At 41.8% G+C, this 230,686-nt stretch carries 243 protein-coding genes, 1 tRNA gene, 1 other RNA gene, 5 riboswitches and 1 other annotated feature (1 of these 251 cut by a window edge); of the genes, 59 read left to right on the forward strand and 186 right to left on the reverse strand.

Annotated features, from left to right (window positions below):
* Positions 1-381 precede the first annotated feature (381 nt).
* From LC036_RS06680 to leuS, 3 genes are all read right to left on the reverse strand, one after another.
* A complete protein-coding gene (locus LC036_RS06680; RefSeq protein ID WP_226580079.1) occupies positions 382-714 on the reverse strand; it encodes a rhodanese-like domain-containing protein in 333 nt (110 codons plus the stop codon).
* Positions 715-733: 19 nt separating this feature from the next.
* Positions 734-1,045, reverse strand: coding sequence for a rhodanese-like domain-containing protein (locus LC036_RS06685; RefSeq protein ID WP_226580081.1), 312 nt, complete (start codon positions 1,043-1,045; stop codon positions 734-736).
* Between the two features lie 148 nt (positions 1,046-1,193).
* On the reverse strand, positions 1,194-3,608 hold the full coding sequence (gene leuS, locus LC036_RS06690; RefSeq protein ID WP_226580083.1) for a leucine--tRNA ligase: 2,415 nt from the start codon (positions 3,606-3,608) through the stop codon (positions 1,194-1,196).
* Positions 3,609-3,660: 52 nt separating this feature from the next.
* Positions 3,661-3,876 (reverse strand) — a binding site (T-box leader).
* A gap of 115 nt (positions 3,877-3,991) precedes the next feature.
* Between leuS and LC036_RS06695 the strand changes: the two genes are divergently transcribed.
* Positions 3,992-4,564, forward strand: a complete 573-nt coding sequence (locus LC036_RS06695) for a class I SAM-dependent methyltransferase (RefSeq protein ID WP_226580084.1) — start codon at positions 3,992-3,994, stop codon at positions 4,562-4,564.
* 26 nt (positions 4,565-4,590) lie between these two features.
* Here LC036_RS06695 and LC036_RS06700 read toward each other — a convergent pair whose 3' ends face one another.
* Both LC036_RS06700 and LC036_RS06705 read right to left on the reverse strand, forming a co-directional pair.
* Positions 4,591-5,664 (reverse strand): tetraprenyl-beta-curcumene synthase family protein, encoded by a 1,074-nt coding sequence (locus LC036_RS06700; RefSeq protein ID WP_226582432.1) that lies wholly within the window; start codon positions 5,662-5,664, stop codon positions 4,591-4,593.
* Positions 5,665-5,681: 17 nt separating this feature from the next.
* Positions 5,682-6,470, reverse strand: coding sequence for an alpha/beta hydrolase (locus LC036_RS06705; protein WP_226580086.1), 789 nt, complete (start codon positions 6,468-6,470; stop codon positions 5,682-5,684).
* Positions 6,471-6,529: 59 nt separating this feature from the next.
* On the opposite strand from LC036_RS06705, the gene LC036_RS06710 reads away from it, so the two are divergent.
* On the forward strand, positions 6,530-7,042 hold the full coding sequence (locus tag LC036_RS06710) for a gamma carbonic anhydrase family protein (protein WP_226580088.1): 513 nt from the start codon (positions 6,530-6,532) through the stop codon (positions 7,040-7,042).
* Positions 7,043-7,152: 110 nt separating this feature from the next.
* Here the strand turns inward: LC036_RS06710 and metK are convergent, their stop codons facing one another.
* Positions 7,153-8,352, reverse strand: coding sequence for a methionine adenosyltransferase (gene metK, locus LC036_RS06715; RefSeq protein WP_226580090.1), 1,200 nt, complete (start codon positions 8,350-8,352; stop codon positions 7,153-7,155).
* Between the two features lie 223 nt (positions 8,353-8,575).
* A riboswitch (SAM riboswitch) is annotated at positions 8,576-8,690 on the reverse strand.
* Between the two features lie 260 nt (positions 8,691-8,950).
* Between metK and pckA the strand changes: the two genes are divergently transcribed.
* The gene (pckA, locus tag LC036_RS06720) at positions 8,951-10,543 is read left to right on the forward strand and encodes a phosphoenolpyruvate carboxykinase (ATP) (protein ID WP_226580092.1); all 1,593 of its coding nucleotides are present in this window, start codon (positions 8,951-8,953) and stop codon (positions 10,541-10,543) included.
* Positions 10,544-10,601: 58 nt separating this feature from the next.
* On the opposite strand, the gene ytkD is transcribed toward pckA, so the two are convergent.
* From ytkD to LC036_RS06760, 8 genes are all read right to left on the reverse strand, one after another.
* Positions 10,602-11,069: an RNA deprotection pyrophosphohydrolase gene (gene ytkD, locus LC036_RS06725; RefSeq protein WP_226580095.1), complete on the reverse strand. Its 468-nt coding sequence runs from the start codon at positions 11,067-11,069 to the stop codon at positions 10,602-10,604.
* Positions 11,070-11,253: 184 nt separating this feature from the next.
* The gene (locus tag LC036_RS06730) at positions 11,254-11,565 is read right to left on the reverse strand and encodes a hydrolase (protein WP_226580098.1); all 312 of its coding nucleotides are present in this window, start codon (positions 11,563-11,565) and stop codon (positions 11,254-11,256) included.
* Positions 11,566-11,632: 67 nt separating this feature from the next.
* Positions 11,633-12,733, reverse strand: coding sequence for an o-succinylbenzoate synthase (gene menC, locus LC036_RS06735; protein WP_226580100.1), 1,101 nt, complete (start codon positions 12,731-12,733; stop codon positions 11,633-11,635).
* Complete coding sequence (locus LC036_RS06740; RefSeq protein WP_226580103.1) at positions 12,730-14,187, reverse strand: o-succinylbenzoate--CoA ligase; 1,458 nt, start codon at positions 14,185-14,187, stop codon at positions 12,730-12,732. Before LC036_RS06740 ends, menC begins: the two co-directional genes overlap by 4 nt.
* Positions 14,188-14,328: 141 nt before the next feature.
* Positions 14,329-15,147 carry a 1,4-dihydroxy-2-naphthoyl-CoA synthase gene (menB, locus tag LC036_RS06745; RefSeq protein WP_226580106.1) on the reverse strand — a complete coding sequence of 273 codons (819 nt, stop codon included), beginning with the start codon at positions 15,145-15,147 and terminating at the stop codon, positions 14,329-14,331.
* Positions 15,148-15,205: 58 nt separating this feature from the next.
* Positions 15,206-16,003 carry a 2-succinyl-6-hydroxy-2,4-cyclohexadiene-1-carboxylate synthase gene (gene menH / locus LC036_RS06750; RefSeq protein WP_226580109.1) on the reverse strand — a complete coding sequence of 266 codons (798 nt, stop codon included), beginning with the start codon at positions 16,001-16,003 and terminating at the stop codon, positions 15,206-15,208.
* Positions 16,000-17,739: a 2-succinyl-5-enolpyruvyl-6-hydroxy-3-cyclohexene-1-carboxylic-acid synthase gene (gene menD / locus LC036_RS06755; protein WP_226580112.1), complete on the reverse strand. Its 1,740-nt coding sequence runs from the start codon at positions 17,737-17,739 to the stop codon at positions 16,000-16,002. Before menD ends, menH begins: the two co-directional genes overlap by 4 nt.
* The gene (locus LC036_RS06760; RefSeq protein WP_226580116.1) at positions 17,739-19,130 is read right to left on the reverse strand and encodes an isochorismate synthase MenF; all 1,392 of its coding nucleotides are present in this window, start codon (positions 19,128-19,130) and stop codon (positions 17,739-17,741) included. Before LC036_RS06760 ends, menD begins: the two co-directional genes overlap by 1 nt.
* 223 nt (positions 19,131-19,353) lie before the next feature.
* Here LC036_RS06760 and LC036_RS06765 point away from each other — a divergent pair, with 223 nt between their 5' ends.
* From LC036_RS06765 to LC036_RS06775, 3 genes are all read left to right on the forward strand, one after another.
* Positions 19,354-20,298, forward strand: a complete 945-nt coding sequence (locus tag LC036_RS06765; RefSeq protein WP_226580119.1) for a 1,4-dihydroxy-2-naphthoate polyprenyltransferase — start codon at positions 19,354-19,356, stop codon at positions 20,296-20,298.
* A 137-nt stretch (positions 20,299-20,435) separates the two neighbouring features.
* Positions 20,436-20,831, forward strand: coding sequence for a hotdog fold thioesterase (locus LC036_RS06770; protein WP_226580121.1), 396 nt, complete (start codon positions 20,436-20,438; stop codon positions 20,829-20,831).
* A gap of 34 nt (positions 20,832-20,865) precedes the next feature.
* Entirely contained in the window at positions 20,866-21,246 is a 381-nt protein-coding gene (locus LC036_RS06775) for a hypothetical protein (RefSeq protein ID WP_226580123.1), read from the forward strand.
* A gap of 69 nt (positions 21,247-21,315) precedes the next feature.
* On the opposite strand, the gene LC036_RS06780 is transcribed toward LC036_RS06775, so the two are convergent.
* From LC036_RS06780 to LC036_RS06795, 4 genes are all read right to left on the reverse strand, one after another.
* Entirely contained in the window at positions 21,316-21,642 is a 327-nt protein-coding gene (locus tag LC036_RS06780) for a hypothetical protein (RefSeq protein WP_226580125.1), read from the reverse strand.
* A 317-nt stretch (positions 21,643-21,959) separates the two neighbouring features.
* Positions 21,960-22,553 carry an ECF transporter S component gene (locus tag LC036_RS06785; protein WP_226580127.1) on the reverse strand — a complete coding sequence of 198 codons (594 nt, stop codon included), beginning with the start codon at positions 22,551-22,553 and terminating at the stop codon, positions 21,960-21,962.
* Between the two features lie 159 nt (positions 22,554-22,712).
* Positions 22,713-22,857, reverse strand: a riboswitch (FMN riboswitch).
* Positions 22,858-22,923: 66 nt separating this feature from the next.
* Positions 22,924-23,136, reverse strand: a complete 213-nt coding sequence (locus tag LC036_RS06790; RefSeq protein ID WP_226580129.1) for a hypothetical protein — start codon at positions 23,134-23,136, stop codon at positions 22,924-22,926.
* A gap of 97 nt (positions 23,137-23,233) precedes the next feature.
* A complete protein-coding gene (locus LC036_RS06795; protein WP_226580131.1) occupies positions 23,234-24,295 on the reverse strand; it encodes a M20/M25/M40 family metallo-hydrolase in 1,062 nt (353 codons plus the stop codon).
* 120 nt (positions 24,296-24,415) lie between these two features.
* Between LC036_RS06795 and LC036_RS06800 the strand changes: the two genes are divergently transcribed.
* Together LC036_RS06800 and LC036_RS06805 are read left to right on the forward strand one after the other, a co-directional pair.
* Complete coding sequence (locus tag LC036_RS06800) at positions 24,416-24,967, forward strand: thioredoxin family protein (RefSeq protein WP_226580133.1); 552 nt, start codon at positions 24,416-24,418, stop codon at positions 24,965-24,967.
* Positions 24,968-25,064: 97 nt separating this feature from the next.
* Positions 25,065-26,063, forward strand: coding sequence for a potassium channel family protein (locus LC036_RS06805; RefSeq protein WP_226580135.1), 999 nt, complete (start codon positions 25,065-25,067; stop codon positions 26,061-26,063).
* On the opposite strand, the gene LC036_RS06810 is transcribed toward LC036_RS06805, so the two are convergent.
* The 3 genes from LC036_RS06810 to LC036_RS06820 all read right to left on the reverse strand — a co-directional run bounded on the left by LC036_RS06810 (position 26,046) and on the right by LC036_RS06820 (position 29,223).
* Complete coding sequence (locus LC036_RS06810; protein ID WP_226580137.1) at positions 26,046-26,462, reverse strand: YugN-like family protein; 417 nt, start codon at positions 26,460-26,462, stop codon at positions 26,046-26,048. The genes LC036_RS06805 and LC036_RS06810 overlap by 18 nt on opposite strands.
* A gap of 81 nt (positions 26,463-26,543) precedes the next feature.
* Positions 26,544-27,890, reverse strand: coding sequence for a glucose-6-phosphate isomerase (locus LC036_RS06815; protein WP_226580139.1), 1,347 nt, complete (start codon positions 27,888-27,890; stop codon positions 26,544-26,546).
* A 166-nt stretch (positions 27,891-28,056) separates the two neighbouring features.
* Positions 28,057-29,223, reverse strand: a complete 1,167-nt coding sequence (locus LC036_RS06820; protein ID WP_226580142.1) for an iron-containing alcohol dehydrogenase — start codon at positions 29,221-29,223, stop codon at positions 28,057-28,059.
* Positions 29,224-29,476: 253 nt separating this feature from the next.
* Here LC036_RS06820 and LC036_RS06825 point away from each other — a divergent pair, with 253 nt between their 5' ends.
* Positions 29,477-29,722: a DUF378 domain-containing protein gene (locus tag LC036_RS06825; RefSeq protein ID WP_226580146.1), complete on the forward strand. Its 246-nt coding sequence runs from the start codon at positions 29,477-29,479 to the stop codon at positions 29,720-29,722.
* Between the two features lie 106 nt (positions 29,723-29,828).
* Here LC036_RS06825 and yugI read toward each other — a convergent pair whose 3' ends face one another.
* Positions 29,829-30,215: a S1 domain-containing post-transcriptional regulator GSP13 gene (yugI, locus tag LC036_RS06830; RefSeq protein ID WP_226580149.1), complete on the reverse strand. Its 387-nt coding sequence runs from the start codon at positions 30,213-30,215 to the stop codon at positions 29,829-29,831.
* A 176-nt stretch (positions 30,216-30,391) separates the two neighbouring features.
* On the opposite strand from yugI, the gene LC036_RS06835 reads away from it, so the two are divergent.
* Both LC036_RS06835 and LC036_RS06840 read left to right on the forward strand, forming a co-directional pair.
* Complete coding sequence (locus tag LC036_RS06835) at positions 30,392-30,748, forward strand: helix-turn-helix domain-containing protein (RefSeq protein WP_226580152.1); 357 nt, start codon at positions 30,392-30,394, stop codon at positions 30,746-30,748.
* Positions 30,749-31,009: 261 nt separating this feature from the next.
* Positions 31,010-32,188 carry a MalY/PatB family protein gene (locus tag LC036_RS06840; protein ID WP_226580155.1) on the forward strand — a complete coding sequence of 393 codons (1,179 nt, stop codon included), beginning with the start codon at positions 31,010-31,012 and terminating at the stop codon, positions 32,186-32,188.
* Positions 32,189-32,343: 155 nt separating this feature from the next.
* Here the strand turns inward: LC036_RS06840 and LC036_RS06845 are convergent, their stop codons facing one another.
* A complete protein-coding gene (locus LC036_RS06845; RefSeq protein ID WP_226580159.1) occupies positions 32,344-32,925 on the reverse strand; it encodes a superoxide dismutase family protein in 582 nt (193 codons plus the stop codon).
* Positions 32,926-33,010: 85 nt separating this feature from the next.
* A complete protein-coding gene (locus LC036_RS06850; protein WP_226580161.1) occupies positions 33,011-33,205 on the reverse strand; it encodes a hypothetical protein in 195 nt (64 codons plus the stop codon).
* 129 nt (positions 33,206-33,334) lie between these two features.
* On the opposite strand from LC036_RS06850, the gene LC036_RS06855 reads away from it, so the two are divergent.
* Positions 33,335-33,724 carry a kinase-associated lipoprotein B gene (locus LC036_RS06855; RefSeq protein ID WP_226580163.1) on the forward strand — a complete coding sequence of 130 codons (390 nt, stop codon included), beginning with the start codon at positions 33,335-33,337 and terminating at the stop codon, positions 33,722-33,724.
* Between the two features lie 89 nt (positions 33,725-33,813).
* The gene (gene deoD / locus LC036_RS06860) at positions 33,814-34,524 is read left to right on the forward strand and encodes a purine-nucleoside phosphorylase (RefSeq protein WP_226580165.1); all 711 of its coding nucleotides are present in this window, start codon (positions 33,814-33,816) and stop codon (positions 34,522-34,524) included.
* Between the two features lie 37 nt (positions 34,525-34,561).
* Here deoD and LC036_RS06865 read toward each other — a convergent pair whose 3' ends face one another.
* Together LC036_RS06865 and LC036_RS06870 are read right to left on the reverse strand one after the other, a co-directional pair.
* A complete protein-coding gene (locus LC036_RS06865) occupies positions 34,562-34,717 on the reverse strand; it encodes a hypothetical protein (RefSeq protein WP_226580167.1) in 156 nt (51 codons plus the stop codon).
* Positions 34,718-34,917: 200 nt separating this feature from the next.
* The gene (locus tag LC036_RS06870; protein ID WP_226580169.1) at positions 34,918-36,387 is read right to left on the reverse strand and encodes a leucyl aminopeptidase; all 1,470 of its coding nucleotides are present in this window, start codon (positions 36,385-36,387) and stop codon (positions 34,918-34,920) included.
* Positions 36,388-36,545: 158 nt separating this feature from the next.
* On the opposite strand from LC036_RS06870, the gene LC036_RS06875 reads away from it, so the two are divergent.
* Positions 36,546-37,028 (forward strand): divergent PAP2 family protein, encoded by a 483-nt coding sequence (locus LC036_RS06875; RefSeq protein WP_226580171.1) that lies wholly within the window; start codon positions 36,546-36,548, stop codon positions 37,026-37,028.
* A gap of 38 nt (positions 37,029-37,066) precedes the next feature.
* Here LC036_RS06875 and LC036_RS06880 read toward each other — a convergent pair whose 3' ends face one another.
* The 3 genes from LC036_RS06880 to LC036_RS06890 all read right to left on the reverse strand — a co-directional run bounded on the left by LC036_RS06880 (position 37,067) and on the right by LC036_RS06890 (position 39,700).
* Positions 37,067-37,771 carry a 3D domain-containing protein gene (locus LC036_RS06880; RefSeq protein WP_319004440.1) on the reverse strand — a complete coding sequence of 235 codons (705 nt, stop codon included), beginning with the start codon at positions 37,769-37,771 and terminating at the stop codon, positions 37,067-37,069.
* A gap of 156 nt (positions 37,772-37,927) precedes the next feature.
* On the reverse strand, positions 37,928-38,245 hold the full coding sequence (locus LC036_RS06885) for a YuiB family protein (protein WP_226580173.1): 318 nt from the start codon (positions 38,243-38,245) through the stop codon (positions 37,928-37,930).
* A 231-nt stretch (positions 38,246-38,476) separates the two neighbouring features.
* Positions 38,477-39,700: an NAD(P)/FAD-dependent oxidoreductase gene (locus LC036_RS06890; protein WP_226580176.1), complete on the reverse strand. Its 1,224-nt coding sequence runs from the start codon at positions 39,698-39,700 to the stop codon at positions 38,477-38,479.
* Positions 39,701-39,997: 297 nt separating this feature from the next.
* Here LC036_RS06890 and LC036_RS06895 point away from each other — a divergent pair, with 297 nt between their 5' ends.
* The gene (locus LC036_RS06895; protein WP_226580178.1) at positions 39,998-40,984 is read left to right on the forward strand and encodes an NAD(P)/FAD-dependent oxidoreductase; all 987 of its coding nucleotides are present in this window, start codon (positions 39,998-40,000) and stop codon (positions 40,982-40,984) included.
* A gap of 38 nt (positions 40,985-41,022) precedes the next feature.
* Here LC036_RS06895 and LC036_RS06900 read toward each other — a convergent pair whose 3' ends face one another.
* The 3 genes from LC036_RS06900 to LC036_RS06910 all read right to left on the reverse strand — a co-directional run bounded on the left by LC036_RS06900 (position 41,023) and on the right by LC036_RS06910 (position 42,145).
* Entirely contained in the window at positions 41,023-41,382 is a 360-nt protein-coding gene (locus LC036_RS06900; RefSeq protein ID WP_226580181.1) for a HesB/IscA family protein, read from the reverse strand.
* A 131-nt stretch (positions 41,383-41,513) separates the two neighbouring features.
* Positions 41,514-41,744, reverse strand: a complete 231-nt coding sequence (locus tag LC036_RS06905) for a YuzB family protein (RefSeq protein ID WP_226580184.1) — start codon at positions 41,742-41,744, stop codon at positions 41,514-41,516.
* A gap of 65 nt (positions 41,745-41,809) precedes the next feature.
* Positions 41,810-42,145 carry a YuzD family protein gene (locus tag LC036_RS06910; protein ID WP_226580187.1) on the reverse strand — a complete coding sequence of 112 codons (336 nt, stop codon included), beginning with the start codon at positions 42,143-42,145 and terminating at the stop codon, positions 41,810-41,812.
* Between the two features lie 166 nt (positions 42,146-42,311).
* Between LC036_RS06910 and LC036_RS06915 the strand changes: the two genes are divergently transcribed.
* Positions 42,312-42,533, forward strand: coding sequence for a NifU family protein (locus tag LC036_RS06915; protein ID WP_035511544.1), 222 nt, complete (start codon positions 42,312-42,314; stop codon positions 42,531-42,533).
* Positions 42,534-42,627: 94 nt separating this feature from the next.
* Here LC036_RS06915 and LC036_RS06920 read toward each other — a convergent pair whose 3' ends face one another.
* Positions 42,628-43,596, reverse strand: a complete 969-nt coding sequence (locus LC036_RS06920) for a 2-hydroxyacid dehydrogenase (RefSeq protein WP_226580190.1) — start codon at positions 43,594-43,596, stop codon at positions 42,628-42,630.
* A gap of 191 nt (positions 43,597-43,787) precedes the next feature.
* On the opposite strand from LC036_RS06920, the gene LC036_RS06925 reads away from it, so the two are divergent.
* Complete coding sequence (locus tag LC036_RS06925; RefSeq protein WP_226580193.1) at positions 43,788-44,297, forward strand: phosphatidylglycerophosphatase A; 510 nt, start codon at positions 43,788-43,790, stop codon at positions 44,295-44,297.
* Positions 44,298-44,405: 108 nt separating this feature from the next.
* Positions 44,406-45,965: a hypothetical protein gene (locus LC036_RS06930; protein WP_226580196.1), complete on the forward strand. Its 1,560-nt coding sequence runs from the start codon at positions 44,406-44,408 to the stop codon at positions 45,963-45,965.
* A 142-nt stretch (positions 45,966-46,107) separates the two neighbouring features.
* Here LC036_RS06930 and LC036_RS06935 read toward each other — a convergent pair whose 3' ends face one another.
* Both LC036_RS06935 and LC036_RS06940 read right to left on the reverse strand, forming a co-directional pair.
* Positions 46,108-46,875: a TIGR01457 family HAD-type hydrolase gene (locus LC036_RS06935; RefSeq protein WP_226580199.1), complete on the reverse strand. Its 768-nt coding sequence runs from the start codon at positions 46,873-46,875 to the stop codon at positions 46,108-46,110.
* 27 nt (positions 46,876-46,902) lie between these two features.
* Positions 46,903-47,340 carry a DUF86 domain-containing protein gene (locus LC036_RS06940; protein ID WP_226580202.1) on the reverse strand — a complete coding sequence of 146 codons (438 nt, stop codon included), beginning with the start codon at positions 47,338-47,340 and terminating at the stop codon, positions 46,903-46,905.
* A gap of 146 nt (positions 47,341-47,486) precedes the next feature.
* Here LC036_RS06940 and LC036_RS06945 point away from each other — a divergent pair, with 146 nt between their 5' ends.
* The gene (locus tag LC036_RS06945) at positions 47,487-47,831 is read left to right on the forward strand and encodes a DUF3055 domain-containing protein (RefSeq protein WP_226580205.1); all 345 of its coding nucleotides are present in this window, start codon (positions 47,487-47,489) and stop codon (positions 47,829-47,831) included.
* A 46-nt stretch (positions 47,832-47,877) separates the two neighbouring features.
* Positions 47,878-48,165: a cytosolic protein gene (locus tag LC036_RS06950; RefSeq protein ID WP_226580207.1), complete on the forward strand. Its 288-nt coding sequence runs from the start codon at positions 47,878-47,880 to the stop codon at positions 48,163-48,165.
* A 45-nt stretch (positions 48,166-48,210) separates the two neighbouring features.
* On the opposite strand, the gene LC036_RS06955 is transcribed toward LC036_RS06950, so the two are convergent.
* Complete coding sequence (locus tag LC036_RS06955; RefSeq protein ID WP_226580209.1) at positions 48,211-48,486, reverse strand: YutD family protein; 276 nt, start codon at positions 48,484-48,486, stop codon at positions 48,211-48,213.
* Between the two features lie 132 nt (positions 48,487-48,618).
* Between LC036_RS06955 and LC036_RS06960 the strand changes: the two genes are divergently transcribed.
* Both LC036_RS06960 and LC036_RS06965 read left to right on the forward strand, forming a co-directional pair.
* The gene (locus tag LC036_RS06960) at positions 48,619-49,248 is read left to right on the forward strand and encodes a YhcN/YlaJ family sporulation lipoprotein (RefSeq protein ID WP_226580211.1); all 630 of its coding nucleotides are present in this window, start codon (positions 48,619-48,621) and stop codon (positions 49,246-49,248) included.
* 85 nt (positions 49,249-49,333) lie between these two features.
* A complete protein-coding gene (locus LC036_RS06965) occupies positions 49,334-50,269 on the forward strand; it encodes a M23 family metallopeptidase (protein ID WP_226580213.1) in 936 nt (311 codons plus the stop codon).
* Positions 50,270-50,311: 42 nt separating this feature from the next.
* Here LC036_RS06965 and LC036_RS06970 read toward each other — a convergent pair whose 3' ends face one another.
* From LC036_RS06970 to LC036_RS07055, 18 genes are all read right to left on the reverse strand, one after another.
* The gene (locus tag LC036_RS06970; RefSeq protein WP_075035181.1) at positions 50,312-50,410 is read right to left on the reverse strand and encodes a methionine/alanine import family NSS transporter small subunit; all 99 of its coding nucleotides are present in this window, start codon (positions 50,408-50,410) and stop codon (positions 50,312-50,314) included.
* Between the two features lies 1 nt (position 50,411).
* On the reverse strand, positions 50,412-51,938 hold the full coding sequence (locus LC036_RS06975) for a sodium-dependent transporter (RefSeq protein ID WP_226580215.1): 1,527 nt from the start codon (positions 51,936-51,938) through the stop codon (positions 50,412-50,414).
* A 335-nt stretch (positions 51,939-52,273) separates the two neighbouring features.
* Positions 52,274-53,827 (reverse strand): Na+/H+ antiporter NhaC family protein, encoded by a 1,554-nt coding sequence (locus tag LC036_RS06980; protein WP_226580217.1) that lies wholly within the window; start codon positions 53,825-53,827, stop codon positions 52,274-52,276.
* A gap of 133 nt (positions 53,828-53,960) precedes the next feature.
* Positions 53,961-54,144, reverse strand: a riboswitch (Lysine riboswitch).
* 54 nt (positions 54,145-54,198) lie between these two features.
* A complete protein-coding gene (gene yunB / locus LC036_RS06985; RefSeq protein ID WP_226580219.1) occupies positions 54,199-54,972 on the reverse strand; it encodes a sporulation protein YunB in 774 nt (257 codons plus the stop codon).
* Positions 54,973-55,090: 118 nt separating this feature from the next.
* A complete protein-coding gene (locus LC036_RS06990) occupies positions 55,091-56,476 on the reverse strand; it encodes a bifunctional UDP-sugar hydrolase/5'-nucleotidase (RefSeq protein WP_319004441.1) in 1,386 nt (461 codons plus the stop codon).
* A gap of 11 nt (positions 56,477-56,487) precedes the next feature.
* Positions 56,488-57,300, reverse strand: a complete 813-nt coding sequence (locus LC036_RS06995) for a sulfite exporter TauE/SafE family protein (RefSeq protein WP_226580225.1) — start codon at positions 57,298-57,300, stop codon at positions 56,488-56,490.
* Between the two features lie 386 nt (positions 57,301-57,686).
* Positions 57,687-59,261: a BCCT family transporter gene (locus tag LC036_RS07000; RefSeq protein ID WP_226580228.1), complete on the reverse strand. Its 1,575-nt coding sequence runs from the start codon at positions 59,259-59,261 to the stop codon at positions 57,687-57,689.
* 492 nt (positions 59,262-59,753) lie between these two features.
* Positions 59,754-60,080, reverse strand: a complete 327-nt coding sequence (locus LC036_RS07005) for a hypothetical protein (protein WP_226580231.1) — start codon at positions 60,078-60,080, stop codon at positions 59,754-59,756.
* A gap of 202 nt (positions 60,081-60,282) precedes the next feature.
* Positions 60,283-61,680, reverse strand: a complete 1,398-nt coding sequence (gene sufB, locus LC036_RS07010) for a Fe-S cluster assembly protein SufB (RefSeq protein ID WP_226580234.1) — start codon at positions 61,678-61,680, stop codon at positions 60,283-60,285.
* A gap of 32 nt (positions 61,681-61,712) precedes the next feature.
* On the reverse strand, positions 61,713-62,156 hold the full coding sequence (gene sufU, locus LC036_RS07015; RefSeq protein WP_226580237.1) for a Fe-S cluster assembly sulfur transfer protein SufU: 444 nt from the start codon (positions 62,154-62,156) through the stop codon (positions 61,713-61,715).
* On the reverse strand, positions 62,146-63,366 hold the full coding sequence (locus tag LC036_RS07020) for a cysteine desulfurase (protein WP_226580239.1): 1,221 nt from the start codon (positions 63,364-63,366) through the stop codon (positions 62,146-62,148). The genes sufU and LC036_RS07020 overlap by 11 nt, the downstream gene beginning before the upstream one ends.
* Positions 63,366-64,673: a Fe-S cluster assembly protein SufD gene (gene sufD, locus LC036_RS07025; RefSeq protein ID WP_226580243.1), complete on the reverse strand. Its 1,308-nt coding sequence runs from the start codon at positions 64,671-64,673 to the stop codon at positions 63,366-63,368. The genes LC036_RS07020 and sufD overlap by 1 nt, the downstream gene beginning before the upstream one ends.
* A 19-nt stretch (positions 64,674-64,692) precedes the next feature.
* On the reverse strand, positions 64,693-65,472 hold the full coding sequence (gene sufC / locus LC036_RS07030) for a Fe-S cluster assembly ATPase SufC (RefSeq protein WP_226580247.1): 780 nt from the start codon (positions 65,470-65,472) through the stop codon (positions 64,693-64,695).
* A 240-nt stretch (positions 65,473-65,712) separates the two neighbouring features.
* Positions 65,713-65,883 (reverse strand): hypothetical protein, encoded by a 171-nt coding sequence (locus tag LC036_RS07035; protein WP_226580250.1) that lies wholly within the window; start codon positions 65,881-65,883, stop codon positions 65,713-65,715.
* Between the two features lie 193 nt (positions 65,884-66,076).
* Positions 66,077-66,442: a carboxymuconolactone decarboxylase family protein gene (locus LC036_RS07040; protein ID WP_226580253.1), complete on the reverse strand. Its 366-nt coding sequence runs from the start codon at positions 66,440-66,442 to the stop codon at positions 66,077-66,079.
* Between the two features lie 70 nt (positions 66,443-66,512).
* Positions 66,513-67,370, reverse strand: a complete 858-nt coding sequence (locus tag LC036_RS07045) for a MetQ/NlpA family ABC transporter substrate-binding protein (RefSeq protein ID WP_226580256.1) — start codon at positions 67,368-67,370, stop codon at positions 66,513-66,515.
* Positions 67,371-67,398: 28 nt separating this feature from the next.
* Positions 67,399-68,067: a methionine ABC transporter permease gene (locus LC036_RS07050; RefSeq protein WP_226580259.1), complete on the reverse strand. Its 669-nt coding sequence runs from the start codon at positions 68,065-68,067 to the stop codon at positions 67,399-67,401.
* On the reverse strand, positions 68,060-69,085 hold the full coding sequence (locus LC036_RS07055; RefSeq protein ID WP_226580262.1) for a methionine ABC transporter ATP-binding protein: 1,026 nt from the start codon (positions 69,083-69,085) through the stop codon (positions 68,060-68,062). Before LC036_RS07055 ends, LC036_RS07050 begins: the two co-directional genes overlap by 8 nt.
* A gap of 81 nt (positions 69,086-69,166) precedes the next feature.
* Positions 69,167-69,277, reverse strand: a riboswitch (SAM riboswitch).
* Between the two features lie 168 nt (positions 69,278-69,445).
* Positions 69,446-69,553: riboswitch (SAM riboswitch) on the reverse strand.
* Between the two features lie 96 nt (positions 69,554-69,649).
* Here LC036_RS07055 and LC036_RS07060 point away from each other — a divergent pair.
* The gene (locus LC036_RS07060; protein ID WP_226580265.1) at positions 69,650-70,072 is read left to right on the forward strand and encodes a TlpA family protein disulfide reductase; all 423 of its coding nucleotides are present in this window, start codon (positions 69,650-69,652) and stop codon (positions 70,070-70,072) included.
* 93 nt (positions 70,073-70,165) lie between these two features.
* On the opposite strand, the gene LC036_RS07065 is transcribed toward LC036_RS07060, so the two are convergent.
* The 4 genes from LC036_RS07065 to LC036_RS07080 all read right to left on the reverse strand — a co-directional run bounded on the left by LC036_RS07065 (position 70,166) and on the right by LC036_RS07080 (position 71,817).
* Complete coding sequence (locus tag LC036_RS07065) at positions 70,166-70,507, reverse strand: thioredoxin family protein (RefSeq protein ID WP_226580268.1); 342 nt, start codon at positions 70,505-70,507, stop codon at positions 70,166-70,168.
* Positions 70,508-70,517: 10 nt separating this feature from the next.
* Complete coding sequence (locus LC036_RS07070; protein ID WP_226580271.1) at positions 70,518-70,865, reverse strand: toprim domain-containing protein; 348 nt, start codon at positions 70,863-70,865, stop codon at positions 70,518-70,520.
* Positions 70,866-70,993: 128 nt separating this feature from the next.
* Positions 70,994-71,377, reverse strand: coding sequence for a glycine cleavage system protein GcvH (gene gcvH / locus LC036_RS07075; RefSeq protein WP_226580274.1), 384 nt, complete (start codon positions 71,375-71,377; stop codon positions 70,994-70,996).
* Between the two features lie 83 nt (positions 71,378-71,460).
* The gene (locus tag LC036_RS07080; protein WP_226580277.1) at positions 71,461-71,817 is read right to left on the reverse strand and encodes an arsenate reductase family protein; all 357 of its coding nucleotides are present in this window, start codon (positions 71,815-71,817) and stop codon (positions 71,461-71,463) included.
* A 58-nt stretch (positions 71,818-71,875) separates the two neighbouring features.
* On the opposite strand from LC036_RS07080, the gene LC036_RS07085 reads away from it, so the two are divergent.
* Positions 71,876-72,040: a hypothetical protein gene (locus LC036_RS07085; RefSeq protein WP_226580280.1), complete on the forward strand. Its 165-nt coding sequence runs from the start codon at positions 71,876-71,878 to the stop codon at positions 72,038-72,040.
* Positions 72,041-72,048: 8 nt separating this feature from the next.
* Here LC036_RS07085 and LC036_RS07090 read toward each other — a convergent pair whose 3' ends face one another.
* The 4 genes from LC036_RS07090 to LC036_RS07105 form a co-directional block, all read right to left on the reverse strand.
* Positions 72,049-73,830, reverse strand: coding sequence for an acyl-CoA dehydrogenase family protein (locus LC036_RS07090; protein WP_226580284.1), 1,782 nt, complete (start codon positions 73,828-73,830; stop codon positions 72,049-72,051).
* A gap of 19 nt (positions 73,831-73,849) precedes the next feature.
* Positions 73,850-75,025 (reverse strand): acetyl-CoA C-acetyltransferase, encoded by a 1,176-nt coding sequence (locus tag LC036_RS07095; RefSeq protein WP_226580286.1) that lies wholly within the window; start codon positions 75,023-75,025, stop codon positions 73,850-73,852.
* A 21-nt stretch (positions 75,026-75,046) separates the two neighbouring features.
* Complete coding sequence (locus LC036_RS07100) at positions 75,047-77,446, reverse strand: 3-hydroxyacyl-CoA dehydrogenase/enoyl-CoA hydratase family protein (RefSeq protein WP_226580288.1); 2,400 nt, start codon at positions 77,444-77,446, stop codon at positions 75,047-75,049.
* A 231-nt stretch (positions 77,447-77,677) separates the two neighbouring features.
* The gene (locus LC036_RS07105) at positions 77,678-78,595 is read right to left on the reverse strand and encodes a proline dehydrogenase family protein (protein ID WP_226582437.1); all 918 of its coding nucleotides are present in this window, start codon (positions 78,593-78,595) and stop codon (positions 77,678-77,680) included.
* 204 nt (positions 78,596-78,799) lie between these two features.
* On the opposite strand from LC036_RS07105, the gene LC036_RS07110 reads away from it, so the two are divergent.
* Positions 78,800-79,063, forward strand: coding sequence for a hypothetical protein (locus tag LC036_RS07110; protein ID WP_226580291.1), 264 nt, complete (start codon positions 78,800-78,802; stop codon positions 79,061-79,063).
* Positions 79,064-79,074: 11 nt separating this feature from the next.
* Positions 79,075-79,404: a spore coat protein gene (locus LC036_RS07115; protein WP_226580293.1), complete on the forward strand. Its 330-nt coding sequence runs from the start codon at positions 79,075-79,077 to the stop codon at positions 79,402-79,404.
* Positions 79,405-79,429: 25 nt separating this feature from the next.
* On the opposite strand, the gene LC036_RS07120 is transcribed toward LC036_RS07115, so the two are convergent.
* The 9 genes from LC036_RS07120 to LC036_RS07160 form a co-directional block, all read right to left on the reverse strand.
* Positions 79,430-79,636, reverse strand: a complete 207-nt coding sequence (locus LC036_RS07120; protein WP_226580295.1) for a copper ion binding protein — start codon at positions 79,634-79,636, stop codon at positions 79,430-79,432.
* A gap of 214 nt (positions 79,637-79,850) precedes the next feature.
* The gene (locus LC036_RS07125) at positions 79,851-80,615 is read right to left on the reverse strand and encodes an STAS domain-containing protein (protein ID WP_226580298.1); all 765 of its coding nucleotides are present in this window, start codon (positions 80,613-80,615) and stop codon (positions 79,851-79,853) included.
* Positions 80,602-81,261: a B12-binding domain-containing protein gene (locus LC036_RS07130; protein ID WP_226580300.1), complete on the reverse strand. Its 660-nt coding sequence runs from the start codon at positions 81,259-81,261 to the stop codon at positions 80,602-80,604. The genes LC036_RS07125 and LC036_RS07130 overlap by 14 nt, the downstream gene beginning before the upstream one ends.
* Before the next feature lie 5 nt (positions 81,262-81,266).
* Positions 81,267-81,635, reverse strand: coding sequence for a hypothetical protein (locus LC036_RS07135; RefSeq protein WP_226580302.1), 369 nt, complete (start codon positions 81,633-81,635; stop codon positions 81,267-81,269).
* Entirely contained in the window at positions 81,632-81,937 is a 306-nt protein-coding gene (locus tag LC036_RS07140) for an antibiotic biosynthesis monooxygenase family protein (RefSeq protein WP_226580305.1), read from the reverse strand. The genes LC036_RS07135 and LC036_RS07140 overlap by 4 nt, the downstream gene beginning before the upstream one ends.
* A gap of 124 nt (positions 81,938-82,061) precedes the next feature.
* Entirely contained in the window at positions 82,062-82,868 is an 807-nt protein-coding gene (locus LC036_RS07145; RefSeq protein WP_226580308.1) for a VLRF1 family aeRF1-type release factor, read from the reverse strand.
* A 466-nt stretch (positions 82,869-83,334) separates the two neighbouring features.
* Complete coding sequence (locus LC036_RS07150) at positions 83,335-84,234, reverse strand: glycine betaine ABC transporter substrate-binding protein (RefSeq protein WP_226580311.1); 900 nt, start codon at positions 84,232-84,234, stop codon at positions 83,335-83,337.
* A gap of 186 nt (positions 84,235-84,420) precedes the next feature.
* Positions 84,421-84,603 (reverse strand): YfhD family protein, encoded by a 183-nt coding sequence (locus tag LC036_RS07155; RefSeq protein WP_226580314.1) that lies wholly within the window; start codon positions 84,601-84,603, stop codon positions 84,421-84,423.
* 186 nt (positions 84,604-84,789) lie between these two features.
* Positions 84,790-85,953 carry an MFS transporter gene (locus tag LC036_RS07160; protein WP_226580316.1) on the reverse strand — a complete coding sequence of 388 codons (1,164 nt, stop codon included), beginning with the start codon at positions 85,951-85,953 and terminating at the stop codon, positions 84,790-84,792.
* A gap of 132 nt (positions 85,954-86,085) precedes the next feature.
* Here LC036_RS07160 and LC036_RS07165 point away from each other — a divergent pair, with 132 nt between their 5' ends.
* Positions 86,086-86,844, forward strand: a complete 759-nt coding sequence (locus tag LC036_RS07165) for a TrmB family transcriptional regulator (protein WP_226580319.1) — start codon at positions 86,086-86,088, stop codon at positions 86,842-86,844.
* Between the two features lie 34 nt (positions 86,845-86,878).
* Here LC036_RS07165 and LC036_RS07170 read toward each other — a convergent pair whose 3' ends face one another.
* The 4 genes from LC036_RS07170 to LC036_RS07185 all read right to left on the reverse strand — a co-directional run bounded on the left by LC036_RS07170 (position 86,879) and on the right by LC036_RS07185 (position 88,571).
* A complete protein-coding gene (locus LC036_RS07170; RefSeq protein ID WP_226580322.1) occupies positions 86,879-87,118 on the reverse strand; it encodes a hypothetical protein in 240 nt (79 codons plus the stop codon).
* 100 nt (positions 87,119-87,218) lie between these two features.
* On the reverse strand, positions 87,219-87,815 hold the full coding sequence (locus LC036_RS07175) for a serine/threonine protein kinase (protein ID WP_226580325.1): 597 nt from the start codon (positions 87,813-87,815) through the stop codon (positions 87,219-87,221).
* A gap of 284 nt (positions 87,816-88,099) precedes the next feature.
* Entirely contained in the window at positions 88,100-88,357 is a 258-nt protein-coding gene (locus tag LC036_RS07180; RefSeq protein WP_226580328.1) for an alpha/beta-type small acid-soluble spore protein, read from the reverse strand.
* A complete protein-coding gene (locus LC036_RS07185) occupies positions 88,350-88,571 on the reverse strand; it encodes a YozQ family protein (protein WP_226580331.1) in 222 nt (73 codons plus the stop codon). Before LC036_RS07185 ends, LC036_RS07180 begins: the two co-directional genes overlap by 8 nt.
* Positions 88,572-88,702: 131 nt before the next feature.
* On the opposite strand from LC036_RS07185, the gene sspL reads away from it, so the two are divergent.
* Positions 88,703-88,837: a small, acid-soluble spore protein L gene (sspL, locus tag LC036_RS07190; protein WP_226580334.1), complete on the forward strand. Its 135-nt coding sequence runs from the start codon at positions 88,703-88,705 to the stop codon at positions 88,835-88,837.
* A 12-nt stretch (positions 88,838-88,849) separates the two neighbouring features.
* Here the strand turns inward: sspL and hpaB are convergent, their stop codons facing one another.
* From hpaB to LC036_RS07210, 4 genes are all read right to left on the reverse strand, one after another.
* Positions 88,850-90,295, reverse strand: coding sequence for a 4-hydroxyphenylacetate 3-monooxygenase, oxygenase component (gene hpaB, locus LC036_RS07195; RefSeq protein WP_226582440.1), 1,446 nt, complete (start codon positions 90,293-90,295; stop codon positions 88,850-88,852).
* A gap of 108 nt (positions 90,296-90,403) precedes the next feature.
* Positions 90,404-91,699, reverse strand: a complete 1,296-nt coding sequence (gene aceA / locus LC036_RS07200; RefSeq protein WP_226580337.1) for an isocitrate lyase — start codon at positions 91,697-91,699, stop codon at positions 90,404-90,406.
* A gap of 110 nt (positions 91,700-91,809) precedes the next feature.
* Positions 91,810-91,926 (reverse strand): YhfH family protein, encoded by a 117-nt coding sequence (locus LC036_RS07205; protein WP_226580339.1) that lies wholly within the window; start codon positions 91,924-91,926, stop codon positions 91,810-91,812.
* Between the two features lie 347 nt (positions 91,927-92,273).
* Positions 92,274-93,155, reverse strand: coding sequence for a LysR family transcriptional regulator (locus LC036_RS07210; RefSeq protein WP_226580342.1), 882 nt, complete (start codon positions 93,153-93,155; stop codon positions 92,274-92,276).
* Positions 93,156-93,315: 160 nt separating this feature from the next.
* Between LC036_RS07210 and LC036_RS07215 the strand changes: the two genes are divergently transcribed.
* Positions 93,316-93,870 carry a flavodoxin family protein gene (locus tag LC036_RS07215; protein ID WP_226580344.1) on the forward strand — a complete coding sequence of 185 codons (555 nt, stop codon included), beginning with the start codon at positions 93,316-93,318 and terminating at the stop codon, positions 93,868-93,870.
* A 64-nt stretch (positions 93,871-93,934) separates the two neighbouring features.
* Positions 93,935-94,342 (forward strand): VOC family protein, encoded by a 408-nt coding sequence (locus LC036_RS07220; protein WP_226580347.1) that lies wholly within the window; start codon positions 93,935-93,937, stop codon positions 94,340-94,342.
* Positions 94,343-94,372: 30 nt separating this feature from the next.
* Here the strand turns inward: LC036_RS07220 and LC036_RS07225 are convergent, their stop codons facing one another.
* From LC036_RS07225 to LC036_RS07235, 3 genes are all read right to left on the reverse strand, one after another.
* Complete coding sequence (locus tag LC036_RS07225) at positions 94,373-94,954, reverse strand: histidine phosphatase family protein (protein ID WP_226580351.1); 582 nt, start codon at positions 94,952-94,954, stop codon at positions 94,373-94,375.
* Between the two features lie 540 nt (positions 94,955-95,494).
* A complete protein-coding gene (gene ilvD / locus LC036_RS07230) occupies positions 95,495-97,192 on the reverse strand; it encodes a dihydroxy-acid dehydratase (RefSeq protein ID WP_226580354.1) in 1,698 nt (565 codons plus the stop codon).
* 205 nt (positions 97,193-97,397) lie between these two features.
* Positions 97,398-97,556, reverse strand: coding sequence for a DUF1540 domain-containing protein (locus LC036_RS07235; protein WP_226580358.1), 159 nt, complete (start codon positions 97,554-97,556; stop codon positions 97,398-97,400).
* A 247-nt stretch (positions 97,557-97,803) separates the two neighbouring features.
* On the opposite strand from LC036_RS07235, the gene murB reads away from it, so the two are divergent.
* On the forward strand, positions 97,804-98,724 hold the full coding sequence (gene murB, locus LC036_RS07240; RefSeq protein WP_226580361.1) for a UDP-N-acetylmuramate dehydrogenase: 921 nt from the start codon (positions 97,804-97,806) through the stop codon (positions 98,722-98,724).
* 59 nt (positions 98,725-98,783) lie between these two features.
* Here murB and LC036_RS07245 read toward each other — a convergent pair whose 3' ends face one another.
* Positions 98,784-99,764 (reverse strand): zinc-binding dehydrogenase, encoded by a 981-nt coding sequence (locus LC036_RS07245; RefSeq protein ID WP_226580364.1) that lies wholly within the window; start codon positions 99,762-99,764, stop codon positions 98,784-98,786.
* 292 nt (positions 99,765-100,056) lie between these two features.
* Complete coding sequence (locus tag LC036_RS07250; protein ID WP_226580366.1) at positions 100,057-100,656, reverse strand: YpjP family protein; 600 nt, start codon at positions 100,654-100,656, stop codon at positions 100,057-100,059.
* A gap of 234 nt (positions 100,657-100,890) precedes the next feature.
* Between LC036_RS07250 and LC036_RS07255 the strand changes: the two genes are divergently transcribed.
* The 3 genes from LC036_RS07255 (at position 100,891) to LC036_RS07265 (ending at position 103,181) form a co-directional block, all read left to right on the forward strand.
* Complete coding sequence (locus tag LC036_RS07255) at positions 100,891-101,511, forward strand: spore coat protein (RefSeq protein ID WP_226580369.1); 621 nt, start codon at positions 100,891-100,893, stop codon at positions 101,509-101,511.
* Between the two features lie 234 nt (positions 101,512-101,745).
* Complete coding sequence (locus tag LC036_RS07260) at positions 101,746-102,363, forward strand: LysE family transporter (protein WP_226580373.1); 618 nt, start codon at positions 101,746-101,748, stop codon at positions 102,361-102,363.
* Positions 102,364-102,425: 62 nt separating this feature from the next.
* Entirely contained in the window at positions 102,426-103,181 is a 756-nt protein-coding gene (locus LC036_RS07265; RefSeq protein WP_226580376.1) for a YqcI/YcgG family protein, read from the forward strand.
* Here the strand turns inward: LC036_RS07265 and LC036_RS07270 are convergent.
* The gene (locus tag LC036_RS07270) at positions 103,170-104,492 is read right to left on the reverse strand and encodes an amino acid permease (protein WP_226582443.1); all 1,323 of its coding nucleotides are present in this window, start codon (positions 104,490-104,492) and stop codon (positions 103,170-103,172) included. The genes LC036_RS07265 and LC036_RS07270 overlap by 12 nt on opposite strands.
* Positions 104,493-104,614: 122 nt before the next feature.
* On the opposite strand from LC036_RS07270, the gene LC036_RS07275 reads away from it, so the two are divergent.
* Positions 104,615-105,559: an arginine deiminase family protein gene (locus LC036_RS07275; RefSeq protein ID WP_226580379.1), complete on the forward strand. Its 945-nt coding sequence runs from the start codon at positions 104,615-104,617 to the stop codon at positions 105,557-105,559.
* 33 nt (positions 105,560-105,592) lie between these two features.
* Here the strand turns inward: LC036_RS07275 and LC036_RS07280 are convergent, their stop codons facing one another.
* Positions 105,593-108,745 (reverse strand): efflux RND transporter permease subunit, encoded by a 3,153-nt coding sequence (locus LC036_RS07280; RefSeq protein ID WP_226580382.1) that lies wholly within the window; start codon positions 108,743-108,745, stop codon positions 105,593-105,595.
* Between the two features lie 108 nt (positions 108,746-108,853).
* Between LC036_RS07280 and LC036_RS07285 the strand changes: the two genes are divergently transcribed.
* Complete coding sequence (locus LC036_RS07285) at positions 108,854-109,699, forward strand: TetR/AcrR family transcriptional regulator (RefSeq protein WP_226580385.1); 846 nt, start codon at positions 108,854-108,856, stop codon at positions 109,697-109,699.
* Between the two features lie 226 nt (positions 109,700-109,925).
* On the opposite strand, the gene ssrA is transcribed toward LC036_RS07285, so the two are convergent.
* Positions 109,926-110,288, reverse strand: a transfer-messenger RNA (tmRNA) gene (gene ssrA / locus LC036_RS07290).
* Positions 110,289-110,385: 97 nt separating this feature from the next.
* Entirely contained in the window at positions 110,386-110,850 is a 465-nt protein-coding gene (gene smpB / locus LC036_RS07295; RefSeq protein WP_226580388.1) for an SsrA-binding protein SmpB, read from the reverse strand.
* Between the two features lie 160 nt (positions 110,851-111,010).
* Here smpB and LC036_RS07300 point away from each other — a divergent pair, with 160 nt between their 5' ends.
* Both LC036_RS07300 and LC036_RS07305 read left to right on the forward strand, forming a co-directional pair.
* A complete protein-coding gene (locus tag LC036_RS07300) occupies positions 111,011-111,871 on the forward strand; it encodes a GNAT family N-acetyltransferase (protein WP_226580391.1) in 861 nt (286 codons plus the stop codon).
* Between the two features lie 87 nt (positions 111,872-111,958).
* The gene (locus LC036_RS07305; RefSeq protein ID WP_226580394.1) at positions 111,959-112,378 is read left to right on the forward strand and encodes a hypothetical protein; all 420 of its coding nucleotides are present in this window, start codon (positions 111,959-111,961) and stop codon (positions 112,376-112,378) included.
* Between the two features lie 42 nt (positions 112,379-112,420).
* On the opposite strand, the gene rnr is transcribed toward LC036_RS07305, so the two are convergent.
* The 3 genes from rnr to secG all read right to left on the reverse strand — a co-directional run bounded on the left by rnr (position 112,421) and on the right by secG (position 116,024).
* Positions 112,421-114,712 carry a ribonuclease R gene (rnr, locus tag LC036_RS07310; protein ID WP_226580397.1) on the reverse strand — a complete coding sequence of 764 codons (2,292 nt, stop codon included), beginning with the start codon at positions 114,710-114,712 and terminating at the stop codon, positions 112,421-112,423.
* A gap of 39 nt (positions 114,713-114,751) precedes the next feature.
* Positions 114,752-115,495 (reverse strand): alpha/beta hydrolase, encoded by a 744-nt coding sequence (locus LC036_RS07315; RefSeq protein WP_226580400.1) that lies wholly within the window; start codon positions 115,493-115,495, stop codon positions 114,752-114,754.
* A gap of 295 nt (positions 115,496-115,790) precedes the next feature.
* Positions 115,791-116,024, reverse strand: coding sequence for a preprotein translocase subunit SecG (gene secG / locus LC036_RS07320; RefSeq protein ID WP_226580404.1), 234 nt, complete (start codon positions 116,022-116,024; stop codon positions 115,791-115,793).
* Positions 116,025-116,245: 221 nt separating this feature from the next.
* Here secG and LC036_RS07325 point away from each other — a divergent pair, with 221 nt between their 5' ends.
* From LC036_RS07325 to ytzI, 6 genes are all read left to right on the forward strand, one after another.
* A complete protein-coding gene (locus LC036_RS07325) occupies positions 116,246-116,995 on the forward strand; it encodes a DeoR/GlpR family DNA-binding transcription regulator (RefSeq protein ID WP_226580406.1) in 750 nt (249 codons plus the stop codon).
* Positions 116,992-117,906 (forward strand): 1-phosphofructokinase, encoded by a 915-nt coding sequence (gene pfkB, locus LC036_RS07330; RefSeq protein WP_226580408.1) that lies wholly within the window; start codon positions 116,992-116,994, stop codon positions 117,904-117,906. Before LC036_RS07325 ends, pfkB begins: the two co-directional genes overlap by 4 nt.
* A gap of 15 nt (positions 117,907-117,921) precedes the next feature.
* A complete protein-coding gene (locus tag LC036_RS07335) occupies positions 117,922-119,817 on the forward strand; it encodes a PTS fructose transporter subunit IIABC (RefSeq protein ID WP_226580410.1) in 1,896 nt (631 codons plus the stop codon).
* Between the two features lie 58 nt (positions 119,818-119,875).
* A complete protein-coding gene (locus LC036_RS07340; protein ID WP_226580413.1) occupies positions 119,876-120,142 on the forward strand; it encodes a phosphocarrier protein HPr in 267 nt (88 codons plus the stop codon).
* A gap of 4 nt (positions 120,143-120,146) precedes the next feature.
* Positions 120,147-121,865, forward strand: a complete 1,719-nt coding sequence (gene ptsP, locus LC036_RS07345) for a phosphoenolpyruvate--protein phosphotransferase (protein ID WP_226580416.1) — start codon at positions 120,147-120,149, stop codon at positions 121,863-121,865.
* An 88-nt stretch (positions 121,866-121,953) separates the two neighbouring features.
* Positions 121,954-122,109, forward strand: a complete 156-nt coding sequence (gene ytzI / locus LC036_RS07350) for a YtzI protein (RefSeq protein ID WP_226580419.1) — start codon at positions 121,954-121,956, stop codon at positions 122,107-122,109.
* Positions 122,110-122,165: 56 nt separating this feature from the next.
* Here ytzI and LC036_RS07355 read toward each other — a convergent pair whose 3' ends face one another.
* The 12 genes from LC036_RS07355 to LC036_RS07410 form a co-directional block, all read right to left on the reverse strand.
* Positions 122,166-123,461, reverse strand: a complete 1,296-nt coding sequence (locus LC036_RS07355; RefSeq protein WP_226580422.1) for an alpha/beta fold hydrolase — start codon at positions 123,459-123,461, stop codon at positions 122,166-122,168.
* Positions 123,462-123,729: 268 nt separating this feature from the next.
* Positions 123,730-124,326, reverse strand: coding sequence for a nitroreductase family protein (locus LC036_RS07360; protein WP_226580425.1), 597 nt, complete (start codon positions 124,324-124,326; stop codon positions 123,730-123,732).
* A gap of 10 nt (positions 124,327-124,336) precedes the next feature.
* Positions 124,337-124,921, reverse strand: a complete 585-nt coding sequence (locus LC036_RS07365; RefSeq protein WP_226580428.1) for a YdcF family protein — start codon at positions 124,919-124,921, stop codon at positions 124,337-124,339.
* A 174-nt stretch (positions 124,922-125,095) separates the two neighbouring features.
* Positions 125,096-126,382 carry a phosphopyruvate hydratase gene (gene eno, locus LC036_RS07370; protein WP_226580431.1) on the reverse strand — a complete coding sequence of 429 codons (1,287 nt, stop codon included), beginning with the start codon at positions 126,380-126,382 and terminating at the stop codon, positions 125,096-125,098.
* Between the two features lie 14 nt (positions 126,383-126,396).
* On the reverse strand, positions 126,397-127,935 hold the full coding sequence (gene gpmI, locus LC036_RS07375) for a 2,3-bisphosphoglycerate-independent phosphoglycerate mutase (protein WP_226580433.1): 1,539 nt from the start codon (positions 127,933-127,935) through the stop codon (positions 126,397-126,399).
* Positions 127,928-128,689, reverse strand: coding sequence for a triose-phosphate isomerase (tpiA, locus tag LC036_RS07380; protein WP_226580435.1), 762 nt, complete (start codon positions 128,687-128,689; stop codon positions 127,928-127,930). Before tpiA ends, gpmI begins: the two co-directional genes overlap by 8 nt.
* A gap of 20 nt (positions 128,690-128,709) precedes the next feature.
* Complete coding sequence (locus LC036_RS07385; RefSeq protein WP_226580438.1) at positions 128,710-129,891, reverse strand: phosphoglycerate kinase; 1,182 nt, start codon at positions 129,889-129,891, stop codon at positions 128,710-128,712.
* Positions 129,892-130,071: 180 nt separating this feature from the next.
* Positions 130,072-131,079: a type I glyceraldehyde-3-phosphate dehydrogenase gene (gene gap / locus LC036_RS07390; protein ID WP_226580441.1), complete on the reverse strand. Its 1,008-nt coding sequence runs from the start codon at positions 131,077-131,079 to the stop codon at positions 130,072-130,074.
* A gap of 35 nt (positions 131,080-131,114) precedes the next feature.
* A complete protein-coding gene (locus LC036_RS07395; RefSeq protein ID WP_226580443.1) occupies positions 131,115-132,146 on the reverse strand; it encodes a sugar-binding transcriptional regulator in 1,032 nt (343 codons plus the stop codon).
* Between the two features lie 151 nt (positions 132,147-132,297).
* Positions 132,298-132,528: a glutaredoxin family protein gene (locus LC036_RS07400; protein ID WP_226580445.1), complete on the reverse strand. Its 231-nt coding sequence runs from the start codon at positions 132,526-132,528 to the stop codon at positions 132,298-132,300.
* A gap of 53 nt (positions 132,529-132,581) precedes the next feature.
* On the reverse strand, positions 132,582-132,806 hold the full coding sequence (locus LC036_RS07405; protein WP_226580447.1) for a hypothetical protein: 225 nt from the start codon (positions 132,804-132,806) through the stop codon (positions 132,582-132,584).
* Between the two features lie 252 nt (positions 132,807-133,058).
* Positions 133,059-133,134 (reverse strand) — tRNA-Arg (locus LC036_RS07410).
* A 367-nt stretch (positions 133,135-133,501) separates the two neighbouring features.
* Between LC036_RS07410 and clpP the strand changes: the two genes are divergently transcribed.
* A complete protein-coding gene (clpP, locus tag LC036_RS07415; protein ID WP_226580449.1) occupies positions 133,502-134,092 on the forward strand; it encodes an ATP-dependent Clp endopeptidase proteolytic subunit ClpP in 591 nt (196 codons plus the stop codon).
* Between the two features lie 83 nt (positions 134,093-134,175).
* Here the strand turns inward: clpP and LC036_RS07420 are convergent, their stop codons facing one another.
* The 31 genes from LC036_RS07420 to LC036_RS07570 all read right to left on the reverse strand — a co-directional run bounded on the left by LC036_RS07420 (position 134,176) and on the right by LC036_RS07570 (position 165,881).
* Entirely contained in the window at positions 134,176-134,430 is a 255-nt protein-coding gene (locus tag LC036_RS07420) for an HPr family phosphocarrier protein (RefSeq protein WP_226580452.1), read from the reverse strand.
* 126 nt (positions 134,431-134,556) lie between these two features.
* Entirely contained in the window at positions 134,557-135,513 is a 957-nt protein-coding gene (gene whiA, locus LC036_RS07425; RefSeq protein ID WP_226580455.1) for a DNA-binding protein WhiA, read from the reverse strand.
* 34 nt (positions 135,514-135,547) lie between these two features.
* Positions 135,548-136,501 (reverse strand): gluconeogenesis factor YvcK family protein, encoded by a 954-nt coding sequence (locus LC036_RS07430; RefSeq protein WP_226580457.1) that lies wholly within the window; start codon positions 136,499-136,501, stop codon positions 135,548-135,550.
* A gap of 3 nt (positions 136,502-136,504) precedes the next feature.
* Positions 136,505-137,389, reverse strand: a complete 885-nt coding sequence (rapZ, locus tag LC036_RS07435) for an RNase adapter RapZ (protein ID WP_226582445.1) — start codon at positions 137,387-137,389, stop codon at positions 136,505-136,507.
* Positions 137,390-137,405: 16 nt separating this feature from the next.
* Complete coding sequence (locus LC036_RS07440; protein ID WP_226580461.1) at positions 137,406-137,873, reverse strand: 8-oxo-dGTP diphosphatase; 468 nt, start codon at positions 137,871-137,873, stop codon at positions 137,406-137,408.
* 336 nt (positions 137,874-138,209) lie between these two features.
* Positions 138,210-139,160 (reverse strand): thioredoxin-disulfide reductase, encoded by a 951-nt coding sequence (gene trxB, locus LC036_RS07445; RefSeq protein ID WP_226580463.1) that lies wholly within the window; start codon positions 139,158-139,160, stop codon positions 138,210-138,212.
* Between the two features lie 458 nt (positions 139,161-139,618).
* Positions 139,619-140,632 (reverse strand): tetratricopeptide repeat protein, encoded by a 1,014-nt coding sequence (locus LC036_RS07450; protein ID WP_226580465.1) that lies wholly within the window; start codon positions 140,630-140,632, stop codon positions 139,619-139,621.
* Positions 140,633-140,719: 87 nt separating this feature from the next.
* Positions 140,720-141,343, reverse strand: a complete 624-nt coding sequence (hisIE, locus tag LC036_RS07455; protein ID WP_226580469.1) for a bifunctional phosphoribosyl-AMP cyclohydrolase/phosphoribosyl-ATP diphosphatase HisIE — start codon at positions 141,341-141,343, stop codon at positions 140,720-140,722.
* Positions 141,340-142,098, reverse strand: a complete 759-nt coding sequence (gene hisF / locus LC036_RS07460; protein WP_226580472.1) for an imidazole glycerol phosphate synthase subunit HisF — start codon at positions 142,096-142,098, stop codon at positions 141,340-141,342. Before hisF ends, hisIE begins: the two co-directional genes overlap by 4 nt.
* Complete coding sequence (gene hisA / locus LC036_RS07465) at positions 142,098-142,829, reverse strand: 1-(5-phosphoribosyl)-5-[(5-phosphoribosylamino)methylideneamino]imidazole-4-carboxamide isomerase (protein WP_226580474.1); 732 nt, start codon at positions 142,827-142,829, stop codon at positions 142,098-142,100. Before hisA ends, hisF begins: the two co-directional genes overlap by 1 nt.
* Before the next feature lie 12 nt (positions 142,830-142,841).
* On the reverse strand, positions 142,842-143,471 hold the full coding sequence (gene hisH, locus LC036_RS07470) for an imidazole glycerol phosphate synthase subunit HisH (protein ID WP_226580477.1): 630 nt from the start codon (positions 143,469-143,471) through the stop codon (positions 142,842-142,844).
* Entirely contained in the window at positions 143,472-144,065 is a 594-nt protein-coding gene (hisB, locus tag LC036_RS07475) for an imidazoleglycerol-phosphate dehydratase HisB (protein WP_226580480.1), read from the reverse strand.
* The gene (gene hisD, locus LC036_RS07480) at positions 144,062-145,336 is read right to left on the reverse strand and encodes a histidinol dehydrogenase (RefSeq protein WP_226580483.1); all 1,275 of its coding nucleotides are present in this window, start codon (positions 145,334-145,336) and stop codon (positions 144,062-144,064) included. Before hisD ends, hisB begins: the two co-directional genes overlap by 4 nt.
* Positions 145,336-145,971, reverse strand: a complete 636-nt coding sequence (hisG, locus tag LC036_RS07485; RefSeq protein WP_226580487.1) for an ATP phosphoribosyltransferase — start codon at positions 145,969-145,971, stop codon at positions 145,336-145,338. Before hisG ends, hisD begins: the two co-directional genes overlap by 1 nt.
* Entirely contained in the window at positions 145,964-147,133 is a 1,170-nt protein-coding gene (locus LC036_RS07490) for an ATP phosphoribosyltransferase regulatory subunit (protein ID WP_226580490.1), read from the reverse strand. Before LC036_RS07490 ends, hisG begins: the two co-directional genes overlap by 8 nt.
* 253 nt (positions 147,134-147,386) lie before the next feature.
* On the reverse strand, positions 147,387-149,054 hold the full coding sequence (locus LC036_RS07495) for a glycerol-3-phosphate dehydrogenase/oxidase (RefSeq protein ID WP_226580493.1): 1,668 nt from the start codon (positions 149,052-149,054) through the stop codon (positions 147,387-147,389).
* A gap of 227 nt (positions 149,055-149,281) precedes the next feature.
* Positions 149,282-150,781: a glycerol kinase GlpK gene (gene glpK / locus LC036_RS07500; protein WP_226580496.1), complete on the reverse strand. Its 1,500-nt coding sequence runs from the start codon at positions 150,779-150,781 to the stop codon at positions 149,282-149,284.
* A 19-nt stretch (positions 150,782-150,800) separates the two neighbouring features.
* On the reverse strand, positions 150,801-151,598 hold the full coding sequence (locus LC036_RS07505) for an MIP/aquaporin family protein (protein WP_226580499.1): 798 nt from the start codon (positions 151,596-151,598) through the stop codon (positions 150,801-150,803).
* A 104-nt stretch (positions 151,599-151,702) separates the two neighbouring features.
* Complete coding sequence (locus tag LC036_RS07510; protein WP_226580502.1) at positions 151,703-152,263, reverse strand: glycerol-3-phosphate responsive antiterminator; 561 nt, start codon at positions 152,261-152,263, stop codon at positions 151,703-151,705.
* Complete coding sequence (locus tag LC036_RS07515) at positions 152,260-152,775, reverse strand: acyltransferase (RefSeq protein WP_226580504.1); 516 nt, start codon at positions 152,773-152,775, stop codon at positions 152,260-152,262. Before LC036_RS07515 ends, LC036_RS07510 begins: the two co-directional genes overlap by 4 nt.
* A gap of 4 nt (positions 152,776-152,779) precedes the next feature.
* Complete coding sequence (gene ppaX / locus LC036_RS07520) at positions 152,780-153,418, reverse strand: pyrophosphatase PpaX (protein WP_226580505.1); 639 nt, start codon at positions 153,416-153,418, stop codon at positions 152,780-152,782.
* A complete protein-coding gene (locus tag LC036_RS07525; RefSeq protein WP_226580507.1) occupies positions 153,393-154,349 on the reverse strand; it encodes a nucleoside recognition domain-containing protein in 957 nt (318 codons plus the stop codon). Before LC036_RS07525 ends, ppaX begins: the two co-directional genes overlap by 26 nt.
* A 13-nt stretch (positions 154,350-154,362) precedes the next feature.
* On the reverse strand, positions 154,363-155,196 hold the full coding sequence (gene lgt / locus LC036_RS07530; RefSeq protein WP_226580510.1) for a prolipoprotein diacylglyceryl transferase: 834 nt from the start codon (positions 155,194-155,196) through the stop codon (positions 154,363-154,365).
* A gap of 12 nt (positions 155,197-155,208) precedes the next feature.
* Positions 155,209-156,141 (reverse strand): HPr(Ser) kinase/phosphatase, encoded by a 933-nt coding sequence (hprK, locus tag LC036_RS07535; RefSeq protein WP_226580513.1) that lies wholly within the window; start codon positions 156,139-156,141, stop codon positions 155,209-155,211.
* Between the two features lie 168 nt (positions 156,142-156,309).
* Positions 156,310-156,663 (reverse strand): phage holin family protein, encoded by a 354-nt coding sequence (locus LC036_RS07540; protein ID WP_226580517.1) that lies wholly within the window; start codon positions 156,661-156,663, stop codon positions 156,310-156,312.
* 308 nt (positions 156,664-156,971) lie between these two features.
* A complete protein-coding gene (locus LC036_RS07545) occupies positions 156,972-158,018 on the reverse strand; it encodes a DUF4097 family beta strand repeat-containing protein (protein ID WP_226580518.1) in 1,047 nt (348 codons plus the stop codon).
* Between the two features lie 102 nt (positions 158,019-158,120).
* Positions 158,121-158,777, reverse strand: a complete 657-nt coding sequence (gene bshB2, locus LC036_RS07550; protein ID WP_226580521.1) for a bacillithiol biosynthesis deacetylase BshB2 — start codon at positions 158,775-158,777, stop codon at positions 158,121-158,123.
* Positions 158,770-159,141 carry a YojF family protein gene (locus LC036_RS07555; RefSeq protein ID WP_226580524.1) on the reverse strand — a complete coding sequence of 124 codons (372 nt, stop codon included), beginning with the start codon at positions 159,139-159,141 and terminating at the stop codon, positions 158,770-158,772. Before LC036_RS07555 ends, bshB2 begins: the two co-directional genes overlap by 8 nt.
* Before the next feature lie 66 nt (positions 159,142-159,207).
* Positions 159,208-162,084, reverse strand: a complete 2,877-nt coding sequence (gene uvrA / locus LC036_RS07560; RefSeq protein ID WP_226580527.1) for an excinuclease ABC subunit UvrA — start codon at positions 162,082-162,084, stop codon at positions 159,208-159,210.
* Positions 162,085-162,091: 7 nt separating this feature from the next.
* Positions 162,092-164,071: an excinuclease ABC subunit UvrB gene (uvrB, locus tag LC036_RS07565; protein ID WP_226580530.1), complete on the reverse strand. Its 1,980-nt coding sequence runs from the start codon at positions 164,069-164,071 to the stop codon at positions 162,092-162,094.
* 220 nt (positions 164,072-164,291) lie between these two features.
* Entirely contained in the window at positions 164,292-165,881 is a 1,590-nt protein-coding gene (locus LC036_RS07570) for a peptide chain release factor 3 (protein WP_226580533.1), read from the reverse strand.
* Positions 165,882-166,184: 303 nt separating this feature from the next.
* On the opposite strand from LC036_RS07570, the gene LC036_RS07575 reads away from it, so the two are divergent.
* Positions 166,185-169,388 (forward strand): SNF2 helicase associated domain-containing protein, encoded by a 3,204-nt coding sequence (locus LC036_RS07575; RefSeq protein WP_226580535.1) that lies wholly within the window; start codon positions 166,185-166,187, stop codon positions 169,386-169,388.
* Between the two features lie 58 nt (positions 169,389-169,446).
* Here the strand turns inward: LC036_RS07575 and LC036_RS07580 are convergent, their stop codons facing one another.
* Both LC036_RS07580 and LC036_RS07585 read right to left on the reverse strand, forming a co-directional pair.
* Positions 169,447-170,331, reverse strand: coding sequence for a COX15/CtaA family protein (locus LC036_RS07580; RefSeq protein ID WP_226580538.1), 885 nt, complete (start codon positions 170,329-170,331; stop codon positions 169,447-169,449).
* Positions 170,332-170,428: 97 nt separating this feature from the next.
* On the reverse strand, positions 170,429-170,986 hold the full coding sequence (locus tag LC036_RS07585; protein WP_226580540.1) for a metal-dependent hydrolase: 558 nt from the start codon (positions 170,984-170,986) through the stop codon (positions 170,429-170,431).
* Between the two features lie 91 nt (positions 170,987-171,077).
* On the opposite strand from LC036_RS07585, the gene LC036_RS07590 reads away from it, so the two are divergent.
* Positions 171,078-171,725, forward strand: coding sequence for a haloacid dehalogenase type II (locus LC036_RS07590; protein ID WP_226580542.1), 648 nt, complete (start codon positions 171,078-171,080; stop codon positions 171,723-171,725).
* 159 nt (positions 171,726-171,884) lie between these two features.
* Here the strand turns inward: LC036_RS07590 and LC036_RS07595 are convergent, their stop codons facing one another.
* The 36 genes from LC036_RS07595 to LC036_RS07775 all read right to left on the reverse strand — a co-directional run bounded on the left by LC036_RS07595 (position 171,885) and on the right by LC036_RS07775 (position 205,458).
* The gene (locus LC036_RS07595) at positions 171,885-172,442 is read right to left on the reverse strand and encodes a DJ-1/PfpI family protein (RefSeq protein WP_226580544.1); all 558 of its coding nucleotides are present in this window, start codon (positions 172,440-172,442) and stop codon (positions 171,885-171,887) included.
* 344 nt (positions 172,443-172,786) lie between these two features.
* Entirely contained in the window at positions 172,787-173,626 is an 840-nt protein-coding gene (locus tag LC036_RS07600) for an ABC transporter ATP-binding protein (RefSeq protein WP_226580546.1), read from the reverse strand.
* A gap of 308 nt (positions 173,627-173,934) precedes the next feature.
* Positions 173,935-174,399 (reverse strand): GNAT family N-acetyltransferase, encoded by a 465-nt coding sequence (locus LC036_RS07605; protein WP_413229878.1) that lies wholly within the window; start codon positions 174,397-174,399, stop codon positions 173,935-173,937.
* Positions 174,400-174,536: 137 nt separating this feature from the next.
* A complete protein-coding gene (locus LC036_RS07610; protein ID WP_226580550.1) occupies positions 174,537-175,361 on the reverse strand; it encodes a hypothetical protein in 825 nt (274 codons plus the stop codon).
* Between the two features lie 207 nt (positions 175,362-175,568).
* Positions 175,569-176,741, reverse strand: a complete 1,173-nt coding sequence (locus LC036_RS07615; protein WP_226580554.1) for a PDZ domain-containing protein — start codon at positions 176,739-176,741, stop codon at positions 175,569-175,571.
* A gap of 144 nt (positions 176,742-176,885) precedes the next feature.
* A complete protein-coding gene (locus LC036_RS07620; RefSeq protein WP_226580557.1) occupies positions 176,886-178,385 on the reverse strand; it encodes a S41 family peptidase in 1,500 nt (499 codons plus the stop codon).
* A 147-nt stretch (positions 178,386-178,532) separates the two neighbouring features.
* On the reverse strand, positions 178,533-178,691 hold the full coding sequence (locus LC036_RS07625; RefSeq protein WP_226580560.1) for a hypothetical protein: 159 nt from the start codon (positions 178,689-178,691) through the stop codon (positions 178,533-178,535).
* Positions 178,675-179,361, reverse strand: a complete 687-nt coding sequence (ftsE, locus tag LC036_RS07630) for a cell division ATP-binding protein FtsE (protein WP_226580563.1) — start codon at positions 179,359-179,361, stop codon at positions 178,675-178,677. The genes LC036_RS07625 and ftsE overlap by 17 nt, the downstream gene beginning before the upstream one ends.
* Positions 179,362-179,542: 181 nt before the next feature.
* On the reverse strand, positions 179,543-179,998 hold the full coding sequence (locus LC036_RS07635) for a c-type cytochrome (RefSeq protein WP_226580566.1): 456 nt from the start codon (positions 179,996-179,998) through the stop codon (positions 179,543-179,545).
* A gap of 50 nt (positions 179,999-180,048) precedes the next feature.
* Complete coding sequence (locus LC036_RS07640) at positions 180,049-180,888, reverse strand: YitT family protein (RefSeq protein WP_413229879.1); 840 nt, start codon at positions 180,886-180,888, stop codon at positions 180,049-180,051.
* 231 nt (positions 180,889-181,119) lie between these two features.
* Positions 181,120-182,001: a UTP--glucose-1-phosphate uridylyltransferase GalU gene (gene galU, locus LC036_RS07645; protein ID WP_226580569.1), complete on the reverse strand. Its 882-nt coding sequence runs from the start codon at positions 181,999-182,001 to the stop codon at positions 181,120-181,122.
* Between the two features lie 145 nt (positions 182,002-182,146).
* Positions 182,147-183,251 (reverse strand): peptide chain release factor 2 gene (gene prfB, locus LC036_RS07650; protein ID WP_226580572.1). Its coding sequence is split into 2 segments (ribosomal slippage): positions 182,147-183,178 and positions 183,180-183,251, totalling 1,104 coding nucleotides; the frame shifts between segments, so codons are not numbered across the junction.
* 68 nt (positions 183,252-183,319) lie between these two features.
* Complete coding sequence (secA, locus tag LC036_RS07655; protein ID WP_226580575.1) at positions 183,320-185,836, reverse strand: preprotein translocase subunit SecA; 2,517 nt, start codon at positions 185,834-185,836, stop codon at positions 183,320-183,322.
* Between the two features lie 119 nt (positions 185,837-185,955).
* Positions 185,956-186,138 carry a hypothetical protein gene (locus LC036_RS07660; protein ID WP_226580578.1) on the reverse strand — a complete coding sequence of 61 codons (183 nt, stop codon included), beginning with the start codon at positions 186,136-186,138 and terminating at the stop codon, positions 185,956-185,958.
* 381 nt (positions 186,139-186,519) lie between these two features.
* Complete coding sequence (gene hpf, locus LC036_RS07665) at positions 186,520-187,074, reverse strand: ribosome hibernation-promoting factor, HPF/YfiA family (RefSeq protein WP_226580581.1); 555 nt, start codon at positions 187,072-187,074, stop codon at positions 186,520-186,522.
* Between the two features lie 306 nt (positions 187,075-187,380).
* Positions 187,381-188,778, reverse strand: coding sequence for a cell wall-binding repeat-containing protein (locus tag LC036_RS07670; protein ID WP_226580584.1), 1,398 nt, complete (start codon positions 188,776-188,778; stop codon positions 187,381-187,383).
* A gap of 424 nt (positions 188,779-189,202) precedes the next feature.
* Positions 189,203-189,586: a hypothetical protein gene (locus tag LC036_RS07675; protein WP_226580587.1), complete on the reverse strand. Its 384-nt coding sequence runs from the start codon at positions 189,584-189,586 to the stop codon at positions 189,203-189,205.
* 13 nt (positions 189,587-189,599) lie between these two features.
* Positions 189,600-189,953, reverse strand: coding sequence for a flagellar protein FliT (locus tag LC036_RS07680; protein WP_226580589.1), 354 nt, complete (start codon positions 189,951-189,953; stop codon positions 189,600-189,602).
* Positions 189,953-190,342, reverse strand: coding sequence for a flagellar export chaperone FliS (gene fliS / locus LC036_RS07685; protein ID WP_226580592.1), 390 nt, complete (start codon positions 190,340-190,342; stop codon positions 189,953-189,955). The genes LC036_RS07680 and fliS overlap by 1 nt, the downstream gene beginning before the upstream one ends.
* A gap of 25 nt (positions 190,343-190,367) precedes the next feature.
* Positions 190,368-191,912 carry a flagellar hook-associated protein 2 gene (locus LC036_RS07690; RefSeq protein WP_226580595.1) on the reverse strand — a complete coding sequence of 515 codons (1,545 nt, stop codon included), beginning with the start codon at positions 191,910-191,912 and terminating at the stop codon, positions 190,368-190,370.
* Positions 191,913-191,924: 12 nt separating this feature from the next.
* Positions 191,925-192,266, reverse strand: coding sequence for a flagellar protein FlaG (gene flaG / locus LC036_RS07695; protein WP_226580597.1), 342 nt, complete (start codon positions 192,264-192,266; stop codon positions 191,925-191,927).
* A gap of 617 nt (positions 192,267-192,883) precedes the next feature.
* On the reverse strand, positions 192,884-193,042 hold the full coding sequence (locus LC036_RS07700) for a flagellin (protein WP_226582535.1): 159 nt from the start codon (positions 193,040-193,042) through the stop codon (positions 192,884-192,886).
* Positions 193,043-193,347: 305 nt separating this feature from the next.
* Entirely contained in the window at positions 193,348-194,622 is a 1,275-nt protein-coding gene (locus LC036_RS18560; protein WP_319004444.1) for a flagellin, read from the reverse strand.
* 125 nt (positions 194,623-194,747) lie between these two features.
* Positions 194,748-194,975, reverse strand: a complete 228-nt coding sequence (gene csrA, locus LC036_RS07715; protein ID WP_226580600.1) for a carbon storage regulator CsrA — start codon at positions 194,973-194,975, stop codon at positions 194,748-194,750.
* On the reverse strand, positions 194,962-195,417 hold the full coding sequence (gene fliW, locus LC036_RS07720; protein ID WP_226580603.1) for a flagellar assembly protein FliW: 456 nt from the start codon (positions 195,415-195,417) through the stop codon (positions 194,962-194,964). The genes csrA and fliW overlap by 14 nt, the downstream gene beginning before the upstream one ends.
* 15 nt (positions 195,418-195,432) lie before the next feature.
* Positions 195,433-195,981 (reverse strand): DUF6470 family protein, encoded by a 549-nt coding sequence (locus tag LC036_RS07725; protein WP_226580607.1) that lies wholly within the window; start codon positions 195,979-195,981, stop codon positions 195,433-195,435.
* Positions 195,982-196,335: 354 nt separating this feature from the next.
* A complete protein-coding gene (flgL, locus tag LC036_RS07730) occupies positions 196,336-197,238 on the reverse strand; it encodes a flagellar hook-associated protein FlgL (protein ID WP_226580610.1) in 903 nt (300 codons plus the stop codon).
* Between the two features lie 17 nt (positions 197,239-197,255).
* Positions 197,256-198,794 (reverse strand): flagellar hook-associated protein FlgK, encoded by a 1,539-nt coding sequence (gene flgK / locus LC036_RS07735; RefSeq protein ID WP_226580612.1) that lies wholly within the window; start codon positions 198,792-198,794, stop codon positions 197,256-197,258.
* Between the two features lie 18 nt (positions 198,795-198,812).
* Positions 198,813-199,307, reverse strand: a complete 495-nt coding sequence (locus tag LC036_RS07740; RefSeq protein ID WP_226580615.1) for a flagellar protein FlgN — start codon at positions 199,305-199,307, stop codon at positions 198,813-198,815.
* A gap of 12 nt (positions 199,308-199,319) precedes the next feature.
* Positions 199,320-199,586, reverse strand: a complete 267-nt coding sequence (gene flgM / locus LC036_RS07745; protein ID WP_226580619.1) for a flagellar biosynthesis anti-sigma factor FlgM — start codon at positions 199,584-199,586, stop codon at positions 199,320-199,322.
* Between the two features lie 80 nt (positions 199,587-199,666).
* The gene (locus LC036_RS07750; RefSeq protein ID WP_226580622.1) at positions 199,667-200,083 is read right to left on the reverse strand and encodes a TIGR03826 family flagellar region protein; all 417 of its coding nucleotides are present in this window, start codon (positions 200,081-200,083) and stop codon (positions 199,667-199,669) included.
* 75 nt (positions 200,084-200,158) lie between these two features.
* Positions 200,159-200,671, reverse strand: a complete 513-nt coding sequence (locus tag LC036_RS07755; RefSeq protein ID WP_226580623.1) for a ComF family protein — start codon at positions 200,669-200,671, stop codon at positions 200,159-200,161.
* Between the two features lie 143 nt (positions 200,672-200,814).
* The gene (locus tag LC036_RS07760; protein ID WP_226580626.1) at positions 200,815-202,230 is read right to left on the reverse strand and encodes a DEAD/DEAH box helicase; all 1,416 of its coding nucleotides are present in this window, start codon (positions 202,228-202,230) and stop codon (positions 200,815-200,817) included.
* Positions 202,231-202,293: 63 nt separating this feature from the next.
* Positions 202,294-203,139: a DegV family protein gene (locus LC036_RS07765; protein ID WP_226580629.1), complete on the reverse strand. Its 846-nt coding sequence runs from the start codon at positions 203,137-203,139 to the stop codon at positions 202,294-202,296.
* Positions 203,140-203,469: 330 nt separating this feature from the next.
* Positions 203,470-204,147 (reverse strand): response regulator, encoded by a 678-nt coding sequence (locus LC036_RS07770; RefSeq protein WP_226580632.1) that lies wholly within the window; start codon positions 204,145-204,147, stop codon positions 203,470-203,472.
* A 171-nt stretch (positions 204,148-204,318) separates the two neighbouring features.
* Entirely contained in the window at positions 204,319-205,458 is a 1,140-nt protein-coding gene (locus LC036_RS07775; protein WP_226580635.1) for a sensor histidine kinase, read from the reverse strand.
* A gap of 156 nt (positions 205,459-205,614) precedes the next feature.
* Between LC036_RS07775 and LC036_RS07780 the strand changes: the two genes are divergently transcribed.
* Complete coding sequence (locus LC036_RS07780; RefSeq protein ID WP_226580638.1) at positions 205,615-206,256, forward strand: YigZ family protein; 642 nt, start codon at positions 205,615-205,617, stop codon at positions 206,254-206,256.
* Between the two features lie 15 nt (positions 206,257-206,271).
* Complete coding sequence (locus tag LC036_RS07785) at positions 206,272-207,309, forward strand: LCP family protein (protein ID WP_226580641.1); 1,038 nt, start codon at positions 206,272-206,274, stop codon at positions 207,307-207,309.
* 168 nt (positions 207,310-207,477) lie between these two features.
* Here the strand turns inward: LC036_RS07785 and LC036_RS07790 are convergent, their stop codons facing one another.
* Positions 207,478-208,524: a glycosyltransferase family 4 protein gene (locus tag LC036_RS07790; protein WP_226580644.1), complete on the reverse strand. Its 1,047-nt coding sequence runs from the start codon at positions 208,522-208,524 to the stop codon at positions 207,478-207,480.
* Positions 208,525-208,913: 389 nt separating this feature from the next.
* Here LC036_RS07790 and LC036_RS07795 point away from each other — a divergent pair, with 389 nt between their 5' ends.
* The 3 genes from LC036_RS07795 to LC036_RS07800 all read left to right on the forward strand — a co-directional run bounded on the left by LC036_RS07795 (position 208,914) and on the right by LC036_RS07800 (position 211,618).
* On the forward strand, positions 208,914-210,374 hold the full coding sequence (locus LC036_RS07795) for an APC family permease (RefSeq protein ID WP_226580646.1): 1,461 nt from the start codon (positions 208,914-208,916) through the stop codon (positions 210,372-210,374).
* Positions 210,375-210,500 (forward strand): hypothetical protein, encoded by a 126-nt coding sequence (locus LC036_RS18485; protein WP_264188192.1) that lies wholly within the window; start codon positions 210,375-210,377, stop codon positions 210,498-210,500.
* Between the two features lie 125 nt (positions 210,501-210,625).
* Positions 210,626-211,618, forward strand: a complete 993-nt coding sequence (locus LC036_RS07800; RefSeq protein WP_226580649.1) for an LCP family protein — start codon at positions 210,626-210,628, stop codon at positions 211,616-211,618.
* 58 nt (positions 211,619-211,676) lie between these two features.
* Here the strand turns inward: LC036_RS07800 and LC036_RS07805 are convergent, their stop codons facing one another.
* Both LC036_RS07805 and LC036_RS07810 read right to left on the reverse strand, forming a co-directional pair.
* A complete protein-coding gene (locus tag LC036_RS07805; RefSeq protein ID WP_226580652.1) occupies positions 211,677-211,916 on the reverse strand; it encodes a hypothetical protein in 240 nt (79 codons plus the stop codon).
* A gap of 406 nt (positions 211,917-212,322) precedes the next feature.
* A complete protein-coding gene (locus LC036_RS07810; protein ID WP_226580655.1) occupies positions 212,323-212,532 on the reverse strand; it encodes a YkvS family protein in 210 nt (69 codons plus the stop codon).
* A 199-nt stretch (positions 212,533-212,731) separates the two neighbouring features.
* Between LC036_RS07810 and LC036_RS07815 the strand changes: the two genes are divergently transcribed.
* On the forward strand, positions 212,732-213,325 hold the full coding sequence (locus tag LC036_RS07815; RefSeq protein ID WP_226580658.1) for a YdcF family protein: 594 nt from the start codon (positions 212,732-212,734) through the stop codon (positions 213,323-213,325).
* Between the two features lie 346 nt (positions 213,326-213,671).
* Positions 213,672-216,434 carry an alpha-amylase family glycosyl hydrolase gene (locus LC036_RS07820; RefSeq protein ID WP_226580661.1) on the forward strand — a complete coding sequence of 921 codons (2,763 nt, stop codon included), beginning with the start codon at positions 213,672-213,674 and terminating at the stop codon, positions 216,432-216,434.
* A gap of 33 nt (positions 216,435-216,467) precedes the next feature.
* On the opposite strand, the gene LC036_RS07825 is transcribed toward LC036_RS07820, so the two are convergent.
* The 4 genes from LC036_RS07825 to LC036_RS07840 form a co-directional block, all read right to left on the reverse strand.
* Positions 216,468-216,932 (reverse strand): hypothetical protein, encoded by a 465-nt coding sequence (locus tag LC036_RS07825; protein ID WP_226580664.1) that lies wholly within the window; start codon positions 216,930-216,932, stop codon positions 216,468-216,470.
* Positions 216,933-217,010: 78 nt separating this feature from the next.
* Positions 217,011-218,030: a YecA family protein gene (locus LC036_RS07830; protein ID WP_226580667.1), complete on the reverse strand. Its 1,020-nt coding sequence runs from the start codon at positions 218,028-218,030 to the stop codon at positions 217,011-217,013.
* Between the two features lie 228 nt (positions 218,031-218,258).
* Positions 218,259-219,626 carry an ABC transporter permease gene (locus LC036_RS07835; RefSeq protein WP_226580670.1) on the reverse strand — a complete coding sequence of 456 codons (1,368 nt, stop codon included), beginning with the start codon at positions 219,624-219,626 and terminating at the stop codon, positions 218,259-218,261.
* Complete coding sequence (locus LC036_RS07840; protein ID WP_226580673.1) at positions 219,623-220,321, reverse strand: ABC transporter ATP-binding protein; 699 nt, start codon at positions 220,319-220,321, stop codon at positions 219,623-219,625. The genes LC036_RS07835 and LC036_RS07840 overlap by 4 nt, the downstream gene beginning before the upstream one ends.
* A gap of 160 nt (positions 220,322-220,481) precedes the next feature.
* On the opposite strand from LC036_RS07840, the gene LC036_RS07845 reads away from it, so the two are divergent.
* The gene (locus LC036_RS07845; RefSeq protein ID WP_226580677.1) at positions 220,482-220,730 is read left to right on the forward strand and encodes a hypothetical protein; all 249 of its coding nucleotides are present in this window, start codon (positions 220,482-220,484) and stop codon (positions 220,728-220,730) included.
* Positions 220,731-220,816: 86 nt separating this feature from the next.
* Here the strand turns inward: LC036_RS07845 and LC036_RS07850 are convergent, their stop codons facing one another.
* Positions 220,817-221,854: a LacI family DNA-binding transcriptional regulator gene (locus LC036_RS07850; protein ID WP_226580681.1), complete on the reverse strand. Its 1,038-nt coding sequence runs from the start codon at positions 221,852-221,854 to the stop codon at positions 220,817-220,819.
* A gap of 92 nt (positions 221,855-221,946) precedes the next feature.
* Here LC036_RS07850 and LC036_RS18490 point away from each other — a divergent pair, with 92 nt between their 5' ends.
* Both LC036_RS18490 and LC036_RS07855 read left to right on the forward strand, forming a co-directional pair.
* A complete protein-coding gene (locus LC036_RS18490; RefSeq protein ID WP_264188193.1) occupies positions 221,947-222,081 on the forward strand; it encodes a hypothetical protein in 135 nt (44 codons plus the stop codon).
* Between the two features lie 82 nt (positions 222,082-222,163).
* Complete coding sequence (locus LC036_RS07855; RefSeq protein WP_226580684.1) at positions 222,164-223,906, forward strand: glycoside hydrolase family 13 protein; 1,743 nt, start codon at positions 222,164-222,166, stop codon at positions 223,904-223,906.
* Between the two features lie 94 nt (positions 223,907-224,000).
* On the opposite strand, the gene LC036_RS07860 is transcribed toward LC036_RS07855, so the two are convergent.
* The 4 genes from LC036_RS07860 to LC036_RS07875 all read right to left on the reverse strand — a co-directional run bounded on the left by LC036_RS07860 (position 224,001) and on the right by LC036_RS07875 (position 227,539).
* Positions 224,001-224,951 (reverse strand): ArsA family ATPase, encoded by a 951-nt coding sequence (locus LC036_RS07860; RefSeq protein WP_226580686.1) that lies wholly within the window; start codon positions 224,949-224,951, stop codon positions 224,001-224,003.
* Positions 224,952-224,963: 12 nt separating this feature from the next.
* Positions 224,964-225,221, reverse strand: a complete 258-nt coding sequence (locus LC036_RS07865; RefSeq protein ID WP_226582452.1) for a cory-CC-star protein — start codon at positions 225,219-225,221, stop codon at positions 224,964-224,966.
* Between the two features lie 18 nt (positions 225,222-225,239).
* The gene (locus LC036_RS07870; protein WP_226580690.1) at positions 225,240-225,623 is read right to left on the reverse strand and encodes a hypothetical protein; all 384 of its coding nucleotides are present in this window, start codon (positions 225,621-225,623) and stop codon (positions 225,240-225,242) included.
* Between the two features lie 179 nt (positions 225,624-225,802).
* Complete coding sequence (locus LC036_RS07875; protein ID WP_226580693.1) at positions 225,803-227,539, reverse strand: carbon starvation protein A; 1,737 nt, start codon at positions 227,537-227,539, stop codon at positions 225,803-225,805.
* A gap of 547 nt (positions 227,540-228,086) precedes the next feature.
* On the opposite strand from LC036_RS07875, the gene LC036_RS07880 reads away from it, so the two are divergent.
* The gene (locus tag LC036_RS07880) at positions 228,087-229,052 is read left to right on the forward strand and encodes a sodium:calcium antiporter (protein WP_226580696.1); all 966 of its coding nucleotides are present in this window, start codon (positions 228,087-228,089) and stop codon (positions 229,050-229,052) included.
* Between the two features lie 79 nt (positions 229,053-229,131).
* Positions 229,132-229,434, forward strand: coding sequence for a DUF3784 domain-containing protein (locus tag LC036_RS07885; protein WP_226580699.1), 303 nt, complete (start codon positions 229,132-229,134; stop codon positions 229,432-229,434).
* Between the two features lie 78 nt (positions 229,435-229,512).
* Here the strand turns inward: LC036_RS07885 and LC036_RS07890 are convergent, their stop codons facing one another.
* Together LC036_RS07890 and LC036_RS07895 are read right to left on the reverse strand one after the other, a co-directional pair.
* Entirely contained in the window at positions 229,513-230,235 is a 723-nt protein-coding gene (locus LC036_RS07890; RefSeq protein ID WP_226580702.1) for an amino acid ABC transporter ATP-binding protein, read from the reverse strand.
* Positions 230,235-230,686: the 3' portion of an amino acid ABC transporter permease gene (locus tag LC036_RS07895; RefSeq protein WP_226580705.1), read on the reverse strand. It continues 205 nt past the right edge of the window; the window shows 452 of its 657 coding nt (coding positions 206-657); the start codon falls outside the window, past its right edge; it ends in the stop codon at positions 230,235-230,237. The genes LC036_RS07890 and LC036_RS07895 overlap by 1 nt, the downstream gene beginning before the upstream one ends.

Consider the following 230,686-nt stretch of genomic DNA (forward strand, 5'->3'; position numbering starts at 1 on the left):
CTCCATAAAAGTTAAGTTTGACTTGCTCATTTGCACACCGAATGTGCTTGTTTCAAATCTCTTCATAAAGAAGAAATGTTTTGACGTACTGGTTGGTTCGTTCAGTTTTCAAAGATCAACAACTGTCTCTAACGACAGTAACCAAATTCTATCATAATAAGCGATGTCTCGTCAATATTTTTCATAGATTTTTTGGTTTGTTTTTTGTTTGCTTTAAGTGCTATCAATTAAGCAACGTTAACTATGTTACATGTTTCATTCTAAATAGTCAATAGTTATCTATAAAACTTATAAACTTTTCTTACGCACATACTCCTGGGCTCCTTTTGTAATAATTTTAATAGAAAGTAAAAAGATCCCCTCCTTGCAAGGAGAAGATCTTTAATTCGATTGAATATAGTAAACAGATTTCCGTTTTTTCCTTCTTATCATCTTCGCTGCTAGTTTTGCCCCCCGCTTATCATCAGTAACAAGCAGGATATTCCCCGGGCAATCCCACCGCTCTTTTAGAAAACGTGGCAGATAATTTAAGGGAATGTTTTCAGCACCTGGATAAGGAGAACGATGGGCATGAATATAGTCCCGTATATCAATGACACAGAAATCGTCTTTATCTTCAGATCGCATTTGGTAAGGTTTTAACGATGGTCTTGAATAATATCCATAGATTACAACTATTAAAAGAAAAACGGCCAAACCATATATCCATTCCATTCCCTACGATCCCTTCAAATTAAAAAACTAGTTCTCCATTCCATTTCAACATGCCGCCTTCCATATTTACTACATTCGCAAAACCCTTTTCGCTCATAAACTCAGCAGCATTCATACTTCTTCTGCCAGAACGGCAGATCATTACGTATTGCTGATCTTTCGGAAGGTCGTCAATTGCCTGCGGAATGTCACCAAGCCGGATATGTTTAGCTGTGGGAACCATTCCTTGGGCAACCTCTTCATCTTCACGAACATCTATCACCGTAATATCTTCATTTTTTTCAATTTTCTGTTCTACTTCCTGGGGTGTAATCTCTTTAATATAACTCACATAAATCCCTCCATTTGAATAGGATGCAAGTATATTTTAATTCATCATATTTCAAAGTCAAGACTTCTGTTTGGGTGTATTTTACACTTTCATCGTTTTAAATCATAAACAAAAGAGTCCCGCACCTGTTGTGCGGGACTCTTTAAATTTAGTTTGCTACAATATTAACTAACTTACCAGGAACAGCAATAACTTTCCTGACGGTTTTTCCTTCCAGCCATTGCTGGACATTCTCATTTTCCAGCGCCAGTTTTTCCATATCTTCTTTAGAAGCTTCTTTATTTATCTTGATTTTCGCCCTAACTTTCCCCATGACCTGAACGACAACTTCCACTTCGTCCTCTATAAGTTTGGATTCATCAAACGTTGGCCAGGCTTGATAGCTGATCGTGCCGGAGTGACCGAGCTTCTCCCATAACTCTTCCGCTAAATGAGGAGCTACTGGTGATAACAGCTTCACAAAACCTTCAACATATTCTTTCGGAATTACATCTGCTTTGTACCCTTCATTAATAAACACCATCATCTGTGAGATGCCTGTATTAAATCGAAGCTCCTCAAAGTTTTCAGTGACTTTCTTCACTGTTTCGTGGTAAACCTTTTCCAATGTTGTATCTTTACTTTCCGATTGTACCGTCTCAGAAAGTTTACCTTCAACGACAAAGAGTCTCCATACTCGATCAAGGAACCTCCGCGCTCCATCCAATCCATTTGTAGACCATGCAACAGAAGCTTCCAGTGGCCCCATGAACATTTCATAAAGTCTTAGTGTATCTGCACCATGGGAATAAACAATGTCGTCCGGGTTTACAACATTCCCTTTAGATTTACTCATTTTTTCATTGTTTTCCCCTAAGATCATACCTTGGTTAAACAGCTTTTGGAATGGCTCCTTCGTAGGAACAACTCCTGCATCATATAGAACCTTGTGCCAGAAACGGGCATAAAGTAAGTGCAGCACGGCGTGTTCGGCTCCACCAATGTACACATCAACCGGAAGCCACTTTTTCAACGCTTCGTAATCAGCAAATGATTCATCATTATCTGCATCGATGTAACGAAGATAATACCAACAGCTTCCCGCCCATTGGGGCATAGTGTTTGTTTCTCTGCGCCCTTTCATTCCTGTATCCGGATCAACAACGTTCACCCATTCATCGATATTCGCAAGTGGAGATTCACCTGTACCAGATGGTTTAATTTCCGTTGTTTTAGGTAGTTCTACAGGAAGATCTTTTTCCTCAACAGGAGTAATGGATCCATCTTCCCAATGTATTACAGGAATAGGCTCTCCCCAATAACGCTGACGGCTGAATAACCAGTCACGAAGGCGGTAGGTCGTCTGCTTCTTCCCTTTCCCGTTTTCTTCGAGCCAGTCAATCGCTTTCGTGATCGCTTCATCTTTGCCTAAACCATTTAAGAAATCAGAGTTAATGTGAGGACCGTCTTCAGTATAAGCCGCCTCATTTACATCGCCGCCTTCAACAACAGGAATGATCGGCAATTCAAATTTTTGAGCAAACTCGTAGTCCCTCTCATCGTGAGCAGGAACGGCCATGATTGCGCCGCTTCCATAACTCATCAACACATAATCCGCTACCCAGATTGGCAATTTTTCTTGGTTTATAGGATTCACAGCATAAGCACCCGTAAACACACCAGACTTATCTTTAGCTAAGTCTGTACGCTCAAGGTCACTCTTGTTCTGTGCTTTTTGAATATAGGCGTCTACACCTTCTTGCTGCTCCTCAGTTGTAATTTCATTTACTAGAGGATGTTCAGGCGCAAGGACCGCATAAGTAGCACCGAATAATGTATCAGGTCGAGTTGTGAAAACGTCAAATGATTGATCGGACCCGTTAATTTCGAAGGTCACTTCCGCTCCTTCAGATTTCCCAATCCAGTTTCTCTGCATATCCTTAATACTCTCAGGCCAGTCCAAATCCTCTAAATCGTCAAGAAGACGGTCAGCATAAGCAGTAATCTTAAGCATCCACTGCTTCATCGGGCGACGCTCGACAGGGTGATCGCCCCTTTCACTTTTACCATCGATTACTTCTTCATTCGCAAGGACTGTACCAAGTGCCGGACACCAGTTAACAGCCACTTCATCAATATATGCCAAACCTTTTTCATACAGTTTCAGGAATATCCACTGGGTCCATTTGTAATAGTCCGGATCTGTAGTATTTACTTCACGGTCCCAATCATAGGAGAAGCCAAGTTCCTGAATTTGTCTGCGGAAAGTATTGATATTCTTTATTGTAAACTCCTCAGGATCATTCCCTGTATCAAGAGCATACTGCTCTGCAGGCAGACCAAAAGCATCCCATCCAATCGGGTGAAGTACTTCATATCCCTGCATCCGCTTCATACGGGATAGAATATCTGTTGCTGTATACCCTTCCGGGTGCCCAACGTGAAGCCCTGCCCCTGATGGGTAGGGGAACATATCTAAAGCATAAAATTTCTTCTTATCTGAGTAAGTATCTGTCTTAAAAGTCTTCTCATCGAGCCAATATTGCTGCCACTTTTTTTCAATGGTTTTATGATCAAAAGCCATTTCTTTTCCTCCTCTTTTTCTCTTAAGAAAATATAAAAAGCCCCTCATCCCTATATGGGACGAGAGGCTTGATTCCCGCGGTACCACCCAAATTAACACAAACTGTGTTCAACTCGACATCAATAACGGCGATCACACCGGCAGAAACTACTTCCGTTCACTTCTGCGACATCCAAGGCGAGTTCATGAAGGTCAAGGACAGCTTTCACCAACCGCTGTCTCTCTTAGTCTCGAACCAATCACTACTACTCCTCTTCTACGTCTTTCTATATCTATTCGTATCTTAATGAATGGAAAGGGCTTTGTCAAGCACTCCCCTATGGAGCCAGTATAAACCTTTCATGCTACAATACACATAAAAGTTATTGTTGGAGGATGAATAGATGTTATTGGACCGTATATTAGATTTCAGTCATTCGTTAATAAAGAAAGCTGTCCAGGATGGGGACTTTGTCATTGATGGAACCTGCGGGAATGGTCATGACACGGCATTTATGGCAGAACTTGTTGGAGAGTCCGGCCATGTGTATGCTTTTGATATTCAAGAAGAAGCTATTCAGAACACAGAAAACCGATTGAAAGAGAAGAAGTTACATGATCGGGTCACCCTCATACACGGCACACACGGCCCTGTCCATGAGCATTTAAGGTCAGAGCACAAAAATCAAATTCAGGCTGCCATTTATAATTTAGGCTATCTGCCTGGAAGCGATAAGAGTGTAATTACAACTCCAGATGAAACCATCACATCAGTGAAGAACGTTCTTTCCTCTTTAAAGAAGGGCGGATTAATTGTTCTTGTGGTCTATCATGGTCACTCTGGAGGCAGGGAAGAAAAAGACGCGCTTTTAGAGTATGTGTCTTCTTTAGACCACAAAAGCTACCACGTATTAAATTATGGTTTTATTAATCAAAAAAGGACACCCCCTTTCATTTTAGCGATCGAAAAGCATTGATTCATAAAATAAAAAAGCCGGGGCACTTACCCTTGCCGCCCCGGCTTTAATGTATGGTACATTTTCGTATTGTAATAGAAGAAAGACGCCTTTTTCCCACTTATCTTTAATAAGTCCTTCACAAAGCTTCTGCCGTTTGAAAGTCTCCCCACCTTCTGATCGGCCAAATACATTCCAACAAGTCCTTTATGTATCATTTGGTGGAAAGAGGGGTCAGGCAGTTTCTGTACTTCTTCATTTGTTCGTTCAACAAAATACTTAAACCGGCCTTTCATCTGTTCCTCATGATCATAGTAAGCGCAGAAATTCAAATCCCCTTCTCTTTCATCTTCTTCCTGATCAATATAATAGTCTAGTAAAATATGCAGCCCCTGCATGAAAGGGAAATAACTCCGTTCAATCTGCTCAGCCAGTTGCGGATTCATTTTGCTTCCAAGAGCATACGACACTAAACAAAAGATCCCAAGTGTAGATCCGGTACAGGCAGAAAATTCATACCAGTTCAGTTCAGGCCACTCGGATTGATGGTCTTCAAACCATTGCTTGAGACGAGGAATCCTCTCTTCTTCGATCACATGTTTATGCACTTGAAGGTCACTATATAGACGCCCAAGCTTTTTTGTATGTTTTGAAATGAGTTCATAACTTTCCGTTTCTCCAAGAATCTGCTGACAGGTTTCCACCAGGTCATGAAGATATCCACCATCGTCTTTTTCCTGCCTAAAATAATAATAATCCCGGCATTTGTTATTCGGAGAGAGAGCGTCTTCCATAGACAGATGAAGCATCCGGAAATCTTCCGGATCCATAGATGTACTTCGGTCACACAAATTATCGAGATAATCACTAATTGTCTGGTAAGCAACGATAAATCGAATGGCTTTTAGAGAATGTTCCCCTGCCAATAAAGCATAAATAGAACCGCCCTCACAATGAAAAGTTTTATCCTGAATACTTGAAAGCGCCTGTGTTCTAAGCTCCTTGTCAGGAATACTTTTGGCGCGGGAGGTCCAATATTCAAGCTCTTTATGAACATTTGGAAATATATTTCGGTACACTCTATACATTAAATGGATGGAATTACTCGGAACAGAACCAATCAACAGATGCTGCCTCCTTACTTTTCAGATTCATTCATATGATTCTTTAAAAACGTATGGGTATAATCATAAACATCTTCCCATTCAGGTTCGTTAAAAATTTCATGGTAGAGACCCGGCCACCGCTTATAACTTTTTTCTTTCGTCACTACCTTATTAAACCACTCGGTTGTACTTTCGACCTCTACCATAAAATCTTCTTCCGCCTGCATCACAAGCAAAGGAACATCAGGAAATTTTTCAATAGCTGAGAAAGCCAGCCGGGTTGCCTTTTGAAATTCACGGTACCAACGGATGGATACTCTATCAATGATCAGCGGGTCGTTGTTAAATTCATCGATTTTCTTTTGATTCCTCGTGATAATTTCAGGCTTTTGAGGTGCTTTGACTCGAAGGGACGGGGTGAACTTATTTAAGAGGTGAGAAACCACTTCCAGAGCTCTGCTCGCTTTATTTAAAATTCCAACTGCAGGTGAGGAGAGTACAACGCCATCAACTTCAGGCTCTCTTTCTTCCATAAAGCGGATAACAGCAAGCCCTCCCATGCTATGACCAATAATAAACACTTTCTTATTTGGATCTGCTTGTTCATACCAGGTTTGAATGGTTGCAACATAATCATTAAACGAGTGAATATGTCCTTTTTTCCCCTTCGACCTGCCTTGACCGGGAAGGTCTCCATAAATGACGGAAAAGCCATCCTCTCGGAAACGATCGATTAAATCATTATATCTTCCTCCATGTTCAAAAGCCCCGTGAACTAGGATTATGGTTGCTTTGTCATCTGGTGTCTCCAATTTCTTCACAGCGTTTCCCTCATTTCATCTGCTATACTAAGGATAACCATATTATAAGGGGGTTTTTCATGATTTGCGAATATAAAGGCAAATATCCGAAAATCCATTCCAGCGCATACATTGCCGAGGACGCTGTTATTACTGGAGATGTGACCATAGAGGAGAACGCAAGCATATGGTTTAAAACAGTCATTCGTGGAGATGTTTCGTCTGTACATATCGGTAAGAACTGCAACGTCCAAGACCTAAGCCTTCTTCACCAAAGTCCAGGAAAACCTTTGATTCTTGAAGAGGGAGTGACCATTGGCCACCAGGTCACCCTTCATTCAGCTCATATTAAAAAAAATGCACTGATCGGGATGGGGTCACTGATATTAGATGGAGCAGAAATTGGAGAGCAGGCGTTTATCGGCGCGGGAAGTCTTGTGCCCCCCGGTAAAGTCATCCCTCCAAATACTTTAGCTTTCGGCCGGCCCGCTAAGGTTGTGCGGGAACTCAACGAAGAGGACATCCAAGAACTAAACAGGGTTCGCGCTACATATGTGGAAAAAGGACAATACTATAAAGAAAAAAGAACGTAAATTATACGTACCTTTCATTAGAAAGGTACGTTTTTTCACAACAGTGATATCCATCAATCTTTTGAAAAATATAAAAAAGCTGCTCCACATAAGTGAAACAGCTTTTAGTATTATTTATTAAAAAGGGCTTTTAATTCTTCTACTTTATCAGTGCGCTCCCAAGGGAACTCTACATCTGTTCGTCCAAAGTGACCAAAAGCAGCAGTCTGGCGGTATATCGGCTGGCGCAGTTCCAGCATTTTAATAATACCTGCTGGACGTAAATCAAATAGTTTACGGACAGCTTCTTCAAGTTCTTCTTCAGAAACCTTACCTGTGCCATTTGTATTAATGGATATGGAAACCGGCTGAGCTACACCTATCGCGTACGCCAGCTGAACTTCTACAGAGTCAGCAAGTTTTGCAGCGACAATGTTTTTAGCAACATAACGGGCGGCATAAGCAGCTGAACGGTCAACTTTAGTGGCATCTTTCCCGCTGAATGCGCCACCTCCGTGACGGGCATACCCGCCGTACGTATCCACAATAATTTTTCTTCCTGTTAAACCAGCATCCCCCTGAGGCCCGCCAATAACAAAACGTCCTGTAGGATTGATAAAGTATTTCGTTTGGTTATCGATGTACCCTTCAGGAACAACCGGTTCAATGACATGTTTCTTTAAGTCCTCTTTGATCTGTTCCAGAGTAATCTCTTCCGCGTGCTGCGTGGAGATAACAATTGTATCTACACGTACAGGCTTATCATTTTCATCATATTCAATCGTGACTTGAGTCTTACCATCTGGACGCAGGTATTCAAGAGTTCCGTCATTCCTGACGTCTGACAAACGTTTAGATAGTTTGTGCGCTAAAGAGATAGGAAGAGGCATCAGTTCTTCTGTTTCATTGTTGGCAAAACCAAACATTAGTCCCTGGTCTCCAGCACCAATCGCTTCGATTTCATCGTCACTCATTTGACCTTCACGTGACTCAAGCGCAACATCGACACCTCCGGCAATATCAGGAGATTGTTCATCAATCGCTGTCAACACTGCACAAGTATCAGCATCAAATCCATACTTAGCACGCGTATAACCGATATCCTTAATGGTTTGACGTACAATAGATGGAATATCTACATATGTGTTTGTACTAATCTCTCCAGAGACAAGCACAAGCCCTGTTGTCACGGTTGTCTCACAAGCAACCCTTGCATTCGGGTCGTTTTTTAAAATTTCGTCTAAAATGGCATCAGAAATCTGATCACAAATTTTGTCCGGGTGACCTTCTGTTACAGACTCTGATGTGAATAACCGGCGATTCGCAGGCATTCTAAAAACTCCTCCTTCTCTAAGTACAAAGTATTAGACGGAACTCTTTACCAGTATGTGCAGAAACGATAAACTCGTTTCATTTATATTCTTGCTGTATCTTTTTCACACCGTTGGAGCTTTTAGATAGGAATATCTACAGGAACCTTCACCTGATTATGGATATTTCCCTCAAAAAAGAAAAAACCCTTCCTATAGCGAGGAAAGGGGCTGCTTCCTTTCGCTCTTATCGTCCAAGGAGACATTTCGACTCCTTGCTTCAGGTTAGCACCATGTCACGAAACGTGACGGTTGCTGGGTTTCAAAGGGCCTGTCCCTCCACCAACTCTGGATAAGAGAGTTTCCGTTCTCAGTTATCGTATCGAAAACCCTGTTTGTTGTCAATTGAATTTACAGGCTTTTGTCGATCTGGAGCAGAACTGTATCAGGAACATAAACGTTACCCAAAAACCTACATATGATATTGAAGAGACGGTTAGAACACTAATTTGGAAAACTTTAAGTCATTCCAATAATAGTATGGACTAATAAACCTAATGTGTTATACTAATCTCACATTAGATTTTATAAATTCAAATGCAAAGGCGGGACGACGCATATGAGTACCATTAATCAAATGTCAGAATTGAATATCCTATTAGCACAGGAACATGTTCACCAGCAATTATCTGTTCCCCATTTAGTGGAGAAAATCCTTTATCGTAATGAAGGTACATTAACTGAAAAAGGGGCCATTCAGGCTACTACAGGCACCTACACAGGAAGATCACCAAAGGACAAATTTATCGTTAAGGATGATACGACCGCCCATAAAGTAGAATGGGGTTCTGTCAATCAGCCGATTGATGATGAAACTTTTGTTCAGTTATACCATAAAGTTTTAGACTATTTAAAGGACCGTAACGAATTATTCGTTTTTAAGGGATATGCCGGCGCTGACGAACGGTACCGTCTTCCTCTTCAAGTACTTACTGAATTTGCCTGGCACAATTTGTTTGCCCAGCAAATGTTCATCCGTCCTGAAGCATCTGAACTTGAAGACCACGAGGCAGAATTCACTGTTATATCTGCTCCCACATTTAAAGCTGATCCTGAAGTAGATGGAACGAATTCAGAAGCGTTCATCATGGTTTCCTTTAAACACAGAATCGTTTTGATTGGCGGGACCGAATATGCCGGTGAAATTAAAAAGTCCATTTTCTCTGTCATGAATTATTTATTGCCTGAAAAAAATGTCCTTCCTATGCATTGCTCTGCAAATGTGGGGAAAGAAGGAGATGTCGCTTTATTCTTCGGACTTTCCGGGACAGGTAAAACCACGCTGTCGGCCGATTCCCAAAGGCGCCTGATTGGGGATGATGAACACGCATGGTCCAATTATGGAGTTTTCAATATTGAGGGTGGCTGTTATGCCAAATGTATCAACCTATCCAAAGAAAAAGAGCCTCAAATTTACGATGCGATCCACTTCGGCTCAGTGTTGGAGAACGTGGTACTTGATCCATCTACTCATGCACCTGATTATGAGGACACAAGCCTTACAGAAAACACGCGTGCTGCCTATCCATTAGAGCATATTGAAAATACAGTCCAGCCCAGCATTGCAGGACATCCAAATGCCATCATCTTTTTAACAGCAGATGCAACCGGGGTATTACCTCCCATTAGTAAACTGACGAAACAACAGGCGATGTACCACTTCTTAAGCGGATACACAAGCAAGTTAGCCGGAACAGAACGGGGGATTACAGAACCTCAGGCTACATTCTCCGCCTGCTTCGGATCTCCATTTCTTCCACTTGCGCCGTCAACTTATGCAGAAATGCTTGGAGAGAAAATCGATCAATTCAACACAGATGTCTACTTGGTGAACACTGGATGGTCAGGAGGAGCATACGGAGAAGGACAGCGTATAAAATTAAGTTACACCCGTTCCATGATCCATGCAGCCTTGGAAGGTGAGTTAAGCTCTGCTGAAACAAACAAGGATCCTTTCTTCGGTTTACACATCCCTGCTCATTGTCCAGGGGTGCCGGACGAAGTGTTATCTCCAAGAAAAACATGGGCGAATGCCGAAGCGTATGATGAGAGCGCCAAAGCCCTGGCTGCCAAGTTCCACGAGAATTTCAAAAAATTCACTTATGCCAGTGAAGAAATAAAACAGGCAGGCCCGACTTACCGAAATGAATAATCTCTCAAAATTCAGAAAGCCCCCGTTTATTTAAATAAGCGGGGGCTTTCTGATGTTATTATTTTATGGATTCCAATCGCTTCAAACACTCTGGAAGAACTTCGTCCTTCATCATAAAACTAAACCGATCGTTCGTCCGCAGATTTCGCGGTAAGTGGCGGAACAATACTGGACCATGCGTCTCAAAGTAATGCTCTTGATCAGCCAATTCTGAAATGGTGGCAAAATAAACATTTTTTATTACCGTTCCACCTTTTCCTTCTACATGGTATTGTCCGACATAGGTTAATTCTTGGATTTGTGCACCTGTCTCTTCTTTGACTTCTCGAACGGCAGCATCTTCAGCCGTCTCCCCCTGTTCCACTTTACCTCCTGGAAATTCCAGTCCTCTGTCTTTATGCTTGGTCAATAACCATTGGTTGTTATAACGGCAAATGACCCAAACATGTTTCGGTGACTCAGAAAAGGGATGATCTTCAAATGATAAACGGACAGGGTTTTGATAAAAATCATAAAAAGTTTTCATGTCTGCTCAACTGCCTTTAATACATGATATACGTTCTATTTAACACCTGTATAAATCGTACCATAAGCGACCGCAAATACAAACCAGTCCGCAGATAATCTTTATTGGAAGATCAGAAAACTCTCACGAAAAGCAGGTATGTAGAAATCAGAAAACCGCTTCTTGAAAAGGAAGCGGTCTATTATTAATTGTCCAGAACACCCATCTCAGCTATGTGGTGCTTCGTTGTATCATCGCCCAGGTCATAAATCTGCTGAAATGCCTTCTTCATATCAGCGTCTGTATCATCGTTATCCTGATCTTGATGATAAGGCATAAATGGGATGTGAGCGCGATAAAATGAACGGTTGTCCGCTTCTTCTAACGCATTAAACACCTCACGAAGCGTAATCACCTCATCAGATGTGGCATAAATTACAAAGTCATCATTATTCGCATCATGATTTAAGGAAATCTCTCTTGTTCCCATGTTAATGTAATATTTATCTCTATCCATGCTTCATCCTCCTTGGTCCTAGTGTGAACCATAGACAGGAAGCTTATTACAAGGAAAACAAGCTGGTCTACAAATTTGCCACATAACGCTTTTTCGTTATGGCATGCAGATAATCATCGTCTACCTCCACACCTATTCCTGGACCTTGTGGAACTTGAATTTCTCCATATTCCAGTTTGATACCAGAAGTTAACAAATCCCTTTTGAAATATCTCTCAGAGCTTGAAAGGTCTCCAGGGATTGTAAAATTAGGCAAAGAAGCAAGCGCGAGGTTATGGGCTTTTGATATTCCTGATTCTACCATACCTCCGCACCAGACCGGCACCCCGTGGTCTTGACAATAATCATGTATGTTTAAGGCGGCAGTTAAGCCTCCAACACGACTTATTTTCACATTAACCACACGACAGCTGTCCAGTTGAACAGCTTGAACAGCATCATGAAAGCACATAATGGACTCATCCAGACAGATTGGTGTTTCCATTTGTTTTTGTAACCATTGATGCAGATAAAAATCACCAGCTGCAAAAGGCTGTTCAATCATAAGCATCTGGTACCGATCCAATTCATATAAGCCCTCTATGTCTTTTTCCTCATATTGCCCATTTGCATCTATCATAATCGGCAGGTCGGGGTCGAGGCTTTGGACTGTTTCGATCATTTGTCGTTCATGTCCCTTCTCCACCTTCAACTTGTATCTTTGATAACCTTCTTCTTTTAACACAGAAAGTTTCCCTTCTAAATTATCCTCTAAACTCAAAACGGCCCCTGCTTTAACGGATGTACGCTCTCCCCCAATTAAGGACTGAAGACTTACACCCCGCTGCTTTGCATAAAGGTCCCACAGGGAGCCTTCAAGACCTGCTTTCGCCATAGGATGACCTTTTACCGCTTCACTGAGCTGTGCGAAATCCCTGGGGTGATGAACACTGCTTGTCGATAATAAAGGAATTAACAACTGCTCAAGAACATACCATGCAGTCGTCAGGGTCTCATACGTATAAAAAGGAGCAGGAAAAGCCGTTACTTCTCCGTAACCTATATTCCCTCCGGCATCATGCGCCTCAACAATAATAAGCGGGCGGGTTTCTAAAGAGCCTTGATGAGTGACAAATGGAGATTTCATAGAGAGTTCAATTTCCCTTAGAACTACTGCCCTGATATTCATGACCTGTCCCCTTCTTCAAGATGTGAAAATAAATGTCTTCGAAGCAGCTTATTGGATGCATTTCTCGGGAGTTCTTTGACCCAGTAATATTCTTTAGGTGTCTTATATTTCGCAAGCTTTCCTGCCATACCATTAATGATTTCCTTATCAGATAACTTCTGGTTTTCTGCTACAAGAAAAGCGACAGGTACTTCCCCCCACTTCGCATCCTTCCGTCCTGTTACCCCTGCCTCCCGGATTCCCGGAATCCCTGTCAATACTCCTTCAATTTCTGCAGGGTAAACATTTTCTCCCCCGGAGATAATGACATCTTTCACCCGGTCCACAACATATAAAAAACCATCCTCATCTTCATAACCGAGATCTCCTGTGCGCAATGGACGATCTTCGTTATTATGACGGTTGTAATATCCTTTGGATACCATCGGACCTTTCACAATAATTTCGCCTGTTTCCCCTTTATCTGCATCGATCCACAATTCTGCCAGGCTGAGAGCTTTACCTGCAGACCCCAGCTTTTTAAATGCATCAGCGGGACTGAGGGTTGCTATTTGTGACGATGTTTCTGTCATGCCATATGTCTGAAATACAGGGATTTGCTTTTTCGCCGATTCATGAAGCAGACTTTCTGGTACTGGCCCACCACCAAGCAGCATACAGCGAAAGGAATCCGGATAACTCCGCTCTTTCAATTCTTCCACTAACTTTTGAAGCATGACCGTTACGACTGAGGCATGAGTCACGCCTTTATGAAAAATAGCTTCCTGAACATCTTTTACATTGAATTTGTCCATAAGAAAGACCGGCATTCCATAAACCACACTCTTTATTAAAATAGAAAAGCCGCCGACATGAAAAAGCGGCAGACAAGCAAGCCATTTGTCTGATAAATGAAGCCCAAGATTAAGGGATGAAGCAACAGCGCTGTACCAGTGGTTTCCATAAGTATGCATCACAGCCTTCGGATTTCCTGTTGTACCTGATGTATACATCATTGTATACACGCTGTTTAACATGAACGAATCCTTTAACGCATACTTTTCTTCAGTAATTTCATTCAATTGTTCTATACCTTGGATAGGAATATTTAATTCAGCCACCGAATCTTCAGCCAGTTTTTCTAACCGTGAGCCGACAAATAAATGCTCTACTTGTGCATCTTGTAGTTGATAAGAAATCTCAGAAGACGTCAGCCGGGTATTCAACAGGACGACTACAGCCCCAACATAACTGATGGCATGAATAAAAATGGGATAGGTCCAGTGATTTCCTGAAAGAAAAGCGACATGATCGCCTTGTTTCACTCCTAAATCCATAAGTCTTTGAGCCATTTGTCTACTTTTCTTCCTTAATTCATTAAAAGTAAGCTTATACCCTTCAGGTGTTTCGAGAGCCGTTTGCTCTGGATTTAATTGTGCTTGTTTTTCCAGCCAGTGAGGGATACGTTCACTCATGTCTACCTTCCCCTTCCCTACTCATGATGTGAGTAGATTATGCTCAATGACGCAGCTCCTAGTTTTTTTGCAGGCCACTGTGTCTAAAAAAAGGGCATCCCCGATTGGGGATGCCCTTTTCCTACACTAGTGACAAAGGAATCAAGGAAAACGAGGGAACTGATCAAAGTCCGGTTTTCTCTTCTCCTTAAAGGCATCACGGCCTTCTTTTGCTTCTTCAGTCGTATAATAAAGCAGAGTTGCATCTCCACCCATTTGTTGAAGACCAGCAAGACCATCTGTGTCAGCGTTTAAAGATGCTTTCAAGAAACGAAGAGCAGTTGGTGATTTCTCAAGCATTTCTCTACACCATTGAACAGTTTCAGCTTCCAATTCTTCAAGCGGAACAACCGTATTAACAAGACCCATCTCCTCTGCTTCTTTAGCGCCATACTGACGGCACAGGTACCAGATTTCACGGGCTTTCTTATGACCGACAATACGTGCTAAGTATCCAGCACCATAACCAGCATCAAAACTTCCGACTTTCGGACCGGTTTGACCAAAGATGGCGTTATCTGCAGCAATCGTCAGATCACACACAATATGTAACACATGTCCGCCACCGATAGCATAACCTGAAACCATTGCAACTACAGGCTTAGGAATAACGCGGATCAAACGCTGAAGGTCCAATACATTCAAGCGAGGGATTTGATCGTCCCCAACATACCCGCCATGACCGCGGACTTTTTGATCTCCACCAGCACAGAAAGCATCATCTCCAGCACCAGCAAGGACGATTACACCAACATTGGAATCATCACGCGCATAGGCAAATGCATCAATTAATTCATGTACCGTATGAGGACGAAAAGCGTTCCGCACCTCCGGACGATTAATAGTGATCTTAGCAATCCCTTCAAATCTTTCATACATAATATCTTCATACTCGCGTTCTCTAACCCAATCAAAAGACATTGTTCTTCCTCCTTTATCTTTTCTTATGTTCCTCATGAATAACGCTTTCATACAAGTTTTATTCTATCATGAAGCCATCTACAATTTTAGCAAAAATTTTAGGTTTCTCAAGGTGTACGGTATGTCCAGCATCCTCAACCTGCTGCCAGGATGCATTCGGGAGCTCTTCATACATCTTTTGGTTTATCAATTGGAACTTTCGATCTTCCTGCCCTGTAATCAGCATTACCGGCTGACGTAACGACGGTAACTGCTCCCACCAAGAAGGCTGATGTCCTGTTCCCATTCCAAGCAGCGAATTAGAAAGCCCTTCAGCCGTTTGGTTCAACCGCTCTTGTCTCAGCGCTTTTTTTGCGTCATCGGGCAAGCGCGATTGAGATTGAAAAAGAGGGATATTTTCCCAGTAGGAAACAAATGATTCAAGACCTTCTTTTTGGACCATACCAGCAAGAGCTTGATCCTTTGCCTGCCTCGAAAGCTGCTCTTCTGTCGTAGCAAGACCGGGAGAAGCACTCTCCAAAATGATACGCTCTACATGGAGTGGATAAAGCATAGCGAAGGACAGCGCCGCTCTCCCTCCAAGGGAATAACCTAACAAAGTCACGGACGTTATGTCCATTTTTTCAAGAAGCGCTGCTAAGTCTCTGCAGAATCGTTCCATAGATACTTTGCCTATGGATCCTGTCCGGCCATGACCCGGGAGATCAATTTTGATGATACGATAGTTTCCTGTTAAATGTTCAAGCATGCTATGGAACGTTTTTGTACTTCCGGTAAAGCCGTGCAGTAGCAAAAGCGGTTCTCCCTGTCCCTCTTCTTCTACCCAATAGCCTCTGTTGCCAACCTCGTACATCATTCTGGGTCCTCCCGATTTAAGACAGCCTTTTCAACTCCTGCCCATTTAGATTCGTGAAAATCAACATGGTCGTCCCGACTGGTTATAACTTCAATGACAGTCAGGTGTTCGTTTTGTGAGCTTTTCATAAGCGCGGAACGGTATTCTTCCCAGGTATGAACGCGCTCATGTTCTCCTTCGTACATTTGAACCACTAAAGCAAGGTCAAGGTCCAGTGGTGTACCGAATAACTCTTCGAAGTGTTTAGGGTTTTTGGCTTGTGGCAGGTAAGAAAAAATCCCACCGCCATCATTATTAATGACAACGATTGTTAGAGGTATTCTTTTCTTTTTAGCCATCCATAATCCATTTAAATCATGGAAGAAAGAAATGTCCCCTAATAGTAATGTGGTCTTTTGACCATTAGCTGCTGCCCCTAAAGCTGTACTGACAACTCCATCAATACCATTCGCTCCACGGTTGGCTATCATTTTGATACGCTTTGGTGTAGACATAAAAAAGCTGTCGACATCTCGAATGGGCATACTATTGCCAATGAAAAAAGTCGAGTCATCAGGTAACGCTTCTGCTAAGTACATCACAGCATGTCCTTCATTTAAGGAATCTTCTGGACCTTCCAGCATTTTCGCCTTAGCCAGGTTATTGAACTCCTGCCACTTCTGCAGCCAGGAAGTATCTACATTTCCTTCGGGCATATATTCAGCCAGACTGTTACACAGCTCTACAGGATCTGCCCAAATATAACCGGCTGTCACCCCTGCCGGTTCGCGGTAGCCAATCACATCATCAACGACATAATGGTCTATCCTATTCTCGTATTTCTGAATCCATTTTAAATACGTTTTCGAAACCGGCATCGCTCCAAATCTAAGGATGTATTCAGGAACCATCTCCCTGCCAATTTCCTGAGACTTTAATAGGGAACCATAATTTTCGATAATGTTTCTTTTATCGTGCACCCCGGTTCGAAGTTGGGATAGTGGATCTGCAAATACAGGAACACCTAAACGTGAAGCTAAAGAGGTAACAGCTTCAGCAAGAGATGGATCGACTTGAGGACCCACTACAATTAAACCTTTCTCTTTCTTTGCTAACCGTTCAAATAACTGTTTGGCATCACCATGTGCCAAACGAGGCTGACCTTTAACAGCAAGCGGAATAGGACGTTCATCCCCACGCCATGCTCCTTCTAATTGAAAGTCAGGGATAAGTGGTTCTCTAAATGGAAAGTTCAAGTGAACCGGTCCTTTATGATTATTCAACGCTTCTTCTACTGCCCGAGCTGCGTGTCTTCTAGCGTAAAGGTAATTATCCTCTTCAGGCAGGGCCAGGTCATGATGCCACTTGGCGTAATGTCCAAACATATCAATTTGATTAATAGCCTGAGGGGCTCCTACTTCCCGCAGTTCATGAGGGCGGTCTGCTGTCAGAACAATCAGTGGAATACGACTGTAATAAGCCTCTACGACAGCCGGGTAGTAATTCGCAGCTGCTGTCCCGCTGGTGCAGACAAGAGCAACAGGCGTTCCTTCTTGTTTTGCCATACCTAAAGCAAAAAAAGCAGCTGAGCGTTCATCGAGGTGAACCCAATGTTTCACCTCGGAATGCTCAGCGAAAGTCAAAGCTAAAGGGGTGGATCTTGATCCAGGAGATATGACCACATGTCTGACGCCTGAATAGGCAAGCTGATCCACAAAGTGGGTAACATATTTAGTTAAAGCTTCTGTATGTCCCATTATACCCCTCCTAAAACAGACAGCATCGGCTTTAATTTAACAGCTGTTTCTTCAAACTCCGCTTCTGGATCGGAGTCCTCAACAACGCCACAGCCGGCAAATAAAGATGCTTGATTTTTCTGAATGAGTGCAGATCGTATTGCAACTGCGAACTCACCATTATTGCTCGAGTCAAACCACCCAACCGGTCCTGCGTACCAGCCTCTGTTCAACGTCTCATTCCGACGAATATAATCCACAGATTCTTTCTGCGGCATACCCCCGAGGGCAGGTGTCGGATGTAACCTGGAAATCACGTCAATCAATGTATAGCCTGGATCCAACGTTGCTTTCACAGGCGTATATAAATGCTGGAGATTCTTCAAGGGGTAGAGGACAGGGGTTGCAGGAATCTGCACCCGGCTGCTGCAGGCCTCTACAGCATCACGAATCATTTCTACGACAAATTGATGTTCTTGACGGTTTTTTGGATCATTTAAAAGTTCTTTCCCTAACTTCACATCTTCTTCTTCTGTAACGCCCCGGGGTGTCGTACCAGCAAGACAAGTCGAAACCAGTTCCCGCTCTTCTACTTTAGCAAGACGTTCCGGAGTGGCCCCTATAAAATAGTCACCTTGACTTTCAAAAGCAAAAATATAGCTGTTGGGCTGGGAGTCAGCCAATGCTTTAAGAACGGATGTGATCTGGACGTCATTCTTAAAAGAAAGACGTAATTCACGGGCAAGGACAACTTTTCCAATTAATCCAGCCTTTATGTCTTTTGTCGCCTGTCTTACAGAAGCTTTCCATTCCTCAGGCACCATTTCAAAAGTACTTTCCACCTCTGGAAGTTCTTCCTCATAAGACTTTGAAAGTAAAAGGCCGTCCCTTTGATCTAGAATCTGCTGAACGATCTGCTGCGGGTGATCTTCAGGAAAAATAAGCGCATTAATCGTCAAGTAGGTTTCTCCATCAACTTTTGTCAAAAGGTAGGCAGGAATTGTCATTTGACTATCAGGAAAAGCTTCCCACGGAGTTGTCTCTGTTTGGTTCGGGTCGAAACTAAAGCCTCCCAAAGCAACAATACCTGTTCCTTTTTTGTTGAATTCGTCATGGATCATTGCATTTTCCTGAAGTTCTTCCCACAAAGAGTGCACTTCACGAAAACGATCTGTGCTTTCTGCATATAACTGACTGGCTTTACCGACCCCTACCATAATTAAATCGTTGTCAGCACTCTGCCAGTAGGAGCGGTGAAGATCTATATCTGCTCCATTAAAAAAGAACTGAAAAGGGTCCTGATTATCTATATGTTCGACAATACTAATAAAACGAGGTTCCCCAAGATGATGTGCTCTCTGAAGGGCTTCCCCTATCATTTCTTCAATATGAGGGGCCTTCGTATGAAGCATAAAAATTCCTCCCATTCTTTAAGGGACATTACCTAATCACTCACGCTAACATAATAAAAGTTTGTTGCGTGCATCACCCTCTATTTTATTCGCTTTTTTCTCTTGACTCAAGGAATCTTACCTTACTCCTGCAAATTATTACAATGATTGACACTCCAGGCCTGTTTCCCTAAACTAAAACTGATATCATATTTTAAGATTTGTAACAAGGGAGAGTACACCAATGAGTTCAATACAAAATCAAAAAGTTAAAGCTTCCTTGAATGAACGTGAAGGATTCCAAGTTTGGTGGAGACTGCTTCGTCCTCACACTTTAACCGCTGCCTTCGTTCCCGTTTTTGTTGGAACAATGCTGGCGGCCATTGAGCAGTCGATTAACTTCTGGTTATTTGCCGCCATGCTGCTCGCCTCCATCCTCATTCAAGCGGCCACAAATATGTTTAACGAATATTACGATTACGCTAGAGGATTGGATAATGAAAATTCTGTTGGTATCGGTGGTGCGATTGTACGTGACGGCATCCGTCCAGGCACAGTTTTGACACTAGCGGTCAGCTTTTTTATCGTTTCCGGTTTACTCGGGGTCTATATCTGCGCAGCCTCAAGCTGGTGGATTGCGCTCATAGGACTTATTTCCATGTTGTTTGGCTATCTGTATACCGGAGGACCTTTACCAATTGCCTATACTCCTTTTGGTGAAGTAACTGCTGGATTCTTTATGGGAACCATCATTATCGGCATTAGTTATTATATCCAGACGCTTACAATCACTTCGGAAGTTCTGATTGTTTCCATTCCTGTCGCTATTTTTGTAGGAGCTATTCTTCTTGCAAACAATATTCGTGACAGGGTGGGAGATGCGGAAAACGGAAGGAAAACTTTGGCCATCCTCTTTGGTCACAAAGGTGCCGTCCGCTTCCTGACGATTCTTTATGTTGCAGCCTTTTTGCTGACAGGGATTCTAATTTTCACGAGTGTACTCCCGTTGTGGTCTTTCCTGACATTCTTTAGTTTAAGAAAAGCTTATCAGGCCATTCAGGGATTTGCAGGAAAAAATGAGCCACTCGAGATGATGCCCGCTATGAAAGCAACCGCGCAAACCAATACCATTTACGGTTTTCTGCTGGGCTTATCACTGCTGATACACCTATATTTCCCTATCGGCTGATAGAAAGAAACAGACAGAGCACATTATAAAAGTTCGAAAAAATCTAATTTTCAAAAAAGAAGGATGGTCATCCATCCTTCTTTTGTATAGGTTTGACCATTTTCACAATGGGAATATTACATAAAGGATGGATGAATATGAATCAATCAATGATGAACAACACCTTAATGGAAGCTTTGGGCATGGAAGTTATTGAAGCCAAGGCAGATTCTGTGGTTATACGCATGCCTGTAGATGAAAGGACCCGTCAACCGATGGGCTTCCTGCATGGCGGAGCAAGTGTAGCTTTAGCAGAGAGTGCAGCCAGCATAGGGGCTTTCTTAAACATTGACTCTGAAAAACAGCAGGTGTTTGGAGTCGAAATTAATGCAAATCATATAAAAAGTGTGCGCGATGGTTATGTCATCGGAACGGCAGTCCCTGCTCATATTGGCAGAAACACGATGGTGTGGGAGATAAAAATTCTAAATGAAGCAGATGAACTGCTCTGTCTCTCCAGGTGTACCATCGGAGTCGTTCCTTTGAAGAAATAAGACCATCCTTACTAGAATAAGGAGCTGGTATACAATGTTGACAGAACAAAAGCAAAAGAAGTTAAAAGACCGTCTTTTGGAGATGAAAGCAGAAGCGGAAAAGCAAATGGAAGATTATCAGGATGACCAGGCCAAGGAGGATTATCCAAACGACCGTACCGGCGAAATCTCAAGCGTAGCCGATCACCCGGGGGATCAGGGAACCGATCAGTTTGAAAGAGAAAAGGAACAGACATTTTATGAACAGGCCCGAGAAAAATTGATGGAAGTGGAAGATGCCCTGCAGCGCATGGAGGAAGGTCGTTACGGAGTCAGTGAGAAATCTGGTGATCCTATTCCGGTTGAACGTCTGGAAGCCATGCCAACAGCACGATATAAGGTCGAAGAATTAGAAGAGATGGAAAGAAACTCATAAAATGTATGAAAATATCAACGAACGAAACAAGAGCTCCGGTAACAATACCGGAGCTCTTTGACATTCCCTTTAGTCACGTTCTCTAAGCTGTTCCGAGGGTTCTTCATCAAGATCGGGCTCTTCCTCATCCATGTTATATGGTGTGTCAGGCTCGTTGTCTTTTTTCACATCTCGCTTCATGTCTCTTTCCAGCTCGTTGATATCCTGGTACTCACGATAGTCACGATTTCTCTCTCTCATTAAATCGTTCATCTCCCTATCGTTGTCCTGCTCGTATCTGGCCGGCTCATAATTAATGTCGTCAGGCTGATTGTTATCATCATTCATCGCACAGGCCGTTAAAACCAACGAAAACAAAACCAATGTCAAAATAGCCGGAGTCCCTTTGTTCCTCACACGAAACACCTCTTCACAAATATTTTAATGCACCATTAATATTTGCTGTTTTGTGGGTTTTACTCAGCGAAAAACAGATCGTTTTTATAGAATTTGCTTTGCTATATCTCTATTTTGACTTCACTTTTAAATGATTATAATTGAATAAGGGGTGCTGAGGAAGCCCGTCAGTCCCCGCAAAGAAGTCAATCCTTCCTAACTGCCTCAAACTCAAATCCTATTTCAGAAATTCATACCAATGTTTAACTAAAACAAAAAAGCTGCCAACAAAGCCGGCAGCCTCCTTTTCTTCTATATTTAGATTCTTCTTAAGCCAATCAAGCTGCAGAGGAGGACCGTGTCCGCTTCTGCTCAATCCATGGCTTCATTTTTATGAATAGTAAGGCAAATAAAACACTCACAATAAGTGCTTTCAGAGCATTGAATGGAAGAATACCTGTTAGTACTGTATATCCTTTCACCTGAGCACTCATTTCCCACCCCATAAACCAACTGTACGCTGGCAGGATGATAAGATAATTCAGCACAGCCATTCCGAGAGCCATCGTCAATGAACCGATCACCAATCCGGTTTTGATTGATTTTTCACTTTTAAATTTGTGATAAATGAGCCCGACAGGAAACACAAATAATACCCCGGCCATAAAGTTAGCTAAAATCCCAATTGGATCACCGGCACCTGTATAAATAAGGTATAAACCATTCTTTAAAGCTTCGACAATAATACCTGCCGCAGGAGTTAATAAAATTGCGGCCAAGAGAGCAGGTACATCACTAAAATCGACCTCCAAATAAGGCGGCAGGAGTGGTAAAGGAAAACTCAAAAACATCAGCACCATAGAAATGGCTCCAAACAACGCTAAAAAAATTAGTCTCATCAGTTTTGATGATTGTCCTGTTAAAGGATTCATCATCGATCTCCCCCTTCATCTTTTACATCGATTCACATCCCAGATGAAGGTTGGCGGCATTCTTTGACTAATAAAAAACCCTTAAGCTGTTAGGGCTTAGGGTTGATGGTTAGTCCATAGGAAACTAGAGGCAGCTAAATGAATACTGCCTGTTCCGCTCGACATCTTCTCCCATCCAGACTTTAACTGTCGGTCCCGGATTTTCACCAGGTCCACCACATACAACATATGCGGGTCACGGACTTAAGGTCATACTGCACCTCTTACCGTCGGTCGGGAATTTCACCCTGCCCCGAAGATGGAATCGATATATGATTGTATATTCATTTTATAGAAGAAAATGAAAAACTGCAACAAAAAAATCCCCACTCTACTGAGCAGGGAATCCGGCTTTGCCTGTAGCATCAATAAATAGTCGCAGGGTGGAGGAAACGGTAGATAAATCGACCAAGCCGTCCTCACTTTCCTTCACCTTGTCGAGCTGCAGCATAATGTAATCGTCATAGCCATGCACATACACCTGTCCTGCACATATCTTCCCTTTTAAAGACTCTATCTGTTGATGAAGCGTTTCACGGTCCATGCAGATCACTCCTTAGTTACTGAAGATTATATCTGCTATTCTGTCCATTTATGATTACAAATAAACAAAAGGCCCGGCTTAAGCCGGACCTTTTTCATTATTCATCATCTAATGGATTCATACTTTCCTGTCCCGTCATGTTAGAAATCATAGTTACAAGTAGATCAATTTCTTCTTCGATATCTTGTATACTTGCCGTTTCAACAGGAGAGTGCATATAGCGCAGAGGTAAGGACACGAGACTTACAGGTACACCTTTCCCTGTAAGACGCATTTTGTCAGCATCCGTACCTGTCATACGAGGAGTCAATTCATACTGTACTTTCATATCAAGAGTTTTCGCCGTTCTCTCTAAAAGTTGATTAATCTTTCGATTGATAGGCGCTCCTTTTGCAAGAACAGGGCCGCCTTCCAAGCGGATATCCCCATGCTTATTAGTATTCACGCCCGGATAATCCGTTGCGAACGTTACATCACAGGCAATAGCCATTGTTGGTTCAATCCCTGCTGCAGCAAAGTAGGCACCTCCCATATTCGTTTCCTCGTTCACCGTACTCGCGGCATACACACCTACTTTGAGGTCTTTTTGCGATAATTTCCTCAAAACCTCACCAACAATAAACTGACCTGTACGATTGTCAAGACCACGCCCGGATATGTAACGATCCATCATCATTTCAGGGCTTCTTTTATATACGGCTAAATCACCAATCTGTACAAATTTTTCCATTTCTTCTTTTGATTGAGCACCACAGTCAATGAAAAGTTCCTCAAGGCCAAAATCGCCTTTTAGTCCTCCGTGATGCTGGGCGTTTACACCAATAACCCCGGAAACTTCTTTCCCATACCCGAGAACGGTCACCTTCATTCCAACAGCTGCTTTAGGATTAATTCCACCCATTTTATCAAAGTGAAGATACCCGCGCTCATCGATACGATTAATAACAAGCCCGATTTCATCACAGTGACCGGCAAGCATCACTTTAAATTCCGCTTCCGGGTTCAACACAGCGATTGCATTCCCTGCATGATCGGTCTGAATCTCATCAGCAAAAGGTTCCATTTCTTTCATCCATCTTTTCTGGATGTTCATCTCCATACTGGATGGGGATGGTGTACTTAATAACTCCATTAAAAAATCCACACGTTCTTTTTCCATGTCTCTTCCTCCTTTTTTACTAATCATATCAAAAAATGACATATATTTTGCAAGTGATTGCATAACCTCCCCCCTAAAAGGGAACAAGAAATGGTATGTAGTTTTAGAGGAGGGGTATGAATGAGTTTAGAAGAATGGTACGAAAAAGGAATGACTGCTCAAGAGTATGTGGATCAGATGAGTACCCATCAGAAAGATTTTATTTATATATATGAAAATTTTTCCATACCTGTTGAAGACCATCCGTTATTTGCTGAAATCCAGAGTAAAAAGTGGCGGGCACTTGTCCTGACAGAAGACTGGTGCGGTGATGCCATGCTGAACTTACCAATATTTTTAAGAATTGCTGAAGCCGGACAAATCCCCACACATTTTCTTTTAAGAGATGACAACCTTGAACTAATGGACCAATACTTAACAGGCGGTCAATCAAGGTCTATACCAAAGATCATTTTCATTGATCTAGAAGGCCGTGAACAAGCTACATGGGGGCCGCGGGCACCTCAAGTGCAGGAATTCATCTCTAATTCCTTATCACGGCTGCCGTCAAAAGATGCAGAGGATTATGAGGAGAAACAAAGAGAAATGCTGACATTTATCACTAAAGCTTATCGCGACCATCATGATTTCTGGAAAGAAGTATATACAGATATAAAACAAACCATTAAATAACGTCTATTTTCACACCTGCCTTTTCAAAGGGCAGGTTTTTTTACGTTTGAATCTAGACTAAACATGCCATACTGAAGATAAAAAAGGGGCGTATGGCATGCAATCATTGATCCGCCTTTACTTCCAAATGCCGTTATTTCTAAGGCTTTTAACGACTGTATTCTTTACTATGACTTTATTCGGCATTTTAATTCATATAATCGAACCAAATAACTTCCCTACATTTTTCGACGGTCTATGGTGGGCATTTGTAACCGGAGCTACTGTCGGATATGGAGATTATGTTCCATTAAGCACTTCCGGTAAACTGGTAGCTATTCTCCTTATCCTTTCAGGAGGAGGACTGGTTACTTTTTATATGGCAACACTGTCTGCTTCGACAGTTAAGCATGAAACAGACCTCTCAGAAGGAAAGGTACCTTATAAAGGTTCAGACCACCTTGTATTGATTGGATGGAATGAGCGGACGAGACAGTTAATTGATATGCTCGAGGAGCAGAATCTTCAAGAAAGAATTGTACTTATAGACCGCACAATGAATCAGTTTTATCAGAGGCTGTCCAGTGTACATTTCGTTAATGGATGTGCAACAAACGAAGAAACGCTTGAACAAGCCAAACTAAGCGAAGCGAGAATGGCTATTATTACAGCTGATCCTTCTATGGAAGAAGAGCAGTCCGATCAGACGGTCATCCATCAAATTGTTGCTTTAAAAGGGCATCATCCAGGTCTGTTCATTATTGCTGAAGTTTTAACTGACCGCCAAAAAATAAATGCTCAGCGGGCCGGCGCTAATACGGTTATTCGATCAAACGATTTCATGAGCAGTCTCTTTTACCAGGAACTTTATAGAAATGATCCTGTAAAACCCTTTGAGCTTCTGCTTCAATTATTGACAGAAAGACAATTCCATGAAGAGAAGATTGAAAGTGAGCTTGTCGGCAAGCCTATACTAAGTGCGTATGAACACTTCTTAAAAGACTGCTACCAAATTATTGGGATCCGCAAAGGGGACAACCTATCCTTCAACCTTCATCCAGATATCGTCTTAGAAAAAGGGGATGTACTTGTTGTTTTCTCACCGCTCAGAAAGTAACAGCTGTTCAACTTGCGTCAATAAGTCACGCCCCGCCTGAACATGTTCTTCAGGAAAAGAAGCATCCTTATCGACAGGCTCCTGAAACTGATCAAAGATAGCACGGAAATTCCCTTCTTTTACGTTGTCATCAAGGCCCGGGTTGTATTTATGGGATAAAAGAAAAGGCTCTTTCATTTCAATCATGGCATAGTCTCCCGGAGCATCCAGCGAACCTGATGTTACAACGAAAGGCAGACGTATAAATTGATAACCCACGTGATCATCAATCTTATAGTCAAAGTACCCATGTTCATAATCCCAGTTATCAGCTAATTTAAAGCCAATCGTTTTCAGAGATTTCTCTACTTCATCAAACATAAACGCTTGCCCTGTAATTGGTGAAGATAAGGGTATCACATTCATCACTCCTTTAAGTTTTACTATGCCCAAACAAAAAAAGCACCGATCATCCATTTTTTGGATGATCGGTGCTTTTTCTTATAAGCGTTTTTCTAGTTCTTCTTTTTCTTTCTCAAACCCAGGTTTACCTAATAAAGCAAACATGTTTTTCTTATACGCCTCTACGCCAGGCTGATCAAACGGATTGACACCTAACAGGTAACCGCTGATGGCACATGCTTTTTCAAAGAAGTAGACAAGATATCCAAATGTGTACGCATCACGTTTTGGCAGGTGGAGAATTAGATTTGGTACATCCCCGTCTGTATGAGCAAGCATGGTACCCAGATACGCCTTTTCATTCACTTCATCTACTGTACCACCTGCAAGATAATTAAGACCATCTAAGTTCTGCTCGTCTTCTTCAATGGTAATATCAGAAGTTGGTGTCTCTACATGAAGGACGGTTTCAAAAAGATCTCTACGCCCTTCTTGAACATATTGACCAAGAGAATGTAAATCTGTTGAGAAGTTGGCAGATGCAGGGAAAATACCTTTTTGATCTTTTCCTTCACTTTCCCCAAACAACTGCTTCCACCACTCAGAAAAATACTGCAGGGAAGGCTCATAATTAATTAACATTTCAATTGTTTTGCCTTTGTTATAAAGTACATTTCGCACAGCAGCATACTGATAGGCAGGATTATCTGCAAGTTTATCTGTACTTAATTCCTGCTTGGCTTGCTGTGCTCCGTTCATCATTTCTTCAATATCAATGCCGCTTGCTGCAATAGGAAGTAAGCCGACAGCTGTTAGAACAGAATAACGCCCTCCTACATCATCGGGAACTACAAAGGACTCATACCCCTGTTCCTCAGCTAAAGTCTTCAGAGCGCCCTTCTCTTTGTCAGTAGTAGCATAAATACGTTTACGCGCTTCTTCCTGACCGTATTTATCCTCAAGGAACTTACGGAAGATACGGAAGGCAATCGCCGGTTCCGTTGTTGTTCCACTCTTCGAGATAACATTTACAGATACGTCTTTATTCTTAAGTACATCAAATAGTTCATTTATATAAGGAGCGCTGATGCTGTTTCCAACGAAGAACACTTGTGGAGTGTTACGATCTTCTGATGGAAGTTCATTATAGAAGCTGTGATTCAACATCTCAAGAGCTGCTCTCGCTCCTAAATAAGAACCGCCAATCCCAATGACCAGCAATACATCAGAATCCGATTTAATTTTTTCAGCTGATTTCTTGATACGGGCAAATTCTTCTTTGTCGTAATCCTCAGGTAAATCCAACCATCCTAAGAAGTCATTTCCAGCCCCTGTTTTTTCGTGTAATGATTGATGAGCCAGCGAAACAGCTCCCTGCATATATTCGAGTTCATGTTCACCAAAAAATGGTAACGCTTTTTCATAATCAAAGCGAACGTGTGTCATGTATGATCCTCCATATCGTCATTTTTTTCTTGACCAATTTCACTTTATCGAAACCTCTTAACCAAATCAAGCAAAGTTCCATTTGTAAGCGGATTCAATTGAGAGATAGTCCTTTTGCTTAAAAAATGGAAAAAAGAGGCGCAGCAAATTGCACCTCTTTCTTTTCTTACTTAGACATTTCTAGAATTTTCTCTACATCTTCTTCATGCAGTTTGTTGAAGTTACCAAAAGGTCCGCGCTTCATTGAACGATCTACAATAACATCGAATTTGTCATCACCAATGTTGTAATCAGCTAATGTTTCTGGTGCTTCAATCGATGTCCAGAATTTGCGAAGCTCCTGAATTCCTTCTTCTGCAATCTCCCGCTCGCTTCTGCCTTCTGTTTCAACACCGAACACTTTTGTCGCAAGGCGCGCAAATCGTGCCTCGTTCACATCTAAATTATGCTTCATCCAGTTCGGGAACAGAATAGCAAGCCCGCCGGCATGAGGGATATCGTAAACCGCAGAAACGGCGTGTTCAATATTATGACTTGCCCAATCCCCTCGATAGCCCATTTGCAGCATACCGTTTAGAGCAATTGTACCAGCGTAAAGGATTGTTTCTCTGTGTTCAAGAGATTCAAGGTTTTCCAGTAGTTTTGGAGCTGTATCGATTACCGTTCTCAAAACGCCTTCAATCATTTCATCCTGAACGGGAGACTGTGTCGGGTTATGGAAATACTGCTCAAACATGTGTGTCATCATATCGACAATTCCATAAATGGTTTGATCCTTAGGTACACTCGCAGTGTATGCCGGGTCTAGAATAGAAAAAGCTGGATTAGTAAACGGCGGTGCGCCCCATCCGTACTTTTCATTTGTTTCCCAATTTGTAATAACTGCTCCGGCATTCATCTCAGACCCTGTAGCCGCCAGGGTAAGCACGGTACCGAATGGAAGCGCATCTTGAGGCTGCGCTTCACGTGTGACCAGATCCCAAGGAGCACCGTCATACTTAGCACCTGCGGCAATGGTCTTCGTACAGTCAATGACGCTTCCTCCACCTACTGCGAGAAGAAAGTCAATTTGTTCTGTTTTGCAGATGTCTACCCCTTTTTCAACGGTTGTTAATTTAGGGTTGGGTTCAACACCAGATAGTTCTAATACTTCAACTTCAGCTTTTTTCAGCTGTTCCATTACCTGATCATATACACCATTCTTTTTTATGCTTCCGCCTCCGTACACTAGTAGAACTTTACTTGTGCCAGACGGCAGTTGACTTGGCAATTGATTTATTTGCTCTTTACCGAAAATGAGTTTGGTCGGATTGTAAAATGTAAATGCATCCATGAAAAAATCCCCTTTCAAGTGTGAACGTACGACCATATTATCTCCGAAATTTTTTATTTTCACAAAAGATATGCAACATGTATAAACACAACCATTCTGCTTAAGCTAAAAAAGAGGTTTTTAGGAAAAGGGATAGGAATTAAATTTTTATAGAAATGATACTGATCGTATACACATATTTCCGACATACGGATAATGTTTTTTTAGTCCGGCATACACCGTATTTTTTACTAATTAAAAGGAGGATATGATTATGAGTTGGTTTCAACGTGTTGCCCTTTTACTCGTTATAGTGGGTGCTATTAACTGGGGACTCATTGGTTTTTTCCAATATGATTTAGTGGCTGGATTATTTGGAGGCGGAGAGCAGAGTGCTGCATTAGCCCGCGCTATCTATGCTCTTGTTGGTATAAGTGGACTTATTGCTATCTCCCTTTACTTCTCTCCTGTTGCAGAAACCAGTGATTTATCTCCCGATTCCGCTTCAGAAACAGAATAAAATATAAGAGTGTGTCTTTCCCGCTTATGGGTGAGAATCACAACCTTAATCTAGGAATAATCAAAAAAAGGACCGGTCCATAAGACCAGGTCCTTTTAAACGTTTATTATTTGCGGAATTTTTCACGATCGTCAGACTGTTTGATCCAGTCTTCCAACTTGTCTTTAAGTGTGTTAAATCCTGCTGCAGACTCTTCTTGCTGCTGCTTTGGAGCAGCTTGTTTACGTGGACGGCGAGTTGCTTTAGGCGCCTCTTGTGTCGCACGGATGGAAAGAGAATATTTATTGCTCTTCTCATCAATGTTAAGAATTTTAACTTGTACTTCATCACCTTCAGATAGGTGCTCATTGATGTCTTTAACATAACCATGAGTAACTTCTGAAATGTGTACTAAACCTTGGACTTGCTCGTCTAGCGCAACGAACGCACCATAAGGCTGAATTCCTGTTACTTTACCTTCTAAAACTTGACCTTCTTGAAACTTATCTGACATGCTATACAACTCCTGATTTTATTAGTATTCGCTTCTTTTCACGCAATAAATGATTTTACCACAAAACCATGCAATAAGCAAAGTCTATTCCGAACGATAAAAATGTTCATCTTTCTTTCAGAATTTTCCGCCATAGATCATGGTATAATATAGAAAAGAAGTGGAGGAGGATGAATATGTCAGTAGGAGGCAATATACGTAAATATCGGGAAATGAAAAATTTCACCAAAGAAGAACTGGCACTAAAAGCAAGAATGGGTATAAACACATTGGAAAGTTATGAATCTAATGAACGTACACCTGAACTTGATACAATCCTTAAGATTTCAACTGTCCTGGACATACCAGCATCTGAATTAATGGAATTCCATGAAGATGACGACTCCCCCATAGATCATGAATTAGAGAATCTTATAAAGGATATTGGTGTAAAACGAACGAAACTCATATTAAAAAAAGCTCGAGATTTTTCTGAACAAGATGTCCTTCGGGCTATGAATCTTCTCTATGATTTAAATCAGCAAAAAAAATAAAAAAATAGGTTTATAATCTATGAAAGATGGTTATATTAAGTAACGTAAGACTTTCTCGTATTCCCCCTGTGTAAGCAGAGCGAACGTTCGCTTTGCTTTTTTTTTGCTTTTAAAAGTATGTGATATAAACAGTAACCTTTACCCCCATTTTTTGAGTCCTCCATTTTAACCCCACCATGTTCTGTTAACAGAAACAACTTATTTTCATTAACATTCGATATTCGGTTATGATATTAAAAATGGTTATTGGAGGCGATAAGTATGGAAACATTTAATCAGTATATTCCTAGAAAAGGAACAAGATCGGTAAAATGGGATATGGCGGAGGACTTATACCAAGATAAAGAAGTATTGCCTATGTGGGTAGCAGATATGGATTTTAAAACTCCAGAACCTGTAATCAAGGCTTTAAAAGAAAGGGTAGACCATGGAATCTTTGGTTATACACTCCCTGACGATGATTTAAAAACGGAAATAAAAGATTGGCTGCAGAAACGACACAGTTGGGAAACGGATACGGAATGGATTACATTCAGCCCGGGAGTTATTCCTTCCTTACATATGATCGTTCAATCCTTAACTGAAATTGGTGACAATATTCTTATCCAAACCCCTGTCTACCCTCCATTTTATAGTGTAGTCAGGGACCATGGCCGGCACATTGTTAAGAATCCTCTGGTATATGAGGACGGTCGGTACGAGATTGACTTTCAGGATTTCGAAAGAAAAATTAAAGAAAATGAAGTAACCATGTTCATTTTATGTAACCCCCACAATCCTGTAAGCCGCGTATGGACAAGAGAAGAGTTGGAAAAAATGAGCCAGATTTGCGTTAAGCATGGAGTGAGAATTGTGGCGGATGAGATTCACGCCGACTTGATCTTTAGCGGGAATAAGCACATTCCTATCGCTTCGTTATCGGAAGAAGTAAACCATCTGACTACCACCTGCCTCTCTCCAACAAAGACATTTAACCTGGCTGGATTACAAGCTTCCTATTTAATAACAGCCAACATGGATGATAAAAAGAAAGTCGATAAACAATTTAAGAACCAGGGAATGATGATGCTTAACACTTTAGGCATTACCGCTATGGAAACAGCTTACAAACACGGGGAGCAGTGGCTGGAAGAATTAAAACAGGTCCTTGAAGAACATCGGGATTATGTGATTGACCGAATCCACAAAGAAACGGATGCCATTAAAGTAATACCTGCTGAAGGTACTTACTTAATCTGGCTGGACTGCCGGGAATTGGGGATGAGCCACAACGAACTTAAAGCATTTATGCAGAAGGAAGCAAAAGTCGGAATGAACGACGGCGGTTCATTTGGTGAGGAAGGAAAAGGGTTTATGCGATTGAATATTGCTGCACCTAGATCCACACTTGAAGAGGGTGTTACACGAATTATTCGTGCCGCCAACCGGATAAATGACTAATAAACACAAAAAAAGGCGGTAGAGGCTTTCTCTACCGCCTTTTTTATTTAGCTGTTCTATCACCTGTAGTCATTTTTGTTCAGAAATACAGCAGCTATAAACACCTATCTGAAAATCAACTCTTGAAGATAAGGCAGCTTATAATAGAAAGCTGCTTAATTTTTCTTTTGTTTTTTATCAGGTTCTGTAGGATCACTTGTTTCGTCCTGGTCTGCATCTAATGTGATTTTTCCGCAAGCCACACGTTCTCCAGAATTACCAGCAGGCTGTGACATCCCATCATCCGGTCCACTCTGAATAACAATAGAGGTGCCTTCCTTCCTTAAAAGTGACATTTGATCCTCTTTTAACTTTGCCTCAGGAAGCATTAACTTAACATCAATCATCCCACTTGGATCAGCTTCAACATTTGGCAGGTCTCCTGCATGAGCACCCTGGGGATTCATTAAACCATGTTCTTTTGATAAAGGATTAAAATGGTTGCCGGCACTTTTGAATTCCGGTGCTTCACACTTAGGGAACTCATGAATGGCTACTCCATGCATGCCCTGCTCTAACCCTTCAACTTTCAACTTTATTTGAACACCTTCAGGCTGTTCTGTAAATGTTGCCGTTCCGATTTTGTCATTGTCTGCGTTATAGATCGATGTTTCTAAAGGTGACCTTTTTTCTCCTGAGCAGCCAATCAAAGACAATGTTATAAGTAAAACACTCATTAAACTGACATAAATCTTCATATGAGATCCTCCGTTCCATAGCTGTTCCCATGGGTAGTATCTCCTTCACTAAAAAAAATATAACAAAGCCACGCTGGGCAGTGCCCTAACGTGGCTTTTGATTGTTTTGATCGGTCTGCTTGTCTGTATGGTAGGTTTGATCAAATTTTTGTTCTTCTTTTTGAGAGGCTTTTATAATCCAAATCATGGTAAACGCCGCCGCGACAATAAAAAGCAGTAACATGAAAACAGCTGGAATGTACTCTGATTTGTCTTCAGGGAAATAAAGAAATTCCATCATGATGAATCACACCCTTCTTTGACAAGTATACCAAAGATGAAACTATTGGTAGACAGCTTCACGTTTTTTTCACAAATTTAGTTTTGGTATAATCAATAGTACAACAGGTTAGGAAAGGATGTTGCACAGATGGCAGATATCGAAAACGGAACCATTGTCAAAGCTCACTATAAAACGGGGATTTACATAGGTGAAGTAATGGAAGACCGGAATCGTTTCTATTTAGTTAAGGTGCTGGCTGTTGAGAAGCACCCCATGCAGGGAGATCTGCATAACCCCGGCAAAACTGAAGATGTCTTTTTTCATCAAAGAAAAGCCTTGAGTTTTAATGAAAAGGCCAACGTGCAAAAAGAAGCTGTTCATATATATGAACAACAAGAGGTACCTGATTATCAAGAATCTTTAAAGCATGCTGTTTCCAAATTAAAAGCCAAACTCACAAGAAGGGAAACCGAATTCAACCAAAATGCCCTCCATCAGCTGGAAAGCTTAGAAAAGCAATACTTTAAAACAAAGTAAACAGGCTCTTTCTATTGCGTGTGCATTTGTTTTCTACTATGGGGTATGGTAATTTTAAATAGTCCAAAGTAACAGAGGAGGTCATATCTATGACAACACATATTGGTGCAAAACCGGGCGATATTGCAGATAAAATCCTGCTTCCTGGTGATCCACTGCGTGCTAAATATATTGCTGAGAACTTCCTTGAAGATGCCGTCTGCTACAATGAAGTCCGAGGCATGTACGGGTACACAGGTACTTATAAAGGAGAAAGAATTTCTGTACAAGGAACTGGAATGGGCGTACCGTCCATATCCATCTATGTAAACGAATTAATGGAAAGCTATGATGTTCAAAAGCTTATCCGTGTAGGTTCATGTGGTGCATTACAAAACGATGTTAAAGTCCGCGATGTCATTCTCGCTTCTACATCCACCACAGATTCCCAAATGAACCGCATGGTTTTCGGAGGCATTGACTTTGCTCCTACGGCTGATTTCTCTCTACTTAAGAATGCCTATGATGCTGGAACAGACAAAGGATTAAAACTACGTGTCGGAAATGTATTTACGAGTGACAGTTTCTATCGCGATCAAGCGATGGACCTTTTCAACCTGCTGGCCAAGTACAATGTGCTTGCTGTTGAAATGGAAACAACTGCCCTTTATACCTTAGCAGCTAAATACAATCGACAAGCCTTATCCGTTCTTACGGTTAGTGACCATATCCTTACAGGTGAAGAAACTACAGCTGAAGAACGTCAAACAACATTCAATGACATGATTGAAGTAGCATTAGAAGCAGCTATCCAAGATTAAACAAAAATCCTCCTTATTTTTAAAATAAGGAGGATTTTCATTCGAAAATACCAATGACTTCCCTCGAATCAATGCTGAGGACACGATCACCTATACTCATAAATACTTCATATCCACAAACCATTGATACTGTTCCATAGTATGCAGCCTCTGTCGTCTTCACTCCAAGAATGGTTCCCCTGCTGGCAATCATTAATGGTAAAAAGGGGGGATATTTATCTTTCCTACCTATACGGATTTTTTTCCACAAAAAAGACAGAAGAGACATAACTGCGCCTCCTCATTAAAGTAAATTCCATATATTTTATACTCGCTTGTTTGCTGAAGACCGGGCTTACGCCTAGTAAAAGAAACAAAAAAGATCCCCCTTTTGATATCAGGGGATCAGGATGGTTATTGGATAACATAATGAGCTAACGTTTTAGCCATTACACCGGTCGGGCCTTTAGGACCAAGCTCATAAGCTCCTTCTGAAGTAGATGTGCCGGCAATATCCAGATGGACCCAGGGCACATTCTCTACAAATGCGCCAACAAAAGCGCCGCCCATAATTGCGTGTGCTTTTCTAGTTGGTGAATTATTCAAGTCAGCTATATCACTTTTTCTTACCTGTGCTTTATAATCCTCATTGTATGGAAGAAGCCATATAGGTTCTCCCACTGTCTGTCCCGACTGTTCAACAGCATGATAGAAAGCTTGATCATTGGTCATAGCACCTGTCATCCAGGAACCAAGAGCTGTTACGACCCCGCCTGTGAGTGTGGCAACATCAATAACCCGGTCGGCTCCTTCTTTTTGAGCATAGGTCACCCCATCAGCTAAAGCAAGACGTCCTTCTGCATCCGTGTTCAAAACTTCAATTGTTTTCCCACTCATTGATGTGATGACATCATCCGGCTTGAAAGCTTCACCGGAAATCATATTATCAGAGGAAGGAATGACCGCGATGACGTTCTTTTTCGGCTTTAATTGGCCGATTGTTTCCATAGCACCCAGAACAGCGGCCGCTCCACCCATATCCCCTTTCATTCCCGGCATACCGGTTTTCGTTTTTATCGAATATCCTCCTGTGTCATAAGTAATTCCTTTGCCGACAAGCGCTGTAACGTCACTCCAGTCCTCAAGGCCTTGATACTTCATGACAATCATTTTAGGAGGCTCTACTGAACCTTGATTGACAGCAAGGAGCGCCCCCATCCCTAATTCTTCCATATCTTGTTTCTCTAAGACTTTATACGTAAAGTCATAATCCTCCGCCATCGTTCTAGCAAACTCCGCGAGCTCTGAAGGAGTAAGCACATTGGCTGGTAAGTGAACCAAATAACGGCCGGTATTGACACCATCTGCATAGGCACTGCCTTTTTCCAGTGCAGTCTGTATAGTTTCCGGTTCCTCTGAAGTAAGAACGGTCAAACGTTGTTCTTCCTTTTCTTTCTGTGCACCCGTTTTGAATGAAGGTAAAACATAGGTAGATGTGAGCATAACTTCTCCAATTAAAGAAGCTGTTTCTTGAACATCCCATCCCTTTGGAATAAAGCTGTCCAGTACCAAAGCTGGATTTTGCACGCCATCTTTCTGCAGTGTTTGAAAGGCATATCCCATAATCCTTTTATATTCATCTCTAGTCAAATCCTCCGAAGAACCAAGACCAAAGAAATAAACGCGTCGGAACTCTCCATCAGATGACAACAACAGGCGTTCCACCTGCCTCGGTCCAGTAGATATACTTCCTGATTCTATGTAAGGTTTTAGATTGAACCCGTTTAAATCACTGATTTCCTCAAAAACTTCTGTAAAATTATCCGAAAATAGACCAAGAATAATCGTTTGATCAACTTTCCAATCCTTGCGTACTGTAAACATTTCCACATACACCTCCATATTTAGTATACAGGAAAATTCACTTATTGACTTACCTATAAAGGCGTCGTTAACGAAGTTATGATATAATGACCTTGCTTCCTATCGTGTACATAAATGAATGAACTCTATACTTCTACAGGTTAAGAAAGGATGTCAGGATGCTGTTAGATCTGCTACAAAATTTCCCCTTATGGGCTTCCATCGCTTCCATTTTTTTCGCCCAAATCGTTAAGATTCCTATTCAGTTTATCGCGTCGCGGCAGTTTAACCCAAGTCTTGCCTTCAGTACTGGAGGAATGCCGAGCAGTCATTCAGCAGCAGTTACTGCTCTTGCAACAGGTGTCGGTATTGAACAAGGGTTTGGTTCATCGGTTTTTGCAGTAGCTTGTGTTTTCACAATCATCGTCATGTTTGATAGTACTGGCGTAAGAAGACAAACCGGCGAACAGGCAATCATGCTAAATATCTTATTAAATGACTTTAACCGATTTGTCAACGAAGCTAAAAGTTGGCAGCAAAAAGAGGGATATCAAAAGAAAGAAGAGTTAAAAGAGCTTTTAGGCCATCAGCCGATCGAAGTTTTTTTTGGAGGTCTTACTGGAGTTTTATTAACCTTTCTCTTACATGCGATGATTTATTAAAGATAAAAACTCTTCCATACCCAGGGATGGAAGAGTTTTTATTGTTTTATTTCCGATCGAAAAACCTGCAGCGCCTCATCTTGATTTAAGTTTTCTAACTCTTGTTCTGTTAACTGTCCTTTCCCTCGTTCAATTACATACACCTCTAACGTCTGCTTTCCCCATTGTTGATAAACCTCATCCACTGTCGGAAAGTACAAATCTAATTCATTCCCTTTTATTGCTCCACCAATATCAGCGACTACTCCATAACCATAGCCGGGAATAAATAGGATCGTTCCGATAGGGAAAAGCTCTAAATCAGCGGCAATAGTTGAGTATAGATCCCTTTTCACATTTACACCTGAAAACGTAATCCCATAACCCGGGTGATCGGGGGTTTTTCCAGTCGATTCATAGCCGGCCGTATAGCCAGTAGCGGTTACCTCATGCCTGGGGTACTCACTGAAATCGATGGATTCTTCAAGTGTTTGGACAGCCTTAACAACCTCACTGGACACATATGTCTGCTGAGCATTCTTAACCTTCAACCCTTTACTGTCCATTTGGTGGTTTATATCTTGGAATGATTCACCGTTTAACGATTGATCTCTGAATTTTGCAGCTACCCATTCATCAAAATCGTCGAATGAGAGATTAGCTACATTGGCGAATGTACTATAAGCGGCTAATAGGAACAAGAAAGCAAACAACAGATATTTCATCCGCTTGATATTCATGAAATCACCTCTAGGTGTATTCATGTCCACCCTGACTTTTTTTATTCAACCTACCTCTTTTCACTCATGCAAACCACCGATTCAAAAAGGTCAATCCATAAAACCAACAAAAATTAAAAATGCCTAAAATTCTAACTATAAAAAAACTGCTGAAGACCATTCGTCTCCAGCAGTTGTTTATTAAAACATTTGATATCCGCTTTTTCTAAGCTTACGTATGACAATGCCCGCTGCAATCGTCCCAATGAATCCACTGGAAAGAATAACAACATCTACAACAGACAAACGTGTTAGTTCGTTGAAGACAGTCGAAAAAGCATTAGAAGGTTCTGAGAAATACCTCGTCCAGGGAAAATCGTCTACAATGAATAATACAATGACTGGATAGATGAAAGACATAATCCATGAAGAACGTAAAATCATATTAAGTAGAAATGAAATCCCAAAAAATAATACAAAAAACAATAAAATAGATACAGCAAATTGTACAATATTCAACGTTGCTTTCCCCCTAAATCTGTTCAACAGATCACGCAAACCCAACTTTCATTCTATAATTGATAGATAGAAAGCGCAAGTCCACCAAGGCAACACCAGATGCATGGCAAACAAACGATCACTTCAAGAAATAAATTTCAGAATGACACCGGTAAGTTCAAAAACCTCCGGTCAGGAAAGGTTTTTCACAAAAAAATGCGGAAGCATCAAGATGCTTCCGCATTTTTAGAATTAAAAGTTAAAGAAGTTCAACTTTCCTTTTTTAAGAACTAGTGGAATGCCACCAAGTTTCAATAGATATCGGTTATCGATCACTTTTTTCATTGCTGTAGCAGACCATCCGAATAATTTCTTATCATCAAAGACAACGCCGATTGCATCGCTGTCTCCAAGAGAAGCAACTGTACCTTTCAAGTCAGGCTTGAATGGCTCCAGATGCTTATCACCTTTGATGAGTCGAGCCAGGTTCGCTGCTGTATGCTCAGCTTCTTGAATAGCAATTTGTGCTGTAGGCGGATAAGGACGCTCAGTTTCTTCATTCATAATCAGTGCACAGTCACCAACGATGAAAACATCATCATAACCCTCAGGACGAAGATCGTCTCCAACTGGAATACGACCACGATTGGCTTCAAATCCAGCCTCTTCGACTAGAGAATTACCACGGACACCAGCTGCCCATACGACTGTATTCGTTTCAATTTCTTCACGCTGCTCGTCTTTTTCAAAGACAAGTTTATTCTCTGTTACCTCTTTAATCATGGCACCAATTTTGAACTCAACACCACGGGCTTCCAGAGAATTCATCGCATATTCAACAAGTTCAGGATCAAAACCTGGAAGTGCTGTTGGAGCAGCTTCTACGTTAATGATACGAACTTGATCACGTGGTACATCATATTCTTTACAAAGTTCCGGTACACGGTTAGCTAGTTCGCCTACAAATTCAATACCTGTAAATCCAGCACCACCGACAACTATGTTTAAGCGTTCCTGCTTCTTCTCAGGTTCATTATTATATTTTGCGAAGTTATATTCGATATGCTGGCGAATCAGGCGGGCACTGTTGATGCTGCTGATTGTATATGCGTGTTCTTTCAAACCGGAAATACCGAATGTGGCTGCTTCAAAGCCAAGACCAATTACTAAGTAATCATAAGATAATTCCCCATCTTCAAGTAAAACTTTCTTTTCGTTCGGCTTAATTTCCGTTACTGTATCCTGAACGAAGTTAATTTTACTTGTGTTCACAACATCTTTAATAGCGATACGTGTACGATCGTGGTGAAGCGTTCCAGCTGCATTTTCATGTAGCCATGTAGTTTGATAGTGATAGCTATGCTTGTTGACAAGAGTCACATTTGCATCATTGGCTCCTAAGCTCTTTTGCAACTTAACAGCTGTCATAATGCCACCATAACCGGCACCGAGAATGACAATGTTAGGATTTTTCATGAATAATCACTTCCATCTCGTAGTTTTTACAATCCGTTACCTATATCATTGTGACTGGTTTCACACACAAAGGCATTAAAAAAACCTGTCGATTCCAGGTATAAAATGTCACAAATTTTAATATATGGTCTGATTTTATCTTAGACCTTTTTGCACTCATTTTCAACCCAAAATCGAGTTATCGTAATTGTAGGAAAATTACCGCTCCTGTAATGGTTTACATACGTTCATTGTTCCCATCTGAAATTTTTTTATGATAGAATGTACTTTAGTTAAATTTTCATCAGGAGGGTAAATATGAGTGATAAAATATATGATATAACAGTCATTGGCGGTGGGCCTGTCGGTCTATTCACTGCTTTTTACGGCGGCATGCGTGAAGCCAGCGTCAAAATAATTGAGAGCCTCCCCCACCTTGGAGGACAATTAACTGCTTTATACCCCGAGAAGTACATCTTTGATGTTGCCGGCTTCCCTAAGGTACGAGCACAAGAATTGGTCGATAACCTGGAAGAACAGGCAATGGCTTTCGACCCTACCATAGCCCTCAGCCAGGAAGTTGTGTCCGTCGAACGCCTGGATGATGAGACCATAAAACTAACGACAGATAAAGAAGTTCATTATACAAAGACGATTATTGTCACTGCCGGTAACGGTGCATTCCAGCCAAGAAAGCTTAAGATCGATGATACGGAACGTTTTGAGGGAGCCAATCTCCATTATCATGTTAGTAATATGGACAAATTCCGTGACAAAAACGTCATGATTGCCGGCGGCGGCGATTCCGCCGTCGATTGGGCATTGATGCTCGAACCGATAGCTAAACAAGTAACCCTTGTTCATAGACGCGATAAATTCAGAGCTCACGAACACAGCGTGTCACAATTAAACGAATCCGGGGTGAACATTATGACTCCATTCACACCTGAAAAAATGATCGGTACAGACCGTATTGAACAAGTCGAACTCAAAGAAGTCAAAGGGGATCGCGTTGAAACCATTGATGTAGACGATGTGATTGTCAACTACGGTTTCATTTCCTCTCTAGGTCCTATCAAGAACTGGGAGCTGGAAATCGAAAAGAACAGTATCGTCGTAAACTCGAAAATGGAAACGAACATTAAAGGGATCTATGCAGCAGGAGATATCTGCACATATCCAGGTAAAGTTAAACTAATCGCATCAGGATTCGGTGAAGGTCCAACGGCAGTTAATAACGCCAAAGCCTATATCGATCCAGGTGCACGCGTTCAGCCAAAACACTCAACGAGTATGTTCTCATAAAAAAAAAGCCTCCCATTAAGGGGGGCTTTTCAATTATCTTAACAATTAGGATCTGGTGTACCTGCATTTGTCGCTGTCTTAAACGATGATCCACAGCCACAGGAAACGATTGCGTTCGGATTATCAATCGTAAAACCGCCGCCCATCATGTTTTGTTTAAAGTCAATGGTCGTACCTTCAATGATCGCCGCATCCTGTCTATTGATAACAACAGGAATACCTTCAGACTCTTCAAGAAGATCAAGTTCTTCATTGATTTCATCCTCGAAGCCCATGGCATAAGACAATCCACTGCAGCCCCCACCTTTCACTCCGAAACGAAGACGAACATCTCCTTCTTCTTCTTTCATCATTTCTTTGATTTGGTGACTTGCGGCTTCTGTGATGTTCAGAATCATACCAAGCCTCTCCTTTCTCTTCCTAATATCAGTATACTAAACCTGGAAACCTTAGTTCAAACGTATTGAACTAAGAAAGAGAAAATGGTGCAGTAAAAGACACCCTTCCTCTTTGTTATTGCAGACACCATTTATAGGGTCTCATCCAAATGTTGATAAATTTTATCGACTAATTCTTCAGGGGTTTCTGCAATAACTCGATCTCCTTCTACCAGGGCATATAAACTTTGGGAACAAAGCCCGCAATTTCGTAAGCATCCATAGTCAACTACGTCGAGGTCCGGATCTTTTTCAAGTTCAGCTTTAGCTTTCTGTGATCCTTCTGCCAGGTTGTTGATGCAAAATTCAATTAATGGATTCATCCGCTTCACCTCTTTATTGGAGAACCCTACTGTTCGTTATCTTATCATACGATAAATAAAGTGAGCTAAGAATTGTCTATCTGTTCAATTCCATGTTCTTCAAGCGTTTTATAAATACTTTTCAGTCTTGGATTTCCCTCCGCAACCACAACGTCATCTATAACAACAAGCGGATAGAAAAGCTCATCATCCAATATCTTTTGGACGATCTCCCTATTCATTCCCTCCTGCTCATCTTTATGAATATCAAAGTAGTGGAAGGTGATTCCCTGGTTTCCATACTTTCTTCCAACGGCCGCCTCAAGCCATTCATAGGTTTCTTTCGATCCAGGAGCATTCACACAACTGGCACATTTCACCTCAGCACCGTACACATGAACCGACACTTCCGTTTGTTTCATGAAACCTTCTCCCCTTCCCAAACGCACTTTCTTCTCATTTTACAAAATATACGAAAAAAGATAAAATGATAATAGTTCTCAATTTACTTGAACACAGTCTCAGACAATCATAGATTTTTTTCAGCATTCGTTTTATAATGTTACTTAAGAAAGGGGAAGATTGAACATGCATGAACAGGTGCAAGAAGTACTGAATAAACTTCGCCCATTTTTACTTAGAGACGGTGGAGACGTTGAATTAGTCGACGTTGAAGATGGTATTGTCCGCCTGCGTCTTATGGGTGCCTGCGGGAACTGCCCAAGTTCCACCATCACTCTAAAAGCAGGTATCGAACGTGCGCTGGCTCAAGAAGTACCTGGTATTTACGAAGTGGAGCAAGTATTCTAATACAAACTGATGAAAAGATCCGTACATAATGACCTGTACGGATCTTTTTTTATCGGTCCACTTTATTAAAAGTTGATGCTGCACACGTCACGATTCATTTATTCACAGGGCTGATTAGCGGCTTTCCTTCAAAGAAGTGGATAAGGTTATCAAAGCACATACGCATCATATTCGATCGTGTCTCTACAGTCGCAGAACCTATATGAGGAAGACAGAGGACCTGGGGTAAAGAAAGTAAAGGATGATCTGATCCTATAGGCTCTTCTTCAAATACATCCAGGCCCGCACCAGCGATTTCTGAGTTATTCACTGCGTGATACAGGGCTTTTTCATCAACAGTAGCTCCTCGTGAAGCGTTAATAAAAATAGCCGTATTCCTCATTCTTTCAAAAGCCTCCTTATCAAACATATGGTACGTCTCGTCTGAAAGCGGAGTGAGGCAGACCACAAAGTCCGCAAATTTTAACAGCTCGTAAAATTCCATGTATACGGCTCCAAGATTTTCTTCAGCTTCTTCATCTCTTGAGCGATTATGATAAAGAACGCGCATGTCAAAACCTTTGGCTCTTTTAGCCAGTGCTTTCCCGATCCTTCCCATCCCCACAATTCCTATCGTTTTGTGATGAACATCACTACCTGCCAGCCATAAAGGGGACCAATTGTTCCATTCGTTTCTTTGAATAGAGTGGTTGGCTTCAAGTAAACGACGGGCAGAAGACATAAGTAAAGCAAATGTAAGATCAGCCGTCGTATCTGTCAGTACGTCAGGCGTATTTGTTACGGCAACCCCATGTTTGTGGGCTGCACTTACATCCACATTGTCATAACCAACAGCCATATTGGCTACAATCCTTAGGTGCTGTCCTTCCATAAATACGTCTTCATCTACGGGGTCTGTCAACATCGTTAACAATCCGTCCGCGCTGCGCACTTTTTCTAGAAGCACACTGTGTTCAACAGGTTCCTCTTCTTTATCCCACATCTCAATATCAAGCTGATTTTTATAAGGTTCTACTACTTCATCAGGCAGCCGGCGGGTGATATAAATCTTTGGTTTTTTCATCGTTCCTCCTCCTCATGACTCTTTTTTACCAGTTTAGCATACTCAGCTGTCTTCCATAGGTGGACAACTGCCCACATTATGCACCGAAAGCTTGAACTTTTGATATAATAAACATAACATCAGTCGTTTGTGAAATAATAAACGCGGGTATGGAACATGGCGAGTTATGATGAGCAGGGAGGTTATTCAATATGGCAGAAGACAGAAAAATATCCAATCTTGAAAGAACAGCAAGAGAATGGCTGACAGAACGCGGAGTTACTATTGACGATATCGCTGATCTCGTCTACTATCTCCAGTCAAAATACCATGATGATCTATCTATGGATGAGTGCCGTTTCAACGTTAATAAAGTATTAACAAAACGGGAAGTCCAAAATGCAGTGATAACCGGCATTGAATTAGATCGATTGGCAGAAAAGAAAATGCTTCAAGAACCACTGCAATCTACAATTGAAGTTGATGAAAGCCTATACGGCGTTGATGAAATCATAGCCTTTTCCATTGTAAATGTATACGGCTCTATAGGATTTACAAACTATGGATATATTGATAAGCAAAAACCAGGGATTTTACAGAAATTAAATGATAAATCTACTGGCGAGTGTCACACATTCCTGGACGATATTGTAGGTGCAATTGCAGCAGCTGCGTCCAGTCGTCTTGCCCACAGTATAGCGGGAGACACAGAGGACGAATAAAAACCATTAAAAAACACTGGGCTCAGCTCAGTGTTTTTTTGAAACCTTTTCCCCGCTCCCAACGTATATCTGTAAAATATGCATAAAAAAGGAAGTGAATATGTAGAAATGAAAAACCTTGCAGGTAAGCTAGTCTGGATCCTCCCTATGATTATCGTTCTATTCGGGGTCGCCATCCTTTTTGTTCACAATTATAACGAAGTGACCGAACCCCCTGATGAAAAATGGAGCAGAGAATTAGAAGTAGGTAAAACGTCCGCTTTACAGTCTATAAGGGCTGACTCGAGTGAAGATTCCCATACGGTCTCTTTTTTAACCAGTGACGGGTTAAAACAAAAGAAGTACGATGAGGATTACAACCTTTTAAATGAAGAAAGTTACGACTTTCCAGTAGATAAGTTTACAACCTTTTTTAAAACCGATGAAAACTTCGTATTTTCGGACTATTACCATCTTTATAATGGGAAGACAGAAGATGAAATCACAGCTATCGATAAATTTTTCCCTCTTGAAAGCATGGCTTTCTACAGAAAGGGACAAGATGTTTATTCATTGAATATGAAAAACATGGAAGGTGAAGAGCTGTTTACCCTACCTAACCCAAACACATCTTTAATCTTCCAGGAAACATCAAACGGTATTTATTTTTTAACAAATGATGTAGATCAAAGCGGTCACCATATTACATATTACAAAGTTGAAGATGAACAGGTAAAAGAAGTAGGAAACACAGATTTTACGTTGAAGAGTTCAGAGGAATTCAGCGATATGCAGTTTTATGTAGAGGGAGACACGGCAAAGGTTTTATTAACAACTATACAAAAGCAAAGCATGTCTGGAAAAATAGAAGGGTTTTACTACTATGACGAGTTCACTTTTGGTGAGGATTTAGATCTAACGAAGATATCCATGACTGATCCTGTTTCTTCAACGGAACTAAAAGAAGTATCCGATATAAAAATGCGTTCCGGAGAAGGAGGAACCGAGCTGCTTTTTAAAGCCATCGGCGCTACAAAAACAAAGTTTCGCGATTCAGAAGGATTTAATATTTATCAAGCTCAAGTCAGTACTGAAGGTGTTAGCGAGATTACCCGTATAAGTAACACACCAAATTTATCCCATGATCCAAGCTGGATGAATTCCAATACCGTCATTTGGCTGGATAAAACGAGTAGTGAGGACCGCCTTCTGCTTGCCTCCCAAAACCCCAAAGTCGTAAAGGAAGCGAAGGCTATTACACAGGCAAACCTTATTCAAGCTCTTGGCAAGACAATGGGTATGTTGTCCTTTAGTCTTTTTGCCATCATTATTACATCGTTTTGGTTTATCTGGCCTTTACTCTTTATGGTAGTCATTATGTTCTCCAAAAAAGATGTTCTTGAAAAAGACCATGCCTGGGTTTTCTTCACCGGCGGAATAATTTACCTCGGTGCAGCCATTATGGTAAGACATCCTATTTTCTCTGACAGCCTGATGGCCAGAGCTCCAGAATACCTAAGTTTTCCTGGAAGTCCGATTTTGTTCTTGGTAGCCTTTGCTGTTATTGCTTATGGAATATTAAAAACCGGAGCACGCCGAAGGGACTGGTCTATCCCTATTCAACTAACGTACTTCATTTTCATTCACGTTCTTTTTGTATCTGTATTCTTTGGACCTTATGTGTTGTAGGAGTTTCCATTGAATAATGGTTACAAGGGCGATTGTTGGACAGGTTAAATAGTTTTTCTTTTCAAGAAGGCAGGAATACCGGTCTACTGGTTTATTTTCGGTTTCCTGCCTTCCCTAAAAAAAGAGCCCTGGAGGGCTCTTTTTATTTATCCAACCATTCATATAGGTTTCTGCACTTATACGTTGGCTGCTGCTTATAATTTTCAATGCTTTTGAAAGAACTAAGCCCCGTTTCAACCATAAGTGTGTCGATTCCTGCTTTCATACCAGCCATAATATCTGTGTGATAGTTATCTCCAACCATGAGGACTTCTTTTTCATTTAGTCCCAGTCGTTTTAACGCACGACTCATAATAAGAGGCTCAGGTTTCCCTACAAACGTGGCTTCAACACCCGTGCTGACAGTTATTACAGAGGTTAACGCCCCATTTCCCGGAAGTAATCCACGGTCTGTAGGAATAGCAATATCGGCATTTGTACTTATCAGGACCGCTCCATCCCTTACTTCTAAGCAAGCCCTCGCTAATTTTTCATAACTGATATTTCGATCTAAACCAATAACTACGAAATCCGCATTTTGTTCAACTAATGATAGGCCTTTCTTTTCTAATGCATCCTTCAAGCCTTCTTCGCCTATAACAAAGACTCGCGCTGCTGATTTTTGGCTATCTATGTAATCAGCTGTAGCCATACTGCTCGTATAAATTTGCCTGTCTTGAGCGGAAACGCCAAGACTTGTTAATTTCTCAGCAATAGATGACACAGTTTTGGCAGAATTATTGGTTAAGAATAAAAACGGTTTATCTTCACCAATTAAATAATCCACAAAGGCAGCGGCTCCATCAATACTCTCTTCTCCTTTGTACATCGTCCCATCTAAATCGATCAAATATCCCTGATAATCCTTCATCTTTTCCACATCCCATCGAAACAGTTCTTATTCTTTTAAAAATGCTGATACAGGACCCAGTTCATGATTTAAGTATTGCCTTATGCGTTCAGGAAACGCTTCTAAGGATGACCAATGCCTGCCCCATAAACGTTCCAGGATCTCATGATCGACGTTTGTATACTGCTGAACCACCATTTTACGAAGATGGATAAAAGATTTATAAGCCTCTTGTTCTTTAGAAGGCAGAACCTTTTCGTCCGTAAGGATATCAATGATATCATCGTAGCTCCCTGGATCTCTCATAATGAAACCATCAATCATCATATTTCCAACGTCAATCATCGCTTCTATTGTTAGGTGAGTCATTCGCTCAAGCAGCAGTTTTTCAGCAAAACCTTCATATGTATGTTGAAGGAATTCTCTTTGAACATCTTCCATGTAGCTTAAAATTTCTTCTATTTTCTCCCTGTCTACAAAATACATAGAACGACCTCCTGATATTTCTTTTGAGTGAATAGGGTTATGATATCACAATTGCGTTCAATTCAATAATGATGGAGAATATTACCCTTTTTGAATAAGAACGTGTATGAAAGGTTATACTACTCGATGTGGATTTTCGCTGTAACTTGACCGTACAATCATACTTCACAAATCAAGAAGATGAAGAGACAGCAGACATTTATAAAGGAGTGGAGGATTTCATGGCTGAAAGGCCGTTACTCGAAGATATCACCCAAAACACAAACACTCGTTTTGTATCTTTCACAGCAGGAAGTCATCGTTTTGAACTGGCTCTGATGAAAGCAGATTACTTTAATAATCAGACAATGGTCATCAACCTTCTTAAAAACCGTCAAGCCTTATTAGATCTTGAAAATATCAAAAAAGACGGCCATCTAGAGCATATGTTTCAATTGAGTGCAATAGAGGCAGAAGAACTTCGAAATTATCTCCCCTATCTGCTCTCATAGAATAAAGAGACCTCCACAGGCAAAACTAAAGCTGAGGAGGTTTTTTATGGATAAAAACAAGCGTAAATATACTGATTTCGCCAATGTAGAAGCACAACGGAATTATCTTGTGCCTGAACAACTTCCCGAGGGACCCTACGGGGCTCCAAGAAATAAATATGAGCCTGTTTCCAATGAAAAGAGTGCTCCATGGACAGATAAACAAAGGTATTACAGCGCATTCAACTATGAAAATAAATCGTTACACCAGGATCTTCAAAGGCAGGAAGATGGTGCTCATCCTATTCATGATGAGAAGAATGCTGATTTAAAGCCATCTGAAGAAGAATATTAAAAAAGATAAATAAAACCGACGTGCTGAAATGACTGCACGTCGGTTTTATTGACGAACCCTTTTTAATACAAAATAAGAACAACCAAAGTTACAGTACTCGTATAAGTAGTCCTCTAAAGTACTGATCTTTGTATCAAAGGTGGCCTTAGAATTTTGATCATCATAAAACCCCTTTAATCGAAGCTGGCCGTATCCCCAATCACCTACAATAAAATCGTATTTATTAAGTATATCACTGAAACGATTTTCCACCTCTTCGTGCTGAAAACCTTCCTGATAATCCTCCAAGATGTCGTACGTTTTACCTAAAAATTCGACCATATTTATCACCTCTATCCTCTTATCAGTGTATCACATTTCAATAGATGGAAGAAAACGCAACTTCATGAAAGGTATGATTCTTTTATAAATGTTCAATCTAAACATAATAAAAGATCTTAAGGAGGATGCATGTTGAAAAAGATTATCAAACGCACATTGCTTGTGGCTTCGTTGACACTACTTGTAACAGGATGTCAGGAATCGAAAGAGGAACACGCAAAAAACATGATGGATGGAGATACGTTAAGCGGCAATGCCATGGATGGGTATAACACGGAACCTAAAGATGGACAGGTGGGCTATGTTCGTTTTAATAAAGATCAGTTAGACGAGAATGCAGAAAGAAAGAGAGAAATTAAAGTAAACCGTGAACAAATGGCCGATATGATTTCCAGAATGATTTTACGCTACGAAAATTTTGATGATGTTGCAACTGTTGTGACAGATAATGAAGTTCTTGTTGCTTATAAGAGAGCCGATGACACAGATCGCGACCTGGCTGCTGATATGGTACAAAAAACAGCGTATTCACTCGTTCCAAGTTTTTATCATGTATATGTGTCTGATAACCCGGCTTCTTTTGGTGATGTTCAAAGCTTAAGTAATTCAACAGTATATGACGAAGGTTACAACGAAACGATCAACAGCATTATTAAGAAGATGAAAAAATCCCCTCAAGGAAAAGTGGATGAAACAAATCCTAAACAGCCAAATGTCGGTCCTAACACGAACACAGAGGCAGAAACAGGGATGGAAAACTGACCAAGTATTCTAGCCCATTTTTTCCACTTATAACAATGAACCAGCTGTCCCATGCTATAAGTATCAAAACATTGTAGGTGAGGATATGAATTATTTACGTTTTATTGTTATAGGACTGTTTCTTTCTTCATTTTTTTGCGCCACCCCTATCTATGCAGATGAAGAAAGTGACTCAAGAATGGCTCTTTATAAAAAAACATCAGCGGTTACCGATATTCCATGGGAGTATTTAGCGGCCATTGACCAATACGAACGTCAAGTTCATGACGATCCTAAGGAAGGACGGGTTACAGCCATTGAAGTAGACCCCATGTTCTGGAAGGGGTCAGACAGTCAACTGCCTGACGTTCTCTTCCCTGACGGATGGGGGGAAGATGGTAATGGTGACAATAAAGTGCAGATTAACAACGATGAAGATGTACTATGGTCAATCGGCAGCTACATCAAAACCTATGGCACAACGAAAGAAGATATTAAAATTGCTTTATGGAACTACTACAAGAGAGATTTAACTGTCCAGACGATTATGAATACAGCAAGGGTATTTCGCAAATTTCAAACGGTCCAATTAACCAACAGAGATTTCCCTCTTCCTACCCATGCCAATTACAGCTATAGAAGCACCTGGGGAGATGCACGAGGATTTGGAGGAAGAAGAATTCATGAAGGCACTGATATATTTGCCAATTATGGTGTGCCGGTAAAATCAACGACATATGGAGTAGTGGAAATGAAAGGCTGGAATACTTTTGGAGGCTGGAGAATCGGCATAAGAGATATTTACAATATTTATCATTACTATGCCCATCTCCAAAATTTCTCAGAAGATATTAAAGTGGGAGATATCGTCCAACCCGGTGATGTTATAGGGGCTGTAGGAGCTTCTGGCTATGGACCTCCAGGAACGTCTGGGAAGTTTCCTCCTCATCTGCATTACGGGATGTATCAAGACAATGGAAAGAATGAATGGTCATTTGATCCAACTCCATTTTTAAGAAAATGGGAGCGTATGGCTGAATAAACAAAGCGTCGCACAGTGATGTGCGACGCTTTAAATTAGAGGTTATTTTGATTTCTTGACTGCGTTTGTGATACTCGCAGCCAGCCCTCCCCATATAACAATCATTCCAATTACCATCATTGTAATTGCACTAGCTGTCATGTCAGCTGACCTCCTTCTTCTCTTCGTTAAAGGCTTTGGAATCCCAGCGTTTTAATGTCATCAAAAAGCCCATAACAATAGCAAATGCAGCTACAAACCAACCGCCGAATAAAATGAAGCCGTCGGCATAACCTTCATAGTTCCCTGTAGCGGTATCGAATTCTTTAAGAAGGTTTTTCTTGAATAGATCAACCATCATATAACCAAGAACAACAGGTGTCACCACACCTAAACAAATCTTCCACCATCCACCCAGACGAATATCAGAGATCCCATTGGCATGAGATTGAAAGTCGTTAAGATTACGTAAGAACCAGGCAATGACAACAACTTCAACTAAGCCTACAAAAGCTACGCCAAACTGGTTGATAAAGTAGTCTGCTGCATCCAGGAAGAACAAACCACCCTGTGTTGCAAACAAAAGGGAAATGACTGCAGCTAATCCCCCGCCAATTCCAACAGCCTTATTTCTTGATATTCCGAATTTCTCACTTATTCCAGCTACATAGGTTTCTGATATGGAAATTAAAGAGGATAATCCTGCAAGCACCAGAGACAAGAAGAATAAGAATCCAAACAGACCATTCAAAGCTGGAAACTCATTAATAATCTGCGGGAATACAACAAAAGCCAGACCCACTCCCCCGCTTACAACTTCTTCTACTGGTACATTACTTTGGGATGCCATGAAGCCAAGGGCACCAAAAACTCCGATACCAGCTAAAAGTTCAAAGCCTGAATTACTAAAACCAGCGATAAAGGCATTGTTCGTAATGTCCGATTTCTTCGGTAAATAGCTAGAATAAGTAATCATAATGGCAAAAGCTATAGATAAACTGAAGAAAATCTGACCATAAGCGGCTACCCATACAGAACTATCTGTGATAGCTGAGAAATCAGGTTCGAAAAAGGTTTGCAGACCTTCGGCTGCCCCAGGCAGAGTAATTGCTCTAATTACGATAATCATGAAAAGAACAACAAGGGTCGGAATGAATATTTTGTTTGCTACTTCAATTCCTTTTTTAACCCCTTTAAAAAGGACGCCGAGTGTAATTAACCAAACAAGGATTAACGGGATAAGAACACCAGGTACAAGGCTTCCTGTCTGACCAGGATCAACAGATAATTTCAGATATTCGCTAAATAGAAAGCCTTCTGTATCGTCCCCCCATGAGAGGTTAAACGCAAAGACGCTGTAAGACATCGCCCAACCGATAATGACAGCATAATAGGTGGATATAACGAATGATACTAATACAGCCCACCATCCAAGCCATTCTGTTTTTCTATTCATTCTAAAGAAAGACAGCGGTGCTGATCCTCTATATTTATGACCGATGGTGAATTCCATAACTAAAAGGGGAATACCTGCAGTTAATAAAGCAAATAGATAAGGAATAAAAAATGCTCCGCCCCCATTTTCATAAGCTACGGCAGGAAAACGCCATATGTTCCCTAATCCAATTGCAGAACCAACGGCAGCTAAAATAAATCCTGCGCGCGTCCCCCATTGTGCACGATTTTCCATGTGAAAGACCTCCCTGATTGTGAAGCTCAAGACCTGAATCAACCAAGAGCTTCTTTTTTATTTTTCTGATTATTCTGTTTAAATTATAACCATCAGGGTACAGGTTGTCAAAATAATTTTAAAATTTTCAGAAAATGGCAATTTATTATGAAACTATTATTAAAATCTCTGCTATTCTAATGTTTCATAACTACATGGTCGCTGTCTTCCTCTTTTTTTGTCCGGTTTCTCACTAATTAAGGGTAGGATGATCGGGAATTTCACATAGGTACGATTAACGTGTACAAAAATCTATAAAAAAGGACAGAGGCTTCATTCACCTCTGTCCTGAAAAGTTATGCAGATGTCTGCGGATTTAACTTATGAATAATGAGTGCTATTCCAAACACAATTCCTAAAGTAATCAGTAATGGGATCCATACCTGCCCTGTAAGCCCCAGAATAATATAGCCAATGGAAGCCGCTACAGCAGCAATAACAGCGTATGGAAGCTGTGTGAGTACGTGATCAATATGATTAGACCCAGCACCCGTGGAAGATAAGATTGTTGTATCAGATATTGGTGAACAGTGATCACCAAAAACAGAACCAGCCAATACAGCTGATAAGGCAGGCAAAATCAAAGCAGGGTCGGTAACAGCGGCAATTTCACCAGCTATTGGAAGCATGATGCCGAATGTACCCCATGAAGTACCTGTAGATAGAGCCATAAAACCTGATAGTATGAAAATAATAAATGGCAGATAAGCAATGTTGATATCTGCTTGTTTGAACTGTTGGGCTAAATACTCACCTGTTTGCAATTGACCAATAATATCGCCGATTATCCAAGCAAATATTAAGATATAGATTGCTGGAAGCATGGCTTTCATTCCTTCAAGGAATACATGAGCAATCCCGGATTTTGGCTGTGGCTGTCCTATATAAGAGAATAAAGCTACGATAACAGCTGCCAGTCCACCTATAAATAGAGAAATATTCACGTTTGTATTGGCGAATACAGATAGGATATCCGGGCTGCCTTCTGAGTTCTGAATTCCTGTAATGACCATCATGGCTACTGTACCAACAATTAAGGATACAATAGGCAGGACTAAATGAGAGATCTTCCCATTGTCATGTTTCTTAAATTCATCATTCAGGTCTCCAGGGACGTCACCTTTTTCAGGGTTTGTTAGTTCACCGGTAGTTAATGCACGTTGTTCATGCTTTTTCATTGGACCGATGTCTAACCTGAAATAAATGGTCAGAAAGACAAGAAGTAAGGCAGCAAATACATACAAATTCGCCGGGATCATTAGGACAAATGCTTCAAATGCTTGAAAATCGGTTATTTCATTTGCAGCAAGAATACTGCCGATGGTACCAATAATATAAGCTCCCCAGCTTGAAATTGGTGATATAACCGTAATCGGAGCCGATGTAGAATCGATATAGTATGCCAGTTTAGCCCTGGAAACTTTGTATCGATCGGTGACCGGTCTTGCTACCTGTCCTACAGCCAAAGCATTGAAATAATCATCAATAAAGATAACAATACCTAAAAGAGAAGGCACAAGTTTTGCTCCTCTTCTGCTGCCAATGCGCTCTACGGCCCATTTACCAAATGCACGGCTGCCACCGGATGCGGTCATGAAGGCAGTTGTTACACCCAATAAGAATAGAAAAGAAAGAAGATAAATACTTCCTGTATTTAATGAACCGTCACTGTAAAATATGCCTGCGAAGATGGACCAGATCAGCGACAGTCCGGCGCCGATATCCATTTGTGTGAGCATAAACGCTCCGACGATGATTCCTATCCCCAGGGATAAGATAACTTTCCTTGTAAGCAGAACAAGGACTAGCATTAATACTGCTGGAATTAAAGAAAAGATGGTTCCTTCCATGTGTTTCCCCTCCGTAAATCTTGATGTAGCGGGATTCGGAAGGCTACTGCGGATTAAAATTGAGGAATAAAAAAAGACAATGATAGAAAATAACCTACCATTGCCTTTTGTGGCAATTTGATTATCCTCCATTTCGATCAGTAGCGCCCCATGCACCCAAAAGCATGCATGACAGTGTATCTCTTATTTAGATATACACCAGCGTTTCATAACTTGACTCGTTAATCTACACTTCGGCAGACAACCCCTTTCATCAATGATCTTTGCTTGTCACACTCCCATTGACTACTGATGGTGCCTGCACCTCTACCTCACCGATCTGATAAGGTCACGCATATTCAATTCTTAGCTATTCTATCAGGGTAAGACATTTATTGCAAGGGTTCCATAGGAACAGAGAATGATGGATTTCCTTCATCCCCTGTCATTCCTCCATAAAATTCCGGGACTTTTCCTAAGATTGTCGCTTGATCTATAGGGATATTATTCGTTACAACTGTAGTTTCCGTAGAAAATGGAATAACAATTCGAACATTTACCTCAAAGTGAATCGTTAACTCAAATAATGCTGCATTAATTCCATATTCCGTCATGTCTATGTCTACTTCAGACTGAACATCTCCAATGACTCTTAATTGTACGGGTACTTTCGGTCCCAGGTTTGCCAACAGACTATTGTTTGTGGCTAACCCTATTGGTAATTCAATAAGTGTAGCCGGCTGTTCTCCCTCTTCATCCTGAGTTCGATCAGGGTCTATATTGGGTTCAAGTGCCGTGTCTTCCATAGGAAGTTCTCCAAGCTCCATCCGCTTTAGGAAATTTTGCACCCGGATCGTCGTGTCTCTTAAGGCTCTATTTACAACGACTGAATTCCAACCCATATATACAATATTCCCCTGATTATCTTTTTCCATCTTTACGAGGTCATTAAATTGTAAGTCCTCTGCAATTGTCTTACTTACAGCTTCGTTAATAGCATCTCTTGCAAGCTGTTGAGCTTTCGTTTCTGCAATTTCTACAAGCGCTGGTGTTACTCCCCTATTAATAAACCATAGGCTTAATGCAGTGAAAAGGGCAAAAAAGACGATACTAATAACAATCCGCTTTCCAATGGAAGAACTTGATGTCACGTGTTTTTTGGACATCCAACAACCCTCCTCACCTATGTATATGAAAGGAATTAAGGATGTATCCTTTCCATTTTGTAAGGTTGTTGAAAACAAAAAAAGCTGCCGGAAAGGCAGCTTTTTCATCATTTATCCTCTATTTTTTAAGTGCTTCTGACAACAGGTCCCTCAACAGTTCAGGCATATAGTACGTTTTAGTAGAAGCGTAGGCAATCTCAGGAAAGAACCTCCCAAAAGTAAACGTATCCGCCGTAGCAAAGCTGTATACCTTCTCATAATCGATGGGACTGCCTTCATAAGTGACTTTTCTTACATGCTCAACCCCGTCTCCATCAGTAGATACTTCAATATCCACTCCGGCAAACACCATTTTCCCTATAACCTCTCCTCTAAATCCAAAGCCTTTCAATTTAATTTCGGTCAATTTTTTTGTATGAGCCGCTCTAATAACTTCAAGCAGTTCATCCCCTTTTAAATTTACTTTACATGGGTTCATAGGATGAGGGCAGATTCGATGTACATCTTCATAAGTAATCTCACCTGCAGGTAAATGATCCAGGAGAACGCCGGCATTCAGCATAGCGATATCTGAGGATGTCCAGCTTTTCAACTGTTCTGTCAGCCTCGTCATTAATGGTGTATCCTGAAACCAAGCAATATGCAGAGGTTCCTTTAAATAAGTGACAGGCGTTCCCAGACGTTCAATCGCTTCTACTCGAATCTGTTTGATATGTTCTGTAACCTGCTCATCTTTTTTCAGATGTTCTGTAGGTATAGCATACGCCTGTTTGTTATCCATCTCTTTGGTCTCTAAATCCCACTCAACCATAACCTCGCCGAGATGTGTTCCATGTTTACCTGCGGCTGTAAGAAGAGAACCATCCACATACTCTCCATTTTTAAATAAATGATGTGTATGCCCGCCAATAATAATATCAATGTCGCTGTACCGCCTGGCAATTTCCTCATCATCATTAATTCCCAAGTGGGAAAGCAGAATCGTGATATCCGCTTTTTCGCTAACCTCCATCAGCAATTCATCCAGAACTTCATAAGGAGATTGAACATCCCAGCCCAACTTTTGATAAAATGCCCTGAATGGTGCAGTTAACCCAATAACCGCAATCTTTGTACCAAGTTTAGACTCCATAATATGGTATGGTTTCAACCAGATTGGCGGGCTTGTCTCATCGCACTTTAAGTTGGCACATACAACTTGAAATTCTGCCTGATCATATAAATGGTGAAGATCTTCACTAGCAAGCGTGATTCCTTCGTTATTGCCGATAGTGACCACATTATATCCGGCCCGATTAAGAAGTTCGACATTTCCTTTTCCCATCAGCCCTTCAGCAATTGGATGAAAACGGTCTAAATGATCTCCGTTATCAAACAGCCAATATTCTTCACCTTTGTAATCGTGTTTCTTTTTTTGTTCATTAAAGTAGCCGACGATTTGGGGCCAATTTTCAAAGTGGCTGTGCAAGTCACTCGTATAATAAAAAAATAATTTTTCCTTCATCATCAGTCTCCTCACCCTAAACCTTGCCATATTAAGCGAATACCAATTAATATAAGCAGCACTCGAAGAAACCATTCAACCGCTCTGCCGTTAAGCTTTCGATTAATGCCTGCCCCCAGTGTACCTCCTAGATAAGCACCTGGTATAAACCAGAGAGTATATCCCAGTTCAACATGTCCTAAAAATACATGCATGGCAGAACTTGATATGCTGGCAAAGAAAATCATAAACATCGATGTCGCTGTCGCAATATGAGGAGGGATGTTCAGCAGAAGAATCATCGCTGGAACCATAAGAGACCCTCCGCCGATCCCAAGCAGACCCGACAACATTCCAACTGTAAACGAAAGCACAAATCCAATGAGAAACGGCATTCGATAAGTATAAGTTTTTCCATCAATGGTTTTTTCCCTCTTTAGACCTTTTTTAATAAGCGGATCGCCTATCTGCCTTCTCGGTATGAAAAATAGAAGAGATACTATAATCATAACGCAGCCAAAAAACAGGGAAAAACCATCTGTTTTAAAATATTGATTGAACCATGATCCTACAATTCCACCAGGAATACTCCCGAAAAGGAAAATTAAACCAATTTTTTTATCTACTCGCTCGTGCTTCATATACGAAATAGCGGATGACATGCCCGTAAAAATCATGACAACCAGTGAAACACCCACAATAGACTGCGGACTGACCCAGTCAAAGGATGAAAAATGGTCACCCAGGAAAAGCAGAACAGGAACTAAAATTACACCGCCGCCAAGACCGGCGACACTACCAACCAATGCTGTTACTAAGCCAATGATGAACATCACAAAAAACATACAGTACCTTCCTTAACTCTATATAGATAATATTATAGTATCATGTTTTGTATTCATAAAACATCACGCCTTGTCTTATAGATAAAACCAAAAACCATTCCAGTTAATCCTCATAAAAAGTAAGCCCGATTCCCCTTATACAAGCTTATATAGGAAAACGTACCGGGTGGACAAAATAATCAAATGGTGTTTTCTCGAGTGAACTTCCATCTATATAAAAAGAAGCCTTTTGAAGGTAGAAAGTCTATGCAGCATACGTCATACAAATGAGGATTAAACCTGAAAAAACATACAAAACATCAAGAGAAGGTTCCATGGAAGGAGAAACTGGAGTAACCATTTCTGCAAAAGAACATTCCCTCATCCCCATTTTTTGTTATGTTTTATCATTTCTCAATTTTATCAATAAAAAACATTTTGAAGGCGGAAAATACTTGTAGCACAAAAACAAACAAAACCACCGATCCACCCAGGGCAGCTAAATACTTCACTCCATCGACTCCCTGTTCCCCACCTGCAAAAGCAACCATTACATAGGCAATAACAGCAATGGAAACAGCCCACAACAGCATTTTCCATTTAGCTGGTTCTTCATCAAAGCGGATGTTAATGGTACATAATGTTGCTATAGCACGAACCATAGAGTCCGCGGCAGTAGCAAATGAGAGAATCAAGGCAATCATTACAATCGGAATAATGATTGAAGCAAAAGGCAGGTGGGCTAAAAATGTCCACAAAGCTGAAACAGCACCATTTTCCTTAATGGTTGAAATAAGATCAACAGTGTTATTCTCCTGCCAATGTAAAGCAGTTCCGCCAAAAATCCCAAACCAAAGAACACTAAAAGCGGCTGGTAATATCCAATTGATGACCATAAACTGACGAATGGTGCGTCCATAAGATATGATTGCTAGAAAGATCCCCATTAAAGGCGCATAGGCTATCCAAATAGCCCAATCATATAGTGTCCACCACATAACCAGCGCCTCTCCACCGATCACTCCTGGATCGAGACCCCATCCCCAGAAATTCTGCAGCCAATAAGAAAATCCAGCTGTCGTAGAGTTTAATATGTATAGCGTTGGTCCTATTACTATCAGTACAATAAGCAGGAAATAAAAGACATTGGCGTTAAACGATGACATTTTACGAATCCCTTTATCCAACCCTTTTAATGCGGATATTGTAAACAACCCTGTTATTAAAAAGGCTAGCACAAACCAAAGAATCGGACCTTGTTCAAATCCATAAGTCATTTCAATTCCAGAACCAACCAATGCCAAGCCAGCTCCAAGTGATGAAGCTAAACCAAGGGCTATCGCCAATACTGCCAGTGTGTCTATAATCCCCGGCCAGAAACCTCTGGTAATCTTGTTTCCAAACAATGGCGTTAAAGTTGCCGTAACCGACAATTCCTTTTTTCTATTAAAATACATATAGGCAACAACCAAACCACTGAGTGAATACATCGCATATGGGATAAAAGTCCAATTATACAAAGATCGTCCCATGGCAAAAAATGCAGCAGAAGCAGTCCCCGGCTCCACCCCTGTATTATTCAATTCTCCATAAATGTTCCCAAAGTAGATAATTGGTTCGTTTACTCCATAAGTGATAACACCTGTGGCGACCCCTCCAGTCAAAGCCATTGCAAACCAAGAACGGAACGGGTATTTAGGCTTAGCATCAGCACCTCCCAGTCGAATACTCCCTATTTTCGAGAAGGTTACAACACTCACAATAATGAGTGCCATCAAGGAAATGATTTGATAAAGCCACCCAAGTCCTTTTAACGATGCTGTAAATCCGTTCATGGTAATCTCAGTCAACACCTGATTGTTCACTATTCCAAGAATAGCTCCTCCTCCAACTATTAAAAAGGCAGGTATAAAAACGGATTTTCGTGTTTTCTGTTTCCCACCCGGACTCTGGTTTACTTCTTTTTCAGCTGCCAACGACATTTTCTATTCCCCCTTTTCAAACTTTCTAAAGCTTATCTTAATATAGCAAAATTTGTAAAGGTTGAATATTCCAACAGCTCTTCCGTCAGGTATTTAAGAGATCTGAATTCGACATATAAGTTGTCATATAGCAGGGGGATAGTGGCTGGGACAATCAGGCCCTGTAAGATGTAAGGCTTTCGATGTCATCATAGGACGCATTGAAAATTATAAGACTTTCCGTCTCCCGTAGTCCTGACGATGAAAGCAAACTCTACCCTCAACGCTATATTCCTTAAAACCATTTCCTCTGAAACAGTAAATTAACTCCTTAAAACATTTACACCGACAGTGACCTGGCCATTTTAAAAAAATCACTGGTTCTAAAAGGTTATCACAATACCTTTGTTAAAGAGGACTAAGTCCCCTTCTTCCAAGAACAAACTCTAGCACCGGAATATATAAATGAGACAGCAATGAGAGATTTTTATTCCAATTCGCTAACAGACAGGCTTATTTTGCATCCACAGTATTCAAAACCCTATAAACTAAGTATTGAACTAAACTAAACCCTATGAACGCTCCCCAGACACACAGATAATACACTGTTGGGTTTAATGCCGAATAGTAGTTAACCGCCATAAAAGCACCCATTAACACTTTCGGACCTATGTAACTATAAATCAGACTGACAAAGAAGAAGATATATTTGTTGATTCTGTCGGTGATAATGGAATCTTCGCTTGCATTTGCTATTAACAAAGACAAAATACTCACGAAAAAATACAGCACCATTAGGGTAGTCGCTTCTAAGCCCGAAAAATCGATGTGAAGTCCCACTCAATTCCCTCCTTTGAATGATACAAATCTTTTAATGAGCCTCTTATATGCAATCATAAATCATTATTGTTTCGCAAGAAGAATGATCCTTCCAGGGAGAAAGGGACGATAGAGCATGTAACAAATTCAGTTTAATTGACACAAGAAGATAGAGAACAAAGAAAACCCCTGCCACAAATTTTGCGGCAGGGGTTTAGAGTGATTAACCGATGGAACCTTCCATTTCGAATTTAATTAGACGGTTCATCTCTACTGCATATTCCATTGGCAGTTCTTTCGTGAACGGCTCAATGAAGCCCATAACGATCATTTCAGTCGCTTCTTCCTCAGAAATACCACGACTCATAAGATAGAACAACTGCTCTTCAGAAACTTTAGAAACTTTAGCTTCATGCTCAAGAGAGATGTTTTCATTCATGATTTCGTTGTATGGGATTGTATCAGATGTGGATTCGTTATCCATGATGAGTGTATCACACTCAACGTTGGAACGAGCTCCCTCTGCTTTACGTCCAAATTGTACAATTCCACGGTACGTTACTTTACCACCATGTTTTGAGATGGACTTAGAAACGATTGTGGAGGAAGTATTTGGAGCTAAGTGGTGCATTTTCGCTCCAGCATCCTGGTGCTGACCTTTACCTGCAAGAGCAATGGAAAGTGTCATTCCACGTGCCCCTTCACCTTTAAGCAATACAGCAGGGTATTTCATAGTCAGTTTAGAACCAAGGTTACCGTCTACCCATTCCATTGTAGCGTTTGATTCTGCAACCGCACGTTTCGTAACAAGGTTATAAACGTTGTTCGCCCAGTTCTGAATGGTTGTATAACGGCAGTAAGCATTATCTTTTACAAAGATTTCAACAACCGCACTGTGAAGGGAGCTTGATGAATACGTAGGAGCTGTACAACCTTCTACGTAGTGCACAGATGATCCTTCATCAGCAATAATCAGCGTACGCTCGAACTGACCCATATTCTCAGAGTTAATACGGAAATAGGCTTGAAGCGGAGTTTCCACTTTTGTATCTTTCGGTACATAAATGAAAGAGCCGCCAGACCATACAGCAGAGTTTAATGCTGAGAACTTATTATCAGATGGAGGGATAACCTTACCGAAGTATTCACGGAAGAGATCCTCATTTTCTTTAAGGGCGGAATCTGTATCTTTAAAGATTACACCTAGATCTTCCAGGTCTTTCTCCATGTTATGATAAACGACTTCAGATTCATACTGTGCAGACACACCAGCGAGATACTTTTGTTCTGCTTCTGGAATACCTAGACGGTCGAATGTGTTTTTAATTTCCTCAGGAACTTCATCCCAGGAGCGTTCTGAACGCTCAGATGGCTTCACGTAATAAGTGATGTCATCAAAATCAAGTTCCTGAAGGTCGCCGCCCCACTGTGGCATTGGCATTTTATAAAATTGCTCAAGAGACTTCAAACGGAAGTCAAGCATCCATTTCGGTTCTTCTTTATAGTTGGAGATCTGTTCAACGACTTCTTTCGTCAAACCTTTCTGCGTACGGAAAATCGAAATATCTTTTTCGTGGAATCCGTATTGATACTCTCCCACTTCTGGCTCTTTTTTGGCCATGTTAAATACCTCCTTTTGGTATTGACAAAAGCTTAGTCCTGAATTTCTTCATCGACACCCTTTTCCATCGCTTTCCAAGCAAGCGTCGCACATTTGATACGCGCCGGGAATTTGGAAACTCCCTGCAGCGCTTCAATATCACCAAGATCCAGATCCTCTTCGTCGATATCTTTCCCCTGCATGATTTCTGAAAAAAGTTCAGACATTTTTAATGCTTCATCAATGGGCTTCCCTTTAATTGCCTGTGTCATCATCGAAGCAGAAGAAAGGCTGATGGAACAACCTTCCCCATCAAACTTCGCATCCTTTACAACTCCGTCATCAATTAGAAGCTGAAGTTGAATACGATCACCACAGGTTGGATTATTCATATCTACCGTCATCGGGTTACCTTCAATAGATCCACGGTTACGTGGATTCTTATAGTGATCCATGATGACTTGACGATATAGTGTATCTAAATTATTAAAAGACATCGCCAAAATACTCCTTTGTCGTTTGTAATCCTGCAACGAGTCGGTCGATTTCGTCTTCTGTATTATATAAATAAAAACTTGCTCTCGCTGTTGCTGAAACTTCAAGCCAACGCATTAAAGGCTGCGCACAATGATGACCAGCACGAACAGCAATACCCTCTGCATCCAGGACAGTAGCCAGATCGTGAGGATGGACGTCTGCTAGATTGAACGTGACCAATCCGGCACGATGTTCCGGACCATAGATCTGCATCCCGTCAATTTTATTCATTTCGTGAAGAGCATAAGCCGCTAACTTTTCTTCATGAGCTTTAATATCGTCCAATCCGATATCTGTCAGAAAGTCAATCGCAGCTCCCAGTCCGACTGCACCCGCAATGATTGGAGTGCCCCCTTCAAACTTCCAAGGGAGCTCTTTCCATGTGGAGTCGTACAAGTTCACAAAATCAATCATTTCGCCGCCAAACTCTACCGGCTCCATATTTTCAAGAAGAGCTTTCTTTCCGTAAAGAACACCTATTCCCGTCGGGCCACACATTTTATGACCTGAAAAAGTATAAAAGTCAGCATCTAAATCCTGCACATCAATTTTCATGTGCGGTGCGCTTTGTGCACCGTCAACAAGCATGACGGCATTATTATCATGTGCTATTTCAGCTATTTCCTTAACAGGGTTAATTGTTCCAAGCACGTTTGATACATGCATAATGGAAACAATCTTTGTGTTTGACGTAATCGTTGCTCTGGCATCTTCAAGAAGAATGGTACCATCCGGCTGAAGCGGAATATACTTCAACGTTGCCCCGGTCTCTTTTACAATTTGCTGCCATGGGATGATGTTACTGTGGTGTTCCATTGGCGTAATAACCACTTCATCTCCTTCTGACAAATTGGCTCGACCATAACTTGCTGCCACAGTATTAATAGCTGTTGTCGTTCCACGGGTGAAAATGACTTCCTGGGTACTTGAGGCGTTGATAAACCGGCGCACTTTTTCACGTGCCCCTTCGTATTCATCTGTAGCTATTGTACCCAGAGTATGCACACCTCTATGGACGTTTGAATTGTACCCTCGATAATACTCTTCCAGCTTTTCAATTACCTTTAAAGGCTTTTGAGAAGTTGCTGAGGAATCCAAATACACGAGCGGATGTCCGTTAACTTCCTGATGGAGGATCGGGAATTCCTCGCGTACTGCTTTTACATCCATTAATATACTTTCCTTTCAATTACTTGTTTCAACTGACGTTTAACAGCCTCTACAGGTAATTGGTTTACAACAGGCGCAAGGAAACCATGGATGATTAACCGCTCTGCTTCAAACTTGGAAATACCACGGCTCATAAGATAATAAAGCTGGATCGGATCTACACGTCCAACAGACGCAGCGTGACCTGCCGTAACATCATCTTCGTCAATAAGAAGGATCGGGTTAGCGTCACCACGGGCATCTTTACTCAACATAAGAACTCGGGATTCCTGTTCAGCATTAGACTTACTTGCACCATGTTCAATTTTTCCAATTCCATTGAAAATAGCAGAAGCTTTGTCCTTCATAACTCCGTGCTGAAGAATGTACCCATCTGAACCTTTACCGAAGTGAGTAATATTTGCTGTGAAGTTCTGCTTTTGGTCGCCACGGCCGATAGCTACCGTTTTCGCGTTAGAGTGAGAGTTGTCACCAATAAGGTGGGTAATGTTTTCAGAGACTGTGTCTCCTTCATTCATCTGACCAAGTGCCCACTCAATAACGGCATCACGATAAGCAACACCACGACGGTTGGCATAGACAGTTGTTCCAGCTTCGAAGTTGTCTACAGCACCGAAAGAAACCTTTGCTCCATCTTTTGCAATGACCTCAGTCACAAGGTTTGCAGAAGTCTTTTCTTCTTTATTGTGAGAAATATGGTTCTCCACATACGTGACAGAACTGTTTTCTTCCGCTACCACTAAAATGTGATTGATCAATGAAGCTTTTGGATCCTCCTGCCAGAAAATCGCCTGGATAGGATCTTCAATCTGTACATTCTTTGGCACATAAAGGAAGACGCCTCCATTCATTAATGCAGCATGAAGAGCGGTTAAACGGTGCTCATCCACATGAACGGCGTCATTCATATAATATTTTTCTACAAGGTCACTATGCTCACGTAAAGCAGTGGCCATATCTGTAAATATAACCCCTTGTTCTTTCAACTTTTGATCGATCGCAGCATATGCCACTGTATGATTTCGTTGAATGACAAGGTTTTTCTGTTCTTTTTCTTCATCTAAAAAGCTTTTAATCTCTTCTGGAAGATCCTGCAGAGAATCGATTTGATCACTTGTAACATGGTGATCAAATTCTGTGAAATTCCATTTTGAGATATTTGTTTTATCTGGTTTTGGTAATGGAAGAGATTCCGATTTCTCCAAGGCACTCAGACGAAGGTTTTTCATCCATTCAGGCTCTTGTAAGCCTTGGGAGAATTGTGTGACATACTCTTTATCGTATGGTAGTGAGACTTCTACTGTCATGTTTACCCTCCTATCTTAATTACGCGTTGACCGTTTCGTCTTCGATGCCAAGCTCCTGCTTGATCCAGTCGTATCCTTCTTCTTCCAGACGCTGAGACAATTCAGGTCCGCCTGATTTCACAACACGACCCTGCATCATAACGTGTACTTTATCAGGAGTGATATAGTTCAATAGACGCTGGTAGTGAGTAATGATTAAGCAGCCGAATGAATCGTTACGCATTTCATTGATTCCTTTTGCTACGACTTTCAATGCATCGATATCAAGTCCTGAGTCAATCTCGTCAAGGATGGCAATAGCTGGTTCAATCATCATTAACTGAAGGATTTCATTACGTTTCTTTTCACCGCCTGAGAAACCTTCATTCAAATAACGCTGAGCCATATTTTTATCCATTTCCAGCGTGTCCATTTTTGCATCCATATCTTTGATGAATTTCATCAGGGAGATTTCATCGCCTTCTTCACGATGAGCGTTAACAGAAGAACGCAGGAAGTCAGAGTTTGTAACACCGCTGATTTCACTAGGGTATTGCATAGCAAGGAATAGACCGGCCTGAGCACGTTCGTCTACTTCCATTTCAAGCACATTTTCACCATCAAGTAACACTTCACCTTTAGTTACTTCATATTTAGGGTGACCCATAATTGCGGAAGCCAGAGTAGATTTACCCGTACCGTTTGGTCCCATAACAGCGTGAAATTCTCCGCCATTTATTGTTAAGTTTACACCTTTAAGAATTTGTTGACCTTCAATCTCTACATGAAGATCTTTAATTTCTAACGTTGATCCTGCCATAATATATACCTCCAGTATCTATTAATATCGAATGTCCAGGTTGATTGGAATCAAAGAACCATTCTCAATTTATTCTCATTACAATCTTATATCATTTAGTATTTGTAATCAACTTTTTCCCGTTATGATTAGAACAAAGGATATAAGAGTTCTTTCTAACAAAATTCATCATTTTTCTACTATATTGTAACATGAAAAAATCAGGTCGCTAAAGGCACCTGATTCATCCAATGAAATATTTTATCTATTCAATTGACGGTCGACCTGGGCAATCATCTTCTGACTTCTTTCGAATTCACGTTGACGCTTTTCTTCCACCTTAAGACGTGTGTCTAAATTACTGCTGTACTCCGCATAACTCATATTATGCGCTTGGTGCATCGCCTTTTCCATATCGGACGTGTAATTCAAATGCAGACCGCTAATAACGAATCAACCCTTTCAGATTATTTACACAATTCAGAGTATCACAAAACTATACCCCATATAAAATCTGTTGAAACGCCATTTATAGCTCTCTGTTAAGGTTTCAGCCGATGAAAGCGCTTGAATCAACCATACATACCAAATACATCTCTTTTTCTTAAATTTTCAAATTATTCAATCAGTTTGTGTTCGTTGTTAAATCGGTATAAGCATCCTGGACGAGCGTAACAGCCTGGCTCAAAGCCGCACCGCCACCAAACGCTGCAGCCACTCCGCACGCCTCAAGAATTTCTTTTTCCGTAGCTCCCTGATCTACGCAGCCTTTTGTGTGGTAAATCATGCAGTACTCATCTTGTGCGACTATACTAATCCCTAATGCCATCAGCTGCTTATTCTTTTTAGACAGTTCGCCTTCTTTAAAGCATTCCTGTGTAAACTCGCTGAATTTATGAGCCACTTCGGGCATGTGCTCCGAAAAAACACCCATTCCTTCCTTATAATCATGTAAGTATGTCTGCGTCCATGTCATATTATGTTCCTGCATATCGCGTGAACCTCCCATAAAAAAATAAGTGACTGCGGTTAGTATAAACCGCAGTCACTTATTTTATCCGTTATTCAGAGTCCTCTGTGGAGACTGGAACAACCGCTCCGTCATACTCTTCTTTAATGAAGGTCTGAATTTCATCTGAACGAAGAACATCTACTAACGTATTGAGTGCTTCGTTGTCTTCATCTTTGCTTTGAGCTGCTACAACATTCACATAAGGAGAGTCTGTATCTTCAAGAATAATGGCATCATCTTTTGGAACAAGCCCAGCCTCAATGGCGTAGTTTGTATTGATGGCTACAAGCACTTCTTCTTCCCGTTCATACACCTCTGGAAGATTGGCTGCATCGACACCTGTGTCAAATTCAATGTTCTTAGGATTCTCTACAATATCTTCAACCGTAGCATCCACTTTTTCCACACTTTCATCCAACGTAATTAATCCTTCTTTTTCTAATAAGGATAGAATACGTCCATGAGTAGATACAGAACGACTCATAACCAACGTTGTACCATCTTCAACATTTTCCAGGCTGTCATACTTTTGAGAGTAAACGCCAATCGGTTCAATATGAATTCCACCAAGGTTTACAAAGTCATATCCATTCTCTTCTTCCTGTAATTCTAAATATGGAATCGTCTGGAAGTAGTTTGCATCAATGCGTCCTTCTGCCAAATCCTTATTTGGAAGGATATAGTCCTGGTATTCCTCAATCGTTAACGTAATACCTTCTTCTTCAAGTAGAGGTTTTGCTTCTTCCAGCACTTCAGCATGCGGCACACTTGTAGCCCCAACTTTTATTTCAGAGCTTCCTTCACCGCTGTCTGATTCCGCTCCAGATGAGTCCTCTTCTGAAGAACCGCATGCTGCAAGTACAAGTACAAATGATAACGCTAGTACGCTTGTCCATAGTTTTTTCATTTTTTTCTCTCCCTTTATATCTATATTTTTATCTTTTATCCAATTTACGGGTCACTAAGTCTCCGAGGAATTGGAAAATAAACACAATAATTATAATAAGGATCGTACACATAAATACGACATCCCAGTTACTACGCTGGAATCCATAAAAATAAGCAAAATCTCCTAATCCACCAGCTCCAATTGCACCTGCCACAGCTGTATACCCAATTAAAGCGATGGCCGTTACTGTAATCCCCGATATAAGAGCAGGCATTGATTCCGGAAGTAATACTTTGAATACAATCGTGGAGTACTTAGCTCCCATCGACTTTGCAGCTTCCACCACCCCTTTATCCACTTCTTTCAAGGCAATTTCCACTAAGCGTGCATAAAAGGGTGCGCCACCAATAATCAACGCAGGCAGTGCAGCTTTCGGCCCACGAATCGTTCCCATTAAGAAATCAGTAAACGGGAATAATAGCAAAATTAATATAATGAAAGGAACGGCGCGGAACACATTAACGACAGATGCTGTAATCATATTCAATACTTTATTCTGCCAAAGACCTCCTGGTCCGGATAAGAACAACAATAAACCTAAGAAAAGTCCGATGATAAATGTTCCGGCTACCGAAACCAACGTCATATACAACGTTTCATTGGTAGCTGTAATCATATCTTCCATATTTACGTTAGGAAACAATTCATTAAACACTTGGATTCACCTCCACTTCTACAGAGGTGGACTGAATATACTCGATAGCACGCGCAACCTCTGCATCTTCTCCTTCAAACTGAACATACATCGTTCCATAAGCACCTTTTTGTGTTTGTGTGATTTTCCCATGAAGGATGTTCACGTCCAGTGTAAACTTTCTGGAAACGTCACTGATCAATGCCTGGTTTGTACTTTCTCCCACAAAATGCAGACGTACAATTTCTCCTGATCGATAGTTATCTTTTATCAACTGCATAGAATGTTCTTTTTCTGGATCTCCCATGACCTGATCTACAAATTTCTTGGTGACCGGTTTTTCAGGGTGAAGGAAAACGTCCAGTACATCCCCCTGCTCTACGATTTTACCCTGCTCCATTACCGCAACCTGATGGCATATTTTACGAATGACATGCATTTCATGGGTAATTAAAACGATTGTCAGACCGAGTTTTTCATTAATATCGACCAACAAGTCCAGAATTGAATCTGTTGTTTCGGGGTCTAATGCCGAAGTTGCTTCATCACATAGCAGCACTTTTGGGTTATTCGCTAGCGCACGCGCAATACCAACTCTCTGTTTTTGTCCTCCACTCAATTGCGAAGGGTAAGAACCTCCCCGCCCTTTAAGTCCGACCATTTCAATTAATTCATCAACACGCTTTTTCCTTTCCTCTTTAGGAACTCCTGCAATTTCCAAAGGAAAAGCAATATTATCATGAACCGTCCGTGACCAAAGCAGGTTAAAGTGTTGAAAAATCATTCCGATATCCTGACGGGCAATTCTCAATTTCCCTTTACTTAATGCAGTCAAATCTTGATCATCTACTTGAATGGATCCTTTTGTAGGATCCTCAAGACGATTGAGCAATCGGATAAATGTACTTTTTCCAGCCCCGCTGTATCCTATGACTCCGTATATTTCACCTTTATTAATCGAAAGGCTGAGATCATCCACAGCACGTACTTCCTGATCTTTTGTTTGGAAAATTTTCGATAAATCTTTGATTGTAATCATGATGTTTCTCCCTCCAATTCAAAAAAACGCCAGCCTGTTAAGAGAACAGAATGGCGTTTTTACGTCGTGTTTCTATCTGTTCTCTCATCCGCCAAAGTGAATAAACTTTGCAGGAATTGGCACCTTGTCAAGTTTCCACTTGCCGGTTGCCGGGCATCACAGGGCCAGTCCCTCCGCCGCTCTCGATAAGAGATTTTAATCTATTAAATTACTACTACGTTAATTCGTTTAATTAGCACATGATGGATTGTAGCACCATTGAAATTTTGTGTCAATAATAAATGATCTATTTTTCAGAAAAAAAAGACACAGAAAAATATAAAAAAACTCTTCTTTAATAGAAGAGTGTCGCTGTGACTATTCTCATCTATCAAAGTCGGTTTGACTTCGCAGGATTTAGCACCTTGGCAATATTTTGCCGGTTGCCGGGCTTCGCAGGGCCAGTCCCTCCGCCGCTCTGGATAAGTGAAGATGTCGATATGAAATTATGACTTATGTTAGCATGAGGGTACTATAACCGTCAATCTATCTGAACTACAGTTTTAACTTCAAAGGAGAATTCAAATGATAAATGAAAAAGCACCTAACCTTGCACTCCCCTATATTGACCAGTCATCGGTCTACGATATGGAAGAAGACATTGGAAAAGTGTTGGTCTTAACTTTTTGGACATCATGGTGCCCGGATTGCGGAAGAGACCTCCCAAAAAAGGAGCAGCTATATAAGACAATGGACCATGAGAAAGTAAAGATGATAACCATTAATGTACCTGGGAGAGAACGAACTTTAGAAGAAGGTGTGAAATACGCAGAAAAATATTTAAGTCAACCCACTCTCATAGATGATGGAAGGAAATATTACGACTACTTTGAATGCCAGGGTGTACCTACAACCATTATTATTGATCAACACGGGCGCATTCATGACATATTTGGAGACCAAGCACCCTTTCTTGAAATTGTTGAATCCATTGGTCGTCTTATTTAATCGTTCCCAGCACATTTTTCGTATGTTGAAAATGCAGTAAAAGACCTCCTCCTTATGTAAAATAGGAGGAGGTCTTCACTTGAAATGAACCTTTCATTCGTCATTTCCCGGGTAATTATCCTTTTGTTTTACATAATTCACTATTCGTTCGTGCAAATAAGGAACGGATTGAAAAGCATAAATCTTCTCTAGTATTTCTCCGTTCTTCGCCACGAGTAAACAAGGGACACTTTTAATTTTATATCTTTCCATTAAATCCGGGTGAAGAGAAGCGTTCATTTCGTAGAAAATCCCTTTATCAAACAAGGCTTCCAAAGTTGACAGCATTTTCCTTGCCAGATGACACGTTCCACAGAAAGGGCTGTGAACAAAGACCAGACTCATTTGATCTGATTCTATTTTGAGTGATGCTTCATTATTTGCAAATTCCTGCACAATCGGCCTCCTAAATCAAGTAGATAGACTTCACGGTAAAGTGCCTGCTAAGGAGTGCTCGAGCCAATTCTGGTTCTGGTGTTGCTGCTACTTCACGAAAAGCTTTGTCTATATAGATATGGTCAGCATGAGGCAGTTCTTCTGTCAATTGTTTACGCAGCTTATAGCCGGAATCATCTTCATCTACAAGAATGTAAACAGACCGCTCATCTAAGTTGTAATCAAAAATTAATTCTTCCATTCGTTCAATTCCTAACGTACCGTGTGTACAAATGATTTCAATTTCTTCGTCTAATACTTTTTTCAGCTTCTTTTTATCTGTGATTCCCTCAACAATGACGATACGTTCTCCATCCATCTTCATCACCTTCTATATAGAAACAGACCATGCCTTAAGGCATGGTCTGAACATGATTAAGATCAAACGCGATCATGTCAGACAAGGAAATATGTAGCCCTGCCTGTACGATGGTTCTTAATTATAAATTAGTCTTCGTCGATCATTGCTTCGTATTCTTCTGGAGTCATTAACTCCTGCACTTGTGAAGGGTTGGCAGGCTCAACAACAACCATCCAGGCTTTATCGTAAGGGGATTCGTTAACAAACTCTGGATTGTCTTCCAACTCTTCATTAATTTCAACCACTTTACCACTTAAAGGTGCGTAAAGTTCTGATACCGTTTTGACAGATTCAACACTGCCGAATGGTTCATCCGCTTCTAATTCTTCCCCTACTTCAGGAAGTTCTACAAAGACAATATCCCCAAGTTCAGATTGTGCGAAGTCTGTAATACCGACTCTTACTTTGTCCCCTTCTTCTTTCACCCATTCATGCTCTTCCGAGTAACGCAAGTCTTTTGGTAAGCTCATTTAGAATACCTCCACAATAATTATAGTTTAACAACAAATACAAACATAAAAGCTAGCAGCTCATATTTCCACTGGACTGCTCATCAAGACCATATTTTTTCAAACTCTTCTTGTTTAAACCCTACGGTTACTTGAGTACCATCAGTGATAATCGGCCGTTTTATCAGCATTCCATCTGAAGCCAGCCATTGGATCATTTCGTCCTCATCTGCTTCTTTTAGCTTTTCCTTCATATTCAATTCTCTATACTTCTTACCGCTAGTATTAAAGAATTTTTTTACAGGCTGGTCACTTTTAGAGACCAAATCCTTTAAAAGCTCTTCTGAAGGAGGATCATTAACAATATGTACCGTTTCGTAATCCACCCCTTCATCATCAAGCCATTTCTTTGCTTTTTTACAAGTACCACAATTTGGGTACCAGTAGAAGGTTACAGGCATTTTCATCCTCCTCCCAACTTGTTGTCTATTATTTTATCACATAAAGAGGAGATATTTCATGAATTTATCTATTGGTTCTATGAATTCTTTTTCCACATTACCTTTTTTAACATGGGTATTAAACTCATATGAAAGTCATTTAATGACAGGGGCAGGAGTAATGATAGATCTAAAGATAAACAAAGGCCTGCACCTTCTTTTAGAAAGTGCAGACCCTGTATGACTTATTTATTAAACAGTGTACTTTCCAGCTTCGATTAGATTTCTGGCAATTTCACGTTTTTTAGTAATGACATTGGTCGGTGTGTGACGTGTGAGTTTACGCAGGGCCCCAAGCATCATTCTCAGAGAATCCCCAGACTCAGCAGCAATCAATGTTTCCTTCGCATGGCCTTCAATGCGGTTAAAAGCTTCCTGTACATAAACTTGTGTGTATAAGAGTTTTTGGTTGTGCTTTTCCTGGCCTTCTTTTTCGAACGCTTTCTCTGTTCGAAGAACGGCTGATTCCATATTGTATACTTCGCCAACCATATCTGCGATGTTTACAAGCAGTTCTTGTTCATTTTCAAGCTTTTCCCCATACTTCTGAGCAGCCAATCCGGCAGCAATCAAACTAATTTTCTTCGCATTTTTCAGTAAATATTTCTCCTGCTCCAGAGGTTCCAAGCCAGGCTCTTCAGGCATCATCATCATGATTTCCTCTTGAAGCGTTTGAGCTTTCTGGAGTAAAGGCAGTTCGCCCTTCATAGCTTTTTTCAACAATGTTCCCGGAACGATCATGCGATTGATTTCATTTGTTCCCTCGAAAATACGATTGATACGGGAATCGCGATACATTCTCTCTACTTCGTACTCTGCCATAAATCCATACCCACCGTGGATTTGCACTGCTTCATCAGCGGCAAAATCAAGTAATTCCGTACCAAAGACTTTATTCAAGGAACACTCGATTGCGTATTCCGCAATAACTTTAGCTACAGCGGCTCCATCTTTCAATTCTTCGTCTGACAATTTACCCATACTTTGTTCGAATAATCCAACCGTACGATAAACAGAGCTTTCATTTGCATACGTGTTCGCAGCTACAGAACCGATTTTTTCCTGGATGAGCGGGAAGTTAGCAATTGGGGTTTTAAACTGCTTCCGCTCTTTCGCGTATTTAACCGAAAGCTCCAGCGCTCGTTTTGCACCGCCGACACCACCGATAGCAAGCTTGTAACGACCTACATTCAAGATGTTAAAAGCAATCACATGGCCTTTGCCAATCTCACCAAGTACATTTTCAACAGGAACCTCTACATCCTCTAGAATTAAAGTACGAGTGGACGAGCTCTTAATTCCCATTTTCTTCTCTTCTGGTCCAGTAGAGACACCAGGGTAGTCACGCTCTATAATAAAGGCCGTAAATTTGTCCCCGTCAATTTTGGCATAGACGACAAATACATCCGCGAACGCAGAGTTTGTAATCCATTGTTTCTCTCCGTTTAAAACGTAATGGGTACCTGCCTCATTTAATTTAGCTGTTGTCTTTGCACCGAGGGCATCGGAACCTGAACCTGGTTCTGTTAATGCGTACGCAGCAATTTTCTCACCAGTAGCTAATAAAGGAAGATATTTGCTCTTCTGATCATCGTTACCGAAAAAGACGATTGGAAGAGAACCTATCCCTACATGGGCACCATGAGTGACAGAGAAGCCGCCTGCACGTGAAAATTTTTCAGTGATTAAAGATGAACTAATCTTATCTAATTGCAGACCACCATATTCTTCCGGTACATCCGCTCCAAGCAGACCAAGTTCCCCAGCCTGCTTTAAAAGAGCTACAGAATGCTCAAATTCATGATTTTCAAGGTTATCAATTTTCGGAACGACTTCTCCAAGCACGAAGTCCTCTGCAGTCTTAGCAATCATTAAATGCTCATCAGAAAAATCTTCCGGAGTAATGACATGTTCTGCCGCTACATCCTCGACAATAAACCCTCCACCTTTGATCATCTCTTTTAATTCACTCATATTCATATTCCTCCCCATTTTATATTAGTTCAAAAACGCCGGCAGCTCCCATTCCTCCACCAATACACATGGTCACCACTCCGAACTGCTCATTTCTTCTCTTCATTTCGTGAATAAGGCTTAACGTCAGTTTTGTTCCTGTACATCCAAGGGGATGCCCAAGAGCAATAGCACCACCGTTAACATTTACCTTTTCAGGATCCAGGCCAAGCTCACGGATCACACGAAGAGATTGAGAAGCAAAAGCTTCATTTAATTCGAAGAGACCAATATCGGATATAGAAAGGCCTGCCATTTTAAGTGCTTTGGGTACTGCTTCTATCGGTCCTACTCCCATAATCTCAGGTTCAACACCTGCAACTGCGAATGAACGGAATTTCACTAGTGGTGTAAGGCCTTCCGATTTGGCTTTTTCATGATCCATCACTAATACAGAAGCTGCACCATCACTCATCTGCGAAGAGTTCCCAGCTGTCACGGATCCTGTCGTAGAAAAAGCTGGTCTGAGTTTTCCAAGCACAGCAGCTGTTGTGCCTGGACGCACACCTTCATCCACTGAAAATGTCTTCTTCGTTTCATGAACTTTGTGATCTGGTCCGAGATTGCGGTCCGTTACTTCTACAGGGACAATTTCATCCTGGAATTTACCTTCTTGAATTGCCCGTGCTGCTCTCTCATGACTTTGTACAGCAAAAGCGTCCTGATCTTCCCTTGATATCGTAAAACGATTGGCTACCTCTTCTGCTGTATGTCCCATAGACATATAATACTCAGGCGCATGTTCCACTAATTGAACATTAGGTTTGATTACATGCCCGCCCATCGGGATAAGGCTCATAGATTCTGCCCCTCCAGCTATCGCGGTATCACTATGTCCAAGCATAATTTTCTCAGCAGCGTAGGCGATACTTTGCAGACCGGATGAGCAATACCGATTAATGGTAATCGCAGGCACCTTGTGGTGGAGACCCGATAAACCAGCAATATTCCTAGCCATGTTCATTCCTTGTTCTGCTTCAGGCATCGCACACCCGATAATGACGTCATCTATATTTCCTTCATAATTATTCGCTCTTTTTAACGTTTCTTTTATTGTCAGTGCGGCAAGATCATCCGGACGCGTATGAGCAAGCGCTCCTTTTTTCGCACGACCTACCGGAGTACGAGCCCCTGATACTATAACTGCTTCTCTCACGTTCATTCCCCTCCCCTGTGATTAATTACGTAAAGGCTTCCCTTTCATGAGCATGTGCTGCATTCTTAACTGGGATTTAGGCTCACCAACAAGACTTAGAAACGCTTCACGTTCAAGATCCAGCAAATACTGTTCATCTACAAGAGTCCCCTGCTTCAATCGACCTCCAGCTAAAACGAAAGCAAGCTTTTCTGCGATTTTAAGATCATGTTCGCTTGCAAATCCGCTCAGTGCGAGTGATTTTGCACCGAGAAGCATCGTAGCATAACCTTGTTCACCTACAACTGGAACAGACGCTCGTTTCGGAGCCGTATAGCCAGACCGTGCTAACCCCAGCACTTTTTGTTTGGCATCATACAAGAGGTGATCAGCATTTGCACTGATACCATCCATTTGATCAAGGAAACCGTTCTCTTTAGCTTCCTCTCCGGAAGTGGATACTTTAGCCATAGCTATTTTTTCAAAGACACTGTTTGCAACTTTTTGTAAGTCCATATCCAGCCCTTTTGGAATATTTCTCAAATGCTTGATATAAAGTTCTTTGTTTCCTCCGCCACCAGGAATCAGCCCGACACCAGCTTCAACAAGACCCATATAAGTTTCCTGGGAAGCCTGAATTGCATCGGCAGGTAAACATACTTCTGCTCCACCACCAAGTGTCATTCCAAACGGCGCGGCTACTACTGGTTTATCCGAGTATTTCAGCTTCATCATACTATCTTGGAAATTCTTCACTACCATCTCAATTTCAAAGAAGTTATAATCCTGCGCTTCCATAAGGATCATGCCCAGGTTGGCACCTACACAGAAGTTCTTGGCCTGGTTCCCTATGACAAGCCCTTCAAAATGGTCATCCACATGGTCGATCGCAAAGTTGATCATTTGTACGATATCCAAACCAATCGCATTACTCTGAGAGTGGAATTCTAAACCGGCTACACCATCTCCTAAATCTATAAGACTGGCACCAGCATTCTTCTTAATAACTTCTTTTGTTTCTTTGATTCGTTTTAAATTAATATTTTTCTTATTGAAGGAGTATTGCTTATAATCTCCGTCATGATAATAGTAAACGTTTCCATTTTCCTTTTTATAAAAAGAATCATTTCCACTTTCCAACATCGTTTCAATCCATTGTGGAATACTTTCGCCTTCACTCTTCATTCGTTCAACTGATGCTTTTACTCCGATGGCATCCCACATTTCAAATGGTCCTAACTCCCATCCGAATCCCCATCTCATGGCTTCATCGATGGACGGAAGATCATCAGCAATTTCATAAGCAAGTTCTGCCGAGTAAATCAGAACGGGTTTCACTACAGACCAAACCAAGTCTCCAGCACGATCTCCTTCTGCATTTATAAGTGCTTTCAATTTTCGCTTGGATCCCTTTTGCTGTTTAGCCATCTCTGTGGCTTTTGTTTTTAATTTACCCCTGGCTTCATACTCCAAGGTCTCAGGGTTTAACTGTAGGATCTCACTTCCCTTTTCTCCCTTCTGCTTAAGAAAGAAACCTTGGCCGCTTTTTGATCCGAGCCAACCTTTTTCCAACATAGCTGTCATAAATCCTGGAACTTCAAATGCTTTTTTCTCTTCTCCCTCTACTTGGTCATAAACGTTGTTAGCTACATGGATAAAAGTATCTAAGCCCACAACATCTAATGTCCGGAAGGTAGCACTTTTAGGGCGCCCAATCATCGGTCCAGTAACAGAATCGACCTCGCCGACTGAATATCCTTTTTCAAGCATCTGCTGAACTGTAATTAAAAGACCATATGTTCCGATACGATTAGCAATAAAGTTCGGAGTATCCTTAGCTTCTACTACGCCCTTACCGAGCACATCTTCTCCAAAGGTCTTCATAAAAGACAATACTTCAGGAGATGTGTCCTTGGTCGGTATTACTTCTAAAAGCTTTAAGTAGCGAGGCGGATTAAAGAAATGTGTTCCAAGAAAATGCTTACGAAACTCATCACTGCAATCCTCAGACATCGCTTCTATCGAGATTCCAGATGTGTTCGAACTCACAATAGCGTGTGCTTTTCGATAACGATCAACATCAGCCAGTATTTTTTTCTTAATATCCAGGTTCTCTACAACAACTTCAATGACCCAGTCCACTTCACCTAAGCGCTCCATGTCATCCGAGAAGTTGCCGACTTCGATAAGATCGAGATTTTTTTTGCTTGTTAAAGGTGATGGCTTCTGCTTAAGCAAAGCTTTTTTGTTGCCTGCAGCAATTCTGTTTTTAACCATTCTGTCTTCCAAAGTAAGGCCTTTTCTTTCCTCTGCTTCAGTCAATTCCCGTGGTGCTATATCCATCATTATTGTAGGTATCCCTACATTTGCTAAATGTGCGGCTATTCCTGCTCCCATAACACCAGAGCCAAGTACAGCTGCACGTTTAATTTTGTGAGTCATTATTTCTCCCCCTATCTCTTTGAATGAATACTCATTCATTTTAGGCCCAAAAAAATAAGTACGACTAATTCGTATCTAAATATAATATAAAATATTTTCAGACATTTCGCAATCCTTTTCTTCATAATTCTTTCTAATTTTCATTTCACAGCAGCTATTTAGTTAATTTATGATTCAGAGAGAGATCGTGTCACTCCATTAATAAGAGGTGCTCAGTGTAACGAGCACCCTTTACTTTCCAAAAACTCCTTTTAGGACAAAGGCGACATTCGCAGGCCTTTCAGCAAGTCGTCTCATAAAGTAACCATACCAGTCATTCCCATAAGGAACGTAAACACGCATTTTATAGCCCTCTTGCACTAATTCTTTCTGCCTTTCAACTCGTATTCCATAGAGCATTTGAAATTCAAATTGATCTGTAGAAATGTTCTCTTTCTTAACTAATTCTTTGGTATATTCAATAATTTTATCATCATGACTGGCAACAGCTGTATAATTACCATTTAATAAATGGATACGGATGATCTTCTTTAAATTTTCGTCTACATCGCTTTTGTCAGGGAACGCAACTTTAGGAGACTCCTTGTAGGCACCTTTTACCAACCTTAAGTTAGGATTGTAATCATTCAGTTCCTCAATATCTTCAACAGTCCTGTAAAGATAAGATTGGAGGACTGTTCCAATATGTTCATAATCCTGACGCAGCTTCTTAAAAATGTCGATCGTCTGACTGCATCTATCAAAATCTTCCATATCAAGTGTAACAAAAACCTCTTTTTCTTCAGCTACATCCAGGATCCTTTTCATATTCTCCATCACAAGCTCCTCGGATATATCTAAACCCATGGATGTCAACTTCAAAGACAATTGCGAATCGAGGTGATGTTCAGCAATTGCCTTAATCGCTTCAATACAGCCATCTGCCGCTTCTCGAGCCTCTGATTCACTGTCGATAAATTCACCTAAATGATCGATTGTTACTGACATCCCCTGATTATTTAACTGCTTAATTGTATCCACTGCATCCGGTACAGAAACACCTGCAACAAACTTCCCCGCACCAAATCGTAACCCATACTTCTTGGCTAACTTTGTGAACAATCGATTTTTAGAAAGAAAAAGAAAAAAGTTTCTAAGCAGCCGTTCCATCTTTAACTCCCTCCCCATAATCAAATGGAACTACACAAATCTAAATTTTCAGTCTTCTTTATAATCCTATCTTATCATTTCTTTCTAAGGAAGGTGAAAAAATTATCTGTTCTTCGACATTTTCCAATGTTTTTTCCTATATGATGATAGAAATATTACCAGTGGTCATACTAATTGTGACTAATAAAAAGGAGGAACCCTCTTATGCAGCAACAGCAGAATCAATCACCCATAAAAGAAGCTCAGCCTATGGCTCAAGCTCCAAATATTGTTACGGTTAAAGACCAGCTTTATATCTCAGATATGCTGTCCTGGAATTTGAATGCATGCAAGAAGGCACATTTCTATGCTCAAAACTGCCAGACCCCTGAAATAAAAACAGCTTTAGAAGAAGCGGGGAAAATGCATCAGCGTCACTATAATAAAATTCTTCAACACTTGAATAATCAAGCGAATAAACCTAACTGAGGAGGATGGTTATGAATCAAAATCAAAAAATCCAAAACCCTGAAACGAACGTCCCTCAAACGCCTCAAATGAACGAAAGAGATTTTATTAATGATCAGCTGACAACAGAAAAGTATATGACTGCTTCTTATAATATTGCTTTGAATGAAGCAAGTAACCAGACGATATATCAGGATTTAGCTACTATCTTTAAAGAAACTCAGGATTGCCAAAGAAACTTATACAACCTAATGTTCAAAAATGGATGGTATGGCTTAGAACAGGAGGAAACACAAAAGCTGGATCAGGCTTATCAAAAATTTTCCGGCTATCAAACCCAGTTTCCTTATCCATTACAATAAAAAAACCCGGCTGACAGCCGGGTTTTCATCCTACCGCTTCATAGCCTTGAGCTTCAATGGATTCCTTAATTAATCCTTTACTCACAAATGCTTCATCGTAGGCGACATTTACTTTTCCACTATCCAAGTACACTTCTACTCCATGGACACCTTCTAACTTTCCTACAGTATCTTTTACTGTTTTCTCACAATGTTCACAACTCATTCCGTTCACTTCCAAAGTAATTTCCATTGTTGAGCACCCCATTCTGTGTATTTTATATCTATCACCATGAATAAGTTGGTGACCTTACTCTCCTATTCCACGAAAGAGACAAAAACTAACTCCACTTTTCCATTTATGAGAACAAACGATGAAATCCGGCACTGGATTGTTTAGTAAGCAAAGTAATCACGGAATGTACAAATTGTAGAACCAAAAAAAGATGTCCGGCTGCGGACATCTTTTACTCGCTGCAATATTTTTTAATGGCTTGCTGCAACGTATTTATATATTGAATTTGGGGAGGGAACTGCATGGCTTGAATGTTTTTCACCTGTTCAGGACGCACCCCCACTATACTAATGTGGGAACCCATGTAATTGAGGGAAGTCATAATGTTTTTTAAGACTTGAGCTCCTTCTCGTTCAAGTGTTCCAACAGCTGTAAAATCAAATAAGATTTGATCAATATCACCCTGCTGGGATGAATGGAGCAACTGACTTTCAACTGTATACATTTTTTCTTCTGTAATATCACCAAATAAAGGCACTAAAGCTGTATTCGAAGTGAGAGATATGAAGGGAGCAGATAAATGATTAGCATGCTGAATTGCTTCCTCAAGCTTTTCTTTTTCCTCTAATAATTGAAAGTTCGTATCATTAAGACGGGAGCGCAATTGATCCATAGTCTTTGTAACTTTCTCCATCTGCTCATCTTTTGTAAGAATAAGCACCTCAGCATGTAAATCATTATCCCACTTAACATGGAGGTCACATGGAACAGGGGCGTTCTTTTCCCCATAAGGTTTTAAATGGGCTTCCAGAGTGACTTTCTGTACTTCCGGCGTTACCCATTTTCTTATTTTCACCACACTTTCCTCATCGAAAAAATCCAATAAATGCTCTCTTACTCCAAGCTTTTTTTCAGATTCTTCAGAGTGTGTCTGGATCATAAAATTCTTGTTAATTGTAAAATGGGGTAAAGGGAAAGACCGCTCAACTCGTTTCATTAATCGCTTCGTCCCTTCCCTCTTTAAACCATTGATGAAGATGCCCAAGGTCTCTCACGACCATAACCTGCTTTGATTCAAACGCTCCTAAATCAAACTGGGATGCCATACGCCCCCCCACCATAATAAGGGGCTGCCATTCCAAATGTCTGAAACGTTCAATTAACTTCTTGATGGTCGACAAACGATAAGATAAAGCCGCTGATATACCTATAACGTCAGGCCGGTATTTCTCAATTTGCACAAGAGAATGTTCAATGGAAAGGTCAGGTCCAAGGTACCTCACCCGCCAGCCTTGGTCTTTAAAAGTATCCGCCACCATCTTTAAGCCTATATAGTGCTGCTCCTCTTCAACACCAAATAGAATCACTTTGTATTTCTTTTGATTCCTACGCTTAACAACAGAAGAATCTGCATCTAATTTAGATAAAACAAAATCACAAATCGCTGTAGCCAGGTGCTCGTCCGCTACAGAAATTTCATTTTTTTCCCACAACTCACCGATGTAATACATAGCAGGAGTCAATATATCTTCATAAAGATAAGCCCTGGGATATTTATTCAATAGTTGTTTGGTATACTCAACTGCTTCCTCTTCGTCTCCATTTAAGAATAAATGGGCCAAATGTTCATGATGCCGATCCAATACATTCACCTCTTTGATAGAGTATGCAGGTGTTCAAGTGCTTGTTCCAAATAAGCAATATATACTCTTTTTTCATTTTCATTTTCTAATGTTATTTGTCCAAGCAGGCGTATAAGCCGCTCATAGTTATCAATGATTAAATAGGTTGGGACATTTCTTGAGGTTAACACGTTATTCAGCCAGTTCGTATAATCGATAAAGAAAGCTGCACTATTCATTTCGTAGGCAGCTGCTAAGTGATCTAAATGGTGGTGATTGTCTTCTTCCGTACGATCTCTTCCGTTTTGGCCGAACTTCTCTATAAGAAAAGGGTAGGCTTCATATATTTCATCTGTAACTAATTGAACGATTCTTTCCTGCTCCGATGTCTTCATGTAGCTACCACCTCATACTTTTTCACCGTGGGCACAATCCCCTGCAATTCTTGATCAGGATATTGTTTTTCAAGCTCATGAATTTTTTTGAATTGTTCACTACGCGCCCACTTAAGATAAGCCTCTTTGGATTCCCACTCAAGATGGACCGTCAATTCACCCGGTTTCCGATCGTTCTGTAAAAGCTGAAAAGATAGAAAGCCCTCTGCCTCATCCACCAGCCGAGAACGCTTTTTGTATATGTTAATTAAGTCGTCTGCTTTATGTTCAGGAACGACGACTTTGGAATCTACAACGAACATGAAAGATTCTCCTATCTAAATGTTTTCATTATATAGTATTTTATCATACAAGAAAGATTTCTGTATAATGTTAAGATTCTCCTCATAAAAAAGGCACTGGTTAGAAAACCAGTGCCTTTCACATTTATTTTACTACCTCTTCAAGGACATGCATTTCTTCATGATCAAGAAGATTTTTATTAACCATATCTTCCGCTTCTTTATTCATATTATCCTGGAGATCTCTAAGCTCCTCTTTGTCACCAACTAGATAGAAGCGTTCCCAGCCATAATCTTTTGCCAGTTTATCAAGCTTAGGGGCTACACTCTTATACCAGCGGTACCGATTGGCTTCAAATCTCTCATCATACTCATCTTTTTTAGAAGTTTTAGCCCCGCCGGAACCCATAGATGGTTGAGCACGGTGCGGACCCTGGTGTTGTCTCCAGTCTTCAGTATTTAAATCTAATTCAAATAGTTGAGTATCTTTAAGGGTGCCAAGCTCTGCATCAATCAACTTAATTTGATTTTTTTGAGTAAGAACAACCCCTGTTTTAGGAAAACGGTTATGCATTTCTTTCAGTTGATCGAGAACAGGTGTTTCTTCCCAATAAAATTCCGTTTTCACAGGCATTTGAAAACGTTCAGCAAACCAGACACTTTCATCTCCAGTAGCGAACAGAACAACGCTCTTTGCAAAATGCTGTTCGTTTTCTTCAATGAACTGCTCTACTTTTTCCTTCACAGCCCAATAGTTTCTCTTCTCATCAGAATCTCCATCTTCCTGTAAGTAGGATTCAAAATTATTTAATCCATTTTTTAGATGAATTTTCCATTCTCCACCTTGTTGATCAGGGTCAGAAGGGTCGGTGTTTAAATACATAGTGAATACTTTTTGTGGTTTTTCTAAGTGTACTTGTTCTAATTTCTTTATTTCCTTATTCAAGTCCATAAAACAGCGACTCCTTTCAATAGTTAAGAATAACTTCTATAACGTATGTTTCCTGAATGAGAAGGAGTTAAACTCGTTTTCTTTCACCTTCCTGTTTTATGGACCTTATTTCAGCTTCTAACTGTAGCATTCTATTAAGAAATGTTCCTCTTCTTCCTCTGTACCATCAATACAAGACGAAAAGAGCGACAATTACAGCGATTATAATAATACTCATTAATCCTGATTCAATGGATTTGCTATTATACCTATTGGTGGGTAGAAAAGAGCGAGAGAGCACTTACCATTCAATGGAGTGAGCAGAGATTGTTCAAAAAAGAGTAATATTCAGATGTTTTCCTCCTTCTCCTTCTCCTTCTCCCTCTCCTCTATTAATACCTGAAGATTGCGCTCTGAACCACAGAACTGGGATAGAGGACAACGTAAGAAACAAAAAAGACCTGCTAAAACAAGCAGGTCGAGTTATTTATTCTTTTGTCCACTCATCAATGAGGTCCTGGTGGTTATCGATCCATTTCTGAGCGCCTTCTTCTCTAGTTTCTGATTCATTTATAGATAACATTAAACTTTCCAACTGTTCATCACTAAGCATGAATTGATCCCACCATTTCACTATTTCAGGATAATCTTCTTCCATACCTAAACGAGTGGCATAAGAAATGCTATCAGAATCCCCGTACACGTTTTTTGGATCTTCTAATAATTTTAAATCCAGTTCACCGAATACCCAATGAGGCTTCCAAAGGGTGGCAACCACTGGTTCTTTATTTTCAATGGCACTTCTCATTTCTTTAATCATAGTAGATTCACCTGAAGAAAGCAGGAGGGAGTAGTCGAGATTATACTCTTGAATTGCTTTCTCTGTAAGATTCATGATACTTGCATCTGCCGCAATGCCTATGATTTGCTTGTCAGAAATTTGAATATAGTCCTTCAAGTCCCCAATGCTGTTCACATCTTCCATGTAAGAGGGGACGGCCAGGCCGATTTTCGTTCCTTCATACCATGTTTCACGCCAGTCAATCTTATCTTTATATTCCTCATAGAAAGGTTGATCTGTCGTTGGGAGCCAAATCTCTGTGCCAATATCTAAATCCCCGCTGGAAAGAGCTTCATATAAATAACTTTTTTCCACCTGTTTCAACTCAACGTTATAACCCTCATCTTCAAGGATGAGCTTCCACATATTCGAAACGGCAACATTCTCTGCCCAATTATTCATTCCAATAGTAATTGTACTTTTATCTTCAGAAGATTCATCACTTTCGTCCCCTTTAGATGCCTCTTCTTCCGGATCTCCGCAGGCAGCTAGAAGGATTAAAAGACCGCTGAAAAGTACGAGTAACCATTTACGCAATTGTTCCATTCAATCGCCCTCCTCTATGTATAATGGCCTCATTAAGTGATAATTCAAAAAACACAGGTATTAATTATACCATGGAATTAATTTAGTAAAAACAATTTAAACTGTATAGAATATATTAATGGAATATACTCAACAAAACACTCCCAGATTAGAAAAGGATCCAACCTGGGAGTGTTTATTTATCTTTTATTGCTTTTTATGTGCGCGTCGATCGGCAGCTTTTGCTCTCTCTTCAGCAATTTTATCGTCTCTATCTGCCAGTTCTTCAGAGAACTCAACATCAATGTTCGCCTGTTTTTGATTCTTAGGCGTTTGTGGAAGCTTACGTTTTTGTTTTCCTTTACCTTTACGGTGTTCGTCTCTACCCATGGAATTCCCCTCCTTTAATTGAACACACCTAGTATGTGTATACAACAGGGGAATATTCGTTTAGTCCCGTTTCATTCTTATTGGTAATATAAATGGATTCGATGAACTTATGAGATGGAAAATATATTGAATAAGGAACCATAAAAAGCCCTGCCTCTTCTCAAGACAGGGCTTTATAATTCAACATTAGGCAGCTTCTTTCTTCACAGCTTCCTGCTCCCTTGTAATGGAAAAGATAGCTGTAACTAAGGCTAATATAACAAATCCGCCCCCCACAGTTGCGTTATGAATAACAGAAGACTGTTCGATTACAATTCCTCCGATAGAAGAACCAAAAGCAATTCCCATATGCAGTGCAGAATTATTTAAACTCTGCTGAATATCTGATGTTTCAGGAGCCGATGTGATTAAATAATTTTGCTGCGCAGGTGTTACAGCCCAGCTCAGAGCACTCCAAATAACCATAACGCCTAAGAAAAGAGGAAGTGAGAAGGTGACATAAGGAATCATGAAAATAGCTAAAGCAAAAACAGAGATAATACCAATAATACTTTTTTCTGACCCAAATTTATCCGACAAGAATCCTCCGACACCGCCACCTAAGACTGCTGCTACACCGAATATGAAGTAGACGATACTTACCCATGTACCGTTCAACCCTAATTCAGACTTCAGAAAAGGCGTTAAATAGGCATATAATGCAAGATGACCTGTTAAAAAAAGGAAAGAAGTCATCTGCGCGGAAAAAATCTTTGTGTTTTTCAGCGTCTTCACCTGTTCCTTCAGTGAGATCACAGGTTTCGGCTTGATATTTTCCATGGAGACAGCAACAGCTATGAAAGAGAGCAATGTTAATACGCTGATTAACAAAAAAGGTGCTCTCCATCCAAATGCATTTCCTATCGTTAATCCGATAGGAACTCCGAGGACAAGCGAACCACTGATGCCCATAAAAATTGTTCCGATCGCTCTTCCACGGTATTCTTTTTCAACTACAGCGGAAGCCATTGTCACCGCTAAGACAACAAGTAATGAACCACTTGCTGCTGTAAATATTCTTGCGGTTAAGATCGTGGAGTAATTGGGACTCCAAAAGGCAAGCAAATTCCCACCAAAGAAAGTAACTAAAGTTACCAACATTAACTTTTTGCGATCAAATTTAGCTGTAGCTGTTAATAAAACTGGTGACGCTACAGCGAAAACTAACGAAAAGATGGTGATCAGCAATCCCGCTCTGCCTAATGAAACCCCCAGATCCTCGGCAACTAAATCTAATATTCCCCCAATAATTAATTCAACTGTACCAACGACAAAAGCAACTACAGCCAAAAGATAAACTTTTTTATTCATTCATAATTATCCTCTCTTTTTGGTTACCACTATAATGGTAACCACTAAAACTTCAGAAAACAAGAGGAAATGTTTACGCCATGACGCTTTCCATGTATTCTAAAATTAGATAGGTAAGAAAAGAGGTCAATCATGTTACAAAAGTTCGGTTTCACACAATATGAGAGCCAGGTCTTTGAAGTCTTAACAGCTAAAAGTGAGCCCTTGGATGCGACAACAATTGTGAAATATTCACAAGTTCCGAAGTCTAAGGTTTATGAAGTTCTGCATCGACTTGTGGAAAAGGGATTAATTTTGACTTCCTTCCATGAAAAAAAGAAACTCTATGCCGCACTTCCTCTGGAAACGACGATTGAAAAATTGACAGCAGAATTTGAAGCCAATATCGAGGAAATGAAAAACGCAGAATACCACCTCCCCGAATCAGATGAACGCGTATGGACGCTTCAAAATGATGCGACTATTACATCTCTACTGAAGGAGCTGTTATTAAAAGCAGCCCATAGCATTTATATTACGGGCTGGAATGATGAACTAGCCCCTCTCCTTCCGCTGCTTAAGGATCAACATGAAAGAGGGATAAAGGTCGAAATCCTTTCCATTGGTAAGTTAGAAATGGAAAATCTGCAAGCTCATGTCCTCCTCCCGGATGAGAAGCATGAAGCACTTGAGCGTCATAAATTAATCATTATTGACGGAAAGGAGATTTTGTTTGCAGGTGTGGAAAAAGGTTACTTTCAAGGCATTCACACACTATCACGACCATTGGTGAAATTTTTCACAGAATTCTTCCATCATGATGTAGCTCTTACTGAGATCACCAAAAAATATCATTCGATATTAATGGCTGATGAAGACATTAAAGAAACCCTTATGAAATTACGATATTAAAAAATGTCCGCCCTTTTAAAGGGACGGACATTTTTTATACTTTTTCCACTATATATGCTTTTTTCTCGCGAAAATATTTCTCTCCATCTTCACTGGAATGTTCGAAGAAGCCTTCAAACGAGTCTACAACTTTGTATTCCCGTTCAGGGTCTGTGAATAATTGTGCTTCATTATTGGAAAGAACTACGACATCACTAGTCGATACAAAGCTATCCAATTCTTTTGCTTTGTAGTTTTTACCTACATCCACATCACTTAATCGATACTGTGTCATTTCTTCCTCCACCTTCCTTTTGATTTAATTATGAAGGGCTCTCTATCCTTCTGCTTAAATCGTTTCCCAGAATAATGGAAGATGAAACACAGTAAAACATTCAAATCGGCAGCAGGCGTCTTCGGTACAGCCGAATAATGAATTCGATCAAAAATCGCGGGTACCTCTTAGGAATATATTTCCTTTGATAAAACGCTTCATAGGCCTTTTTTAAATCGCGCCAATGAGGACAGTCAAATTCCTGTGTGAATCGAACAACGTCAATGACTTTTACCTGTCCTTCTGATGTAAGTAAGATGTTCTTTAAATGTGTATCAGACGGATTAAAACCAAGACTGCCGGCAAACTCTAAGGCGGCATCAACTTCCAGAACCATCTTCTCAGTAATGGGAACTCCCTTAATCAAACAATCATAGAAGGTGATCCCCTCTACGTACTCCATGACTAGAAATCCGTCCCCTTTTTCATAAAAAACTGGAAAGAACTTATGATTATTCAGCTTGTTATAAACAGCTGCTTCAACGTCAGCTAAATCTTTATAAGGTGGATAGAAAACTTTCACAGCCATATTTGTATGCTCTAAGCGGAAGACGGCTGCGCTTCTCCCCTGTCCAACAAGTTGAAAAGAGGCAGGGATATGTGTGGGGCGGACACCATTAAACTGTACTTCTTTAACCAATTGCTGGATCCTCGCCATAAAGATTCTCCTCTACGAAAAAATCTTTGATATTTATAATTATACCAAATATCACAAAGAAAGAAGCATTTTTTCAATCCTCTTCCGATATCGAAAGGCACCGCTTCTTTTGTTTAACGAAGTTGATTTAAAACATTCATCGCACCAGTACTCTTAAAAATTCTAATGCTTTAGATCCAGCTATTAATCACAAAGTAGTCAAAAAGTGGAGCGAGGTGAAGTGTGAACGTATGATTTTGTTTGATTGAACAAGCATAAAAAAAAGAGGCGTGAAGTACGCCTCTTTATTTATGATCATTCTCCATTTGCTGTTGGGCTCTTCGAATGAGCTCTTTGACCATACGTCCGCCAATTTGGCCGCCAATCTTACCAGCTTCACGTGTAGTCAATTCCCCGTTGCTGCCTTTTTTTAATGGAATTCCTTGTTCTTTAGCCACTTCATACTTCGTATTTTCGGGGCTTGATGAGTTTAAAAGATCGGCTTTTAGTTGATCCAGTCCCGCCCGGGCTTCTGGAACAAGCAGTTTATTCCTTTTAGCCATTCTGATGCCCCTTTCCCCGATTTCTTCTAATAGCTTCCCCTTCATGGCTGAGTAAGTTCCCATTTTCGTCAACTTCATCAATTTTAGCATCATAAGTTCCTTCTGCCCACATATCCGAAACTTGTTCCTGCGTAATGGCTAATCCCTCATCCGCCTTTGAATTAGTTAACGTTCTATTCTGTCTGTGTTCCGATGAGTTTCTGTTTTTCTTCATGGCTTTCCCTCCTCTCATCTTTCTTAGTTTTTGCACATTCGCCTTTCCCATTCTTGAACCTTTTTCCTTCTTTTATATTTGGGATAAAAGAAAAGAATCTCTGCAAACTATGTAACAGGAGGTGCTTCTTGATGAGTAAGAAAAGTAATTCACATAAAAGAAAAACATCTTCTGTGAACCCACAGGGCCTGTCCGAAGATGCAGCAGAGCAGCAGCCTGAATCTCAACTAGAACAAAAAGCCAAAAAGAGTAATACAAAACGTTAAAAAAGCTGACTTTTATTGGTCAGCTTTTTTGCTTAAAAATCTTCCCACTAACTTTTGCGAATCTGAATCATCATAAGTCTGGTATATAGTCTGAGAAAGACGGATCGGATCACCAAAAAAGAACCGTTCATATAACGTCTGTCTAGACCCAAAGCTGCTCATAGTCATATCCCAGGCTAAGCGGAATAAAGCGACCCGGTTTTTGCCGTCCACTTCTACCCCCTGAAGAACGTGCTTAAGCTGACTGCCAATGGGAGTATTAAAATTCTCCTCAGCAGGAATAGTCATCATACCACTGGCACCTAAGATTTGAATAATCTCTGCAAACCTTGGATACAATTCCTGGAATTGATTCACAGCAACATAAAGTGGCTGTTTCTGTGGAATAACAACCCCTGAAGAATCTACACCTGCTTCATATTCGGATTTTAATACCAGAGCCTTCATTGTTTCCAGACCCTTCACAATTTCTGCTACTTTACTTTTCACATGTTGATAGTCACTGATATTGATGGTATCAACGATTTTCTGTGCAATTCCTAATAAGAGTTCAGTCTTAATAATCTGTCTTGAAGCAATTTGATGAAGAGTGAAAGGGATGAATTTTCCATTCGCATATAAATTAGTAGCCGCTCGAATGTTATCGTGAAGAAAAACACGATCCCAAGGCACGAGGACACGATCAAAAATCACGATCGAATCCATTTCCTCAAAACGAGAAGACAATGGGTAATCATACACAGAACCTGCCTGGGCGAATGACTCCCTGCATATAAATTTTACTCCCTTGGTATTGCTGGGAATAGAAAAACCATAAGAGTGTGCACTGTCTTGAACTCCCGGGGAAGAAAAGACTAATATTTCATCCGTTATGCCTCCTTGAGTGGCAAGAAGCTTTGCACCATGTATAATCAGCCCTTCTTCATTACGGTCAACGATGCGGGCATTTGTTATATCCTGTTCTAGAAATGAAAGTTTGGAACGGTTATTTTGAGGATTTACAAATGTGTGTGTAAACGATAAATCTTTTTCCCTTGCATCCTCATATATTTTTAATAAGCGCTCTGGATAACAATTCTCTTCTTCTTCAAGTACACTTAAAGACGCCGCAAAAGAGGTGAGCACGGTATTCATATAATCCGGGCTTCTCCCCATTAGTCCGCCCGAATGCCTGGCCCAATGCTGAATCATCTCTCTCCTTTTTGCTAAATCTTCTTTGCTTTTTGGTATTAAGTACGACAGTCCGATTTCACTGCCTGTTGTCTCAGACACAAAAACCATTTCCTTCTTAAGACCAGGATCATTTTGAAGATCATAAAGTTCAGCTTGACTTTTAATCACTCCGCGAAAGGCTGGATGGGCGGAGATCTTACTTTCTATCTGATTCCCTGCGAACCAAACCTCGGACTTTAGTGAATCAATACGCTTCTTATAGTCTTCTCCGGTAATAATCGGCATGATATCACTCCCGTTACTACCCAAAAGTAGTAGATATCATACGATATTATGTTGTTTCCTTTTTGTACCTCGTCCGATGAAAAAAACCGCCCCGGAAGGGCGGTTTTTTTATGATGAAGATGTAGTTGTTTCTGTAGTAAACTGGTCCGCTTCTGTTGAACCTTTTAAAGCAGTTGTAGAAGAGGTACCTCCTGAAATCACTTGAGCTACTTCATCAAAGTAACCCGTTCCAACTTCCCGCTGATGCCTGGTAGCCGAGTATCCATGAATTTCACTTTGAAATTCTGCCTGCTGTAACTCGGAATAAGCTTCCATTCCTCGATCTTTATACTGACGGGCAAGCTCGAACATTCCATGATTTAAAGCATGGAAGCCAGCCAAAGTAACAAATTGGAACTTATATCCCATCTTTCCTAATTCTTTTTGGAAATTGGCGATTGTTTCATCATCTAATTTTTTCTTCCAATTAAATGAAGGTGAACAGTTGTACGCAAGCAATTTCCCAGGGAATTGTTCATGAATCGCTTCAGCAAAACGACGTGCTTCTTCTAAGTTAGGTTCTGATGTTTCACACCATACCAGATCAGCGTATGGTGCGTAAGCAAGTCCTCGAGCAATAGCTTGATCGAGTCCAGCCTTCGTCTTGAAAAAACCTTCTGCTGTACGTTCGCCTGTCAGAAATGGAGCGTCCTCATCATCTACATCACTCGTAATCAAGTCCGCTGCATTTGCATCTGTTCGAGCGATAATAATTGTTGGTACACCCATCACATCGGCAGCAAAACGAGCGGATATTAAATTCCGTACAGCTGTTTGAGTAGGTAAGAGCACCTTTCCACCGAGATGACCACATTTCTTCTCAGAAGAAAGCTGATCTTCAAAATGAACGGCTGATGCACCTGCTTCAATCATCCCCTTCATCAATTCAAAAACGTTCAGCTGTCCGCCAAATCCAGCCTCCGCATCCGCTACAATCGGTGCAAACCAGTCAATCTCATCATTTCCTTCCATATGATGAATTTGGTCTGCGCGTTGTAACGCCTGATTGATTCGCTTAACAACTTGAGGTACGCTGTTCGCTGGATATAAACTCTGATCCGGATACATATGACCAGAGAGATTCGCATCTGCAGCTACCTGCCAACCGCTTAAGTATATGGCCTTTAACCCAGCCTTTACCTGCTGCATTGCCTGGTTTCCAGTTAATGCACCAAGCGCATGAACATAATCCTCTTGTTGTAACAGCTTCCAAAGTTTTTCGGAACCCTTCTCGGCTAAAGTATATTCAATATCCATAGATCCTCTCAACCGGATAACATCTTCCGGTTGATAAGGACGCGTTACTCCGCTCCACCGATTCTCATCCATCCATTCTTCCCGTAATGCCTGCACTCGTTTTTCCATTCATTTCATCCCCTTTTTTATTGACCATATACTTAGAAAACCTCACCGTTGTTATATACTAAAAAATAAAATTACAACCCTGATATATAACAGTTACTACAAAACTGAAACTATTCCTCTTTCTTAGATAGACAGCGATCGCATTCCATCATATAAGAATAAAAATGACCTTCTTGTTCCGATCCACATTGCGGGCAGGCAACCTTTACATTGTTTTGTTTTTTCATTTTAGCTCCTCCTTTGTTATAACAGAAATCATTTTGTTTATCTGTTATGGTACAGTTTACTGTGCATCGCAGAAAATTGCAACCGTTTTCTGAAAATTTTTTACAAATAGGCTTTAACTGAGTAAAGAAAGAGATCTTTTCATGTACTGGATCTTTTCACGAATCCCTATACATAGGCTTTCTCGTACAATTACCTTCTGTTTTATTTGAATATAATTTCTATGTTTTTTGAACTGATTTTTTGAAGCAGGAACCTTGGAGGATGGGAAGGGGGATAATGAATTACTTTGGGGGATATTTTCCACCTCGTCCTCAATTGAGGACGAGGCAAAAGTATAATCAAACACTCACTTTCTCTCACGGAGCAGCTGAATAAATGTTTCTAAAGAAGGAGAAAGCCATTTCTTTTTATGATGAATAATTTGTACATGCAGACTGATTTCTTCATGATTAAACTCTAACGTACATAACTGTCCACGCTTGATTTCTTCTTTGACCGTCATCTCCGGGAGCATTGCAATACCAAGTTCGTCAATTACACACTGCTTAATGGCTTCAAGACTGGTAAAAGAAATAACAGAGCGTGATTCCACTCCCTTCTCCCTGAGTAAACGCTCTAAACTGTTTCGGTAAGAACAGTCTTTTTCAGTAAGAATAAGTGTTTCATCCTCAATCCTTGTAAGCGGGACCCTTTTTAGTCCGGCAAGTGGATGACTAGGTGAACTGACCATAGCCATCTTCTCCTTTTTTAATGGAATCGTTGTAAGAGATGAATGACGAAATTCTTCATCAAGAATGACGGCAAGGTCGTAGTGACTTTCTAATACTCCTTCTTTAAGATTAGGACAAAGTCCTGACTCCAGCTGAATTCTGAGATCTGGATTCCTCTGTTTAAACGTTTTTAAGGAACGGGATATAAAGTAAGCGGCTAATGATTCGACTGTTCCAATCCTAACCGTACCCCTCATCCGGTCTTTTGTGGAAAGTTTATTTTCTGCTTCTTTCATCAGATCTGTCACTTGTTTCACATAAAAAAGAAGCTCTTCTCCAGACTGTGTTAGACGCATACGTTGACCTGATCTTTCAAAAAGTTTAACACCATAATGATTCTCTAATTTCTTGATCTGTGTAGTGACACTTGACTGAGCATAACCCAATTCTTCTCCAGTACGTGTATAACTGCCCCATTTAGCTACTTCCTGAAATGTATAGAAATAAGATAAGTCCATTTTTTTCACCGCCATCAATAATTACAATAACTGATATAGATAAGTATAGTTATTATTAATAATACAATCCATGATACACTTTTATAGAACCTTTAATAAAACGATTCAGCCTGAATAGATGATGTTTTAATTAGATAAAGTCATTTTAAGGAGGAGTAAAATGAAGATTCTTACAATAATTGGGAGCTCTAGAGAAAACGGAAACACAGAGTTCCTTTTAAACCAGGCGATGCAGAATGTTGAGCATACTCAAATTCGCTTAAATGATTATCATATTGAACCAATCACTGATATGCGCCACACAGAAGAAGGGTTCTCTCCCATAGATGATGATTATGAGGCATTGCTTGAACAATTTTTAAATCATGACCTCATCATTTTTGTGAGTCCCATTTACTGGTTTGGCATGACTGGTCAGATGAAATTATTCTTTGATCGATGGTCTCAATACATGCGTGATGAACGGTTTGAATTCAAAGATAAAGTAAAAGGGAAGAAAGCCTATGTCATTACTGCCGGAGGAAGCAACCCGTACATTACAGGTCTGCCTATGATTCAACAGTTTGGCCACATTTTCGACTTTGTCGGTATGAGCTTTATCGATTACGTCATTGGTCATGCTGTTAAACCTGGTGAAATCAAAGAAGATCCCCTTGCTCTGGATAAAATGAACACTTGGAATCAGACATTAAGAAACCTAAGTGTTCCCTCTTAACTTGAGTTAAATTCTGACATATAATTAAAATTAGAATAAATTGACTTAAGAGGAGATGGACTCTATGTTGAAGCAGGCTACCCCTTATCTCATTTTTCCTGGTAATGCCAAAGAGGCACTTAACTTTTACAAGACTGTTTTTGAGGGAGAGATCAGCAGCGTTCAGACATTTGGTGAAGCGGATATGGACATCCCTGAAGGTACAGAAGACCGTATCCTGCATGCCAGATTTAAAAAGGATGAGCTGTTTTTTATGGTTTCTGACTCATTTGGCCCTTCTGTGCAAATCGGGGAGCAGGTATCTCTAGTATTAGAAGTAGAAAGCCATGAAGAAATTCAAATCTATTATGATCGTTTAATCAATGGTGGAAAAGTCCTGATGGAACTTCAAGACACCTTTTGGGGAGCTACTTATGCAAAAGTCCAGGATCCTTTTAATATCGTATGGGATTTGAATTATACAAAAGGATAAAAAAAGCGGCTCAACTTCGAGCCGCTTTTTTTATCCTTCCAAATGCTTTGTACAATTGTATTCATTAAAAGTCCAGGATCCACCCTCATGCATGACTACGGAGACCGATGTATTCTTCATATGATCATCATGTAGGAGGTCCTCTTTTTTGTCCAACTCTCTTAATAGATGCCCGATTAAAGCGCCATGACTCACCACAAGGATGTTACTGCCTTTATGTTTATCCAGCATTGCTTCTATAAATTCCACCCCACGCTTGATCACACTTCCCCGGGGCTCCCATCCAAGATCGAGTGACCTCCATCCTTCTCCCCATCGGGCCACCCGCTCCTGCTCTGTTGTTCCTTCAATCTGTCCCCCGCCTGCTTCTCTCAAACGCGGGTCAAAATGAACCTTAAGATGGGTCCGCCTGCTAATCTCCTCAGCTGTCTGTTTCGCTCTTCCTAAAGGACTGGAGTACAATAGATCCCAAGATTCATCTTTCAGCCTGTCTGCCAATTTTACAGCTTCTTCTTTACCGTCATAGTCCAATGGGATATCGGAACTTCCCTGCGCCCGCTTTTCTTTATTCCAGGATGTACTCCCATGTCGTATAAACGCTATCTTTGTCATTTAACCAACCTCCCCTCTTAAAATTCTATATGCATGAAGATAAACCCTTTTGATTCTAAATCTAAGGGAGAGTCACTACATAAAGATAATTAAACGAAGACAGACCTGCATTAATAATCATGCTCTGTTAAAGTTCAGTGTTGCTATTTAATATTAGGTTTGTTCAAGAATTGAGTTTGCGAGAAAATTTCCGCTCGTTGAGTAAAAGGCGGGCCGGGAAACGACTCGCTTTCCGGTCCTGAACGATGAAGGGTGGTTCGATGTTGGCTATTGACGTGCCGAACTTAATCGAACTTCCCTTGTGAACTGAGCCTGTGGAAAGCGAGACGTTCCCCAGTCCCCTCGTTCAACAAACGTAACGGCCCCATCCAAGTAAACATATTTCCGCTTCTAGTTTTCGATATAAGAGGCTTAAATCAACTTACTTTATCAGAGCCAAAAATTAAAAAGATACCTTTCTCTATGAACCAATAAGAGAACAACTTGAAAGAGGCTACTAAAAAAAGGAGACCACTTTCGAAGAGTGGTCTCCTTCAATCCTCAGTCTAAATCTAAATCTGTTACTGCTCCTTTAGCAGAAGAGGATACGAGCCGGGCGTACTTGGCAAGTACTCCTGTCTTATGTTTAGGTTCAGGACGTTTCCATTCCTCTTTGCGACGCTCGTATTCTTCATCGCTGACAGTAAAGTTAATTTGTTGTGTATCACTATCAATGGTAATCGTATCTCCGTTTTGAAGTAAGCCAATCGGCCCTCCAACGGCTGCTTCCGGTGCAACATGGCCGATTACGAATCCGTGCGATCCTCCCGAGAAGCGTCCATCAGTTAACAAGGCTACTTTACCACCTAGACCTTTACCTACAATCATTGCGGTAATGGACAGCATTTCCGGCATACCCGGTCCACCTTTAGGACCAACATTCCGAATGACAAGCACATCCCCCGCTTTAATTTCATCGCTGACGATGGCTTCTGTCGCTTCATCTTCGCTGTCATATACCTTTGCAGGTCCTTCGAAACGGCTGATTTTTTGACCAGACATTTTAGCTACTGCACCTTCTGGAGCTAGATTTCCCTTCATAACGACCAAAGGCCCTTTAGGTTTAATTGGTTGATCAAAAGGAACAATCACTTTCTGTCCCTCTTTGAGAGAAGGAACTTCAGCCAGGTTCTCTGCAACCGTTTTTCCTGTAACTGTTAAGCAGTCTCCATGAAGGAGGCCTTCTTCAAGAAGCAGCTTCATCACAGCCGGTACGCCGCCGCTCTCATAAAGATCCTGCATTACATACTTACCGCTTGGTTTCATATCAGCAATATGTGGAACTTCTTGTCTGATTCGTTCGAAATCATCGAGTTCTAGATCCACTCCTGCAGAATGAGCGATGGCTAAAAGGTGTAAAAATGCGTTTGTCGATCCACCTAGCGCCATAACAACTGTAATTGCATTTTCAAATGCTTCCTTTGTCATAATGTCTCTTGGATAAATATCTTTCTTCAAGAGTTCTATGACAAGTTCACCTGCTTGTTTACATTCTGTTTCTTTGTAGTCATTAACCGCTGGAGTTGAGGAAGATCCAGGAATACTCATACCTAATGCTTCAACAGCAGAGGCCATGGTATTTGCCGTATACATTCCTCCACAGGCACCTGCCCCCGGACATGCATGGCACTCTACCTTATGAAGCTGCTCTTCATTAATTTGTCCTTCATGATACTGTCCAACCGCCTCAAAAGAAGAAACAATATCAATATCTTCTCCGTTTAATTTACCAGGTTGAATTGTCCCACCATATACATATACAGATGGAATATTTAAACGACCAATTGAAATTAAGCAGCCGGGAGTTGTTTTATCACAGCCTCCAATGGCAACGATACCATCAAGCCGCTCTGCGTTTGTTACCGTTTCAATAGAATCTGCAATGACTTCACGACTCGGTAATGAATAAAACATTCCTTCGTGTCCCATTGCAATCCCATCGGCTACAGTTATTGTATTAAAAATCATCGGGGCGCCGCCGTTTTCACCGGCTCCACTCTTCGCTTCTCTTGCAAGCTTATCGATATGTACATTACAGGGAGTGACTTCACTCCAGGTGCTCGCAATACCGATCATTGGTTTTTGGAAGTCCTCATCTGTGAACCCTACAGCTCTAAGCATCGACCGGTTTGGGACTCGATTGACACCTTCACTGATGACTTTACTTTTTATTCTAAGATCTTTATTCGTCTTTTCCATCCCAGACACCTCACATTAATAAAAAAATGATTGATTCAATAAAGTAAAAACAACTTATCATGATGATACTAACAAGAAGAGGTCTTGGCAATGACTTTTCTGAATATATCGAACTTTCCCTCTTGTTTAAGCGCTTTCTCTTTGGGAAAAAAAAGAAAAAAAGCCTGCTCTTAAGAGCAGACCTTCTTTATATAGGGTGGTGAATTTACACATTTGCAGGTTTAAACGTCTTACAATCCGTCTCTTCACTGTGGCTCGCACGACTTCCCTTGTGACTGACTACAAAGATTTCATCAGCCCCGCAGGAAACACCATTGCGATTGTAAACACAGTTCTGAACCTCACAACGTACATCCAGTGCCATTGTTCCACACCTCCCTACAGGTTTTATTTTCTCTATGTCCATAAGAGTTATACCTAACATAAATGCCCTGTATTCCCATAATCGAAATTCATCCTCAAGGACTAGGAGAATGTATGATAAAATAAGAAACGTGCTTGCTGGAAGAAGAACTTTACTGTTTGTTTGTTCATAAACTAATGAAAAACAAACCATGTGTCAGAAAGCTTTCTGTTTAAAAAATATACAACAAATAATAGGACTGATGTTCATGGATAGAAAAACGGAAATTCACAATAAATTATTAAAACTCGTCAAAAGTGACAATGTGAAAGTAGATGAATTGTTAAAAGACCACTTGTACACGAAACTTGGGGGGAAAGCAGACTTTTTTATAACTCCCACCAGCTATGAAGAGGTACAAAATGTCGTGAAGCTTTCAAATGAGGACGACATCCCTTTTACTTTACTTGGCAATGGGTCAAACCTAATCATTAAAGACGGTGGAATTCGCGGCATTGTCATAAATTTAAAGTATTTGAACAACATTAGTTCTGATGGCCATACTGTAGTCGCTCAAAGCGGTGCTCGAATCATTGACGCCTCCCGCTATGCATTGGAAAAACATTTATCCGGCCTCGAATTTGCATGTGGCATTCCTGGGACCGTCGGTGGTGCTTTGTATATGAATGCAGGAGCATACGGCGGCGAAATCAAGGACGTTCTTGACTATGCCTATGTCATTGACAAATCCGGTAAATTAGTTAAAAGGCTGGCCTCTGAGCTTGACCTTGATTACCGTACAAGCAACATTCCTGATCGTGGGGATATTGTTGTAGAAGCTACATTTAATTTAAAACCAGCCAATTATGAAGAAATTAAAGCTGTTATGGATGATTTAACTTATAAAAGGGAATCGAAACAGCCTCTTGAGTATCCCTCATGCGGAAGTGTATTCAAGCGGCCGCCTGGATATTTTGCAGGAAAACTAATTCAAGACAGCGATTTACAAGGCACGAACATTGGTGGTGCAGAAGTTTCTAAGAAGCACGCTGGGTTTATTGTTAATAAAGACAATGCCTCCACCACTGACTATATTTCATTAATCGAACATGTTCAAAAAACCGTTAAAGAGAAGTTTGGTGTTGATTTAGAAAGAGAAGTCCGCATTATCGGAGAAGATAAAGAATAAGTAAAAGCGAGGACAGCCGATAATGGCTGTCCTCGCTTTTTCATAACTACTTAGTGTTTTTAAGATTTCAATACAGCTACTATTTTTCCTCTTACGTGTCGCTCTGAAAGACGCTCTAGAGAAGAAGGGACTTCTTCTAACTTAATGGTTTCACTCAATAATGGGGATAAATTCCCTTCAGCCACCATCCCAAGCATTTCATCGCCAATAACAGCTAGATCTTTTTGCGATTCCTTATCTGCTTTGTGGGCAGCTGCAAGTGCAATCTCATGATAAGACACAACTTTAGTAAATGAATGAATTTTAGTGAAGTCAGGTGCACCTGCGATATATACCATATGCCCCATGAAAGCTAGATCATCCAGGGAGGCTGTAGCATTTTCGCGGCTTACGGCATCAACTACAGCATCCACTCCTCTTCTGTTAGTAATTTGCTGGACTCTGTCTTGGACATCTTCATTCTTATAATCAATCACATAGTCCGCTCCAAGAGAAGTAACGTACTCATGATTATGGGCAGAAGCTGTCGTAATCACTGTCTTTCCAGCCGCCTTAGCGAGCTGGATACCAAAACCACCGACACCCCCGGCACCGGCATGAATGAGAATGGTGTTTACTTGTTCTAAAGGCAGCTTACGATGAATGGCCTGATATGCCGTATAACCAGCTGTAGGGAGGGCGGCCGCCTCTTCAAAGCTTACTCCATCCGGAATACGAGAAGCTGTATGAGCAGTCGTTACCGCAAATTCAGCATAACCGCCTTTTTTCATTAAGTCACCGTGATAAACCACACGATCTCCAATCTCCCACTCCGTCACTCCAGAGCCAAGTTCAACAACTTTACCTGCAACATCCAAGCCAAGAACATGAGGATAGCTCCAGCTCGGATTTCCGTTTGCAGCTGTTTTATAATCTACAGGGTTTAAACCCGCAGCATAAACCTCCACCAGAATTTCCCCTTCTTCAGGCTTAGGTTTCTCTATGTCTTCTACCTTCATTTCTTTCCATTGATTAGGTTCATGTAATAGTAAAGCTTTCATTTGGTTCATCTCCTTCTTAATTCCTTTAGCTTGCAGGAATACTTAATATAATAAAGCCCTGTTTTCATATATACAAGCAGGCACTTTTAAGTAACCACCTCTACTAAGCATTACTCAGACAACACTTAAATTTCTGAGCATTCTCTTATATAAGAAAGACTCAATAAAAGCTTTATGATGATTCCATATGTGCTCCCTTATACGAAAGGGATTGCTTTCCTGCAGAGTCATGAGTATTTAAGGAAACAAAAAAGACAGCCCTTTTAATGACTGCCTTTCACATTTTATTCATTTATGACATCCATTTAGGAGGGGTATTTTTCTCCCAGTACACATCTCCAATTTGATGGTGTTTCATAAAGTTATCATCTTGAAGGTGATAATGAAAATTGAACCAATACCCTTCACCAGGGCGCTTATCACGTCGAACATGGAAACGGGCAACTTCTTCATTAGTTAAATGATTATAGATGTTGAATATCCTTTCGCCATATCCTGAGGCTGGTTCTTCAGTTATTTCATAATAAGGAACCTGACCTTCGCCCGCAGAGGATAATATCTCATCCAGTGCTTCCTCCATTTTTGGGAGGATTGAAGTGGTCAGATCTTCATCTACTTTATCAAGAATGCGCGGTCCCATCTTTGCTACCGTCTGGGCACGTGCTTGTTCAGTAAAGGAATCAATCAGTCCATCTGTCTGCAGTGGTTCATCCGATAAAACCTCCGGGAACTCTTCTACTTCCGGTGATATCGTTGACTGGCTGTAATGATTGTGTTCTGACAGTTCCTTCTTCTCTGCAGCATCGGTATCCAGTTGAGTCGGCGGAACGTACATCCCCAAAGTTAGTAAAGATATGAGAACAACGAATATTCTTCTCATTAGAGGCTTCATACGGACAATCTCCCTTGTATGTAATCTCTTTCCATTGTATCATTTCCTGCTTAAATGTCTATGAGAAAAAAGAAACCGTTTCCATAGAATGCATTTTAGGCAGCCCCACTATTTTCCCTTCCTGAAGCAGCATTCATAAAGTTCAAGCGGAAGTCAATATTATCTTTTTCTGGTACATGGATTTAAAAGAAAGGGGCATCCTTAATTAAGAAAATGTTAAGAGGAGGAAGTTGAATGAATCAGAATCAAAATCAAGCTCAACAAGGGACACAAATCCCACCGAACATGATGAACCCCAATCATGGCGGCCATGAATTGTTTGATGCCCACGAAGTGATTGCGACGATTATTAATATGCTTGACCAATATCAGATGTATGCTCAACACATCCAGGATCCAGAACTTCAAAGTATTCAACAAAGGCAGCATGCTTTTGTTACCCAGATGTACAATACAATAGTACAGAGTTTCCAAAGTGGACAGGACCCCACCCAGAAGACCCAGCAATATAAGATGCAGCAAAGCAATGAGGTCGTCTACGGCGTCAAGCCTGGTCAGCCGAAGAAACCGAATCAATCCGTGAGTGACCTGGCTGATAATGGCCTCTCAGCTTACATGCTGGGGCATACCAAATCGCTGGCCACTTTATTGTCCATGACTGCTTTAGAAATGACAAATCCTGTCCTGCGTCGTGTGATCGCTGACAGTGTGCCAAATTTCATTGAAATGAGCTATGAAATATTTCTTTACCAGAATAAACATGGATACTATCAAGTGCCACAGTTAAACCAGCAGGATATGAATACAATGTTACAAAGCTACACACCTGTTCAACAGGGAAATGCTCCACATTAAAAGGCGTGGCCAATCTAGACATCTGCTGAAAAGCAGGTGTCTTTTTTCAAACACTTTTGGGAAAATGAAAGCAAAGAAACTCTTCCCTACGCTCGAATTCAAGTATGACAGAGTCTTAACCACTATTGGAAGTCCTCCATTTGTAAATCAACACCATCGTTCTACAAAACGATTAATTAATATATCCTTTGCAAAATAGTATAGTATATAGACAAGCATTGGAAGGGGGATCTTATGTTTTTCAGTTATATCTTACTAGGCCTGTCCTTATCAGCTCCGATTGGCCCTATTAATGCCGCGCAGTTAGAGAAAGGCGTCCGTTATGGATTTTTTCACGCATGGCTCGTCGGCCTCGGAGCCATGGCCGCAGATGGCCTGTTTATGCTTCTTATTTATTTCGGTCTTGCCCAGTATGTAGAATTACCTTTAGTTAAAACATTTCTTTGGTGCTTCGGTGCTTTTGTACTTATTTATACAGGAATTGAGAGTATGACCGCGGCTGATTCCTCCAGGGCGTCCTCAACGAAAAGCAGCACAAAGAAAAAGGCATTCAAGGTTGGATTTTTCATGGCCCTCTCCAACCCCCTCAATATCTTATTTTGGCTGGGCATCTACGGATCAATCCTTGCAGAAATCTCCTCTTCCTATGAACAACTTCAACTATTGATTTACAGCGGTGGTATATTTGTTGGAATTATGATTTGGGACTTAACGATGGCTGGAGCAGCTTCATGGTCCAGAAGATGGATGACGTCAAAAATTCTTAAAGGAATTTCCATGGCTTCTGGAATCGTCCTGATCGGCTTCGGGGTGTACTTTGGATTTAAGGCATTTTCTATGATTATTGGCTAGACAGTCACCTATTTCTTTCCCTCCCAATAGTATATGGATGTATTCTTAGGAGGGAAATTCAGATGTTATACACGAAAGAAATGATGGAAGAACAGACAACAGACCTTGCTGATTGGCAAAAGGAGGTCTATGAGCATTTCTCTATAATGATGACAAGCAAAGATAACGCCTATCCTTGTGTCCCCGGCGTGCAGGGATTCGTAAAAAATATGCTGCGATTCGGTTTTGTAGAAGATCCGAGGACCGACTCATCAGCAGATGGTCTGGCCTGTCTTCTAAAAGAATATGGGAACATTTCCCGGGAAACAGGAAACTATGCATCCCTTGTCGTTTTCTGTGATACTCGGTCACTAATAGAAGAAGAAGCTGCTATTGAAGATTATGAAGAGATTTTCTGGGCTTTATTAAATGCCACCCATCGCTTGGATGAAGCTGAATGGCCAAAGGACATCCCGATGGATCCGGAAAACCAGTCCTGGGAATTTTGTTATAACGGTGAACCCTATTTTGCGTTTTGTGCCACGCCTGCCCACAAGGTTCGAAAGAGCAGGGGTTTCCCATGCTTACTTCTTGCTTTTCAGCCTAGATGGGTCTTTGACGAAATAAATGCCTCAACATCTCTTGGAAAGAAATTAAAGAACATCATTCGCAAACGCCTTGTTACGTATGATGACATGCCTCCCCACCCTGCCTTAAAATGGTATGGTCAGGAAGATAATTATGAATGGAAACAATACTTTCTTCACGATGATGATACATCCATTCCACAATGCCCTTTTATGGCATTGAAAAAAAGGCTGAAAAGTTTACGCCCCTGAAGCGGGCGTTTTCCTTTGCTTAAAGAAGGCAGCTACAGCAATCACGAAGATAAAACAAAGGCTCACAAAAAAACCGATTCTCGTCATGTTATCTAATAATGTCCCACTGACTGCTAATCCAATCAATAGAATTCCCACATAAACGACAACAACTTCCCTTGTACTTCTCCCCATTAACCTGCGATAAGAAAACAAAATAAATATCCAGTTGTAAAGAAGCATTAAACCGGCTGCGGTGGTGATGTATTCAAAGATGTTTTCCGGGAGAACGACAGCCAGAAGGATAGAAAGAATGACAACGATTACCGTAAGAGCGAATGCCGGTTTAGACACTTTCCCTTCCTTCTTCTGCGCAAAAATCCTTGGCGCATCGCCTTCCTCGCTCAACGTCATCAACATTGTAGTAACGGCATACAAGGAAGCCACCATAGTTGAAAAACCTGCAATAATGAGGATGCCATTAAATACATGAGGAAACCACGGAAGGGAATCATTTTTCAAGGCGGTCAGAAAAGGACTTTCATCTGTCGATATATTTCTCCATTCGGTCAGCTTCAAAACAAAATAAAAAGCACATACATAGAAGAGAGTGAGCAAGATCAGCATAAGTGTCCCCGATTTTGGGGCTTCTTTAGGCTCTTTCAGCTCATTAGCCATGAGCCCCATAACTTCAATTCCGCCAAACGCATAGAAAGCGTAAAGAAGCGCTGCCCATATTCCCAGTCCTCCTTCACTAAAGAAAGGCTGTAAAGGTGTTTCCCCCTGTCTTGAAGCCTCCCCGGGCCCGATCACTCCGAACAAAGCTAAACAAGCAAGGATAATAAACATCAAAATGGCTGATACCTTTATTAATCCGAACATATTCTCCATCTTCTCCACCTGTCGCACGCCTAACTTTATGACGAATAACCCCAGACATGCAAAGATAGCCGCAAAGGACCAAAGAGGCAGACCTGGAAACCAAAACTGGGCAAATATAGACAAAGCGGTTAATTGACTCCCCATTATGAGCATTTCACTCGACCAATAAACCCAGCCATTGCTAAATCCAGCCCAGCTTCCAAAAGCTTGGCTCGCATATGTACGAAAGGACCCTTTCTCTGGATGATGAGCCGTTAAATTGGCAAGAGAGCGAAAGACGATATATGTACCTGCGCCAGCTGTGAAATAAACCAGCAGCACGGCTGGTCCTGCTTTTTCAATAGCTATACTCGATCCAAGAAAGAACCCCGTACCAATAATACAACCAATGCCTATAAAGGATAACTGCCACCAGGATAACTTCTCTTCTTGCTGACATTTTTTCAATATTTCTCACCTCTTCTCAGGTTAGTTTGAGGTGATTCCTCCGGATTATGTAGCGATTCAGAGGAATGTTTTTTATATTAACGGAAAAAGTATCACAAGAGGTGTAGGAAGGAATGTGATACAAAATGGCTGTGAGTGTAAAGCCAAATTGTTGGAATGAGTATGATGAATTGAAACGTGTCATTGTGTGTTCTCCATCTGTCTTGAAAGTACCGGATTTAAAAACAGCCAATGATGTTCAATGGGAAAAGCCAGTAAATCCTGAAAAAACACGAGCTGACTTTATGAATATGGTTGAGGCAATGGAGAAAGAGGGAGTAGAGGTGATGGACTATTCAGACGCCCTTCAACCTGACGAGACTGCCTTCCACGAACAGTTACTTAATCGTGTATTTGTCAGGGACCTGGCCTGTGTCTTTGGAACAACAGTAATCCCAGGAGAAGGCGGTACTACCATGAGGAGACCCGAATACTTATATGCTCATCGGATTTTTGAAGATTGGTTCTCTTCTGAGTCCTTCTCTATAAAGGAAAATAACAACGTGAATGCACTTGAGTTTGGGGATTGTATGGTGCTGAGCAAAGATGCCGTCTTTTTTAATACTGGACTACGGACCAGCTTTGAAAGCGTGGATATATTAAAAACAAAACTATTTGAATCAGGGTTTTCGGAAGTAGGAGTTATTGATCTGCCAAGACGCGGAGATACAATGCATATGGACATGAACGGAAATGTAGTGGGCCCGGATATTTTTTTAGCAAAAAGTTATATGAGATATTTTCCCGTTCAAGTATTAAAAAGGAACGGAAGTTCTTATATGATGATGCATGAGTTCCTAAATAGACATGGATATGATGTAATCTGGGCAGACGATGTGAAGCATACCGTTGCAGATATAAATTTTCTTAATCTTAACCCTGATACGATTCTTATTAGTACAAAGGCTCACAAAAAAATTCTGCATCACGAAAAACTGAAGAAAAAACGACTAATTGAAATAAGCGTAGATGAACTTGAAAAAGGAGGCGGCGGAATACGCTGTATGACATTGCCTGTTGAACGCCGATAAAAAAAGGCTCCCAACGGGAGCCTCTTTTTTATCTTACGCTTCTTTTATTGTTCTTTTTTTCTTTTTACCAAATTTGCTAAGCATTTCATAAACGACCGGTACAATAAGCAGGGTCAATAATGTAGAACTGGCTAAACCGCCAATAACGGTGATTCCCAGCCCTTTACTAATAATTGAGCCGCCTTCAAAGCCTAAGGCTAACGGAAGCAGAGCACCAATGGTAGCAAGCGCCGTCATTAAAATTGGACGGACCCTCGTCACACCAGCATCAAGAAGAGCCTCCCTTGTGGTAAATCCTTCTTTTTCTCTTTGAATAACACGGTCAATTAATACAATGCCATTTGTAACTACGATACCAATTAACATGAGAGCACCTATCAAGGCAGAGATACTCAACGTCTCGCCGCCAATCAGCAAGCCAAGAACAGCTCCGATAATGGTAAATGGCAGGGCGAAAAGAATAGCAAATGGAGCAAGCGCGCCTCCAAAGAAAATAACTAAAATGAGATACACAATAGCAATGGCAGCCAGCATAGCTAGGCCTAATTGACTAAAGGATTCATTAATATCCTCTGTGACTCCGCCGATTTTAATGTCAATCGAAGCTGGATGATCGATATCCTTTAAACTTTCCTGAACATTTGCGGAAACAGCTCCAATATCATCAGTTGTAGCTTTTGCACTGACATTGGCGTACACCTTTCCATTGCGACGGCTGATTGTATCTTCTGTCGTGCCTTCTTCAACTTCAACCAATTCACCAATCGCAACGGATGTTCCTAATGGAGACTGAACTTCTTTATCTGTTAGGTCTTCAATACTAGCAAAGTTATCTTTTTCGACTTCCAGATAAACTTGAAGTTCTTCTCCGTCCTGTTGAATCGTCGTAATCTTCGGCCGCTCCTGGTTTGGATTAAGCTCCATGCCCAGTTGAGCGGCTGTTAATCCCAGCTGACTCATTTTTTCCTGGTCAGCAATTAACGTGTATTCCTCATAGGATTCAGAAAGACTTGATTCAGGATCTTTTAAGTCTTCCTCTTGAGCTAGAATTTCTTCAACTTGGGATACATATGGTTTAATTTCATCCATGTTTTCTCCGAACACCTGAACCTGTATGTCATTACTAGCGCCAGTTGAAGAGAAGTCCTGATTGGTCCATTCCCCATTTTCGGTCATTTCTTTCAAATCAGCCATAACGGCTTCCTTTTCCTGATCAAAGTTCTCTGTGTCATCTTCGTACTCCACAAAGAATGCCGCCTGATTGCTCGCACCAGGATTCATTGGGTTTTCTCCACCCACAGAATATTGGATTGTTTTCACTTGATCACGGTCATTAAAAAATTCTTGTGCATTGGCAGCTACTTCTTCCACGTCCTCAATGGTTTGACCAGGGGAAGGGCTATACGTAGGCATAACCATTTTTTGATCTTCAGATGGAAGGAAGCTTACACCAACGACAGGAATTAAAGCAACACTTCCGACTAGAATAGCAACAGCAACAATGGACGTTATAATCTTGTGATTTAAAACACTCTCCAGTACGGATCGATACCATTTAGCTATTCTTCCCGGACCTTCATGATGCCCTTTCTGTGCTCTTTCCTTAGTAAGCAGGGAATGAGACATCATTGGTACGATCGTTACAGCTACGACTAATGAAGCTAGTAGTGCGAACACAACCGTTAATGCAAATGGCATGAAGATTTGTCCGACAACTCCCTGCACTAAACCAAGAGGCAGGAATACAGCAATCGTAACAAGCGTGGAAGATAAGATCGGCATAAACATTTCTTTCGTTGCTGCTCTGATCAGCTCTTTTCCTTCTAACTGTTCATCACTTAAAGACATACGTCTGTATATATTCTCGACTACCACGATGGAATCATCAACCACACGTCCAATCGCAACAGTCATGGCTCCAAGCGTCATAATGTTAAGAGTAATCCCCATTTGATTTAGCACCAAAATCGCAATCAGTAAGGAAAGCGGAATGGATACTACTGAGATTAACGTCGTTCTAAAGTTACGAAGGAACAAGAGAATGACAATAATCGCAAACAGGCCTCCAAACAACGCCTTGTTTAACATCGTGCTTACTGACTCTTCAATCGGTTCTCCCTGATCAAAGGAGTAGACAAACGATGCGCCCTCAAGTTCATCTTCAAAATCAGATACTTGTTCTTTCACAAGGTTTACAACATCAACCGTATTTGCTTCTTGTGATTTTATAATCTGGATAGAAATAGACTCCTGCCCATTTGTTCTGGAAATGGACTCTGCCTGACCTACAATTTCCAGGTCAGCAATTTCTCCTAACGCTACTGTAGGGATTCCTTGCTGAGCGTTTGCAGCGTCAGCAGCGGAGTTTGTTTCTGTTCCTTGGGTGCCAGGTGTACCTGGTGCAGGTGACTGGGATCTGCCCGCCTGCTGTGTTCCTTGGGAAGGAATTGCCGGGATTTGCAGCTCTTTTAAGTCTTCAAGTGAATCTACATTCCCATCAATTAAGACAGATTTCTGCGTACCATCAAAGTTGAACAACCCTAATGGGAACGTTACATTCGATCCTTGGATGATATTCTTAACTGTCTCCTCATCCATTCCTCTTTCAGCTAAGGCATCTTCATCAAACGACATTTGAACTTCCTGGACCTGCTGCCCAGAAACTTGCACGTCTGCGACTCCCTCAAGCCCTTCCAGCTGAGGAACAATATTTTCTTCCACTTCTGTGGTTAACTCTTCGAGGTTTTGATCCTCGTTTATGACACTCATACTCAGAACTGGAAAAGCATTAAAATTCACCCGGGAAACGTCTGGTTCCTGAACACCATCCGGTAAGGATACCGAGTCAACGACTTCCTGTAGTTCATCTTCTGCTTCATCTAAGTCTTTATTAAAACTGTACTCCAACTGCAGACTGGAAGCATTCTGAAAAGAGGTCGAACTGACCGTCTTCATTCCACTTAAGTTCTGCACCTGTTTCTCTAACGGTTCAGACACTCCTTCCGCGACTTCCGCAGGAGTAGCTCCCGGATAAACGGTTGTTACAGTGATAATTGGTGGATCAATATCTGGTATCGTCTCTAATTTCATATTTAGTCCTGAATAGAGACCAGCTGCTGTAATAATAATGGTCATTAACCACACAGCAAACTTATTATTCATTGAGAAATCAATGATCTTTTTCACTCTTGTTCCCCCTTAATTGACTGATCGGTCATCACGTTATAAAATATACATGACCAATCAGTCAAAGGTCAAGGATTTATAACTTACTTTTGGAAAGGTGTACGCTCAATGGACCAGAAGAAAATTAACATTATAGAAACATCCATTAAATTATTTGCCAAAAAAGGATTCAGCTCTACATCCGTTCAGGAAATTGCAAAAGCATGTAATATATCCAAAGGGGCCTTCTATCTTCAGTTCCAATCAAAGGATGAACTTCTTTATGAACTATTTGAATATTACTGGAGACGTATGCAGAAAAGGATTAATGAAGTTTCTTCAGAGCCCATGACTCCAAAAGAAAAGTTTGTGTATCAGTTGAAAGTTTCTATAGAAGAAGTGGCTGAACACCGTGAATTTATCATTATGCAGGTACGTGAACAGGCCATTCCTTTTAACGATACGATTGAAAACTTAATTAAGCGGATGCGGTATCATTCTTATATCTTTTATAAGAATCATTTATTATCCATATATGGAAAAGAAGCAGAACCTTATGTCTGGGAAGCCAGCATAACAGTCCAGAGCTTGTTTAAGAATTACATGGACTTAGTCATCATGGATAATATTGAGTTTAACTATTATGAGGTCGCTCAATCCATAGTAAATAAAATGGATTCCTTGATGAATGGGTACAAGAATAAGGTTGACCACCCAGTCATTAATAAAGAAATCATTGAAAAGATTATCCCTGATGATCACAATTTGAATCAATTCGAAGATATACTCTATCAATTAGATGAGATTAAGCAGAAAACAACCGATGAAGACCTAAAGGATACAGTAGAAGTACTTCTCCTTGAATTAAATTCCACTTCTCCACGTCATGCTGTTATCAAAGGGATGGCCTATAACTTAGAAAAGTATGAGAAATATATAGACTTAGCGTCAAAATTACGCGCTCATTTTATATAATGAGCTTATGCGTGTTCAAAACTTTTTAATGAACAGGCGCCTGACACGCCCCCCATATAGGTATACTGACGAAGCTATAAAAAAGGAAGTCTTGATAAGACTTCCTTTTTTTCATACATTCATTTAATTATGGGAAAGCGCCCCTGAGGTTGATCATCATATTAAGACGCATCTTTCATATGTGTTTGTTGAAAAATTAGACATAAAAAAACCACCAATTATGTATTGGTGGAGACGGTGGGAGTCGAACCCACGTCCGGAGATATCGGCACCCGGGCTTCTACGAGCGTAGTTGATATACTATATTTCACTACCTCTTCGGCCTACCAACAGGCTTCCGAGGAGCTAGCCTGATTAGTCTCTTCGTTTTTCCTCAGGCGGTGGAAAAACGCGTAGCCCACTTTAGTTTGAGACCCTTCATCTAGCACATGGGCGATGCCAGGAAGGATCAGCTATAGACTACTTACGCAGCTACAGCTAGGTTTTCGTTAGATTCGCCAGTTATATTTAGGCAAATGACGGTTTTACGAGACGTCGCTCGACTCGCGACCCGAGCTCGACCTATCCCCGTCGAATCCGTAACGTCCCCGTTAGGATTAAAGGGATAACAGTCAAGCTGTTTATCCATGTCGTGTTGACGACAATAATTATTATAGCAGAAATATATTATTTTTCAAGGGGGGCGCTTATTTTAAGCTTTCCTTTATCGCACGGTCGATTTCGCGCTTCTGCTGCTTCCGTTTAAGATCTTCACGTTTGTCATATTTCTTTTTACCTCTTCCGAGACCAATTAAAACTTTTGCTACACCGTTTTTGATGTACACTTTCAATGGTATGATCGAGTACCCTTTTTGCTGGGTTTGACCGATCAGCTGGTTGATTTCTTTACGATGAAGCAGCAGTTTACGGGCACGTGTAGGGTCATGGTTATAGATATTCCCTTGTTCATATGGAGAGATGTGCATGTTATGCAGGTAAGCTTCCCCTTTATTAATGCGGGCAAAACTGTCTTTCAGGTTAAGACGTCCATTGCGAATTGACTTAATTTCCGTCCCCTGCAGAACGATCCCTGCTTCAAACGTTTCTTCTATTGAAAAATCATGACGGGCTTTTTTATTTTGAGCTAGTGTTTTTCCGTGACCTCTAGGCATGACGATTTCCTCCTCTATGGCGTCCTTTTATTGTACCAAAAGTCATCTTTGTTTCCAATTCATATGGAAGGTGTCCTTTCAATTACTTTGAATAGACTTTTTCTAATGCCATGTGAGACTATAATCTTACAGATGTTATGAAAAAAGGAGCCGACTCTTAATGGAACAACTTTTGCATGTTAAATCATTAACCATGAAGGATTTCCCAGCTCTCCAAGCTATGGATACAGGCATAGAAGACGATTATGTTGTTCGAATTTTTGATCGTTTAATTACTTCAGAAGAACATAGGTTGTTCGGACTCTTTCAACACAATCAAATGCTGGCAGTCGGAGGTTACAGTCTGTTTGGTCAAAAGAAGTTCGCTATGCTCGGACGCCTGAGAAGCGACCGACGTTTTCAAACGAAAGGGAACGCAACAGAACTGTTAAAACCAATCATTAAGGATCTCAAGGAAGACCCGGACGTAAAATGGATTGGTGCCAACACCCATCTCAGTAACCTGGCAGCCAGACGCGTGCTGGATAAACTCGGAATAGAGCAAGGACCCGTCATTCATTACCTTACATTAACGCGCCCGGAGTTACTCTCCGGACACACACCGGGACCGGTGTGGAGAGAATTGGATTCAGTCGATGATAAGCGTCATCTGCTAATGAATGTAAGCGAAAATAAATTACAGATGTTCCCTTATGAATGTTACTATCCTTTACCTTTTGATAATGCTCTTTTCACGGATGAATATTTAAAAGAGGCTTCATTTTACCAAAAACCGGATAAAACAAGGTTTGTTATCGTTAAAAATGATACAAAAAAATACGATTATTCACATGTTAAATACTTTTGGGATGACCATTATGATCAGCCCGGTTTTTTTGAAACTATTGTAGATCACTGGGAAAAACACCCGCACCATGCCGGCTGTTGGATTGACTTTTCTCATCAAGGATTTCAAAACATACCTGATCCCTCTGCTTATGACGTTCAAGAACCCTGGATTCTTTATGGGGCCTGGAAATGAAAAATATATCTAAACGTATTGACAGTGACCTCTATAATCTTTAAAATCCTTTACGTGAAAATTTTCCACCAGAAAGGGTTTACGACTATGGATTTTATGAAAGCCGCTCAACTGTTGGACGAAGGATATGCTTTGAAACGTAACTCATGGACGAATTCTGGATATATTACAAAAGATAAAGAAGGCATTATCAGCTTTTTTGACCATAATGAACCGACTGTGTATCAGCTCTCAACAGAAGATGCTCTTGCCGGTGACTGGGAGTCTGTGGCAAAAGATCGATGGACGATTGTATCTATTGCACACGATCATGAACTGATGCAGGGGAAACTATTTGTCACCTATCATATCTGTGCACAAAACGGTGGCAGCATTTTAAATAACCACCTTGTTGAACAGGATCAGCTCGCTCAATGGTCCCATTATGTCCAATTGGATATGGATGAAACCGCACGCTACTTGAATGAACAAGATATCGAAAATGTTCAAAATACGCTTAGTGCGTAAGAAAACAAGGAAAAGCCGCGCCGATTTAAGGCGCGGCTTTTTTTATGATTTTTTCTTCTTGCGTCCCTGTTTAGGCACACCCTTATTACGATAGAAAGGCTTATTACCTTTTTGCTTATTTTTCTTTTTGTCTTTCTTCTTATCAGGCCCTTTGGATTGGATCTGCTTCGGACGTTCCGGGCGTTTTCTTTCTTTTCGCGGCTTCATACCATCAATTTCAAAATCGACCACTCGTTCTTCAATATTGACATTTGTTACACGAATGGTCACTTCATCCCCAATCCGAAACACGTTTCCTGTGCGTTCACCAATCATGGCATACTGCTTCTCATGATAATGATAATAGTCATCGGTCAGGGTACTAACGTGAACGAGGCCTTCTACTGTATTAGGGAGTTCAACGAACATGCCAAAACTGGTAACAGAGCTAATTACCCCCTCAAATTCTTCTCCAATTTTATCCTGCATAAATTCTGCTTTCTTTAAGTCATCCGTTTCACGCTCTGCATCAACAGCCGCACGCTCCATTTCAGAAGAATGCCTTGCAATCTCAGGCATCTGATCTTTCCAATGCTTCCTCGTCTTATAGTCGAGTTTCTTCTCCACTAAATAGGTACGGATCAGACGGTGCACAATTAAGTCAGGATAACGACGAATCGGTGATGTAAAGTGTGTATAGAAGTCTGTAGCCAAGCCAAAGTGTCCCAATCCTTGAGGATCATATTTTGCCTGCTGCATTGAACGAAGCATCAACTTCGATATGATCATATCTTCCTGCGTTCCTTTTACTTGTTCCAGCACTTTCTGCAATGCCTGCGGATGAACATTGTCTGCTGTACCTTTCACGGTATATCCCATATTGGCTACAAATTCAAAAAAGGTTTGCAGTTTGTCTTCATCAGGATCCTGGTGAATCCGATGAATAAACGGGACCTCCATCCAGTGGAAATGTTCTGCTACAGTTTCATTTGCCGCAAGCATGAACTCCTCAATGAGACGTTCTGCTACAGATCGTTCACGTAAACGAACATCGACAGCTTTTCCTTCTTCATCAACAACGACACCCGCTTCTTTAAAGTCAAAGTCAATAGCCCCACGATCCATACGTTTGCTGCGGAGAATGCTTGCAAGATCCTCCATGTCACGAAACATCGGAACCAAGTCTTCATACCTTTTCAGAAGCTCTGGATCTTGATCAAGAAGAATACTATTTACATCTTTATAGGTCATTCGTTCATTGGTTTTAATCACACTTTGGAAAATTTCGTGATTTACAATTTCCCCATGACGGTTTACTTCCATTTCACAAGAAAGCGTCAAACGATCAACCTGTGGGTTCAAAGAACAGATCCCATTCGACAGACGGTGTGGAATCATAGGAATAACCCTGTCCACTAGATATACGCTGGTCGCGCGCTCCCGTGCTTCTTTATCGATCGGAGAACCTTCCCCTACATAATACGTCACATCAGCAATGTAGACACCCAGCTTATAATTCCCATTATCAAGTTTCTGGACCCGGACGGCATCATCCAAATCTTTCGCATCTGCCCCATCAATGGTGACGATCATTTCATCGCGTAAGTCCCGGCGGTTCTCAATTTCGTCTTCACTGATCTGATCGGGCGTATCTGCAGCTTGCTGCAGCACCTCATCTGGAAAATCCATTTTAATTCCGTGCTTGTAAATAATTGAGATAATATCAATGCCTGGATCATTTTTATGACCTAGAATCTCAACAATTTCCCCTTCCGCACTCATGCGGTCTTCAGGGAACTTCGTAATATTAACAATTACTTTGTGCCCATCTATGGCACCATTGGTCTGACTCTTTGGAATGAAGATATCATTAGGTATACGCTTATCATCAGCGATGACGAAACCAAAATTACGACTGGATTCATATGTTCCGACAACTCTTGTCGTCGCTCGCTCTAAAATGCGGATGACGGTGCCTTCAGGACGCGTGCCATCTTCTTTTCTTTTTTCAATACGAACGAGTACCTTGTCATTATTCATAGATGAGTGCAGATCAGAATGGTGAATATAAACATCATCTTTATCTTCTTCGTCCGGAATTAAAAAGGCAAATCCTTTTGCGTGCATTTGTATGCGGCCTCGGATAAGATTCATTTTTTCAGGGAGACCAAAACGATTCTTTCGCGTACGTACCAGTTCTCCCTCTTCTTCAAGTTCATTTAAAACTTTCATAAGTATTTTAAATTCATCCGCGTTTGAAAGTTCTAATGTTTCTTCAAGCTCTTGAACAGACAATGGTTTTGATGCTGTTTCTTTAAAGAAATTGAGTATTTTCTGCTTTAATTCTGTGTTCAACTGCCTTACCTCCTTATAAATGAAGGACAAGACTCTGGTTTATGACCAGTCGAGTGAGTCGAGGAATTGCAGAATATCCTCATGCAACTGTTCTTTTTCCTTGTCCATCGTGATGACATGGCCAGAGTTTTTGTACCACTTTATATCTTTTTGATCCGCTTCTACTTGCTCATAAATATAATCTGCACTTTTTGTATTAATCATTTCATCTTTTTCAGCCTGGACAACGAGTGTCGGTGTATAGATCTGATCGACCTCATCGTGAACCTCGTTAATAAACCGCCCGAGCTGTTTAAACATGTCTTCTGATTCGGCTAACAGTTCCTGTACCTCTTGTTCAATGGTCTCCTGATCTTTACCTTCCAACTGCTTGTACTGTCGTGCTTTAAATTCAAAACCTTTGGTCAGCTGCTTCTCGTTATCGAAGAACATGGGAGAACACATGGTTACAAGCCCTTTAATCGGTTGAGAATAAGCGGCTTTTAAACCCAGCACACCGCCAAGTGACAGCCCTGCAACCGCAATCTTTTCATAACCCAGTTCACGAAGATGATTTATAGCCTGTTGAACATCCGACCACCAATCTTCTGGTCTTGCATCGATTAAGGCTTCCAATTCCTTCCCATGACCTGCATAGATAGGTGCATGCGAGGTATACCCATGCTTTTGCAAAAAGCGGCCAAGCATACGTACATCTGCAGAGTGCCCCGTAAAACCATGTAGTAATAATACCGCACGTTCTCCTTCCTCAAACGTAAATGGTTGAGGTTGTTTGATCTTCATATCATTCTCTCCTTACTTCATGTATGTCCTTATTTTTAAATTTCATTCTTATGCACAATGTATTCTATTTTACCAAAATTGCGGTTCACTGACACATTTTGTTTGTCTATGCAGTGGTTTCCTTTATTATTGACCTTCCCTTTCCTATTCCACCGATACCCTGAAGGCTAACTTCACAGCCACGTTCTGTCTGTTATTATCAACGCCGAAGTTTTATGTATACACAGGAACCATACTGAGAAAATAAAAAAACCGCGCATTTTAAAAAAGCGCGGTTTAATCCTTATTCAATCATTTATCCAATAACATAAGCCGTTGAAAAGGCTAAAACGAAGAAAAGGACGCCGGCAACGATTGTTGCTTTGTGTAAGACTGCGTCAATCCCTCGTGCTTTTTGTTTCCCAAACAATTGCTCCGCTCCACCAGAAATAGCCCCTGAAAGACCGGCACTCTTTCCTGATTGCAACAAAACAAGAACGATTAAAGCAATTGTATCAATGACTAATAAAGTAATTGCGAGTGTTTCCATGATGCGCCAACACCTCCTAAAGACGTACAAATAACTAGTTTAAATGTAGCATATATGCTTTGAACCGGCAAGATGATTATCGGAAAAATCGGAATGTCCCGTATTCAGGCTGCACACACTTTTCATAAATGAACTTTTTTGATTGTTTTTGATTGTTTATGGTTGATTTTGAAAGGGCTTTCCTTTATGATAAAGACAGACAATAAATAGGAGTTGCCTATATGCTAACAACTGAACGACATCAACTAATTATTAAAACAGTCAAAAACGATCAAACGACATCACTTAAGCGGCTGGTAGAAGTGACCGGTGCTTCAGAATCAACCATTCGTCGTGATTTAGATCAGCTGGAACAACAGGGTCTTCTGCGCCGCGTTCATGGAGGCGCTTCATTAATAAGCTCTGCCAGTGAAGAGCCGGCTATGAGAGAAAAGGTAACAAAATCCCAGAAAGAAAAACGCTTAATTGCGAGGTATGCTTCATCAATGGTTCAACCCGGGGACTGCATTTTTATAGATGCTGGATCCACGACGTTTGAAATGATTCCATTTTTAAAACAAAAAGACATCATTGTTGTAACCAATGGTTTAGACCACCTGCAGGCACTTACTGAGTACAACATCAAAACTTATGTGCTGGGTGGACTGATTAAGTCCCGTACCGGAGCTGTTGTTGGGGCTGGAGCTGTACAAAATCTTCAGCAGTATAGATTTGACCATTGTTTTATGGGTGTGAACGGCATCACTATACAAGATGGATATACAACACCTGACCCAGAAGAAGCAGCGATTAAACAAATGACGCTCCAACTATCACGTAAACGATATATTTTAGCGGACCATTCAAAATTCGGTAACGTTGCTTTTACGAAGTTCGGTGACATCCAATCAGCAGCTATACTGACAAATTATGAAGGCCCGGAAATAAACGATTTTGCTAATAAAACCAATATAAAGGTTGTGACAACATGATTTACACATGCACACTGAATCCTTCTATAGACTACATCATGCATGTAGAAGATTTTGCAGCAGGTGGATTGAATCGAGCCCACCAGACTTTTTATTATCCAGGAGGCAAAGGAATTAATGTCTCAAGAGTCATGATCCGTCTTGGCATCCAGTCAGAAGCTCTTGGGTTTACCGGGGGTTTTACAGGAGCATTCATCACCAACTTTCTCGAAAAAGAGAATATTGTTCACAGTTTTATTCAAACCGAACAAAACTCAAGAATAAACGTAAAGCTGAAAAGCGGGGAAGAAACGGAGATTAACGGTCCAGGTCCGGAAATATCCGCAGCCGCACAAGAGCAGCTGCTCAAAAAAGTAAACCGCTTATCTCAGGAAGATACCCTTGTATTAGCAGGCAGCATTCCGGCTTCCCTTCCTGAAGACTTTTACATTACTCTCACTGATGTCTGCGCAAAAAATAATGTGAGGGTCGTTGTGGACACGTCTGGAAAAGCTTTAAATCAATTGATAGGACAACCCCTTTTCCTGATAAAGCCCAATCATCATGAACTCGGGGATTTATTCGGTGTTGAAATTGATACGGTTGAAAAAGCAGCTGAATTCGGAGAAAAGCTCCTTCATAAAGGAATAGAACATGTCATTGTATCTATGGGAGGAAATGGAGCGGTCTATATAAATAAAGAACAGAAGCTGTTTGCAAATGTTCCCAAGGGCGAGGTTAAGAATTCAGTCGGCGCAGGAGATTCTGTTGTAGCTGGATTTCTATCCTCCCTTACCAACGGGAACCCCTCCCATGAAGCTTTCCGTTACGGAGTAGCGGCAGGAAGTGCCACTGCTTTTCAAGACGATTTATGCGAAAAAGAAAATGTCGAAGAGCTTGTAGAACAGATACAAATCTCAACCATTAAGTAAAGGAGTGCATGTTAAATGAGAATAACCGAATTGTTAACCAAAGACACCATCCTGTTGGACATGTCTGCTTCTTCTAAACCTGAAGCTATTAATGAGCTTGTAAATCAGCTCAGTTCGGCCGGAAAACTCAATGATCAAACGGCCTTTAAGCAGGCGATTGAGGCCCGTGAAGAACAGAGTACTACCGGAATTGGTGATGGCATTGCCATACCCCACGCTAAAACATCAGCCGTGAAAGACCCTGCGATTGTTTTCGGACGATCCTCTGATGGGCTCGATTACGAATCACTTGATGGTCAGCCGACCCACTTATTCTTTATGATTGCCGCTTCTGAAGGAGCAAACAACACACACTTAGAAACCCTGTCCCGATTGTCATCCTATTTAATGGATAATCAATTCCGCAGTCAGCTTGAATCCGCTAAAACAAAAGAGGACGTCATCAACGCCATTAATGCTAAAGAATCAGAAGAAGAAAAGGTTGAAGAAGAGCATGAGTCCACTTCAGGTAAAATATTGGCTGTGACTGCCTGCCCAACAGGTATTGCTCATACGTATATGGCTGCGGACAAGTTAAAAGCAACTGCAAAAGAAATGGGAGTAAACATTAAGGTACAGACAAATGGATCAAGCGGTGTTAAAAACCGTCTCACGAAAGAGGAAATCGCTGAAGCAGATGCCATTATAGTAGCCGCTGATACCAAAGTAGATATGGATGCTTTCACCGGAAAACCTGTTATTGAAGTACCTGTAGCTAAAGCAATTCATGAGCCGAAAGAACTTATCGATAAAGCCGTTCGTTCCGATGCCCCTGTTTATCAAGGGAGCGGAAAATCGACCGACTCCTCTGAGGAAAAAGGTCAGCGCACAGGATTTTACAAGCATTTAATGAACGGCGTATCCAATATGCTTCCATTTGTCGTGGGCGGTGGAATTTTGATAGCGATCTCCTTTTTCTGGGGAATCAATTCCGCTGATCCTGCAAATGCTGATTACAATAGGTTCGCTGAGATGCTGAGTATTATCGGTGGCGGAAACGCCTTCTTCCTCCTTGTGCCTGTACTAGCTGGTTTTATCGCTTCCAGTATCGCTGACCGGCCTGGATTTGCTCCCGGTATGGTCGGTGGTTTAATCGCTGTTACGCAGACGGTTGAAGGTGCAGGAAATGGTTCTGGTTTCTTAGGCGGTCTGATTGCCGGATTCTTAGCAGGTTATTTAACTCTGCTTGTTAAGAAACTCTTAGAAGGTCTGCCTGCGGTTATGGATGGATTGAAAACGGTCCTCTTATATCCCGTGCTTGCTATTTTTGGAACGGGTATGATTATGTTACTCATCAACCCTGCTTTAACAAGTGTTTACACATGGTTATTCGACTTACTGGATCGTATGAGTGGATCAAATTTAGCTCTACTTGGCTTAATTGTAGGTGGAATGATGGCTGTCGACATGGGTGGACCTGTCAATAAGGCTGCCTACACATTTGGCATTGCTGCCCTGGATGCCGGGAATTACACATTTATTGCCGCTGCTATGGCAGGCGGTATGGTTCCTCCTCTTGCTATGGGTCTTGCAACAACATTCTTTAAAAACAAATTCACGAAGCAGGAACAGGAGACAGGAAAAGCAGCCTACCCGCTTGGAGCTTTCTTTATTACCGAAGGTGCCATTCCATTTGCTGCAGCTGACCCTGCCCGTGTTATCCCTTCAATGGTAGCCGGAAGTGCTCTCGCAGGGATGTTGACCATGTTATTTGGAATTGGACTACGTGCCCCGCATGGCGGAATAATTGTCGCCCCGCTCGTCGAGGGAGGATTCAGTCAAGTACTTCTTTATTTAGCAGCTATCATTGCAGGATCAATTCTTTCTGCAATTATCGTAGGATTCTTGAAAAAAGACCTCCAAAAGGCTTAAAATAATATAGTTAGGGTAATCCAACAACTAATAAAGGATTTAATAAGGAGGATATACAATGGTAGAAAAAACTTTTACAGTTACATCAGCTGATGGTGTTCACGCTCGTCCTGCTACTGTGCTTGTACAAAACGCAGGAAAATACGAGTCTGATATTAACCTGCATTACAAAGAGAAATCTGTGAATCTTAAATCCATCATGGGAATCATGAGTTTAGGCATTCCAGCAAACGCTGAAGTTAAAATCACTGCAGAAGGCAATGATGAACAAGAGGCGATTGATCACTTAGAAACAACTATGAAGAATGAAGGCTTGGGGGAATAACAGCATGAAACAGCTTCAAGGTATTGCGGCTTCCAGCGGGATTGCCATTGCAAAAGTTTATCGTCTGGAAGCACCAGACCTTACTTTCACCAAAACAGATATTCAACAACCAGAACAAGAGGTCAAACGCCTGCATGAAGCTCTGGAAGTATCAAAAACAGAGCTGGAGAAAATCAAAGAACATACGAAAAAATCACTTGGAGATGAGCATGCAGAAATCTTCTCCGCTCACCTGCTCGTGTTAAGCGATCCAGAATTGATCCAACCGATTGAAGATAAAATTAAGAGCGAGAATGTCAATGCTGAGGCTGCTCTTTCTGAAACAGCGAATATGTTCATTGACATGTTTAAAGGCATGGATAACGAGTACATGCGTGAGCGTGCAGCAGATATCCAGGACGTAACTAAACGCGTAATGGCTCATTTGTTAGGCGTTACTTTCCCGGACCCTGCCCTAATCAATGAAGAGGTTGTCATTGTTGCCGATGACTTGACTCCTTCCGATACCGCTCAATTAAATAAGCAGTACGTTAAAGGATTCACAACAGACATTGGCGGCCGTACATCCCACTCTGCCATTATGGCACGATCTCTGGAGATTCCTGCTGTTGTAGGTACGAAGAACATCACTTCTCAAGCTGAAAAGGATGTTATGGTCATTGTAGACGGCATCAGCGGTGATGTTATCGTTGATCCAACAGAAGATCAAATCTCTGAATACAAGCAGAAACAAGACGATTTTGAAAAGCAAAAACAAGAATGGGCAAAACTTAAGGATGAAGCTACTGTCACTTCTGAAGGTGAACATGTGGAGCTTGTAGCAAACATTGGTACTCCTGACGATGTTGAAGGTGTTCTCAACAACGGCGGTGAAGGTGTCGGCCTTTATCGTACAGAGTTCCTTTACATGGGCAAAAGCCAGCTCCCAACAGAAGAAGAACAATTTGATGCCTACTCTTCTGTTCTAAAACAAATGGGAGACAAGCCTGTTGTTGTCCGTACACTTGATATCGGCGGCGATAAAGAGCTTGACTACTTGGATCTTCCAGATGAAATGAACCCGTTCTTAGGCTTCCGCGCCATTCGTCTCTGCCTTGAGCGTGATGACATCTTCCGCGTTCAACTACGTGCACTTCTGCGCGCAAGTGTCCACGGAAACTTGAAGATCATGTTCCCTATGATTGCTACTCTTGAAGAGTTCCGTCAGGCAAAAGCAATCCTTGAAGAAGAAAGAACGAATCTGACAAACGAAGGTCATGAAATTGCCGATGACATTGAAGTAGGAATCATGGTTGAAATTCCAGCAACTGCGGTCATCGCCCGCCAGTTCGCTAAAGAGGTCGACTTCTTCAGTATCGGTACAAACGATCTTATTCAGTATACAATGGCTGCTGACCGTATGAATGAGCGGGTATCCTACTTGTATCAGCCATACAATCCAGCTATTTTGAACTTAATTAATAACGTAATTGAAGCAGCACACGCTGAAGGAAAATGGGCTGGTATGTGTGGTGAAATGGCTGGAGATGAGATCGCTATTCCAATTCTGCTCGGTCTTGGACTTGATGAATTCAGCATGAGTGCGACTTCCATCCTGCCTGCACGTACACAGATCAGAGATCTTTCCAAGAAGGAAATGGCTTCTTATAAAGAAGAAATCCTTTCTATGGGTACAGCAGAAGAAGTAGTCGCTTTTGTTAAAGAAAAAGCACAAATCAAATAGTATTCCTAGCCTGGTTGTGGAACAATACATGGATGAATGAACTAAACATTTATTCCAATTACCCCCTTAAGAAAGGGATGTATCCGCTATGACATTTACAATTATTATGATCGTCTGTATCAGCATTGTCCTAGGGATAGCTGCATTGTTCGGTATGGCTGTTCATAAAGGTTACGAATACAATCACACCGTCGATCCTTTACCTGATGAGGATCACATAAAAAAAGAAAAAGCTGACGACTAGATGGTCGTCGGCTTTTTCTTTTTTGTCTTTTTCATTAGGAGGCTGCAAGTAAATGGTTAGTTACCACCACTTAAAGGGTCATACCCTCGTAAGGGAGAAGTAAATGTTATACCAAAATCTCTGTTGTTGACTATATCAGGATTTAAAATCTGATCCCCCTCCGGTTTTTCACCTTCTTTAACCCAGTCGATGAGAGCAGTGAATCCATCCGTCTCTTCCTCCGGTGTGAATTCACAGTGACCGGTAGCTCGTATAGCCCGGCTGACAAGCATATCTTCTTTCCCACTTGCCTCTACTCTTTGAGCATATAACTGTTCCATTGAAAAAGGAACAAATAAATCACCGATCGTATGAAGAGTTATAACAGGAACATTAATATCACCGGACAGCTGCGGGATTTTCGCCAGACCGTTTCCACTTCGTGCCTGAGGATCTGATGTAATGTCCGGAATTAACTCAGCTAGATTCTGCTCTTCTTCGGACAACTCTGGAGCTGCATCTAATTGATAGATGGAATCTGTATTATTAATTAGGTTTCCAGGTGTTCCGTAAGAAGGATCTTCACGATAGAGTGTAAAAAGGAAATCCTGCCAAATATTGAATGCCTGGTCAAAAAGTGGCCGTTCTCCCCCAGACAAATACATGGTCAATTTACGAAGCTTCTCCCCCTCATCCGTCAGTGTTGTATTTAATCCCAGTGTTTCTTTAATCTCAGGAACGATACTTGTTTGATAATTCTCTGGAGCAGGAAATTCCACAGGCACATCAGCTAATGCCTGAGCTGCAAGATTGTAATCTGTAAAAAAATCGAAAAGTTCATTATCTCCCATAACCCCGCACATTGGCATGGCTCCATCATAAGCATTTTGATATTGTTCAGCCAGCACTCCTGTAATATGCCCCCCCATTGAATGGCCCACCACATACGTATGATCTGCCTGCCCTATTTTCCCATTAAAAAATTGACCAAGTGCATGAGTATCTTTAACACCCTGTTTGACCTCATACCCATTTTTACTGTAACTGGACGCGGCCCAAGCATATCCTGCTTCGAGAAGGTATCTTCTTAAGTTAGAAGGATTATTCACAGTGAGCGCTTTTGTTTCCTCACTACGATATCCATGAGAGTAGAGAACTAAATCACCATTCCAATTCTCCGGCACTTCTATTCTATAGCCGGCTCCGTTATGTACGCCCCATAATCGTTCGGTTTCGATTCCTTCTAACGCATCGAACGGAAGCTGATCCTTATCTACAAAGTACTGCGCTTTCTTATTGGCAAAGGTTGTCCCGGCAGCGGTCATCATTACAAGCAGAAAGACTAACAGACATATGGTTATACGTTGACGCATTTCTACCATCCCCTTACTTTAAGATAAACACACAAAATGACACAATATTCTATCTATTTTTGAGCATACACTAAATTAGAAAAAAATTCCATTGTTAAGTTTTATACTTATTCATATTTGTGTTGTTATTTTAGGTCGAAGGAAAGAACGGGGTAGGCGTTAGGGGTTATACTTAAAATCACAAGAACCATCGTAAACTGCAGAAGAGTTTACGATGGTTCTTAAAACTACTTGCTTTTCTCATTCCAACATAAAAAGCTGACGTTTACTAAACGTCAGCTTTTTGGCTGGTATCAATGACTTTTAACTTACTTTTTATAGGAGTCCGTTTTTTAGGATTGGGAATGCGCTTGGGATAGCCTATCTGCAGCACAGACACAAGTTTAAATTTTGAAGGATCTAATCCGATATCCCATGAGAACTGTGGGTCATGGAGATAAGGACTCGTCGTCCACAATACCCCTACACCTGCTTCCCAAGCAAGCAGCTGTACATTCTGAATATAGGCACATACCGATGCATAATCCTCCTCATACTTCCTCTCATCTTCATCTCTCTCCATATAAATAAGCGCATGGTGAGGGATATGTAGTAGAAATTCACGGATTCCTTCTTCCAGCTGTTCTCTTTTCTCCAACTCATAGCCTGTGAAGAAACCTTTTCTATGATAACTGTCCAGCACGGCTTTGGAGTAATCTTCTTTCCCGTCAGCTTGATATAAAAGGATGTTCCATGCCTGCTTCATACGATGAGTAGGAGCCAATGTAGCAAGGTTGAATATCTCCTCTAACAAATCACCTTCTACATTTTCCGGCTTATATTCATGGATAGAGCGGCGTTGGGTTATCGCTTCCATCAAATCCATAGCATTCACCTCATAAAATCATCAACTTTGCTGCATGGTGCCCCATACAATAAGCCCATTCTTTAAAGAAAAAAGGAAGCTTTGTTTCTAATGATTGGTAGGCTGAATATTTTGTAGGTACACCCTGTACATTCATCCCCTGATTCTCCGCCATAGCTACCGCTCTCTTTAAATGGAAACGATCGCTCACTATGAGATAGGAGTCAATTCCCTGCTGAGTAGTCACTTCCTTGGCATTAATTAAATTCTCTTCTGTCACCTGTGAACGATCTTCATAAAAGATGTCTTCTTTCGGTACGCCTTTTTCAATAGCATAGATCCTGCCCACTTCCGCCTCTGACGATACCGCATTTTCACTCATTCCACCGGTGAATATTAAGTAATCCACAACACCATCTTTATACAGTTCAATTCCCTGCTTTAACCGCCCTTCAAATACTGGACTGGGCTTTCCATTCCATTGAGCAGCCCCTAACACAATAGCCGCATCCGCCTTGGGAATTTCCTGCTCTTCCCCAAAGGTCCAGACTGTATACCCACTATAAATTCCATAGATCAGGCAGATTAACAGCAGTATTTTTATGAATTTCTTCATCTATGTTCGTTCTCCTAATTATGATGGTATGTCTACATCATATCATAGAAAAAAGCCTCTCTAAATAACTAGAGAGGCTCAATCTTTTCATTTTTTTAAATCATCTTAAGCATAAAAGTTATGAACTTAGAGATTTAATAAAAGGTTTGTACGACTTCATACAGTCGTTATTTCTTATTTATTTAAGTTGTAGAATGCTTTCTCGCCTGCATATGTCGCAGTTCCAAGCAGCTGGTCTTCAATACGAAGAAGCTGGTTGTACTTCGCTACACGGTCGGTACGAGATGGAGCACCTGTTTTAATTTGACCAGCGTTTGTTGCAACAGCAATGTCAGCGATTGTCGCGTCTTCTGTCTCACCAGAACGGTGGGAGATGACAGCTGTGTAACCTGCACGCTTCGCCATTTCAATAGCTTCGAAAGTTTCTGTAAGCGTACCAATTTGGTTCACTTTAATAAGAATAGAGTTTCCTACGCCTTCTTCAATGGCACGGCCTAGTTTCTCAGTGTTTGTAACGAACAAGTCGTCACCAACAAGCTGGACACGGTCACCGATACGATCTGTTAGAAGCTTAGTACCTTCCCAGTCGTTCTCATCAAGACCATCTTCAATAGAAACAATTGGATACTTGTTAACAAGCTCTTCATACCAGTCAACCATTTCTTCAGATGTGCGGACAACACCTTCACCTTTAAGGTTATACTTGCCATCTTCATAAATTTCAGAAGAAGCAACATCCATTGCAAGCTTAACTTCTGCATCCGGCTTGTAACCAGCAGCTTCAATGGCTTCGATAATTGTAGATAGAGCTTCTTCGTTAGAACCTAAGTCAGGAGCAAATCCACCTTCATCACCTACACCAGTGTTGTATCCTTTGCTACCAAGTACTTTTTTAAGAGAGTGGAAGATCTCTGCGCCCATACGTAGTGCTTCTTTGAATGTTGGTGCGCCTACTGGCATAATCATGAATTCTTGAATATCTACGTTATTATCAGCGTGCTCTCCACCGTTAAGGATGTTCATCATTGGAGTTGGAAGCGTTGCTGCAGTGAATCCACCCAGGTATTTATAAAGTGGAAGACCTACAACGTCAGCAGCTGCGTGAGCAACAGCCATGGAAACACCAAGAATTGCGTTAGCACCCAGGTTTCCTTTGTTTTCTGTACCGTCAAGTTCTCTCATCATTTGATCAATGATTACTTGCTGCGTAACATCCATACCTAGTAGGTTTGGAGCAATTTTTTCGTTTACGTTATCAACGGCTGTTTGAACGCCTTTACCAAGGTAACGCTCTTTATCACCATCACGTAATTCTACAGCTTCATACTCACCAGTAGAAGCTCCACTAGGAACAAGTGCTGTACCGAACGCTCCGGATTCTGTATATACTTCAACTTCAACAGTTGGGTTACCACGAGAGTCAAGGACTTCACGTGCATAAACATCAGTAATGTATGGCATTGAATATCTCTCCCTTATTTTTTAATTAAAGATTTTCCTGTCATTTCTTCAGGTTGTTCAACGTTTAATAATTCAAGAAGTGTTGGTGAAAGGTCACCTAAAATGCCGCCTTCACGAAGTTCTACACCTTCTTGAGTGACAATCACGGGAACCGGATTTGTCGTATGGGCAGTCATGGCATCTCCGTCTAAGGTCGTCACCTCATCAGAATTTCCATGGTCCGCTGTAATAATGGCGTGTCCGCCCTTTTCATGAATTTTGTCCACAATTTTACCTAAGCACTCATCTACAGCTTCAATCGCTTTAATTGTCGGTTCAAGCATACCTGAGTGACCGACCATATCTGGATTTGCGAAGTTTAAGATGATGGCATTGTGTTTGTCTTCATCCAACGCATTTAAGAGAGCGTCTGTTACTTCATAAGCACTCATCTCAGGCTTTTGGTCATAAGTAGCGACTTTAGGAGAATCGATGAGGATGCGCTCTTCCCCTTCAAATTCCTTTTCACGTCCACCACTCATAAAGAAAGTAACGTGCGGGTATTTTTCTGTTTCAGCAATACGAAGCTGCTTCATCTTGTTTGTTTCTAACACTTCTCCAACCGTGTTCTTTAAATCGTTTGGAGGAAAAGCAATCTTACTTCTAACCTGATCACTATATTGTGTCATACCAACGAAGTGAAGATTTTTCGGTGCTTCTTCACCACGATCATATCCATCAAAGTCATCGTTAGCAAACGTACGGGAAAGCTGAATCGCACGGTCTGGACGGAAGTTGAAGAAAATGATGCTTTCTTCGTCTTCCACTGTACCGACAGGATTACCATCGTCATCAGTAAGAACCACTGGCTCTACGAATTCATCGTAGACTTCCTGTTCATAAGAATCTTCAATAGCTTTGATTGGATCCTTGTAAGTGGGTCCTTTGCCATATGCAATCGCATCGTAAGCTTTTTGAACCCGCTCCCAGCGATTGTCGCGGTCCATAGCATAGTACCGGCCGGAAAGAGTGGCAATTTGACCTATCCCAATTTCCTCAATCGCTTCCTGCGTTTGTTTTACATAAGTTTTAGCTGATTGCTGACCAACATCACGGCCATCCAAAAAGGCATGAATGAATACTTTCTCCACCCCTTCTTGTTTAGCAAGCTTCAATGTTGCAATCATATGATTGATATGGCTGTGAATGCCGCCGTCAGAAAGAAGGCCGAAGATGTGAAGAGCTTTATTGTTCTCTTTAGCATGGTGCACAGCTTTTAAGAGTACTTCGTTTTCAAAGAAATCCCCTTCACGAATGGAAAGGTTAATTCTAGTCAAACTTTGATACACGACGCGGCCTGCCCCGATATTCAGGTGACCAACCTCTGAATTCCCCATTTGACCTTCAGGAAGTCCGACTGCTTCCCCACAAGCCGTTAATTGAGAGTGTGGGAATTCATTCCAGAAACGATCAAAGTTTGGTGTGTTCGCTTGCTTAACGGCGTTCCCTTTTTCTTCTTCACGAATAGCATATCCGTCAAGAATAATTAAGGCGGCTAAGTTTTGATTACTCATGCTTACCTGCCTCCACAAGTTTTAGGAAAGAGTCTGCTTCTAAGCTCGCTCCACCTACAAGAGCACCATCAATGTCGGACTGTGAAAGAAGTTCATCTACGTTTGCAGGTTTAACACTGCCTCCGTATTGAATACGTACCGCTTCTGCTGCATCTTCATTTACATATTCACTAACCACTTTGCGGATATGAGTACAAACTTCGTTTGCCTGTTCAGAAGTCGCTGTACGACCTGTTCCAATTGCCCAGATCGGCTCATATGCAATGATAGTTTCTGCGCACTGTTCATTTGTTAAACCATCCAGTGCTTTTTTCACCTGCGTTTCAACAACGTCCATGGTTTGGTTGGATTCACGCTGCTCTAAAGATTCACCAACACAAATGATAGGAGTCAAACCGTGGTTAAAAGCTGCGTGGACTTTCTTATTTACGTCTTCATCTGTTTCTTTAAAGATTTCACGACGCTCGGAGTGGCCAAGAACAACGTATGTGACGCCTAGCTCTTTCAACATAACCGGGCTTACTTCACCAGTGAATGCTCCACTTTCTTCAAAGTGCATGTTTTGTGCACCAATTTTCAAGCTTGTACCTTCTGTTTCTTCCACTAATTTCTGTAGGAAAGGAAACGGAGCACAAACGATGGATTCAACCTGTTCACTTGAAGGTACCTCGTTTTTAGCTGTTTGAATGAAATCTTCCGCTTCACGGTGAGTTTTATTCATTTTCCAGTTTCCTGCAATCACTTGTTTACGCATGTCTGCTTCACCTCTCCTTTTTATTTATCGTTTAGTAGAGCTACTCCTGGAAGTTCTTTTCCTTCCATAAATTCAAGAGATGCTCCGCCACCAGTAGATACGTGATTCATATCATTGGCATAACCAAATTTCTCAACAGCTGCTGCTGAGTCTCCGCCTCCGATAACACTGTAGCCTTCTGTTTCTGATAGAGCACTAGCTACTGCTTTTGTACCGTTAGCAAATGATTCAATTTCGAATACACCCATTGGGCCGTTCCAGATAATCAGCTTAGAGTCTTTGATTACTTGGGCATATTTCTCTCTTGTTTTCGGACCAATATCAAGCGCTTCCCAGTCAGCAGGAATGCTGTCAATGCTCACTTCTTCTTTATTCGCAGAATCAGAGAAGTCATCTGCAACGACTACGTCTTCTGGCATCAAGAAGTTCACGCCTTTTTCTTCTGCTTTTTTCATATATTCTTTGGCAAGATCAATCTTATCTTCTTCAAGTAAGGATTTGCCTATTTCGTGGCCCAGAGCTTTCACAAATGTGTAAGCAAGACCTCCACCGATAATTAAGTTATCAACTTTATCAATCAGGTTGTCGATCACACCGATTTTATCTTTAACTTTCGCACCACCAATAATCGCTGTGAACGGGCGGTCCGGGTTAGATAATGCTTTACCCAAAACGTTAATTTCTTTCTCCATCAAGAAACCGGCAACAGCAGGAATATGTTCTGCTACACCAGCTGTTGAAGCATGTGCACGGTGTGCGGCTCCAAACGCATCATTTACGTAGAGGTCAGCCATATCAGCGAAAGCCTTCGCCAGCTCTGCATCATTCTTTTCTTCGCCTGGGTTGAAGCGTACGTTTTCAATAAGGAGAACATCGCCATTGTTCATTTCGGAAATAGCTTTATTCACTTCGCTTCCGTATACTTCATCCGTCTTTGTAACTGTCTGGCCTAAAAGATCGCTTAAACGGTCAGCTACAGGATCTAAACGAAGTTCTTGAACAACCTCTCCTTTAGGACGACCAAGGTGACTGGCAAGAATAACCTTAGCTCCATTTCCAGTTAAGTGCTTAATTGTAGGAAGGGCAGCTTTTATTCTAGTGTCATCAGTTACCTTTCCGTCGCTCATCGGTACGTTAAAGTCGACACGGCAGAATACCGTTTGACCATTCACTTCAACATCACGAATCGTTTTCTTATTCATAGAATGACAACCTCCTTGGTTTGTGGTCAGGGTGAATACCTGCCCTTATGTACGTTTCCACACACATAGCATGAGGAAACGCCGTTAAGCAGGAAACGAAAAAAACAAGGATAAAGGAGGAGGACATGAGACCTCCTCCTTACCTGCTTTTTCCTAGTATTTTCAATTAGGCCTCAGATATTACAAGCCTTGGTTTTTAAGGTATACAGCCAAGTCTACACAACGGTTGGAGTAACCAGTTTCGTTGTCGTACCAAGAAACAACTTTAACCATGTTGTTTTCAAGAGTAAGTGTAGAAAGACCATCGATGATAGAAGAGTTTGTATTACCGTTGTAGTCAGTAGATACAAGAGGCTCGTCGCTGTAACCAAGGATTCCTTTAAGTTTTCCTTCAGCTTCTGCTTTAAGCGCTTCGTTTACTTCTTCAGCTGTTACATCCTTGTCAAGTTCAGCAACGAAGTCAACGATAGAAACGTTCGCAGTTGGAACACGCATAGCCATACCGCTCAACTTGCCATCAAGGGTTGGAAGTACTTTAGCAACGGCTTGAGCTGCACCAGTTGTTGTAGGAATAATGTTTTGAGCAGCTGCACGCGCACGACGGTAATCTTTGTGTGGAAGATCAAGGATCTGCTGGTCGTTTGTGTAAGAGTGAACAGTTGTCATCATACCGCGCTTAAGACCGAACTTCTCATCAAGGATCTTAGCATATGGAGCCAGGCAGTTAGTTGTACAAGAAGCGTTAGAAATAACGTGGTGAGAATCTTTGTCATACTGATCTTCGTTAACACCCATTACAACTGTAAGGTCTTCTTGTTTTGCTGGTGCAGAGATAACAACTTTCTTAGCACCTGCATCCAAGTGTTTCTGAGCATCGTCACGCTGAGTGAAACGGCCGGTAGATTCGATAACGATATCCACGCCAAGATCGCCCCAGCCAAGTTGTGCTGGATCTTTTTCAGAAAGTACTTTAATTTCTTTGCCGCCAACAATCAGGTTGTCACCATTTGTTGTAACTTCTTCTGGAAGTGTACCGTGTACAGTATCGTATTGTAGTAGGTGTGCAAGCATGTTTGCATCAGTTAAGTCGTTAACCGCTACAACCTCTACGTCGTTGTTGTTTAGAGCAGCGCGGAATACGTTACGTCCAATACGTCCAAAACCATTAATACCAATTCTTACTGTCATGCTAAATTCCTCCTTGGATGATTAAATCAATTTATTTAAAGGGAAGAAAATCCCCTTATTAACTCTTTTGCAGCACCTTCATCGGTGATCAGGACATTGCTTTGTCCTGGTTGGAAATAAGATGCAATAGCTTCTGCTTTCGAGCGGCCTCCGGCAACAGCAATCACATGTTTCGCCCGTTTAAGATCCTCTAATTGAAGACCAACTGTACGAACCTTATGAACCACTTCACCTTCTCTGTTGAAGTAGTAACCAAACGCTTCGCCTACAGCTTTCTGCTGTTTGATTAACTCCAGTTGTTCCAATGATGTTTTTCTTCTCTCAGCCATCGTTAAAGCATCACCGACACCGTGAATAACGAATTCTGAGTGACGAATGGTATCCAGGATTTCCTTAATGGACGGTTCCTCTTTTATCGTCTGGTATGATTCCTCACTTAATGGATCGGGTACATACAAAAGACGATAATCACCCTTCGCTTTTTTTGCCATTTCTGCGCATATCGTATTGGCTTGGTTTTCTACTCTTTCTCCCAAACCTCCACGTGCGGGAACAAACAGACATTCATCAGAGCCCTTCAACGGTGTCATCATTTGTGCTACTGATGCCATCGTTGTACCTCCAGTAATGGCAATGACTTCATTTGAAACCATATGTTCTTTCAAATATTGGACACAAGCTTTTCCCATTTCTTGTTTTACCCAATTGAGCTCATCACTATCACCAGGAACAACAACGACATAGTCTAAATTTAATTTATCCTTTAATTGCTGTTCTAAAACCTTGATGCCTGAAACCTCTTTAATAAACTCAGCCAGCTGTTCAAGTATGTTTTGCCCTTCATAACTCAAGTGCATACCTCTTGAAGTAATCTCAACAGCCCCTTGCTTATTTAGAAAATCCACCTCACTGCGCACCGTTCGTTCAGCAAGCTCAACATTTTCAGCTAACGCTCTCCGTCCGACAGGCTGCATGATCTGGATGGAATACAACAGCTGATAACGGCGCTGTATAACGTCCAGTACATCAGGGAATAATTTTTTTTGTAAGTCGATGAACGCTCTCATGGAAAAGCCCCTTCTTTGAAATGATACCAACCGGGATGCATTATGTCCCAGCCAGTCATATTATGTCCCGCTCGGAGCAAAAAAATATCTCATTTCACCTCTAATAGTAACAGTGGGGATGCCCCCGCGCAAGCGCAAAACGACACGTTTTTTATTGTAAGCGCTTTTCTAACTCGAAATAATTAATCTGGCGGTAATCCAATTCTTCATTTCCAATTTTAAGCACTGGAATCTCAAACATGTATTTCTGATGTAAATACGGATCATCCTCTATATTTACTTCCTTCAGCTCCACATGGAATAAAGAAACCAGATCCCTGACTTCATCACAAAGGGGACACGTTTTTTTGGAGTATAAGATAAGAGAGTTCAAGTCAACCACCCACCTCTCAATGAATTGTTCACATCTTCGTCCTAATAAAAAAAGAACACACTTTAGGAAGCATGCCCTTTTTTATCATAAAAACCATTATCGATTTTCAATTTCCGTTTCTGCAAAAAATCCGATAACTCTTCGCCTACATAGTTTTCCGGCGTTCGCTTCAACGATTCATAGTTGAAGGACAACTTTTGTTGCTGCTGCATATCGAACACATGAATCCGCCTGTCTTCTGACACTTCCTCGGTCGACAACATTTTATAACGGATTAGGTTTGTCATGGATACCCCTTTTCTAAACAAAGCGAAAAGTCTGACTTTACATATCTATATAATAACATAAATGCCTGCTATAACAAACTGCAGTGATATAACAAAAGCTCGTTAAGACTCGTATCATCATTGTTCAACATTTGCTAAACAAACGTGTTATATACTCTATGCCTCGTCCACTTCATTGTTTTTATTATATCACAATAATAATCAGAACGTAAAAAGATAGGGCTTCCATTTGGAAGCCCTATCTAAAGTTAGCGCGCCTGAGAGGATTCGAACCCCCGACTGACGTAGAACCGGAATCTACCGCTCTATCCAACTGAGCTACAGGCGCATAAGCGACATGCAAATAATATTATAATGAAATTATTGATTAAACGCAACCCCTTTTTCTCATCAATTAGAAAGATTGTTCTTGCTTTGATGAGGTGTGACAGAAATCTTCAGCCCTAATACCCCATGCACCTATCTCTTAACGTAAAATAAAAGTTGTTTCAATAGATTTTTATTCGAACGTTTATATAGGTAATAAAAGGGTATGATGGTAAAAGGAATCAGCACAAAGTAATTATACATCACACTTTAATCTTACCCTCTTTCAGCAAGAAAAAGGTCGATCGTTTTTGTTTGACCTTCACTGACCTTAAAGGTATGATTAATGTATTCCATCATATTAATTTGATGTTAAGGAGGAACTTAAAATGAACTTAGTCCCTACAGTTATTGAACAAACGAACCGCGGAGAGCGCGCATATGACATTTATTCCCGCCTACTTAAAGATCGTATCATTATGCTGGGCAGCCCTATTGATGACAACATCTCAAACTCTGTTGTCGCTCAATTGCTATTCTTAGCTGCTGACGATCCTGAAAAAGATATTTCTTTATACATCAACTCTCCAGGTGGTTCCATCACAGCTGGTATGGCCATCTATGACACAATGCAATTTATTAAACCAAATGTTTCTACCATTTGTACTGGTATGGCTGCATCCATGGGAGCATTCCTTTTAAATGCAGGAGAACCTGGGAAGCGTTACGCTCTTCCAAACAGTGAAGTAATGATTCACCAGCCTTTAGGTGGTACTCAGGGTCAGGCCTCTGATATCGAAATTCACGCTAAACGTATCATTCAAATGCGTGAGAAGCTTAACAGAATCTTATCTGAGCGCACTGGTCAGCCAATGGAAGTCATCGAGCGTGACACGGATCGTGATAATTTCATGTCTGCGCACGAAGCTGTTGATTATGGCTTAATTGACAAAGTTATGGAAAAAACAACAGACCGCTAAACGGTAAAAATCCGCTGTATTTCTACACAGCGGATTTTTTTATTTTATTTTAAAAGAACGTTCATTCTTTCACATATGTTTGTTTAAGAAGACTGTACAAAATCAATAAGAACCTTTAATGCTTCTTCTTCATCTGTACCATCTGCAATTAATTTAATTTCTTCATCCGTTCCTACCGCTAAACTCATTAAACCCATGATACTTTTAGCATTCACTCGCTTTTCTTCTTTTTCTATAAAAATATCGGCAGTAAATTTATTTGCTTCCTGAACAAATTGAGCAGCAGGACGCGCTTGAAGTCCCGTGTTAAGTTCAATTTTCACCATTCTTTCTATCACTTATCATTCTCCTTTCAATATATCCTAATTTTTGTAAGCGGATTCAACGCAAAGGGAAAATAACGCTCTCTTAACGAAAGCGTTATGATTTGTATCTAATTATAGCATGAATCCTTTAGGGATACATTAATTTCTAGACTTTTCAGTTACTTCGCCTTTTTTCACTTTTTCCGCAAATTCATCAATTTTACGAAGGCGGTGGTTAATTCCTGATTTACTTATTGTGCCGCCGGATACATATTCACCGAGTTCTTTTAAAGAAACTTCCTGGTGCTGCAGTCTAAGCGTCGCAATTTCCTGAAGCTTGTCAGGGAGAGCCTCGAGGCCTACGGTCCGTTTGATAAATTTGATATTTTCCACTTGGCGGAATGCTGCACCAATCGTTTTATTTAAGTTGGCTGTTTCACAGTTGACTAGACGATTCACTGAGTTCCGCATATCCCTCACAATACGTACGTCTTCAAATTTAAAGAGAGCCTGGTGAGCACCAATATTACTAATCAATTCCGTAATCTTGTCCGCTTCTTTTAAATAAGTGATGTACCCTTTTTTCCTGCTTAACGTGCGCGCATGCAGACCGAAGCTGTTCATGAGCTTACACAACGCCTCGTTGTGTTCCTCATCAGAAGAGTAAATCTCAAGATGATAAGAAGACGTCTCCGGGTTATTCACAGATCCTCCGGCAAGAAAGGCCCCTCTCAAGTAAGCGCGTTTACAACATGTATCATTCAAATATTTTTTCGGAATCTCTGGATTGATGGACAGAGGTCCCTGTAATATCTCAAGATCTTCTAAAACTGTTTTAGCATTTTCCGCCATTCGAACAATATAGACGTTGTTTTTCTTTAACCGCATCTTTTTTCTTACAAGCAGTTCAACTGGATAGGGATACAGTTTTTTGATCAATGTGTAGATTCTACGTGCAATAGCCGCATTTTCGGTCTGGACATCCAGAATGTACTCACGATTAGACAACGAAAACGTACCGTTCATACGTACGAGGGCAGCCAATTCCGACTCCATACAGCACGTCTCTGCTTCCACATTGGTCAACTCTTTTTTTATCTCTGATGCAAATGACATAGGTGTCCCTCCCTTCTTTCACAGAAAAACGCGTTTACAGCATCGAATGCAATAAACGAGCGAGTTTTTCTGTATCGTGACGCAGCATAGGCTTGTTATGGTCTATTATATCTTCTTCGATCACTTTCAACCCCATGGATTTAATTCGATCGATATCATAAATAACTGGTTCAGAGTTTTCTTCTGCATACGCTTTTCTAACCCCTTGATCAATGGGCTTATTGTGCACAATAACTGACTTTATCACGTCTTTCCCAATATGATCAAACAGCGCTTGTATATGATCCGCAGCTGTATACCCTGAAGTCTCCCCTTCCTGTGTCATCACGTTACAAATGTAAGTCACATCTGCTTTCGTTTCTCGTAAGGCCTGACCAATCTCAGGAATAATAATGTTAGGAAGAATACTGGTATACAGACTGCCGGGCGATATTACTATTAAATCTGCTGACTTAATGGCTTCGACTGCCTCAGGTAAAGGTTGAACAGGAGTGGGGCTGACGAAGACCTTCTTAATCCTTTTATTTTGTTTAGGGATACTTGATTCCCCTGTAACAATTGTCCCATCTTCCATTTCTGCGTGCAGATTCATAGAGTGATTTGCTATCGGATAGATTTCTCCACGCACATTCAATACGCGGGAGATCTCTTTAATCCCCTTATAAAAATCACCGGTCATAGAAGCCATAGCGGCCAGCAGCAAATTTCCCATTGAATGGCCTGATAAACCGTTCCCATTTGCAAATCGATGTTGAAAAAGGTCTAAAAGCATAGGCTCAGCATCAGATAAGGCCGCGACAACATTACGGATATCACCTGGAGCTGGTATTTCCATCTCTGTCCGCAACCTCCCTGAGCTTCCTCCGTCATCAGCTACTGTAACGATGGCAGACAATTCGATCGGCAGATTTTTCAGCCCGCGTAGGAGAACAGGCATACCCGTCCCCCCGCCGACAACCGCAACCCGCGGTTTTCTCTTCTGTTCCATTCGTTACAAACCCTTTCTTTTATCAATGTCTCTATGGGTTACGTGTGTAACATAATCTGTAGAGAAATATTCCGATAAGTGCTCAGCAAGTGCTACGGAGCGATGCTGACCACCCGTACACCCAACAGCAATAACAAGCTGACTTTTTCCTTCTCGTTTATACTGTGGAAGCATAAATTGAAGCAGGTCTTTCAGCTTTTCGAGGAACTTTTGTGTATCCGTCCACTTAAATACATAAGAAGAGACCTCTGTGTTCAATCCGGTTAGCGGACGCATATGCTCCACATAATGAGGATTAGGCAGGAACCTGACATCAAACATTAGGTCAGCATCTATAGGAACGCCATATTTAAAGCCAAAAGAGACCATCTGAACAGAAAAAACCTGCTGTTCTTTCTGACGATAATTCTCAATAATCCGCTCACGTAGTTCCTTAGGTTTTAGTGATGTCGTATCAATAATGGTCTGCGATCGGCCCCTTAATTCATCTAGCATTTTCCGCTCTTTTCGAATACCATCCAAAGGAAGCCCTTCTTTAGCTAGCGGATGGGAACGACGCGTTTCCTTATATCGGGATACAAGTGACTGATCTTCGGCATCAAGGAAAAGAATATGTTCCTGCAGCCACTCTTCTTTGCCAAGGTGGTCTAAAGAATCAAATAATGCATCAAAAAATTCTCTCCCCCGCAAATCCATCACTAAGGCTACGTTCTGAATATTGTTGCTGGAGTCTTTCATTAACTCTAGAAATTTAGGAAGCAGGGCTGGAGGTAAGTTATCCACACAAAAAAAACCGAGATCTTCAAAGCTTTGAACAGCCACGGTTTTCCCTGCTCCTGACATTCCTGTGATGATCACTAACTGAGTGTTGTTGGCATCTACATGCATCATCAATCGCTCCCCATTAGTCAGGTCGTGACGGATCGAGATCCTGATCGATCAATCGAAAATCCGTCGTATATACAAATGTTCCATAAAGTTGGCCTTCGCTGGTTAAAATATGCTTGAAAATTTCCCGATCTCCCTCTGCCATCGGTTTCTGAAGTACTTCATCAACAGGTACCCATTCCAATTCGCCTTCTTCACTGACTTCTAACAGATCTCCAGAGTAAGACGTAGTGAAAAAGGTAAACATCATCCATTCTTGAGCTGTCTTTCCTTCTTCTCTCATAACAAAAGTGAAAGACCCTCTTAATTCAGGATTCTCAATGGATAACCCTGTTTCTTCTTTAAACTCTCGAACAACAGAATCTTTTATGTTTTCTCCAGCTTCCATTTTTCCACCTGGAGCAACATACCATCCTCTACGTGGTTTTTTCAGCATTAATACATAATCGTCCGTGCGTAAAATACAGTTTGCTACACGTTGCATTTTTTGTCACCTCATTTTCTTTCTAGAGGGCATCTTTACCCATTATACAATGAATACACAAGGTGCTACAATATTATGATTTCATTTAAGAAAATAAAAACAAGCGTTACAGTGGATCTCCCTTTTCATTTCCACCTTCATAAATAGTAAATAACCCACCAATTATAAGAAGCGGATGGAAATAGAAAGAACCTGGAAATGGACAAAAAAAGGCACAGATGACGAGCACCTGTGCCTCATAGAGATTATTCTATTAAAAGGGGGTCAATTAATTAATTTCATCATAACAAAAGAATATTTCACATGTGTTACACCTAAGTTAAAATGTTATTTCTTTTAATTGACGACTTTTAATTCCTCTAGAAGATTCTCGATATAGTGCTGTGCAGACTGAGCTGCAATACTTCCATCTCCAGTTGCTGTCACGATTTGTCTTAGTTCTTTCTCACGAATGTCTCCAGCGGCAAAAACACCCGGAACTTTCGTTTCCATATTTTCATCCGTCTCAATATACCCCTGTTCATTTGTAATGCCTAGGCTTTCGAATGGAGTACTTAAAGGGATCATACCAATATAGATAAAAGTACCGTTGGTATCAAATTCATATTCTTGACCTGTCTTATTGTTGTGAAGGGTAACGCTGCCCACTTTTCCATCTTTATCATTGATGGATTTCACAACCGTATCCCAGATGAAGTCGATCTTATCGTTATCAAACGCCCGGTCTTGAAGGATTTTTTGAGCACGAAGCTCATCCCGACGGTGAACAATTGTCACTTTGCTTGCGAATCGAGTAAGGTATACCCCTTCCTCAACAGCAGAATCACCGCCACCTACAACGACAAGCTCTTTATTACGGAAGAATGCACCGTCACAAACAGCACAGTAAGATACCCCTCTACCGCCAAGCTCTTTTTCTCCAGGGACGCCAAGTTCTTTATACTGTGCACCAGTTGTAACAATGACTGCCCGCGCTTTATACTCTTTATTTCCAGCCTTAACCGTTTTGTACTCTTTCCCATCGATGACTTCTTTGATATCGCCGTACGCATATTCAGCGCCGAATTTCTTCGCATGGTCAAACATTTTATTAGAAAGGTCCGGTCCTAAGATGCTTTCAAATCCTGGGTAGTTTTCAACATCTTCGGTATTCGCCATTTGCCCGCCAGGAATACCCCGCTCAATCATAAGCGTATCCAGATTAGCTCTGGACGTATAGACGGCAGCTGTCATACCAGCAGGACCCGCTCCTGCAATAATTACATCATAAATACGATCTTCACTCATCTATTATCAACTCCTTGTGATTGCAATACTCTCAGTTGTATTTCATGTACATATCATAGTAAATCATACGAAAACCGTCCATCAATGTGCTTAAAGAAAAGTGGAAGCGGCTTGTTCAGCCTTGACAAGCATAAGACAAACGTTGCAGTGAAGTGCTCTTTTTTCACGGAAACGATTGTCTTATGACCTCGAGAGGCTAGCCGCTGCAACTAGACATTAAAGAAAAGTGGAAGCCCCTATGGGAGGCACGAACTGCATAAGCAAAATCACGTCGTGGCGGTCTCTGCCACAAAGTGAGTTTGCTTATGTCTCGAGTGCCTGGGGGCTGGAACTAGACAAAGAAAGGTGGAAGCGGCTTGTTCATCCTCGACAAGCATAAGACAAACGTTGCAGTGAAGTGCTCTTCTTTCACGGAAACGTTTGTCTTATGACCTCGAGGGATTCAGCCACGCCTGATATTATTTCTGCCAAGGTCCGTCTTCTTCCCCCATTTTAGGGTACTGCTTACATCCTTTTTCCCAAAGCTGAAGTGATTTAGAAGGGTTCCCCGTATGATAAAGGGAAATGCTGTACCACTTATAATAGACCCTTCGCCTTACGACCTGTTTATCTTTAAGCTGCCTGAAGCGGTCCACTGCCTCTTTGTAGTGTCCAGCCCTTGCTAATGTTTCCGCTACAGCTAGTTTTTGCTGCTCATGCATTGGAAATACATTGCGAAGGCGTTCAATGTGAAAATTGGCTTCTTCTGTGCGTTTCCCTTCGAGTAGGAAGGTTGCCAAATTAACATGGCTGTGAATGTTCGCGGAATCCTGCTGTAAATTTGCTTCCTCAAATTGGATTGCCTCATCTGTATCCCCGTTCATGAAAAGAGCGTAGGCATATTTATGCTTGGCCATCTTAAATTCTGGGAAGAGGTCCATCATTTCATGAAGTACACTGAGAGCTTGATCCCATTCTTCCTGTTCTAAATGATAAAAGGCAGTTTCTTGATAAATAAGAAGTTCATCTTCATCTTCAAAAGCCCATTCATCTTCGTCATCGTCTTCTTCAAGGGAATCGAGCATTTCCTTTAACTGATTAGCCGCTTCTTCAAACTCACCATCACCGGATTGTTCAAGATATATATCTACATATTTTTTAGCATCACTGAGCAAGCCTAAATGAGCGTAATTATTGGCCATCAAATAGTAACAATCGACGTATTCCTTACCAAAGTCAGCTAATACCTCAGTGAGTACCTGATTGGCTGCATGATAAGAGCCAACTTCCGTGTATACTACCGAAAGCTGGCATTGGTACAAAGGTTCTTCGGGAGAGGCTTCGATCGCTTTCTTCAGCCACTTGACGGCAGCACTGAAACGACGCTTTTGGAAAGCCTGTATCCCATGGGTAAAGTAAAATGTTCCTGATGGTAAAAATGGGATGATATTCGTATCCTGTTGTGCTGCTGTCTCTTTTACTGATGTGGTCATGACTGTCCCCCTATTTCCGTTTCAAATCTCACTAATTATGCAGTATAACATAAATAAAGACCTAGAAATAGGAGAAAATGTAATCCGTTACGAATGTCTCTTTTCTAATACTTGAAGGACATCATCGAATGGGACTCCACGATCGGTGAGGATCATCAACAAATGGAACATAAGATCTGCTGATTCTAAAGCTATTTCTTCAGAATCATCATTCTTGGAGGCGATAATAACTTCGCCTGCTTCTTCACCAATCTTCTTAGCTATACGGTCCACACCTTCCTGAAAGAGTTTAGATGTATAAGATCCTTCAGGTAATGTAGCTTTACGGTCAGCTAATACAGATTGCAGATCATCTAGAATTTGATACCTGTTTTCTTTTGGCCGGCTGTCCTGCTCTGTTAAAGATTCTGTGAAACAGCTATAGTCTCCTTTATGACAGGCAGGTCCATTCGGAATCACCTGTACGAGAAGAGCATCCTGATCGCAGTCATAACGAATGCCCTCTACTTTTTGGCTGTTTCCTGATGTTTCCCCTTTGTGCCAAAGTTCTTGACGAGAACGGCTGTAAAATACAGTCTCTCCAACCTTCATGGTCTTCTGCAAAGACTCTTCACTCATATAGGCCAGAGTCAAAACTTCTTTAGAACGTGCATCCTGAACGATTGCTGGTACAAGGCCTTGCTCATCAAACTTGATATCATTAGTATTCATCTTACAGGCACTCCTTTTTCCTTCAGATACGCTTTAACATTTTCGATTGAGGTTTCTTTATAGTGAAAGATAGAAGCAGCCAATGCAGCATCAGCGTCCACTTTTGAGAATACGTCATAGAAATGCTCACTTGACCCTGCACCACCGGAGGCAATCACAGGGACATTAACGACGTTTTGTACTGCTTGTAATAATGGCAGATCAAATCCGGTTTTTTCCCCATCTTTGTTCATAGAAGTAAGAAGAATCTCTCCCGCTCCAAGCTTAACAGCTTCCTTTGCCCAATCTGTCACTTTCCACTCGGTTGGTGTACGGCCACCGTGCGTGTAGACGCGCCAACCCCCTTCTTTCTCGTCAAACCGGGCATCAACAGCCACTACGATACACTGACTCCCAAAGTAATCAGCCCCTTCGGCAATAAGCTCCGGGCGCTGCACAGCAGAGGAATTAAGAGAAACTTTATCTGCCCCGTTTCTCAACGTCTCCTTAATATCTTCAAGAGACCGGATACCTCCTCCAACAGTGAAAGGAATGGCAAGTTCTGATGCAACGGCACGGACTACATCGATCATTGTCTTTTTACCTTCGTGGCTTGCAGAAATATCTAAGAATACAAGTTCATCAGCGCCTTGTTCGTCATAGACCTTAGCCAATTCAACAGGGTCGCCCGCGTCACGGATATCAACGAATTGTATCCCTTTAACCACGCGTCCCTCTTTAACATCTAAACAGGGAATGATTCTCTTTGACAGCATCATTCCACCTCCAGATCTAATGCTTCTTTTAAAGTGAATTGATTTGTATACAGGGCTTTTCCTACGATAGAACCGACCACATGATCCCCGGTATACTGCTTTAACTCTTCAAGATCATTCAATCCCTTAATTCCGCCGGATGCAATAACATTCACACCCGTGTCCTGTGCAAGGCGGACAATTTCTTTTGTATTCGGTCCTGACAGCATTCCATCTTTTGCAATGTCTGTATAGATGAATGTCTCAGCGCCCGCTTCCGCTAACTCCTTACCTAAATCAACGGCTTTGATCTCTGATTGTTTCAGCCATCCAGCTGTAGATACATACCCGTCTCTAGCATCGAGTCCTATGGCAATACGCTCGCCATATTTTCCGAGCAGCTGCTTAGTCGTTTCAACGTCCCGAACGGCAAGTGACCCAATAATTACCCGGTCAACGCCTCGCTCTAAATAGTAAAGCACATCTTCTTCAGAGCGGATACCGCCGCCGATCTGCACGCGGCAGTTTAACTCTTTTGCGACACGCAGCACGTGTTCAGCATTTTGCTTAGATCCTTCTTTGGCTCCATCAAGGTCCACCATATGAATCCAGGAAGCTCCCATTTCCGCAAATTCTTTCGCCACTTCGAATGGATTCTCCCCATAAATCGTTTCCTTATTAAAATCCCCTTGTTCCAGGCGTACACATTTGCCATCCCGCATATCTATGGCCGGGTAAATGGTAAAGGTCATTTTTCCAACTCCTCACTGTCTGCACATTACCTTACAAAAGTTCTCCAATAACTGCATGCCTGCCTGCCCGCTCTTTTCGGGGTGAAACTGGCTGGCCACTAAATGATCCCTTCCAATAATGGCAGGAACCTCCCCGTGATAGTCAGCGGTAGCATATAAAATAGAAGGCTGCTCTGTCTGAACGACATAAGAATGCACGAAATAGACATGGTCTTCCTTCACATCCGTCATGATAGCTTGTTCCGGCTGGTGGATATTCAACTCATTCCATCCCATGTGAGGGACTTTATAAGCCTCCCCTTTCTCATTTCTGCCAGAGAAACGAGTGATTGAACCTGGAAATAAACCAAGGCCCTCTGTTTCTCCACCCTCTTCACTTCTTTCGAATAACAACTGCATTCCTAAGCAGATCCCGTAAACAGGAATACCAGCTTCTACTTTTTCTTTAATAAAATGAATGAAATTATGTTCTTCTAATGCTTTCATCGCGTCTGGGAAAGCCCCGACTCCAGGAAGAATATAACCATCACAATTCTCCAGTTTCTCTGGACGGTCCCCCAGCTTATAGTCAACGTTTATCCGCTCAAGAGCTTTAGAGACGCTAAAAAGGTTCCCCATCCCATAATCAATGATTCCTATCATCTATAAACTTCCTTTCGTACTCGGTACGCCTTGAACCCTCGGGTCAACCTGAGTAGCTTCATCTAAAGCTCTCGCCAGCGCTTTAAACATAGCCTCTATAATATGGTGGGTGTTGTGACCATGATGAAGGACGATATGTAAATTCATCCTTGCTTCCACAGCCAGTTTCCAGAAAAATTCATGAACATTTTCTGTATCAAACGTTCCGACCCGGTCTTTAGGAAGCTCAGCTCTCCATTCCAAATGCGGTCGATCACTAAGATCAACAGCAACAGTCACTAACGTTTCATCCATTGGCAGCGTCATTGAACCATAACGCTTCATTCCAAATTTGTCCCCCACAGCTTTACGCAAAGCCTGTCCAAGACAGATTCCTATATCTTCTGTCAGGTGGTGATCGTCCACTTCAACATCTCCACGTCCAACGACAGAAAGGTTGAAGAGTCCGTGTTTGGTAAAGAGTTCGAGCATATGAGAAAGGAAAGGAACCTGGACATCCAAGTCCGCTTTTCCTTGTCCATCTATATCAAAATTGAGTTGAATATCTGTTTCTCGTGTTTTACGTTCAATTGTCGCTGATCTTTGTTCTGTCATGTCCATCGCTCCTTTCTTATTTCCACTGCTCTCGCATGGGCCTCCAATCCTTCTAAACGAGCCATACGGGCAATTTTATCCCCATTTGCTCTTAAAGCCTGTTGACTATAAGAAATGACGCTTGTTTTCTTTAAAAAGTCCTCTACGTTAAGTGGACTGGAGAATCTTGCTGTTCCGTTTGTAGGCAGAACGTGATTGGGTCCTGCAAAATAATCTCCAACCGGCTCACTACTGTAGGGTCCCAGAAATACCGCCCCCGCATGCTTGATTTTCCCCAGGCATTGAAAAGGGTCAGAAGTAATGATTTCCAAGTGTTCCGGAGCTATATCATTAATAGTTTCAATAGCTTCCGCTTCATCTTTACAAATTACAATCATCCCGTAATCTTTCACACTCTGGCTGGCGATTTCAGTTCTTGGAAGTGAGTTCAACTGAATGTCCACTTCTTTTTGAACGTCTACAGCAAGATCTTCACTCGTTGTAACAAGAACACTCGAAGACCTTGCATCGTGTTCTGCCTGTGATAAAAGATCGGCTGCTATTTCTTTTGCTTTTGCTGTTTCATCAGCAAGTACAGCAATCTCACTAGGTCCCGCAATCATATCAATATCCACATCGCCAAAGACTTCCCGTTTCGCCAGGGCTACATAAACATTCCCAGGTCCCGTAATTTTATCAACAGAAGGAATGGTTTCCGTACCATAGGCAAGAGCGGCAACAGCCTGTGCTCCTCCTACTTTATATACATCTTCAATGCCGAGAAGGTGGGCAGCAAGAAGGACACCATCAGGAATTCTGCCATCTTTTCCAGGAGGTGTTGTCATCACAATTCTTTTCACACCTGCAACCTGAGCCGGTATCACATTCATAAACACAGAAGACGGATAGGCCGCCGTTCCTCCAGGCACGTAAACACCAGCCACATCAATCGGAGTGATTTTCTGCCCAAGGATTGTTCCGTTCTCTGATGTATCAAACCATGAATTCGGCAGTTGTTTTTCATGAAAGGCGCGGATATTATCTGCCGCTTCCTTAAGAATTTGAACAAATTCGCCGTCCAGAGATTCATAAGCCTGCTCAAATTCTTCCTTTGTCACTTTTAACGAATCTAAATATGCCCTATCAAAACGTTCAGTATATTCTTTTACTGCTTTATCACCATTGTTTTTAACATCGTCAATGATTTTTTGTACAGCAGCTCTCTGTTGTTCTGTACCTTGATCAACACTTCGTTTTAATGATCCTAAGTCGGTTTTATTGATAATTCTCATTAACGCTCGCCCTCCATAACCTCACTTAAGTTTGAAACCATCTGCTCAATTTCTTTACTCTTCATTCGATAGCTCACCGGGTTCACAATTAGGCGCGAGGTAATGTCCGTTATCTTTTCGTATTCTACAAGACCATTTTCCTTAAGCGTGCGGCCTGATGAAACGATGTCCACGATTCGATCCGCTAAACCTATAAGTGGAGCAATTTCTATAGATCCATTAAGAGGAATGATCTCTATCTGCTCTCCCTGTTCACGGAAATAATCAGAAGCAACTTTAGGGTATTTCGTCGCAATCTTAGGTGCAATCCGGCTGAGTGGTTGATCAGGAAGACCAGCTACAGCTACGTAACAAGGACTTATTTTCAGATCAAGCACTTCATAAACATCCCTGTCCTGTTCAAGAAGAACATCTTTGCCGGCAATACCAATATCAGCTGCACCATATTCTACGTAAGTAACCACGTCCATCGGTTTAGCCATCATTACGCGGATGTTTTGGTCTGGGAATTCAAGGATCAGCTTTCTCGAATCATCCAGATCAGCACCTAAGTCATACCCTGCCTGCTCCATTAATTCTGCAGCTTCTTCATAGATGCGTCCTTTCGGCATTGCAATCGTCAGTGGTTTATTCATTACGTTCACCCCCACCCTTTGTAAGGTCGACTGTTCGCGCTAAATCTTTTTGGAAGGCGTGGACATCCGGTATCTGATCAACATGCTGCAGTAAGACGGATAAACCTTCGCGGCGATATTTACTCGCTTTTGCAACCCCTTCACTGTAACTATCATCATCAACGATGATACCAATTCGCGGATCTTGATCCTCCTTTACGTCCAACGCTTCGACGAGACGTTCTAAATGGATAGCAAACCCTGTCGCTGATGCATTCAATTGAAAGGAAGGGAGAAGTGTGTCATATCTTCCGCCGTTACAAAGCATCGCCCCTAAATGCGGCGCATATCCTTCAAAAAGGATTCCTGTATAGTAATCCATGTGACTGATTAGGTTGAGGTCAAAATGGATATATTCTGCTACTTTATATTGCTCCAGGAGACGGTACAACTGTTTTAATTCATTAACCGCCTGCATACACAACTGATTACGCGCAAGGGAACGGCTGGATTCAAAGATCTCTCCCCCCCCTTTAAGAGATAAAAGCTGCAGCAAGACGTTTTTCTTTTCTGCTGTTACTGAAAGGGCTTTGACTGCCTCTTTGTATCCCACGTAATTCTTGCGATATAAATAATTTAACAAGGTTTCCGTCGTATCTTCATCATCACCAAGAAGGTCACTGAAGAAGGCTTTTACGTAGCCTATATGACCAACCGTAATCACAAAATCTTCCAACCCTGTCTGTTTTAATGATTCAACCAGCAGTGCAATGACTTCTGCGTCTCCATATGAAGAGTGGTCGCCGATTAACTCTGTGCCCACTTGTTCAAACTGCGCAGGCTTCCCGCCTTCAGTCTGCTGGGCCCGGAATACAGGGCCATCATAGGCAAGCCTGAGAGGAAACTCTGTGTTTTTCAGTTGAGAGGCAGCCACCCTTGCTATAGGTGCTGTCATATCAGGGCGTAAAACAAGTGTATGGCCCTGCTGATCTAATAACTTAAATAACTGTTGATCAAGTGTCGCACTTACTTTTCCAACTGTATCGTGGTATTCCATAATGGGCGTATCCATGAACGAATACCCGAATGACAAAATTGTTTCAGTGAGGCTTTTTCTTGCTTTTGATTTCTGATTATAAAAAAAGGGAAGCGTGTCTCGCATTCCCAAAGGTTTTTCAAACATCAGCCTTCTAACCAATGGAACTCATCCTTTCCGTCAAATCCTTTAGCTTGCTAATATGCTAACAAAATAAAGATTGTGCGTCAATTAAGATTTTCCTTCCATATGTTCCCCTTCTTATCATAGCAGAAACTGTTGAACATAATCGGATCCGCCCGTTTTCTTTCGAATAACCGACAAAAAGCTCACCTGAAGGGAAACAGCTTTATGATTACAAAAAAAAGACCTCGCCCCTCCAAGGGACAAGGTCTTGACCTTAAACGTATTCAATCGGAGTAACTGCTTCTTTCAGCAGCTGATTAAGCTGTTCGGTGTACTCCTGTTTTTGTTGTTCACTATAATTTAGAGCTTTAGCCATATAATCAATAACGGAAGTTTTATGATCTCTTACCCATTGGATATTGAAGAACAAGGCTGCGGTACGGCGAACAAAGAAGTCGACTGGTTTATAAGTCATCTCGTTTTCTAAAGCATAGGCAAGTTGAGCAAATACTACAGGGTCAACACCCTCTTCTTTGGCTTCCTGCTTACGATTCTTGTAGTTATCGAACACTTTATCAACGTTTGAACCATAAAGCTGAATCAGCATGTCCGCATCATCATCGCTCAGTTCCAGAGATTCAGCAATTTTCGCCCGGTCTTCCTTGAACTTCTTAAAGCCTTTTGAGCCTCCAACGTCGCCGCCGGAAATTGGCATATTTTTTGTCTCTGAATCAGAATAACGAATGCCGTATTCTTCCATGATTTGATCACGGACAAGGTTAACGGCTGTCTGAGCCATTTTACGATAACCAGTTAACTTCCCGCCTGCCATGGAAATCAATCCAGAATCAGATACGAAGATTTCGTCTTTTCGAGAGATTTCAGAAGGGTCTTTACCTTCTTCATGAATAAGCGGACGTAACCCGGCCCAGCTGGATTCCACATCTTCCTTGGTCACTTCAACGGTAGGGAACATTGTTTTCATAGCGTCCAAAATATAGTCACGGTCGTCTTCAGTCATCGTAGGATGAGCGATCTCCTGATCATACGTCGTATCTGTTGTACCGATATACGTTTTCCCATCTCTAGGAATCGCAAAGATCATACGACCATCCGGGCTGTCGAAATAAATCGCCTGTCTCAGTGGGAAGACAGATTGATCGAAGACAAGGTGAACACCTTTGGTTAACTGCAGTGTTTTCCCTTTCTTAGATCCATCTATTTCACGCAGTTCATCGACCCACGGACCACCAGCGTTAATAATTTTTTTCGCTTTCACATGGTATTGTTCCCCAGTGACTGTATCCTCTACTTTTGCCCCTATAACAGAACCTTCGTCATCATAAATGAAGTCTACAACTTTTGCATAGTTAGTAGAGCAGGCGCCGTATTCTACCGCTTTTTTCATGACTTCCAAGGTTAAACGCGCATCATCTGTTTTGTACTCAACATAGTAACCTGCGCCCTTTAAGCCATCTCTTTTAATAAGAGGCTCACGTTCTATCGCTTCTTCAGCACTCATCATCGTACGGCGTTCTGACTTCTTAACACCCGCTAAGTAATCATAAACACGAAGACCGATGTTTGTAGAGAAGGGCCCGAAGTTGCCACCCTCATGGAAAGGAAGCAGCATCCATTCAGGAGTTGTTACGTGAGGACCATTTTCATAAACAATCTCACGCTCTTTGCCCACTTCTGCAACCATTTTTACTTCAAATTGTTTCAGGTATCTCAGGCCACCATGAACAAGCTTTGTTGAACGACTTGACGTTCCCGCTGCGTAATCCTGCATTTCAACGACTGCTGTTTTCATACCTCGACTGGCAGCGTCCAATGCAATACCAGAACCTGTGATTCCTCCACCGATAACAAGAAGATCCCATTCTTCCTGTGCCAGCTGGTCAAAATTACGTTGTCTTTCATAGCTTGAAAATGATTTCATACTATCTCTCCTTCTTCCGTTGTCTTCATTTAATGGTCTTCTACGTTTATTCCCGAAAACAAAAAAATTATGTGTGCAAATGCCGATCAGCGAAACACAAGCCATAAAAAAAGAGACCACGAAACTCCTTATGCTTCAGCATAAAGCTTCGTGGTCTCTCCGCGTCTCCGACCGTAACCATTAACTTGTACCCTTATTATATCAGAGAGAATGAAGGTGTCAAAGAATTATTCTTCCTGTTTAAACACCCTTGTTGCTTCCACGGCTTTTTGCCAACCTTTATATAGTTTCTTACTTTTTTCTTTTTCCATACTAGGTGTAAATTCCCGTTCAATGTTCCATTGGTTTTCAATTTCCTTACGATCTTCCCAGAAACCTACAGCCAGACCGGCAAGGTAAGCTGCACCCAGTGCGGTTGTTTCATTGACTTCCGGGCGCTCCACCGTCACATCCAGCAGGTCACTCTGGAACTGCATCAGGTAATTGTTTTTGACTGCTCCACCGTCGACCCGGAGCGTTTTCAGTTCGATTCCGGAGTCTTCTACCATCGCATCAACCACATCTTTGGTTTGATAAGCAAGAGAATCAAGAGTAGCACGAACGAAATGCGCTTTTGTGGTGCCCCGGGTTAAGCCGAATACAGCACCGCGTGCTTCACTGTCCCAGTATGGTGTACCTAAACCAACGAAAGCAGGTACAACATAAACCCCGTCAGTGGAGTTTACTTGACCAGCTACTTCTTCACTTTCTGGAGAAGTTTCAATCATTTTCAATCCATCACGAAGCCATTGAATGGCCGATCCGGAAACAAAGATACTTCCCTCAAGAGCATATTCCACTTTACCGTCAATTCCCCACGCAAGAGTTGTCAATAAACCATGGTCTGACTTAACCGCTTCTTCGCCAGTATTCATCAACATAAATCCACCTGTACCATAAGTGTTTTTAGCCATCCCTTTTTCAAAACAGGCTTGACCGAATAGAGCGGCCTGCTGATCACCGGCAATTCCGGCAATTGGCACTTCTTTTCCAAAGAAGTGATAATCAACTGTGTGGGCATACACTTCTGAGGAAGGTTTGACTTCTGGAAGCATGTCTCTTGGCACTCCTAAAATATCAAGAAGCTCATCGTCCCACTTTAAATCGAAAATGTTGTACATAAGCGTCCGGGAGGCATTGGAATAATCCGTCACATGTGCTTTTTGACCGGATAGCTTATAAATCAGCCAGGTATCAATGGTTCCAAACATTAGATCCCCGTTCTCAGCTTTTTCCTTTACACCGTCGACGTTATCAAAGATCCATTTTACTTTCGTACCGGCAAAGTAAGGGTCAAGCAGTAAACCGGTTTTATCTCTGAATGTATCTTCCAGACCTTTTTCTTTTAATTCGTTACACACACTTTGTGTCTGGCGGGACTGCCATACAACTGCTCTATAAACCGGCTTTCCGGTATTTTTATCCCATACTACAGTCGTTTCACGCTGATTGGTAATCCCGATTCCGGCAATATCCCCGGGATCAACATCCGCAATCCTGAGTACATCAGCGATACACGCTAGTACAGATGTCCAAATTTCGTTGGCATCATGTTCAACCCAGCCTGGTTTGGGAAAGTACTGTTCAAATTCTTTTTGTGCTGTTTCTACGATTTCACCATCATGATTAAATAAAATGGCTCTTGAACTTGTTGTTCCTTGGTCAATTGATAAGATATATTTCCCCATTTATTCCACTCCTCTTTAATTATTCATAAGCTTTTTTCAATTCCACTCTCATAGATGAAAGTAAAATGAGAATAACGACGACAGAGCTCAGCCAAAACCATAAGCCGGCCTCACCTTTAAAAACAGCCTGGTAGAACAATCCACCATACACGCCGCCTATTATAGGACCCAGGACAGGAATCCATGAATAACCCCAGTCTGATCCACCTTTACCTGGGATAGGAAGCAGCGCGTGAGCAATCCTCGGCCCCAAATCACGGGCAGGGTTGATCGCGTAACCCGTTGTAGCTCCCAGTGACATACCAATGGCTACAATTAATAAACCGACAATGAGCGGATTTAACCCTTCGGTGAACTCATTAGCGCCGATAAACAATATCCCCATAACCAGTACAAAAGTACCTATAATTTCACTGACCAAATTGGAAATCGGACTTCTAATTGCAGGGTCGGTACAAAAAATAGATTTTATCGCCAATTCATCTTCTGTATCTTTCCAATGAGGGAGATAGTGAAAGAAGACAATTGTTGCTCCGGCGAATGCCCCGATCATTTGAGCAGTTACGTACATGGGAACTTTCGCCCATGGAAAATCACCTACCGCAGCTAATCCCAGAGTAACGGCAGGATTGATATGTGCTCCTGTTACTTGACCTACAGCATAGACCCCCATAGCAACAGCCAGACCCCAGGCAATAGTAATTAACACCCAGTTCCCCTGGGCTTTTGTAGCTTTCAGGTTAGCTCCTGCTATGACACCGCCTCCAAAAATAATGAGAATCATTGTTCCGATCAGCTCACCCATAAACTCAGTCATGATGGAATCCCCTTTCCGGTCACTTTCACCGATGTAAAAAAACCGTCCAGTAACTCGGATGGTTTTTACTGTGCACTTCTTATGGTTTCTTTTGTTCCTGTTGTTTATGTATCTTTGTTGTTAAGACGCCATAATTCAGCACGTGAGGTTGAAACTGCAGCCGCTCCTGAAGCAAGGGCGCTTTCAACCTCTTCTTCCGTTCGTATTAACCCACCGGCGATAACCGGTATTCCGATGTGACCTCTAATCTCTTGTATCATTCCCGGTAAAATACCAGGTAAAACTTCAACAAAATCAGGCGCTGTCCTTTGAATGATTTTCACATTATGTTCAATGGCCTGACTGTCGATTAGAAACAATCGCTGAACGGAAAGGAGATTATATTTTTTTGCCTGCTGGATAACATGAGCCCTTGTGGAGATTACTCCATCCGGCTTAACTTCTTGTCCTATGTATTCCATTCCATAGTCATCCGCCTTTAAGCCCTGAATTAAATCCACATGAACAAAGATTTTCTTTCCTGCCTTCTGTCCTACTTTCACAAGTTTCCTCAGCAGACCTAAACGACTTTCGAGCAGAATAATATAGTCGGTATCACTTTCCAGCAAGGATTCAAATTCCTTAATTTTTTTTACAGCTGGCAAAACAGACTGGGTAAGCTTCATAGGGTTCCTCCCTTGCGTTCTTCCATTTCTTCTCTGGTATAAATGATTTTCATAGGGTTTCCCCCTACGAAAGAGCCGGCAGGAACATCTTTATGAACTAGAGTTCCAGCTGAAACAACGGCTTCATCTCCTATAGTCACCCCTGGAAGAATAGTGGTATTGGCACCAATTAAAACTTCATTCCCAATAACCACCTCTCCCAGTCTGTATTCCTTTATTAAATATTCATGGGCCAGAATAGTTGTGTTATAACCAATAACCGTATTACGTCCCACTTTAATTTTTTCAGGAAACATAATGTCCACCATAACCATAAGGGCGAAAGCTGTCTGTTCACCGACTTTCATATGCAGAAATGTCCGGTACAGCCAGTTTTTCACCCCTAGAAAAGGAGTATAGCGGGCCAGTTGAATGATTAGAAAATTTTTGACCACTTTTAAGAAAGGTACCGTTTTATAGATATGCCAGAGTGAGTTGGCTCCTTTAACAGGATAACGCTCTGTCTTTCTCATACGGTCAGCCTCCTGTTATTTCTAATAGATCCCTCATGTTGGTAAGCATGTAATCAGGATTCAAGTCATCCAATACTTCTCTTCCTTTAATTGTCCACGCCACTCCAGCTGTTCTTACGCCTGCATTTTGTCCTGCTTCTATATCATGTGTGTTGTCACCGACCATAAGAGCTTCAGAAGCTTTAGAATTTAACAGGTCCAGAGCTTTCACGATCGGTTCAGGATGAGGCTTTGCATTATTGACATCATCAAGCGTAATCACCGTCTCAAAAAGCCCGTCTAAGTTTGTTAGCTCTAAGCCCATTTGAACGGTATTCCTCATTTTGGTTGTCACAATACCAAGACGGTACCCTTTTTCCTTAAGCGCTTCAATTGTGTCAACGACACCATCGTACGCTTTAACATAGCGGTCATGATTCTCTATATTATGTTTACGGTAGGTTTCAACCATTTCCTCTACTTTATCGGGATTTACTTTGCGTAAGCTTTCCACCAGAGGAGGGCCGATAAAATCCAAAATTTCTTTCCGGTCATATGGGCGGTCCGAATATTGTGTAATCGTATGGGTGAAGGAAGCGATGATTAATTCGTTTGTGTCAATCAGCGTCCCATCAAGATCAAAGAGAATGGTACGTATGCTCATGTGATGTTTCCTTCCTTTTCTGTTGTAGTCTGTTCCAAATAAAACCAACAGCTGCGGTTAATAATATTGCGGTTACCAATCGAATAAGAAGAAGCGGCCAAACAGGAATGCCAAGAGGAATAAAGATCAAGGTATCCTCAACTACTGCATGGCAGGAGACAAGAAAGAGAATAGCAAGGTACATGTCCTTTTTCGAAACTCCATCTTCCTCCACGGCCTGAATCATCAACCCCGCACCATAAGCAAGACCAATGGTTAGTCCAGCCACTAAAGTCATAGATGTGTTTCTTTCCATTCCAAGAAATTTAGTCATAGGTGCAACCCACACAGAAAAGCGGTCCAGCCAGCCTTTATCCCTTAAATACTGCATCACAATCATTAAAGGAATAACAATAAGAGCCAATTGAACCACGCCCATGAAAGCTGTTTGAAGCCCCTGGCCTATAATTTCCATCCAACCGCCGGGATCTGGATTTTTTGAAGCAGCTAATCCGTACGTTGCAACTTTTGTTCCCCCCTGCCAGAATAAATGAATCAAAAATGCAGAGATCAATGCCAGCCCCAGACGCACACTGACAACAAACCACCAGCTTACTCCGACCTTCTTCGCTACCGTTGATTCGATTAACAGATTATGTGAAAAGGACATCATAACTGCTAATATAAACACTTCCTTAACGGTAAACTCAAAAGAAATAATCGCAGCAATTCCAGCATAGAGGTTTAAAAAGTTACCTAACACCAACGGGACAGCTGCCTCACCAGAAAGGCCCAGCCATCCCATCAATGGCGCTAAACGGTCCATGATCCAGGGTAAAATAGGGGTATACTGAAGAACGGTAATCACTAAAGTGACAGGGAAAATGACTTTTCCCAGTGTCCACGTGAGTTCCAACCCCTTTTTACTTCCCCTTTTTAAAATCCCATTCATGATACCTGCTCCCTTATTTTACTTTCTTTCCGTTATAATATTTATCAGCCATGCCACTCTTCCGACGATAGGCCATAATAATTAATGCACCGGCAACAAGAACAATTGAAATGAACTGCGCTGTACGAATTTCCCCGAAGAGATATAAACTGTCCGTACGCATTCCTTCAATAAAGAACCGGCCAACAGAATACCAGATCACATAACTTAAGAACACTTCTCCACGGCGTGGATTAAACTTGTGTCTAAGGATAAGCAGCAATACAAAGCCTGTAATATTCCATAGCGATTCATAAAGGAATGTCGGATGATAAATCGCTCCATCTATACACATCTGCTGATTAATAAAATTCGGCAGATACTGCATATAGGTGTTATAAAAGGATTCAGAAACCGGACCGCCATGGGCTTCCTGGTTCATAAAATTCCCCCAGCGGCCAATCGCCTGCCCAAGTATAATACTCGGTGCTGCAATGTCAGCCATCATCCAGAAGGAAATTTTCTTTACTTTCGTATAGAGGTAGGCGGTTAAAACAGACCCAATAAGCGCACCATGGATAGCAATTCCGCCTTCCCAAACGGCGAAAACCTTCCACCATGGACCTCCTGCATATCGATCCCATTCAAAGACTACATAATAAATACGCGCACACACAATAGCCGCAGGAATCGCAAAAACAACGATATCTACCATATAATCCTTCTTCAATCCAAGACGTTCGGTCTCTCTTGTTGCAATCCACAATCCTAAGAAGGCACCTGTTGCAATAATTAATCCATACCAGTAGATCGAAATAGGACCGAGTTGGAGGAAAACCGGGTCTAAAGGTTGTACTTCACAAGACATGTTCGTTCCTCCTTACTCATGATTCTGTTCTTGGTCGATCACTTTTGTCAGCCGCTCTGAAAATTCTTCTGCTGCATTAACACCCATACGCTTCAAACGGAAATTCATAGCAGCCACTTCAATAATGACAGCCAAGTTTCTTCCCGGACGGACAGGTATGGTAGCCTTTGGCACTTGAACATCCATGATTTTCATCGTTTCTTCTTCTAGACCAAGACGATCATATTGTTTGTTTTTCTCCCAAAGCTCTAAATTAATGACCAGCGTAATTCGTTTAAAGCTTCGAACTGCTCCTGCACCAAATAACGTCATGACGTTAATAATCCCAAGTCCTCGTATCTCCAGGAGATGCTCAATTAAAGGGGGACTGTTGCCGATCAGTGTGTCGTAATCTTCCTGACGAATTTCTACGCTGTCATCTGCTACAAGGCGGTGGCCTCGTTTCACAAGTTCCAGAGCTGTTTCACTTTTACCAACACCACTCTGCCCGGTAATCAGAACACCAATTCCATAAATATCCACAAGAACACCATGGATAGCCGTAAATGGGGCAAATTTAGACTCCAGGAAATTTGTCAGGCGGCTGATTACACGTGTCGTCTTATAAGGGGAAAGCATTAAAGGAACCCCCGCTTCCTGAGCAGCATCAGACAACTCCTCAGGAATGTCCATCCCGCGGGTAATAACGATTCCAGGAGTAACATCTGTGCAGAGCTTTTCAGCACGTTCTCTCCTTTGCTCCTTTGATAATTCATTAAAATAAGAGAGCTCTGTTTTGCCTAAAAGCTGAAGGCGGTCTTTCGGATAAAATTTGAAATACCCTGTCATTTCCACCCCAGGGCGGGAAATGTCACTCATATGTATTTCACGATGGATACCATCTTCACCGGCAACCAATTCAAGTTTAAATTGTTCGAGTAAATCCTGTGTACGTACCTTACTCATCTTCTAACAACCTCCATTCATGAATCACTGTCCCCTATTGTAGCATGTTTTGCATAAATCTTGGATAGCACCCTCATGGAACAGGTAACTTTTCAACCGGTCCACGTAAAAAAAATAAAAAAATACTAAAAAACCCGTATAGAGGATCTGCTCCATACGGGTTTTTCTTTAATTTTTCATATCTTTAATTAAACTGTTCAACACTAAATTAATCAATGAAATGATGATAGCTGCCAGAATCGTCATTCCGAAACCATTGATCTCAAACGTACTTCCAAGCAGCAGATCGGTTAATGATAACGTAATCGCATTGATGACAAAAAGGAACAATCCAAGGGATAATATTGTAATTGGGAGCGTGAGAACGACAAGAATTGGACGGACAATTGCGTTTAATATAGATAAAATAAAGGCTGCCAGTAAGGCACCGCCTACACCCTCAATATTTACAGAATTCAACAATGCCCCTACGGCGATAATCGCAACAGCATTAACGATAATGTGTAACAACCAGTTTTTCATTACTTATCAACTCCTTTTCTCGTCTTACTTTCTTACTTTTTTCGTTTTAGTCTTTATTAAACATTCCTGTTGTTTTTAACATGTCATAAGCATAGCAGGATTATTAAAAATTTAATTTAAGTCAGGGGGTAGAATACAGCTCAACGCATTATAGTTTTTAAGTCCATTCATCAATCCTACTCTTCCTTCCTCCATTAAGCCTATTCAGAGGAGACATCTATGGTGAAGGGTGATGGTTTCCAATACGAATGAAAGAGAAACAGGATGCGTGGTTACGCTCTACTTTCGCTTTTCAAAGCCAGAAAGTTTTAAAGGATGTTCCTTGATTCTTCTACAGGACTCAAAATTTTCACCGCTCCTGTCTTTGTCTCTGCTTCTATATGAAAGCTATCCTCGTATTCATCATAAGCCTCAAATTCCAATGTTTTATTTAATACCTCTTTCTTGTCTTTCAATATCTTATAATTGTCTAACTTACAGGAGAGTGAACCGAATTTCGTCTTAAGGATACCGTCTACTCTTTTCTCTAATGGAAGGAATACTTTTACTGTTCCTGTCGTTACTTTGTAGAATCCGGTATGAGCTTTCTCTCCTTTATGTTTAACATCAATACTTCCATTTACTGTAGAAAGATCGGTTTTTCCATATTCCCCGTCCAATGAGATCATTCCATTAATCGTATCGGCTTGACATAAATCAAAGACTCCACCCGAAAAAGTAATGGCTCCATTTCCTGTCTGGACTTTACAGGTTTCTCCAGAAACATCACTAACCTTCACTTCGCCATTTGAGGTCTTGATATGCACATGTTGACTTTCCAGATTGTTCACCTGGATTGTGCCATTGGTTAGTTGAGCTTTGATAAACTCGTATTGTTCCCTCGGCAGAAATAGCTGCATATTCACTTTCACTTTCTTCGAAGGACTGGCCACACGAAGGAGACCCTTTGTGAGATCAAACTGAAGATCTGTAAAGAAAACTTCCCTCGCTTCTTCTTCTGTTTTAACCTGGTAGACCTTCACATGGGATTGAGCTTTTATCTGATCTTCATCCCAAAGGTGAACTGAAAGGGAACCATTTGCAATGAACACGTCGGCTTCTTTAAGATTCTGCGCATCTAAGTAAGTCTCTTCCTCAAACTGGATGGATTCTCCAAACGACAAGTCAAAATCTGAGTTTTTGACCTTTTCCACAGCATCTGCCAGGAAATTTCTAATCCCATATTTCTTCTCATCTTTGTGGGATTCTTCCTTTTTAGGCTTTTCATCAAGAGCAGCAAGCAGCTTTGCTCCTTCTTCTGCATTAATCGTTCCTTTTTCAATCATCTGCAAAATTTTCATACGCTCTTCATTCATCTTGATCAGCTCCTTTGATCCTTTTACGTTCTACCCTGCAAGAAAGGTTCAAAAACTAAAAAAACCATGGAAAGAGACAGTGTCTTCTCCCATGGTGTCTTATTAGTTGAATATATACTTATAAAATCTTTCTGTTTTCAAACGTTCCAACTGCTCAGAAGCCTGGTCATGGTTTTCAATTAAACTCATCATGCCATCAGCCTGAGAGAGGTGGGCTTTTATCGCTGCGAGCTTCTGCTCCCAATAAGGGCGGACATCGTAGACAATGTCCGGATCACCTAAATGGCTGGCATGATCGTTAGAAATCGCATGCATCCATACTTGAGGACGTTTAGTTTCTTCTATCCCCTGAACAGCGGCTACAACCGCCGCCCCTAGAGCATCGTGGTCCGGATGCACGGCATAGCCTGGATAGTGGGTGATCACAATTGTTGCATGGAGTGATTCAATTTTCTCTCTCAGGTGTGCAGCTACCTGATCACGAGGCTCAAATTCCAACGTCTTATCCCTATATCCAAGGAATTCGACATCAATATCCAGTTGTTTTGCTGCCTCATTCAGTTCCTTTTTTCGAAAAGAGGAAAGCGTCTCACGGTTAGCAAAAACAGGATTCCCCATATTTCTTCCCATTTCACCAAGGGTTCCGCATAAGTAGGTCACGGGATGTCCTTCTTCTCTAAATTTAGAAATTGTACCGGACGCTCCAAACGATTCGTCGTCGGGGTGAGGGAAAATAACAACGATATTTTCATTACTCATCAGGATCAGCCCCGTGTGAAAAAGGCGTTTCACTGATTTCCAGAGCTACCATTAAACGGCCTTCGCGGTCGTGTCCCGCCATCAGGAGGCGGTCTTTATTATCAATTTCGTAGTCCGTTAGTCCTTCCGCATAAACCCATCCAAGGTCTAGTTTTAATCCAACGCGATAAGAACCGCCTGTACTTACAATCTTCCCATGTTGATAAGAGACTTCCGCATTTCGGATAAACGCTCCTACATTGTAGGCATTTTCATCAAAGTGACTGGCGTATGCCCCGTTTGTGGTTTCTAAATGTACATAAACCTTTTTATTAGCTAACTGATCAATTTTATTTTGAACACTTTTCTGTTGTATTGCATCCACAGTTATTCCTCCCGTCAAACCATTCTTGTTTAACGATACTCAATTTGGGGCCGAGCGTCAAAACATCTACTTGTTTGCCACTTTTTCCCGTTCACTCATTCTTTTCTCCATCCGGTTTCGATCTCTTTCTAATATCGGTTTTAAATAATGACCGGTATAAGAGATTTCTTCTTCTGAGACATGCTCTGGTGTCCCGCTTGCAATGATACGGCCCCCGCCGTCTCCACCTTCAGGTCCGAGATCAATAATATGATCAGCTTCTTTAATGACATCAAGGTTATGCTCAATAATTAAGACAGAGTCTCCATTATCAACAAGACGCTGGAGTACTTTCAACAGACGCGAAATGTCATCGACGTGAAGACCTGTTGTCGGCTCGTCCAAAATGTAGAAGGACTTGCCATTCGAACGGCGGTGCAGCTCACTCGCCAGTTTCACCCGCTGAGCTTCTCCTCCTGATAACGTGGTAGCAGGCTGACCCAGCTTAATATATTCTAGTCCGACATCTGCTACGGTCTGCAGTTTGCGCTTAATCTTTGGTATATTTGCAAAAAAGTCCAATGCTTCTTCAATGGTCATAGCGAGAACATCCGCTATACTTTTATTTTTATACTTCACTTCAAGCGTTTCACGATTATATCGTTTGCCATCACAAACTTCGCACGGGACATAAACATCCGGAAGGAAGTGCATCTCGATCTTAATAATTCCATCTCCACGGCAGGCTTCACAACGTCCACCTTTTACATTGAAACTAAAACGTCCCTTTTTATATCCTCTTATTTTCGCTTCATTCGTCTGTGCAAAGACATCCCGTATGTCATCAAATACACCGGTGTAGGTAGCAGGATTTGAGCGCGGCGTCCGCCCGATAGGAGATTGATCAATATCAATAACCTTATCCAGCTGATCAATTCCTTCGATCGTTTTATGCTTTCCGGGTTTCTGCTTTCCGTTATGAAGTTTCATGGAAAGGGATTTGTATAAAATTTCATTGATTAATGTACTTTTCCCTGATCCCGATACGCCTGTCACCGCGGTAAACACCCCAAGCGGAATATCAGCATCGACTTTTTTCAAGTTGTTTTCCTCTGCTCCGCGTACTTTTATATAACGTCCATCCGGTTTACGGCGCTCTGCAGGAAGAGGAATGAATTTCTTGCCTGAAAGATACTGCCCTGTCAGAGACTTTCGGTTTTTCATCACTTGTTTCGGTGTACCTTGAGTGACAATATTCCCTCCGTGGGCTCCTGCTCCAGGACCGATATCAATCAAATAGTCCGCAGCAAGCATCGTATCTTCATCATGTTCCACGACAATGAGAGTATTATCCAGGTCTCTCATCCGTTTTAATGTATTAATCAGGCGGTCATTATCTCGTTGATGCAGACCAATAGAAGGTTCATCCAGGACATATAATACACCAGTTAAAGCAGAACCAATTTGAGTAGCAAGGCGGATACGCTGCGCTTCGCCTCCTGATAACGTTCCGGCTGATCTGGATAACGTGAGGTAATCAAGACCTACGTTAGCCAGGAAGCTGAGACGTTCACAGATCTCTTTCAAGATCATGCGGGCAATGGTTTCTTCTTTCTCTGTCAGTTCAAGAGACTCAAAGAACTCTTTTGCTTCCGTAACAGAATAATCCGTCGTCAGACCGATATGCTTACCATTAATGAGAACAGCAAGCGCCTCTTCGTTCAAACGGTTGCCCTTACATTTAGGACATGGCTTCTGGGCCATATATTTTTCCATTTGTTCTCTGATATAATCGGAACTTGTTTCTCTATAACGACGGGAAATGTTAGGGATAACCCCTTCAAAAAAGATTTCATTTTCCCTTACTTTTCCAAAATCATTCTCATAACGGAAGTATATTTTCTCATCCCCGCTGCCATATAAGACCCGTTCTTTATGTTCTTCAGGTAAGTCACGGAACGGCTGGTTCATATCAATGCCATAATGATCGGATACACTCTTCAATAATTGTGGATAGTATTGAGAGCTTTGAGGTTCCCACGCTGCAATCGCATGTTCATTTAAGGAACGGCTCCAATCTGGAATAACAAGATCGATATCCACTTCAAGCTGTGTGCCTAATCCATCACAACGGTTGCATGCCCCATAAGGGCTGTTGAAAGAAAACATCCGTGGCTCCAGCTCACTTACAGAAAAACCGCAGATCGGACAGGCATGGTGCTCACTGAACATTAATTCCTCTTCATCAATTACATCGACAATCGTATGACCGCCGCCGAGATTTAAGGCTGTCTCTATTGAGTCTGAGAGACGGCCTTCGACTCCATCTTTAACAACAATTCGATCAATTACGACTTCAATGGAGTGTTTTTTATTCTTATCGAGATTTATTTCCTCGGAAATTTCGCGCATTTCCCCGTCTACACGCAGCCTTATATACCCTTCCCTTTGAAGCTGTTCAAACACTTTAACGTGCTCACCTTTACGACCGGATACCACTGGAGCAAGGATCTGCAGTTTCGTTCTTTCAGGGTACTCCATCACCCGGTCCACCATCTGTTGAACGGTCTGTGAACTGATTTCAACTCCATGGTTGGGACATGTCGGTCTGCCGATTCTTGCAAATAGTAATCGTAAGTAATCGTAGATTTCTGTTACGGTTCCCACGGTTGATCTCGGATTACGGCTTGTCGTCTTTTGATCAATCGAAATAGCGGGGGATAAACCCTCGATAGAATCGACATCCGGTTTATCCATCTGCCCTAGGAACTGGCGGGCATAAGCGCTGAGTGATTCTACATAGCGCCTCTGCCCCTCAGCATAAATCGTATCGAAAGCTAATGAAGATTTTCCTGAACCCGACAAACCGGTCATGACAACCAGTTTGTTCTTGGGAATATCAATATCGATATTTTTCAGGTTGTGAGCCCGTGCTCCTCGAACACTAATATTTTTACTCGCCATACTCTACTCATCCCTCCGCTTTTAATTCCAACAAGACATCGCGCAGTTCAGCAGCACGTTCAAAGTCAAGATCGCGCGCCGCTTGCTTCATCTCTGTTTCCATATTATCTATTAATTCCTGACGTTCTTTCTTCGTCATCTCAGACGGTTTCTTGCCTAAATCGTAATCGGCTTCTTCTTCAGCAACAGAAGTCGCTTTAATTACATCGCGTACTTCTTTTTTAATGGTTTGAGGTGTAATGCCATGCTCCTCATTATAAGCAATCTGCTTCTCCCTGCGACGGTATGTCTCATCGATGGCAAACTGCATTGATTTTGTAATTTTGTCTGCGTACATAATGACCTGTCCATTTTCGTTTCGGGCCGCACGACCAATCGTCTGGATGAGCGAGCGATCGGACCTGAGAAAGCCTTCTTTATCTGCATCCAAAATGGAGACAAGAGAAACTTCCGGAATATCGAGTCCTTCCCTTAACAGGTTGATTCCAATGAGCACATCGTATTTACCTACCCTAAGATCCCGGATAATTTCAATACGTTCCAGAGTTTTAATTTCTGAGTGCAGGTACGCGACTTTAATTCCCAGGTCTTTCAAGTAATCTGTCAGGTCTTCAGACATTTTTTTCGTTAAAGTTGTGACAAGAATCCGCTCATTCTTCTCTTTTCGTTTATTGATTTCCCCAACAAGGTCGTCAATCTGACCATGGATCGGCCGTACTTCAATTTCAGGATCAAGCAGCCCTGTTGGACGGATAATTTGTTCCACCATTTTTGGTGTGTGCTCAATCTCATAAGGACCAGGAGTGGCTGATACATAGGCAATCTGCTTAATATGTTCTTCAAATTCCGGAAACATGAGTGGACGGTTATCCATAGCGGAAGGTAAGCGGAAGCCGTGATCAACCAAGACTTGTTTACGCGCTCTGTCACCGTTGTACATCCCGCGGACCTGAGGAAGCGTTACGTGCGATTCATCCACCATAATAAGAAAATCATCAGGAAAGAAATCAAGCAGTGTATAAGGAGTTGCCCCTTCTTCACGGAAGGTCAGATGCCTTGAATAATTTTCAATTCCTGAACAAAAGCCCATCTCCCTCATCATTTCCAAATCATAGTTGGTGCGCTGCTCAAGACGCTGGGCTTCGAGAAGCTTATCGTTATCACGAAGTTCTTTCACTCGAGCTTCCATTTCTTTCTCTATATTTTCAATCGCTTTTTTCAATTTCTCTTCACGGGTAACGAAGTGAGAAGCCGGAAAGATGGCAACATGCTCCCTTTCGCCCACAATTTCACCCGTAAGGACATCCACTTCGCGGACACGATCGATTTCATCCCCGAAAAATTCAACTCTTATCGCATGTTCTTCCCTGGAAGCTGGAATAATTTCGACAGAATCCCCTCTGACTCTGAATGTACCACGCTGGAAATCAATGTCGTTCCGTGCATATTGAATATCGACTAGATTTCTAAGCAGCTCATCGCGGTCCTTTTCCATACCTGTACGAATTGACAAGACCTGACTGCGGTATTCGTCGGGAGAACCTAGACCATAAATGCAGGATACACTCGCAACAATGATGACATCGTTCCGCTCAAACAAAGCAGAAGTGGCTGAGTGCCTTAACTTATCAATCTCATCATTGATGCTCGCATCTTTTTCTATAAATGTATCGGAAGATGGGACATAAGCTTCCGGCTGATAATAGTCATAGTAACTAACAAAATATTCGACAGCATTGTTCGGGAAAAATTCCTTAAACTCACTGTACAACTGACCAGCTAATGTCTTGTTATGAGCAATGATCAATGTCGGTTTATTCACCTCGGCAATGACATTAGACATGGTAAATGTTTTCCCTGTACCCGTCGCGCCCAGAAGTGTCTGGTGTTTTTCTCCCCGCTGGATGCCTTCCACCAGTTCATGAATGGCTCTTGGCTGATCCCCCTGCGGTGAAAATTTTGAAACTAAATCGAATTTCTCCTCCACGACGAAAACCTCCGTTCCTAACTAGTTCTAGTTTAGTTTACCACAATAGTTTACCATTCTAACATGAAACGAACAAACATTCGCATTTGAACATTTCGGGCGTTTCTTTTCCTATATTTGAAGTTTTAAAAGTGTTCTCTTAAGAAGCCATTATTCCCTAAATCTGCGTAAACAAAAAGCACTTTGCTCAGTGCAAAGTGCTTTTTGTTTATAGATCGAATTAGGAATTAAACGTCTGGTTATACTGGTTGACTTCAAACAAATCCGTAAGTTCGATATCGGGATGCTTATCTTTAAACCAGCGGAGAGAGAAATCATTTTTGAATAGAACCAGCGGATTGCCTTCACGGTCTTCTGCAAGCATGTTCCGCTCATCAAACAACGATTCATCCACCTGGTCTTCTTTCAGCCAGCGTGGAATACGCTCTCCTAGTGGAGTTAACTCAATATCTACATTGTACTCATTCTTCATTCTATATTCGAAGACTTCATATTGAAGCTCACCGACCGCACCAATAATATAATCTTCAAAACGGTAACGCTTAAAGAGTTGAATGGCTCCTTCTTGAACAAGCTGCTCCAGCCCTTTTCGGAACTGTTTGGATTTCATAACGTTTTTAGCGGTTACTTTCTTAAAGATTTCAGGCGGGAACTGTGGAAGTTCATCGTATTCAAACTTAGATTTACCCGTTACAATTGTATCTCCTATCCGATATACGTTAGGATCATAAATTCCGATGATATCACCGGCATACCCTTCTTCAACCGTTCCTCTTGAAGAAGCGACAAACTGCTGGGACTGAGCAAGTTTAAATGCCTTGCCCGTACGGGATAATGTGACATTCATGCCGCGCTCAAATTTACCAGAGCAGATTCGCACAAATGCAACACGGTCCCTGTGCTGAGGGTTCATGTTCGCCTGGATCTTGAAGATGAAACCAGAGAATTCTTCATGATCCGGGGAAACAATGCCCTCTGTAGATTTTCTTGGTGCAGGCTCAGGCGCCATATCAATGAAAGAGTTAAAGAATGTTTCCACACCAAATGGAGCAAGTGCACTTCCGAAGAATACAGGCGTTTGATCCCCCTGCATTACTTTATCCATATCAAAACTTGCGCCTGCCTCATCTACAAGCTGCATCTCTTCTTCAGCTTCCTGGTAGGTCGCATTTTCTGTTAATTCTGGGTGCTGATCGAGCTCACTGTACGGAATATACTCTTCCTCTTCATTCCCCGTATATTGAACAAACTGCTCGTTGCTCCGGTCAAACACTCCAAGGAAACGTTTCCCCATACCTGCCGGCCATGTCATGGGGTAGGTTTCAATATTCAGCGTCTGCTCGATTTCTTCCATTAATTCAAATGGCTCACGGCCTTCACGGTCCATTTTATTAATAAAGGTAAAGATTGGAATTCCGCGCATTTTACAAACTTTGAAAAGCTTCAACGTTTGAGCTTCAATACCCTTTGTTCCATCAATTACCATGACAACACTATCGACTGCTGTCAGCGTACGGTACGTGTCTTCACTAAAATCTTCGTGTCCCGGGGTATCCAGAATGTTCACCTGGTAATCCTTATATGGGAAATTCATGACACTGGATGTGACGGAAATTCCACGTTGCTTCTCGATTTCCATCCAGTCGGAAGTTGCAAACTTCCCTGATTTCTTCCCTTTAACTGTCCCGGCTGAGCGGATTAGATTTCCAAGCAGCAGCATTTTTTCAGTCATTGTTGTTTTACCGGCGTCCGGGTGAGAGATAATTGCAAACGTACGGCGTTTTTTCATTTCTTTTTGTATATGATCCATCGTGATATCCTCCGTTAATTTAAATTTCTATTCCTATGGGCGTGGGCAGGATATACGTTTTACATCAGCTGATTCACTCCATAAAAAAAGCGCTCACACTTTCAAGCGCCTTCCTCGAATTTTTAGTTATACTTTGAAAGTTAGCATAACCCACTCGTAAAATCAATGACATTCCACTTAATCAGAGGACGTTCCTTTGGACACTATAGAAATAAGACCGTCCATCCTTCAGCCTCTTTCACTCTCCTGGATCGTCTAAACCTGTTATAATAGGGATAAAAACTGATAGTAAGGATGCCGTTTATGCAGAGCTACTTATTACAACCTAAAGATATTAAGAAAATCACCGGAGAAGCCTTTTATACACGTGGAAAACAATACTATGAAGCGGGTAAAGTCTATGGTCTTTCCCATAATAGTGCCATCCGTTCCTGGCGTGCAGTGGTAGCGGGTACCCACGATTATGAAGTAAGGGTCTTCTTTTTTGAAGATGAAGATGTTGAAGCTACATGCGAATGTGCTGCTTACGCCACTTATTACACATGTAAGCATATTGCAGCTGTCCTAATTGCAATTCGTGAAAAATCGTTGGAAGAACTTGCCCCTAAACTCGCAGAAAAGGGGCGACGTAATCAGACGAGCACTTCCAATCAGGACCGAATGTTTGCGGTGAGCTTATTCGAAGCGTTCAGACAGCGCCAGGAAAACCGTGCAGGCCTTGATCTAAAGAAACCGCTCCAAGTCCAGTACATCCTACATATCCAATCCATTCTTGGTTCGAAAAGTCTTGGAGTTGAACTCAAACTTGGTGAAGGATATCCCTATGTGATTAAAAATATTCGTGACTTACTTGACCATATGCGGAAACAACAATCTTACCGTATTACAAAAAAGTTTACCTACGACCCTTCTGAACATTCCTTGAGTGAGGATGATCAGAAGATTTTCTCTCTTTTACAGCAGTCGTATGAACAGGAACAATTTTATGAACAGCAATGGAATGCAGCCGAACAGAAAATCTTGAAAGTCTCACCAGCGCTTATCCATACATTACTTCCCCTGTTAGAAGAACAGCAGGGGGAAGTTGTCGAACGCGGTGAAACAATCGGACCGGTAAAGTTTAAGGACGAATTTCCTGACCTATCCTTTTATGTATCTGAAGAGCGCGGACATTTCCATATGCATATGAGTCATTTAAAAGACTATGATTACTTTTCTGATTACCACCTTTTATATAAAAAAGGAACCTTCTATCCCATTGAGCAGGAAAAAGAAGAGGTCATCCGTACGTTATATTCCATCCTTCCATATAACTCAAATGGCAACCATACCGTCAGCCATCATGATATGGAAGGAATTGTTTCCTATGTGCTCCCTGAATTGGAGAGCATTGCTGATGTCAACTTGGATCAATCTGCTCAGGAAAAAATCGTGCAGGAACCGTTGAAGGCTGAAACGTATCTGGATTTTAATCATTGGACGCTTACCGTAGATGTCAAATTCCATTACGGACCGCTTTCCATTGATCCGTTTAATGAGCAGCCCATGAATAATCAAACGATTGTAAGAAGGGACAGGGAAACCGAGCAGAACATTATGGAGGTCATTGAGTCTGCCGAATTCAGGTTTGACGGTGAAATGGTTTACATTGAAGAGGAGGACCAAATTGAAAGCTTCCTTTATCAATACCTGCCGAAATTAAAAGAATTCAGCACGGTTTATTTATCTTCTGCTGTTCGGTCTCTGTTAGATCAACAGCAATATGAACTGCAGACTTCTGTAGAACTGGAGAGCGACGGGAACTGGCTGGATATCAACTTTACGATTGACGGAATCAGTACAGATGATGTAACGGAAGCATTGAAAGCCGTAATTGAAAAGAAAAAGTACTACCGCCTCTCTGATGGAGCCCTTCTTTCTTTAACATCTGATTCATTTGAACGGTTCCAAAAATTAGTGGATGAACTTAACCTTAGTACAAAGGATCTTGAGGACAATCAATTCCAAGTTTCCACCGCGAGAAGCTTACAAGTCGAAGATGTTCTGCAGCCCAATGAAGCGGAGCGAAACCAGTTATTCACTGAACTTGTGAATCGGTTGAAGTCCCCGCAATCCTTTGAGCTGGATCCGCCCGACTCGCTCCAGGCAGATTTGAGATCCTATCAGCTGACAGGTTTCCGTTGGATGAAAATGCTCAGCCACTATGGACTTGGCGGGGTACTGGCAGATGACATGGGACTCGGAAAGACGATACAGACCATTGCTTACCTACTCGATGAGAAAGAAAAAGGATTCTTGAAAGAACCAGCGATCATTGTTACACCAGCATCTCTTGTATACAACTGGAAAAAAGAAATCGAGAAGTTCGCGCCCGATCTATCTGTCCAAATCCTTACCGGCGACCCATTATGGAGACAGGAAGCTCTCTTAAAAGCTCATGAGAAGGATGTGTGGATTACTTCCTATCCCCTCCTTCGCCAGGATATTCAATCATACAAGGATCAAAAATTCCATGCGATGGTGCTCGATGAATCCCAGGCCATTAAAAATGAAACAACGAAAACAGCCGTGGCTGTAAGATCGCTCAAAGCGAAACACCGCTTCGCTTTAAGTGGAACGCCAATTGAGAATTCTCTCCAGGAACTGTGGTCACTTTTCCGTACGATTATGCCGGGATTCTTCACAAATAAAAAAGAATTCACTCAAATGAAGCCGGAGAAGATCTCCCTGATGACACGTCCGTTCATCCTCCGCCGTATGAAAACAGAGGTCCTTGACGAGCTTCCAGATAAAATTGATACCGTCCAATATTCTGAATTGACAAGAGAACAAAAAGAAGTCTATCTCGCATACCTCGAACGCATACAGGATGATATTCAGGAAACCATCGCCACGAAAGGGGTCCAGCGTGGGAAATTGGAAATTCTGGCAGGCCTGACACGGTTACGCCAAATTTGCTGCCACCCCTCCTTGTTCCTTGAAAACTATGAAGGACAATCCGGTAAGCTTGAGCAGCTGAAAGAGCTCACAAAGGAATTGAAAGAAAGCGGACACCGACTTCTTATTTTCTCTCAATTTTCAAGCATGCTCTCTCTGATGCACGATGAACTCGCCAAAACCGGTCTGGATGCCTTTTATTTAGATGGAAGTACCAAGTCCGAGAAACGGATGGAAATGGTGGAGGCCTTCAACAAAGGCGAGAAAGATGCCTTCTTTATTTCTTTAAAAGCAGGAGGAACCGGCTTAAATTTAACGGGAGCAGACACGGTCATTCTTTATGATTTATGGTGGAACCCGGCGATTGAAGAGCAGGCAGCAGGCCGCGCTCACCGTATCGGACAGGAAAAAGTGGTTCAGGTTATACGGATGATTTCAGAAGGAACTATTGAAGAGCGGATTTATCAGCTTCAGCAAAAGAAACGTGACCTTGTGGATCAAATCATTCAACCCGGTGAATCTATGCTCACCTCTCTGACTGAAGAAGAAATCAAACAATTGTTCAATTAGAATTCTACAATAAAATAATGTAACAAAAAGGCTGCCGGGAAATCCCGACAGCCTTTCTTTATGAGATGGTTTTCTTCTGCAATTTAAACCAATATCCGCCTAAGATACTTGCTCCAATCGTCATGGTTACTGTGGAAATAATCATATGAATCGAAGAAGCGAGTACAATATTTCCAGTGACGACAATAACAAATCCAACAACAGCATTCATCAAAATTGAGATGAGGTAAAGCCAGGAAAGTGTGATGTGATACTTAAACCTGGAAGCATAGATCACAAACCAAATCGCTGCTACAATAATGACCACTGTAGCCACCCAGTGCAGGGAATAAACCATATTAGCGATCGATTCGCTTGTGATTAAATATTCGACAGCAGGGATATCCATCATCACATTGCTTGCCCGGCTGTGCTTAAAGAAAGCCCCTAAAATTACTTGAAGTACATAAAGGCTGTACCCAAGCAGAAACGTACGGTAGCTCATGGAAACGGAAGACCAGCTGGTCCGGTTCAATTCGATTTTTTTCTCATGCAGACTGTAACTCAATAGTACAAGCACAACTAAAAGCAACTGACTGAAGGTTACATCGAACGTCGTAAAGCCAGGCGGTGTTCCAAGCAGTACATTCAATCCTCCAATGATGGATTGAAGAACGAGCAGCACCAAACTTAAAACGGCCAGAATAAGCACAGGCTTATGCTTACGGTATTTATAAATGGCTCCCAAAGCATTGATCGCTGTTAAAAAGATTAATAAAGGCACCATTAAGCGGTGGGAATATTCAATAATGACATGATAATCCGTGAAATCAGGGATTATGCGATCGTTACAAAACGGCCATGACGTTCCGCACGCATCACCGGAATCTGTCGCAACAACAAGGTTTCCGAGAATAAGAGCGAGGAACGTGACGAACGTTGTAAGAATAGAAAATTTCTTCATCGTCCTACCCTTTCTCTATTTAGGTCATAAGTTATTACTTCTAATACATAAGTAAATCATATCATGAATTATAAAGGATAGAGAAAGGAAAGCGCACTCATCTCTCATGAACTTTTTGTGAACGGCGTTTCCTGAACTTTTGGACGATTAAGTAAATAAGCGTAAGTAGGATCAGCGTTGTGTTGACCATAGAGAAAGCTGCTGCATGATAATCGTCATCCCAGTAAGAAACGGGACCTCTGAACGTATAACTGCTGATTGGATAAAACATCGGAACCGCATCGTTCACGTGAGTTAACAAATCAATAACAATGTGCCCAAGCCACGCATAAGCTGCCGCCGTCCATTTCGATAACTTTCTGCCTTTCCAGACAAGGATAATTATAAAAACAATGGCCCACACAAATACAGAATGACCCGCCTGTCTTAAAACAAAGACAACTGGATGTTCAAATAAATCATGAACAAGTCCGAACAAAGAACGCATTGGATCAGGGTCGTCAATGACCTGCCAGGCTTTCCTCCTGATGATTAAATAAAGAAACATGACATAGTAAACAATGTCAGGGAGAATACTTCCGAAAATAAACCAGCCGGTGTACCCTTTTTTTCTCGTTACAAAATAAGTCCAATAACCGTGGTGAAGTGTATTCATATTCCGTCTCTCCCTTTTTCCGCTTCCATTCACCCATTGTTTATCCTTCTGTCACAGGGGGAAACATAGACCATGGAAAGGAGTCGATTTCATGTATAAAGCTTACGTTTTTGACGCTTATGGAACAGTGTTTGATGTTCATAGTGTAATGAAGAAAATACATCAATTTTTCCCTGAGCAGGGACCGACAATCAGTCAGCAGTGGAGAGACAGACAAATCCACTACTTTTTGGTCAGGCAGGTCATGGGAGAATACCGCCCCTTTACAGACATTACCCGCTGGGCTTTATTAGATGCCCTCGCTAATAGCGATGTCTCCGTGAAACCTGATGTAGTCGAAGAGTTGATGGAGGAATACCAGCACCTCAGCCCTTATGATGAAGTATCTTCCCTTGCGGATGAACACCCTGACAAGACGTTCACCATTTTTTCAAATGGTACAAATTCCATGCTCGAACCGCTGCTTAAAAACACTAATTTGACAGAAACATTCAACCTGCTGAGTGCAGACGATGTGAAGGTTTACAAGCCACACCCGGAAGCTTATCAGTATGCACAAGAGAAACTGGGGGTGAAAAAGGAAGAAGTTCTTTTCTTCTCAAGCAATCCATGGGATATTGCTGGTGCAGCCTCCTACGGTTTCCACACAGCCTGGGTCAACCGCAAACAAGATAAATGGCCGGAACTCGGGATTGAACCTACCCATATCATTGATAACCTAATGAATATACCTGAATAAAAAGGAGTCCATGCATGGACTCCTTTTTTCTTATGTTAATTGCCCATGTAAAGGAACATGGGGTTCTACTTCTTTATCTTACTCTATCATAATATTAATCTGCTGAACGATTATCTTATCCAGCGAATGGTGGCAGCCTCAAGCCTATGTAAGGATTTTTTATCCTCTTAATTGGTTTTTAAAAAACAAGACCGTTTCAAGCTCGTCTTCCCGGTCTTTAAATAAGCTCAACTGTTTTCCAACAGCCACAGCAAATTCAATGTAGGCATTCCCTTCAGCTGTTATTAAATTTTCAGAGATTGTGACATCTGCTTCACTTTTATAGGAAGGGTTAAAGCAGGAAGGGAATTCAGCTGGTTCAATCGAAGATGAGTACTTTCTATTCCTTAAGACCGAGCTGCTGCCTAATAAAGTAGAGGCCCCACATATAGCCGCAATCCATTTATTGCCTTGATCAAAAGCTTGAATCAGGTTTTTCAGTGAATCTTCTTTAAACAGTGGTTCAGGGTCTCCACCTGGAATGATTAAAATATCATAATCATCAGCTAAACTTTCATTTGTGATATGGTCAACATGAACCTTGAACTTTCCACTGTGCGTTACTTCTTTAGTTAAGGCGGTTGTTGCAATTTCAACGTTTGTTTCACTTAAAATATAAGACAGCGGACTGATCTCCCAATCCACGTACCCATCATACAAAAAGAATAAAGCTTTCATATCCTTCATCCTTTCATCCGTAAATAGCAAGTAGAATTTTTTAAAAAATCTATGGAACCGGCAGATATAAGGGGGGATGTACTTTAGGGTGCTGCTTGTAATGGTCTGAAAAAGAAATGGAACCACCACTATTTAAGAATGCACAGAAAAACTCTAAAACTTTCTGTTCGCTGCGCTTTTCTACTGGTGCATCCTCTTAATTAAATAACACGTCTACATTTTACCATAATATTCCGATTATTCATTATTAAAGCAGCCTGCATATTCGTTCTTAATTTGATTCATCCTGAGGAAGAATCCTGGACATTAAAAAAGCAATGCAGTTCGTCTGCATTGCTTTTCATCTATACCGTCTGCTTTTGTTCTGCCCGGGCCTCCGCCTGAGCCTGCTTAATTAAGCAGCGTCCCTTCCCATGAGGTATACACATGGGTGTGCCGAACAACGGGTCTTCTCTTACATCACAGACCATTTCAAAGACATGCTGCATCATATCACATGTCACTACGTCTTCCGGCTGTCCCTGCGCATAGACTGTTTTATCTTTTACAGCAATAATATGGTCGGCATACCGACAGGCAAGGTTTATATCGTGCAGAACCATGACAATCGTCCGGCCATTATCCTGATTTAGATCAAATAGCAGATCAAGGATTTCAATCTGGTGGGTCATATCTAAGTACGTTGTCGGCTCATCTAAGAGAAGAGTGTCTGTGTCCTGCGCAAGCGTCATTGCAATCCAGGCACGCTGACGTTGTCCACCGGATAAGGAATCAACAGACCTGTCTTTCAAATCCATTAAATTCGTATCTTCTATTGCTTTTGTGACAGCCGCTTCATCTTCATCCGACCATCTCTTTGCAAAGCCCTGATATGGATAACGTCCTTGTTTAACCAACTGATAGACGCTTAGACCTTCTGGTGTCGTAGGACTTTGAGGAAGAACAGCCATCTTCTTGGCCACTTCTTTTGTACGCATTTTTGATATATCTTTACTATCCAGAACGACTTCGCCAGATTTAGGCTTCAACAGACGTGCCATAGAACGAAGCAGGGTGGACTTCCCACAGCCGTTACCCCCGATTAAAACAGTCACTTTTCCTTTTGGAATTGCAATATCGAGTGAATCTATAATAACGGAATCTCCATAGCCTAAGGTTAAATCATTTGTCAGCAAGGTATCCATAATCTGACCTCTCCTTTATGTCCTCACGAAATCTATCGCTTATGAACAACTCTTATCGTCTCGAATTCTATATTTTCTCTACTTACTAGTTTATGGGCTTAAAAGAATTGTGTCAATGAACTTGAGAATCATTTTCACTAAGGAATTGTGAACATTGTATGCACACCGGGTGGAATAAAGAACAAAGGGTCTGAGAGTAGAGCTGGCTGTATAAAGACTTGGGTTCAAGATGTTAGAGAATTTCTGATACGTTTAACAGCAATTTGAAGTACCGTAGATTACTCCAAGGCCTTTAACGGAGCTGCTCATTAAACAAATAAAGCCATCAGAATTAAGTCTTGATACTTATCTTCCATTTTTACTCCTTTTACTTTCCTTCCCTCTTCAAAAAAATTCATGCTTCTATACAATTGAACGGCCCCTATATTATCTTCCATTACTTCAAGACAGATCTTTTCTACTTGCTGATTCTTTCTCCCCCAGTCGACTAACGATTCTAGTAATGCTCTTCCAATGCCACAGTTGCGATACTCCGGCAATACGGTCATGCCGAATGACCCCTGGTGTTTAATTTTTTCATTGTCGCCATTTTTAAAATCTATAGCACCAACCAACTGATCATCAACTTCAGCAATAAACTGAACATAGTTTGGATTGTGATCGTACATTTCCAGCATATATTCAATGTCCAATACATCTAGATTTTCTACATCTTTTTCAGTACTTAACATGTAGGGAGCCTCCATCAAAATTTTAGAAGCATTGATCAACATCTGTTCTGCGTCTTGTTTAGCAGCCTCACGAACCTTTACCGTTTTATTATCTTTTGACTCGTAAGTATATACGGCACTTGTCATTTAACGTTCACTCCTCTTTATCAGCTTCAATTTAATATAAGACCAGCATTCGTTTATGGAGATTTCTTCGGGCGACTATCCGGCAGGGGGAGCATCCATAATTCTTCTGCCTCGTCCCTGGATATTTGAAAGTGATTGATAAAAAAGGTCTGGAGATTGGTTTCTACATGTTCATCCACCCATTTCCGGTAAGCAGCTATTAATTTTTTCACTTCCCCGTTACAATATTTCTCTATTAGGAAATGAACGATAAGAGTACTTCTCCAATAATCATAAAAAGCAGCTGAATAACTGAAATCATCCCCTCCGCGATATCCAGATTCACCAAAAAGATCGATCGTATACTCTCCGAAATCTTCTATATATATTTCTATTAACCGACGCTCCACTTCCATAATTTCATCGAATTTTTCTGACGATAAGATCAGCTTACGTGGAATGTAAAAGCACATCCCCTCTTCGAACCACATGTTTTCAACTCCTGCTTCATCCCAATCTTCAAATTCGGAATGAAAAAAATCAGCATGATGAGTTAACTCATGGGCGGCAATAACGGCAATATCATCTATTGAAAGGTTCCTATAATATTGATCAGCAATCGAAAGGTTTCTGGTAGTTGATAAAAAAATTCCCTTCCATGTATCTGGAAGCGGGTTTATATGGATTAAATCCCTTGATGTATAGGCTGGAAGGGGAATCGTTGAATAAAGCTTTGTCGCTGATTTGAGATCATGAAAAATGATTCCTCTCGGACATTTAAAAGTGGTCAAGTTCTCTAACGAATATGAGAATTGCTGGAGTTTATCTAAGACAAGTCTTCCACTCTGCTCTATTTCTGTAGTATAAGACGTATCTGTTACTGATACTGCATATTCCATAAATCCACCTCTGAAACTAAATTTAAAAAGGAAACTCCTTCCACACTAATTATTTCAAAGTACGACTATGATCTCAATGTAAAGGACTCTTGAAAAGGGAGGGAGGGATGAGTGAATACTTATATATAAATGGAGTAAAAAAATAATCTTCACCCTTTCATAAAGGATGAAGATTAGGAGTAATCCCAATAAATAAGAACCATTCCGTTAAAAGAAACCGACTGACGTTTCATGTGTGGGTGGTTCCACGAATACTAGTCCAAGCTCATAATGGTCACTTTCATACAGCGCTCTCTGAACATAACGGTTTTCCCCACGTTCATCACACACTTCAATCTTTGCAAAAGCGCCCGTGTTTTGTAAAGCTTCGTAAAACTGACTTTCTGATCTTACAGGAATGTTGTTCACGCGCATAATCAATTCACCTGGAATTAACCCCATCTGTGCGGCTGAGCTATTAGGAATCACACCGAGAATGCGGACCCCTTGTGGATGGGAAGAAAAGAAAGGCGTTTTATTTTCCCTTGCCCGGTGTCCTGTATAAATTAATTCCCGGGCGATGATACCAACGGCAACTACAGCCAACGCCAAAGGTTCAAAAAAGAAGCTTCCGATGGTAAGCATCAGTATAAGAACAGCAGCGAGAAATGTATGCCTTCCAATCGTTTTTGATGCAGTTTCCGGAGACTGTCCACGCACAAGCCACTCCATCCCCAGGACGAACGGAACAAGGACGATACCAAACGACTCTCCTCCAATGGAGATAAGCGGCCACCAAGAGGCAAATGGCTCGACTGCCCCTCCAGGTATGAGCGCAAAGAAAGGAACAATCGCTAACCTTCTTCCTCTATGCTGTCCAATCCACATCCCCCGCCTGCCCTTTGTTCTTTCAGGAAACGTATCCGAGGGTGTTGTTTTTAGCAGCAAGAGTGATTCTGTAAATAATAAGACGCTCATTAAAACCGTAATGCCCGTCAGTGGTGTTTCCTGCAGAGTTTCTATCCAAGAATAGTCCTGCCATTCTCCCGGCAGAAACGGCAGGACGAGTAGAAAGAGCGCAGTGATTCCCAAAGTATAAACAGAAGAGTGCCAGGTTAGTCTTCCCGTCAAACTGACCAGCAGCAGCACTCCTGCTATAAGGATTAAAAGCGGAAATGATAAAACGATACCTCCCGCAACGCCTGCCACCGATAAAAGAATACCGGATGAAAGAGCTGTGCTCCATGTGCCTTTCCATTCTGAAAAACGATCAAAGACTCTCGTTCCAAACGCACTTCGTTCCTGTTTGATCCTTTTTGCTGATAACCATACAACCATACCAACAGCTATGTATAAAAATGGGAGAGAAAACATTCTCCCTATTCCCTCTATGAACTCCATACTCCAAACACCCAACATTATTCTCCTTTCAAAACGCCGACTAAGATGATTCTTTCTTCTACGGTGGCTATCCTGCCTATGAAACGAAAAAATCCGCAGTCTCAGACTACGGATATATTTCGTCAATGTTTGGCAGAATCCTGCTTATTGAAACAATACCTCTACGGCTTTTTGCATCTGCTTATCATTTTCTTCTTTTCTTACTTCGGAAATAATAGACTCTTCCAACTTGCCGCCTGTCTTTTCATTGACTTCTCCGGTAACTTCAAGGCCGGCTGATTTCTGGAAGGCTTCCACTGCAGATTTGGTTTCTTTACTAAAGTAACCATCTGTGCGGCCTGGATCATAACCGAGTCCTTCAAGCATCTGCTGGATATTTTTCACTTTTTCGCTGTTATCATTATAGGTCAGCGGTTCTTTAACATCCACTGGATTTGTGTAGAAGTAATCCGGCTGTTTGACCGCTACTGTAGGTTCAATACCTTTTTCATGGATCCAATTTCCTTCAGGCGTCAACCATTTATAAAGGGTCAGCTTAATTGTACTGCCATCTCCCATAGGTATGGCCTGCTGAACCGTCCCTTTTCCGAAGCTCTTCGTACCAACCAATTCATAGCCGCCGGCTTCCTGCATGGTAGCTGCCAGAATTTCTGACGCTGACGCACTTCCTTCATCCATTAACACGGTGATTGGATATGGTTTTTTCTCTTTCGTTTCAGAGAAGTAGCGCGTTTTTTCACCGCTGCGATCTTCTACCTGAACAATCGGCTGATCATCAGGAATGAATTCTTTTAATATCTCCTGTACGTCTGTAAATAGACCTCCAGGGTTTCCTCGCACATCAATGACCAATCCGTCCATGCCATCGTTCTCTAATTTCTCCAGGGCTTTATGAAACTCGTCGGAGGTCTTTTCTGAAAACGAAGTAATCTCGATGATCCCAGCTTTCTTACCGTCCACCTTCTTCGTGTCCGTATAGACGGTTTCAAGTGGAATATCATCACGAGTGATATCAATACTTAATGGGTCTGTTACTCCGGGACGATCAATCTGCAAGGTTACTTCCGTCCCTTTTTCGCCGCGGATTTTCAATACAGCTTCGTATAAGTCCAATCCTTCTACGCTTTTTCCATCTACTTTCAGGATTTGGTCATTCGGCTTAAGACCTGCTTTTTCTGCCGGAGACCCTTTAATCGGAGCGACGATCGTCACTTTATCGTTCACCATACTTACTTCTGCTCCGATCCCCTGGAAAGAGGACTCAATCGTTTGATTGAACTGCTCCATCGTTTCCGGGTCCATATAGACGCTGTAAGGATCCTCCAAGGTGTCCAGCATCCCTTGTATAGCCCCTTCAACTAATTGATTTTTATCAACTTCTTCTACGTAATTTTCCTGAATCACATTATAGGCCTGCTTAACTTTTTCTAAGTCTGTACCACCCGACATGCTTTTTAAGAACTCTTTCTGCTCTTCTTCTGTCAAACTGCCGAAGTTTTCAGCATCTTTATTGGCGTATTGCTCCGATGTAGATTGTGTCTCAGCACTATCGGCGAAGTATTCTATGCCTATATAAGAACCAGCCGCTCCCAATAGGACCGCCAGCGCTAATAACAGCGCGACATAACGCGGTTTTAGATTCATCGCATTCACCCTTCTATAATGGATTTCTTTATTTCCTCTATACTAGCAAAAAAGCGCCTTCAACGTAAATGTATCATGATTCTTATATTAACGTATGCAGCGTGTTCCTGGAGCATGTCCACTTCATTATAGGATATCACCACTCATCTATCTACCTATTTCTGGATAAGATAGAACGCTGACATAGGCGGGGCGGTACCTTTCTGAAATCAGCCTGGAAAATACGGTCCTGCTCTGGATTTCTTCAGTTAAAAATAAAGACTGCCTCGTTCGGAGACAGTCTTCACCATCAAATTTCGTATCCATATTCGCCCTGGCTCTGATCACGGACAACCATGCCGTCTTCAATCGCTATGACACGCTTACGAATCGTATTGACGATCTCTTTACTGTGCGTAGCCATTAAAACGGTGGTCCCACCCATGTTGATTTCTTCAAGGATATGCATAATCTCCCAGGAGGTATCCGGGTCAAGGTTTCCTGTCGGCTCATCAGCAATCAAAACTTTTGGATGGTTTACAATTGCCCGGGCAATGGAAACACGCTGCTGTTCTCCTCCAGAAAGCTCATCCGGAAGGAAGCGTGCTTTATTTTTTAAGCGGACCTGGTCCAGGACATCCATCACGCGGCGTCGGATATTTGCTGGATCCTCTTCAATTACTTCCAGAGCGAAGGCCACGTTTTCATAAACCGTAAGCGTCGGCAGTAAACGAAAATCCTGATAAACTACACCAATCTGACGCCGAAGGGCAGGAATACGACGCTGTTTCATTGTAGAAGTATTCATATCGTTAATTAAAACGGTCCCTGTTGTTGGCTTTTCCTCACGATAAATTAATTTTGTGAAGGTTGATTTACCGGCACCACTGGGCCCTACAATATAAACGAATTCACCTTGATCAATCGTAACGTCAAGACCATTCAAGGCCGTGACTCCATTCTGATAGGTCTTATAAACCCCTTGCATCTGTATCATAAACGAATCACCTTAATTTCTAATTTTGTTAACTAAATCGTTACCGTATCTATTTTTACAAACACTATCATTATAACATTAATTGTCGTTTTTTTTAGACATGAAATTATTACATTTATTTGTCAGACCTCATCCCACAAAAAAAGCCCGGCTGAATGCCGGGCCTTTTCGAGTTATGGATTTACTTCTTTGTCTCCAACCAGCTTGCAACCAGCTGGGCATCTTCATCGGAAACGCCTTCCTGCGCCGGCATTTGTCCTTTACCATTCTTGATGATATTTACAATTTCATCAGCTGAATAGTCTGCACCAACGTTGGTCAAAGCTGGACCGAAACCGCCGCCAAGGTCTCCACCATGACAACTTGCACAGTTATTTTGAAAGACTTTCTCGGCTGCTGCTGTATCTACCGTATCCCCTTCGCCGCCTTCTTCCGCATCTTCATTAGATTCCTCGTCCATTCCTTCGTCCGCATTTTCATCTGTGCTTTCATCAGTACTTTCATCCATACCTTCATCTGTTTGTTCTTCTGTGGTGTCATTTGTGCCTTCATCCGTGCTTCCTTCATCACCGCCGCCCCCACAAGCGCTTAGGACCAAAACGAGTCCTAACATGAGAGTGAATAAAACCTTCTTCATTAAGCATCCCCCTCGGAATTTTGTTCAGATATAGAGATATTATAACCGAGTCAGGTCGTTTTGAAACCCTCTCCAAGCACCTCTGTCGCATTCATAGCCACTACAAACGCACCCGGGTCAACGGTCTTTACGGTTTGTGTCAATTTTATAAATTCGTTCTGCTGAACCACACACATAACCACCCGGCGTTCCCGGTCAGTGTAGCCGCCTGCACCGCTTAATACGGTCACGCCGCGGTCAATCCGCTTGAAGATTGCTTCCCTGACTTCATCTACATCTTCCGTGATGATCATCACATTTTTAGATGTGTTTAATCCAACTTGAACAAAATCAATCGTCCGGCTTGTGGCAAACAGCCCGATTAAAGCATAAAGACCCTCTTCTAATGAAAAAACGATGGCCGAAGTGAGAACGATCATGCCATCTAATAAAGCTACACTCACACCAAGAGGCAGGTGAGTGAACTTGTGAACAACTTGTGCAGCTAAATCAATTCCGCCGGTAGAAGCTCTTCCGCGGAAGACAATACCAAGTCCAAGTCCTACGCCCATGCCGCCGAAGATAGCGCCTAAAAGCGGATCAGGTGTCGCTGGAGCCATATCGTTCGTCAACAAGACAAACAGGGGCAGAGTGACCGTCCCTACAAAAGACTTTAATCCAAAGTTCTTCCCTAAGATGACAACTCCCATAATGAAAAGAGGGATGTTCAAAATCCATTGAACGACTCCAGGTTCCCAGTCAAATATCCCTTTCGTTATCGTACTGATTCCCGCTACGCCCCCGGAGGCGATATTATTTGGTAATAGAAACAAATTAAATGCCAGTGCTACGAAAAAAGAACCTAAAATGACCAGGCCGTAATCAATCCCATGCCTGAGACCTGGAGGCATTGGTTCCCGACGGTATTTTTTTGCCATCATCATGATGTTCAACTCTCCCTATGTATGAATACTTGCTATAAACCGATAGGAGTATACCATTCACCTATTACTCTGTAAATAAGAGTGAAATAACGTATTAACACAGTAAAGCAGCAGGCTTTCCGTTTAGTTTCTGCGTATGAGAGACATCTATACTTCTATAAAAAAAGCGGGGCATCTAAGATGCCCCGCTTTTTAATATTACGATTTATACGATTCATGTTTTGCCATTACTTCAGCTAACAGCTCAAGCACATCATCACGCATATTTTCACGTTCCATAGCAATCGCCAGCGTCGTTTTAATAAACCCGAGCTGATCACCGACGTCATAGCGGTCGCCTTTAAACTCATAACCATACACCGGCTGCTCAAGATTTAAACGTTCAATTGCATCCGTAAGCTGAATCTCACCGCCTGCTCCTGTTTCCTGATTAGACAAGAGATCCATAATTTCAGGTGTGAACACATAACGGCCGATAATCGCTAAGTTTGAAGGTGCCTCATCTACGGAAGGCTTCTCTACAAAGTGTTCTACTTGATAACGGCGGCCTTCCTGATCTTTTGGTGCAATGATGCCGTACCGGTCTGTCTCGTCTTCCGGTACCTGCTTCACACCAATAACAGATGATTTTGTTTCCTCATACTGATTAATCAGCTGCTTTAAGCATGGCTCATCCGAACGGACAATATCATCTCCCAGAAGGACAGCAAATGGTTCATTTCCTATAAACTTACGGGCACACCAAACCGCGTGACCAAGACCTTTAGGTTCTTTTTGACGAATATAATGAATATCTACTTCCGCCGATTCCTGCACTTCTTCCAGAAGATCAATTTTCCCTTTTTTATAAAGGTTGTCCTCTAATTCAAATGCATGATCGAAGTGATCTTCAATCGCCCGCTTCCCTTTACCAGTTACGATAATGATATCTTCAATACCCGATTGAATAGCTTCCTCCACAATGTATTGAATGGTTGGTTTATCGACAATGGGAAGCATTTCTTTCGGCATCGCTTTTGTTGCCGGTAAAAACCTTGTCCCAAGCCCGGCAGCAGGGATAATTGCTTTTTTCACCTTCATGTCCAACACGCCTCCTCATTCCTATGTAAGTACTTTCATAGTAGCAGAAAAATTCAGAAATGAATAGATGAGAGTCAGATTAACACGAGGTTAACAGAGCAGAAACTAAAAAAGATCCTCACGTCACGTAAGGATCTTTTTTGAATTAGTTATCCATTTTTGAACGGAGATAAGAATTAATAAACTTATCAAGGTCGCCATCCATTACTCCCTGTGTATTACCAATCTCTTCATTTGTACGATGGTCTTTCACCATAGAATAAGGGTGGAAAACGTAAGAGCGGATCTGGCTGCCCCAGCCGATTTCTTTTTGTTCCCCGCGGATGTCATCCAGCTGCTGCTGCTGGCGCTCAATCTCAAGTTGATAAAGCTTTGCTTTCAACATCTTCATCGCTTGTTCACGGTTTTTAATTTGAGAACGTTCGGACTGACAGGTTACAACCGTATTCGTCGGCAGGTGAGTAATACGAACGGCAGAGTCCGTCGTATTGACGTGCTGACCACCAGCACCACTGGAACGGTACGTGTCGATTTTTAAATCTTCCGTACGAACATCAATTTCAATTTCGTCGTTAAACTCCGGCATCACTTCACACGAAACAAAGGACGTGTGGCGGCGGCCTGAAGAGTCAAACGGAGAGATACGCACGAGGCGGTGCACTCCTTTTTCTGCTTTTAAATAGCCGTAAGCATTGTGACCTTTAATAAGAAGGGTAACACTCTTTACGCCCGCTTCATCACCGGGAAGATAGTCCATCGTCTGAACAGAGAAACCTCGCTTCTCCGCCCATCTTGTGTACATACGTAAAAGCATGCTTGCCCAGTCCTGGGATTCTGTTCCGCCGGCACCAGGGTGCAGTTCTAAAATTGCATTGTTCTTGTCATAAGGTTCACTCAGCAGAATGTTCAGCTCAAATTGATCCAGGTCATTCTTAAGTTGTTGAACTTCCTGTTCCAAGTCTTCACGAAGTTCTGCATCGTCTTCCTCTTTCACAAGCTCATAAGAAACCTCTAAGTTCTCATGCGTTTCTTCATGCTCTTCCAATGTGTGAACAAGGCCTTTCAGACCGTTCACTTCATCAATGACTTTCTGTGCTGTGTTCTGATCGTCCCAGAAACCCGGCTCAGTCATTTGTTCTTCTAATTCCGCAATTCGGGTTTTTCTTTGATCGACGTCAAAGAGACCCCCTGAAGTCCGCTAATCGTTCAGCTGTATTATCAAGTGCATGGCGAATATCTGCCATATCCATATGAATCACTCCTCTATTATTCTAAAAACAAGGGAAGACACCCTCCGTGAAGAGAGTGCCTTAATTCCCTATTTCCCGTGGCAATTTTTATATTTCTTCCCGCTTCCGCAAGGACAAGGATCATTGCGGCCGACGGTATCTTTTCTGACGTACGGGGATTTTTTCTTGTTTTCTTTACTTTCTTCTCCACTGCCGGAGACAGCTTTCGCTCCCTGAGCGACTTCCTGGCGCTGGAGGTTGCTGCGAATCTGCGCTTTCATGACATAACGGGAAACTTCTTCATCGATGTTTGCCACCATTTGTTCAAACATACGGAAGCCTTCAAAGTTATATTCACGAAGCGGATCATTCTGACCATACGCACGCAGGTGAATCCCTTGACGCAGCTGATCCATCTGGTCAATGTGGTCCATCCACTTCTGGTCAACGGTACGAAGAAGGATGACTTTTTCAAACTCACGCATCTGTTCTTCTGTCAGCTCTTCTTCTTTCTCATCGTAACGCATTTTGACTTTCTCAAGAATCAACTCCTGCATTTCTTCAGGGTCTTTTCCTTTTAAGTCATTAACGGTGACGTCACCTTCTTGAAGCAGGTTCGCACGCACATATTCAACAATGCTCTCAAGCTCCCAGTTTTCTTCTTCTTCATCACTTGTATGAACGCCCACAGTCTGGGAAACTGTCCGTTCAATCATCTGTTCAATGATATCGCGGAGATTTTCCGACGTAAGAACATCGTAACGCTGCTTATAAATGACTTCACGCTGCTGGCGTAGAACGTCATCATAAGAAAGAACAGTCTTACGAGCGTCAAAGTTGTTACCTTCGACACGTTTTTGAGCAGACTCAACAGCACGAGAGATCATTTTACTTTCAATCGGCTGAGAATCATCCATCCCTAAACGGTCCATCATCGAGCGTATATTATCTGATGCGAAACGACGCATCAGTTCATCATCCGTTGCCAGATAGAATTGAGACATACCCGGGTCACCCTGACGACCGGCACGACCACGAAGCTGGTTATCGATCCGGCGGGACTCATGTCGCTCTGTACCAAGGACGGCAAGACCGCCAACTTCTTTCACGCCATCTCCAAGTTTAATATCTGTACCACGACCAGCCATGTTGGTAGCGATGGTAACGGCTCCTTTTTGACCGGCATTCTCAATAATTTCCGCTTCACGGAAGTGATTTTTCGCGTTCAATACATTGTGAGGCACGCGTGCTTTTGTTAAATAGCGGGAGATAATTTCAGACGTTTCAACCGCTACTGTACCAACAAGCACAGGCTGTCCTTTTTCATGACGCTCTTTAATATCTTCAACTACGGCTTTGAACTTGCCATCCATCGTTTTGTAAACAAGGTCCGGTTTATCATCACGTGCAATGTCACGGTTGGTCGGGATGACCACGACACGCATATTATAGATGTTCAAGAATTCTTCTTCCTCGGTTTTCGCTGTACCTGTCATACCGGACAGCTTCTCGTACATACGGAAAAGGTTCTGGAACGTAATCGATGCAAGCGTCATGCTTTCATTCTGAATCTCCAGTCCCTCTTTTGCTTCAATAGCCTGGTGGAGACCATCGCTGTAACGGCGGCCTTTCATCAGACGGCCGGTAAACTGGTCAACGATGACAACTTCTCCATCTTCCACAACATAGTCAGTATCACGCTGCATAGACGTATGTGCTTTTAACGCCTGGTTAATGTGGTGAATTAACGACACATTGGAAAGATCGAATAAGTTTTCAATTTTGAAAAAGCGTTCCGCTTTATTAATGCCTTCTTCTGTCAGCTGGACATTTTTCGTTTTTTCATCGTACGTATAGTCCTCTTCATGAGCAAGCAGACGAACAAAGGAGTTCGCTCCAACATATAGATCCGCTGATTTAGCCGCTGAACCTGAAATAATTAGAGGTGTACGTGCTTCATCGATAAGAATGGAGTCCACCTCATCAATGATGGCATAATGCAGCGGACGCTGAACCATTTGTTCCTTATACAGCACCATGTTGTCACGAAGATAATCGAAACCGAATTCGTTATTCGTTCCATAAGTGATGTCAGCTGCATAGGCTTCACGTTTTTCCTCTTTGGACATCCCATTAGAGTTTAATCCAACGGTCAGTCCAAGGAATTGGAACAACTCGCCCATTTCGGTCGCATCACGGCTCGCCAAATAATCGTTGACCGTGATGATGTGGACGCCTTTTCCTGTGATGGCGTTTAAATAAGCAGGCATGGTGGAGGCAAGAGTTTTACCTTCACCGGTTTTCATTTCTGCAATATTGCCTTCGTGGAGGGCAATCGCACCAAGGAGCTGCACAGGGAATGGACGCATGTTTAACACACGTTTAGAAGCTTCACGGACAACCGCAAAAGCTTCCACTAACATATCATCTAACGTTTCGCCTTTTTGATAGCGTTCTTTAAACTCTTCGGTCTTATTCTTTAGTTCTTCATCTGATAACTTTTCTATTTGTGATTCCATCGCTTCAATGTCATCCGCGATTTTTTCCAATCGCTTCAATTGACGGGTGTTTCCATCGCCAAATATTTTCTTTAAAGTTCCAAGCATTGCAACCGCTCCTCTATTGATTTCCGATCTTCGGTTGAATAGTTTAATCCATGTATTATCATAACACTAAGAGAAGCAGGCTGACAATAAAGGACGTAGGACAGAAGGCACCGGGGAGATTATGTAGAAGGAGCTAAAGGGATGGACGGTTCTCTCATGGTGCTATGAAGGGAATTGAGCTGTCGTTGATCTAAATCGATCAGGCGCTGATTTGTCGCTCCGATGATGTGAACGAGCTGCACTATCGTATCTTCCTGCTGTCTTAATCGCTGGTAAATATTGCTGCAGTCTTTACAAGTCATACGTTCACCTCCTATATCTTCTTTTTATACTAGAGAAAACAGAAAAAAACGAATGACGAAAAAGGAAGTTTCGGGCAGGAAATGGATTGTAAATTTTAATTTTCGCCGAGGGAAATTTAAGTTTTCCATAGTGTTCTAATCTTATAAGATTAGTTTCCGAACTTTTGAGTGAATGTATGAATAAGGACCTGCAGACCGATTTCTTTCAGCATGAAAATAAAGAGGCTCATAGTTTTCAGACACCACACTTAAAGTAAGATGATTTTGCGTTTGAGAAGTGGGTATGTGGTGAGCTTCCTCAGGCTTTACGCCTTCAAACAAAGCAAAAAAAATAAAAAAAACACCTCTGCCGATGCAGAGGTGTTTTTTTCTATTCCTTTATCACGTTTCAATCAAGCCGTAACGGCCGTCGCGACGTTTATAAACAATGTTCGTTTCATCCGTATTCGCATTTGTAAAGACGAAGAAGTTGTGACCTAACATATCCATTTGAAGGGCCGCTTCTTCACTGTCCATTGGTTTCAAGTCAAAGCGTTTTGTTTTTACAATTTGGACATCTGTATCATCTTCTTTTGTTTGAACCTGCTGTGCCTCGCGTTCAAGCTCGGCAAATACATATTTCGGAGCACCCTCTTGTCGGAATCGGCGATTCACCTTCGTTTTATGCTTACGAATTTGACGTTCCAATTTATCTACCACAAGATCGATGGCAGCGTATAAATCTGTGTTGTGTTCCTCGGCACGAAGAAGTAGATTCTTCATTGGAATAGTGACCTCGATTGTCTGCTCATCATTGTAAACACTTAAGTTAACGTGGACCTCAGAAGACGGCGGAGTGTCAAAGTAGCGTTCAAGCTTGCCCACCTTTTTCTCCACATATTCTTTAATAGAATCCGTCACTTCCAGGTTTTCACCACGAATATTGTACTGTAGCATTAGAAGTGTCCTCCTTTCATCTATGTGTATATATTCTATCATACCCACGGCCTTTCCTGCATAAACTTTCTAAATATTTTGTCATTTTTGTGTCGGTAATTGTTGGAATTTGTCCCTTCAGAAAGAAAAGCAGGTGGAATAAGGAAAAATTCTTGTCGTTTCAGTGATCCTTGGCCCATCCTTTCTCATAACTTGAATCCATTTTATATGAACTTTTTTAATCTTATAGATTTCAGGAATCAAATTCCAAATCTATGGTAGATAAGCCCAAAAAAGAGCCCAGGCAGCAGCCTGTGCTCTTTTGAGTCACTCATATATCGACCAAATGTCTCTTACAACGCCTTCACCGACAGCAGCAGAACCTCCGAAGATTCTATAATAAGTGGTCTGCTTTTGTTCAAGATAGGATTTTATTGCCGGATTAAGGTGGTCTTTAGGTGTCAACAACAGTGGGTCCTCTACCGAAAAGACAGAACCAGCCAGTGCATCGGCAAAGTTTTTCCCGGTTGCCAGACTGACAGATTGGGCTTCCATATCAAAATACTCCACCACAGCAAGGGAAGTAGCATAACGATCTTTACCGGAGATACGATCAGCATCCGGCATCTGACGGAACACATCTTCACTAATGACACCTGTACCGCCTACAACATAACTTTGGCTATAGTTGCTTAATGCCTCTTCTGTAGCTGCAGGCACCCTCTCTTTATCAGTCAAAAGAATAGGCATCGTTTGGCCGGCAGCCACAGGAGCTATAGAAAGCGCATCAGGGAAGTTCTTTCCATAGGCTACGACCGCTTTATTTGATGATGGCAGGGTTTCAGCGATAGCCGCCGCTGTCTCGTAACGGTTCTTACCGGCTATACGATCAACAGAAAGGCTGAGCTCCTCTTTAAGGTAATCTTCCACATTCTGTGAAACCGCCCCGGTTCCTCCGAGAATCGTGACATGCTCTGTTTCAAGCTCTGATAACGTGCTCTTTGTAACAGCTGGAAGCGATGCTTTTCTAGTTAATAGAATAGGAGCATCCAATTGTTCCGCAAGTGGAGCACCGGCAAGCGCATCAGGGAAGTCCTGTCCGGTCGCCAGGACTACGTTTTCTGATGGATGACGATCAGCATCCAGTCGTGCGATATTAGCCGCTGTTTCATAACGGTCTTCGCCATAATAACGGTTAATCATCGGTTCTTTTTCATAAATATCTGGAATTAAAGCATACGTCTCTCCTGTATCCAGGTTTGCTTCATCGGTTGCTTTTATGTAATAAACACCAGGTTCAAGCGTATATAAACCGCCATACCCATATTCATCACTCTGTTCATAATACGCATCGACTTCATTGCCATCGCGGTCCATTACGTCTGCATTCATTTCCATTTCTGTAATGAAATCATCATCTACCGCAAAAAACGATAAGTTAAAGTCAACCGCCTGATCGCCATTCACTTCCAGTTTATAATAATCCACATCCTGGTCCGTTAAATCACCAAGAACCATTGTTCCAGGTGCCACCTGATTCGCTTGCGAAGGAGAGTCATTCGGTTCTTCCTCTTCCATACTTTCACTAAGGTGGTCCTGCAGCACAACTTTACTTGAGGTCATCTTTTGTTTTTCTGTTGTTTCTGCTGAGGCCTGCCCAACAGGAATTGCAAGCAGACTGACAGCCAATAGCGCTGACGCTGCTATTTCGACAGGTTTCTTCATCCTACCTTCCCCCTTGGTTATCATTAAATCGTTTACACGTTTATTCTCTTACACTGTCGGATTATATAGAAAATTCCGTTTGAAATCTACCTTTCATAGGAAATACCCTAATCTTCTAAACGAACTTTGTTTTCTATTACTCCGTTAAAGGCTGGTGGTTACAAATTTCAATCTTTGAGGCGCTTCTCTTAGCTTAATTTAATTGGAGGAGTCACACACACATATGGTGGGTTGGAAAACGGCGAGACTCCTGTGAGATTAGCATGATCAGTGAGATTCCAGAAGGCAAAGCTGAGGAATCTCACCACATGCACACGGAAAGCGAGCCGTTTCCCGGCCACCATATCCTCAATAAGGGAGCTTGTATGAAATCTCATTAGAGAGATGCTTTTCAAAAAAAAGAAGCATCTATAGACGCCTCTTGTTAGTGTGCGATGTAAGGCTTCACAAACGCCTCAACCCGCGCTTTCCAGCTCTTATAAGCAGGGATAACCTTTTCAACAAGTAACTGTTTCTTCTCTTCATTTGACTCAAAGCTGAACCAGCCTTGAAGCATTTGGACAATCTCATGAAAATCAGTAATTAAAACTTGGACTTCTTCTCTTTCTTCAAATAAGTCTGCCATTTGGTCATGGCTTCGACTTACCTGCTCCAGAGCAAGGAGCAGATCCTGGAACACCTGTGCCGTTTGGGGAGGTGCCTGTTCCGCTATTTTATTTTCCAAGTAAATAAGCGCCTCGCTGATTGTTTTCAACAGCTCGTCATACTGTTCAAGCATGTGATGCTGTTCTGAAGTTAGTACGGACAAATAATCACCTATTCTATTTTTTATGGTCTACATACATACCATCATACGTGGACACACTTTTGTATGGATTCACATACCGCTGTTTCGTGGATGGTTGTTTTTTCACATTGCGGATATCCTTTTTCAAGTCTACCATAATCAGCCCGAGTTTCTGATTGATTTGCAAATCCATTTCTTTTACCTTTTGAATCACCGCTCTCTGCTCATCATGTTCGGGTTGAGGGAGGACCTCCAGTAACTCTTCCCTATTTGCTAGAAGGTTAGTTATCCTATTAATAATATCCGTTCGATTTTTCTCTGTCACAGGTTGATGGATAACTTCATTCAGTTCCTCAGTAACGGTTAAAAATTCGTTCCACGCTGTCACTACGCATTGCCGCCTTGTCCGTACTGTGTCTTACGTGTCTGTAGAATCACCTGTTTCCACGTGTCACGGAATTCTTCCACCAACCCCTGTACTTCATCCAGGATGGCCGGATCGTTTTTTGTATTCGCTTCAATCAGACGGCGGTTCATATAATCATAAAGCGGAAGGATCTGTTGACTGATCTCATACTGCTGATCCATGGTCACCATCAGCTCCTGGATGATTTTCTGAGCTTTTTGGATGTTTGTATTTTTCTTTTCAATTTCATTGTTTTCCATCGCTTTTTTAGCCGCTTTGGTGAACTTAATGCAGCCATTATAAAGCATTAAGGTCAGTTCACCTGGTGAAGCTGTTTCGACTGTGTTGTTTTGATACGCTTGAATAGACATACGTGTAACGCTCCTTTAATCCCATTTATCCACTGAAGTTCTGCATAATAAAAGCCGACTGAGAGTTCATCCGTTGAAGAGCTTTCTCCATCGCCCCAAACTCACGCCAGTAGCGGTCTTCGATATTATTTAAACGATCCTGAAACGAATCCATCGCATCATCTAAATCATCAATCCGGTTCCCAAGGATAAAGTTATTATCAAGGGAGGTGGACTTTCCGGCTTTTTGTTCAATCGATTTCACCGTTTCCTGAATGGAGGTTTCCAATCTTCTTGCAATGCCCGGCTGTTCATCAGTTCCTGAGAAAAGCTGATGAACAGATTCTGGATCTTCTCTAAGAGCTTTGCGAAGATCTGTTTCTGTAATGGTCAGCTTTCCTGCGTCGCGGTAGTTGGAAGAGGAGGTAATGCCGATTTCAGACATCATCGTAAAATTCCCAGTGTTTTGAACAGGCGTATACCAGTTCTCACGCATTTTAACCAACGCACCTTCGACTACTGAATCGTTACGCAGCAAGCCGCTTTTCGCCTTTTCATCCCACAGCTCAATCTCCCGCTCTTCCATATCTTCTTTCTGCTTATCCGTAAGCGGAGAGAAATCGCGGTACTTTTTCTCTTGTACTTTTCCATTCAAGTCTTCAATGATCTTATTATACTTATCTACAAATTCAACGATCTTATCAAGCGCATCATCAACGTTGTTGGACACACTTAGTTTTACGTTCCCGTCTGTTACATCATTAAAGTTAAACGTTACACCGTTTAACGTGTAGTTGTTTGAATGTGAGCTGATTTTAAGTCCGTTATTATAGGTGAACTCTGCATCCTGCCCACCCTTTTCATTCAGCTTCCATGTTCCTGAAGAATTGTCCCCATTCTTGATTCCAAGTGTAGTCGCCAAAAATTCTGCACTGCCGTCAAAGCCGATTTCCGCACCGAGAAATTCATTTTCATCCTGATTAAAGTTCCCGGTGACCGTTCGTTCCATCATCACCTTGTCTGCGCTTTCATCATAAAACGCGCGGACACCTAAATCAGAATCACTGATCTCAGAAAGAATATCATTGAGCGACTTATCCCCCGTCACATCAAACGACTGCGTATTCTTTGTACCATCTTCATTGTACGTAGTAATGGAGAACGTTTCGCCAAGAGTAAGGTTATTTTTTAAGTTGCCCTGCTGTGTACTGAGATCTGCATCAGGATCAAAAATCGCCCCATCCTTGGTGAGGGTTGTTTCACTAAAGTTATAAGCCGAAGTCGCGAGCTTCTCGACACTCAGCGTATAGTCACCGTTCCCAGCTGCTGAACTAGCCGTAGCTGAAACGGCATCCGTTGATGAAGAGACACTTTTTGAGTTGTATGTACGCTCAAGTTTCATATCAAAAGCAAGCGTATCAAGCTCGCCCAGCTGCTTATTCACATCGCGGTACGCATCACGCTGCCACGTTAACCACTCTTTATCCTGCTCCATTTTATTGAGTGGCTGTCGTTCCGCTTTCATTAGATCACTGACGATCTGGTCTATATCCATACCGGAGGCCAGCCCTCCGATCCGCATATCACTCATGTTATCACCCGCTTATATTTTCTGGTCGACCATTATTCCAATCGATTCTTCAATAGACGCATATAAATCCAGCATCTTCTTAGGAGGTATTTCTTTTACCACTTCATTCGTATCGTTATTAACAACGGTAACGTAGTACTCGCCAAGTTTGTCATGAAACTGAAATCGTAACGATGTTTTAAGAGATTCCAAGATGGTATTCATGCTGTCAGTTATCTGCTGAATCTTTTCATTGGAAGGCTTATATGTAGAACTGTCTTCTCTTACTAGTTTCTCCTGAACAGATGTCACTGCATCAAGTTGTCCTGTATTTCTCTGCAGAAGCTGTGAGTGGGCTAAATGACCGACATTCACCTTCAACAACTCCTCTAAAGTATTCGTTTGCTTTTATATCGGTTGGATAGGAAGGAATATTAAGCAGATCATGATTGTGATTTATTTCCATAGGTTCTGTTAAAGTCTGATGTTTCTTAAAAAATGGTTCTCTATAATCCCGACTTCTATAGAACCAGCTTTAGGGGGCTAGGGTTGGATAGGAAATAACTCGCTTTCCTACGGGGGAACTGGCAAGCCTCCTCGGTCGTTAGCACTCCCTGCGGGGTCTTCCCTAGCTCCTTCTCCCACGGGAGTCTCGTCATTTCCCATCCACCCCATCTTTACTTCACCTGAACGGACCAATTTATAACGGGAGAGCGTCACTAATAATGTGAATATTTATTTTACAGATTTTGTGGGCAGATGTAGACTTTAGATAAATCTACTACTACAAAAGGAAAACACATGTAATTTTGAGAAGTTTATATGTCATAGGCCAAGCGTAGCCCTGGAATTGCAACAAACAACTCAAAACAGAGTTTTACGTAACCATCTCCATTCATCTACAAACCTAAAATAACAACACTAGGCTTTAACAAAGCCATTCCATAAAAAAAGAGACTTCAGAAAACTGAAGTCTCTTTGAATAGATTCTATTAACGTAGAAGCTGAAGTACACCCTGTGGCTGCTGGTTTGCTTTCGCAAGCATAGCTTGAGAAGCCTGAGCAAGGATAGCTTGAGAAGCCTGAGCAAGGATACTTTGTTTCGTTTGGTTCATCATTTCTTCCGCCATCGTGCGAACATTTACTTTCATAAATGACTAGACTATATCTTCACCCTATATATAACAGGGGCCGGGCACTTCGGATCGACAATATTGAACCTTTATTGCTTCACCTACGGATTTCATCACCTTACACGGTGGTCTATCCTAGTCGTTGAACCTTCTCCACTCTTTCGAGCCAGGAGCTTGGCTGCTGATTGCCCAATCTCTTCTTTTTTTGACCCTCGCGACTGCCGTTTCCAACTTCGCTGTGGTAAGAAAAGCTTCAGGGGTTTCCAGCAATTCACCCGATTGTAATCTCTGACCGTTACCAGTCAGGACGACTGTGCTTTTGTTTATGCAGCAAAAGCATAATCAACGTCACGGATTCGAGATTCCGCAGCTGTTAAGTTTTCAGATGATGTTCCAAGGTTGTTAATTGTGTGATCCAAACGATTCTGGAATGCACCCAACTTTGATCTTTCTCCAGATACTTGTTTTATTGCCTCATCTAGAGTAGCAATAGCATCATCAGCGCCCTCTTGAGATTGAACATTTATATCCTTCACAAGGCCAACATTGGAATCTCCCAATGTGTTAGTACTCATTTCATTAATGTCAACTAACATACTCTGGTCTTTATTTGCACCAATCTGGAAAGTAGCACCACCACTAGCTACAGTTAACTTTGCAGTTCCAGATCCTGTAGTATCAGTTACAGAAAGCTCAGAACCTCTATAACTTACATCTTGTCCCATTCCAGTTAATGCTTCTGACACACCATCTTCATCAGTTACAGTAATCTCAGCATCTGCTCCACCTGAAACTGCGCCTCCGAACTTAGCACTATCAGACCCTCCTAGAGAGAGTTTTGCATTTGAACCATATTCTTCAGTAGATAGGGATATCGTATCTGCAGAAGAACCATCTCCAGCAACTACTCCAGTCTGATCTGTGTATGAATTAATTTTAGCTTTCACATCTGTTGAACTAGCAGTATCAGTTAAGTCACTAAAATCAATAGTTACACCATTAATAGTTAAGTCTAAGCTTGTTGCCCCAACATCTGAACCATCAAATGCAGTTGTACCATCGGCTGCAGTTTTTACACTAGCTGCAGTTGTTACAGAAACATCATAGTCACCCTCTTTTAATCCAGACGCACTATCAACCTTCACTACCGTAGTGTCATCAGAAGACCCAGTAGCCCCCAAGCTACCGTTCAATAGCTTTTGTGTATTAAACTCTGTGTTATCAGAAATTCTATTAACTTCTGATTTAAGCTGTTCAACTTCTTTTTGAATTTCTTTACGATCGTCCAGAGTATTAGTATCATTGGAAGATTGAACAGATAATTCACGCATTCTTTGCAAAATGGAATGCGTTTCATTTAAAGCACCTTCTGCAGTTTGAATCATAGAAATACCATCTTGAGCATTACTTTGTGCTTGATCCAGCCCACGAATCTGACCACGCATCTTCTCTGAGATCGCAAGACCCGCTGCATCATCAGATGCATTGTTGATACGAAGACCAGAAGATAGTTTTTCCATTGAATTGGACTGTGCGTTATTCGCCTGTCCAAGCTGACGGTACGTGTTAAGTGCCGCGATGTTGTGATTAATTCTCATTTTAAAAATTCCTCCTTGAAATGGTTAACCTCACGTCCTTGTGAGATCCCTTTATGAACACACAAAAAGTCGGCCGACTTATGTAATGTTTCTACACTACTTATATCGGACGACTTTCCTGACTGTTAACTATTATTTTCATTTTTCAATAGATCCAGTAAATTATCTGCTATCGAAGAGGCTTCTTTATTCTGCTCCTCAATACTCAAAAAGACTTCTTTCCGGTGAATATCCACATGCTTCGGCGCATCTATTCCCAGTTTCACCTGACCGCCTTCCACGGCGACTACCTTCACTTCAATGTCCTGACCGATTTTAATCGATTCCCCAGATTTTCGATTAAGAACGAGCATGAACCACACCGCCTTTTTGATTGATAAACAGCGGATGTTTCGTTTGATAGGATTCATTATTTAGAATCACCTGTTTCCCTTTTTTGGTGCGGGCGTTCAGGACAATCGGCGCTTTTAAATTAATAGTTGACTGCTGAAGCGATTCTCTTAATGTAAGGACATTATAAACCGCTGCGTCCTCTGGTATTTCCAACTGAGTTTCAGCTATTGTACTCTCATCAAGATCGAATTCATAATCAGTTAAAAACAAGTAAGGATTGGTCACGATTAAGGCAATTCCTGATTCATCTATTGACTGCAAGGCCATGTATACGCCTTTTTCATCGACAGGTAAGAGAGCGAATGTATGATAGTTCTCAAACCCTGGAAGGCCGTGTTCAAAATGAAAACATCCTTCTTCCTTTACCTCGACGTCTCCAAAATGCTTCGTTTTTATTTTCATGTCTGTTCACCTCTTCTACACTTTCCAATCGATTTGCACATCGGCATATTGTTCGTTTTTAAGGGTCACTTCTCCCGGCTGATACGAAATAGAAGGATTGACCGGAGTAGTTTCTATAATCGGATCGTTACGTTTCACAGACACCTCTGCTTCAGAAGGTTGGTAGCGGATATCAACTAAATCATAAGCAGGCAGGCCCCCTGGTTGGAGCGTAAACGAATATTTCGAATTCTGCTCGGCATGAGCAGCAATCGGATTCCCACCGTTTTCGATTTTCATCAACTCATCACCTTCACGCGCCACACGGGATATCCCCTCCATCCATCCCTGCTCGGCATCTCTCACCATAGCTTCTGTCCGCTTGAAAACACTTTTCAAATCAATATTGTCCCAGGCTTTCGTTTGATCAATCGTCAATTTCCCCGGCCTTTGCTCAACCCTCAGCTCAGCTTCCGGCTGCTGAATCGACTGTTCCGCCAAAGGCTGCCTGATCGTCTGTTTCGCTTCATTAATACTCAACCCAATCTTAGCCGGTGTTGTTTCAATGTGGAGCTTTGGAATCATTCCCCTTACCCTCCCTCTACTGCTACTTATTTCTTCTTTTTCTAACTAACAAGCAGGTATTGAGTAAGTCTTGATTCAAAATTTCGTCGGTCCTACTTTTCTCAATATTCCATGCAGTACACGCTATCTTCTATGTGGTCCTTTCACCTCAGATACAGCAGGGGTGGGTAGGAAATGACGAGACTCCCGAGGGAGAAGGAGCTAGGCAAAACCCCACAAGGAGTGTTAACGACTGAGGAGGCTTGCCAGTTCCCCGCAGGAAAGCGAGTTATTTCCTACCCAACCCGAACCCCACTAACCGAAAAGGACCTAAAAAGACAAGATAGAAAAGAGACTGCCTCAATTTGAGACAGCCTATCTTAGAAAGTCCATCAGCGAAGGCTGGATAATCCGCGATCCAACTCCGAGCGCAGCTCTATGGATACTCTCCTGAGTTTTCAAATTCATGATGACCTTCTCAATATCCGCATCCTCATTCTCTGAAACAAGCTTAGAAGCAGAAACTTCCTGAGTAGCCAGACGATCTTCAATCAAGTCCACACGGTTCATCCGCGCACCAAGATCGGCTCTTTCATTAACCATGTTGTTGATATGATCATCAAACGTCGTCAAAAAGCCACCAAGTTCTGTCTCATCCATGTTTGTTCCTAACTTACTACCGTCTTCTAATGCATTTGCAAAATTCTCAAGGTCGTTAAACAAACCTTCACTAAAAACATTACCCGGCGTAACGTTCGTCTGCAGCTTCACACCTGATGAAACTTCAATCGCCACCGGAGTATTGTTCTGGCTTACAACAAAGGAAGACGAGTCATCCATATTTACAGGCGGTTCTGTTGTATTGCTGCCGTTAAAGATATATTTATCATTCACTTTCGTGTTCGCCATCGAACCTAGATGTTCTTTCAGCTGACGGATTTCTTTTGCGATATTCGCCCGCTGACCTTCTTCATATGTGCCGTTACTCGCCTGAACCGTCAGTTCCCTCACACGCTGCATCGCCTGTGTGGTTTTATCTAAAGCGGAGTCACTATTATCCATCCAGTTATGTACTTCATTAATATTTCGTTTATACTGCTCGACTTCCTGAAGCTCGGAGCGGTAATTCATCCCCTTCATCGCTACAACCGGGTCCTGGGACGGCCGGCTGATTTTCTTGCCGGAACTCAGCTGGTCCTGGTATTTGCCCATGTTGGAGTAACTGTTGCTTAAGTTTCTCAACATGTTATTGGATAACATCGATTGTGTTACGCGCATCGGTTCTTCCTCCTTTCTTATACACCCATCCGGTTGATGATGGTATCAAGCATTTCATCAATGACCGTGATATTTCTTGCGGCTGCATTGTAGGCATGCTGGTATTTAATCATGTTCGACATTTCTTCATCTAACGAAACGGAACTGACCGACTGGCGCTGTTCACTGACCGAAGCTTTTAACGTGCCGGCGTTTTTAGACATCCGCTCCGCTTCCTGCGTTTCCACAGCCATCGTACCGATCACCGATTCATAAAAGCCTGTAAAAGAAGCCTCTTCCCCAAATAGCGCATTGCTATCATTTTGAACATCGGCTAAGTTGGCAGCATTTTCGCCATTCCCCGCATCTGTTGTGACGGCAGCTGCGATATTGTCTTTATCAAGTTTAATTTTGTTCGTCAAATCAATCGTTCCAGCAACACCTTCAATGACACCATCTTCATTGGCCTGACCCATATCAATATCGAAAAATTTTGGTACCGCAGTACCACCGTTCATGCTGTTTAAAGATTCTCCACCTTGATGAACTGTGTTAAATGCATCAGCAAAACCTGTAGCCATCCGGTCAAGATCAGAAATCATCGTTTCGTAGGTTCCTTTTCCTTCTCCGTCCTGAACGTAACCACCTGACTCAATTAACCCTTTTAACTTGCCTTGTGACGGAAATTCATCCACTGAGTAATCTGAATTCCCAACCGTGATGCCGGTTGCCAGGTTGTTATCTCCATAGGTCACATCAATCGTTGTAAACCCACCATCTTCTGCGCCATCGACAAGCGTCGCCGGAGGATCAAGTGGCTGACCATCTTGATTGACTAAAGAGATGGTTGCTTTTCCCATCGCCATCGGATCGGCTGAAGCATACGAATCCTCATAGTTCACTTGTATATTGACATGTTCAGATAACTGGTCAATCAAACGGTCCCGCTCATCATACAAATCATTTGGAACCATTCCGTGTGGTTCGACCTCGCCTATCTGCTGGTTGATGTTATGGATCTGGCTGACCACCGAATTAATTTCTTTTTCTGTTACGCCCACTTCTGCCTGAACATCTTTCTTTAATGTCTGCAGCGTGTTTGATAAATAGTTGAACGTCTCAGCGACAGCCTGTCCGCGCTGACGTACGACCGAGCGCGCCCCTGAATCCTCAGGATTTACGGATAAATCCTGGAGCGATCCCCAGAAACGGTCCATTGTACTGGATAACCCGTCTTCTGACGGTTCATTCATAACGCTCTCAAGCCTGGTAAGGGCACTTTTTCTCGAGTCATAATAGCCGGTTTTACTGGCTTCTCCCCGGTATTGATTGTCTAAGAAATCGACGCGTACACGCTCAATTGAACCTGCCTGAACCCCGCTTCCCATCTGACCGGGGATCTGCGGACGGTTGCGGGAGGCTGCCGGGTACGGGCCTGTCTGTTCAAAGTTGACCCGCTGTCTTGTATAGCCCTCTGTATTCGCGTTTGCGATATTATGTCCTGTTGTATATAAAGCGGACTGCTGTGTGAAGAGGCCTCGCTTAGCCACTTCCAATCCGTGAAAAGTTGAAGTCATATTCGATACTCCTCTTCCTTAAGCTTTAGAATCAAACAGCGACCGCTTAGGAGTCTCTTCTGATCCACGTGTCTCTTGACTGCCATAGTTCATCGTCTGAAGTGAGGGCTGAAGCATATTAAGAGAAAGATTAATAAACTGCATCGACTGCTGAATTAATTCGGCATTTAACGATTCCTGTTGTTTTAAGTCTGCTAAAACAAGAACAAGGCCTTCATAAACCGTTTGAAGCTCACGCTTTTCTTCTCCCTCTAAAGCGTCAATGAGCACGGAGATGGTCCACTGTTCTTTACGGATTCCCTTCCCGTTAAACCACTCTTCCACCGCTGTCATCCGCTGGTTTTCTATCTTTTGTATCGCTTGTATATGCTTACGCTCCTGCGTTAACACCTGCTGCATCTCGGTCGTCTCATTTTTTTTCAGCGCTTCTGTTTTCCTTTTGGACAAAGTAAGCAGACTATCATGCAGCTGTTTTAACTGAGACAGAGGGTTAATGATTCCGGTGATCGTCATGCTGATTCTCCTTTATCCTTTGGTTGACCAGAAATCAATCATTTTTTGAGCTGTTCTTTTAGAGTCAACCTGATAATTTCCTGTCTGCACATCCGTCTTAATCTTTTCCACCAGTTTATTTCTTGCAGCATCCGTCGGTCCGGATTCCTGCATTTGTTTTGCCTGATCGGATATTTCCAGCTTATCTTTGGACTGCTTTGTACTTTTCACTTCCGCCTGATTGTTCCACTGCTTTTGATAGGGATTCAAGCTTGCTTGATTAGGCCGGTTGATTTTCATCCGTTTCACCTCGCTATTTAAAACGTGCTCACTTTCTTTTATATCGGCCATTCTTTAACATTCTATATCCTGCCTATTAATCAATTATCTAATGAGTAATAAGTCCTGCCATAATCTTTTTTTGTTTCTTTAATTCTTTCACTAAACTCTTTGTTGCGCTCTTCCCGCTGCAGTCCGGTCTGAATCGACTGATTACAACCTTCACATATCCGCCCCTCACGAATAGAACGCCCGCATTTCTCGCATCCGTAGGTTAAGTTGGGAAAGTGGGCGGGATGAAGCCTTTTCTGTTTCACAAATTTCCGGATTTGTTTTTCAGGAACGCCCGTCTCTCTTACAATATCATCTACCGTCGCGGTTCGATTGACTTTCTTCCTGATAAACGCATATACCGTCTGGAAATCCGCTTCTTCTTTTTTTACACACGCGGGGCAGACCGTCGCCGCCCCTTTCATAAATAAAGCATTACATCTTGGACAATTCGCTAAATCACCCATACCGTCGTCCTCCTGTTACTCTCTTTACCTATTATATCGGCAGCATTAATAGATTCCAAAGTCCGATTGACCGATTCAACGAAAAATAGTGAAAGACGACACAGAAGGACAGCCGCCAGCCTTCAATAAAGAAGCCATGTGACGCACGGTCCTTCCTGTCGTATAAATATCGTCCACAATCAAAACGGGGTCCGGTGAAGTTTCAATTAAGGTAAAAGGGTTCTCTGCCTCCATGCGGTCTCTTTTCTTCCGCTTCGACTGCTTTTCGCTATGCTTTCTTTGAAAAAGACTGACGGGTTGAAGGCCTGCTGCCTGTATAATCGCCTTTGACTGATTAAACCCCCGCTCCTTCTCCCTTTCTTCACTAAGCGGAACATACACCGCTTGTTTTTCACGATCCCCCGTTAAACCTTTTTGAATTTCCTCCTGTAAAGCTTCCAAAAGAACGTAATCTCCCCGGTACTTCCAGCGGGCAACAAAGTCTTTAGCAAAAGCGTTGTAAGCATAAACAGATTTATTTCCATCCAGTACTCCAGGACTTGTTTTCTGCCACTGCAGACAGTCCCTGCACAGTCCTTTACTGTCCATACGAAAACAGGCTGTACAACCGGGAACCGTTATTTTTTCATTTTTTGAAGCACAGGTGGAGCACATCTTTTTTTCTTCCACCGGTTTATAAAATGTGCTCCATGTCACTTCAGGGAGAATTTCTTCAAAACAAATGACACACCTCACCCTTTTTCCCCTAAGCGGTTCATATACAGAATGGCATCCACCGCATCCAGCATCTCATCTGTCTTCCCGATATGATAAAAAATCACGTTCCCTGAAGGATCCTCATGACTTCTTCCAGCTCGACCGGCGATTTGGACAAGTGCCGCTTCATCAAACACGGCGTGACCGGCATCAATGACAAACACATCAACGGACGGAAACGTTACCCCTCTTTCTAAAATCGTGGTTGTGACAAGCATTCTGTACTCTTTTTTACGAAAAGCTGCAATTTTTTCTGCACGATCGGTATCTTCGGCATGAACAGCCTTTACGTCATACCCCTCCTCAAGTAGGAAGCGGGCAATTTCTTCCGCTTTTTTTATTGAGGGGAGGAAAAGCAGAAGCTGACGATGTGTGAGATTTTGTTCGGCGATAGACTTTAAAATCCGGGTGGGAAGTTCCCCTTTTTTCAAGGAACGATGGAGCGTGGGGGTGAGTTTTAACTGCGGTACAGGAAGAGGATGGCCGTGAAAACGTCTGGGAATAAACGTAACCGGGAGTTTCTTATAGCGAATTTTGCGCTTCTGCTTTTTTCTTGGGGTAGCTGTGAGGTAAATAACCGCCGCTTCCGGTTTGGCAGCCCGTTGACTTACAAAATGAAGCGATGGGTCGTTATGAAAGGGAAAAGCGTCCACTTCATCAATAATCATGACATCAAAAGCGTGGGCAAATCGGTACAACTGGTGGGTGGTTGCTAATAAAAATGGCGCATTCCCTCGTTTATCCGGACTGTCTCCATAAAGCGCCTGTACGCCAACTTGAGGAAAGGCCGTCTTCATACGGGGAAGAAGTTCGCGGACAACATCCGTCCGGGGCGTGGCAAGACAAATGCGTTTCCCTTGCTGCAAGGCTTTCGTAATCGCAGGAAAAAGCATCTCCGTTTTTCCCGCCCCGCATACAGCCCAGACTAAACGCTCACCCCCGCCTGATTGAACGAGAGTCACCAGTTCATCCGCTGCCATCTCTTGAGCAGGTGTTAAGGTGCCTTCCCAAGCACATGGATGTGCAGGAGCAGGCCACTTTACATTGGAACTCCCAATATAAATAGGTTCACATGCCAACACCCGCCCCATTTGAATACAATAACGGCAGTAAGTGCAGTCTCTGCCGCAGGAGGCGTGAGGCATCGTCGCAAAAAAATGCGCCTGTTGATTGCCGCACCGGCGGCATCGGGGGCCAAAATAATGCCTTTCAAAACTATCCACCTTTGTCAAAACAGAAGTGGAAACAAGATGTGAAATCTGCTCTTCAGATAGTGGGATTTCATGTTTTAATAGGAGTTTTCCAGCGAGTTCGAAGTATTCATGTGGAGGACGGGATGTGGGGATCCAAGAGAGACGTTGAGGGAAATAGCTGCGAATGGACGATATCATTAATTCACCTTCCTAAAGGATAAAATGGAGCCTGCTTGAGTCTCACAAGCAGGCTCTCATAGATCAGGACTGGCGGTACCAGCCAAGCCCAAGGGCTCCTTCACCAAGGTGGGTGCCGATGACGGGTCCAAAATAGCTGAGGACTACGTCTACATTGCTGTACTTTTGTTCAATTTCTTTTTTCAATTCCTTCGCTTCTTCCGGTCGGTTGGCGTGAATAAGCGTAGCTTTGTATGTTCCCTCTTCTTCGATCGATTCCTCAAACAGGGATAAGATACGCTTAATCGCCTTTTTCCGCGTCCGGATTTTCTCAAAAGGTACGATTTTTGTATCCACAAAGTGAAGCACAGGCTTAACCTGAAGCAGACTTCCTACAAATGCCTGGGCTCCGTTTAAACGGCCGCCGCGCTGCAGATGGGAAAGGTCATCGACCATAAAGTAGGCCTGCATTGTTTTTTTCATTTCATTTAATCGGCTGATAATCTGCTCAGGGGTAGCCCCGTTGTCGGCCATGTCGGCTGCTTCAAGCGCATAAAAGCCCTGCATATGACAGCTGATTTCTGAATCAAAGACGTGAACGTCAATGTCATCCACCATCTCACCGGCTGTCATCATCGCCTGGTAGGTTCCAGATATCCCGCTTGAAAGGTGGATCGACACAACAGCATCATAGTCTTCAGCAAGTTCTTCCAACTTCTGTGTCATCATACCAATGGACGGCTGAGAAGTTTTTGGAAGCTCTCCACCTTCTTTCACCATGTCATAAAAATCTTCAGCATGAATATCGACTTCTTCCTGATAAGACTCATGACCAAAGATGACGTTCAACGGAACCATATGTATTTGGTTGGCTTTTCTGAGGTTTCTCGGAAGGTAAGCCGTACTGTCCGTGATTACCGCTGTTTTCATCCAATCCAACTCCTTATTATCAAGTTCTTTCTATCTCATATATGTAGAATTCATTTTAATAGTCTCCCTTTTATTTTACATGAACCTCCCCAACATTGCACCAATAAACTGGAAACAGCATTCCCCTAAGAGGAGGGCATCTGCACCATTCTGAAGTAAATCCTTATTAAAATCTAGAAATCTACTTACACGAAATTCCATTTCATGGTGGAAGAGTCTAATGAAATAAAGAGAGACTGCTAATTTTTTCAGACGTTAAATCGGAAATAAAAAAGCTGCCCAGGGTGGAATTTAATTCTCCCCGGACAGCCTGGATCTGTAAGATTATGATTAAATGACTTCAACCCAGCCGTTTTTAATAGCTGTTACAACCGCTTGTGTACGATCATTGACATTCATTTTCTGAAGAATGTTACTCACATGGTTTTTCACGGTTTTCTCACTGATATATAAAGCTTCCGCTACTCCACGGTTGCTGTTTCCGTCCGCCAACAGTTGCAGCACTTCGCACTCGCGTCGAGTTAGAAGGTGGAGTGGTTTACGATATTCAATGGTACGGTAGCTGCTGCTGCCTTTGCTTTCCGCTAAACGGCGGTATTCTGCTACCAGGTTATGCGTGACTTTCGGGTGAAGGTAAGAGCCGCCAGCACCTACAACTTTTATCGCATCAATCAGCGCATCTGAATCCATTTCTTTTAGAAGATAGCCTTGCGCGCCTGTTTTCAGGGCGTGGGTGACATAGTTTTCATCATCGTGGATAGAAAGAATGATTACTTTCATTTCTGGAAAGCGTTTTGTAATCTCTGCTGTCGCTTCAACGCCATTCATGCTTGGCATATTGATATCCATGAGAACGACATCTGGTAAATGCTGCTCGATGATTTCAAGAGCTGTATCTCCGTCATCTCCTTCAGCTACCACTTCAAAGCTGGATTCAAAATCTAAAATTCGTTTTACGCCTTCACGGAATAATTTATGGTCATCAATCAGGACTATTCTGGTCGTCATGGTCATTTCCTCCTGTTTCTCTTACATAGAATGGTTTTTAAATCCCCTAACCTATTCTTTTTCTATCTCTCTTTTTTTGTCTATCTCTTGTTTTTATTTTGTAGATTTACCCTAATCCTAACCTCTATTATAAACGATTCACGTCCAATTACATAGTTTTTCATTTAAATATCAATTTATTGGAAGATGGATTGTGACAATGGTCCCTTCACCGATACTTGAATCGATGTTTAATTCCCCATCCAGCATATCGACTCGTTCTCTCATCCCCATTAATCCAAAAGACTTATCTTTTTTCTTAGAAGGATCAAACCCCCGTCCGTCATCTTTTACAATGATGGAGACTGCACTGGGTTTCATTTCTACCTTCACTTTAATAATGGAGGCTTCGGCATGCTTTACTGCATTTTGAACAGATTCCTGAATTAACCGGAAAAGGGCGACTTCATACTTAGACTCTAACCGGCGTTCTGTGCCGAAAGATGTAAACGTGATCTGCATGCTTTCGTTGTACTCCTCCACCGTTGCCAGGTATTTTTTTAATGTCGGGATTAAGCCAAGGTCATCAAGGGCCATCGGACGTAAATCATAAATAATCTTTCTCACTTCATAAAGAGCCGAACGGACAAGGGACCGGACACTTTTCACTTCCTCCATCGCCTCATCAATCCCTCGTTCGCGGTATGTACGCTCAACTAAATCTGAACGCAGCATCACGTTGGCCAGCATCTGCGCTGGTCCATCGTGTATTTCTCTCGACAGACGACGGCGTTCTTCTTCCTGAGCTTCAATGATCTGCAGACCGAACTGCTGTTTTTCCTTAGCATTCTCCAGAGCATCACTGACATGCTTAAAGTCCTTCGTCAAATAGTTCAGGACGACGGAAATCTTCCCACCTAAGGCTTCTGCCCGGCTGATGGTTTCCTCAAGGGTACGTAAGCGTCGTTCGATGTCGTCTCTCCGCTCTCGAAGCTGTTTCTCTTTTTCACGTTTCATCGACAAATCCATTTGTAGACCGTGCGTTTGTTCATACACTTTACGGATTTCATCTTCTGAATATTTCTGGAACTGTTTACTCACTTCTGATAAGCGCATACGTGAAAAACGGACTTTCTGCTCAAGCTTATCCCCTTCATCAATCAGAGTAAGTACCTGATGCTTCGTCTCTGTCAATTCTTTATTCAACTTCTCAAATTCGTTGCGGGATTCCTCGCCAATTTGAAAGATCTCATCTTTACTATTGGTAACCGTATCGACCATTTCCTGAATGATATGGTCAAGGGCTAAATCCCCAGTCTTTTGTTCACTCATCAAAAGTCCCTCCATCAATATTCACATATTCATTCGTATGGCCCATATCTATTTATGGGGGTATTGTCCTTTTTTTGTAGAATAATGAACGCTTTTTATACATTTGCTGATTTTTTGGAGCATCGATATAATGAAAACTTAGGAGGTTTTCACGCGATGTTAGAAAGCTATTATACAGTAAAACCAGAAGGATCAGAAGAAGTGACGATACAGAAATCCCGCTTTATCGGGTATGTGAGACGATGTGAAACAGAAGAGGAAGCTCAGGCATTTATTCAGGAGATTAAGAAGAAGCACCATGATGCTACACATAATTGTTCAGCTTATATGATTGGTGAACATGATCTGATACAAAAAGCCAATGATGACGGGGAACCAAGCGGAACTGCTGGTGTTCCTATGCTGGAAGTCTTAAAAAAGAGAGGCCTTAAAGATACGGCTGTTGTCGTTACCCGTTACTTTGGAGGTATTAAACTAGGAGCCGGCGGATTGATCCGTGCCTATGGGTCAACTACGTCTACAGCCATTGACGCGACGGGTATTGTAAAGCGGCAGTTGATGAAAGAAATGAAGGTGAAAATAGAATATCACCTGCTTGGAAAAGTGGAAAATGAAGTCCGAAACTCAAAGTATGCACTTGAGACGGTTAATTACCTTGAAAATGTGGAACTAATAGTATATGTAGAAAGTGGACAAGAAGAGGAATTCGAAAACTGGATGATTGATCTGACAAGTAATCAGGCCAGCATCATCAGAGGGGATTCCTCCTACGTAGAATTTGACGTCACAGCTGAGTAAAGGAGCTTTCTTTTCATGAAGCGCAGAAAACGCACCCTTTTTATCTGGACCTTCTTATTTATCCTCCTCATAGGAATCGGCGCTGCTGCTGGATACGCAGTCTACCTTACGGACCAAGTAAGACAAACCGCTTCTGAATCAATGAAAGAACTGGATCGTGGAGAAGTTTCCAATAAGCGGGTGGAAGAAGTGAATCCCGCAAAGGATCATACATCGGTTTTGTTTATCGGAATTGACGACAGCGATAAACGCTCAGGTCAGGAAGATGCCCCTTCCAGGTCGGATGCTCTTGTTTTAGCGACGTTCAATCAAGATGAAAAGTCGATTAAGATGCTGAACATTCCACGAGATTCACTCACGTACATTCCTGAAGTGGGCTATGAAGATAAAATTGCTCACGCCCATGCTTTTGGGGGTATTGATGCCACGGTGGCCACTGTTGAACGGATGCTCGATGTTCCTGTAGATTATTATGTCCGACTTAACTTCAATTCATTTGTGGAAGTAGTGGATTCCATCGGTGGGATTACTTACGACGTTCCTTTTGATATTACGGAGCAGGACAGTTCAGATCAAAACGGCGCCATTGAGTTAAAGGAAGGCACTCAGACAATAAATGGGGAAGAAGCCTTAGCGCTTGCGAGGACTAGAAAATATGACAGTGACTTAGCCAGAGGCGAGCGGCAGATGAAGCTCATTCAACAGATTTTCAAGGAAACCATGTCCGCTAAAGGACTGAGCAACTTTGATGAAGTGCTGAATTCTGTAAACAACAATATGAAAACAAACCTTGCGTTTAGTGAAATGATTACATTTAAAGATTACTTCCTTCAGAAAGATGGGTTTACATTTGATAAGATGCAGCTTAAGGGGGAAGGCGGCTTTACAGGTCACGGATGGTACTACCAGGTAAACGAAGAGGCGTTAGCTTCCACGACAAATGAATTAAAAGAACACTTGGGATTATCTAATCCTCTTGTAAAAGATGAAGACGCAGAGGAAGAAAATGTGGATTCGTTTTCCGAAGGGGACGATGAGGATCAGTCCATGTAGCATACAGGAGCTCCCTGCACGGGAGTTCCTTTTTTGTTTTTCAGAAATATCATCCCTGCACCATGCATGCAATTCCAGTATGGTGGATGAAACAACAGGCTCTACGAGGTAAGCCTAAGCGTTGTTTAAGCACAAAAGAAGCTTCTCCAACATTGGAGAAGCTTCTTTTTATCGTCTGGTTCGATTCGCTTTTATCATATTCAAGATCGGTTTGTAATCTTTTCCAATCAAGCCGGTAATTTCAACAATCAATTCAATCATAAGAGCCAATAGTGCAATCACCATGACGGCTCCATACATTGTGGCTTGAGAGAAAATGACAGCTGCTAAGCTAAACAAAGCACTGACAGCGTATATCATCAGAACGGATTCAGGATGACTGTAGCCTAAATTTAACAGGCAGTGATGCAGGTGTGATTTATCTGGAGCTGATAACGGTTTACGCTGGATCACCCGGCGGACGATTGCAAAAAGCGTGTCCGAGATTGGCACACCAAGAATAATAACTGGTATGACAAAAGAAAACAGCGTAACGTTTTTAAAACCAAGCAGAGATAACACACTAATCATAAACCCTAAAAATAACGCGCCTGTATCTCCCATGAAAATCTTAGCTGGGTAAAAATTGTAGACGAGAAAACCGAGGGTACTGCCTAACATCATTAATCCTGCAAAGACAACGAAAACGTTCCCCATCGTAATGGCCATCCCCGATATTGTTAACAGAGCGATTGCAGAAACACCGGCTGCTAAGCCATCCAGACCGTCGATAAGATTGATGGCATTGGTAATCGCAACAATCCATAAAACGGTAATAGGAATACTCAGGTACCCTAATTCCAATTCGCCGCCAAAAGGAAGGTTTATGAAGCTGACCTGGACACCACCAATAACCACGATAGCGGCAGCCAGTAACTGCCCCGCCAGTTTAACTTTTGCAGAGAGCTCCCTTAAATCATCCAGAACTCCTGTCAAAATAATGACTGTAGCACCTAATAAGACAGGCCAGGTGTATTCACTTTCCGGAAAAAAGAAAAGAATCCCCAGGGCAAAACTTAGATATATCGCTAATCCGCCTAACCGCGGCATAACATTTTTGTGCACTTTACGATGATTCGGTTGATCCGTAGCACCGATTTTTATCGCTATTTTCTTGACCAGGGGTGTAACGAGTATTGATGTGATCAAACAAAACAGCAAGGCCTTGTACTCCATAAAGACCCTCCTCAGGTTTATTATATCCTCTCTGACACAGTTGTAAGCTGATCTATAATTTCCAATTTAATGTGCATACTTTCTATATAACCGAGAAAATTATATCACAAGTATGCGGGGGAAGATGTAACGATTTCTTTAAAATTTAATTAGCCTTTTTTTTCACCTATCAAACATATATGTGTAAATTATTTCAAATTCCAACTGAACAGGAGAATCTACAGGATAAAAACGCAAAAAACGACGGCAATCTTTCCATTCACAATCCCTTTATTCGCATGGGTTTATTTTCATAATTTTCCGCGAAATACATTATTATTTACACACCCATTCATGTTGAATAAAATAGGGAAGTTATCTTGACTACATCTAGGAGGACTCATTCGTTTATGGCAAACAGAGAACGAAAGAAATTAGAAAAGTCCCTGAAGCCACACTGGGTTTGGGCTATTGCATTTGGATCAGCTATCGGCTGGGGGGCATTCGTACTGCCAACAGACTGGATTGGTCAGGCAGGACCGATTGGTGTTGTCATCGGTCTATTATTAGGTGCGGCACTTATGATGATTATTGGTGTCAGCTATGGATTTCTTATTGAAAAATTCCCGGTGACAGGCGGTGAGTTTGCTTACGCTTATATAGGGTTCGGGCGGCAATTCGCCTTTATAGCGGGTTGGTTTTTAACTCTCGGATATATTTGTATTGTTGCTCTAAACGCTTCCGCTCTTGCTTTATTAGCTAAGTTTCTATTTCCAGACCTTGTACGAACGGGAAATATGTACACAGTAGCCGGTTATGATGTATCTATCATACAAATAGCTATTGCCAGTCTTGCTTTGGTTTTATTTGCATTATTAAATATTCGCGGAGCCAGCTTCTCCGGACAAACGCAATTCATCTTCAGCTTAATACTCATCGCTGGTATTGCACTGCTTGGTATTGGTGCACTTTTTGCAGATGGACCAAGCCTGACAAATATTACACCAGCTTTCACACCGGATCAGACAGCTTTAGCTTCTATATTAACAATATTAGCGATTGCTCCATTTGCCTATGTAGGGTTTGACAACATCCCTCAGGCGGCAGAGGAGTTTGAATTTGAACCGAAACGAGCTTTTGGTTTAATCATATGGTCATTACTAGCAGCTGGTCTTGCCTACAGTGCAATGATCTTTATCACCGCGAGCACAATGCCTTGGCAGGAGCTCCTGGGACAGATCCAACAGACACAGTCCGTATGGGGAACAGGCGATGCTATTGAGAGTTACCTCGGCCGTGCCGGAGTGTTTATCATAGCCGTAGCGGTATGTATGGGGATTTTCACAGGCTTGAACGGTTTTTATATATCCTCAAGCCGCTTAACATTTGCTATGGGAAGAGCGAAAATTCTTCCTTCCATATTCCAGAAATTACATTCTAAATACCGGACGCCTTATGTAGGGATTTTGTTCACCATGGCTATCTGTCTGATCGCCCCTTGGTTTGGCCGGCAGGCACTTCTATGGGTTGTTGATATGTCATCCACTGGTGTAGCCATTGCCTACTTCTTCTGTACGGCAACAGCGTATAAGTTCTTCCGCTGGTCAGAATCCCAGCCTTCCAAGACGCATACAGCAACAGTGGCGCCCGGCAGAAAATTATTATCCTTAATTGGAATGATCAGCTCTCTTGGATTTTTAGTGCTGCTTTTATTCCCCTGGTCACCTGCTTCTCTTGGAAAAGAGTCTTACATCGCGCTTGTGATCTGGATTTTAATCGGCGTCCTTTTCTACCTTTTCAATTCGAAGCGCTACAACAGCATCGACCGTAAAGAAATGAATTATTTAATTTTAGAAAAAGAAGAAATATAAATGAAAAAATCCCCGCCTTCCAGCGGGGATTTTTTCATTTCCAGTCATATTCAGCCTGATTCTGACTATTTATCAGGCAGATCGACTAAATATGACAAAGCCTTTACAATTAATCTAGCAGAATAATTTTACCTTTTCGATCCTTTTTTATGTGGTAGAATATTGATTTGAGAGGTTAGAAAATTGAGGTGTTAGAAATGGCAAAGCAAGTCGTGCGCGTCAGAAGACGCAAAAAGAAAAAGAAAAAGAGAATGCGGAGAATTGTTTCTTTCCTTTTTATATTAGCGTTATTAATAGGTGGAGGCTTTTATTACGTCTCCAAAGTATATACAGCTTCTTATCAAGACCTGGATCGTGAGAAATCAGATTTACGGGCAGAGGCGGTTGATATTGGTGACGATCCAATATCAATTCTGTTAATGGGAGTTGAAGATTACTCCACAAATGGGGCAGCCGGCCGTGCAGATACCCAGATTGTCATGACCCTTGATCCAGATACAAACAATATGACCATGACAAGTATCCCACGCGATACAAAAGTGGATATACCTGCATACAAAGTGGGAGAAAAATATGCGGGCTCCCATAAGCTTAACGCAACTTATTCTCTTGGTGAAGTTTCCGGATACGGGGCAGAGAAACTCGCTGTCGAAACCGTAGAGGATTACCTTGAAATCCCAATCGATAAGTTTGCTTCTGTGAACTTTGAAGGATTTATGGATATCGTGGATTTAATGGGTGGGGTTACCATTGATGTAAAAGAAGGCTTCTGGGAACGAAGCAGTCTGGACCACGATAAGAAGATACAATTTGAAAAAGGCCCGACAAAGATGACGGGAGAAGAGGCCTTAGCTTTTGTCCGCATGAGAAAGCGTGATGTCGGGCTCACTTACACAAGAGATGAAAGACAGCGGCAGTTTCTTAAAGCAAGTATAGATGAAGCTCTATCTGCCGGGAACCTGTTGAAAGTCAATGATTTCACAGATGTTCTTGGTAAAAGTGTCAGTACAAACCTGAAGCTTTCTGAATTGTACGCCGTCCAGAAAGCTTTATCTTCCAACAATCCATCGACAGAAACCTTTTTAATTGAAGGTGAAGATAAGCGTCTCAATGATGGACTGTACTACTTTGTCCCTGATGAAGTCAGCCTTGCCCAAGTCAAGCAGAAGCTGAAGACCGCTTTAGAGATACAAACGGCTTCCAATGCAGACAGTTCACAGGAAAATCAGCCTTCTAATTCTTGATAAAAAACGCACCATCCATATGGATGGTGCGTTTTTTATTCCCATTATTTTTATGTAATTACATCCGCTTAAAAATCAGTATTCCATTGACCCTTTCGGATGAATAGGGACCGTCATATTTTAATAGCTCCGGCACATCTGCCTCTGTCGTCTGAATACCAATACATTGAATCATAGATCTTTCGTGCAAAATACGCCGGAATGTATCTTCCGTCAAGTGTCTCAAGGGTTCTACAACAATCGTTTTGTCAATACGGACACTGTATCGGCCACTAATGGGCAATTCTGTCTCGTCCAACAATAGCTTGGTTAAACGCACGAACCTCTGACATCCTCTCCTCTTTAAGTTAAGAAAAGTCCGGGCTTGCTTAATCAGGACTCCACTCTATTTTAATTATAAGGAAGTCAAAAAATTTTAGAAACAGCAGATATTCCTAGTCAATCCATCGCCTTTCCAGCGTTTTTTATTGCAGCCTCGTTTATATCCTCTCATTGTCTTACAAGAAACTTTAGAAAAACATCACTATTACTTAATAGGAATCCTTTAGAATAAAAAAAAGAGAATCACAATTTTTAAAAGTAGGCTTACCTATCCATTATTTGGTATAATAATTTGATAGGACAGCTTTTGAATACTCAAACTTTTAAATGAGAAAACATAAAAAGCCCTCTCTATATAAACATTCAAGAGAAGGCTGTGGGTATTATTCTTCTATAATACGATAATTGGTATGAGCGACAACCGTTCTATCGTATTCAAAATCGATTTCATCTAAGTTATCCATAATAGTCAGATCCACAATCACAGATTGCTGGCATTGACTTGGGATAACTCTTCCTTTAAAGACAATATCGTTTCGCTCAAATGTTACGATTTGACCAGGTATTGCAATGCGATCATCAGGTTGTACCATATCTCTCTACCCTTTCTGTTTCAACATTTTTATGTTTCACAAAAGTTTACACGAAATTGACAAACAATTCAAACGAAAACTTTTACAATATATGTTACTAAATTCGACATAAATATACAAGCGTTTTCAATGGATGTTTAATATTTTTCCCTCTGAGATATATAGAAGATATTATGAAATTTTAGAAAGGAAGATTCGTATGGCACCACCGATTCAAAAAGTTAAAAAAACCATTCTAATCAGCTTTGGAATTTTTCTTTCTCTACTGATTGCGGGCATCGTCACACTCTTCGTCCTCGGTCCTGAATATTTAATTGTTCAGGAGAAAAAAGAAACACTCCCTTCTTCTGACGCGATCATCGTTCTAAGCGGAGGGGAAAATCGACTTGAACATGGTGTCGAGCTTTATAAAGATGGTGCCGCTGATACATTAATATTGACGAACGCGCTGGAAGAAGGCACAACAGAAGAAGATGCAGTATCCATGGGAATCCCAGAACGCGCCATTATAGAAGAAACAAAGGCAGACAGTACATATGAAAATGCCACCCTGTCGAAAGAAATCATGGACCGGGAAAATCTGACCTCGGCAATAGTAGTGACCAGCGATTACCATTCAAGAAGAACAAAAATGACATTTGAAGACATCTATGATAAGGATTACAGTCTATCCTATTCCTTTTCTGCTTCTTCTTTTAATGTTGAGGACGGCTTAACAGAAAAGGAAAAAAAGACAACTTTCAGTGAATATACTAAACTAATTGCTTATTCTTTTCGTCTTCTCTTTACATAAAGATTCTGTTAAAGCTTAGTGATGTTATTTTAGGTTTGTAGAAGAAAAGAAAAAGATTTCGTCATCCCCCATTTAGAAATGTTTGTTAAGATCCCGGGGCTGGGGAGAACGACTCGCTTACTGCGGGAGCAAGTCGTTCCGATCCGTTTCCCTCCCCCCCCCTTTCAAACATGTTTTTCCCCTATAAAAACTTCAGAGATATACTCCCTTTCTACATTTCCTGTGAAACGATCTTCTATATTTCAGTCTATTCTGCCAATTAATGAGTTAGTCCTATAGACATGTTTCGCTTTCCACCTTATAATGAAAGCGATTTCACATATATTAACAGAAAGAAGGGATGTACGTGTCGAAGAAAACATGGATTTGGTTTATAGGGGTGACCCTTTTATTTTTAACATTTATGCAACCGGTTGCATTAAATGTTCATGCCGATGCCAAAACCTATGATCAAGTGGTTCTTCGCGGAAGTGCGGATTCACTGGACTGGAGCTCAAATGACCATCCTCTCCATTACGATGAAGCCGAGGGTGTGTGGCTCAGCGCCCCCGTTTCTTTAGAAGGCGGAAAAACGACAGAGTATAAGTTTGTTTATGACGGTAACTGGATGCCGGGGGCAAACTTAGAGGTGACAGCCCCTCAGGATGCCGATTACATTTTCGCTTTTTATCCTGAGAATGAACGCAAAGTTGATATCCGCCTGGCTGATACGTATGAAGCGAGTGTGACCTTAGAATTGACCGTGCCTGAGGGTACACCTGAATGGGTAACACCTACGATCGCTTCAAGTAAAAATGACTTCCATTATACGGCAAGTCCGATGGAAAAAGCAGGCGAAGATACTTACTCCGTTCAAGTGGTAGGAAATACAGGAGAAGAAATCTCCTATTTTTACAGCTTAGCAGGTGAAGCTTATAAGGAAGACCGTAAGCAGCCACGAACGGTTACCTTAACAGAGGATGCTCAAGTTCAGGAGGATGCTGTGGACAAATGGAAGACCATTCCGGTTGCCCAGTCCGTGACGCATGACTTTAATCATGATCCTTATACGCCCGCCAAAAATGATGATGTAACGGTCTCTGTTACGGTGGAACACTTCGGTCCGATTGATCAAGGGGCTGTCTATTATACGACGGATGGCAGCACCCCTGTTGGAAAACGCGGTTCTGTTGATAATGGATCGCTCTCTACCCTTACGATTAAAGAAACATCCGAAAATGCCAACGGACTAAAGACATCCCAGCTTGAAGGAACCATTCCCTCACAGAAAAATGGCACACGAGTGAAGTATAAAATAGACGTTTGGAATAGTGAGAGTGCTGGATCACAATTTGCAGATAACAATGTGCTTGCTCCTGATGAAGCGACTGAATTTGCCTACTACGTCGATGATTTCCAGTCCCCCGATTGGGCTAAAGAAGCGGTGATCTATCAGGTATTTGTTGATCGGTTCCGGGATGGAAGTGAAAAGAACAATACGTCTGTAGACGCTGATGCCCCTCTTGATGAGCGGTTAAAAGGCTGGATGGGTGGAGACCTGCAGGGAGTCATTGAGAAAATCGACTATATTGATGATCTCGGTGTAAATACACTTTGGATTTCCCCTATTTATGAAGGACCTTATTCCCATGGGTACCATCCTACAGATTTTATGAATATTGACCCTCGATTTGGAAGCAATGATTTGATGAAGGAACTTGTAAAAGAAGCCCACAAAAGAGAGATGAGAGTTGTCTATGACCTTGTTCCGAACCATACTTCTAATCAGCATGAATTTTTCCAGGATGCTCTGGAAAAAGGGGAGACAAGTGTCTACTATGACTGGTATACCTTTATCAAATGGCCGGATGAATACGAAACGTTTTACAGTGTTAAGGAACTCCCTGAGTTGAACAATGACAACCCTGAAACACGGGCATATATGCTTGATGAAGTGGTTCCATTCTGGATGGAGGAAATCGGTGTGGATGGTTTCCGTCTTGATTATGCGAAAGGACCAAGTCAAAGCTTCTGGGTCGACTTCCGTCATAAAGTGAAGTCGCTCGATTCTGACGCGTTTATCTTTGGTGAGATCTGGGACAGCTTAGAAACCATTGATTCTTACACAGGTAAGCTGGATGGAGCCATAGACTTCGAAACGCAGTCAGCAATTTACGAAGCTTTTATTAATGATGGATCCATGAATCAGCTGGGAGACTCTCTTGAGACGATTTATGAAACCTACGGAGATGAATACATTGGAGCCACCTTCCTCGACAGTCACGACATGCCACGCTTTATCTATGAAGCAGATGGGGATGTGACTACAATGAAAAATGCGGCTGCTCTGCAGTTTGCACTGCCGGGGGCTCCTATCATCTATTATGGGGATGAAGTAGGCTTATCCCAAAGCGGTGATCACAATGATGTGAAAGAATGGAAGGACCGCTATTACCGTGAAATGATGATTTGGGATAAAGATAAGCAGAATAAAGATTTGAAATCTCATTACAAGACGTTGATTGATGCTCGAGATGACCATCCTGCATTGACACACGGAGATTTTAAAGTGATCTATTCCGATGATGACATCCTTATTTTTGAACGTTCTGAACCTAACGACAAAGTAGTTACAGTCATCAATAAAGGAGAGCAGGACAGAAACCTGGACTTGATTGAACTCTACAATCAAAAGACACCAAATAAAGTCCAGTTGAAATCGCTGCTTGGCAAAGAGAAGCTGAAAAGTCATAAAGGATCATTAGAAATGACGATTGAGGCAGATTCTGTTGAAGTTTATGACGTAAAAGGCAAGCTGCGCTATGAAGAACCATCAGAAGAAAAGAAATATTCCAAAGTGGTGTTAAGAGGTTCTGCTCCTCTTAACTGGGAAACAGACCAGTATATGTTGACGTTTGATGAAAAGGATCTCGTCTGGAAAAGTGGGCCGGTTTCACTAACAGCGGGCGAAACTGTAGAATATAAGTTTGTCCGTGACGGGGAATGGCTGGAGGGAAACAATTTAACCTTCACTCCGCCTTCTACGGGTGAATATATGTTTATTTTTGACCCACAAGATGAGTATGAGATAGAAGTACTGCCACTTGCCCAGGCTGCTGAAGCATCCTGACCGAAAAGCCTCCTGACAATAGTCAGGAGGCTTTTACTTTTGATAATCCCATAAGATTTTCCACTTGCTCTTTTCCTTTGTCACATACACATCCTGATGAAGTCTGAACTGCCCATACTTCCCTTTAAAGGTCTGAATGACTGTCATAAAATAGACATCCTTAACAGGTTTAGCCCCTTTCTCCATCGTCCACTGATCAAGATGGGTCACCTCTCCAATAGTAAATGTAAAGGTCTCAACGCCGAAATGGTTCATAAAAACATGGGCACGATCCTGTATGTAATGCCCTTTATCAAATTTCTTTTTCATCTCTGAATGAAGAAGTCCCCAGGAATCTGCGAATTTCGCCTCTTGTTCATAGAGGTAGAATTGTTCCACCGTCCCTTCTGCTTCATGGCCGGGACGTGTCATTACGAAAAAAGTAATCGCAATCGCTGCGATTAAAGCAACGATAAGCAAGAGCGAGATGAGGACAATCGGTGTATTACTTTTCTTCATGTGGACCCCCTCCCCCTATACGATATGCAGGGAGGAAGAAAAAAAGAGCGCCCATTAAAGAGCACTCCCGTTTCTTACTTATTCCTTCTGGTCCAAAAACTGATTGATCTGGGTGATCCGCTTGCTCATGCTGCCTGCGCTCACATCGTATTTTTCTGCGACAGCTTTCTTCGTCACTTTCTCAGGCTCCGAACGGAAATAGGACGTACTGCGGTAGATGTGTTCTAAAGCGGCTGTCACGACTTCCGGCTTACGGAATGTCGGCTTCTCCTGTTGTTTATATGTTTCCCAGCTCTCTTTCAGCTGATCAAAAGCAGGCTCAGCCTTCAATTCACGATCCAGAAGATCAAGCACTTCATCACCTTCGGAATTTTCGTCTTCCTGTTCAGCGGATACGTCCTGATCTTCCTCACCGTTCATATACATCCATTTTCTCAACTGTTCAATCAACGTACGCTGCATATATTGATTAACATTGGCATCAGATGCCTTCGCAAACTCACTCTCCAGCTCTTCACGGAAGACTTGATAAGCCTTCGCATAGTTAGGAATTGCCAGTGGCACAAAATTGTAGACAGGGCCCCACTTCAAAAGAACACCGATACAATAAGGCATATGTCCGTAGTTTTCTTCTTTCAACGGAATTCCGTCCCTTTTCACTTCGTATCTCTCACCACTCCATACGTCAACAACGGTAACGGTCTGCTCCGTCTGAGTCTCTTGAATCTCAAACAGGCTCACGTGCGGAGACTTCCAAGCTTCCATTGTAGCCATTGTTGCAGGACGGATAATTTTGTCTTTTTTCTTCTCCAGGAATTCATCATATAACGTAGAGCCATCTTCCTGCTTGTCCATAAATACACCTTGGACCATACGGAAGGCTGCTTCCACTTCCTCTTCCTGTGTTTCCCGGTTATCCGTCGGAGTGACGTTCGGGTAATTGCGGTTCACATAAGCCATAAAGTGACTGTAATGGTTTTTCAGTTCTTCATGAAGACTTTCTGAACCAATGCCCTCATCACTTTTATTCATACAGCATTTCTTATATTTTTTCCCACTTCCACAATGGCATGGGTCATTACGTTTTATCTTACTCATATAAATCCCTCTCCTAATTGTTTAAACATCAACTCTACTAGGGTACCGAATATTCCTCCAACATGCAAAAAAACTAGGAAAAAGGGACGAAAAAAACTCTAAAAACCCAATATTTAATGATGACCGCCTTCCATTCAGGTCATTTTCAGGTCTATTCGCTCAACTAAGCTCACTCATGAATAAAAAAGCCCATCAAACATTCACTAGAATAACTGATCGGTTCTTCCATTACACATCTCTTCGTAACGCCCGCAGGACATCAATTCTTGTTGCTTTTGCCGCCGGCTTCATCCCAGACAACATCGCTACACCAACACTAAGGGCCAGGCAGATCAGCGCCATATAAGGAGGGATATAGGAAAGCTGAATTACAGTGTCCGGAGTTTCATTGAACACACGCTGAATAACAAACGGTAAAATCTGGTTGATTCCAGTACTGATTAAATACGCCGCAACTACGCCTGCAACAGCCCCCATAAGACCAATATAGCCGCTCTCCATAAGAAAGATACTCTTAATCATGCGCGGATGTCCACCGATCGCCTTCATGATACCAATATCCTGTGTTCGCTCTGTAACCGCCATGGACATCGTATTATAAATACCAATCGAAGCAATTAAAAGGGCAATCGTTCCTACAATAATGAGACCAACCTTGATGACTGCAAATACGACGTTCACCTGATCAACTTCCTCGGTAACCGAATAGATTTGATACCCTTCATCCTTTAACTGCTGAGATAAAGACTCGACCTTTTCCATATTTTCAGCAATGACTTTCACATCGTTAAATGTCCGCTGCTCCTCTTGATTTCTTAACATCTCTACTTCCTTTTCACTCATCTCAGGGGTAATCAGACTTCCATTTTCGGTTCCTGTAAACGCCTCGATCTTGGCAAGTACATCTTCGGATATGTAAACATCATCACTTTTCTGCCAGTCGCGGGAAGGGGGTTCCATAATTCCAACAACCGTCACTGGGAATCTTTCACTTACCTGCTGCCCATCTTTTAACTGCTCCACTTCAAGTTCTACCGTTGCATTGAGCAGACTCTGACTAATCCGGTACTCCTCCTTTACCACCCCTTCTTCGTTAAACAACTCGGCTGAGACATCGGCGCTTTCTGGATATAAAAACTGATTTAAATGGTAGCCTACGAGGACTTCGTTCTCTGTTTGAGGCATTCGGCCTTCAGAAAGTTCCAAACCAGATTTTTTCTCAGAAGAAAAATCGACCGCACTGACATTGGACTGTCCCTCATAACCTTCAAAATGGACCATCGGGGAGTTTTGGATGACAATTTTATGAGACACAGTTCTCACATCTTCCATTTCTTTAAATAATTCAATATCCTGTTTTGTAATTTCAGGAGTATCTCCTTCTTCAACCTCGGATTTTGCGTATATGGAAATTTCCGTTATGTCACGGTCCTGCATCATATCCTGAACAATAAACCGCTGCGCTCCAAACCCAATGGAGGCTAAAACAATCAGGAACGCACATCCAATCGCCGTTGCTAAGATCGTCATCCATACACGCGATTTATTTTTCTTCATGTTTTGTCTGATAAATTGAAAGCGGTCTATCCACTTCATCGGGCCACCGCCTTTTTACTTGCACGTAACCTGCCGTCTTCAAAACGGATGGTGCGGTCAGCAATAGCTGCTACCTCTTCATCGTGAGTAATGATAACAAACGTAATGTTCTCTTCCTTATTGAGCTTCTGAATCATGGAAAGTAATTCCGCTTCTGTTTCCTGATCCAGACTCCCAGTCGGTTCGTCAGCGAGAATAATCGGTGGATGAGCAATGAGGGCACGTGCTACAGAGACGCGCTGCTGCTGGCCTCCGGAAAGCTCTGAAGGGTAATGATCCCGAATGGAAGCGAGTCCGACCTTCTCTACCATCTCTTCCACTCTGCGGGCGCGATCTCGTTTGTCCACGCCTTTCATAACTAATGGAAGTTCGATATTTTCATAAGCCGTCATACTTTGAATGAGCTGAAAGCTTTGAAAGATGAAGCCAAGGTTATCTGAGCGGAAATCTGCCCAGTCGGACTCTTTATAATGAGTTACCTGCTCCCCTTTTATAAATAACTCCCCTTCTGTCGGTTTTATGTAGCCGCTCATCAAGTTGAGTAACGTAGATTTTCCAGAGCCACTTCGTCCAACAATAGAGACAATTTCCCCTTTTTTAATAGATAACTGGATATCTTTTAAAACAGGAACTTCCTGCTGCTTATTCTTTTTTCCTACATAAAAGGAATGCGATAGGTCTTTGACTTCAATCATGATTTACTTCCTCCCCGTTTCATCGTTCTACTTCTAAGACGACGAAAAACAGCCAGACATTTCATTTTTTTACAATTTTTTATTTTTTGCCTTATGCTCCGGAACATGTAGACCATGTTAAAATTACGTACAGTCCCATTTTCTTACTTAGGAGGATTTCATGAATCAACCAAAAAAATGGCCATGGATCGTCACTTTGATGACCGCTTTCTTTTTTACTTCCATGTTGTATGTGCAGGTTTCGACATATTCCATACTTCCTGCAAACGAGGGAGGAATGAGTTTCTGGAAGAGTTTTGGTCATATCTGGACTTCTTCCTTTTGGTTTTATGGAAGTTTCATCTCCGCTCTGTACCTTTTGTTCTTGTTTTTAACAGCTTTAATTAAACGCTATGTTAAGCCTCTATGATATTTCAAATAAGATCTCGTATTCCATAAGACCCTGCTTAAGTCTTCCATAAGCTTTGATGTAAACGAAAAAAGCCCGACTAAAGTTTAAACTTTAGTCGGACCTTCCTTTTCTTTCGTCGATAAGCGGTATTTAATATCAAACGGAACAATAATCCGTTTCGCCGGCTCTTCTTTATTTTTTACTTTTTCAATTAAACACTTGGCTGCCTGACTACCGAGACTGTAGATATGAATATCAACCGTCGTTAAAGGCGGGCGGGTCATTTCAGCTAAGTAAACGTTGTTAAAACTGACAATCGACACGTCTTCCGGCACCCGTTTATCAAACTCTTCCAGCATGTTCACAACACCAATACTCATCAAATCATCCGCAATCACCATACCAGTTGGAGGTTCTGGTAACGCAAGCAGCTGCTCCACTGCTTCCCGCCCTCCCGATTTTAAAAATTCGGTGTGAATGGTGTATTCATCCAAGCAGACAAGGTCCGCCTCTCTTAAAGCTTGCTCATATCCCCGCATTCGATCAATGGTTACCACACGTTCCTTCGATCCGCCAATAAAAGCGATACGCTCATGGCCAAGATCGATCAAATGATTGGTCACTTCTTTTCCTGCTCTTTGATTGTCATTGTCGACGTGGGTAATCTCATCTACACGTTCGGAGGGCTTACCGACAACTACAAAGGGAAAGTTCTGTTCCAGCAAAAAGTGAATAATAGCATCATTGACCTGGGAGTAAAGGAGAAGAATACCATCCGTCCGGCGGCTGTACACCATGCCTTCAACCGCTGTGAGCATTTCCTCATCCGTTTCCCCTGTACATAACATAATGGCATAATCCATCTCATGCGCAACCGCACTAATGCCTCGAAGCACTTCAGGAAAAAAAGGATTTTGCAAAGCTTTGTCTGCGCTGGACGGCAGAACGACACCAAGCGATTGAGTGGAGCGGTTGGCTAAGCTTCTCGCATTTGCATTGGGATGGTAGCCCAAATCCTTCATCGCTTTCTTGACGCGCTTTTTGGTGGCGGGGCTGATCCTTGGATGGTCCGCAATGACACGTGAGACTGTGGATGGTGCTACCCCTGCAGCTTTAGCTACTTCCTTAATAGTTACTCCCATAACGATCACCTACTATACATGTACTTAAAAAACTCATTTTTTTAACGGTCATTACAAAAAGAGAATTGGAGGCGTTTCCCCTTCGGATTCATATGTCTTCAAGGTTATCCTTTCCTACCTTTGCCTGTCAATCTGAAGACGAATGGGTGCGGTTCAGTCAGGTACCTACTCCATTAGGTAAGCCTGTAGAACGTTTTTTGAAGCCCGGGAAAATAGAAAGTCTATAACAGATGGTACAAACGTAAACAAAGAAAGAGCATGTATCCCTATAAAAAGATTACCTTCTCTGTTCAGAAAGGATGAATACTGGTGTTTAAAGAAGCAGTCTACCACCGGCCGAACAATAATGACGCTTACGCTTATGACGACAAGACGATCCATATCCGTCTGCGCACAAAGAAGAATGATATCGATAAGGTCACCCTCATTCACGGGGATCCCTATGATTGGAAGAATCAACAGTGGCAGGCAGATTTTCTTATCATGGAAAAGTCAGGCTCTGATGAGCTTTTTGATTATTGGCTGGCCGCTCTCAATCCCCCATATAGACGCCTGCGTTATTCGTTTTTATTAGAAACACCGCAAGAGAAAACAGTCTATACGGAACGGGGTTTTTACGATCATATCCCTCTCGATGATGTCGGCTGTCATTTTTGCTTCCCCTTCCTGAATGCTGTCGATGTTTTCGATGCTCCTGACTGGGTGCGGGAGACCGTTTGGTATCAGATTTTCCCCGAACGGTTTGCGAATGGTGATGCGTCTATAAATCCAAACGGGACACTTCCCTGGGATAGTGAGGCTCCTACACCTTCAAACTTCTTTGGAGGGGACTTTCAAGGCGTGATGGAACACCTGGATTACTTAACAGAGCTCGGAATCAATGGTATTTACTTCACTCCAATTTTTAAAGCGTATTCCAACCATAAATACGATACGATAGATTACATGGAGGTCGACCCTCAATTTGGGAGTAAAGAAACGTTTCGAAATTTAGTATCCGAGTGCCATAAAAGAGGAATTAAAGTGATGCTTGATGCGGTCTTCAATCACAGTGGTTATTATTTTCAACCTTTCCAGGATGTTTTGAAAAATGGCAGAGACTCCCCTTATGCTTCCTGGTTTCACCTTAAGGATCAGGAAGTTAGAACGGAACCACGTCCAAATTATGATACGTTTGCATTTGTTCCAAGCATGCCAAAACTAAATACCCAGCACCCGGAAGTAAAAGCGTACTTATTGAAGGCTGCCCGCTATTGGATTGAAGAGTTCGATATTGACGGCTGGCGTTTGGATGTTGCCAATGAAGTCGATCATGCTTTTTGGAGGGAGTTTCGTCTAACTGTTAAAAGAGCCAAGCCCGAGGCCTACATTCTGGGAGAGATCTGGCATGATTCAATGCCATGGCTGCAGGGAGACCAATTTGATGCAGTCATGAACTATCCGTTTACAAATGCTGTGGTCAATTTTTTTGCAACGAGAAAGATTACACTTGATCATTTTAGAAACCAGTTGACCAGAGTGCAGCACATGTACCCAGTATCCGTAAATGAAGTCTCCTTCAACTTATTAGACAGTCATGACACACCAAGGGTATTGACCTATACAAATGGCAGTCAAAAATCCGCACAACTCATGTACCTCTTTCAACTCTCTTATGAGGGCACACCTTGTATTTACTATGGGGATGAAGTCGGTTTAACAGGCGGCGAGGATCCTGGATGTCGAAGATGTATGGTTTGGGAAAAAGAAAAACAGAACATCGAACTCTTCACATTCATTCAGAAAATGATTGCATACAGAAAGACGGAACCAGCTTTCGGCAACGCTGGACGATTTTCGTTCCTAAATGCCGGCAGGGATGTCCTTGCTTACCGAAAAACAACAGAGCAGCAGTCTCTCCTCTTCTTACTGAACCGAAATCCCCATCCTTTAAAGCTGGCAAACAAATGGAATATAAAACGGGTCATTGATGCTGATGAGGATTTTGCAATGAATGATCAAAGCGTAGCTGTTCCCCCATATGGTTATGCCGTCTTGGAAGAGCGTGTGTAAGGAAGACATCAGCATCTTCAAAGACCTGAGCTTCCATTACCCGGGCAATTTTATGCTGCCAGTAAAAAGGTCAGTCATGTAGATGACTGACCTTTTATTTCTGCACTGAAACCAGCGATTTGAAGTGCTGTGAAAAAATTTTAAGCTGGTCCTTATCCGCTATATCCTCTTCAAACAAGGGTACGTTTACAAGACGCTGCTCTTTAAATAAGTTTTCGATCTCATCCAAATATACCTTTTCCTGTTTTCTTCTTTTCTCAAGGAACGCCCCGTCTGCATGGGACGGCAGAACCTTATTAACAATCAGCGTTTTCACATGGAGATTGTGCTGCTGTAATTGACGCACAGCTTTTTGTGTTTCTAAAATAGGCAGGCGTTCTGGTATGAGAACAAAAGCAAATCCCGTCTGTTCTGGATCCAGGATGATCTCCCTCACAGCAGAGAACTTCTCTCTTCTCTTTTGCAGGACGTCATAAATGGGATCGTCTACAGGCTCACCGTCATTCAATAGCTGGGTGTAGTTGTTGTTCATCGTCTTCCGTCTCTCCAGCATCCCATCCATCCAGACTCCCATGAGCTCTGGTAAGGTCAATAACCGAATGGTATGACCGGTAGGTGCCGTATCAAAGACAATCTTATCAAATTGATTTCCTTCTTCCAGAATAATAGAAATTAAGCGATCAAATAAAGCGGCTTCATCAGCTCCCGGAGAAGCACTGGCCATATCAATTTGTCTATGTACTTCTTCCACCATTTTCGTTTTGACAAGTCCCTCCAGATTATCCTTTACCCCTTCAATGTATCTTTTCGATTCATGATGAGGATCAATTTCAATTCCCCATAAATTTTTCATCAGATTCGTTTTCTCATGGGAAAGTGATGTATGAAAAATGTCACCAAGGTTATGTGCTGGATCTGTCGATACGACAAGAGTCTGATTTCCTTCTTCAGCAAGAGTGACAGCAAGCGCGGCGGAGGAGGTCGATTTTCCAACCCCTCCCTTTCCACCAACGAATATAATTTTATTTTCATTTATCGTTTTCACATTCTACCTCCTCTAGCAGCAGCGAATACCATCGAGTGGGGACTTCTCCATCCCCATCCTTAAGTGCCAATCATGGAATTTTTCTATAATATACGGGTAAAGCTCTAAAGTATAGTAAAATGCGGGGTTCGGAATACCGAGCATATCGGAATAGAGGAGCAGTAGAAAGAGATCCTCCTCATCCCTTAATTCCCTTGCAATCTCCTGCTTATGGGGAAGACTCAGCACTTCATCATATACTTGTAGAATTTTCTTAAACGTCTCTTTCATTTCCATCATTCTCCCCCTTTATCTCTCAAGTTTTGTTTTTAACCTTTCTTCATAATCAGCCTGACTATTCACCAGTTCCCCATCTATAAAAACAGCATTGTATTTAATATGGAATACCGTATATTTCAATGCTTTCACAAGTGTGATATTTCTTTTCTTTACGTGTCTTGTAAAATAGACAAATACAGCAAGTAGGTTTCTGGGATCAAGGAAATTAATATCGACTTCGTCTCCAAACTGTTCGTTGGTAGTTTGATAGATCACCTGTAACCGTCTCCGGTCTTCATCGTGGTGACTGAACTCATCTTCCATATGAATCAACCCATCAGGATCACTGCAAATTCCTCCGCAGCATCCCATCCCAATCTCTTTTTCAGGACGAATCATCATGACATCCACCATGGATATTCCTCCTTGATTTTAATAGAGGCTAAGAAAAAGCGCCCTTTCAGCGGTCTTGGGTTGACCACTGGGTACCAACCTTTCACACTGCCAAAAGGGCACGGATTTTTCTATATCAGTCGTGTTTTAGTCAAAAGAGGACTCCCATCCTCTTCTTTTATTAAATAAGTAGTTAGACATTACGCGCTCTTTTCAATCGAATCATTTTTATCTTTTGAGATAGCGGAAACAGCTGTTATTAATATCCAGAATGTAAAGACGAGAATGATGGCACCGAACGTAAACAGCATCCAGTCACTTCCTTCATTCCAAGGCGCCCACTCTGTCGTGACCTGATCAATCATGGCCCATAACGTCATAAACATGAGGAATACCATAGGGATGATCGTCGGCAGATAATTGCGTCCCTGCCGCTTTAACCAGATGGATATCAGCAGCAGGCTGATACCTGCAAGCAGCTGATTCGACGTCCCAAACAACGGCCATAGAAGATAGCCTCCTGATCCGAATCCTTTGGGACCTTGAGGAATCAGCGTTAAGGCTGCACTGGAAACAACTGCAGCTGTAGTGGCTACATGAGTTTTCGTTAAAGGCTTAATCTTATACTCCATCCCTAATTCCGCAATAATATAACGCATTAACCGGACAGAAGAATCCAGCGTTGTTGCAGCGAAGCTTACCACGATAACAGATACAATAGTCGCTGCTACTGAGGCTGGGATGCCAAGACCGGTAGCAAGCTGTCCGGCTCCTTGAATAAACACGCCAAGTCCTGCACCGCTTGCAGCAGCAAAACCGCTGTAGGTTGCCGTAAACTCTCCAGCTGTAGGGAAAAACGTTACGACAGCTATAATAGCAACTAAAGCAAGGGCACCTTCACCAACAGACCCTAAATACCCGACAAATCTCGCGTCTGCTTCATTATTTAACTGCTTGGATGAAGTTCCTGAAGATACTAGACCATGAAAACCAGAGATCGCTCCACATGCAATGGTGATAAAGAGGAGCGGGAACCATGAAGTGTCTGCAGAAGCATTGGTTACAGGCGCAGTGACTTCAGGGTTTGAAAACAATAAGCCAAGATATAAAAGAGCAAGACCAACAATCAACTGGTGTGAATTAATATAGTCACGCGGCTGCAATAGTTTCCATACTGGTAAGGTGGAAGCAATATACACATAAACCATCAGCACAACAATCCAGACGAAGAAAGCCATGGATGTTGCATTTAAACCAAATAACGTTGTTGCTCCTTCCCCGCCAAAATAGCGGACTAAGTCTATCTGTAACGCTGGAACATAGCTTGCTACTATGGCAGAAAGATACATAACAGCCAGTGCCACAATGGATGGCAGAAGCATCCCGCCCTGTCTTTTATACACATGGTAGCCGATCCACACGGCAAGCGGAATTTGGATAAATACAGATAGGACACTCGCTGGAAAAGAAATGAACAAGTTTGCAATAACCCAGGCAAATACGGCGTTAACCATTAATACAAGGAGTAGAATAATAAATAAGAACAACACTTTTGCTTTTTGACCGATCAACTTACTTGCAAGTGTTCCAATGGACTGCCCTTTATTTCTTACCGACAGCACTAATGTACCGAAATCATGGACGCCGGCAGCGAAGACCGTTCCAAGCAGGACCCAGAGCACAGCGGGCAGCCAGCCCCAATAAACTGCGATGGCCGGTCCTACAATCGGGGCTGCACCAGCGACAGACGTAAAATGGTGTCCCCATAAGACAAATTTGTTTGTTGGTACAAAGTCGACCCCATCTTTATATTGATGGGCAGGTGTTACATAATTTGGATCCAGACGATAGATCTTCTCTGCTATAATTTTTGAATAATAGCGATAGCCAAGAAAAAAGACAAGTCCTCCTACAACAGCCAGCCAAATACCACTCACACTAACACTCCCCTTTTATGTATACGCTTACATATTAAGGATATTATACACCATATTTCGTCAAATCTTCAATGAAATTTACAGATTTATCAGAAAATAATAAGTTTTTAAATGACCCCTTCCAGAAACCATTCATTAGATTTATAGAATGTTAGTAAAAGGTTTATGTAATGTCTCTGCCCCCCTTCTGATGCCATCTGAGAAATTCTTTATAAGTAGTCCTCTTTCAAAAAGCGCTTAAAAATCTCCCTTTTCTACCTCCATGAAAACCCTGAGGAAAAGAAATAGTCTGCAGAAAACATGGGGGTTCTCACCAACTTTTTCTTCATGCAGTAGATTTAGTTGACGTTATGCAGGGGATTCGCTATATTAATAGTAACAAGGGGAGTAGCGACCGTTGATAAAACGGCTGATAAATCGTCATTTCGGTGTATAACCTGGTTTATCAAACTATGACCATAGTACGCAAGACCTTGGCCTGAATCACGGGCCGAGGTCTTTTTTTTATGGAAGACACGGCTCAGAAAACAAAAAAGGAGACAGATTCATGATATTTCTAACATTCACAGTTTCTGCCATTATTGTAGTTCTAGCCGCCATCCAGCTCAACCGTTTTGGTGATGTAATTAGTAGAAAATCCACTTTGAGCGGTGCTGTTGTAGGAACATTTCTTATCGCTGGTGCAACTTCACTGCCTGAACTCACGACCAGCTTAACGGCCGTTTATATTGATAACCCCGATATTGCCGTTGGTAACATGCTGGGCAGTAATGTGTTTAATCTGCTTATAATAGCTGCTGTTGATACAATTTATCGAAAAAAGAAGATGTTCAACTCTATTGATCAGCAACAGCACCTTCCCGCTGCTGTTGCAGGAATCATTTTCACTTTAGTTATTGTCGCTGCTCTCATTCTGAACCTTAATATTTCCCTGTTCAATATTGGAATAGAGATGTTTATCCTCATCGCTTTATATATTGTAACGATTAAGATCTTCAACAGGCAGGAAGAGGAGGAAATGGATGAAGCGGCAGCAGTTGGTAAAGATTATTCTTTAAAGACAGCAGTCATTGGGTTTATCATTTCTGCTGTTGTGGTCTTTGCTGCCGGCAGTGCGCTTTCGATATCAGGAGATCAGATCGCCCAGCAGACAGGGATGAGCTCAAGCTTTGTGGGCAGCTTCTTAATTGCCGCCTCCACCTCTTTACCTGAACTCGTCACGGTTCTTGTCGCTTTTAAACTCGCAAACTACGGCATGGCTCTTGGTTCAATACTGGGCAGTAACTTATTTAATCTGCAATTACTAGCTGTGACAGATTTGTTTTATCGCAAAGGACCCATCTTACAGGCCCTGTCAACCACCCATCTGCCTATTGCCTTATTAAGTATTGTGATGCTTCTGCTTACTGTCTTTCTCTTAAATCGAAAACCTAAAAGGAATACCGCCCTTTACGCAGCACCGTCGTTTGCGATGATCGTTCTTTATTTCATTGCATCTTACAATATGTTTTAAAGTACATTCTTTGAACAATTTCCAATAGTCCTTTTTCCACCTTTGGAAAAGGGGTATTAAAAAGATAAGGAGGAGAAATATGGAATTCAATCCGAATCTACTTATCCTTGGTGTGGCTTTGTTGGTTCTGTCTTATTTTGTAGGCGTGAAAAAGCAGACCTGGATGTTAAGTGGATATAACAAGAGCAAAGTCAAAGACAAAGACAAGTTAACGAAAATTATGGGAGGTTACAACCTTCTTGCAGGCGGAATTTTATTTATACTTTCGTTCGTATTCACAGATACCAGCAATCGTGCTGCAGAAATCTCTATAATTCTTCCGATCGTTTTAGGCTACATTCTTATTTCCATTTATGTTCAGGTCAGAATGGTAAAAAGGTAGTTCATCACCATATAGATGTAAACCAGTAGAAAAGTTAAATGAAAAAAGCAGAAGTGGGATATCCCACTTCTGCTTTTTTTATAGTACTTTACTTAAAAACTCTACCGTTCTAGGATTTTGAGGGTTTCCAAACAAATTAGCCGGGACATCCTCCTCCATAATAATTCCTTCATCCATAAACAGAACACGATCTCCCACTTCCCGGGCAAATCCCATTTCGTGCGTCACTACAACCATAGTCATCCCTTCGTGAGCCAGTTCTTTCATAACTTCCAGCACATCGCCGACAAGCTCAGGGTCAAGAGCAGAAGTCGGCTCATCGAAAAGCATAATTCTTGGTTCCATTGCCAGCGAACGCGCGATCGCCACGCGCTGCTTTTGTCCCCCTGATAAACTTTCAGGGTAAGCATCTGCCTTATCGCTGAGCCCTACTTTTTCAAGCAAAGGAACAGCCACTTTCTCTGCTTCTTTTTTATTCATTTTCTTTACTTTAATTGGTCCGATTGTAATGTTCTCAAGGACGGTTTTATGCGGAAAGAGATTAAAGTGCTGAAAGACCATCCCGACACGTGACCGAATATCATTAATATTGATCTTAGGATCGGTCAGGTTATCCCCTTCAATCAGGACGTCCCCTGAAGTGACTTCTTCCAACAAGTTTAAACACCTCAGAAATGTACTTTTCCCAGATCCGGATGGACCAATGACGCAGACAACTTCTTTTTCTTTAATTTCCACGTTAATTCCTTTTAATACTTCAAATGAACCGAATGATTTGTGTAAGTCTTTCACGCTGATCATTAGACATCCAGTCTCCTTTCAACTCTTCTCAAGTAAACCGCAGTTGGTACAGTAATGATTAAGTACATGATACAAACCATCGTAAGTGCCTGGAAAGCCTGAAATGTCATCCCGTAATATTGCTGTCCCATATACAATAGCTCTCCAACAGCAATAACAGAGAACAATGACGTATCTTTCAAACTGATAACGAACTGATTCCCCAGTGGTGGAATCATGCGGCGGAAAGCCTGGGGCCATATAATGTAACGCATCGTCTGGTTACGCGTCAGCCCTATGGAGCGTCCTGCTTCTTCCTGCCCCTTATCGATGGAGTAGACGGCTCCACGTACAATTTCTGCAATATAAGCACCTGCATTAATAGCGATAGCGATAATAGATGCTGTAATTTTATCAATATTTACATCCATCAAGTCAGATAAACCAAAATAAATGAATAAGATCTGAGCCA

The sequence above is a fragment of the Halobacillus litoralis genome, assembly GCF_020524025.1.
GTDB classification, from domain to species: Bacteria; Bacillota; Bacilli; order Bacillales; family Halobacillaceae; genus Halobacillus; species Halobacillus litoralis_D.

Excerpts from the sequence above, each read along its gene's own strand:
- LC036_RS06680 (WP_226580079.1), bottom strand. The coding sequence starts at position 714 with ATGGAATGGATATATGGTTTGGCCGTTTTTCTTTTAATAGTTGTAATC.
- leuS (WP_226580083.1), bottom strand. The coding sequence starts at position 3,608 with ATGGCTTTTGATCATAAAACCATTGAAAAAAAGTGGCAGCAATATTGG.
- LC036_RS06695 (WP_226580084.1), top strand. The coding sequence starts at position 3,992 with ATGTTATTGGACCGTATATTAGATTTCAGTCATTCGTTAATAAAGAAA.
- LC036_RS06710 (WP_226580088.1), top strand. The coding sequence starts at position 6,530 with ATGATTTGCGAATATAAAGGCAAATATCCGAAAATCCATTCCAGCGCA.
- metK (WP_226580090.1), bottom strand. The coding sequence starts at position 8,352 with ATGCCTGCGAATCGCCGGTTATTCACATCAGAGTCTGTAACAGAAGGT.
- pckA (WP_226580092.1), top strand. The coding sequence starts at position 8,951 with ATGAGTACCATTAATCAAATGTCAGAATTGAATATCCTATTAGCACAG.
- ytkD (WP_226580095.1), bottom strand. The coding sequence starts at position 11,069 with ATGAAAACTTTTTATGATTTTTATCAAAACCCTGTCCGTTTATCATTT.
- LC036_RS06730 (WP_226580098.1), bottom strand. The coding sequence starts at position 11,565 with ATGGATAGAGATAAATATTACATTAACATGGGAACAAGAGAGATTTCC.
- menC (WP_226580100.1), bottom strand. The coding sequence starts at position 12,733 with ATGAATATCAGGGCAGTAGTTCTAAGGGAAATTGAACTCTCTATGAAA.
- LC036_RS06740 (WP_226580103.1), bottom strand. The coding sequence starts at position 14,187 with ATGAGTGAACGTATCCCTCACTGGCTGGAAAAACAAGCACAATTAAAT.
- menB (WP_226580106.1), bottom strand. The coding sequence starts at position 15,147 with ATGTCTTTTGATTGGGTTAGAGAACGCGAGTATGAAGATATTATGTAT.
- menH (WP_226580109.1), bottom strand. The coding sequence starts at position 16,003 with ATGATGTACGAGGTTGGCAACAGAGGCTATTGGGTAGAAGAAGAGGGA.
- menD (WP_226580112.1), bottom strand. The coding sequence starts at position 17,739 with ATGGGACATACAGAAGCTTTAACTAAATATGTTACCCACTTTGTGGAT.
- LC036_RS06760 (WP_226580116.1), bottom strand. The coding sequence starts at position 19,130 with ATGCTTCATACGAAGGCCCCTCATATTGAAGAAATGATAGGGGAAGCC.
- LC036_RS06765 (WP_226580119.1), top strand. The coding sequence starts at position 19,354 with ATGAGTTCAATACAAAATCAAAAAGTTAAAGCTTCCTTGAATGAACGT.
- LC036_RS06770 (WP_226580121.1), top strand. The coding sequence starts at position 20,436 with ATGAATCAATCAATGATGAACAACACCTTAATGGAAGCTTTGGGCATG.
- LC036_RS06775 (WP_226580123.1), top strand. The coding sequence starts at position 20,866 with ATGTTGACAGAACAAAAGCAAAAGAAGTTAAAAGACCGTCTTTTGGAG.
- LC036_RS06785 (WP_226580127.1), bottom strand. The coding sequence starts at position 22,553 with ATGAATCCTTTAACAGGACAATCATCAAAACTGATGAGACTAATTTTT.
- LC036_RS06790 (WP_226580129.1), bottom strand. The coding sequence starts at position 23,136 with ATGGACCGTGAAACGCTTCATCAACAGATAGAGTCTTTAAAAGGGAAG.
- LC036_RS06795 (WP_226580131.1), bottom strand. The coding sequence starts at position 24,295 with ATGGAAAAAGAACGTGTGGATTTTTTAATGGAGTTATTAAGTACACCA.
- LC036_RS06800 (WP_226580133.1), top strand. The coding sequence starts at position 24,416 with ATGAGTTTAGAAGAATGGTACGAAAAAGGAATGACTGCTCAAGAGTAT.
- LC036_RS06805 (WP_226580135.1), top strand. The coding sequence starts at position 25,065 with ATGCAATCATTGATCCGCCTTTACTTCCAAATGCCGTTATTTCTAAGG.
- LC036_RS06815 (WP_226580139.1), bottom strand. The coding sequence starts at position 27,890 with ATGACACACGTTCGCTTTGATTATGAAAAAGCGTTACCATTTTTTGGT.
- LC036_RS06820 (WP_226580142.1), bottom strand. The coding sequence starts at position 29,223 with ATGGATGCATTTACATTTTACAATCCGACCAAACTCATTTTCGGTAAA.
- LC036_RS06825 (WP_226580146.1), top strand. The coding sequence starts at position 29,477 with ATGAGTTGGTTTCAACGTGTTGCCCTTTTACTCGTTATAGTGGGTGCT.
- yugI (WP_226580149.1), bottom strand. The coding sequence starts at position 30,215 with ATGTCAGATAAGTTTCAAGAAGGTCAAGTTTTAGAAGGTAAAGTAACA.
- LC036_RS06835 (WP_226580152.1), top strand. The coding sequence starts at position 30,392 with ATGTCAGTAGGAGGCAATATACGTAAATATCGGGAAATGAAAAATTTC.
- LC036_RS06840 (WP_226580155.1), top strand. The coding sequence starts at position 31,010 with ATGGAAACATTTAATCAGTATATTCCTAGAAAAGGAACAAGATCGGTA.
- LC036_RS06845 (WP_226580159.1), bottom strand. The coding sequence starts at position 32,925 with ATGAAGATTTATGTCAGTTTAATGAGTGTTTTACTTATAACATTGTCT.
- LC036_RS06850 (WP_226580161.1), bottom strand. The coding sequence starts at position 33,205 with ATGATGGAATTTCTTTATTTCCCTGAAGACAAATCAGAGTACATTCCA.
- LC036_RS06855 (WP_226580163.1), top strand. The coding sequence starts at position 33,335 with ATGGCAGATATCGAAAACGGAACCATTGTCAAAGCTCACTATAAAACG.
- deoD (WP_226580165.1), top strand. The coding sequence starts at position 33,814 with ATGACAACACATATTGGTGCAAAACCGGGCGATATTGCAGATAAAATC.
- LC036_RS06865 (WP_226580167.1), bottom strand. The coding sequence starts at position 34,717 with ATGATTGCCAGCAGGGGAACCATTCTTGGAGTGAAGACGACAGAGGCT.
- LC036_RS06870 (WP_226580169.1), bottom strand. The coding sequence starts at position 36,387 with ATGTTTACAGTACGCAAGGATTGGAAAGTTGATCAAACGATTATTCTT.
- LC036_RS06875 (WP_226580171.1), top strand. The coding sequence starts at position 36,546 with ATGCTGTTAGATCTGCTACAAAATTTCCCCTTATGGGCTTCCATCGCT.
- LC036_RS06880 (WP_319004440.1), bottom strand. The coding sequence starts at position 37,771 with ATGAATACACCTAGAGGTGATTTCATGAATATCAAGCGGATGAAATAT.
- LC036_RS06890 (WP_226580176.1), bottom strand. The coding sequence starts at position 39,700 with ATGAAAAATCCTAACATTGTCATTCTCGGTGCCGGTTATGGTGGCATT.
- LC036_RS06895 (WP_226580178.1), top strand. The coding sequence starts at position 39,998 with ATGAGTGATAAAATATATGATATAACAGTCATTGGCGGTGGGCCTGTC.
- LC036_RS06900 (WP_226580181.1), bottom strand. The coding sequence starts at position 41,382 with ATGATTCTGAACATCACAGAAGCCGCAAGTCACCAAATCAAAGAAATG.
- LC036_RS06905 (WP_226580184.1), bottom strand. The coding sequence starts at position 41,744 with ATGAATCCATTAATTGAATTTTGCATCAACAACCTGGCAGAAGGATCA.
- LC036_RS06910 (WP_226580187.1), bottom strand. The coding sequence starts at position 42,145 with ATGAAACAAACGGAAGTGTCGGTTCATGTGTACGGTGCTGAGGTGAAA.
- LC036_RS06915 (WP_035511544.1), top strand. The coding sequence starts at position 42,312 with ATGCATGAACAGGTGCAAGAAGTACTGAATAAACTTCGCCCATTTTTA.
- LC036_RS06920 (WP_226580190.1), bottom strand. The coding sequence starts at position 43,596 with ATGAAAAAACCAAAGATTTATATCACCCGCCGGCTGCCTGATGAAGTA.
- LC036_RS06925 (WP_226580193.1), top strand. The coding sequence starts at position 43,788 with ATGGCAGAAGACAGAAAAATATCCAATCTTGAAAGAACAGCAAGAGAA.
- LC036_RS06930 (WP_226580196.1), top strand. The coding sequence starts at position 44,406 with ATGAAAAACCTTGCAGGTAAGCTAGTCTGGATCCTCCCTATGATTATC.
- LC036_RS06935 (WP_226580199.1), bottom strand. The coding sequence starts at position 46,875 with ATGAAGGATTATCAGGGATATTTGATCGATTTAGATGGGACGATGTAC.
- LC036_RS06940 (WP_226580202.1), bottom strand. The coding sequence starts at position 47,340 with ATGTATTTTGTAGACAGGGAGAAAATAGAAGAAATTTTAAGCTACATG.
- LC036_RS06950 (WP_226580207.1), top strand. The coding sequence starts at position 47,878 with ATGGATAAAAACAAGCGTAAATATACTGATTTCGCCAATGTAGAAGCA.
- LC036_RS06955 (WP_226580209.1), bottom strand. The coding sequence starts at position 48,486 with ATGGTCGAATTTTTAGGTAAAACGTACGACATCTTGGAGGATTATCAG.
- LC036_RS06965 (WP_226580213.1), top strand. The coding sequence starts at position 49,334 with ATGAATTATTTACGTTTTATTGTTATAGGACTGTTTCTTTCTTCATTT.
- LC036_RS06970 (WP_075035181.1), bottom strand. The coding sequence starts at position 50,410 with ATGACAGCTAGTGCAATTACAATGATGGTAATTGGAATGATTGTTATA.
- LC036_RS06975 (WP_226580215.1), bottom strand. The coding sequence starts at position 51,938 with ATGGAAAATCGTGCACAATGGGGGACGCGCGCAGGATTTATTTTAGCT.
- LC036_RS06980 (WP_226580217.1), bottom strand. The coding sequence starts at position 53,827 with ATGGAAGGAACCATCTTTTCTTTAATTCCAGCAGTATTAATGCTAGTC.
- yunB (WP_226580219.1), bottom strand. The coding sequence starts at position 54,972 with ATGTCCAAAAAACACGTGACATCAAGTTCTTCCATTGGAAAGCGGATT.
- LC036_RS06990 (WP_319004441.1), bottom strand. The coding sequence starts at position 56,476 with ATGAAGGAAAAATTATTTTTTTATTATACGAGTGACTTGCACAGCCAC.
- LC036_RS06995 (WP_226580225.1), bottom strand. The coding sequence starts at position 57,300 with ATGTTTTTTGTGATGTTCATCATTGGCTTAGTAACAGCATTGGTTGGT.
- LC036_RS07000 (WP_226580228.1), bottom strand. The coding sequence starts at position 59,261 with ATGTCGTTGGCAGCTGAAAAAGAAGTAAACCAGAGTCCGGGTGGGAAA.
- sufB (WP_226580234.1), bottom strand. The coding sequence starts at position 61,680 with ATGGCCAAAAAAGAGCCAGAAGTGGGAGAGTATCAATACGGATTCCAC.
- sufU (WP_226580237.1), bottom strand. The coding sequence starts at position 62,156 with ATGTCTTTTAATAATTTAGATACACTATATCGTCAAGTCATCATGGAT.
- LC036_RS07020 (WP_226580239.1), bottom strand. The coding sequence starts at position 63,366 with ATGGATGTAAAAGCAGTACGCGAGGAATTCCCGATCCTCCATCAGGAA.
- sufD (WP_226580243.1), bottom strand. The coding sequence starts at position 64,673 with ATGACAGTAGAAGTCTCACTACCATACGATAAAGAGTATGTCACACAA.
- sufC (WP_226580247.1), bottom strand. The coding sequence starts at position 65,472 with ATGGCAGGATCAACGTTAGAAATTAAAGATCTTCATGTAGAGATTGAA.
- LC036_RS07040 (WP_226580253.1), bottom strand. The coding sequence starts at position 66,442 with ATGCAGGAACATAATATGACATGGACGCAGACATACTTACATGATTAT.
- LC036_RS07045 (WP_226580256.1), bottom strand. The coding sequence starts at position 67,370 with ATGAAAAAACTATGGACAAGCGTACTAGCGTTATCATTTGTACTTGTA.
- LC036_RS07055 (WP_226580262.1), bottom strand. The coding sequence starts at position 69,085 with ATGATTACAATCAAAGATTTATCGAAAATTTTCCAAACAAAAGATCAG.
- LC036_RS07060 (WP_226580265.1), top strand. The coding sequence starts at position 69,650 with ATGATAAATGAAAAAGCACCTAACCTTGCACTCCCCTATATTGACCAG.
- LC036_RS07070 (WP_226580271.1), bottom strand. The coding sequence starts at position 70,865 with ATGGATGGAGAACGTATCGTCATTGTTGAGGGAATCACAGATAAAAAG.
- gcvH (WP_226580274.1), bottom strand. The coding sequence starts at position 71,377 with ATGAGCTTACCAAAAGACTTGCGTTACTCGGAAGAGCATGAATGGGTG.
- LC036_RS07080 (WP_226580277.1), bottom strand. The coding sequence starts at position 71,817 with ATGCCTGTAACCTTCTACTGGTACCCAAATTGTGGTACTTGTAAAAAA.
- LC036_RS07085 (WP_226580280.1), top strand. The coding sequence starts at position 71,876 with ATGAATTTATCTATTGGTTCTATGAATTCTTTTTCCACATTACCTTTT.
- LC036_RS07090 (WP_226580284.1), bottom strand. The coding sequence starts at position 73,830 with ATGAGTGAATTAAAAGAGATGATCAAAGGTGGAGGGTTTATTGTCGAG.
- LC036_RS07100 (WP_226580288.1), bottom strand. The coding sequence starts at position 77,446 with ATGACTCACAAAATTAAACGTGCAGCTGTACTTGGCTCTGGTGTTATG.
- LC036_RS07105 (WP_226582437.1), bottom strand. The coding sequence starts at position 78,595 with ATGGAACGGCTGCTTAGAAACTTTTTTCTTTTTCTTTCTAAAAATCGA.
- LC036_RS07110 (WP_226580291.1), top strand. The coding sequence starts at position 78,800 with ATGCAGCAACAGCAGAATCAATCACCCATAAAAGAAGCTCAGCCTATG.
- LC036_RS07115 (WP_226580293.1), top strand. The coding sequence starts at position 79,075 with ATGAATCAAAATCAAAAAATCCAAAACCCTGAAACGAACGTCCCTCAA.
- LC036_RS07120 (WP_226580295.1), bottom strand. The coding sequence starts at position 79,636 with ATGGAAATTACTTTGGAAGTGAACGGAATGAGTTGTGAACATTGTGAG.
- LC036_RS07125 (WP_226580298.1), bottom strand. The coding sequence starts at position 80,615 with ATGAAACGAGTTGAGCGGTCTTTCCCTTTACCCCATTTTACAATTAAC.
- LC036_RS07135 (WP_226580302.1), bottom strand. The coding sequence starts at position 81,635 with ATGAAGACATCGGAGCAGGAAAGAATCGTTCAATTAGTTACAGATGAA.
- LC036_RS07140 (WP_226580305.1), bottom strand. The coding sequence starts at position 81,937 with ATGTTCGTTGTAGATTCCAAAGTCGTCGTTCCTGAACATAAAGCAGAC.
- LC036_RS07145 (WP_226580308.1), bottom strand. The coding sequence starts at position 82,868 with ATGGACTTGAATAAGGAAATAAAGAAATTAGAACAAGTACACTTAGAA.
- LC036_RS07150 (WP_226580311.1), bottom strand. The coding sequence starts at position 84,234 with ATGGAACAATTGCGTAAATGGTTACTCGTACTTTTCAGCGGTCTTTTA.
- LC036_RS07155 (WP_226580314.1), bottom strand. The coding sequence starts at position 84,603 with ATGGGTAGAGACGAACACCGTAAAGGTAAAGGAAAACAAAAACGTAAG.
- LC036_RS07160 (WP_226580316.1), bottom strand. The coding sequence starts at position 85,953 with ATGAATAAAAAAGTTTATCTTTTGGCTGTAGTTGCTTTTGTCGTTGGT.
- LC036_RS07165 (WP_226580319.1), top strand. The coding sequence starts at position 86,086 with ATGTTACAAAAGTTCGGTTTCACACAATATGAGAGCCAGGTCTTTGAA.
- LC036_RS07170 (WP_226580322.1), bottom strand. The coding sequence starts at position 87,118 with ATGACACAGTATCGATTAAGTGATGTGGATGTAGGTAAAAACTACAAA.
- LC036_RS07175 (WP_226580325.1), bottom strand. The coding sequence starts at position 87,815 with ATGGCGAGGATCCAGCAATTGGTTAAAGAAGTACAGTTTAATGGTGTC.
- LC036_RS07180 (WP_226580328.1), bottom strand. The coding sequence starts at position 88,357 with ATGGCTAAAAGGAATAAACTGCTTGTTCCAGAAGCCCGGGCGGGACTG.
- LC036_RS07185 (WP_226580331.1), bottom strand. The coding sequence starts at position 88,571 with ATGAAGAAAAACAGAAACTCATCGGAACACAGACAGAATAGAACGTTA.
- sspL (WP_226580334.1), top strand. The coding sequence starts at position 88,703 with ATGAGTAAGAAAAGTAATTCACATAAAAGAAAAACATCTTCTGTGAAC.
- hpaB (WP_226582440.1), bottom strand. The coding sequence starts at position 90,295 with ATGCCGATTATTACCGGAGAAGACTATAAGAAGCGTATTGATTCACTA.
- aceA (WP_226580337.1), bottom strand. The coding sequence starts at position 91,699 with ATGGAAAAACGAGTGCAGGCATTACGGGAAGAATGGATGGATGAGAAT.
- LC036_RS07205 (WP_226580339.1), bottom strand. The coding sequence starts at position 91,926 with ATGAAAAAACAAAACAATGTAAAGGTTGCCTGCCCGCAATGTGGATCG.
- LC036_RS07210 (WP_226580342.1), bottom strand. The coding sequence starts at position 93,155 with ATGGACTTATCTTATTTCTATACATTTCAGGAAGTAGCTAAATGGGGC.
- LC036_RS07215 (WP_226580344.1), top strand. The coding sequence starts at position 93,316 with ATGAAGATTCTTACAATAATTGGGAGCTCTAGAGAAAACGGAAACACA.
- LC036_RS07220 (WP_226580347.1), top strand. The coding sequence starts at position 93,935 with ATGTTGAAGCAGGCTACCCCTTATCTCATTTTTCCTGGTAATGCCAAA.
- LC036_RS07225 (WP_226580351.1), bottom strand. The coding sequence starts at position 94,954 with ATGACAAAGATAGCGTTTATACGACATGGGAGTACATCCTGGAATAAA.
- ilvD (WP_226580354.1), bottom strand. The coding sequence starts at position 97,192 with ATGGAAAAGACGAATAAAGATCTTAGAATAAAAAGTAAAGTCATCAGT.
- LC036_RS07235 (WP_226580358.1), bottom strand. The coding sequence starts at position 97,556 with ATGGCACTGGATGTACGTTGTGAGGTTCAGAACTGTGTTTACAATCGC.
- murB (WP_226580361.1), top strand. The coding sequence starts at position 97,804 with ATGGATAGAAAAACGGAAATTCACAATAAATTATTAAAACTCGTCAAA.
- LC036_RS07245 (WP_226580364.1), bottom strand. The coding sequence starts at position 99,764 with ATGAAAGCTTTACTATTACATGAACCTAATCAATGGAAAGAAATGAAG.
- LC036_RS07250 (WP_226580366.1), bottom strand. The coding sequence starts at position 100,656 with ATGAAGCCTCTAATGAGAAGAATATTCGTTGTTCTCATATCTTTACTA.
- LC036_RS07255 (WP_226580369.1), top strand. The coding sequence starts at position 100,891 with ATGAATCAGAATCAAAATCAAGCTCAACAAGGGACACAAATCCCACCG.
- LC036_RS07260 (WP_226580373.1), top strand. The coding sequence starts at position 101,746 with ATGTTTTTCAGTTATATCTTACTAGGCCTGTCCTTATCAGCTCCGATT.
- LC036_RS07265 (WP_226580376.1), top strand. The coding sequence starts at position 102,426 with ATGTTATACACGAAAGAAATGATGGAAGAACAGACAACAGACCTTGCT.
- LC036_RS07275 (WP_226580379.1), top strand. The coding sequence starts at position 104,615 with ATGGCTGTGAGTGTAAAGCCAAATTGTTGGAATGAGTATGATGAATTG.
- LC036_RS07285 (WP_226580385.1), top strand. The coding sequence starts at position 108,854 with ATGGACCAGAAGAAAATTAACATTATAGAAACATCCATTAAATTATTT.
- smpB (WP_226580388.1), bottom strand. The coding sequence starts at position 110,850 with ATGCCTAGAGGTCACGGAAAAACACTAGCTCAAAATAAAAAAGCCCGT.
- LC036_RS07300 (WP_226580391.1), top strand. The coding sequence starts at position 111,011 with ATGGAACAACTTTTGCATGTTAAATCATTAACCATGAAGGATTTCCCA.
- LC036_RS07305 (WP_226580394.1), top strand. The coding sequence starts at position 111,959 with ATGGATTTTATGAAAGCCGCTCAACTGTTGGACGAAGGATATGCTTTG.
- LC036_RS07315 (WP_226580400.1), bottom strand. The coding sequence starts at position 115,495 with ATGAAGATCAAACAACCTCAACCATTTACGTTTGAGGAAGGAGAACGT.
- secG (WP_226580404.1), bottom strand. The coding sequence starts at position 116,024 with ATGGAAACACTCGCAATTACTTTATTAGTCATTGATACAATTGCTTTA.
- LC036_RS07325 (WP_226580406.1), top strand. The coding sequence starts at position 116,246 with ATGCTAACAACTGAACGACATCAACTAATTATTAAAACAGTCAAAAAC.
- pfkB (WP_226580408.1), top strand. The coding sequence starts at position 116,992 with ATGATTTACACATGCACACTGAATCCTTCTATAGACTACATCATGCAT.
- LC036_RS07335 (WP_226580410.1), top strand. The coding sequence starts at position 117,922 with ATGAGAATAACCGAATTGTTAACCAAAGACACCATCCTGTTGGACATG.
- LC036_RS07340 (WP_226580413.1), top strand. The coding sequence starts at position 119,876 with ATGGTAGAAAAAACTTTTACAGTTACATCAGCTGATGGTGTTCACGCT.
- ptsP (WP_226580416.1), top strand. The coding sequence starts at position 120,147 with ATGAAACAGCTTCAAGGTATTGCGGCTTCCAGCGGGATTGCCATTGCA.
- ytzI (WP_226580419.1), top strand. The coding sequence starts at position 121,954 with ATGACATTTACAATTATTATGATCGTCTGTATCAGCATTGTCCTAGGG.
- LC036_RS07355 (WP_226580422.1), bottom strand. The coding sequence starts at position 123,461 with ATGCGTCAACGTATAACCATATGTCTGTTAGTCTTTCTGCTTGTAATG.
- LC036_RS07360 (WP_226580425.1), bottom strand. The coding sequence starts at position 124,326 with ATGGATTTGATGGAAGCGATAACCCAACGCCGCTCTATCCATGAATAT.
- LC036_RS07365 (WP_226580428.1), bottom strand. The coding sequence starts at position 124,921 with ATGAAGAAATTCATAAAAATACTGCTGTTAATCTGCCTGATCTATGGA.
- eno (WP_226580431.1), bottom strand. The coding sequence starts at position 126,382 with ATGCCATACATTACTGATGTTTATGCACGTGAAGTCCTTGACTCTCGT.
- gpmI (WP_226580433.1), bottom strand. The coding sequence starts at position 127,935 with ATGAGTAATCAAAACTTAGCCGCCTTAATTATTCTTGACGGATATGCT.
- tpiA (WP_226580435.1), bottom strand. The coding sequence starts at position 128,689 with ATGCGTAAACAAGTGATTGCAGGAAACTGGAAAATGAATAAAACTCAC.
- LC036_RS07385 (WP_226580438.1), bottom strand. The coding sequence starts at position 129,891 with ATGAATAAGAAAACGATTCGTGATGTTGAAGTGAATGGTCAAACGGTA.
- gap (WP_226580441.1), bottom strand. The coding sequence starts at position 131,079 with ATGACAGTAAGAATTGGTATTAATGGTTTTGGACGTATTGGACGTAAC.
- LC036_RS07395 (WP_226580443.1), bottom strand. The coding sequence starts at position 132,146 with ATGAGAGCGTTCATCGACTTACAAAAAAAATTATTCCCTGATGTACTG.
- LC036_RS07405 (WP_226580447.1), bottom strand. The coding sequence starts at position 132,806 with ATGACAAACCTAATCCGTTATAAAATGTTGTCGACCGAGGAAGTGTCA.
- clpP (WP_226580449.1), top strand. The coding sequence starts at position 133,502 with ATGAACTTAGTCCCTACAGTTATTGAACAAACGAACCGCGGAGAGCGC.
- whiA (WP_226580455.1), bottom strand. The coding sequence starts at position 135,513 with ATGTCATTTGCATCAGAGATAAAAAAAGAGTTGACCAATGTGGAAGCA.
- LC036_RS07430 (WP_226580457.1), bottom strand. The coding sequence starts at position 136,501 with ATGGAACAGAAGAGAAAACCGCGGGTTGCGGTTGTCGGCGGGGGGACG.
- rapZ (WP_226582445.1), bottom strand. The coding sequence starts at position 137,389 with ATGCATGTAGATGCCAACAACACTCAGTTAGTGATCATCACAGGAATG.
- LC036_RS07440 (WP_226580461.1), bottom strand. The coding sequence starts at position 137,873 with ATGCAACGTGTAGCAAACTGTATTTTACGCACGGACGATTATGTATTA.
- trxB (WP_226580463.1), bottom strand. The coding sequence starts at position 139,160 with ATGAGTGAAGATCGTATTTATGATGTAATTATTGCAGGAGCGGGTCCT.
- LC036_RS07450 (WP_226580465.1), bottom strand. The coding sequence starts at position 140,632 with ATGACCACATCAGTAAAAGAGACAGCAGCACAACAGGATACGAATATC.
- hisIE (WP_226580469.1), bottom strand. The coding sequence starts at position 141,343 with ATGAATACTAATGATATCAAGTTTGATGAGCAAGGCCTTGTACCAGCA.
- hisF (WP_226580472.1), bottom strand. The coding sequence starts at position 142,098 with ATGCTGTCAAAGAGAATCATTCCCTGTTTAGATGTTAAAGAGGGACGC.
- hisA (WP_226580474.1), bottom strand. The coding sequence starts at position 142,829 with ATGACCTTTACCATTTACCCGGCCATAGATATGCGGGATGGCAAATGT.
- hisH (WP_226580477.1), bottom strand. The coding sequence starts at position 143,471 with ATGATAGGAATCATTGATTATGGGATGGGGAACCTTTTTAGCGTCTCT.
- hisB (WP_226580480.1), bottom strand. The coding sequence starts at position 144,065 with ATGACAGAACAAAGATCAGCGACAATTGAACGTAAAACACGAGAAACA.
- hisD (WP_226580483.1), bottom strand. The coding sequence starts at position 145,336 with ATGAGAATTATCAATAAAACCGACTTAGGATCATTAAAACGAAGTGTT.
- hisG (WP_226580487.1), bottom strand. The coding sequence starts at position 145,971 with ATGAATAAACCACTGACGATTGCAATGCCGAAAGGACGCATCTATGAA.
- LC036_RS07490 (WP_226580490.1), bottom strand. The coding sequence starts at position 147,133 with ATGTTTGAAAAACCTTTGGGAATGCGAGACACGCTTCCCTTTTTTTAT.
- LC036_RS07495 (WP_226580493.1), bottom strand. The coding sequence starts at position 149,054 with ATGAAATCATTTTCAAGCTATGAAAGACAACGTAATTTTGACCAGCTG.
- glpK (WP_226580496.1), bottom strand. The coding sequence starts at position 150,781 with ATGGGGAAATATATCTTATCAATTGACCAAGGAACAACAAGTTCAAGA.
- LC036_RS07505 (WP_226580499.1), bottom strand. The coding sequence starts at position 151,598 with ATGACTGAGTTTATGGGTGAGCTGATCGGAACAATGATTCTCATTATT.
- LC036_RS07510 (WP_226580502.1), bottom strand. The coding sequence starts at position 152,263 with ATGAAGCTTACCCAGTCTGTTTTGCCAGCTGTAAAAAAAATTAAGGAA.
- LC036_RS07515 (WP_226580504.1), bottom strand. The coding sequence starts at position 152,775 with ATGAGAAAGACAGAGCGTTATCCTGTTAAAGGAGCCAACTCACTCTGG.
- ppaX (WP_226580505.1), bottom strand. The coding sequence starts at position 153,418 with ATGAGCATACGTACCATTCTCTTTGATCTTGATGGGACGCTGATTGAC.
- LC036_RS07525 (WP_226580507.1), bottom strand. The coding sequence starts at position 154,349 with ATGAATGGGATTTTAAAAAGGGGAAGTAAAAAGGGGTTGGAACTCACG.
- lgt (WP_226580510.1), bottom strand. The coding sequence starts at position 155,196 with ATGTCTTGTGAAGTACAACCTTTAGACCCGGTTTTCCTCCAACTCGGT.
- hprK (WP_226580513.1), bottom strand. The coding sequence starts at position 156,141 with ATGAGTAAGGTACGTACACAGGATTTACTCGAACAATTTAAACTTGAA.
- LC036_RS07540 (WP_226580517.1), bottom strand. The coding sequence starts at position 156,663 with ATGAAAAACTGGTTGTTACACATTATCGTTAATGCTGTTGCGATTATC.
- LC036_RS07545 (WP_226580518.1), bottom strand. The coding sequence starts at position 158,018 with ATGAATGAAGAGCGTATGAAAATTTTGCAGATGATTGAAAAAGGAACG.
- bshB2 (WP_226580521.1), bottom strand. The coding sequence starts at position 158,777 with ATGAGTAATGAAAATATCGTTGTTATTTTCCCTCACCCCGACGACGAA.
- uvrA (WP_226580527.1), bottom strand. The coding sequence starts at position 162,084 with ATGGCGAGTAAAAATATTAGTGTTCGAGGAGCACGGGCTCACAACCTG.
- LC036_RS07570 (WP_226580533.1), bottom strand. The coding sequence starts at position 165,881 with ATGGATCATATACAAAAAGAAATGAAAAAACGCCGTACGTTTGCAATT.
- LC036_RS07575 (WP_226580535.1), top strand. The coding sequence starts at position 166,185 with ATGCAGAGCTACTTATTACAACCTAAAGATATTAAGAAAATCACCGGA.
- LC036_RS07580 (WP_226580538.1), bottom strand. The coding sequence starts at position 170,331 with ATGAAGAAATTTTCTATTCTTACAACGTTCGTCACGTTCCTCGCTCTT.
- LC036_RS07585 (WP_226580540.1), bottom strand. The coding sequence starts at position 170,986 with ATGAATACACTTCACCACGGTTATTGGACTTATTTTGTAACGAGAAAA.
- LC036_RS07590 (WP_226580542.1), top strand. The coding sequence starts at position 171,078 with ATGTATAAAGCTTACGTTTTTGACGCTTATGGAACAGTGTTTGATGTT.
- LC036_RS07595 (WP_226580544.1), bottom strand. The coding sequence starts at position 172,442 with ATGAAAGCTTTATTCTTTTTGTATGATGGGTACGTGGATTGGGAGATC.
- LC036_RS07600 (WP_226580546.1), bottom strand. The coding sequence starts at position 173,626 with ATGGATACCTTGCTGACAAATGATTTAACCTTAGGCTATGGAGATTCC.
- LC036_RS07605 (WP_413229878.1), bottom strand. The coding sequence starts at position 174,399 with ATGTTGATCAATGCTTCTAAAATTTTGATGGAGGCTCCCTACATGTTA.
- LC036_RS07610 (WP_226580550.1), bottom strand. The coding sequence starts at position 175,361 with ATGGAATATGCAGTATCAGTAACAGATACGTCTTATACTACAGAAATA.
- LC036_RS07615 (WP_226580554.1), bottom strand. The coding sequence starts at position 176,741 with ATGGAGTTCATAGAGGGAATAGGGAGAATGTTTTCTCTCCCATTTTTA.
- LC036_RS07620 (WP_226580557.1), bottom strand. The coding sequence starts at position 178,385 with ATGAATCTAAAACCGCGTTATGTCGCGCTGTTATTAGCGCTGGCGGTC.
- LC036_RS07625 (WP_226580560.1), bottom strand. The coding sequence starts at position 178,691 with ATGGATACGAAATTTGATGGTGAAGACTGTCTCCGAACGAGGCAGTCT.
- ftsE (WP_226580563.1), bottom strand. The coding sequence starts at position 179,361 with ATGATACAGATGCAAGGGGTTTATAAGACCTATCAGAATGGAGTCACG.
- LC036_RS07635 (WP_226580566.1), bottom strand. The coding sequence starts at position 179,998 with ATGAAGAAGGTTTTATTCACTCTCATGTTAGGACTCGTTTTGGTCCTA.
- LC036_RS07640 (WP_413229879.1), bottom strand. The coding sequence starts at position 180,888 with ATGCCTCCAGGTCTCAGGCATGGGATTGATTACGGCCTGGTCATTTTA.
- galU (WP_226580569.1), bottom strand. The coding sequence starts at position 182,001 with ATGAAGGTGAAAAAAGCAATTATCCCTGCTGCCGGGCTTGGGACAAGG.
- secA (WP_226580575.1), bottom strand. The coding sequence starts at position 185,836 with ATGCTTGGAACTTTAAAGAAAATATTTGGCGATGGAAACACCCGTCAA.
- LC036_RS07660 (WP_226580578.1), bottom strand. The coding sequence starts at position 186,138 with ATGACTTGTAAAGACTGCAGCAATATTTACCAGCGATTAAGACAGCAG.
- hpf (WP_226580581.1), bottom strand. The coding sequence starts at position 187,074 with ATGCTACAGTACAATATTCGTGGTGAAAACCTGGAAGTGACGGATTCT.
- LC036_RS07670 (WP_226580584.1), bottom strand. The coding sequence starts at position 188,778 with ATGAAGAAACCTGTCGAAATAGCAGCGTCAGCGCTATTGGCTGTCAGT.
- fliS (WP_226580592.1), bottom strand. The coding sequence starts at position 190,342 with ATGTCTATTCAAGCGTATCAAAACAACACAGTCGAAACAGCTTCACCA.
- LC036_RS07690 (WP_226580595.1), bottom strand. The coding sequence starts at position 191,912 with ATGAGTGATATGCGGATCGGAGGGCTGGCCTCCGGTATGGATATAGAC.
- LC036_RS07700 (WP_226582535.1), bottom strand. The coding sequence starts at position 193,042 with ATGAAAGTAAATGTTCGCACGATGGCGGAAGAAATGATGAACCAAACG.
- LC036_RS18560 (WP_319004444.1), bottom strand. The coding sequence starts at position 194,622 with ATGAGAATTAATCACAACATCGCGGCACTTAACACGTACCGTCAGCTT.
- csrA (WP_226580600.1), bottom strand. The coding sequence starts at position 194,975 with ATGCTCGTTCTTAATCGAAAATCTGGGGAATCGATTAAAATCGGTCAG.
- fliW (WP_226580603.1), bottom strand. The coding sequence starts at position 195,417 with ATGAAAATAAAAACGAAGCATTTTGGAGACGTCGAGGTAAAGGAAGAA.
- LC036_RS07725 (WP_226580607.1), bottom strand. The coding sequence starts at position 195,981 with ATGATTCCAAAGCTCCACATTGAAACAACACCGGCTAAGATTGGGTTG.
- flgL (WP_226580610.1), bottom strand. The coding sequence starts at position 197,238 with ATGCGCGTAACACAATCGATGTTATCCAATAACATGTTGAGAAACTTA.
- flgK (WP_226580612.1), bottom strand. The coding sequence starts at position 198,794 with ATGACTTCAACTTTTCACGGATTGGAAGTGGCTAAGCGAGGCCTCTTC.
- LC036_RS07740 (WP_226580615.1), bottom strand. The coding sequence starts at position 199,307 with ATGACGATCACCGGAATCATTAACCCTCTGTCTCAGTTAAAACAGCTG.
- flgM (WP_226580619.1), bottom strand. The coding sequence starts at position 199,586 with ATGAAAATCAACCGGCCTAATCAAGCAAGCTTGAATCCCTATCAAAAG.
- LC036_RS07750 (WP_226580622.1), bottom strand. The coding sequence starts at position 200,083 with ATGGGTGATTTAGCGAATTGTCCAAGATGTAATGCTTTATTTATGAAA.
- LC036_RS07755 (WP_226580623.1), bottom strand. The coding sequence starts at position 200,671 with ATGGACAGTAAAGGACTGTGCAGGGACTGTCTGCAGTGGCAGAAAACA.
- LC036_RS07760 (WP_226580626.1), bottom strand. The coding sequence starts at position 202,230 with ATGATATCGTCCATTCGCAGCTATTTCCCTCAACGTCTCTCTTGGATC.
- LC036_RS07765 (WP_226580629.1), bottom strand. The coding sequence starts at position 203,139 with ATGAAAACAGCGGTAATCACGGACAGTACGGCTTACCTTCCGAGAAAC.
- LC036_RS07770 (WP_226580632.1), bottom strand. The coding sequence starts at position 204,147 with ATGACGACCAGAATAGTCCTGATTGATGACCATAAATTATTCCGTGAA.
- LC036_RS07775 (WP_226580635.1), bottom strand. The coding sequence starts at position 205,458 with ATGAGTGAACAAAAGACTGGGGATTTAGCCCTTGACCATATCATTCAG.
- LC036_RS07780 (WP_226580638.1), top strand. The coding sequence starts at position 205,615 with ATGTTAGAAAGCTATTATACAGTAAAACCAGAAGGATCAGAAGAAGTG.
- LC036_RS07785 (WP_226580641.1), top strand. The coding sequence starts at position 206,272 with ATGAAGCGCAGAAAACGCACCCTTTTTATCTGGACCTTCTTATTTATC.
- LC036_RS07790 (WP_226580644.1), bottom strand. The coding sequence starts at position 208,524 with ATGGAGTACAAGGCCTTGCTGTTTTGTTTGATCACATCAATACTCGTT.
- LC036_RS07795 (WP_226580646.1), top strand. The coding sequence starts at position 208,914 with ATGGCAAACAGAGAACGAAAGAAATTAGAAAAGTCCCTGAAGCCACAC.
- LC036_RS18485 (WP_264188192.1), top strand. The coding sequence starts at position 210,375 with ATGAAAAAATCCCCGCCTTCCAGCGGGGATTTTTTCATTTCCAGTCAT.
- LC036_RS07800 (WP_226580649.1), top strand. The coding sequence starts at position 210,626 with ATGCGGAGAATTGTTTCTTTCCTTTTTATATTAGCGTTATTAATAGGT.
- LC036_RS07810 (WP_226580655.1), bottom strand. The coding sequence starts at position 212,532 with ATGGTACAACCTGATGATCGCATTGCAATACCTGGTCAAATCGTAACA.
- LC036_RS07815 (WP_226580658.1), top strand. The coding sequence starts at position 212,732 with ATGGCACCACCGATTCAAAAAGTTAAAAAAACCATTCTAATCAGCTTT.
- LC036_RS07825 (WP_226580664.1), bottom strand. The coding sequence starts at position 216,932 with ATGAAGAAAAGTAATACACCGATTGTCCTCATCTCGCTCTTGCTTATC.
- LC036_RS07830 (WP_226580667.1), bottom strand. The coding sequence starts at position 218,030 with ATGAGTAAGATAAAACGTAATGACCCATGCCATTGTGGAAGTGGGAAA.
- LC036_RS07835 (WP_226580670.1), bottom strand. The coding sequence starts at position 219,626 with ATGAAGTGGATAGACCGCTTTCAATTTATCAGACAAAACATGAAGAAA.
- LC036_RS07840 (WP_226580673.1), bottom strand. The coding sequence starts at position 220,321 with ATGATTGAAGTCAAAGACCTATCGCATTCCTTTTATGTAGGAAAAAAG.
- LC036_RS07845 (WP_226580677.1), top strand. The coding sequence starts at position 220,482 with ATGAATCAACCAAAAAAATGGCCATGGATCGTCACTTTGATGACCGCT.
- LC036_RS07850 (WP_226580681.1), bottom strand. The coding sequence starts at position 221,854 with ATGGGAGTAACTATTAAGGAAGTAGCTAAAGCTGCAGGGGTAGCACCA.
- LC036_RS18490 (WP_264188193.1), top strand. The coding sequence starts at position 221,947 with ATGTCTTCAAGGTTATCCTTTCCTACCTTTGCCTGTCAATCTGAAGAC.
- LC036_RS07865 (WP_226582452.1), bottom strand. The coding sequence starts at position 225,221 with ATGAAAGAGACGTTTAAGAAAATTCTACAAGTATATGATGAAGTGCTG.
- LC036_RS07870 (WP_226580690.1), bottom strand. The coding sequence starts at position 225,623 with ATGGTGGATGTCATGATGATTCGTCCTGAAAAAGAGATTGGGATGGGA.
- LC036_RS07880 (WP_226580696.1), top strand. The coding sequence starts at position 228,087 with ATGATATTTCTAACATTCACAGTTTCTGCCATTATTGTAGTTCTAGCC.
- LC036_RS07885 (WP_226580699.1), top strand. The coding sequence starts at position 229,132 with ATGGAATTCAATCCGAATCTACTTATCCTTGGTGTGGCTTTGTTGGTT.
- LC036_RS07890 (WP_226580702.1), bottom strand. The coding sequence starts at position 230,235 with ATGATCAGCGTGAAAGACTTACACAAATCATTCGGTTCATTTGAAGTA.